Consider the following 213,464-nt stretch of genomic DNA (forward strand, 5'->3'; position numbering starts at 1 on the left):
TCCTGCAGGGACATCCACTCCCCGCGGTAGCGGCGATAGTCCATGCTGTGGCTGTAATCGATGCGCGCCGTCCAGTTCTTTGTAATGTCCCAATGCAGCCCGGTTGAGACAAACAGGGTGTGGGACGTAAACATGCTTGCCGGAGATGCCGTCAGGTTCTTGTGTCCGCTGATGGCATCGGGAAGACGGTTGCTGCCATAGGCGGACGGATCATCAATAAAGAAGTCCTGCACGCCGCCACGGACCTGACGGTCCTGATAAATGGCGTCAGCGGTCCACAGCAGGTTGTGAGCCAGCCGCACATCCGTGGACAGGGAACCTGAAAAGCGCGTGACGTGCGATCCGTTATAGGTTTCGCCATTTTCGTGGGTGAGGTTCAGGCGATATCCAACAATATCGTTTCGGAAAAGGCGCCCACCTGTGTCGATGTGCTGACTGCCTACAGCGCCTGAGCTGTATCCTGCATCAAAGGAAAATGTGCGCGCGTCTGTTGGCTTCTTGGTCTGGAAGTCGATGATGCCGCCGGGCGCGTTGAAGCCGTACATGAAACCGGAAGCGCCCTTGAGAAGCTGCACCGCCTCGAACGACTCAAGTGGGAGTTCCACGGTCGTCATGAAGAAGGGCGTGCCGTTGATCTTGTAGCCGTTGTAATCATCAAGCGGTACGCCTCGAACCGTGACGGAATAGGCGTTGAACGAATACGTGTCGCCGTTTGAAATGACCGATGCGTCCTGTGAGAAAACGCGCGCCAGCGATTTGACCTGCCGCTCCTGAAGTTCTGCTGCCGTCACGACCTTGATCGAAAATGGCGTATCCAGAACACGGCGTGTCCCTAGTGCTCCGCCGTCAGCCTGATGGGCATGACCGAGAACCGTAACGTTTTCGCCTTTTGCGTTGGGTTGCTTGTGGGGCGAAGGGGCAGGCTTGGAGTATCCGTTATGACGGGGCTTTCCTGATGGCTTGTGCCCGGCTTGAGAATGCGCGTCCTGAAGGTCTGCTGCCAGGGCAATGGCCGAGGTACCTGACATGAGCAGAGCGAACGAAAGCACAGATGACAGAACGGAAGTGGCGGCGGCCATAAAACTACACCAAATAGTTATAATATGAAACAACCAATAAAATATGTTTAAAATATTAAATAACAACATAAATCGCTGTTTGTGGTTTGTTGTTATAAGGAATTGAAAAGTCTAAAAAATATAGGTTTTCAGTCAAAAATTTTGTTGTGGCTGTTTGGTATTCAGTACGGTCAAAAAGACAGCAGGTGAGTGTCTCATTTCGGCAACATGCATCGTTCAACAAAATTAAAACTTATTAAAATAGTGAAAATAGAGCGGTTCGTATTTCGGGAACAGTTTGGTCCGCCTGGGGTTGTAGTCTGATGTTCTTGGCCGAATGCGTGCTGATGGACACCGCTAACAGCATTTCATTCGCTCAGGATGCAGCCTCTGCGTGCCCTGATGGTGGATGACAGGTGATCGTCTAGGGAGACCAATGTTCAGACAGAATTATGTGGACTCAATGTCCAGCCTTCGTCACCAGTTCGACTGGCTGCCTGACCCGCTGGGTTCTGTTCTTCTGCTGATTGCAGCCGCGCTGTTCGCCCTCCTGTTCAGTCGGATCATCACGGATGCGCTGCCTCGCCTGCCGGGCCTGAGGAAGATCCAGTTCATTCATGCCTTAACCATCAGGTTAAGGATGAATGTCCGCTATTTTCTGATGATCATAGCCGCCAGCGCAGCTTTGCCAGCGACGGAGGGCTTCTCTCCCGAGACTGAAAAGCTTCTCGCGCACGTGCTGGCCTGCCTGTTCATCATGAATCTTGGCTTCGGCATTATCAGGGCGTTTCGTCTGGCGACCGATCAGTACCTGAACCGGATCAGTTCCAAGGAGAATGTGGATGACATCACGGTCCGCTCTCATCAGACGCAGATCCGGGTGCTCCGTCGTCTGATTGAGATCACCTTTGGGGTCCTGACTGTTGCCGCGTCTCTGATGGTTTTCAATTCCGTTCAGAAATTTGGCGTTTCACTCTTTGCTTCTGCCGGTGCCGCCTCCCTGATCGTGGGTCTATCCGCCCGGCCGGCTTTGTCCAATTTGATCGCGGGTATTCAGATCGCCATCACCCAGCCGATCCGCATGGAAGATATGCTGATCCTGAACGGGGACTGGGCCTGGGTCGAGGAGATTAATGCGACTTATGTCGTCCTGCGGACATGGGATCGTCGCCGTTATATCGTGCCCATTTCCTATTTCCTCGAAAACCCGTTCCAGAACTGGACGCATAGTTCGCAGTCTTTGATCGGTTCCATTTTTCTCTGGCTGGATTATCGCACACCGATGGACCGTTTGAGGGCGATGTTCATGGAAGAAATCGAGCACTGCCCGGATTGGGACAAGGACCGTTCCTCCATTGCCTGCCAGATTGCAGACAGCAATGCCCAAGTCATTTCCATCCGCATGATCGCAGGGGCTGCGGATGCAGGAAATATGTGGAACCTGTCCTGTGATATTCGCGAACGCATGCTGCGTCGCATTCAAGCAGAAATGCCGGAATGTCTGCCCCGTGGACGAACTGCGGTCGTATCGGATTCTCCCTCTGACACGCCGTGGCCCGAAAGCCTCATGTCTCCTCCGGTCAATCGCCCGGGCGATGGGCAATATCGCGGTCCTGATCTGAAGGCTCCTACAGTTTCCTGAAATTTCCTGATGCCACACTCCTGGCTCCAAAAGTTTCGTTTTGGTCTCTTGAGGTGTGGCATTTATGCACTAGAAATCTTGTGATACATTCAAGGCCGGAATAATCGGTAGACACACTTTAAAACGTTTCTAATCTGAACTGAACACCAGATCTGATTAGGACTGCCTGAATGCGCCTCAAGTCACTTCTTCTCGCTACAACAATCGTTACGGTCGTGCACCCAGTACATCAGGCCTCTGCTGCCGTGCATAAATCGACCCGCACCACGGCTCCTGCGAAGGTGACGACCAAAACCACAGGGAAGAAAACAGTCGTCCGTCAGGCCGCCGCCACGCCGCGCCGCCCTCATGCAGTTGATAGCAATACAAACGAGCAGATGATCGTCACGGGAACGCATGCGTTCAACCGCCGCGCCCGGGATTCAACGAGCCCGATCAGTGTTCTCACGGCCGCGACGCTCCGCCGTTCCGGCCAGATGAACCTCGCGGATGCGATTGTTCGTACTGACCCGTCCATCACGGTCAACGCGATGGGAAGCGACGCTGGTGCCCTGACGTCCTCCATCCGGATGCGTGGTCTGAACCCGAACGAAGTTCTGGTTCTCGTCGATGGAAAGCGCCGTCATACGACAGCCAATATCTATGCAGATGCTGGTCCGCAGCAGGGCTCAACGCCGGTCGATCTGAACATGATCCCGGCCTCTGCAATCGATCATATCGAAATTCTGCGTGATGGTGCGGCGGCCATGTATGGCTCGGACGCAATCGCCGGTGTTGTAAACATTATCCTGAAAAAGACGCCGCATGGCCTGAACATGACCGCCCAGACTGGCGCGAATGCCTACAACGGTGATGGCTGGCAGTATCAGCTTGGTGCTGATGGTGGCTTCGGTTTCCTGGGGGACGGTTATGTCCATATCAGCGGGCAGATGTACCACACCGATCATATGGTCCCGAACACGACGGACGTTCGGACGGTTCCGGGGAATCCCGAATACAAGGGATTTGATGTTCCGCATAACTCCAACAAGATCCTGAGCACACCGGAAGAAACTCGTGAAAACCTCAGCATCGAGTTCGGGAAGACGCTGACGGAAGGTGTGAAGGGATACGGTCTCATTACCTATGCCCACCGCCATTCCGAGGCTTATGAAAACTATCGTATGCCGTCTGTGGCTCCGACGCTGTATCCGTATGGGTTTTCTCCGCTCGAAACCATCGAGGAGAACGATTACGCCGCAACCTTGGGGCTTAAAGGTGACAATTTCCTTGGGTTTTCCTGGGATCTGAGCTCGACTTATGGTGCTGATGAAAATGATATCGGGAACAAGCACACAGCTAACCCGAACCTGATTGCGGAAACCGGAACCTCCCCAACGACGGTTCGTGCCGAGACCTATCGCCTGTCTCAGTGGACGAACAATCTTGATTTCCGCCGTCAGCTGAAAATTGCCAACCTCGTTCCTGTGACGGTCGCCTTCGGTGGTGAGCACCGCCTGGAGACCTATCAGATCTGGCCGGGCGAAATTGCGTCCTATACCCAGGGTGGAACGCAGGGCTATGCGGGCCTGATGCCGGAAAACTCTGGCAAGTGGAGCCGTGACGTCTGGGCCGCCTACCTCGATGGTGACTTCCATCCGCTGAAGCACTGGGATCTCGATTTTGCGGGCCGCTTCGAGCACTACACGGACGTTGGGAATACCGAGAATGGTAAAGTTTCCACACGGTATGACATTACGAAACGGATCGCCGTTCGGGCCACGATCAGCAATGGTTTCCGCGCCCCAACCCTTCCTGAAGAACACTTCAGCTCATTGAACGTCTCACCAACAGGCGCTTCGGGCCTCCTTGCCACATCCAGTGCTGCGGGGCGCAGTCTTGGCGCTCAAAACCTGAAGCCAGAACGCTCTACAAGTGCTGAGGGTGGTGTGGTGCTTGAGCCGGTCAATGGCTGGCACATTTCCGCAGACGTTTATCAGATCAATATTCGGGATCGTATTTCCGGTGCGGGTTCCATCTATGGCGATACGGCCATTTCCGCTATCGACATGACGGGTGCTACGCTGCCGACAGGCATTACGAATGCGGACGTTTCGGCAAACTACTTCGCAAACGTTGGAAGCACCCGCACACAGGGCCTCGATATCCAGTCCGATTATATGTTCCACATGCACCAGTATGGGAACCTGGATCTGACCATGGCGCTCAACCTGAACCGGACGCGCGTCAATCACATCAATACGAATTCTCAGGGCAACCCCTACCTGAATGAACAGAGCATCGCGTATCTGACGTCTACCTCTCCACGCAGCAAGATCATCCTGAATGCGTATTGGACGATCGGAAAGTGGGATGTGAACGTGCGTCAGACGCGCTACGGCGAAACCACGTCCATGCTGACCTATCAGGATCAGACTCCTGCAAGCCTGACCTGCAAGGGGCAGAGCCTTCAGTATTCCAATGTCTGCTGGGGGCAGTTCAAGAATACGCCAGTCTGGCTGACGGATCTTGAGGTTGGGTACCGTCTCAATCACATGTGGCACTTCGCCGTGGGCGCCAATAACATTTTCAACCAGCGCCCACGGCGTCTGACCAAGTATCTTAACTACCTCGGGGCGAATGCTTACGACACGGACTCTTCCGGTATCGGCATCGCTGGTGGCTATTACTACGGGCGTATCAACGCCACGTTCTGATCCTCCTTCAGAGGCTGGATGGAAGAAAGACGCCCAGAGACGCCGGTTCCCCGGTGTCTCTGGGCTGTTTCGTATATTGTTGTTGAACTGGTACAATCTGGGCCATACTGGCCCCCAGTCTTCTGATTCCCAACGAGGATATGCCGTTCGTGAAGCTCGTCACCGCTATTATCAAACCCTTCAAGCTTGACGATGTCCGGGAGGCGCTGACGCCACTGGGCGTGCAAGGTCTGACCGTGACGGAAGTCAAAGGTTTTGGTCGTCAAAAAGGCCAGACGGAAATTTACCGTGGCGCCGAGTATCACGTCAGCTTTCTTCCAAAGCTCAAGATTGAAATTGCTGTGGCAGATTCCGTTGTGGAAGACGTCATTGAGGCAATCATGACGGCAGCTCGCACGGGTAAGATCGGTGACGGCAAGATCATGGTCTCCAATCTCGATCAGCTCATCCGCATCCGCACGGGAGAGACCGGGGAGGGCGCTCTGTGATGAGACGTTCCGGTCTTTCGATCATGGCTGCTGGCGCACTTCTGCCAGTATCCGCGATGGCTGCTGATGCGCCTGCGGCCATCGACACAGGCGATACAGCCTGGATGCTGATCAGCACAGCACTCGTCCTGATGATGACAGTGCCTGGTCTTGCGTTGTTCTACGGCGGCATGGTTCGCAAGAAGAACGTTCTTGCCACCCTGATCCAGTCTTTTGCCATCTGTTGTATCGCCAGCCTCGTCTGGATGGTTGCAGGTTACAGTCTGGCCTTCTCGAGTGGCACGCCGTGGATTGGTGATCTGTCCCGCGCTTTGCTGAACGGTGTTGCAGCAAACTTCCACAACGGCGTTGATTCCGCTTTCACGCTTGGGGCAGGAACGGCAGCCGCCGTTCCGATGACGATCCCGGAAAGCGTCTACATGATGTTCCAGATGACGTTCGCCGTCATCACGCCAGCCCTGATTACAGGGGCCTACGCGGAACGTATGAAGTTCTCTTCCATGTGCGTCTTCACGATCTTCTGGCTGCTGCTGGTTTATGCACCTGTCGCTCATTGGGTCTGGAGCCCAACGGGTTGGGTCGCTGGCCTGGGCGCTGTGGACTTTGCCGGTGGCACGGTCGTGCACATCAACTCCGGTGTGGCTGGCCTTGTCTGTGCGTATGTTCTTGGCAAGCGCCGCGGCATTGGAACGGATGACATGTCTCCGTTCAACCTGACATACGCCATTATCGGTGCGTCCCTGCTTTGGGTTGGCTGGTTTGGCTTCAACGCAGGCTCTGCGCTGGGCGCTAACGGCCGTGCAGGCATGGCCATGCTGACAACGCAGCTTGCTGCTGCCGCTGGTGGTGTCGCCTGGATGGCTGTTGAGTGGGCACGGACGGGTAAGCCGACGGCACTTGGCATTATTTCCGGCGTGGTCGCCGGGCTGGTCGCCATTACACCTGCTGCGGGCTTTGTCCTGCCGGGTGGCGCTGTGGTGATTGGTCTGATTGCCGGTGCAGTCTGCTTCTGGAGTGCCACGTGGCTCAAGCACGCTCTTGGCTATGATGACAGTCTCGATGCGTTCGGTGTTCACGGTACGGGGGGTATCGTTGGCGCTCTGCTGACAGGTGTTCTGGCTTATGGGCCGCTCTCTGCAACGGACGCTAATCCGGCTGGTACCGTCGGAAGCCTTTCACAGCTTCTGGCTCAGGCAGAAGCCGTCTGCGTGACGATTGTCTGGTGTGTCATCATGACATTCGTGATCCTGAAGGTTCTGGATCGTGTCATGGGTCTGCGTGTTTCTGCAGAAGAGGAACTTGAAGGCCTCGATACGACCATGCATGGTGAACGCATCAACTGATCGTAGTCACCGGCGTTTCTGAACCGGGAGGCTGCGACTTCCCGGTTGACAGACAAGGATGTTTTTCATGGTTTCCAGCCGTATGTTGTCCCGCCTCTCCCTGGCCGCTGTTCTGGCTGCCGGTCTTGCCTCGGTTCCTGCACACGCGATGACGGCCAAGGAATGCCATGCTGCATTCCAGTCCGCCAAGAAGGGCGGCACCCTGAACGGTCAAAGCTACAAGGCCTTCAAGGCTGCAAGCTGTGGTAGCGAAACGGCTGAAGCCGCGCCTGCGACAACTGCTGCCCCGGCAACGGCTGCCACAGCACCAACAACGACGGCACCTGTCACGACGGGTAAGGCGAACCCGCCTGATTCGTCTGTTGCAGGTACGAAGGCACCGATTGCGTCCAAGAGTGCTCCGGTCACGTCTGGAAACGTTGTATTCCCAACGGCTGTGTCGTCCCAGTTTTCCAGCCTGTCCGCTGGCAAGGCTCGCATGAAGACCTGTGTTGCCCAGTACAATGCGAACAAGGCAAACGGCGGCAATGGCAGCCTGAAGTGGATCCAGAAGGGTGGCGGGTACTGGTCCCAGTGCAACAGCCGTCTCAAAGGCGAATAATCCCCTACGTCTTAGCGGATACCAGAAACCTCCGTTCCTTTATCGGGACGGAGGTTTTTTATGCCAGTTATTCTCCCGTTACTGGGAGGCGAGGGGGATGCGCCGCGTATACCGGTGAAAACCAACGGCAAACCCGCTGCGATGTATGTCAGCCCAGCGTTCGATTACATTTACGCCCGGAATTCTGAAGGAATACAGTTCCCCAAGGGCTATGATGACGCCAAAGTTGTCATCAGCGGTGCCTATAAGGAAAGCGCCTTTCATTCCAAAATTAATGAACTGGTTCTGGATGATATTCCGCTGAGAGATGTAGACGTCGTCTTGCTCGCGAAGGCCAGTACGCAGGTGGTTGACGGGCGACCAATTGTGGGTGTGCTCGGACGTGCGGCATTATTCCGCCTGGCAGTTCTGATAGATATTCCGGAAAGACAGTTCGCGTATCTTGATGTCAAAGATACGAAAGCCTGCAAGCTGGCGTTTAAAACATTCCTGGGAGACGGCAGTCATTCCGTGGACATGGAAGATGACTTCACAGTTCATATTCGGGTTGGCGAAAAGAAGAAGCGCGTCAGCCTTGATCCTGATCTGACATACACGACATTTCCGTCTTTCTGGATTTCTTCACTAAAAGAAAATCTGGAGGGTCTGGGGGATCAGAAGAAATTCACTCACTATGATGATTTTCTGAGTGTGGGGCAGGGCGCGCTGGTCAAAAACCTTTTTTGGCGGCGCTCCGATAGAGAATGAAAAAGTTGTCTTTCAGGATGAAGTAGAAATTGGAAGTCTGGGGCTTCCGTTCTTCGCCACATATTCAGGAAACGTCTCCGTGCAGGATCGGCGCGGAGACGTGCAGTAAGTTTCTGAAGATCAGCTCATAGGAAATGGTGGCTGCCCGTTTGATGCGGTCACGCCCCCATCAACCGGCATGATCAATCCGGTAATGTAAGCCGCGTCCTCACTGGCCAGGAATGTGATTGCTGCGGCCATATCTTCAGGCTCTCCCAGACGCTGCAACGGAACGCGGTCTTCGACGCTTTTGACGAAAGCTGGATCTTTAAGGGCGTCCGCCGTCATGGCAGTGCGTGTGACCGACGGACAGATGGCATTGACGCGAACGCCGTCCTTTCCATGATCCATCGCCAGAACACGCGTCAGGTTCACAACGCCGCCTTTGGCAACATCGTAATATGCCGTGTTCCAGTCCCCCCTCATTCCAGAGACGGAGGCCGTGTTGACGATGTTGCCTTTGCTCTGGATCAGCAAGGGCAGAAAGGTGCGGCTGACATTCAGGGTTCCAGTCAGGGTCGTGGCGCACACGGTCTGCCAGGCGTCCAGATCGCCGTCCAGAACCGTGCCGATTGTGGTGACACCGGCATTGTTCACCAGCACATTCAGTGTGCCGAACGTCTGCTTAGTCAGAGCCAGCAGTTTCTGCACCTCATCGGGTTTTGAAATGTCTGTCAGAGAGGCCGTAGCTTTGTTCGGGTCGAGGCTCTTCATGACCTCGTCGAGCTTTTTCTGATCCCGATCCACAAGAATGACATGAGCGCCTTCGTCAAGGAAACGAAGGGCTGTCGCGTGACCAATACCCGATGCCGCCCCCGTCACGAGGGCCTTGCTGCCAGTGAAACGTGATAGTCCCTGCGTCACCATGAATCATGTCCTTTTGTTGCTAGGACTTTAAAGTGCCGCTCGCTACAATGGTTGCCTCAAATAAAGGGCGCGCAGGCATGAGTGATCTCACAATGCTGAAGAATGTTGGCAAAGCAGCACTCGCAGATTTTGCCATATTGGGGATTACCTCAACTGCGCAGCTGGCATCCTGTGAGCCGGACGATCTTTATCTGAAGCTCTGTCACCTAACGCAGCAACGCCATGATCCCTGTGTGCATGACGTGTTTGCAGCCACCATCCATCAGGCGAAAACAGGAGAAGCCCTGAACTGGTGGGCGTTTACCCCCGCCCGCAAGGAACGGATGAAAGCCGGGACGTTCTGTACGCTCCCAACTCCTTAACGAACGAAAATCTGGCTTGTGGCGTAAGAGAGCCAGATGTCGTGTTTGGCGAACCAGTCTGAGCCCAGCAGCATGTCGGCCTGATCATGAACCGGGGCGACAGTCAGAACGGGATCAACCCACACCGTGCCCCCCATGGAAAAGCGCTTGAAGCGATGCCAGTGGTATCGGCGTTCATGCAGGTCCACACCGGCAGTGATACCGCCAGGGTCGAGCGCGAGCAGTTCATCTGTGAGACCGAGGCGATAGGCGAAGTCGGTGCTGACAATATGGGAGCGCGCACCGCTGTCGAGAAGCGCCGTTCCGCGCGCTCCATTAAGCGTGAAGTTTACCATCAGGCGTCCGTCAACCTGCCGGGCCGGAACCGTATTCCACAGGCCTTTCCAAGTGGGCTGAAGCTGGCAGGACGCGCTGTTTGAGGAAACTTTCCAGAACATGAGCCTCTGATGGGGAACGTCAAATTCCAGATCATACCCATCCAGAACATCTGCCCCGAGAAGCCCCAGAATAGGCGGATGAATCATCGGGGAACCGGGAAGAGAGCCTATGGGCATGGACCCTGAGCCCAGAGAAAGGTGCCCCAGTTGCAGATCGGCAATACGGACGTTGGCTACCAGACGAGGTGTTCCATTGGGCCCCTGCATAACAGTGTGACGGTCAGGGTCCTGAGGTAGATGAAGCGCTGCAACGCCCTGTGGTGTCATCAGGCTACCCTGTGAGCCTGTGTCTACGATCATGGAGACCGCATGACCGTTGATCTGGGCTGGAATGCTCAGATATCCACCATCATCGTGCAGCGGCAAAACGGCCGCTTGTATCGTGTGGCATGGCACTGCTTCAGCCTTCCCGGTCAGAGCCATAAGGGCAGCCAGAATGCCCCATGTCAGTCTTTTCATTCCTGCTCCGCCCGTGGGTGTGCCTTGCGCCAGACGTCCAGCAGGTGCTTTTCGTCTGCCAGAGTATAAGCCTGGGTGGTGGAAAGACTGGCATGGCCCATGAGTTCCTGAATGGCACGCAAATCAGCGCCACCTTCCATCAAATGGGTCGCAAAAGAGTGGCGAAGAGCATGTGGTGTGGCGGAATCCGGCAGACCTTCGCCTTTGCGCCATTCCCGCATGGCGCGCTGGGCGACGCCGGGATTTAGGCGACCTCCCCGCACACCGCAGAACAGCGGAGCGTCCGGGGCCGGAGAAGGGTGAACCCCTTTCCATAACTCCAACGCTTCACGGACGGCCGGAAGCAGCGGAACCAGACGTTCTTTCCCCCCTTTGCCCACCACGCGCAGCATGTTCTCACCAGCGTTGGTCAGGTCCCGCACATCAAGGGCCAAGGCTTCACCAATCCGCAAGCCTGTACCGTACAGAAGCGTAAAGAGTGCTTTGTCCCGGATGGCAGCAGCGCTCGTAAAAGCATCGTCGGAAATCCCTTCCGGCGCGGCCAAGGCCTGTTCTTGCCCAAGAGGACGTGGAAGGCGCTTTTTCAGTCGTGGGGTCGCGAGGAGCCCCGGGGCAGGATTCGAGACATCATGGCGCATGGCCAGATAGCGAAAGAACGATCGCAGGGCCGAAACATGTCGTGCTCTGGAACGAGCGCGCGCATCGGCATTCGTGGCGCGACGTGTGGGTTTTTCGCTGCGGGCTGTTTCATGAGCCAGCCACGCCCGGAGATCAGCAAGGGAGAGCTTTGCCAGAGCAGTCAGATCAACCTCGCCCCCCAGATGCTGCTCAAAGAAGGAGAGGGCCATAACGATATCATGGCGGTAGGCCTCAACCGTTCGCAGGCTGGAGCGCCGTTCATGGGTCAGCCATTCGGTCCAGTCGCGTAATGCGTCATGGGCCATCATGGCATTTCGGGCTCAGGGAGGTTAGACACAGGCATGGCATCCAGAAGCCTACCCAAGCCTGACCTCTGGCGAAAGCCACCCCCCACCGGAACGCGTGTCTCGGTGCTCGTTCCGCTGCCTTTTCCGGGGCCGTTGGATTATCTGGCACCCATGACGCTTCAGCCGGGCGATCTGGTGTCAATTCCCTTGGGAAAGCGGGAGACGGTCGGATGTGTCTGGGATACGACCAGCACAGTCCCTGTTGACTTCGCGACGGCTCCGGGGCGCGAGGTTCCGTTGTCCCGTTTGCGTCCAGTTGTCGAAAAGCTGGACGTACGCCCCCTGCCGGGCAGTCTGCGGCGGTTTATTGATTGGGTTGCTGCATATACCCTGACGCCGCCTGGGCTTGTACTGGCGATGGCAACCCGCATTCACCTGAAGGACGCACCAAAGCCTGCGTTGGGTTGGGTCAGAACGGAACAACCGGAAGAAGGCCTGCGCATCACTCCGGCTCGTCGCTCCGTCCTCAATGCGGCTTCCAATGCGCCGATGACGACGTCTGATCTCGCGGCGGCCAGCGGTGCCAGTTCCGCCGTGATCCGAGGACTCGCGACTGCGGGGCTCCTTCGGGAAGCCGTCATCTCTGTCGCGGCTCCTTTCGCAACGCCGGACCCAACCCACGGCGCACCGCAGCTTTCTGAAGAGCAGGCGGACGTTGCCGAGCAGCTTTGCCGTCCGGTGAAAGAGCAGCGGTTTGACGTCACTCTGCTGGAGGGGGTGACAGGATCGGGAAAGACCGAGGTCTATTTCGAGGCCGTCGCGGCCTGTTTGGCGCAAGGGAAACAGGTTCTGGTCCTGTTGCCGGAAATTGCTTTGTCAGCTCAGTGGACGGATCGGTTTATCCGTCGTTTCGGTGCAGACCCGGCCGTCTGGCACTCCGACCTCGGAACCAAGCGTCGACGCGAGACATGGCGCGCTGTGGCAGACGGGACGGCGCGTGTCGTTGTGGGCGCGCGATCAGCGCTCTTTCTGCCATTTGAAGATCTTGGACTCGTCGTGGTGGACGAGGAGCATGAGAGCGCCTTCAAGCAGGAAGAAGGCGTCATGTATCATGGGCGGGACATGGCTGTGGTTCGCGCCCGTCTGGCGAACGCTCCTGCCATTCTTGTGTCCGCCACGCCTTCACTGGAGACGCTGGCGAACGTGGATAGCGGCCGCTATCACCATGAGCTTCTGACTGCCCGGCATGGCGGAGCGACGATGCCGGATGTTTCTCTGGTCGATATGCGGGCTGACCCGCCAGAGCGTGGGCTCTTTTTATCCCCGGTGCTCTGCACTGCCATTGATGAGACCCTGAAGAACGAGGAGCAGGCGATGCTGTTCCTCAACCGTCGTGGTTACGCACCGTTGACGCTCTGTCGTGCCTGCGGGCACCGGATGCAGTGCCCCAACTGCTCCACCTGGCTGGTGGAACATCGCGCGCGTGGCATCCTGACATGCCATCATTGCGGTCACACCGAGAGTATCCCGTCAGATTGTCCCCAATGCCACGCCGAACACTCTCTGGTGCCAATCGGGCCGGGAATTGAGCGCATTACGGAAGAAGCAAAGCTGCGCTTTCCTGAGGCGAAGATCCTCGTCATGTCTTCCGATACGCTGGGCTCCCCTGCGGCTACGGCGGAAGCCGTACGGAAGATCACGGACGGCGAGGTCAACCTCATCATCGGGACGCAAATCGTTGCCAAAGGCTGGCATTTCCCGAAGCTGACGCTGGTCGGTGTTGTGGATGCGGATCTGGGGTTGGGCGGCGGCGATCTAAGGGCAGCGGAACGCACGGTTCAGCTTCTGCATCAGGTCGCGGGTCGTGCGGGTCGCGCTGAGCGTCCTGGTCGTGTCCTGCTTCAGAGCTACGTGGGTGAGCACCCTGTCATGACCGCGCTTGTCTCCAATGATTTCCAGACCTTCATGGAGCAGGAAGCCGAGCAGAGACGCCCTTCTTTCTGGCCGCCATACGGTCGGCTGGCTGCGCTGATCATCAGTGCTGCAACGACAGACGCGGCAGATGCTCTGGCAAAGGAAATAGCCTTTGCGGCACCGGAGCGAGAAGGGGTGCAGGTGTTAGGCCCAGCCCCTGCGCCTCTGGCTGTTTTACGCGGGCGGCACCGGCGCCGGTTACTGCTGCGGACCATGCGGGGAATCGCTGTTCAGCCGATTTTGCGGGACTGGCTGAAAGACATCAGGCCCAAAGGAAGCGCCAAAATCGATATCGATATCGATCCTATCTCGTTTCTCTGAAACGTTGATAACGACCATCCGGGTTATGACAAAAAAAATCCGGGCCCTTGTGTTTATTAAGAATGACTCGCATTAGCATCGAACCTTTACTCTTTGAGATGCGAATCAAATGAGCCCTACAACAGCCAGCCTTGGTCGGAGTGTGTTTCGTTGCACTCAGCCAATGGCGTTGATGATCGTTTCCCAGTTGTTGCTGTCTTCTTCCGCCAGTGCAGGCTCGCTGGTAGAGAAACCGGAAAAGCAGAAAAGCTCTTCTGCGGCCCACGCTCGTAAAAACAGCCCTTCTTCTGCGGCCAGGCGTAGAAAGCAGGATATTGTCACGGTGGTTGGGCAGCAGCAGGCCGCTTCTGTCAGTGCCGCCAAGATGGCCATTCCGTTTTTGGAAAACCCTCAAATCATTTCTGTCGTTTCCCGCAAGCTGATGGATGAGCAGAATGTCATCCGCCTGTCGGATGCGCTGCAAAACGTGGCAGGCGTGTCACACGCGGACAGCTACGGCCTGTATGACAGTATTCGTGTGCGTGGCTTCAGCACATCCGGCATGACCTATCTCGATGGCATGAAAACCATCGACAGCCTTTCCATGAACGAGACTGTGGGTCTGTCGCGCATGGAAGTCATCAAAGGGCCGGCTTCGGGCCTGTTTGGGCAGGGACCGCTCTCTGGCATGGTCAACATGGTCAGCAAAAGGCCGACAGACAGTAATTTTGCCAACTTCACAGCTCAGGGTGGATCTTGGTCCTATTATGAAGGGCGCGCGGATATCAACAGGAAGCTGACATCCAATGGGATGATTACAGCCCGGGTGAATGCCGTCTACCGGAAGCAGGATTACTTCGTTCGTGCCTCGGATATGGAGACGCTTTATATCGCGCCATCCATTTCAATTCGCCCGACAGATCATACCGACCTGACGCTCCTGTTCCGCTATAATCGCACGAGCGGTCACCCTTATACGGCGATCCCGGCATACGGGACGGTTCTGCCGTCTCCCTGGGGAAAACTACCTAGGGATTTTGCCATTAACGATGTTGAAAATCCTGCTCAGCAGCGACAGACCTATGTTCATCTGGGCTACATGTTCGATCACAAATTCAATGAGAACATCGGCTTCCATCAGAGGTTTCGGTATCAGGTGTACCGTCAGACCTATAACAGATGGCTATTTGCAACGACGGGGTTCTCGAACGATCTTTCACAGGTTGGTCGGTATTACTATGGACCGTATAATAACCACGGAACTGACGTTCGAATTGATACGAACGTTAATTTTAAATTCCATACAACACGCCTGATCTCACACTACGTTCTGGTCGGAACAGACTATGGTCAGAATGGAACCAACTCCACCACCGGCTTTGCAACCACCACAAATCTCAATCTCGCAAATCCGGTCTATGGGGATGTTCCCGACTATGCGAGCAGTGGTGTCATTTCCAAAACACGGCAGGACCAGTTCGGGGCCTATATTCAGGACCATATGAAGATCGGCCGTCAGGTTGCGGTGACATTTGGTGTGCGCTGGGATCGTGCGACCAGTGGCCGGGGCGGGAACAATCCCCCAACGACGGCTTTTAGTCCGCACGCAGGCATTACCTGGGCCTTTACGGACTGGATGTCTGCATACTTCAACTGGTCCAAGGCGTTTCTGCCAACGACGTCTGTTGATTATCAGCAGAATATCCTGCCGCCACAGAGAGGAACGGATTACGAGGTTGGCCTCAAAGCGCAGACGCGAAACGGTGTGCTGACAGGGATGGCCACCCTTTTCGATCTGGCGCGGACAAATGTCGCGACAACAGATCCACTTCATCCGCTTTACTCAATTGCTCAGGGTGAGCAGACGAGCAAAGGGTTTGAACTGGAAGGCAATCTCAGAATTCTCCCAACCTGGACTGCCAATATTGCGTATACTTATCTCGATACCAAAATCACCAAAGACAACCAGCTCCTGCCCAATGGCGGAACTCTGTGGCTTGCGGGTGTGCCGCACCATATTTTCAATGTCTGGACAAAGTATTCTATCCCGTCAGGGATGCTGAAGGGGCTTGGTATTGGGGCGGGTGTGCACTTTGAGGGGGCCAGCCCAGCCGATAATTACACGCCACGCGATCCCATCTATGGCCTGACGTACAAAACGTCTGCCTATGCTCTGGTCAATCTGGCTGCGTATTATGAAAGAGGGTCCTGGAGCGCACAGGTCAACGTGCAGAATGCAGCCGACAAGCGATATTTCCCGTCAGCTTCTTTAAGCCGAACGGTTGTTGGAGCCCCACGAACGATTATGGGTGGTCTGACAAAGCGATTCTGAAGAGGGTTCTGGCCAGAGATCCGGGTTAGAGTCTGGCCAGAGGAATGGTCAGCCTTTCCGGTTACGGAAGAACTGGATGGTTGCTGCCACGACGGAAATAACGGCGAGTGCCTGCTGAAAATAGGGGCGGAAACGCTTGGGGCCGATTGTGGCCATGCCGGTCATGACAGCCAGGCTGATTTCGCGGGCGCGGCCAGCATGTTTGCAGCAGGCTTTGACTTTGCTGCAGCAACCCTGTTTTGCGGGAGCCTGATCGGTGGGAACTGTTTTGGTTTTCATGAAGGTCCTCCTGAATAGAGTGAATCAGGGAATGAACGCTGACGAATACAAGAGGTTGTGTTCGTCAGTCTTCCTGTCCGTCTTTCTCTGTCTGAAGGATTTTGAGTTGCTTGTCTGCATCAGGAGCATGCGGATCAAGCTGCATCATCTGTTTGTAAGCACGAAGGGCAGCGTCTGGCTCGTGCCTTTCCCGCTCTGCATCCGCCAGCATTCCCCACGCCGTTGCGTCACCAGGGTCTGCCTGAATGGCCACGCCCAGATCGGAAATCGCGCCATTGTTGTCGCCCGCGGCAAGGCGCACGGCAGCACGATGACGGCGGAGAATGGATTGGTCAGGCTGGATGGTGATGGCAGAGGTGAGGTCGTCTTCTGCAGTCTGGAAGTCGTGCTTGCCCAATGCATTCTGCGAATCGGATAGAAGCATCCGTACAGCGCCTGTCAGGCTACGACTGCGCAGGCTTTCGGCCTGATCAGCAAGCTGACGTGCAATTTTTTCATTTCCAGCGAGAGCGAGAGCCTTTTCCGCCTCAGCAAGACGTTCCTGAACGGTCTTGTGGTGTGGATGTGCCTTGCTGGAATCGTTTTTTGCAGGGGAAGGAGCGCTGGCCGGTCCGGACGTTTGGGACGGGGCAGGGGTCGGCGGTGTGGCAGAGGAAATGGCCGGTGCACAAAGCAGAACGGCGCCAGCCATCAGCCAGCGCCGTCTGTTTGATATCCGGCGAATCAAAGCAATTAGCCCTGACGTGCCTTCATGCGCGGGTTCTTCTTGTTGATGATGTAAACGCGTCCACGACGGCGGACAACGCGGCAGTCCTTGTCGCGGACCTTTGCGGACTTCAGGCTGTTGCGGATCTTCATGATGTTTCCAGGCTCTCGACTGTATGGCCCACAATGGACCGGATAGCGGGCCGGAACGCCCGCAAAAGGATGGCCTCGCTTAACGACCGTCCTTTAAGGAGTCAAGGTCAACAGCGTTCTGGAGCGCGGAAAAGCTGCCAGAATGCGTTCTGCAACGGTGTGTGACTATCATGCCATGAGGCTTGTCCGGAGATTATTTTCCCCTAATCATGCCGTCATGATCAAGCGTCGCTTTGTGGCCACCCTCCTTCTGGCCGTCCCGCTCGCCTTTCCGGTCCTGGCTCATGCCGAGGACGGAGGGGCCAAAACCAATGATGACGACCCATCGATCAATGCGTTGGGCATCGGGGTCAATCAGGTCCTCAAAGTCCTGCAGACTCACCCCGATTCTGCTACGGATGCCTGTATCAATGCTCTCAAGGAGATGCATGAAGCACAGGATCAACTGAGCAAGGAAGAAGGGCACGAGAATAATCAGGACGTCGAGGTGGCGCGGGACGTGACATCGTCCACCATGGAAGACGTGACAACGATCTGTGGTGCGGATGCACGGACGCTGTGCAGGGAGTCAGCCGAGAGTAATCCAAAGCTCGCCGCAGCCTGTCATGCTCTCCCTCATGAAGATGATTGAGGAGTCGAACATCACGTTTCGGCGATAAAATCCGTCAAATCATGTCACGGCCAATCCGGGGCTAACCTTCTTCTGAAGGGAGGAGTAGGGTTTTTAGTCTGAGTTGATGACTGGAACTGTAAGCTGCGCCGGAATGACCCGTTTGCCTGGCAGGGATAATCTGTCTTGACCGCCACGTTACAGTCGGTCTTTCGCCCGGGATGGATCCAGTTCAGTCTCCGAACCTGGATTGCGCTCGTTCTGGCTCTCGCCACGGCGTTCTGGGCTCAGGTCGACACGCCGGCCGGTGCTGGCGTGACTGTCATGATTCTTGCGCAACCCCTTCGGGGGCAGGCGCTTTCCAAAGCGTTTTACCGCTTTCTCGGCACCCTGCTGGGTGTCGGCGTTTCTATCCTTCTGATTTCCATGTTCAGCCAGGATCGTGGCCTCTTTCTCGGAGGTGTCGCGCTCTGGATGGCTGGCTGTGCTTTCGTCGGAACACTGGAACGCGATTTCCGGGCGTATGGTGCGCTTCTGGCGGGCTACATGGTGGCCCTTGTTGCAGTTGCCAGCATTGATGCGCCCCAGAATATTTATCACGTCAGTGTAGCGCGTGCCTCAACGGTCGCTATCGGTGTTGCCTCCATTGCTGTCGTCAATCTGCTGTCTGGCTCCCCACAGGCCTGGCGCAATCTCGCCAAGGGGCTCCAGAATCTGGGGCAGAGAATCCGTGGTCTGAGTCACTCTGCCATTATGGGAGAGCCCTCACCCTCGGCGCAGGGTACCACGGCACTGGCCTCCGAAATTCTGTCTCTGATGACGCAGATCTCCTATGCCCGAACGGAGCTGGATCGTAGCCGACTGCGCATGGCAGGCGCCAAGCTCAGTATTATTGGTATGCTGACGGTTTTGACCTGTAGCCGAGCCATTTCCGCCCTGTTGAAAGAGGGGGGCGTCACGGACATTCTGGTGCGTTACGTGCGTCAGTGGCACGAACGGGTGGAGGATGGCACGAACCGTCAGGAAACCATGGGCACCATCCTGTCCAATATCCGGAAAGAAGACCCTGAGTATTTTCCTACGCCTCGGGATGCCTGGTTTCTGGAACGTGCCGCAACGCTTCTGAGCAACCGGCTGCATATTCGTACTGGTATCAGTACGCTCATGAAGGCGACCCCGGCGGGAGAAGCGCTCAAGCTGGCAACGCTTTCGAATAACCCGGATTACATTACGGCCTTTATCAACAGTATGCGTGTGCTGCTCGGGTTCAGTTTTGTAGCCGCATTCTGCATCGGAACAGGACTGCCAGCTTCTGCGACTGCGCTCTCTCAGTGTGCTTTGGTCCTTGTGCTGGCATCGTCTTCTTTGGACACAGCCCAGTTCGGTAAAGGTGCGATGATTGGCACGCCTCTCGGAATTTTTGCCGCGGGGTTTTTGTCCTTCTGGGTTTTACCTTACGTTTATACCCTTCAGGGCCTGGCCTTTGTTCTTCTGCCTCAGACCGTTATTGCCTGTCTTCTCTTGATGAATCCGAAAACGGCCGCTGTGGGCTTCCACTATGGTGCGTTCTTTCTCGTTTTCGTGGGTTTGGGGAATCATCATAGTTACGATCCGGCGGCCTTTCTTGAGCGTAATACGTTCTATTTTCTGTCAGCGGTTCTCTCATTCATTCTTCTGGTTCTGCTGTGGCCACCGACGGCGCGGCGGCATCGTTTCCGGATTGCCGTGGCCATCTCTTCGGATCTGGAATCACAGCTCGGCGGCCATGGTGAGACGATGGGACCTGCGTTGCTCAGCCGGAAATATGACCGTCTGAGTCAACTTTTGCTCTGGACGAGGAGGTTACCCAAGGGAGGCACCTCTTCAGAGCATGTCTTTGAGCGGCTTGTAGCGCTTGAGGATCTGTCCAGCACGATTGCGCGCGTCCAGCTTTATCTGGATCAGGCAGCTCGTATGCCTTCCCTACGGCATCTCGTCCGTCCCGCGCGCAAAGCCCTGGCGAGAGACAGTTTGGGTATTCTGGAGCGCGAACTGGCAGATATGACCCAGGAATTCCTTGACCGTCTGCGACTTGGCGCCCCCAGTGAGGAGATTCTGATCCTCAACTGTGTGGGTGGGCTGGAAGCCGTGCGTGTCATGCTGCTGCGGAACCGGACGGCTGTTCATCATTATGGAATAGGACGCAAACGATGGTGATGAGACAGGTCGTAGACCTTGGCGGTTTGCTTGTGTCTGCGTTCGTCGTCAATCTGGCGTTGTCACTTCTGACGCTGGCTATTCTTCGCTGGCTCATGGGCTGGTTTGATCTGTGGCGTTTCGTCTGGGATCCGCCGCTTGCCCAGTTCGGCATCCTTATCTGCCTGCTCGGGCTCTATACCCTGATCCTCTGATACAAGGCCGTTTCAAGTGCTATCCAGTGCCCATCGTCTGATCCGCCTGACCATTACGATCTCCATCCTGGTGGTGGCTGCCGTCGTGGTGGTTATCCTGTGGGATTACTACACAGCCTCTCCCTGGACCCGGAACGGGCAGGTGCGTGTTCAGGTCGCCAATATCGCGCCACGTGTTTCAGGGCAGATCCTGCATGTGAATGTGCTGGATAATCAGCCTGTTCACCATGGAGACGTCCTGTACGAAATTGATCCGTTCGATTTCCAGGTTGCGGTGGATGCGGCCAAAGCCAAGGTGGCCGAACGCAAGGCAGACATGGAGTTCAAGGAAGTTCAGGCCCAGTGGCGTAAGGCCATTCCCGGTGTGGCGGTCTCACAGGAAGAAAAGAAGCAGTACGTTGCTCTCTCCCAGCAGGCAGCGGCGCAGTACGCCTCTGCTCAGGCAGACCTGCGTCAGGCAGAGATCAATTTGGACCGTACAAAAGTCCGCAGTTCCATAGACGGTATTGTCACAAACCTGATCATGCGACCGGGTGACTTTGCAACAGCCGGCGTCGTGAACATGCACGTCATTGATACCAACTCATACTGGATCGACGGCTATTTCGAAGAAACCAAGGTGCATGATCTGGATGAGGGTGATCTCGTTCGCATGGATCTGATGGGCTACCACGACCCGCTTTTTGGTCACATCGAGAGCATCACGCGCGGTATTGCCAGCAACAATGCCCTTGTAAACGAACAGGGGCTCCCGACGGTTGATCCGGTTTATACGTGGGTGCGTCTGGCCCAGCGCATTCCAGTGCGCGTGAAAATCGACAAGGTGCCGTCCGATCTCACATTGGCTGCTGGCATGACCGCAACCGTGACAGTCGTATCAGAGACGGGAAATCGTCGTCATCGTTCAACGCAGGATGCGTTTCAGCATTTCGGGGATGATGTTCGTCATCTCTTTGGTCACAAATAACGGAAATTCCAATATCCGGGGCAAAAATGCCCCGATTTGGGTGGGCACAGGATTTTCATACAACTTTTTCCGTCAGAACCCGTACCTTACTTCGTCAGGCCCACAGAGCATTTCAGGTAAGGAAGAATTGTGCGCGTATCTTTTTCCCGTAAGACGATCAGTCTGGTTATGGGTGGTGTTTGTATTGCTGCCATCACAGCGCAGGCGAATGCCGCACCTCAGAACAGCGCACAGAAGCCGGGTGTTCTGCTGAAATCTGCTCCGTTGGCAGATACCCTGAGCCTTCCGAATGCTGCTCGTTCCCTGCGCATCACCTATCTTTCCACAGATGGTGTTACGGGGAAGGGGCTTGTCCCCGTGACTGCCGAAGTCATTGTTCCTGCTGGCGAAGCCCCCGCAGGAGGGTGGCCGATTGTCGCCTGGGCGCATGGCACGGTTGGAAATGATGACAGCTGCGCACCGTCTCTGAACCCCTACAGCGAGCGCAATACTCATTACCTGTCCGAATGGATGAAGCGCGGTTTTGCCATTGTCGCAACGGACTATCAGGGGCTGGGAACACCGGGCGTGCACCCATATCTGAATACACGGGCTGAAGCTTACAGCGTGCTGGACTCTGTGCGGGCGGCGTTGAAGTCTGTGCCGGGCCTCCAGAACAAGGTGATGATCGTCGGGCAGTCCCAAGGCGGCGGTGCAGCTTTTGCCTCTGCGGCGTTTGCACCGACTTACGCTCCCGATATCAATGTGCGCGGGACTGTGGCGACAGGCATCCCGTACATGACGCCGGAAATACTGTCTGGCCTGTTGCAGGAAGCTGGCAAGTCATCGGGATATAGCCCGTTGGTGGCTTACACGCTGCTGATTGGTTCGTCCTATGCTGGTCTGCATCCGGCCTTCCGTCCCGAAGACGCCTTTACGTCCAAGGCTATGCCGGCGTTCAAGGCAGCGGCTGACTCCTGCCTGACGGGCCTCTCAGACATGGCGGAGAAAGACGGTCTGACGCTTGCGAATGCGCTTCAGCCTACGTTTGTGAAGGCCATGACGCCCGCATTCAAAACAATGACGTATCCGACCCTGAAACTGGCCCAGCCACTTTTTGTTGGAACGGGCACCGCAGATCAGGACGTTCCACCGCAGCTTCAGGCAGGCTTAGTCAAGGCAGCTTGCGCCGCTGGATCAACAGTACAGGCGCATTTGTATAAAGGGCTGGACCACTCCCAGACAGTCAACGCGTCCCTGCCGGACTCTGCCGCCTTCACTAAAGCTGTGATGGCGGGTGAGCCTGTCACACAGCAGTGCACGCCGATTCCTCAATAATCAGCTGATCACTCTGAGGGAGAGCAGTCTTCCTCAGGGTACTTAGACGTTGTTCATAAAACTGACGATCGCGTCAGCCGCTCTCTGCGACGCCCCGAGCAAGGGCTCCCCAAATGTTTCCCGGAACAGTTTTTCCTGCACTGGCCGATAGAACGCATGACGTTCTTCCGCCCTTGCAACCGCAGGCATGATGTCTGCGGGGTCATCGACCACGTCTCCGAGTGTCCAGTGTAAAAAATACGGATCGTCACGCCATGGGAGCTTGTGAGGATTCAGGAAAATACAGGGGCGCGGGATGGCCAGAAACTCATAAACCTGACTGCTGACATCCCCAATATAAAGGGCCGCCTGAGACGTATAGGTCATGTCCAGCATGGCGCTCGAGCCAGTGTCCACGAGTACCTCGGGGCTTTGCTGGCGTTGAAGCAGACGCTCCCGGATGCCAAAGCCTTTGTGGAACATCTTGATGTGAGGGGCCACGACCAGATTGTAATCGTTCTGTGCCTTAAAGCCTTTGATGATGGTATCCATACATGCGGGTGCAGATGTCAGGACACGCTGATAGTGCGGGTTATAGAGCGCGAAGGGACGCTCGTTGCTGAAAGAAACGGCATTTTCCCGGCGGACGGCTTCGAATACATCGAATTTGGGATAACCCACGATGCATGACGCACCGTTCTGGATAAGCCCTTTGTCCCGGAAGTAAGTCTCGACTTTCGGACCGGGCACAAGCGTCAGATCAAACTCTCGAACAAGATGCTCATCATTAACGTAACGGTCTCCGGCGCCATGCATCAGCAGGATGAGTTTCGGGTCGTTCAGCCCCATGTCTTTCAGGACGCCCGCCGTATATTCCGTTGCGACAACCACATCGTACTGGTTTAACTCTTCAACATTCTCCCGAAGAATGACCAGTCGCTCCTGATCCAGACGGCGTGCGCGTTTCAGGATGTTTGCTTTCCAGGATCGGGGAAACGGCAGCAGCGGAAGCGGCGGAACATTCAGGGCTCGTCTGATGCGGGCCAGATGATCAATGGTTTCTGGAAAGCTGTAGTATTCTGTGACCTCACATCCCGGTATTGCCGCAAGTGCACTGGCAACGGACGCGGTGTGGTAGCACTGATAAGGTTCGGCAATATAAATGAAGGCGATTTTCATGAGCGTCTTTTGCGTCCTGCCCGGAGCAGACTGCCTGCTGCTCTTGTCCGGAACGCCGTCTGCTGGAAGGGCGCCATCCCGGTTATGAATAGCCTCTGAAACACTTCGGAGGCTCGGAATAGGGCCCTGTTCATAGCCCTCGGGTCTTCGCTGTCAAGAACGTGGCAAAACGCAGGGATGCATGTTCCGGCATGGACACTCCCGGGGCTTTGTGGTCAGAAAGCCCGCATGTCGTCCGCCGAGCGCTCTGTTTTCAGATCCATTTTCCGAAATGTCAGTGTTCTCACCCTTGGCCGTGTGGTCAATGCCCTGTGCAGCTTTGTCTATATCGCGTTCACCGTGCGCGCTTTGGGCCTCTCTGACTTCGGATTGCTGATCCTCATTCATTCTCTGGCTTCGACCGGATCCGTTTTGTCACGGATGCAGTCTTGGCAGACGCTGATTCGCTTTGGCAGTGACGCATTCAGCAAGAACGAAACGGACCTGCTGCGGAAGGTCGTTCATTTCTGTATCCGGCTGGATACGATGTCTGCGGCAGGGTCCATTATTTTCGGGCTTGTTGCCGTGCAGATTTATGGTGTGACGGCACACTGGTCCAGGCATGTCCGGTTTCTGGCGGATCTGTATGTGATCGTGAGCCCACTGATGTATTCAGGCTGGGCCAACGGTATTCTGCGAATGGCAGGGAAATTTCACCTTGTCCCGATCATTGATACCTGTGCCGCGATCGTAAAGACGGTGGGAGTTCTGGTCGGATATGCCCTGCATCTGAAGCTTGGATATTTCCTTGCAATGTGGGCGCTCGCGATCATCATCGATTACGGTTTCTACTTCTATTACGCGATGGATATCCTGCGAAGGAAGTTCCGGTTCCGCTATTTCCAAGCCTATCGCAGCTGGCGCTGGCAGATCCCCGGCATGTGGCAGTTTACGCGTGCGGCCAGCGTGAACCAGACACTCGGCAACATTTCCGGGCATGTTGCAACGCTTCTGGTCGGTAATGGCCTTGGCCCGGCGGAAGCTGCTGTTTTCCGCGTTTGCCGCCAGATTGCGGACGGGATTGTTACGCCTGCCCAGCTCATCTCGCCGGTGCTGTACCCCGAACTGGTCAAGATGCGGGATCAGCAGGACTGGAAAGGCCTCAAGCGCGTTACATGGAAAATGTTTGGCGTGCTGACCGCACTGTCCCTGCTGCTTCTGGTGCTGTCTGCTTTTTTTGGCTCAAAGATTTTCCGTTTGATGCTGCATGTTCATGTGCATCACACATCGCTTTACATTTCCATCATGCTGATGGCCGCCGTTTTCAGCCTGCTGGTCATTCCGCTGGAACCACTGCTGATCGTCGTGGGGCATGTAAAATTCCTGATGACCAGCCGCACGGCCATCATGGCGATCTATTTTCCCGCGCTCTATGTTCTGACTATGCATTTTGGTCTCGCCGGTGCCTGTCTGACGACGGCAGCCTGTAACGCGGCTATCTTGCTGTCACGGTTTGCCGGGGTCTGGATGTTTGGCGGACGGATCGGGAAGCCGAAACCCGAGTGATGTCTGGCCCACTGTGGGCGTGGGCCAGACTGTCATCCCTCTAGCGTAGGGGCGCGCGATCCATTGCCCAGATGGCGAAAGCCTGCACCAGCGCAACTTCTTCCAGTCGTTTGAAGCGCCCGGATGATCCGCCATGGCCAGCATCCATGTTGATGCGGCACAGGAATGGGCCGCCTGAGGCCACTTCACGCAGCTTGGCAATCCATTTTGCAGGTTCCCAATAGGTCACTCGTGGATCTGAAAGGCCCCCCATGGCAAGAATGGGCGGGTAGGGGCGCGCCTGAATGTTGTCATACGGGGAATAGCTGGCAATGAGATCGTAGGCCTCTTCATCTTCGAGTGGATTTCCCCATTCCGGCCATTCTGGTGGGGTCAGCGGCAGGGAAACGTCAGACATGGTGTTGAGCATGTCCACGAACGGCACCTGCGCGGCGATCCCGGCAAAGAGGTTGGGTGCCATGTTGGCGACAGCGCCCATCAGTAGGCCCCCGGCTGAGCCACCATGAGCAACGATGCGCCCTGCTGAGCCATAGCCCTCTTTGGCCAGATACTCTGCGGCGGCAATGAAGTCCGTGAAGGTGTTGGGTTTGGTCTTGCCGCGCCCTTGCAGGAACCAGTTCCAGCCTTTCTCGGACCCACCACGGATATGCGCGATGGCATAAACCCATCCACGGTCAACGAGACTGAAGACTGTTGTGGAAAACCCTGCATCCATCGCAATGCCGTAGGAGCCATATCCATAGAGCAGAAGGGGTGCAGAGCCATCCAGCGGCTGGCCTTTTCGCATCAGAACGGTGACGGGAACCTGTTCGCCATCCGCCGCCGTCGCGAACAGACGCCGCGTTTCATACTGCGCTGGATCATGGCCAGACGGGACATCGCGAACCTTCTTCAGGGTTCGCTCGCCTGTTGCCAAATTGTAGTCATACCAGTGTGCCGGCGTTGTCGGGGATTGATAGACGTAGCGCAGAACAGAGCCGTCATATTCCAGAATGCCCTGAAGGGTCAGATCATATGCGGGTTCGTCCATTCCGATCGTGGCGGCCTGCGCACGAACATCTCCTGTTACGCCTGCCTTTACGACGCGGATATAAACGTTTCCGTCTTTCCGCTCTGCCCATGCCAGATAATCACGCGACGCCGTAGCTGCCAGAAGGTAGTGCCCCTCCAGATACGGGACGAACGGGCGCCAGTTTTCCCGATCTGTGGCCGTATCGGGCGTTTGCATGAACTGGAAATCGACAGCGCCGCCCGCGTTGGTGAGAATGATGAAACGATCATTCCAGTGCGTGAAGGAATAGCGCTCTCCCCGGACCAGGGGAGCTGCAACAACAGGCATTACTGTCGGCTCGGCAGCAGGAATCAGAAGCGTCTCATTCGTATCGTGATCCCCGCGTTCGATAACGATCCACTTGCGAGAGGCGCTGGTGCCGATGCTGAGGAAAAAGCCTGCATCGGTTTCATCGAAGACGAGTACGTCCGCCCCGCCGGTCAGAGGACGGCGGTAAATCCGTGATGGGCGGCCATTGTCGTCCCGGAAGATCCAGAACAGCCACGCACTGTCAGGGGAAAGAGCAAAGCTTCCGGTCGTGCTCTCAACCGCTTCGGCGCAGAGTTCTCCGGTCTCCAGGTCCTTGACCTGAATGCGATAAACTTCAGAGCCCTGCACGTCTTCGGAATAGACAAAGTAGCGATGATCTGCAGAGTGGGCCGTCCCGCCGAGCGCATAATAGTCAAACTGTTTGGCGCGGGCGTCCACATCCAGAAGGATCTGCTCTTCTCCGCCGTCGCGCGGGCGCCGTGCCCGGAGAGGATGCTGAGCCCCATCTTCAAAGCGGCTGTAATAGGCCCAAGGACCATCAGGCACGGGAATGGATTCTTCGGCAAGGGGAATACGACCGATCATTTCCTGCAGAAGCTCTTTGCGAAGCGGTTCCATGCCAGAGAGCACCGCTTCGGCGTACGCATTTTCTGCCTTGAGGTGATCGGTGATGTTCTGACGAAGGACAGACGGATCCCGCAGAACCTGCTGCCAGTTCTCGTCCTTCATCCAGGCGTAGGCGTCAGTTCTGGTCCGGCCAAGCTGCGTTGTTGACAGGGGCTCCTGCTTTGGAGCCGGCGGAACGGGGAGGGATTGCATCGCGTCTGACATATCCGAAACCTTGGCGCAGAAATGCCGGGGACTCAATCCAGCGTTAATGGACTGCCTGAATGCGGGGCCTCATGGCGTTATAAAATCGGGAAAGATGATTCGAAAAGAAACTAAGTCGGATCTCAAGTGTTTTTAGAGAACGGCCGTGAGATAGCCAGCAGAGTATTGCTCTGGTGATTATATTCCTGAATAGCCGCTGTGTAATAATATCGAACATGGAAAGACTCTATCCATGAATACCAATAAGTATTTTGCTGCCGTTGCCGCTCTTGGCCTTGCTGTCTCTGGTGCTGCTTTTGCACAGACAGCTCCGCAGCCTGGACAGCCGATTGTTCCACCAGGAACTCAGGCTGTGATCACGCCTAACCACGTGCAGGCCGTCGGTGGTATCAACGGTATTGCAACTGCATCAACGCCTGGTACGCTTGGTGAAAATGGCATGCCATCCATCGACAATGCGCAGGCTGGCAACGTGGCAGGCCTGACGTCCTATTGCATCCATAAGAAGCTCTCGCTGGGTACAGGGCCGCGCTCGGCATCCCGCAAGCTTGCCAAGCGCTCTGATGTTCAGAACGACCAGTACTACTCACTGGGTGGCCGTGGTCTGCTCCAGACCAGCACCAACACGCCGTTCGACATCTCCACGCTGCCCAAGGACAAGCAGGTTCTGGTCTGCCGTGATCTCTTCAAGAAGGCTCAGAGCCTCGGCAACTGAATCTTTTGAGTTTTCGTCCTGAGAAAAGCCCCGGAGCAACTGCCCCGGGGCTTTTTTTATGAGCATTGGCCTCTTAACCGTTGCGGGCTTGCGCGGCAAAAGCGTTGAGCTTGGTCAGTGTTTCATCGAACTGACCATTGGCCTCCGCAAAGCGTAGAAAGCGCATGCGTTCGACAAGAATTTCCGGTGGCGTGGGCTGTTGCGTCAGCAACGCCATGACTTCATCCGTAAAGTCCGTCAGGGGCTGATAGCCGGGGCGCGTTTCTTGGCCAGGCGTGAGGCCTGTCTGTACTGCGGGGGGCGCAAGTTCGATAACCTCGACTTTCCCTTTCAGAACCTCTCGGAGGGCAATCGTGTAGGAATGGATCGCGGCTTTGGTGGCATTATAGGTGGGTGTTGTCGTCAGCGGCACGAATGCCAACCCGGATGTCACATTGATCACGACGGCATCCGGCTGCTTGAGCAGATGATCCGTCAGGCTGTTGATCAGGCGGATCGGCCCGAGGAGGTTGGTCGTGATCGTCGCTTCGGCATCCGCCAGATCATGCGTCTGCGCCAAATCTTCAAATCGCATGATGCCGGCATTGTTGATCAGAACATTAAGTGACGGATATGCGCTTAGAAGCCGTTCTGTAAAATCAGCAATCCCCTCCGGGCTTTCAATATCCAGCACTAGTGCATGCATGTTGGCTCGACCGGCGATCGTTTCATCCAAAGCATTCTGGCGACGCCCGGCGACGACAACCGTGTTGCCAGCATCATGCAGTCGCTGTGCAAGAGCCTGGCCTATGCCTGAGCCACCACCAGTGATCAGGATTGTGTTTCCGCTCGGTTTCATTGGAGTTGCTCCATTGAGAATTGGAACGCTCTATCTAGCGGGCTATCGTCAATTCGAAAGAAGGCACCTCAAAGATTTATACGCACCGAAAAGAGAGTGACCCCCTATGACGGATAACCCCTACGAAGCCTCGCCTGAACGCCGTGCCAAGCGTTTGGCCGAAGCAACGCCACCTACGGAGTGCGATGCGCGCGTTGAGCGGTTGGTGACGGAGCTCATTGGTCGCGTTGCTGACAAATGGACGATGATCATTCTGGAGGTTTTGGAAGAGCACAAGGAATTGCGCTTCACGCAGTTGGCACGAAAAGTCGAGGGTATCAGCCAGAAGATGCTGACCCAGACACTCCGGCAAATGGAACGGGACGGGATGGTGACCCGTACGATTCACCCGGTTATTCCGCCACGGGTGGATTATCGTCTTACAGCGCTGGGACTAAGCCTGGGCGCAGCGTTTTGTGGGGTGTGGATCTGGGCAGAGAAAAATCTGTCTGAAGTGGAAGCCGCCCGGAATGCTTTTGACAGCAAATAATCTGTGGCTGGCATACTTTGCCAGCCACAGAGAGGGTTAGTCCGGAAGGTTCTCGACGAGTGCGACGCCTTCGGCCGCCCCGAGGACTGAGGCCTTTTCCTGTCGGGTCAGTTTGGAAAGGGCGGCCTTGATGGAGGGCGCCTCTTTCAGCTTGACCAGTCCAACCAGCAGGTTGGCATCAATCGCACTGCCAGCCTTGCGGGTTGGCGGAAGTGCGCCAAGGTGGGCGTCTAGAAGTGTCCGATCCGTCCGCAGAAGGGCGAATGCCTCGCTGGGCGGCTGATGAGGGGCGTGCAGAGCCTCTGTGCGCTGACGTTCGTTCTCTTCTGCAAGACGAAGAATAGGCGGGGGGGCCGTTTCTTCTTCGATCAGCAGAAATCCAGCCCGACGGAGTCCTAGTCCAACATCGCGGCTGGCTGTCACGGCCGCAAGTGGAATAGCCAGCACAAGCCCAAGCAACACTGGTGTCATCCACAGAAAGAGTGCGTGTGAAACGGACCAGGCGGCTGCGGCCAGCAGAAGGCCGAACACTGTATAAACCCAGTATCCACGTGCAACTTCACGGAGTGAAACCCGCCCGTCTTCACGGTTCTGGGCATTCCAGCCAGAATCCCGGCCCAATAGAATGGAGATAACCCCAGACGTCTGGATCAGCATGGCAATCGGCGCAATCAGGCCACCAATCAGGGTTTCCAGAATGATGGAAAGGAAAAGCCGGATAGCACCGCCGGAACCGCGTAAGGCAGAGCGATCAAACATCATGGCAATGAACGCCAGGAATTTTGGCGCCAGAAGGATGCCCATCGTGCCGATGAAAACGAACTTTGCCTGTACAGGATCGACGCGCGGCCAGTGCGGATAAAGCGTCGGCTTCGTGCCGAAATATTCCGGATGATAGAAATGCGACTGAAGGGAAATCAGGATTCCGAACAGCAGGAACAACAGCCAAAGCGGAGACATGATGTAGGAACCAATGCCCGTCAGCATGTGTGTACGGCTGACCCAGTGCAGGCCTTTGGTTCCAAGGATCTTGGCGTGTTGGAGGTTGCCCTGACACCAGCGGCGGTCACGAATGGCCACATCCGTCAGGGACGGTGGGCTTTCCTCATAAGACCCGAACAGGCCAGGCACCATGTGAATGGCCCAGCCACCACGTCGCATGAGCGCTGCTTCGACGAAGTCATGGCTGAGAATATGGCCGCCGAAGGGCGGTCTACCTTTCAGATGCGGCAGGCCCGCCTGTTCGGCAAAAGCCCGTGTCCGGATAACGGCGTTATGGCCCCAGTAATTCCCTTCCGAGCCATGCCACCAGGCAATGCCATGGGCAATGAGTGGGCCATATACGCGGCCTGCAAACTGCTGCATGCGGGCAAATAATGTCCGGCCGCCCACAATAACCGGAAGGGTCTGGATCAGCCCGACGCCCTCATGGTTTTCCATGGCGGAAACGACACGCACGATCAGGCTGCCGTCCATCACGCTATCAGCATCAAGGGTGAGCATCTGCTGGTACGAGTTACCAAAGCGTATCACCCAGTCGCCCAGATTGCCTGCCTTGCGATCTGTATTCTGATGGCGGCGGCGATAGAAAATGCGCCGATCATCACCAGTCGCCCGACGGAGGGCAAGGAAGGCACGCTCTTCCTGTAACCATACGTCCGGATTGGTCGTATCAGACAGAATGAAGAAGTCGAACGCATCAATCTGGCCGGTGGCAAGAATGCTGTCATAGATGGCCTTCAGGCCGCCCAGAACGCGTTCCGGATCTTCATTATAAGTCGGCATCAGCACGGCAGTCCGTGCTTTCAGCATTGGAAGAGCACCGTCCCGATGAATGCCGAGCCCAAGGCCTCCGCGTGTGATCAGGGAGACGAACCCACCAAGACTTGAGGTGAAGGAAAGCGCGATCCAGAAGCCGAGAATGGCGAAGAGGATCAGCACAATCACACCAAGCGTAGAGACGCCCAGAGAGTTGAAGACCTGATTGATCCTGTAGATGCCAAACCCGGTCAGCGCGAGCGCTGAGCCAAACACGAAAAGCCGCCGTAGCCAAAGTGTCTTCGGCGTCGTGTCCAGAACCCGGAAAGGGCGACCATGCCGGTCAGGCTGCTGATGGAGGTTTTGAGGCTCCATCCTGAGCGGAGCCTCGTGGGGCAGGAAGGGGGCTTCGGACGGAGACATATTGGTTACGGCGTCCAACGGTACATCCATTTTTCTGAGATCGGACCCTGATCGTTGGCAAGCTGAGCCTGGAGTTCAGAGGCTTTGGCATCTCCAGGAACGAATTCAAAGGTTGTTCTCCAGCCCTTGATGTTCGGATTGGGTTCAACAACCACATTCCGGATTGTTCCGGGCGATGCCTGTGAAATCAGGTGGAAATGCGCATCCTGCGGAATGTTCTGGAACGGTGCGCCTGTAAAGTCGATCACGAACATGCGTGCATCAGTATGGTCTGTGACGGCACCAATCCGAGTCCCAGCGACACGTGCCAGCGGTGTGGGCCACGGCGTATCCCAGCCCCAGTACATCCGGTAGGTGAAACTGTATTCCTGACCGGCCTTCAGAGCGTCTTTCGGCCGCCAGAACGTCACGATGTTGTCGTTGACCTCATTGGGCGTCGGAATTTCGACGAGATCCACCGCTCCATCACCCCAATTGCCAATAGGCTCGATCCACAGGGATGGGCGCTTCTCGTAGTTGAGGGCAAGGTCCTCGTAGTCATGGAAGGAGCGCTTGCGCTGCATCAGGCCGAAGCCGTGCGGGCTGCTATCCTGGAAGGCCGAAAACTGAAGGTCGGTCGGGTTGACCAGAGGGCGATAGAGCTGCTGCCCAGATCCGGTCCACACCTGAAGAGCTTCGCTGTCATGGGCGGCCGGGCGCCAGTCATCGACGTGGTTATGTTCGTTGGCATCGAAATAGAACATGCCCGTAAGAGCGGCGATGCCGGCTTCGGTAATATCCTGCCGCGGAAAGAGCGAGGATTGCACGTCAAAAACAGTCGTGTCGCCAGGTCGGATGGTAAAGCTGAAAGCTCCCGTGACGGACGGGCTGTCCAGAAGGGCATGAATGACAACGGATTGAACGCCAGGTTCCGGCTTTTCCAGCCAGAACTCACGGAACAGAGCGAATTCCTCGCCTTTTGAATTCCCCGTGCCGTTGGCGAAGCCCCGGGCAGACAGTCCGTAGTTCTGCCCTTTGGCAACAGCACGGAAATAGGATGCGCCAAGAAACACGGCGCATTCTTCCATTTGACCTGGTGTGTTGATGGCATAGCGTAGACGAAGACCGGCAAATCCCAGGTCGTCTGTCACGCGCAACATCGGGTTGGCATAGCTGAACAGGTCAGGGTCATAGGCAATTGGGGTCGATTGACCACCGATAACTTCATTCATCGCGATTTTGGGCTTGTAGAGAAAGCCACGCGGGAAAAATTCGACCTCAAATGCCAGGCTTTGCCCATGCCAGAGTGCCCGGTCCGGATTGAAAGTAATGCCTCGGAACTGATCAAAATCCAGATTGGAAATGGCAGAGGGCAGACTTTGCGGAGGTGGAGCGTAAGGAGATCTGGCCAGTTTCTGCGCGATGGCGCGGACAGTTCCATTGTCAAACGGAACAGTCTTTGGAGCCTGCTTGGCGGCAGGCGGCGCGGACTGGGCATAAGCGAAGCGGCCAGACGTTCCCATCAGGGACAGGCCTGCCCCAAGCTTTACCAAATCACGACGCAGGATACTCATACTTTTCCCAACAGTCCCAGTTGTGTGCCTCCCCCTGAAATCAGAGGGCGGTCTTTGATCAAGCGATACGCCGGATGCACTTCGTTGCGAAGAGACGTTCTATGATTACGCAGCTATTTCACAAGGGTCGGATGTGTTCTTTTCATGGCACATCCCAAAAAGAACACATCATTGTGAATTCTGTTGCTGCAAGACACAAAGCGGCGGTACACGGCCAGAAATTTCAGAAACGACGGTTTCATTTATGCTTTCTAAACGTGGAACGCTGAAAAGGATCCGAACGTTCCCGAAATGAGCAATGTCGCGTGCATTTCCTGGATTTTCAGGCCCGCTGAGGACGACCCCCAGAACGGGAATGCCTCTGCGACGAAGCGCTTCGAGACTCAGGAGCGTATGGTTGATGGTTCCTAACCCGCTGCGCGCAACAAGAACGACGGGAAGATCCAGTCGCTGCATGAGATCAATCATCATCATGTTGCTTCGGACAGGCACCATCAGGCCGCCCGCACCCTCAACGACAAGGGGCGCTTTAACGGCGGGGAGAACAAGACGTCCGGGATTGATTGTAACGTTTTCCAGCGCCGCCGCTGCGTAGGGTGCGAGAGGGGCCTGAAGCGCATATGCCGGAGGAATAATCCGATCAGGCGGAAGGGCGGCTAGAGTTTTGACGGTAGAGGTATCGCCTGCTTCGTCCGAAAGGCCGGTTTGAAGCGGTTTCCAGTACGTCGCGGTCCAGGCTTTCGTCAGGATTGCACTGACAAGCGTCTTACCGATTTCGGTGTCCGTACCCGTGACGAACACACCGTGAAAGCTGTTCATGGCATATCCTTCCTGAAAATTCCGATCCCCAAGGCGTAGGTGACGCTGGTGTGCTCTTTATCAAAACAGGACATGGCGCGCCTGAGTGCGTGTACTCCCGCAGGAGTGCTTCCTTTGCCAGGGAGAGACGCGCCGATCTGTTGCAATCTGCGGAGGAATGTTCTGGCGTTTGGGACCGGATCTTGCATGTTTGCGGTATGCCATTGGCCGTGCCCTCCAGAGGGCCATTCCTGCTGAAGCATGGGGGCGCCGGGATAGGATGGAACGCCGCACGGGGCGTCTGTCTTCTGGCAAGCTGAGCGCCACTCTTTCAGGCTCCCTTCAAGCAGCGTTGCAATCATCAGAGTGCCACCCGGCGCCAATAAGCGGCAAAGACGTTCGAGCCCCTTGCTGCGGTTTTCAAACCATTGGAAGCACAGGCTCGATGCGATCAGGTCAAATGGTCCCGTCGCATCCGGGCGCTCTCCATCCATGACCTTGAAGGCGATGTTCTTCTGCCCGTGAAGGCGCGATCTGGTGCGTGCGAGCATAGTCGGGGCGAGATCGGTGGCGAGAATAGCGCTGTTGGGGAAGCCTCTGGAGAGATGCTCTGTGAGGAAACCCGTGCCACACCCGAATTCGAGAATACGGGCCGGCTGAGTCTCGGTCACCTCAGCGACAATTCGCTCGGCCAGAAAAGCGGCGCAACGGCGCTGGATATCTGCCGCAGCGTCATAGTCCTCCGCCTCATCAAACCGGGTGACGATTTGGCGTTTGCGCTCATCCATGCTGTTCGACCTGACGCAGCACAAAATCAGCACAGAGTTCAGGCTGTTCGAGAGGCAGAAGATGGCCGCCTTCAACCCTTTTACCCGGAACACTGAAACCTGCCTGGGCAGGAGGGAACGGATCTGACAGTCCTGTCATCCAGTGAAGCTGGTTCCCCCAGCGGGTCGCTGCATTGCGTTCATCGTTCTGAATCAGATGTTCCAGACCCTGATTCAGAACGGCCGTCACGGGATCTGACGGAATAGGTTTGTCCGTTCCGCATCTCTGGCGGAAATCGTTCAGGACCGTTTTAGGGGAGCGTTGCAGCTGGCGCTTCATTCTTTCCAGAACGCGAAGGGGCACGCCTTCCGGAAAATCGTTGCTCTCAGAAAACCGTCCAAACCCATTGAACATGATGACCCCCAGGCATCCGGGAAGATCCTGTCCCAACAGGTCCAGTGTTCCTGCGGAATGGCCGATCGCCAGATAAGGTTGCTCCGGTTTAGGGGCTGCGTAATGGCATCCGAAATATCCCTTATCCACGACGGACGCTTTGAGGCTGGGAAGGTGCTGAAGCATTGGGTCCCAGAAAGACGCGTCAAATCCCCAGCCATGAACGAGATAAAGGGAGACGGTCATGGCGTGTGCTCACATGCCAGCCGGACAACGGCCTCGCCTAACTGGGTAATCTGTGAATCTGTCAGTCCAGCGCGAAGGGCCAGACGCAAGCGTGCCGTTCCCTGAGGCACGGTTGGTGGGCGAATGGCTACGGTGAGGAAACCTTCGTTTTCCAATGCTCTGGCAACATCAAGCGCTCGCTGGGATTCACCGATCAGGACCGGCACAATCTGTGTTGACGATTCTGCTGTCGAAAGACCGGCCGCGTTCAAAATCGTTCGAAGGTGTGCTGCCTGACCCAACAGTGTCTGCCGTTCACGGTCCATCGTCGGAATAATGTCCAGCGCGGCATCAATGGCTCCCAGGACAGCGGGCGGAAGGGCCGTACTATAAATAAAGCCCGAAGCGTGATTGAGCAGATAGTTACAGAGAGGCCTGGAGCCCGCGATATAAGCTCCCATTCCCCCAAGGGCTTTGCTGCATGTGCCCATTGTCAGATCAGCCAAACCGCCGGAAAGCCCATGCCCGTGGTTTCCAAGAACGCCCGTGGCATGTGCCTCATCGACATACAGGAACGCATCGTAGCGATCGGCCAGCGCGCGTAGGGCAGGAATGTCTGCGCGGTCCCCATCCATGGAAAACACGCTCTCTGTTACGATCATCCGCAAGCCAGGCTTGGTGGCTTCCCGTTTGAGCAGTGTCTCCAGATGCGCAAGATCATTGTGGCGAAAACGATGCTGTCGTACGCCCGCTGCTGCGCAGCCGTGATGGAGGCTGGCATGGTTCAGCCGGTCGGAAAAAACCAGCATCGGATGACCGGTCCGAGCAGTCGAGAGGGCGCACAGGGCAGGGACCACCGAGGCATTGGCTTGCCAGCCGGATGCAAAAAGCAGCGTGGCCTCATATCCTTTGAAGCGCGCCATCTTCTGCTCGACAGCCTGGTGGATTTCCAGCGTTCCACTCACAAGGCGGGACGCCCTTGCCCCCGTTCCAAAGCGCAAAGCCCAGTCAGAGGCACGTTCTTTGAGTAGTGGGTGGTCGGCAAGGCCCAGATAATCATTTGAAGACACATCAATCATGCGACGGCTGTCTCGCAGGACGGTCTGTCCGTCCCGAGTGACCGGACGCAATGTTCGCCGTGTTCCCACAGTTTCGCGGTCGTGAAGGGCGGATGTGAAGTGGGCGTCAAACAGGCTCATGCGTTGTTCCGGAGAACAGTGACAATGCTGGCTGTCAGAAGAGAAAGATCTTCGTCGCTAATCGTGAACGCTGGCGTCAGATACACAATGTTCCGGAATGGGCGGATCCATGTCCCTTGGTTCACGAACGCGCGGCGGAGGACGTCAGGGTCCGCAATGTTTTCCAGTTCCACCACGCCGATTGCACCTAGCACGCGAACATCTTTCACGCCGGGAAGTCCGCGGCATGGTTCCAACTCCCGTTGGAGCTGAACTGAGATGCGAGCAACCTGTTCCAGTCTTGGCTCCTGTTCGAACAGATCCAGTGACGCATTCGCCACGGCGCAGGCCAGCGGGTTGGCCATGAATGTTGGCCCGTGCATGAGCGCCTTGCCAACTTCTGTGGAGAGAAACGCTTCGAAAACGCCTTGTCTCGCCACGGTTGCAGCCAGAGCCATCGTGCCGCCGGTCAGAGCCTTGGAAAGGGCGATGATATCGGGGACGATCTCGGCCTGCTCGCAGGCGAACATCGTTCCGGTTCGGCCAAAACCGGTAAAAATTTCATCCAGAATGAGCAGAATGCCGTATCGGTCACAAATGCTGCGAAGGCGCTGTTGAACGTCCGGACTATGGAACAGCATTCCGCCTGCTCCCTGAACCAGCGGCTCCGTGACGATAGCGGCTACTGTATGCCCTTCAGCGTCCAGCAGGGCTTCAAGTCTGGCCATGCTGTCATCATCAACTGGAAGATCCGCAAGGATCTGGCGGGGAAGAACGCCCGCGAAAAGGCTGTGCATGCCCTCTTCCGGGTCGCAGATGGACATCATGCCCAGTGTGTCCCCGTGATAGCCGCCCCGGAACGACAGCATCTTTGTCCGGCCATGCGTGCCACGGTTGATGTGATACTGAACTGCCATCTTGACGGCGACTTCCATCGCCACTGAGCCAGAATCTGTAAAAAACGTGCGTTCAAGGTCGCCGGGCAGAAGTTCAGCCAGACGTGCTGCTAGACGCCGGGCCGGTTCGTGAACCATTCCTCCGAACATCACATGAGGCATGTCGCTGGCCTGCCGAACGAGTGCCTGCTGAATGTGAGGGTGGCTATAGCCATGGCAGGCGGTCCACCAGGCAGCGACTCCGTCCACGAGTTCGCGCCCGTCTGACAGCGTAATCCGGCTTCCGGACGTGCGGATGGCTTCCACAGGAAAAGGAGCCGTCTGCATCTGGGTGTAGGGCAGCCAGAGGTGGGGAAGGTCGACAGCGGACCGGTTCGCCCCGGTGGATGATGATTTGCAGGACATGCCAGCGTTTTCCCGCATGGCTGGAGGCAAGTCCATCCCCCCGGTCATGATGCTGTCACAGGTTATCATAAAAAGGTCACGCTCTAACGGGAAACGATCTGGCATGAACCCCGTTATTGCAGCGCCCTGGCTGGTGTCAGTGGCGTGGAAAGATAGGTTCTTCCTGGGGCGGAAGGGCAACTGAGGTCAAGACTGATGCTGAATTCCAAGGTTATTCATGTGAACGGCGTGTTTCTGGGCACGGCCATCATGAATCGTGGGATGGATACTCTCCGGTTCTACGCAACGCATGAAAGTGTACGCGCACTCCACAACACCTGCATGCCGGATCTTCTGGCTCTGTACTGTCAGGTCAGACGCCTGTTCAACAACAGTCGCCTGACATTCCAGCCAGCCTGAAGATTTTCAGGTCCCACAGAACGTATTGCGGACATGCTCGTTCGAAGCTGGTGGCAGATCGAGCCCGTCATTGGCGTCCTCGAACGGGCAAGCGAGGGCTGCGGCGAGCTGGTGGAAGAGGGTATAATCCCCAGTTAGTGCAGCTTTGATGGCTGCTTCAATCCGGTGATTACGGGGAATAATGCGAGGATTGCTCGCCTGCATGAGCGCAAAACGCGCGTCAGCCGTTTGATCTTCCGTATCCAGTCTTTCTTTCCAGCTTTGTAGCCACGAAGTGGCAGCTTCCCTGTCTTTGAACTGAGACAGAAAACCTGTGGCGTCGTCTGTGCGGGCCACGGTATTCAGGTGTCGGAACGTGAGCGTAAAGTCCGCCTCGTCACGATGCATCATGGTTAAAAGACGGGAGATAAGGGTCGTATCCGTCCGACCTTCCGAAAACAGGCCGAGCTTTCGACGCCATCCGGAAAGATAAGTCTCCCCGAAAATGCTATCGAAACGGCTCAGCGTGTCTGTCGCAAGGCTGACTGCGTGATCAGTATCGGCATCAATGCATGGCAAAAGTGCTTCTGCCAGACGACCCAAATTCCAGAGCGCCATATCCGGCTGTTGTCCGTAGGCATACCGGCCATTCTGATCAATGAAGCTGAAGACTTTTCCGGGGTCGTAGCTATCAAGGAAAGCGCAGGGGCCAAAGTCGATCGTTTCTCCCGCAATGGACATGTTGTCGGTGTTCATGACGCCATGAATAAATCCGACCAGCATCCATTGGGCAACCAGCCGAGCCTGGCGGTCAACCACAGCATTTAAAAGCTCCAAGGCCCGGTTGGGGCTGTCTGCTAATTCAGGATAGAGCCGTTCAATGACATGATCTACGAGGAGCGTCAGGCCCTCCCGATCCTGGCGTGCAGCGAAAAACTGGAATGTCCCGACCCTGACGTGCGTAGAGGCGACCCGTGCAATTACGCCCCCCGGCATAAGCGTCTCTCGAACGACACTCTCACCCGTCGTGAGGGCTGCAAGCGCCCGTGTTGTGGGAATGCCGAGTGCGGCCATGGCCTCGCTGACCAGGTACTCCCGTAACACAGGGCCTAGGGCCGCATGACCGTCTCCCCGGCGGGAAAATGGCGTAGGGCCTGATCCCTTGAGGTGCAGATCCCAGACTTTGCCTTGTCTGTCCGTCAGTTCTCCGACCAGCATTGCGCGGCCGTCTCCAAGGGACGGAACGAAATGTCCGAATTGATGCCCGGCATAGGCCATCGCAACGGGTGGCGCTTCATCGGGGCGCTGTCCCTGGCTGAGAAAAGCAAGGCCTTCTTTTTGACGAAGCCAGGGACTGTCCAATCCCAGACGTGCTGCAAGCGGTTCGTTCAGAGCAATCAGTTGTGGATTGCGGAAAGGGCGGGGGGCCAATGCGCTGGAAAAGCGCTCGGGCAGAGAGGCATAGTGCCGGGAGATCTGCATGCAAGGTCCTTGTGTGCCCGTGGGACAGAGCTTTGAGAAATAGGTTCCCCGCCCGAGAAATAAAAGAAATCAAGAAATTTTCTGGACACTTATTTCTTTGCAATATGCGCCCAACGGACGCGGAGAAGTCTGGTTATAACAACTCCACGTCCAGTTATTGGCTTTATCTTTGTGGAAACCCGAGCAGATTCGGTCGTGGGCTGACTGTATTTTGTAAAGATTTTTTCCTCGCGAAGAGAAGGGGGAGGTGACGGAAAAGATAGTATTCTCTATTCATGAAGTATGAACGGGCATTTCTGCCTTTGATGCCGCCTGTGCGGGACCACAGCATAGAGGACGTTTCGTGGATCAAACCCAGCGCGTGTCTGGCCCCGGAAGGGATGTAAGCCCGGCAGTCATCCGACTATATGCCGCTTTGGCTGCAGCCCGGTTTCATGGGCTTGAGCTCGATATCCGAGATTTTGCTGCGGAGCCAGGAGAGGATTCTCCTTCCCCTGCATCTCTTGCGCGCTGGTTGAATGAGCAGGGAGCTGTTGCCAAGGGAATGCGCTTGAAATGGCGCTACCTGGTTCGGCTTCAGAACACTCCTCCTGTGGTTCTGATGTTCAAGGATGGCTCGGCCGGCCTCATGGTCGCGACGAACCCTGAAAAGGGCGTTGTCTGGCTCCGTGATCCGATGGGCGGGGATGGCGACACGCCGATCCCGGTAGATGAACTCCGTCTGTCGCAGGTTTGGACGGGTGACGTGCTTCTTGTGAAGCGTCGTCGTGATGAATCTGAGTCTGATGCGCGGTTTGATCTTCTCTGGTTTGCCAAAATGGCAATGCGCGAGAAGAAGATCCTCCGGGATATCGCTTTTGCCTCCATGGTGCTCAGTATTCTACAGATCTTCCCAGCCCTGATCGTCATGCAGGTTCTGGATCGGGTCGTAAATTATCATTCCATGGCGACGCTGGTATCGTTGTCGTCGTTTGTGCTGATCCTGACTTTCTATGAAGTACTTCTGACATACGCTCGGCGTGAACTGTCACTGGTTCTGTCGTCGAGGCTGGATGCAAGGATTTCGCTGCATGCATTCAATCGGTTGCTTGCTCTCCCGCTGGAATTTTATGAGCGGGAACAGACCGGTGAAATCCTCGGGCGTTTTGTCGCGATTTTCAAAGTCCGTGACTTCCTGACTGGTCAGTTGATGTCCACTATGCTGGACCTCTTCACACTCCTCGTGATCCTGCCAGTTCTCTTTCTGCTCAGTTCTACCCTGGCCTGGATGACGCTGGCTGCTGCCGGATGTATCGGCCTGATTGTGGTTATGTTCCTCCCGGCTGTTACCCGCGTCATGGGACGGCAGATCCGTGCGGAAATGAGCCGCGGATCGACGCTGTATGAAACCATTGCTGGCATCCGGACTGTCAAAACACTGGCTCTTGAGGCAACTCGCCGTGAGGAATGGGACCAGAAAACTGCTGAAGTCGTGCGCTGGAAGCTTGCAGCCGGACGGATGTCAAACTGGCCTCAGACTCTCGTTATGCCGTTTGATGCGTTTATCAACCGTGGCGTGATCCTTGTGGGTGCCTATCTTGTGCTCACCAATGCAAGTCACATGCAGGCCGGTGCTCTGGCCGGCTTCATGATGTTGGGTGGACGTGTCGCGGCTCCACTGGTGGGGCTGGCAAAGTTGATGGAATCCATCAATGAAGTGACCGTGTCTCTCGGGGAAGCTGGTGCAGTTCTGAACCAGCCGACAGAGACCAAAGCCCTGACAACGGGCATGCGGCCTCGCATCAAGGGCGCTCTGTCTTTCATGGGTGTTAATTTTTCCTATCCTGGCTCGACTACCAAAGCCTTGGACGACGTGTCGTTCGAAATTCCTGCGGGAACGATGCTCGGATTGGTCGGACGTTCTGGCTCTGGTAAATCGACAGTTACCCGTCTCTTGCAAGGTGTGAGCCGTAATTACACCGGGTATTTACGCTTGGACGGTGTTGATCTTCGTGAAATCAACCTGACTCATCTGCGTCGTTCTTTCGGTGTGGTTCTACAGGACAATTTCCTCTTCCGCGGAACGATCCGCGAAAATATCACAGCGGGCCGTCCTGGACTGACGATTGATGATGTCGTCCGGGCTGCACGTCTGGCTGGTGCTGAAGAGTTTATCGAAAGAATGCCAGCCGGGTATGATACCTGGATCGAAGAGGGCTCGACCAATATTTCCGGTGGTCAGCGCCAGAGACTAGCAATTGCCCGTGCTGTTATCAGTGATCCGAAACTGATGATTCTGGATGAAGCAACCTCTGCACTTGATCCAGAATCTGAAGCATTGGTGAATGCTAACCTGGAGCGCATTGGTAAAGGCCGGACAATGGTGATCGTCTCTCACCGTCTGTCGTCTCTGGTCAACTGTCATCAGATCGCTGTGATGGACAGGGGCAAGCTGATGGATATTGCACCGCATCATGTTCTTCTGGAACGCTGTGAAATCTATCGCACCCTCTGGATGCAGCAGAATCGTCATATGAATGCGTCTGCCGCTGCCAGTGATGCAGACCAACTGGCCGAAGGAGAATAAGACATGAGCTCCTCCGACATTATTCCGAATAACAACGATCAGTCTCCTGAAGACAATGGAAGTGAGAGCTTCACCAGCCATGTCCCGCGGACAGCGACAGATCCATTCGCTCCGCAAGGCATACCCATTGCGCTGTTGGAGTTTCATTCTCCGACTGCCGGTCTGGTTAATCTGCCGGCAACAGCCTCTGCGCGCTATACGATCTGGTTGATTGGCGGTCTTTTCCTGGCATGTCTGGCAGGAATGGCATTTTTCCCGCTCAATCGGATTGTGAGCACCACCGGTCGGCTGGTCTCTACGGAACCGACAATCGTCGTTCAGCCGCTGGAAACTTCCATCGTTCGGTCTATTGATGTTCAGGTCGGTGATTATGTGAAAAAGGGTCAGGTGCTTGCGCATCTGGATCCGACCATCACGAAAGCCGACATCACCAATATGGCTCTGCAGCGTGATTCCTATCAGGCTGAGCGTGATCGTCTGAAGGCAGAGGCAGATGATCAGGATTATCATCCTGACACATCAAATCCTGCATCGGTTCAGCAGGGGGCAGCTTTCCTGCGTCGTCGTAGCGAATATCGCGCTCGTATTCAGAACTATGATCAGCAGATTGCCGGCTTGCAGAGTGACATGCAGGGGTATCGCGCGAATGCGGCCATGTATGCGAGCAAGATGCGGGTGGCTGATGAAGTCCTGAAGATGCGCCAGCATGAGCAGGCAGATCAGGTTGGATCACGTCTCTCCACGCTGGCCGCACAGAATGACATGATGGAAGCGGAGCGGGCTGAAATCTCTGCACAGCAGAGTGCCAATTCCGCTGAGAACAAGCTTGCCGCCATGAAAGCGGAGCGCGAAAGTTTTATCGAAAACTGGAAAGCGCAGGTCTACACAAACCTGACCGAGACCCAGCATCATCTCGATGAATACAGTAGTTCTTACGAGAAGGCGCGTCTGCGGCAGGATCTGATCTTGCTCAAGGCTCCGGAAGATGGAGTTGTGCTTACGATTGCAAAGGCGTCCGTTGGGTCTGTGCTTCAGTCGGCTAATCAGTTCATGACCCTCGTGCCGACGGGTTATGGGGTCGAAATGGAATCCGTCATGCGGGCTGCTGATGCAGCCTTTGTGAAGGTCGGTGATCATGCCCTCGTAAAGTTCGCAGCATTTCCTTTCACACAGTATGGCGGTGCTGAAGCAACGGTGCGGGTTATCAGTGCAGATTCCTTCGATAAATCTGATGCCGCCGGCGGTGGGGGTGGTGACGCCAGTGGGGCTGCCGGTTCTGCCAGTGAAGGCGTCTTTTATCGCGTCCGTCTTCGGATCGACCGTTACACGTTGCATGGGCAGCCGAGTTTCTTCCATCCAGCACCAGGTGTCCCGACGACAGCGGATATTGACGTCGGAAAACGGACAGTCCTGCAATACTTCTTCAGTCGGATAACGCCGACCCTGACAGAAGGCATGAGAGAGCCGTAAGGCCGAGAAAACGCCCGGCCAGTCCGGGCGTTTTACATTTTTGCCGTACCCGAGTTGAGCAACATGACATTCAAGCGCCGCATTACGTCTCTCCTCTCTTCCAAAGGAAAGCTGGAGCAGGCGATCCATTTGATGGAGACGGGAGAAACCGTTCGTGGTTTCGCTCTATTGAGCCGTATGGCGGCTCAAGGTGATATGGAGGCTTCCTTTCGCGTCGGGCGTGCCTATCTGGACGGAGCTGGCGTTCCACCCAGTCTGGAAGAAGGTGCTCGTTGGATTCTGGGCGCGGCAGAAGCCGGTCATGTCGAAGCGACCTTTGTGCTGGCTACACTTTATACGGTTGGCCTTCCTGAAGGGTTCGAAATCCGGGCACAAAAAGCAGGACTGGATCTTTCTGCCCGTCCCGTCTCTGGAAAAAGGCATCCGGATTTTCATCAGGGCCGTCACTGGGCACAGGTCGCCGCAGATGCGGGTTCGGCAGATGCTCAGGCCCTGTTGGGCTATATTCTAACAAACGGTCCAGAAGACCTACGTGATCTTCCTCGGGCTCGTGCCTTGTATGAACAATCTGCCGCCGCCGGGTGCTCTCAGGGGCATCTGGGTCTGGCATTGGCAATTTTGCATTCAGCAGAGACGGAGGATGCCCGGAAAATTGCTGCATCCCATTTAAAGGAGGCAACCAAGGGTGGCCTCGGGACGGCATTCGATATTCTTGGTCGTATGAGTGAGGCCGGTGCTGGTGTTCCTCATGATATGGGAGCAGCAGCCCGCTATTATCGTCAGGCGGCCGAGCGGAACATCGTCGGAGCGCAAGCACGGTATGGCCTGTTCCTGTTAGAGGGTGTCGGTGTTGAGCAGCATTATGGTCGTGCTGAAACCTGGCTACGGCGTGCAGCCCTGAATGGGGATGCAGAGTCTGCTGCGCTCTTGGGCGATCTATATGCCAAAGGTGGCGAGTTACCGCCGAATCTCATGGAAGCGGCGACCTGGTATCGGTTGGCCGCCGAGCAGAAACATGGCGGCGCCGCACGTGCGCTTGGATTGCTCTACCTAACCGGAAACGGCGTTCACCGGGACCCGGATGTGGCGACGTACTGGTTTCGCGTGGCTTCGGAATCCGGTGACCATCATGCCGATGCTGATTTCGGCAATCTGATTCTGACAGGCGCTGCCGCGACGGATGACCAGAAGCAGGCTCTGAAAGAGCGTTTTGAGCGCGCTGCGGAGAAAGGCGACTTGGTTGGCGCTTTCAATCTGGGTGTCTGCTTTGCTGAAGGTGTTGGCGATACGCAGGACGCTGCAGAAGCTGCCCGTTGGATGCAGAAAGCCACCGATGGAGTCGTCAATGCGCAGTTCTGGTACGGCCGGATGCTGTTGGAAGGGCGCGGCGTTCAACCTGACCCGACCCAAGCGATGCACTGGATGGAAAAAGCCGCCGACGCGGGCATGGCTGAAGCTCAGGTGGCGGTTGCGCAGCTTCTGGTGACGGGGCAGATCAACGGTCGGCGCGATCACGTACGGGCTCTGAACCTCTATGAGGCAGCGGCAGACAGCGGAAATACGGACGCGATGTTCTCACTGGCCGCGATGTATGGCGGTGGGCATGATGTTGAAGAAAATCGGGCAGATGCACAGAAATGGTTTCGGAAGGCTGCTCAGCGGGGTAACGGCCTGGCTCAGCTCATGCTGGGCCGATATCTTGTGCGTGGGCTTGCTGGCGTAACAGATCTGGTTGAGGGGCGAAGCTGGCTGGAACGTGCCAAAGCCCAGGGCATTCAGGATGCCGAAGCCGAACTCATCAATCTTGATGATGCCCGCGCTGATGAGGACGACTGATTTCACGTGTCTTCTGACAAAGAGCGCCCAGACCTGACCGGTACGACCTCCCGTGCGGCATTCGGGGGGTATGGTCACGAGGTTACGGACGAAGAACGGGCCGAATGGCGGGAAGTCATGAATGCCCGGGCGCAGAATGCCTTCCGGCGTGGTCAGGAAGCGATGCAAACTGGTCGTTTGCAGGACGGTCTTTTCTGGCTGGAGCGGGCCGAGCGTATGGCGCGCCAGAGCCCGAACGTGACATGGGCTGTGGCGCTCGCTTACCTGAAGGTTGGCCGAATTGCCGAATGTCTGGTCCGTATGGAGCAGCTTTATAATGTGTTCAGGCTACGAGAGGCTGCTTTTCTATCTGTTGTCTGTTTGGCCGGGCAAAATCGGACAGAAGAAGCTGCCGCTCGTTTGGGAAAGACCCTCTCGTGCTTTCATATCCTGCCTGAGCTTCAGGAACTCGCGACAAATCTTGCAAAGCAGACGGGATTGGCAGGCTGGTGTACGGCTTCCAATGGCGGGTGGGTGGATGTTCAGACGTCCGGCATTTTTCGTATTCTGCTAGACGGGATGGAGATTGGGCGGGGCGTCAGTGGGCGTTACTTCCTGCCCGTTGGGTGGCCAAAAGCTTGTCGTCTGGAGGTGCGGTCCGGGCGGAAACATGTTCTTGGCAGCCCGATCAACATTCAGACTTTGACGCGTTGTGAATCGCTTGTGCAGGCAACGGCGAATGGGCTTGAAGGGTGGCTCTGGTATCCTGCGGAGCCAGATCATGTGCCGTCAATCAGGCTTGGAGATGGAGACGTCCTTCAGGTTCCGGCCTTGGCAACGAACGTGGATAGTGACGTTCCCCTTTCAAGGCCTCGCGTCTTTGCCATCCCGAAAAATGAGCTACCAACCGAGGGGAACGGTCTTCTGATGGTCACAGATGACCATGGGAGGCCTTTGTCTGGGGCGCCGGTTGATCCGCTGATCGGGAAACTACTGGCAGGCGATGGCACTCTTCCGTCTCGTTTGCGCCCCGTTCCAGTTATGCCGTGGAAACACCGTCCTGCCGATGATCGTGTGAGTCCCGGATGTGCGATTGTTATTCCAGTTTATCGCGATAAATCTGGGACGCTGGCCTGTCTGCAGAGCGTATTGAAAACCGTACCTGCAGATGTCGCTGTCATTGTAGTGGATGACGCTACACCTGAGCCGGCCTTGGCTGCAGCGTTGGATAACCTTGCAGCAAAAGGTCAGATAACGCTTTTCCGTCACGAACGTAATCTTGGATTTCCTACGTCCGCGAATGACGGAATGCGGCAGGCGGGTGGTCGGGATGTCATCCTTCTGAACAGCGACACTCTTGTATTCCCGGAGTGGGTTGAGCGCTTGCGTGCTCGTATGAATACAACGGATGTTGGGACACTGACGCCATTTTCAAACGACGCCAGTATTCTGTCCTATCCGGCGGTGGATCAGGTTAACGACGTACCCAGCCGGGCTGAAGCCAGAGAGTTGGATCGTCTGTGTCTGCGTCAGTTTTCAGGGATGGCTGCAAAGAGTGATCTCCCGACGGGGAATGGCTTTTGCATGGCCATCACGGCGCACTGTCTGGCTGAGACAGGCTTTTTTCGGGAAGACCTGTTTGGGCAGGGCTATGGAGAAGAAAATGATTTCTGCCTACGGGCTTCTGCTCTAGGCTTTCGGCATTTTCCTGCACCCGATGTCTATGTTGCCCATGTAGGGTCCGTGTCGTTCGGAAGCAGCCGGAAGGCGCTGATGGCGCGGAACCTGGATATCCTGAACGCTCTGCATCCAGGATACGATGTTGCAGTTGCTGCTTTTTTGAAATCCGACCCACTTTTAGAACTCAGGCGGGCGCTTGATGTGGATCGTCTGCAACGCCAACGCGGCAGTAGGCCCTCGATTTTGCTTGTCCAACATGATGCTGGCGGCGGTGTAGGACGTGCCGTTCATCACAGAGCTGCCGAATTTGAGCGGCAGGGCCTGTTACCCCTCGGGTTACGCCCGACGGCTCAAGGATGCTTGTTGGAGTACCTGCCGGGTGGAAAGACGCTCTTTCCCAATCTCACGTTCAAGCTTCCGGAAGAGTTACCATTCCTTGTGGATGTCTTGTCTCAGCTTAGTGTGCAGAAAGTGGAGTGGCACCACCTTGTGGGGCATGCGCCCTGCATTCGGACGCTGCATCACATGCTCAACGTCCCATATGACATCTTCATTCATGATCATATCTGGTTTTGTCCCCGTATTTCGCTTCTGAATGGGGATGGCCGATATTGTGGGGAGCCTGAGGTTGCCGGATGTGAGGCTTGTATTGACCGTTGGGGGGGATATCTGGGGGAAAGCATTACAGTTCCCGAACTGATCGAGCGCTCTGAGCAGGAATTTCGTGAGGCGGAGCAGTTGCTGGTCCCGTCACGGGATACCGCGCAGCGCATGTCACGCCATTTTCCTGATATGTTTTTTTGCGTTACGCCTCTGGAAGACGATGCTCACCTGCTGACCAACCTGCCTGACAAAACAATGATTGTGCCGGGACGGCCATTGCGAATCTGTATTGTCGGTGGGCTGAGCCAATGGAAAGGCTATGACGTTCTGCTGGCAATGGCTCATCATGTTTCAACCATGCCGGTTCAGATTGAGCTTATACTTGTCGGGCACACGCCAGATGATGATGCTTTGATTGCTGCCGGCGTTAAAGTTACAGGAGAATATCGGGAAGATGAGGCTGTGGGCCTCGTTCGGGAACAATATGCCGACATAGGGTTTATTCCTTCCGTAGCGCCTGAAACCTGGTGTTATGCGCTGGGGCTATTATGGAAAAGCGGCTTGCCCGTTGTGTGTTTCGATATCGGTGCCCAGTCGGAGCGTGTGCGACGGAGTAGACGGGGAGGTGTCGTACCTCTCGGTATGCCCGTTGGATTAATCTTGGCTTTTATTTTGCGTTGCTGGCGTGAGGGAAGTTGAGATGAACGGGTTTACGCTTCGACTGGAAAGAGTAAAATATAGAGCAGGAAAAAAGCAGAGCATTCTTTCTGCAGACAGTTCATAGACTGGGCTCCAGTCACGGAGTGTCTGGTGTAGCGCGAACCTGAAGATTTTTTCTCCCGGCAGACGGGAACAAGTGGAGTAGGGAATGTCAAAGACGGCTGAAGCACCAACGCAAAATCGGGTCATTGACCTCAAGGCTGGTGCTCACATGATGGTGCTGGATGCAGGTATTTTCTGTATCTTTCATGCCGCCGGGCAACCTGCACCAGGTCCCGCTGGTTTGCCAGGCGTCCGTATTTCCCGCGCGCCTGGAACGCCGCCGGGCATCGTGACAGTCAGCACCTTTGAGGAAGATGGCTGGATCGGCGCATCCAGCGGTGCCGCTCTGGTCCGGGTGACGCGCGGCCCAGCAGCTGTTCTGGTCACGACATATCAGGAACCGAACAGCCAGGCTGAAGCTCCAAAAATTCAGGTGGCGCAACTTGCTGGTCCGACGTCAGCAGTTCCTGCTGCTGTTGCCCCCGCGCAGTCTGCCGCTCCTGCACCCGAGGCCACTGGTGGGGTAGCCGAGATTTCGGCTCATGTTCAGCGCCGTGGTGATGTTGCCGCTCCGATCGGAGAATGGATGGGCACGCCGGGAAGTCAGGCGTGGATCGAAGGTTTTGCCATCGCTCCGAAAAACAGCATCCCGACTTCGGATATCGAATATCAGGCCGTGCTCGGAAAGGGCTGGCTCTCCCCTTGGTCTGAAGGTGGCCAGTATTGCGGCTCCCGTGGCATGGCTCTGCCTATTCTTGGGCTTCGGGTGCGTCTGAAGGGTGAATCCGCGCAGACACATCACGTGCGTCTCTCTTCCACTTTTACAGATGGAACACGTTTGGGGCCGGTAGATGGCACGGATGCGCTTGAAGCAGACAGTCTCGCGCCGCTCGAGGCATTTCTGCTTGAAATCATTCCCAATGATGCCGCGGAGGTCGCTCCGACAAAGGCGCGTACCAAGGCCGCTCCGAGCAAGGCTGCTAAAACAACAAAAACGCCTGCGAAGCGTAAGGCGAGCTCTGCAGTTTGAATTTCATGAGGGCGGACTACTCTTCGATGTAGGCCGCCTTTAGTGATCCTTGGAAATGACAAGGGTCGATTAATTAAGATGCCTGAGATCTTGCGTATCTGGATTTTCGGGCTCAGAGACTCTTCAACAGCCAGGACTTGGTGTGCGCTACCTTTTTGTTCATCAGAACTTTCCTGGCCAGTTTCTGCATTTCGTCCGTCATCTGCATGAGCAGGGAGGGAATGAGATTGTTTTCATTTCCGAGGCCAATGCAGGTGAGGTTCCTGGGGTAAGGCGTGTCATTTATCGGGTGCCTCGCCTGCCATCCTCGTCTACTCATCCCCATCTCCGAGAGTTCGAATACGGAATTCTGCGCGCAGAAGCTGTCGCCACAGCCGCTAGGACTCTCAAGCAGCTAGGATATGAGCCTGACATCATTATCGGGCATCATGGCTGGGGCGAACTGCTCAATCTTGGGGATGTCTTTCCGAAATGTCCGGTGCTGGGATATTTCGAATTTTTCTATCATACAGATCGTAATGATGTCGGGTTCGACCCCGAATTTCCATCCAGTTCGGACCTCGCCGCTGCGGTTCGGATCAAGAATGCGATCAATCTGCAGGCTCTTTCCCTGACGAATGGCTATGGTCAGACGCCTACGGAATTCCAGAGATCAACTTATCCCGTCTGGGCTCAGGAAAAAATTTCGCTTCTTCGTGAAGGTGTAAATCTCGATCTTTGCAAGCCGGAGCCGCAGGCTCGCAAGCGCAATCTTCTCATTAATGGCGTCAAGATCAGCCCGAAGGACGCTCTTATTACGTATGTTGCGCGTAATCTGGAACCGTATCGTGGCTTTCATTCCGCAATGCGTGCCCTCCCACGCATTCTTGCGGAACGAAAGGACGCCCATATCATCATGGTGGGCGGAGATCAGGTCAGCTACGGCGCCCCTCCACCAGGGCGGGGTAGCTGGCGTGATATTATGCTCAAGGAGCTTGAAGGCCAGCTTGACCTAAGCCGCGTCCATTTTGTGGGTAAGGTTGCGTATGATGACTTCCGTGCGTTGCTGAAGCGTTCAGATGCTCATCTCTATCTGACGTATCCTTTTGTTGCCTCGTGGTCCCTGCGAGAAGCCATGGCAACGGGATGCCCTATTATTGGCAGTGATACGGCACCTGTAAGTGAATTCATTACAGATGGCCTGACCGGTCGGCTGGTGCCGTTTCTTGAGCCCGATCGTATTGCGGATGTTGTTCTGGAATTGTTGGAAGACCGCAAACAGGCGCGACGTCTGGGCCAGGATGCCCGTCGCTATGCTGAAGCTGAGTTGTGTCTACAGGGTTATCTGAAGCGCTATGACGCTCTGGTGCAGGAGATCGTCAGCGGGCATCACCGCTGACGATAAAGCCAGTTTCTTACTGACTGTGCCAGGATGCGTTACCCTTGTAATGCACTTCATACTCTTCAACGAAGTCATTGAAACGAGCTTGGTCATCTATCCGAAGCACGGGAAGCTGTGCCTTGAGTTCCAGGCTCTGGAAGAGCGCCCGGCTCACGGCACGGTTCAGAACGCCTGGGCCGGTCTTGAAGGCAATGTAGAGGCCGGGATGACGAAACATGTTGGCCCAAGCCGTCATCAGGGCATTGGCAATGACTGGATGCGAGGCAGTCGCTCCAAAAAAATCATTGTGAAGGACGTAGTTGTCAGTGGTGAATAGCTGGCAGGTCGTTGGAATGGTGGCGAGGGCATTCCATTCTTCATCAGACTTGATGCGCAGGTCGGCATCAATCCACCAGCCGCCTTTTGCCAAAATGACGTGCAAGCGCAAAAGATCAGCGCCTTCTGCCGGATGACGGACCTGCTGGAAAAGGTCGGATGCTTCTTTTCCATAGTGGTCGTACAACCACTTGGTCGCTGTTTCCCGTGTGAAGATCGTAAAGCGATCTCCCAGCATGTTCTGATGGTATTCAATATTCTCGCTGATCTCTACGGGCGGGTTCGCGTCCCAGTACATGTAGAGGTGGTGGGGTATTTCAGGCTGCGATTTTGGAAAGCCATCTTCACCGAAAGAGCGGATCCAGCGGAGAGCGATTTCAAGATAGAGTCGGTCAATCTCTTCGCCTGAGTGAAACTCCTCAAAGCAGTTTCCAATCAGTTTCAGGCTCTCATCGAAATTACTTTCACGCCATGCAGCCCGAATTCCGCGGATATAGTTTGCTTGCGGAAACGAATATTTCTCTAATTCAAGTATTTCTTCTTCTGGTAGCGACTCACTAGCCTTGAGGAGGCATAGAAGACGAACTTGTAATAGTGATTGTGGTAAGGGATATTCTGTTTGGCTCTTGCCATGCAAATCCAAGGCACGTCTATAGAAAAATGAGGCTTCTTTAACGTTGCTATGGATATGGAGAATATTTGCGATGGCAAATGAATGCTCTACCGTATCAGCGCCATGTTTCTCGAAATATGCGAGAGCTTGTCCGTCACCTGCGAGGGTCGCCGCTGTGATGGACGGAGCATTGTCGGATTCATGGTCAATATTCTCAGTCATCAATACCACTTGCGCAAATGTGTGAGCTAATCCGTAGCTTTGTCTCTTTGCAGATAGGACTACTCTGAAGCCAGGTGCAATAGGATCTTCAAGCTGATTATCTCTAAGAGGTGCAACTCACATTTCCTGTGATCTTCAGGCATGCTATTTTCCAAACCCAATAAAATGGCGGCAATCCTCCGAAATGATAGATTCGGAGGCAGCAGGGAGAAAATTTTATGTCTGGCGAAATGCTTCCTGGCCTTGCGGTCTTGGTTGAGGGCTGGGTCATCAAGAAAGATGCAACGCTGGCTCCTCAGCGCATGACCAGCGACGATATTCAAGATCTGGCCAAGGCGACCGTCGAAACCTTGAAAGAGCGCGCTCTGGGCGATGTGGAAAATGGCTGGGGCAGCTTGCAGGCATTAACGAGCGGCTGGGTTGTGCAGCGCGAGCGAGGCAAAGTACCAACCCCGCTGGGAAAAGAAGATTTTCGGAAATTTGTGATGCTGGCGCTTGAAGGAATGGCTCAGCAGTCTTCAGGCTCGTCTGTTTTGGGCGATGATGTCGATGAAGTGTCTATTGAAGATGAAGCACCATCTCTGGACACTTTTCGTTTTGCCAGAGAGCATCTCCAGCGCTGCCTGTGAAGGAAACCTGGCCCCGAAAGAAGAGCTTTCGGGGCCAGTAAGCTCTCAGGCTGTGTACCAAGAAGGCAACTGGGTTTTGTAAGGTGTATCGAATTCTTCAATTATGTCGTTGAAGACATGGTGGTCAAAGATCTCGATGGATTTTGCAGGTGTCCGGCCCTGGAGGGAGCGATGGGCAATACGGTTCAATGCACGGTTGAAGATGCCTGGACCCGTTTTGTAGGCAATGAAGAGCCCTTGGTGCAGATAGCAGTTTCGATACAGGGACAGCAGGCAGTCCGTCAGTACGTCGCTGTTAGCAACCGATCCGAAGAAGTCATTATGAACGACTTGGTTATGTGTGAGGAAGAAGGCTGAACCTTCCTTGCGCTCTGCCATGAACTGGAGCGCTGCATCGCTCTTGACGCGGATGTCGGCATCCAGCCACCAGCCCCCAAGGAGTTGGATGACGTGGACCCGCAGAAAATCAGCAGCTTCAGCGGGGTGTCGGGCACTCAGGAACAGTGTGCGGGCTTCAATCCCGTAATTATCGTAAAGCCACTCAGCAGCTTCTTCCTTATCGAAGGTTTTGACTTCAAAGCTGGAGATCGCTTTGTGATAGTCAAAGTTCTTCTGGATTTCTGCTGGGGGATTTGCATCCCAATAGAGAAACATCTTCCGCGGAATGCGATTATAGATATCGTCGCCCTGCGGAGTTGCTGAAAATAGAGATGGAGAGGCTCTAAGAGCGATTTCCAGTGCGACAGAATCAACTTCTTCGCCCGTATGGAATTCGTCGTAAGCATTACCCATAATGTTCAGGGCATCACGTGGTGGCGTTCCACGCCAGGCGTGGGATGTCCCATCGATATAGTTTGCAAACGGGATGTTCAGGCTGCGCAGCTCAGCGAGTTCATGTTGCGGAATGGGCTGGCCTGCCTTGAGCAGACAAAGAAGCCTAACCTGCAAAAGTGACTGTGCCAGAGGATATTGCGTGGGAGACTTGGAATGCAGTTCAAACGCACGGCCGTAGTATGTTGCGGCTTCAGCTACGCTGCGATTGGTGTGCAAGATATTGGCAAGCGCAAAAGCATGTTCAACAGTGTCTGCGCCATGCTGTGCGAGATATGTGGCAGCCTGAGGGTCCGGTAGTTCTGGTGAAGCGGGCACTGGTGGCGCTGCGGGTTCTTCGGCGGCATTAGAAGATGGCGTATCTTCTTCTCTCAAGGCTTCCCATTCGGACAGATCCCAAGCCGCGCTATCTTGGTGTGTCGTTTGATCTTCGGAAGTCATGCCTGTTGTCCCGCTTCAGGAAAGTCGTGATCAAGGCTCACCTCAGGCGGCGCCTTTTGTGCCTTTATTGGTAATCGCGATATTGTTGAGGGGCAAGTGCCACAATAAAAAACGGAGCGGCCCAAGACCGCTCCGTTTTCAGGCTTAGTAATGCAGGCGCGTATTAGGCGCGCTTGCCTTCATGGTCACCGTCACGCATCTGGCCGGTCGGTTCCTGTACATGGGCTTCCAGGAACCACAGGTGCTTGTCCAGACCGCGGGAAACCTCGGTGAAAAGGTCAGACGTGTCATCGTCGCCTGCTTCATCCGTGATCTTGATGGCTTCACGCACGTTGTTTGCAACAGTGGCATAGCGATCAATCAGAGCAGCGATATGGTCTGCGACGCGATAGATGTCGGTCGGGTATGGCTTGCAAGATGAATTCTTGGAGACATCCTGCACCGTACCGTATGCTGTGCCACCGAGCTGCGTTGCACGCTCTGCTGTTGTGTCCACAAAGTCATCAATGCTCGTACGGAAGCCATCCAGCATTTCGTGGACGCCGATGAACTGCGGACCCTTGAGGTTCCAGTGCGCCTGTTTCGTGATCAGGGCGAGGTCAATCAGATCGGCCAGACGAGCATTGAGCGTTTCAATCGAGACGCTCTTCGTGTTGTCTGCGGTGTCGTTCTGTGTGACATGGCGGTTGGATTTCGTGGCCATGATGGTTCTCCTGCAACAGGGTTCGTTATCCGGTCAAACGCAGAAATCCCAAATAGGTTTCATAGTGTTTCCGGATCCACAAGATCGAAGAATGGCTGCTGGTCTACCGTGAAATAGCGCGGGTAAGCGGGATCTCGTTCGAAAAGTGGATTGTCACTCCAACGGGCCAACATGGTCTGGGTTTCATGAAAGAAGCGAGCTTCATGTTCCGGACGATCATCACTGCCGCGCGATAGACTTTCATGATGATAGGCGATGACTTCCGCGCAGAAGATGATCCGATAACCCGCGTCGCGGATTTTCAGGCAAAGATCGACATCGTTGTAGGCGACGGTCAGTTCTTTCTCGTCGAATCCGCCGACTTCACGAAAAACGTCTGCTCGAACCAGCATGGCCGCTGCCGTGACAGCCGTGACCTCATGCGAAAGCATGGTGCGTCCGATGTAGCCATACTCCGTCAGTGGATCACCCCGATGAACGTGAGCACCTATCCCAGCCGGCCCCACCGCGACGCCCGCATGCTGAATTGTGTCATTGGGATAGAGAAGTTTTGCGCCAACTGCTCCGATATCTGGTGCAGCCAGAGCCTCTCCAATCGCAATGTGAAGCCAGTTTGAATGTTCAACGAAGACATCGTTGTTCATGAACATCAGATAGTCAGCATTCGTCTGATCGACAGCGAGATTGTTGAGACGTGAATAGTTGAAGGGCTCCTCAACCGTCAGGACGGACACCTTCGGGTGCTTCTGTATTTCAGCGATGAAGTCAGCCGTCTCATGCTCGACTGACCAGTTGTTGACCAGAATGATGTCAAAATTCTTGTAGGAAGTTTTATCAAGGAGGGCATCAACACATTGGCGCGTGGTTTCAACCTGATCCTTGAACGGAATGATAATTGTGACTTTTGGAACCTTTTTCGTCAGCCACTCCACGCCATACAGCGTCAGCCCGCGGATGGACGAGACTTTGGCCCGGACCTTCTTGCGTTTGAGATGGTCATGCACACACCTGACCCCGGCTTCAATGGCGTAGGTCTTGTTGGCGACATTGACGGCAGTGGAATTGGGGGTTTTGCGCCAGTGATAGAGAATTTCGGGAACATGATGAATTTCCGCCGGAGACAGGATTTCCGTCGCCCGTAGAACAAAGTCATGATCCTGTGCGCCATCATAGTCTGACTTCAGGTGGCCAATTCTACGCATGGTCTTTGCCTCAACCATCGTCAGATGACAGATGTAGTTGCAGCCCAGCAGATAGCGGTAATTGAAATCGGGCTTGAGATTGGGTTCCAGGAAATATCCAGCCTGATCTATTTTATCTTCGTCTGAATAAAGGAGCTTCGCTCCTGTCTCCAGAGCCGCACGGACCATCACTTCAACTGCGACATCCACCATGAGGTCATCATGGTCAAAGAAAACGACATACTGACCTCGAGCAGCATCCATGGCAGCATTTGTGGCGCCAGAGATGCCTGCGTTTTTCTCAAGTGGTACAGCGCGGATCCGTTGATCGGTTTTGCAAAACTGCTCAATTACGGCAGTTGTCTGGGCGCACAGACCTGCATCATCAACGATGATGAGTTCCCAGTTTGAGTAGGTCTGGGACAGCACTGAATTGAGGGCAGCCTCGAAGTCGCTTTTGAGCGGGCGATAGGTCGGGCACAGAATGGAAACCAGGGGCTCCTCTTGCCCTGTTCCGCCTGGCAACTGACGCTGTTTGGCAACTCGCTCTCGCAGGAGCGGATAATATCGATGAGCCCAGCGGTTGTAATCGCCGAGATTGTAGCCGCGCCGAGGAACCAGGTCTCTGACTTCCTGACGCAATTCAGAAAGTTTCCGATGCAGTCCGTCGATGACGCTCAGGAGATCAACGAGGCGTGATTCCAGTGCATCGTCTGCGACAGAGGTGACAAGTGGGCTTCCACTGAGTTCTACGGCATCAGGAAGGGTAATGATTCGGAATTTCCGAGGGCCACTGCCACGAAGGTGCTGAGGAATGGGAATTTCGAAGCCACAGTTCGGATCGCAGCCCAGCGCTGCGGCGACATCTCCGCGATACCGATCTGCCCGAGCCTGAGCCATTGGAACACCGTCTGCAAAGACGGAGATCATGCATCGCCCGTGTTTTGTTGCACCAGGCTTGTCCGAGCAAAGAACCCAGCCACGGAGAGCGCCCTGTTTCACGCCGTCAATATAGCTCTGATATTCCGGTAACAGCTTTCCAGTGAACTGAAGGATCGGTAGAGGCGGAACGTCAGGAGTAGAGGGATTCGTGAGCGGGAGGATCGAGCGGTCCGGAAAGCGAATGGAGAATTCGTGAGGGACGCCATCCATGAATTTTTCAGGAACCGTAAATTCGAACCCGACTTTCGAAGTCGGAAGCTTGAGGGCAGCCTGAATGTCTGACCGCTCATGGTCGCAGAGAACCTGCATGACTTCCTGCTGATCAATCAGGATATGAAGTCTGACCGGTCCTTGGCCGCGAATGTCCACGGCCCAACCCCGTGCTCTGCCCCCTTCGAAAAGATCGAAATACCCCATGAAAAAGCCTGAAGTCGTCTGGGGCGGCAGCGGAGGTTGTTTCATCGTCACGGGTTTCCTGCTCCTCTTTCCTGCCCTTGGGGTATTCTCTGAAAGGCAAAAAGGACTGTTTTCGGGAAGGTTAAATCAATTGCTGAAATGTGTCTTGGGGAGCCAGTCTCAGGTGTGCCAAAAAAAAATGGATCGAGCGTGACATAAATCTTTCATGCCTTGCTTTGCCTGCGCCGGTTGTCCTTCCGGGTTGGGACGGCTAATGCACGGAAGTGGCGGCACCTGTCGTCAGTCTGCACCAGTTATCACAGCCAGAGCCTTTGACGCATGACACTTGCCCCAGCCAGGCAACCCGAAAAGGTTTCCGTTTCCGAACATCCGGAAAAACGGAGTAACGCAGATACCGCATTTCAGGCGGTTGTCGGTGGATGCTCCCTGCTGGTCCTGATTGTCCTCGGTGGCCTTGTCGTGCTGATGGGTGTTGGTGGGCAGGAGGCTTTCAGGACATTTGGTCTTGGATTTGCGTTCCGGGATGTCTGGAATCCTGTTTCGAATGAATACGGTGCCTGGGCTCCCCTGTTCGGCACAATCGTCAGCACTCTGATTGGTGTACTGATTGCAATGCCGCTGGCTTTTGGTACGGCATTCTGGCTGACCGCCATCGCGCCTCCCAAAATTGCAGCTATTGTTGGCACTGCCGTTCAGCTTCTGGCGGCAGTTCCATCCATCATTTTTGGTATGTGGGGCTTCTTCACGATCGTGCCTTTCATGGCACGACATGTCCAACCCTTCATGACGCATCATTTCCGGCATGTCCCGGGGATCAATATGCTGATTCATGGTGCGCCTTTTGGCACGGGATTGATGACGGCAGGTCTGGTGCTGGCCATGATGATCGCCCCTTTCATGACAGCAGTCATGCGGGACGTCTTCAGTGCCATGCCGGGTATGCTGCGTGAAAGTGCGTATGGGCTGGGAGCGACGCGCTGGGACGTGATGTGGAAGGTCGTCGTGCCCTGGTCCCGGTCGGGCATGATCGGAGCTGTTGTTCTGGGCATGGGACGCGCTTTGGGCGAGACAATGGCCGTCACATTTGTGATCGGAAATGTGACAGCCGTAGGATGGTCCCTGTTTGCTCCGAGAAGCACGGTCGCGTCTCTGATTGCTCTCCAGTTCCCGGAAAGTCCGGCTGGGTCGCTTCGTCTGTCGTCTCTGCTGGCTCTTGGTTTCATTCTCATGCTGCTGTCGTTTGCCAGCCTGTCTCTGGCAAGGATGCTGCGGGGGGATAGAAAATGAGCAACATGACAACGCATTCTCCCGGCTGGGCTCCTAATCCGTGCGGCGCGCGCCGTCGTCGGAAAGATCGTGTCGCCACCATTCTGGGTATGATTGCGGCTGCGATCCTCGTGCTGGTTCTGACGTCCATTCTCTGGACACTGCTCTCGCGTGGTATTGTTGGCTTGTCGGCAAGTGCGCTTTTCAAGCCTATGGGGCCTCCAGGTTCTGGGGGAGGGCTGGCAAACGCTATTCTTGGCAGCGTAATCCAGACGACACTGGCGCTTGCGATGGCAACCCCACTGGGTTTGGGCTGTGGCATTTATCTGTCCGAGTATGGCTCCAGACAGAACCGCTTCGCCTCCTGTGTGCGGTTTGTTTCTGATGTTCTGATGTCTGTCCCGTCCATTCTGGTTGGGCTGTTCGTCTATCAGGTTCTGGTGGCCCCGTTCGGCCATTTCTCTGCATTGGCGGGTTCAGTTGCTCTTGCCATTCTCGCCGTGCCGATCATCGTGCGCACAACGGAAGACATGTTGCGGCTTGTGCCGGTCGCGATGCGGGAGGCTGGAGCAGCGCTGGGTGCAACACGTTGGCGTGTAACCCTCTTTCTTTGTCTGCGCTCGGCGAAGACCGGCGTTCTGACAGGTATTCTTCTGGCTCTGGCTCGTGTGAGCGGTGAAACAGCCCCCCTGCTTTTCACATCTCTCGGTAATCAGAACTGGTCCTTCAGCCTGAACCACCCGATGGCCAGTCTGCCGGTAACGATCTACCAGTATGCGGGCGCGTCCTATGACGACTGGGTACAGCTCGCTTGGGCTGGTGCTCTTCTGGTGACCCTAGGTGTTCTGGCCATCAATATTGCCGTTCGTTTTTCGGCCCGGCGCGGATGACTTTACAGGATTTCAAAATGAACGAGACCAAGCCGCAAGTGGCCCTCGCCGTTCGCAATCTGAACTTTTACTACGGGCAGAACCATGCCCTGCACGATATCAGCATCGACTTTCCTGCCCGGAAAGTGACGGCGATGATCGGTCCCAGCGGGTGTGGCAAGTCCACCCTGCTACGGATCTTCAACCGTATGTACGATCTCTATCCGGGACAGCGTGCGACGGGAGAAGTGATTTTCGATGGTCGCAACATCCTTGAAACCGGGCTGGACCTGAACATCCTGCGCGCGCGGATCGGCATGGTGTTCCAGAAACCGACGCCGTTTCCCATGTCGATCTATGACAACATCGCATTCGGTGTGCGCCTCCATGAGCGACTGAGCAAAGCAGACATGGATGTGCGCGTGCAGGACGTTCTGACACGCGTCGCCCTGTGGAATGAAGTGCGGGATCGCCTGAATGCTCCTGCAGCCGGCCTCTCGGGCGGCCAGCAACAGAGACTGTGCATTGCGCGGTCCATCGCAACACGTCCCGAAGTACTGCTGTTGGACGAACCGACTTCCGCACTGGACCCGATTTCTACAGCGCGCATTGAAGAGCTTCTGGATGAACTTAAGGAAGAGTTCACCATTGCGATCGTGACACACAATATGCAGCAGGCTGCGCGTTGTGCGGATCAGGTTGCATTTTTCTACATGGGGCGGCTGATTGAAGTGGATGCGGCAGATCGTATCTTCACCAATCCACGCCAGCAGCAGACCCAGGACTACATCACCGGAAGATTTGGATAATCCGCCATGGCTGACAGATCTCATATCGTTAAAAGCTACGAGCAGGAGCTGGGTCAGCTCCGGTCCATGATGTCCCAGATGGGGGGCATCGTAGAGAATCAGGTCGCCCTGGCGCTTTCTGCCATCGCGGATCGAAATGAGGAGGCTGCGGATGCTGCAGCCCGTCAGGATCCGGACGTAGACGAGTTGGAGCGGGACGTCGAAAGCCTAGCCATTCGTCTGCTGGCTCTGCGGAGCCCGATGGCTAGTGATCTGCGTGAGATCGTTGCCGCGCTGAAAATTACCGGCGATCTGGAACGTATCGGCGATTATGCCTCGTCGATCGCGCGTCGATCGCTCCGTATTCGCGGGGCCGATGGGCAGATTTCGCTGTCCGGTCTGCGGAGCATGGGGCGTCTGGTGCAGGACAATCTGCGCCGGTCCATCGACGCCATCACGCAGCAGGATTCCAACCGGGCCATGGAAGTCTGGCACGCAGACCGCGCGGTGGATGAGTATTACACGGCGTTGTTCCGTGAGCTCGTGACCTACATGATGGAAGATCCACGGAACATCCGTGCCTGCACGGAGCTTCTGTTCATTGCCAAAAACCTTGAGCGGATTGGTGATCACGCCACCAATATTGCTGAACGCGTCTTCTATGCCGTGACGGGAGACAACCTGCCGGCCGTGCGTCCGCGGGGCGCGCCTGCAACTGCTGATAACGCTGCTGAACAGCCCGACCGGTGAGCGGAAGCACCCAGATCAGGGCAAAGGGGCTCATTCTCGTTGTTGAGGATGATCCCGCTTTGCTTCTGATGATGCGCTATAACCTCGAACAGCGGGGTTATCGTGTCGAAACTGCCGCGGATGCTGAAACGGCTCTCCTGTTTCTTGAGACGGCCCGTCCAGATGCTGCCGTACTGGACTGGATGCTCCCGGGGATGTCGGGGCTTGATCTGTGTCGCCGTATTCGCAGCAATCCGGCCCTGCGGGATCTTCCGGTTCTGCTGCTAACGGCTCGTTCGGGCGAGCAGGATGCCATTCGTGGGCTCGATACAGGCGCGGATGACTATCTGATCAAGCCTTGCAGCGTCGATACGCTGGATGCACGTCTGCGGGCCCTTCTGCGCCGACATCAGTCTTCATACGATGTGCTGTCTTTTGCAGATATTACGCTGGACCCGGAAACGCATCGGATTGAACGGGCAGGTCGTCTGCTGTCACTCGGCCCAACGGAATACCGTCTTCTGGATCTGCTAATCCGTAATCCACGGAAGGTTTTTTCCCGGGAAGATCTTTTGCGGCGGATCTGGGGGCAAAATATCCATGTCGAGATCCGCACGATCGACGTGCATATCCGGCGACTTCGCAAGGCAATCAATGGTCCTAACGAGCCGGACCTGGTGCGCACTGTCCGGGCCGCTGGTTATGCACTGGATGACGGTCCTGTCACGGACGGGCTTTGAAGGCTGAAAGCCTGGTAGCCGTCTCCCATGAAGGTCTGCCTCTCTGGGCAGGGCTTGTTCTTATGGGCGTGGCAGTTGCCGGATGGGGATGTGCATTTCTGGCTTTGCGGCGTCCTTCTGTGCCGTTACTTGCACATACCGAACATTCAGCCCTGGCCGCCGCAGGGCCAGCTTCGGAGACTATTCTTCCTATCGAGATCTTCCCCGGGAGTGTTCTTCTGCTGGACCGGCTGGGGGCAGTTCTTCAGGCCAACGAGGAGGCACTTACCCAGTTTGGGGATAGTGTAGGGGCTATCCTCCGTCATCCTGCCGCACGCTCGGCTCTCTCTGCCGCATTACGCGTTGCACCCAATGATGTGGATGGCTTGCCCTCGATCTGTTCCACCACGTTCACGCTGGACGTTCCAGTCCCTCGTACGCTTCATCTCTCACTGAGAAGAATTTCTGCCCCGCACGACCGGCATACACGCGTGCTTGTCATGCTCTCGGATCGTAGCGAAGCGCAGGTTCTGGATAGGATGCGGGTCGATTTCGTAGCTCATGCCAGTCATGAGCTTCGTACGCCTCTGGCGTCTCTGAGTGGCTTCATTGATGCCCTCCGAACTGGGGGGAGCAGCATGAATGAAGGGACGAGACAGCAGTTTCTGGAGATCATGACTCAGCAATCTGCCCGGCTGAAACGCCTGATTGATCGGTTGCTTTACCTCTCGCGCGTGCAGGCTCACGAACATCAGCGTCCCCGTGATCTGGTTGAGGTCGCAGATCTGATGGCCATTGTGCTTGGCGAAGTGGCGCCCCGGTTTGATGAGCCGGGATGCTCCCTGAATCTTGCCATTGAGGATGACCTGACGATCCGGGCTGATGAGGATGAGATGGTTCAGGTGCTTCTGAACCTGATCGAAAATGCTCTGCGGTATGGCCGGGAAGAAGGTCGCCCCTTCACTGTGACTCTGTTCGCCCGACGGGCCCCGGATCGGGATGACCGCTGGCCTGAAGAGGGAGGCGTACTGCTTGGGGTAGAAGACAATGGGCGCGGTATGGAAGCGCATCATCTCCCCAGGCTGACAGAGCGGTTTTATAGGGTGGTGGATAAGGTAGAGCCGGCCAAACAGGGCACTGGTCTTGGCTTGTCTATCGTTCGGCATATTCTCGACCGACACGGTGGAAGACTCAGGGTTGCCAGTGCGCTGGGGCGCGGGACGACGTGCCTTGTGTGGCTTCCGCCTGTTGGCACCCTGCCTGTCGAGAACTCCTGATTTCGACCGGAGCTCATAAAAAAAGCGCCCCGATGAGGAGCGCTTTTTTATTAGTATCTCAGTGGGCTTTTCGGGTGCGCGCCAGAAGGAGCCATCCGCCTACGAGGATAAGGCCGATGAGCGGAATGGCGCCGATGGTGATTGTGCCATCCGGATAATCGAAAGCCATCATCAGAAGAACGAATGCCAGAAACCCCAGTGTTGCCCAGTTGGTATAGGGGGCACCAGGCATGGCAAATGTTGTTGGAGCGATTTCGCCGCGATTAATGGCTGATCGCAGGCGAAGCTGGCACAGCAGGATGAAACCCCACGTGCTGATGATTCCGATGGCCGAGAAGTTCAGAACCACTTCAAACACGCGGGAAGGGATCAGGTAGTTCAGGCCAACGCCAACCAGATAAACAGAAAGCGTCGTCAGGATACCCATATAAGGTACGGAGCTTTTGTTCATCTTCGAAAGCACCTGAGGGCCTGATCCACCAAGGGACAAGGCACGCAGTACGCGACCTGTGGAGTACAGGCCTGAATTGAGGCTGGACAGTGCCGCAGTCAGGACAACGATGTTCATGATCGCGCCAACGCCCGGAATTCCAAGTGCCTGAAAGAACGTCACGAACGGGCTGACGCCAGCATGATAGGCTGTCCATGGCAGCAGGCAGACGAGCAGGACAACCGAGCCAACATAGAAGAGACCGATACGCCAGATGACGCTGTTCACAGCGCGCGGCAGAATTTCACGCGCATCGTGGCATTCGCCAGCGGCAGTGCCAATCAGTTCAATGGCGGAATAGGCAAACACCACACCCTGCAGCAGCAGAAAGACTGGCATGATTCCATGCGGGAACAGGCCACCGTTCTCTGTGATCAGATGAAGGCCCGTGGTGTGCCCGGCTACGGGCATCCGGCTGCCGAGAATAAGCGTTCCGGCGATGAGGAATGCGGCAAGAGCCACAACTTTGATGAGCGAAAACCAGAACTCCATCTCACCGAAGTAGCGGACGCCGATCATGTTCATCGTGCCAACGATGCTGAGAGCGCCAAGAGCAAAAACCCACTGGGGGACGTCCACGAAAACGGCCCAATAGTGCATGTAAAGGGCGACGGCGGTGATATCGACAATGCCGGTCATGGCCCAGTTTAGGAATGAGAGCCAGCCCGCAGCATAAGCGGCTTTTTCGCCAAGAAATTCGCGGGCATAGGTCACGAAGCTGCCGCTGGTCGGGCGGTACATGACCAGTTCTCCGAGGGCACGGAGAATCAAGAAAGAGAAAACGCCACAAACGGCATAGATCAGCGCAAGGGAAGGACCGGCAACCTGAAGGCGGGAGCCAGCACCAAGGAACAGTCCGGTTCCGATGGCGCCACCGATGGCGATCATCTGAACGTGTCGACGACCAAGATCCTTGTGATACCCTTCCTCGCTGATGACATCTTCCGATGGTGGAGTGTGATCGTGAGCAGGGCTGGTCGTCATCTGCGCATCCTGAGGGCCGGGATCGGCGGGGTGAATCAATGTCTGGACGGGGGTCACCTACACTTCATGCGTGGCAGGTATGTCCAATCTGCATGGGAACATACGGCAAAGTCCTCTCATTGCCAACGAGCATTGAGTTTCCTTACGAAAATTCAGACTTTTGAGACATTTAATGTCCAGGTGGAACGGCCATGCAGGCCATGCCCTGCGCTGTCAGACTGCTACAGGCACTGGCAGCCCCGGCCCGGCTGATACCAGCAAGACGGGCTCTATAGAAGCGCGTTCCATGAGACATTGTGGGCTGAATCTGGGTCTGCGATGCCTGAAGGGGAGAGAATGCCGTCTGTCGCGCCATGTTCGCGGCAAAGCGTGCCTGTCCGGGATTCGCAAAAGCTCCGACCTGAATGCCCCAGTCTCCGTAAGTTCCTGGCGCGCGATAGCTGACGGCTGTGGGTGTCAGACTCTGAGAGGCGCGAGGTGTTCGAGGTGGTGTGGGAATGACAGGAGCCGGAGGCAGGAGCGTGCTGGCTACCGTCGATTGTTCGACAGTTGCAGACGGTGCTGCAAGTTGACGGTTGGGGACAGAGACGGGAGTGCAGGCCATACTTGGATCATAGGCGGCATCCGGGTCACAGGGGCCAAGAGGCGGCAGTTCAGGTGGCATTGTATCTGACGGGACAGACGTAATGCGCCGTCTGGACCATGCCTGCTGAACGCTCTGCTGTGTTGAACCATACTGTCTGGAAGGCTGAGCCATGGCCAGTTGTGTGCTGCTATCAGGTGCTTCTGCGACCTCCATAGGAGATGCGTTCAGTTGCTGTGACGACGCGTAGGCTGCCAATGGGCCTGTCATAGCGATCTGTGTGCCCAGATGCGGCGTGATACTTGCAATGTAATTGACAGTTTCGTTGGGGAGTGCCCGCCCTTGGTAGAGGTAATCCTCAAGGCGTTGTGGTCCAGCATTGTAAGCCACCAGAAATGCGGGAGCTCCGTATTTGCGAGACAGTATTTTGATGTAGCCGGTTCCCGCCATGATGTTGTCATGCGGTTCATACGGATCAGAACCCAACCCAAACCGGCCCTGCATTTCAGCATAGGTCTGCGGCATGAGCTGCATCAGGCCCATGGCCCCGGCGCTGGACGTGATGGGCTGGCCGTTCAGATACTGGTGCCCCCCGGATTCCTGGTGAATGACCGCTCTGATCCACGCTTCGGGAATCGAGAAGCGATTGGCCGCCTGTTGAATGTATGGACCCCAGGGATCACTGGCTGTGCCCGGTGCTTTGTAAGCGCCGTTTGCCGCGTAATACCGATTGTAGGGAGAGGGTTGAGAGGCGCATCCAGCGAGCAGGAGTCCTGTCAGGAAAAGGCTTCCAGCGTACAGGAAAACGGACCGTTGCCTGCTCGGCATAAACCCGATGTTAATCTTTTTCTCGAATGATGCCGTCTGTCCGAAAGAGAAGGCAGACAGACAGTGACGACGGAGACTCCGGAACTTGAGATCCCGGCGAAAGCTGGCGGAAAACGCAGGATTATCCTGATCGCAGCAGTGCTCTGTGCTCTGCTGGCTGGAGGCGGCGTATTCGCTTGGCGGCATTTCCAACATCCTGCGTCCCGTCCCGTAAAAGCGGCGTCCCAGCCGATATCCCTGACACTCATTACCATCCCGACGCTGGTGTCCAACCTCGATACCGGAGATGGCAGGGCGCGTTATGTCCGGATCAGTGCGCGCCTTCAGGTTGAAGACAGCAAAGATACGGCGAAAATCGGGTCGCTCATGCCCCAGATACAGGATGCCTTCCAGACCTGCTTGCATGGGATGCGCCCGGACGAACTGACCGGAGCGGGAATCTATCGTCTGCGGGAAACCATGCTGGCGCAGATTTCTAACATTCTTGCGCCGCTCGTCGTGCGGGATCTCTTCTTTGTGGAAGTTCTGGTGCAGTGATGCCAGACGCACAGAAGGCAGAAGCCGCCCCGATGTCGGACGGCGGTGTAAACGATGCGCCGATGCCGCGGTTTGCCCTTTCTATGGATGATCTCAGTTTTTCAGAGGATGAGGGTGCAGACCGGATTCTGAACCAGGACGAGATTGATAGCCTCTTCGGGAGCGACGCCAACGTGAGCGGTGGCGGCGAAGGAAGTGGTCTGGAAAAACTGCTGAGCACGTCGTTCGTCTCTTACGAGCGGCTCCCTATGCTTGAGGTGGTTTTTGACCGTCTCGTCCGGATTCTCACGACCAGCCTAAGGAACTTCACCAGCGATAACGTTGAAGTCTCAATGGATCGCCTGGCTTCCCAGAGGTTTGGAGATTATCTGGAGAATGTTTCCGGGCAGTCCATGTTCGCCGTCTTCAAGGCGGAGGAATGGGACAATTACGGGATTCTCGTTCTTAGTTCGTCCCTTGTTTACAGTGTCATTGATGCATTGCTGGGAGGGCGTGATCGTGTTCGTCCTCATGGCGATGGGGAGAGGCGGGCAGAAGGCCGACATCATACGGCGATCGAGCGCGCGCTGGTCGAGCCTCTGATCCGTGTGATCCTCTCGGATCTCTCCATGAGTTTCAGCCCTTTGTGTGCTGTGAATTTTCGTTTTGAACGGCTGGAACTGAATTCCCGCTTTGCGACTATTTCCCGGGCGGCAAATGGCGTGGTGTTGGCGCGATTTGGCATCGACATGGATGGCCGCGGTGGGGATGTGGATCTCATTCTGCCGCATGCAACGCTGGAGCCTGTTCGGGAAATCCTGCTGCAGCAGTTCATGGGTGAAAAGTTTGGCCATGACGGCATCTGGGAAAGTCACCTTGCCCAAGAGCTCTGGAATACGGACGTCTCGCTCGACGCCGTTCTGGAAGAGCAGAGCATGAATTTGCAGGACATCATGTCCCTTTCGCCGGGCGAGATGCTGGTGCTGCGCCGTGATCCTACGGCTCTCGTTCAACTGCGCTGCGGCGGAAAAACGATTTTCCGGGGTCGGGTTGGCAAGAAGCAGGGTCATGTCGCGGTTCGTATTGAAGAAAATCTTATTGGCGGAGGGGTTGCTGATCGCCCTTCTGCGTACAGCTGAAAAGGCGGAGCAGTTTCCATGGACAGGTTCCAGATTGTGCTTGAAGTTGCTCTGTCAGCCCTGCTGCTGATTACGATTTTCTACAGCCTCTATCTTGGGCGGGCGCTATCGGTCATTCGTCGAAACCGGGGAGAGCTGGATGCCCTGATTGCGAGTTTGCATAGTAGTAGTCAGCAGGCTCAAGCCGGTATCGACCATCTGCGTCAGACGACTGAAATGGTTGGTCGTTCGCTTGGCAAAACGGTGGAGAGCGGAAAGAGCCTCAAACATGAGCTGACGATACTCTGCGAACGATCAGAAGCCGTTGCTCAGATTTTGGAAAAAACAGCGTCAATTGGCCGCCCTGCCAATACCGCAACTGTCAGGGAGGCAGAGACGCCAGATATGGATAGCCCTCGTTTCTCTGCGCGCGTCAGGGCAGATGAAGGACGATGGCCGGCGGCGAGTACTTTGAAAACGCCATCCGGTAAGACTGCTGCAGAACGGGAACTGTTGCGTGCCCTTCGTCAGAAGCAGGTGTAACGCTCATGCTCTTCCGCTTGCTGCATATTGCCTGTGGTTTGATGATCATCTTGCTGGGCGCGAAAGTTTACGATCTGGTTGGGTATGTTGATGCGTCAACCAATTCGTCATTGATGTCGTCTGCCGTGGCGCAGCCGACCACCTCACAAGCCTCACCGAACGCTGATGCTGAAGGAACTGCAAGCAAGTCGTCTGAGGCGCAGGATGGGAAACCTGCTCAGCAGAAGCTTGCCTCTCCAGATCTTTGCAAGGCAGGGGGATGTCAGGGAGCGCTTCAGTCGGCAAATGAAATGGCGCCGATAACGCCTGATCCCGGGCTGAAAGCAGAGCTGGCTGCACGGCAGCAGGAACTGGATCGCAAGGCCGCTGCGTTGGAAGATCGGCAACGTCTGGTGGATGCGGCAGAAGAAGAACTGCAACGTCGGATGACCGCACTCCAGACATCCCGTTCGCAGTTTGAAGAGACAGCACGACATTCGGACGAGCTTTTGAACCAGGATGCGGAAAGACTGGTCAGGATTTATGAGGCGATGAAGCCCGTCGATGCGGCCGCTATTTTCAATACTCTTGATCTGCGGGTTGGCGTGGGCCTTCTGAACCGTATGAGCCCGCGGAAAGCTTCAGCGATCATGGAAGCCATGTCTCCACAAAGGGCTATTCTGGCGACACAGATGCTCGCAAATGCTCATGCGCATCCTGGGATGCGTGTTGGGGATAACGGGTAATGCTGGGGCGTAGATGCCTGGGTGTGCTGATAGTGTTGATGCTGTCAGAAAGCGCATCAGCTTTGCCGTCTACGGGGAGTGCGCTTCTTCCATCAGGCTGGTCATTTCTAAATGATCCTTCCCCCCTTTTGTCAAAGAAGGAGAAGGCGAGGGCGGCGGTAGAACGCGCGAACGTCGGTGTGCAGCCTGTTATACAGGCTAAAGAGGATGTTGCCCCAACCGCAACTGGCTTATGGCTACCTTTGGGTGAGATGACGCCGGTTGCTGCCTTTCAGAATGGTCGGCGTCTCCTGATCGTCGCTGCCGGTCGCCATGTTATAGACACCGCAGGGCTCATAAATGTTACGCCATTCGAGGCGGTATCTGCTCGTGTTATGGCGGATGTGACGGCTGTTAGCATCCTGTGCCCTGAAGGAGCCATTCCATCAGTCAGGCCTGCCGGGCATGGATGGACGGTCTCTCTCGCACAACAGCCGGCCTCACCAACAGACGCTATGTTATTGGGCCAAGATGGCGGTGCCTTAACTTTCATGCCACCTCGGACGGATGGGGCTTTGGCCGTTGTCACGTTCCGGGATCCAGATTCCGGTCGGCGACTTTTGCTCGGTCTCTCACGGTCAGGATCTATATCCGGTGACTTGATCCGGCGTGGAGCGGGTTTTGAGGTTCGCCCTAGCTTGACGGGGCTGGTTATCGCGGCTGATGACGATGCAATCGAGTTAAGGCAAAGCGGAAAGCAGTTTTTTCTGGATCGAGTTGGCCCAGGTGATACTCCGCTTCTCGCTGGCGGAAAGTTGGCCGCTTATGGGGCCTCAGATGCCGGGGTATCGTTGGCCGATAGTGCGCCTGAAAATCTGCGAGACAGTGTTCATCGCGCCTGGATCGCGGCGGCAACAGCGTCAGCAGGACAGCGCTTTGATGCGCGGGTCCGTCTGGCACAGGCAGCGGCGAGCTTGGCGAATGGTGCATTGGTTTCTCAGGTTTTGCAGGCAGCACTGGAAGATCAACCTGAAGGGGGTGCGCGTAAGGATGTACGAAGACTGAAACAGATTGCGGCAGTGCTCAACGGTCGCGCTGATCAGTCTCTCTTAACGGAAGAAGAAGGGGCGGCGCCGGAAGATCAGTTCTGGCGAGGCATGGTGCGTGCGCAGTTTCCCCTTGTGGGAGACGGGCCTGATGTCAATGCGCAGAGAACCCGTATAGCAAGCTTGATTGCGGCAGGCTTGCCTTCGGTCTCGGCTTATTCTCAGCCTTTGCGGCACCGCCTGTTACCAGTGGGGGCAGAGTGGGTCGCGCGATACGGCACGGCAAAAGATCGGGGCGTTCTATCGTCTCTACCTTCGGGGCCTGAAACTGCCCTTGCGCGCGCCTTGGTGGCAACGGACACTCGTGCGTTGGATGCAAGAGAGCAGCTTGAAAAGCTCGCTCATAATCCTGCTCCCCTGGTATGGCCTGTTGCACGCGAGGCCGCTTTGAAACGGGATCTTGAAACAGGCGCATTGCCCGCAAAAGCAGTAGGTGAGCGTGTGGATGCCCTTATGCCTGCTTTTCGAATGGCAGGAAGGGAGCGTGAGGCACGCCTGCTGAGTATTGATGCTTTAGTTAAAGGGAAAGAATGGCGCGCCGCTCAACAGGGCGTGCAAGACGGGCAGGCTGTCTATGGGAAAGAGGATTTTCCTGGGCATGACAGGGTGATCATCATTGCCCGAGGGCTTGCGGAACAGAAAAATATCGAAATGCCCGGTGCTCTCGCCGAAGTTGAGCTGTTGAAATCAGCCCTGACGATCACGCCGAATGATCCGACATTGCAAACCTATTTTCTGAAAGCTCTGGACCATCGTTATGCTGTGCTAGGTCTGCCGGCAGCTCAACGCATGGTCTTGCGTCGTCTTCTGCAGAACCAGCAGGGGGCGGAACATCAGGACACTATGCTGAAGCTTGTTCGTCTGGATCTTGATGCGGGTGATCTAAGCGTGGCACTCCATGATTTACCAGAGGAAAAGCCAGAAGATGTTTCTGCGCTTCCGGGAGGGCAGCTGGAAGCATTGGATGTGACTTTGCTTCGCGCCGAAATTGCGCAGGCCCAACACGATCTGCCTAAAGCGGAACGTTACCTCACAGGCCGGACAGAGGTTCAGGCTTTGAAAATGCGTGCGAAACTGATGGAGCAGGCGAAGGACTGGGCTGGTGCAGTGTCTGCTCTGAAGCCTGCCCTCGATGCAGCATGGGCAGCGCGAAAAGATGCTTCAACTCTGTCAGCAGAGCTGGAAGCCTTGGTTCTCGAACTGGCTGGTGATGCCTCAAGAGCTCATGATGGTGCCACACTTACTATGTTGAAAAAGCAGTATGGTTCTTCAATGGAGCACTCATCGTCCGCAGGGGTCTTCAATCTTCTTGTTGGAGAAAATCCGGCAGGTCTGCCCGCAGGTGGGTAAGGCAGTCAGGTGCTATGGGCCTTGAGAAAAGTCTGGATGCCATACGCCATAAAATGGGCCAGATTTTCGCCTTCCTTGGGGGGCTTGCAGTGGGTCAGATGCGCGAGCAGCGGGCCGCCAAGGGTCATACTGAAAAGTAGGTCAGCGGCCTCTTCGATGTTCTCGATATCAAGGTGGCCTGCCTGGACCTGCTTGGTCAGCCACTGTTGAACCGGCAGGGCGCGACCAGAGAGATGAAACAGATCTGTGACGATTTGACGTACGGCAGGATTGCGCGTGGTTTCCGTGATAATGGATTTCAGCAGACCAAGCCGCTCTTCGTCGAAAAGCTGCTCTGCGATAAGCATCATCATCATCTGGAGCTGTTGGGGCAGCGGATCTGTTTCAACCGGAGTGTAAGGGATCGGGGCGAAAAGCCGTTCGATAATAAGGGTCTCGAAAAGAGATTTTTTAGACTCGAAAAACTGGTAGAGCGTCTTTTTGGACATCCCGGAGCACGTAGCAATGCTGTCCATGGACGCTGCATGATAGCCATGAGTCGTGAGCATTGAACTTGCAGCATTCAGGATCCGCGTCTTGCGCTCTACGTCATCCACTGAACCGTTATGATCGCAGCACCGCAGCTTGCGGGTATCGGGTAGGGCGGAAGTGGGACTGTTCAAGATCAACTCCGGGATTATTCGTACCGGCCGAATTGACGTTCATCAAAGAAACCGGCTAGTTTCCGGAACAACTGGAAACTGCGTGGTTTCTGTATCACAGGATAGCGGCTGTATCATGCCTTCTTTTCAGAAAACATTTTGGATGTCGTCCGCGACTGTCGTCTTGGAGAAAGGTCAGATGCGCCGTCAGGCCAAAACAATGATCCCTTTGCTGGCAGCCATGCCTTTCTTGGTTGCTGGCTGTCAGAAGAAAGCTGCCGCTCCGCAATTGCCGCCACAGCCTGTTGGCGTCATGACGCTGCAAACCCAGCCGGTTACGCTGGAGACGTCTCTTCCCGGCCGAACGGATGCCTATGAACAGGCGCAGATCCGGCCGCAGGTGAATGGTGTGATTGTCTCGCGTGACTTTGAGCAGGGTGCGGACGTCAAAAAAGGGCAGCAGCTGTTCCAGGTTTATATTGCGCCGTATCAGGCTGCTTATGACCAGGCTAAGGCTCAGCTTATGAATGCTCAGGCCGTTGCCACGCGCGCGGCTGGTCAGCTTCGCCGTTATGCGCCGCTGGTCAAGGCGCATGCTGTCAGCTCACAGGACTATGACAACACGCTTGCAACGGCCCGCGAAGCTGAAGCGCAGGTTGCTCAGGCGAAGGCCAATCTTGAGGCTGCTGAAGTCAATCTCAATTACACCCATGTCCGCGCCCCGATTGATGGCCGTATCGGCCGTACGCTTTACACGCCGGGGGCGCTGCTCACGGCAGGGCAGACACAGCCGATCGCAGTCGTGACACGGCTTGATCCGATCTATGTGGACGTCAATCTGGCAGCTTCGGACATGCTGCGTCTCAAGCATGAACTGGCAACGGGGCAGGTCGAGCGTAAAGGCGATGATGCCGCTGCTGTTGGCCTCAAGCTTGAAGATGATTCAGACTACCCGCAGCGCGGCAAGCTCCAGCTTTCGGAAGTCACGGTCGATCCTGCAACGGGAACGCTTGTCATGCGAGCTGTTTTCCCGAACCCGGATCATCTGCTTTTGCCGGGAATGTTTGTGCATGCCCATATCCGTGAAGGTATCGATCCGAACGGCATTCTGGTGCCGCAGGTGGCTGTCCAGCGTGATTCTAAGGGCAACCCCTTTGTGATGATTGTTGATGCAGAAAACAAGGTGCAGCAGCGCTCTATCCAGACGTCCCGGACGGTTGGAAAGGACTGGCTGGTGACGGGCGGCGTCAAGGCTGGCGACAAGATCATCGTGAACGGTCTGCAGAAGGTTCAGCCGGGGGCAAAGGTCGCACCTCAAGACGTTCCCGCGGGAAAGGCTGAGTAACAGCACATGACGCTCTCACGCTTTTTCATTGATCGGCCGATCTTTGCCTGGGTGATCGGACTGATCATCATGCTGGTTGGTGGCGTTGCCATTACCCGCATGCCGATTGCCCAGTATCCCAGCATCGCACCGCCGCAGATCGCCATTTCCGTCATGTATCCGGGTGCTTCGGCGGAAACCGTGAACAATACGGTCGTCCGTCCGATCCTGCAGCAGATGTATGGTCTGGATCATCTCGAGTATCTGTCTGCTTCGTCCTATGCGAGCGGCCAGATGGAGATTGATCTGACGTTCGAGCAGGGGACCAATCCTGACATTGCTCAGGTTCAGGTTCAGAACAAGCTCCAGCTGGCGCAGCCGCGTCTGCCTTCCGAAGTGACGGCTCAGGGTTTGAGCGTTACGAAGGCCACCAAGAACTTCATGATGGTTCTGGCCTTCATTTCCGAAGATGGTAGCATGTCTGGCCAAGACATCGCAGATTACGTGGCTTCCAACATTTCTGATCCACTGTCGCGTGTGTCAGGCGTGGGTGACCACACGCTGTTTGGCTCTGAGTATGCCATGCGAATCTGGCTGGATCCGTCCCGGCTGTATAATTACGGGTTGACGGTTGGGGATGTGCAGTCTGCCATTCAGGCACAGAATATTCAGGTTTCGTCTGGTGAACTGGGTGGTCTTCCCGCAAAGAAGGGTATCGGATTTGATGCGACGGTGATCGGCCCGACGCGTCTGAGTTCGCCTGAAGAATTCAACAAGATTCTGCTCAAGGTCCAGCAAGACGGCAGTCAGGTTCGCCTGAGCGACGTGGCCCGTGTTGAACTGGGCGCACAGAGTTATGCTCTGGGTTCCGTCTATAACGGTCATCCTGCATCTGCGATGGCGCTGAAGCTGGCGCCGGGTGCTAACCAGCTTCAGACAGAGGCCGCAGTTCGCGCCAAGATGACGGACCTGCAGCGTTATTTCCCTCATAGTCTGAAGCTGGTTTATCCGCTGGATACCGAGCCGTTTATCACGCTTTCTATTAAGGAAGTCATCGAGACGCTGGTTATTGCCATCATTCTCGTCTTCTTCGTGATGCTGATCTTCCTTCAGAACTTCCGCGCCACGCTAATCCCGACGATTGCTGTTCCGGTTGTTCTTCTGGGCACGTTCGGGCTCCTGTCCGTGATGGGATACAGCATCAACACGCTGACCATGCTGGCTATGGTTCTGGCTGTTGGTCTGCTCGTGGACGATGCGATCGTCGTTGTTGAAAACGTTGAGCGTGTGATGACGGATGAGGGCCTGTCTCCCAAGGAAGCAGCCCGTCAGTCCATGGACGAAATTTCCGGCGCCCTAATTGGTATCGTGCTGGTTCTGACGGCCGTGTTCCTGCCGATGGCTGCCTTTGGTGGCTCTACCGGTGTGATTTATCGCCAGTTCTCCATCACCATTGTTGCTGCCATGTGGTTGTCTGTTCTGGTGGCTATGGTCATGACGCCGGCACTCTGCGGGTCCATGCTCAAACCGACCCATAAGGGACATGAGCGTGGTCCGGCAGCCTGGTTTAATCGCAATTTTGATCGCCTGACCAATGGTTATCTGGGTGGAGTGAAGTGGCTGATCCGCGCTCCTGTTGTCAGCATGATCGTGTTTTTGTTGCTGACCGCGGGTGTGGTGTTCCTGTTTACTCGTGTGCCCGGTGGTTTCCTTCCTGACGAAGATCAGGGGATCATCTTTGGCCAGGTCACGATGAGGAATAACGCAACGCAGGAGCAGACGGCGGCCGTCAATCAGAAGATTACGGATTACGTCCTGAAAAATTACGGGGACTACGTTCAGTCTGTCTTCACGATGAACGGCTTCAGCTTCGCCGGACAGGGCCAGTCCGCGGGTGCGTTCTTCATTAGAATGAAGCCTTGGGATCAGCGTCCCGGTGCGGCCCATACGACGATGACTGTGTCTCGTGAAATCATGATGCACTTCTGGATGGATCCGGACGCGCAGATCTTCGCAGTTAATCCTCCTGCCGTGATGGAGCTGGGTAATGCTACCGGTTTCGATCTGGAACTTGAGGACACAGGACATCTGGGTCACGCAGCACTGCTGGCTGCGCGTAATCAGGTGCTGATGGAAGCAGCTAAAAATCCGCTGCTTCAGGCGGTTCGTCCGCTTGGTATGGAAGATGCGCCGCAGTTCAAGCTGGACATCAACCGTGAACGTGCGAATGCACTTGGTCTGACCAACGCTGACATCAACACGACGCTGGAAGGTGCTCTTGGCTCCATCTACGTCAATCAGTTCATGCGCGATGACCGTGTGAAGCAGGTCTATATCCAGGGTGAACCCTGGGCACGTATGACGCCGGAAGATCTGAACCGATGGTACGTCCGCAATACGACGGGCACGATGGTTCCGTTCAATGCCTTTGCGTCCGGGACGTGGGAAAGCGGCCCCCAGAAGGTCGAAGACTACAACGGCATGAACTCCTACGAGATTCAGGGGCAGCCTGCGGTTGGGTCCAGTTCCGGTCAGGCTATGAGCGAGATGGAAAAGATCCTCGCCAAGCTGCCACGTGGCATTGGGTATGAGTGGACGGGTCTGTCTTACGAGCAGCTTGCGTCCAGTGGTTCAACGGGGCCGCTTTATGCTCTGGCCGCTATCGTGATCATGTTCTGTCTTGCCGCGCTTTATGAAAGCTGGGCCATTCCGTTTGCCGTGCTTCTGGTGCTGCCACTGGGTGTGCTCGGAGCGATTGCTGCAACGCTGGGACGTGGCCTTTCCAACGACGTTTACTTCCAGGTTGGTCTGCTGACGACAGTGGGCCTGTCTGTGAAGAACGCGATCCTGATTGTGGAATTTGCCAAGGCTTTCTTCGAAGAAGGGCAATCTCTGGAAGAGTCCGTGATTGAAGCCGGGCGCGAACGTCTGAGGCCAATTCTCATGACGTCCATTGCCTTCGTCTGTGGTGTGTTCCCGCTTGCGATCGCAACGGGGGCAGGCTCTGCTGCACGTGTGGCCATCGGCACCTGCGTGGTGGGCGGCATGCTCTCTGCAACCTTGCTTGCGATTTACTTCGTGCCGGTATTCTTCGTGGTGGTGCTGCGTCTGTTCCGTGTGGTCCGGATCCGGGACCGGAAGGATGCCTATGCCCATCTGGATAATAAGGCGACACCTGCCATTGAAGGGGAGCACGGCGCATGAAGGCCCGTCTTGGATTTGCCGCGCTGTTGATGCTTTCCAGCTGCAACATGGCTCCCAGATATCACCAGCCAACGCAGGCTGTGCAGAATGGTTATCCTGCCGACACAGGTGCAAAAAATGCACCTGCAGTCAGCAGCGTTGCCAATCTCGGGTGGGAGGATTTTTATACCGACCCGCGGTTGAAGGCGCTCGTTCAGCTGGCTCTGAAGAACAATCGTGATCTGGCAGCGCAGGCAGCGGCTGTCACGGTTGCGCGTGGGCAGTATGAAATTCAGAACGCATCCCTGTTCCCCATTATTTCTGCTGGGGGGCAGGGGATGTTCATGGCGCCGTCTGATACGGCGGGCTTCTCGTTTGCACCAGGCTTGGGCACCTCTGTTTCCACCTTGCGCCTGTATCAGACGTCCATCGGATTTTCGTCTTATGAGGTGGATCTCTGGGGGCGTATTCGCAATCTGACGAGGCAGCAGGCTGAAACCGTTCTCAACAGTGTGGAGAATGCCCGGAATGTTCTGCTCACCACCGTGTCACAGGTGGGGACAACCTACATTCAATGGCTGGCTGACAGGGAACAGCTTCGTGTCACACGCGGGACGCTGAAGTCGCAGGGAGAGACCCTGCGTTTGACGCAGTTGTCGTATGACAATGGCGAAACGGATGCGCTCACGCTTGCGCAGGTCAAAACCCAGGTTGAGCAGGCTTCCGCCAATGAAGCGCAGTATGCCCGCGCCGTAGCGGATGACGAGCATGCGCTTCAGTTGCTGGTCGGAACGCCTCTGCCCGCCGATCTGCCGCCACCGGCGCCGTTCGGTGCGCAGACCATGATCGCGAACCTCCCGGAAGGTCTGCCTTCGGATCTGCTCGCACAGCGGCCTGACATCGTGGCTGCCGAACATACTCTGATCGGTGCCAACGCGAATATTGGTGCCGCACGCGCCGCATTCTTCCCGAAAGTGACACTGACGGCTTCCGAAGGCACAAGCTCGCTCCAGTTTCGCAAGCTGTTCACGCCTGGTGCGGAGACATGGACTGTTTCACCGTCTATCAGTTTACCGATTTTCACCTGGGGCCAGAGTGAAGGCAATCTGTTGATGGCGAAGGCGCAGAAGCTTCAATATGCGGCACAGTATGAAAAGACTGTGCAGACGGCTTTCCGGGAAGTGTCGGATGCGTTGACGGCCCGTGAGACGTATCTGTCTCAGGACCGCCACATGCAGTCGCTCGTTGATCAGTCACAGAAGGCCTATGACCTGGCGAAGATGCGGTATGATGCCGGGATCGATAGTTATCTGACGACGCTTGAGCAGCAGAGAACGCTTTATCAGGCTCAGCAGAATGCCATTCTGGTTCAGGCGGCCCGGTTCCAGAATCTCGTCACGCTTTACCGGGCGCTTGGCGGTGGCTGGAGCCAGAAGACGGTTTCGCCTACAGTGCCTGCCGCAACGCACTGACCGGAGAGCATCATGCGCAGGATCCTGACTACCACTTTGGCCGTTCTAGCCCTGACGGGCACGGCTGTCGCGCAGGATGCCGAGGGTGACGGGCCCAAGAAGCCGAGCATGCACGAACTGTATCATAGCTCCTCTCTTCCCCGGAGCCATGCTGACTTCAGTCGCTTCAAGTATCGCCCGCCAGGGGACAAGGTGGTTGAACAGCCGGATGCGTTTCGGCTGCTTTTCCGCACCCGTGACGGCCAGCCCGATGGTTATGCCGAACGTCGTGGTGATGCCGTGATCTACTATGATCGGTATGGCAAAGTGACGCATGTTCAGCCGCTCGCGCCGGACGATGAAACGCCGAACTGATCTGTTTCTTCGACGACTGTTTTAGAAAGCCCCGCCCTGTTTTCAGGTGCGGGGCTTTTTTTTCGCTCATGGGAACGGGGCCTGCCTGTGTCCTCGCATGACCGAGTTTGTCGGAAAACAGACACACTTTATCAAAACCCTATTGAGAATGTTTCTCATTACCAATATAGGGATTCCCGAATGTAAAATAACTTGTCTGAATGAAGAGGTTCCGGTGACAGGCTCGCTGCGCACACACATTACGTCTCTTTCAGTTGCCGGTACGCTCCTGATGTCTTCCCAAGGGTATGCTGCCGACCCTGTGAAGCATGAAAAAAAGCCAGAGCGTAAACCCGAGTCACCAACGCGGCATTTTGAAGATCCAACTGATATCGAAGGATCTGATGTCGAACATCTGACGGTTCAGGGGCATGGGTTTAACACCATGCATCAGTCCCTCGGGCTCTCCCGGATGCCGCAGGATGTCATGCATACACCGCAGAACATCAATGTTGTGCCGCAGGCCCTGATGCAGCAGCAGAATGTCAAATCTCTCGATGAAGCTCTGAGGAATGTGCCGGGGGTGACAACGTCCATCGGTGAGGGCGCTGGTGGTATGAACGGGGATCAGTTCCTGATCCGCGGATTTCAGGCCCAGAATGATATTTATGAAGATGGCCTGCGGGACTTCGGTGTGTATTCCCGCGATTCATTCAATTTCGAAAATGTGTCTGTCATCAAAGGGCCGTCTTCCGAAGTTTTCGGGAATGGTACGACGGGGGGCGCCATCAACATGGTGACTAAAACCCCGGGTTTGAAGAACCATTATGCGGCTGATTTTTCGGGCGGATCAGGCAGTTATTATCGCGGCACGCTGGATGTGAACCAGAAAATCAATGACTCTACAGCCTTCCGGATTACGGGCATGGGCGATGAGCATAATGTTGTAGGACGAGATTATATCTTCTCCCATCGCTGGGGTGTTGCTCCATCGCTTGCATTTGGGATCGGAAAGAGAACAACACTTATTCTGCAGTACATGCACCAGCAGGAGAACTCCGTTCCTGATTTCGGTGTCCCGGTCGTTACCAAGCCGGGCGCAAAGTACGGGCAGCCTATTACGGAATACGGTATCCGTCGGACGAACTGGTACGGAACGGATAACGACCAGAATGCCACCAACTCCAACATGGAAACAGCACGTTTCAGCTTCAAGCTGAACAAGCATGTCACGTTCTATGACGATTTGCGTGGTGGTGAATATTACCGGTCTTTTGCAGCCTCAAAAGCGACCTGCGATACCACCTGTGTGAATAATTACTTCAACGGCGATGCCTCAAAAGCACTTGTTGCGCGTTCCGGGCCTGTTGGTGCAGGCGCGGGCACGGGCGCCGGAACGTACATGGCACCGTTACCTTATGAGCAAACAAGCTGGTCTGTGCAGAATGTCGGCTCAATGGTGGCTGATTTCCATACGAGCTTTCTCAAGCATCAACTGGTTGCCGGGTTTGATGTGGAGCGCGTTAATGATGTTCGCTCCCAGTCGACGTATCTGAAGCCAAAACCTTATGCGAACCTTGTTAATCCAAACCCGCACGTGGGAAATCTGGATCTCGTACCAGGGGACATGAATCCGGGTGGTCTGGTGTCTCTGGGTTCCCTGGGCGCGAAGTCTCACAGCAATGGTTACGGGTTCGACACCGGTCTGTTCCTGTTCGATCAGATCTGGTTCACCAAGTGGCTCTCTGTGAAAGGTGGTTTCCGCTGGGATCGCTGGCAGACAAGCTATAATCTGACGGGAGGCAATGTTGCGAAGAACCCCGATCAGCATTTTCATGATGTTACAGGCGTCTTCAATCCGAACGCCAGCCTTGTCGTAACGCCGGACGAACATCAGACTTATTATTTCACCTGGGCCAATTCTACGACCCCGATGGGAATGTACGTCACCAATGGGTCTGTCCCCATTCGTCCGGGAACCAATTCTTTTGCCAGCCCGGAGAAGGCTCAGCTTTATGAGCTTGGGGCCAAGTACAGCATTCTCCATGACCGCCTGGGGCTGACCGCCTCACTGTTCCGTCTGGACAAGGGCAATGCACTGAATGCTGATCCGGTGACCGGTGAAATTCAGGGGTCTTCTGATCGGCAGCGCAATCAGGGACTGGAACTGTCTGTCGGGGGTGTCATTCTGCCGGGCTGGAACGTGTCAGCGACCTATGCCCTTTATGATAGCAGCACGACGTCTTCTGCGACCAAGGCGAACCGCGGCAAGAATGTTCAGTATGTGCCACACAATCAGGCAACACTCTGGTCCGCATATAGTGCCTTCCCGGATAAACCCTATAACCTGACGATGGGTGGTGGACTGACCTGGCGTGAGCATGTCTGGTTGAATGCGGCCAATACGCTGCGTGCACCCGCCAACCTGGACTTCAGTGCCATGATTTCCCATCGCTTTAATCAGCATTGGAAAATCTCTATGAATGGTTACAATCTGGCCAACAGATTGAACTATCAGAGTCTTTTCTCAAACCGTTCAACGCCATCCGCAGGGCGCATGTTCCTGGGAGAAGTCAGCGTAGCGTATTGAGGAAAATGCGTTTCGGTTGAGAGACTGTTCTTTATGTGGCGGGAAAGCACACTTTGCTTTCCCGTTATTCTTGAGACGCTCTTTGCCATTTGAACAGTCCATGCACCGCCAGACCCACAAATATCGCGTAAAGTGCAGCCGTTGGATAAAGGGTGCGATTGATAAACATGGCAACATAAGCTGTGTCGATCACGATCCAGCAGGCCCAACTGATCGTATGGCGTCGCGCGGCCCAGATCTGCGCGACCAGACTGTAACTACTCAGGAAAGCATCAGCCATAGGGGTGGGGTCATCTGTAAAACGCGCCAGACAGAAAGCCCACAATCCGCCGCCTAGTGCGCCGCTCAGTAGACCGAAGAGAAGCCCGCGCCCTGAAAGCGGCCGAATATGCAGGGTGTCATCACCCTGAGCGCCGTCTCTTATCCAGCACCACCAGCCATAAATCAGACAGCCACAGAATACAGCCTGAAGACAGGCATCAGCGTAAAGATGAGCTTTGAAAAATACCCATCCATATAAGAGCGCGGCAAGAAGAGAGAATGGCCAACAGGCCATGTTGCGGCGTGCTGTCAACCACACGCCCATGGCGCTGAGCAGGGCCGCGATGAGTTCTGTCAGGGACATACCGCAGTGCCGTTCAGAGTTTTACGGAGCCAGTTCAGAAGGTGTTGTCCTTCATGGCCTGCAAACCAGTGTGCATGGCCCAGAAGATAGTCCGCATAGGCAACGTGTGCGGATGCCTCATCGCGAAGCAGCGCGCTGTAATATGCGACCTCAGACAATGCGAATTCGACATGAACAAGCGGTAGAAACGTAACGACCAGTTTGCATTCCTGGGGTGTGAGAGGGCGGATATTCTGATAGCCCCTCAGAAGTGCGGTTAGCTGGTCCGATGAGACGCGATAATCGGTTGAGAGCCATGAGATGGCAGTGCGTTCAATGGCAACTGCAAGATCGTAAGCGGCGCAGGTGCGATCAGACATACCAAAATCAAAGATCCCGCAAATTTCGGCATCTGGAGTATCCGAAGTCCAGAACTGGTTGGATGGATGCCAATCGCCGTGTCCCCAGCAGGGGACAATATCCATCAGGAGGGGTCGAAGCTTTGCATGGAAAGGTTCGAGAACACTCAGGATCTGCTGCCAGGATTGGGGATTTAACGTTGCATTGAGGTCCGGTTGAGACGCGCTCCAGACGCGAAGGCCAGTCTCAAGATCCGGGTAGGTAATGGCATTGAAGCTGGACAGCAAAAGCCGATCAGGCCGGGCGGGAGCTGTATAATCTGTTGCCGCAAGATGCAGACGAGCGAGTGCACTTCCTGCCGTGTGTGCTTGTTTGGAACAGAGAAACGGCTCCCAGGACTGAACGTCTCGATAAAGGTCCAGACCGGGTAAGGGAGGAAAGACCTCGTAAACCCAGCCATGATCCGTCAGCGCCGAATGTCCATTCTGCGTTTTGAGCGGTGAGGTCACGGGTAGGTGATGACGCACAAGGTGTGCCATGAAGTCATGTTCTTCCGTCAGGGCGTTCTGATCGCGCAAGCGTGGATCATGACGCTTTAGAAAAAGCACCGTGCCGTCGGTAAGGCGGGTCAGGGCTGTCGCGGAGAACGGGCGTTGTCCATGCCACAGAACAGTTTCTGGAGCGGCCGAGTTGGGAAAAAACGCCAGAACACGTTTCGCCTCGGCGAGCGTCAGCGGCGGCCAGTGCCGTTCAGCCTGCACACCATTGACGCCGAACTGTCCGGGAGCGGCCACGGGTTCAGAAGCCTGTGGACGCTGTGAACAGGGCTGCGAAACCGCCGCCGATGTAATAACTTGGGGCGCTCCCACTGATCGTGCTGCCGTAAATGCCGGTCGTATCCTTTGCGTTCAGGGTCGGGCTGGCAACGCCGGACAGGGAGCGCTCATTGGTGATGTTGATGAAGTTCAGGCGCAGGGTTGGCTTGTGCAGGCGGGACAGATCACCGAAGCGATAGCCGACGGAAATATCGCCTGTTGTGCGGTCTGACATCCGCTCATCATTCATGAACGTTGCGTATTGGTGCCCCGTGTAATGCAGGGTGGCGACGCCGAAGATGTGCCCGTCATCGTAGCTGAGGCCAGCCGCAGCCTGAAGTGTCGGGCTGCGAACAGCGAGTTTGCCTTTGGTCGGTAGAAGATCGCCACCTGAGGCAATGTTATTATCAATGGTGGCGTGCAGATACTCGCCGGAAACATAGGGGCTGAAGTGGTGCCAGGGGCGGAGGCCGATTTCCACATCCACACCGCGCGAGGTCTGGCCGCCGGCATTCATGGTCGTCTGAATGATGGAGCCGTTCTGGGAGGCCAGCGTTGAGATCTGGCGGTTGGTGAAATTGTAGTTGAACAGCGTCAGGCTGCCGATGATCCATTGTCCCGTACGGCGATATCCCAGTTCTTCGGAAATGGAATATTCGTTGCGGACATCCGCACTGCCGGTTGTCGCGAGTGCGCCGGAGGTTGGGTCGTAGGTGTTGTAAAGCGCCGTCTGGTCTGGCGCGCGGAAATTGGTCGTGGCGTTGAAGAAAATCTGGTTCTGCTCATCAATGCGCCAGCGGACGCCAAGGCGCGGCAGAGGCTCCATGCTGTTTGACGCCACACGATACTGAGGGCCGGGAACATTGTTCGTGCCAGCGCGGCTCATCATGACGGCCTTGAAACCCGCCTCGATGGTCAGGCGATCATGCAGGAGCGAGATGTGATCGCCCACATACAGCGCGTTGGTCTGGGAAATGGTGTGGAAGCTGCCGCCCAGCAGTTTCTGTCCGTTCGCAAGATGGATCAGGCTACTGTTGTTTTCCGCCCAGATATCGCCTGAGGCGCCGGTGGCAGAAACGGTTGTGAAGGGCTGCTGCTCGTTGTCGTCTCCGTAATCATACCAGTAACCGAGGACGAAATCGTTCCAGCCGGTTTTGTAATGCAGGGTGGAATTGAATCCGGAGCGATAACTGCGTTGCGTGTAGTTGGCACGGACGACAGCGGTCCCGTCCTGCGCATTGGGTAGCGTAAGCGTGTCACTCAGGGGCTGAGTGCCGTTATAGAGGCCTGTTTCCGTCAGTGTGGAGCCACCCGGAACGTTGCCATAGGCGAACTGTGCGTAGGGTGTGATGTCCAGAGAAAGCTGATGCGTCAGATGCAGATGGACGGGTGCGCCTGCATAGAAGGTGCGTTCCGGCGCGCGCCACAGACGCCAGTAATTGACGGCATTGTCTGCGTTGGAGGCGTCATAATGGCCTGCAAGGTTGTTCGCGCCATGAATGCCATCGGCTTTCCAGCTTTCCATCGTGACCTGCGGATAATAGCTGGTGACGGTGGTGTTGAAGGAGCCGATGAGGCTGGCGCGGTTGCCTTGGCCCCATTCCTTCAGGAACTTGAAATCGACATGCTGGCGCTTGTCCCGCCCCGGCCCACGCCAGTTGTCGCTGGCGCTGTGGGAGTAGGATACAAAGCCACGAATGCCGGAATTGCCGATGTTTCCCGTTTCAAGGCGGATGAATTCGCGGTTGGTGTCGAAGGAGCCATAGGAGACGCTGGCGAAACCCCCGGCCTTCTGTGACGGGTCGAGAAAGGACAGGCTCATCAGCCCACCGGCGGCGTTTAGAACGGGGCTGTCCAGATCTGCGGAACCTTGGGCAAGTGCGACTTGGCTGTAGTTTTCGCTATCGGCGAACTGACTCGGATAGCCGGAATAATAGGCGACATCGTTCAGCGGCGTGCCTTCCAGCACATAGCCGATGGCATCATTGTTCAGGCCGCGCACGGTCAGGTTGGTGTTGGGCGAAAAGCCGAACGGATCGGATGTGGCGACATTCGCACCGGGCAGCATGGAGGCGAGCTGATAGGCCGTCGCCATCGGGGGCTGCTTGTCCATGTAGTCGCGGCTGACTGTGCTGATAGAGCGAACGCTGTTTTCCGGTCGGATCAGTCCGCCGCCGGGCTGGTGCCCGAGTGCGCTGTCAGAGACGCGGTGAACAGTGATGTGCTCGGCTTTCGGGGCGATGGGCGCATGCGGGGTAAGGGCTGTCGTGTCAGCCGCGCGCACCGTACCAGCACAGACGGTCAGGCCGAGCAGGACGGCAGGAACCTGACGGGATTTGCGCGGAAATCTGGTGGTCATGATGGTGCTGTCCCGCCTGCAATGCTGCGATCCCCCTGCAAGGCGGGGACGACGAGAGATACCGAAAATCCAGTCTGTGGATCTGTCAGTAGCCACCATCCCTCCGCCAGCATGAACTGGATCAGGTTCGATGGGTCACTGCGCTGGTATGGCTCGAAAGCACATACCATCAGCAGTCTCTCAGCCCTTTGTCAGGGCGCCCCAAGGTGAAGACGCACTCCTTCATGGGCTGCGAGCGAATGTCAATAAATTCCGTATTGCGTGGGGGTATCAAAATTTCGTCGGCAGGGATGGAGCGGCGAGGCAGAGCAGGATAGAGTATTGTTATAAGATAACATTTCTAGGATCTGTCATGCGTGTTGTTAAGCGCTTGTTACCTGCTCTGCTCATTGCAGGCACAGCCCTCGGTTCAGCTCAGGCTGAGGAAGGAATGTGGACGTTCGATCATCTGCCAGCCCGTCAGTTAAAGCAGCAATATGGGTTTGAGCCTTCCGCTGAATGGATCAATCATGTCATTCAATCTTCAGCACGTCTGGCAGAAGGATGCTCGGCGTCCTTTGTCTCTGGTGACGGGTTGGTGATGACGAATCATCATTGTGCCAATACCTGCCTGACGGATCTGTCAGACAAGACACACGACTATTTTCATGATGGTTTTTCGGCAGCAGATGTTTCCAAAGAGCCGCAGTGCCCGGGCATGGAGCTGGATCGTCTGGATCAGGTGAAAGACGTGACAGGCCGTGTCGCTGATATGACCGCAGGCAAGCACGGTGCAGAGTATGCAAAGGCGCTTCAGGCTGCCAGTAGCGTTCTGACGAAGGAATGTGCGGGCGGAGATGCAACACACTGGCGGTGTGATGTTGTGACGCTTTACCATGGTGGTCAGACCGCCCTGTATCGCTATCGTCGATATCAGGATGTGCGCCTCGTGATGGCGCCAGATCAGGATATCGCATTCTTTGGCGGCGATCCGGACAATTTTACCTTCCCACGTTATGATATCGACCTGTCGATGTTGCGGGTGTTTGAGGACGGTAAGCCGGTCCACACACCTTTCTTCAAGTTTGATCCGAAAGGGCCAAAAGCAGGAGAGCTGGTGTTCACGTCTGGTAATCCCGGGCGAACGCAGCGGTCTCTTCCGGCCAGTGCATTGACGTTTCAGCGGGACGTTATCCTGCCAACCATCATTGGGGTGTATTCTACCAGCGAAGGGGCGCTCTGGCAGTATTCGCGTGAAAGCAAGGAACATCTGATTGAAGCGCAAAATACGCTGTTCGGCGTTCAGAACGGCCTAAAATCTCTGTCGGGCACCGTGAAGGCTCTGCGGGAACCCGGCGTGATGGAAAAGCGTGAAGCGGAAGATCGCGCTCTTCAGGCCTGGATTGATGCGGATGCCGAGCGCCGCAAGACCTATGGCGAGCCGTTCAAAAAAGTGGAGGCTGCACTGGCCATACAGCGCCAGTCTTATGGCCATGATTTTGCCATTGCCCGTACCGTTCATGGCCTGCTCGGTGATGCTGTCATGCTGGTATCAGCCGCGCAGGAGCGACAGAAGCCGGATGCCGAGCGCCGTGCGGGCTACCACGATGCCGAACTGGCTGAACTTGAAGCTGAAATTTCTGCCAAAGTGCCGGTGCATGTCGATCTGGAAACCATGACGCTGGCTCTGGGCATGACCACGATGCGTCAGATGCTGGGTGAGGATGATGCTGCCGTTCATCTGGTTCTCGGCACAAAAAGCCCGGATGAACGCGCTACGGAGCTGATGCAGGGAACGAAGCTTGCTGATCCTGCGCAGCGCCTTGCGTTGTATAAGGGTGGTGCAAAGGCCATTCAGGCCTCTACGGACCCGATGATTGTTCTAGCCCGTCAGTTGCAGCCGGTTCTGGATGTGATCCGCAATCGAAGCCGTGATCAGATCGAAGCACCAATGCATGAAGCTCAGGGTGCGATTGCCCGTGCCCAGTTTGCGCGCGCTCAGGCAGAAGGACAGGCAGATACGCTTTACCCGGATGCTACATTCTCACCAAGACTGTCTTACGGCACCGTCAAAGGTTGGCAGGATGGTGCCAAGACCATTGCGCCTTTCACAAACTTTGCCGGAATGTACAAACATGCGACCGGGAGCGATCCGTTCCGCCTTCCGCAGGTCTGGCTGGATGCAAAACCTCATCTGACACTTTCCACGAATCTCGATTTTGTTTCGACGAATGATATCGTGGGTGGAAATTCAGGCTCCCCGGTCATTAACCGGCAGGGCAATGTGGTGGGCCTGATTTTCGATGGCAATCTCGATAGTCTGGCGGGCGATCTTTATTACGATGGCGAGCGCAACAGAGCGGTTTCGACGGATACAAGTGCCATCATGGCTGCACTCAAGACCGTCTATCATGCCGATGCCCTTGCTCAGGAACTGGAACAGGGGCACCTGTAATCATGATGTGAGGGTCGTTCCTGCGGAATAACCCTCGACATCTAATGTAAGATTCCTGACAGTGGGTAGATGCCAGTCTGTCCGTCTTCCTGTTGTTTTCAGCCTGGAGTGTCCCCTAATGCTGGGTGACACTTTCCGCTCTCTGGGGCGGCGCAATTATCGTGTCTGGGTTTGGGGAGCACTGTTCTCCAACATCGGAACATGGATGCAGTTTACCACGCAGGACTGGCTTGTTCTTACTGAACTGACTCATCACGATGCCATGGCCATTGGCATCGTGATGGCCCTCCAGCTTGCCCCACCCCTCTTGCTAATGCTCTGGACCGGACTGATTGCAGATCGGGTTGAGAAGCATCGATTCCTGCTCTTTACCCAAGGTGCTCTGGGTGTTCTGGCCGTTGCACTCGGCCTGCTTGTTGTTACGGGTTCGATTCGTCTCTGGCAGGTGGATCTGTTTGCTTTTCTGAGTGGCTGTGTTGCTGCGTTTGACAGCCCTGTCCGTCAGACGTTTGTCGGTGAACTGGTGGGAGAGACCGATCTTCCAAATGCAGTGGCCATCAATTCCATGTCCTATAACGCTGGGCGGATGATTGGGCCTGCGGTTGCAGGGTTCTGTATTGCAGAAATTGGTTCAGGCTGGTCGTTTGTCCTGAATGGGGTTTCGTTTTTCGGTGTCATGGGTTCGTTGCTGTTTATTCGGCGTGAGGACCTGTTTCGGCATGCCAGAGCCAGAGAAAGCGAGCGTAATGCCCTGACCAGTGGTCTGCGCTATGTCTGGGCGCGCGAGGATCTTCGGACCATTCTGATTATGCTGTTTATTATCGGAGCGTTTGGTCTCAACTTTCCCATCTTTATTGCGACCATGGCCGTTGGTGTGTTTCACGTCGGCGCGCATGGCTATGGAATTCTGAATTCCGCCATGGCCGTGGGCACCATTCTGGGTGGCTTTCTGGCAGCAGGCCGTAAAAAGGCAGATTTTGACGTTCTGCTGAATGGTTCATTGATTTTTGGTGTGGGTTGCCTGTTGGGAGCATTGGCTCCGACATACTGGCTTTTTGCCTGCACGTTGCTCATTACCGGCGTATCGTCTCTGACATTTACAGCCACCAGTAACAGCTTCATGCAGCTCTCGAGCGACCCATCCATGCGAGGGCGCGTGCTGGCCATCCGGTTTGCTGTTTTTGCAGGATCATCCCCATTTGGTGCCCCTGTTGTGGGGTGGGTTGCCAATTATTTTGGGCCGCGGTGGTCCTTGGGTGTCGGAGCACTGTCAGGGTTTTTGGCGGCAGTGGTGGCGTTGTTATACATCCTGCGTATGCGGGAGCAGCAGGGTGAGAAGCACTCGTGACTCTTCGCTGGGGAAAGCGGATTGCGGCAGCGGCGTTGGCTGGCGGTATTGTATGTACGATTTGGTGTGCATGCGTTGCCGTGACGGGTATGCGTGCGTCTGCCAGCCCCGCAGAAATGGGCGTCATTTTCGGCACAGCCGTCACGGATGCGGGCGTGCCGAAGCCAGCGTTGCAGGACCGTCTGGAAACCGGATTGTTACTCTGGAAAGAAAAACGCGTTCGGGAACTGATGGTGAGTGGAGCTGTGGAAACTTCCAATCATCAGGATGAAGCTGAAATCATGGCGCACTGGCTGGAAAATCACGGTGTTCCGGCCGAAGCGATCATTGTTGATTCACAGGGAAACAATACCTGGCTGACGGCTGTGCACGTTGCGCAGGAAGCGCCGGAAGGGGCAGTCGTCGTTTCGCAGTGGTTTCATATCATGCGGGCAGAATGGGCATTGCGGCATGCTGGCGTGAAAGACGTGTCAGGCGCGTATCCAAAAGTCTTTCGGCTGCCTGAACTCTATTATCTGTTCCGGGAGGCCGTGGCGCTCCCGGTGTACTGGGTGACGAAACCGTCGCCTGCTCAGTAGGGCACACCAATCTGTTCGATCGCTGTTGCGAGTGACGGAGCCAGTGGCATCATCGGTGCCAGAGTGGATTGGTAGGCGTGGTAAAGGTCGCCTTTACCTTTGTAGATATGCTCTGTTGGCTCGCCTTCCGGGCTCACTTCGTTGAACCAGCTTCCAAAATCCCGATCAATCAGGGTTGTGTCGATATAATCCCAGATCGTGCGATACCAGTGCTCGTAATGTGGATTTCCTGTGCGCTTATACAGGTTGATTGCCGCCGTCAGCGCTTCTGCATGAGCCCAGTGGACGCGGGAAGGCACATGGGGTTTGTGATCCCAGTCAATTGTGTAAACCATTCCGGGAAGACCATCGACATTCCAGCCTGATTTCATGCCGGTCTCGAAGAGCGCCTGTGCGTCATGAAGCATCCAGCCCGGAGCTGTTTCGCCTCTGCGGAGTAGAGCTGCTTCTAGTTTCACGGTCAGGTGCGACCATTCAACGAAATGGCCCGGTGTCATGCCGTAGGGGCGTAGATCGTCCGTAGGCTTGTCTTCATGATAATTCCGCAGCAGATCCCAATTTCGGTTGAAGTGCTCGGGCATTGCGAAGCCCTGCTGTGGGGCCAGTTCATGCACAAACCGTGTGACAATCCGCAGCGCGCGGCGCAACCACTTCACATCACCTGTAACGTCCGCAAGGGCCATGAAGGCTTCTGTGGAATGCATGTTGCTATTGGCGCCACGGTAGTTCTCTTCGTCTGACCAGTCGTCTGCGAAGCTCTCGCGCATGACGCCTTCGTCTTCAGACCAGAAATGCGTCTCGATCTGATGGATGGCATCCTTGAGAAGTGCGTTGGCACCTTCCACCCCGATCAGAACAGCAGAGGACGCGGCAAGTGCGACGAACGCGTGCAGATAGGCCTGCTTGCGCTCATGAGGCTGATCCGCGAAGTGGTTCCAGCCTCCGTGTTGCTGGTCCCGAAAGGATGTCATGAGCGCATTCACGCCATGTGCGACGAGCGGTGCGCTTCCTGGAATGCCCTGGAGTTCCGCAGTCGCATAAGCGTGAACGCATCGCGCAGTCAGGGTCGCTTCTGCCTTGGCGCCTTCAGGAAGGTGACCTTCCATATCCAACCCTGCAAACCCCCCGTCGATACAACCTTCCTTGCTAAAATCCAGCAACCGACGGCCTTGCATTTCGAGCCATGCCCGGTGAGATGGTCGGCGGATCCAGGCGTCTCTACTAAGCAGAATGGGGGAGAGGCGATCGGTCATAAAAACTCCATACTACGGTGGTAGTAGTCAGACAGTCTGATGAGGACGCATCAGCAGCGGTTGGGTTCCTGAGGGTCTCGTCGGCGGTACTCGCTCACGAACGCGCGGGGATGTGCGGAACTGTCTTGCGTCTGGAGGTTGCTTTGCCGATACATAACAACATGACAGAACGATCCCCGATCATTGTCGCCCCCAGCCTGCTGGCTGCCGACTTCGCCCGTCTTGGAGATGAGATTGCATCCATCTCCCGCGCGCCCTGGTTACATCTGGATGTAATGGACGGTCATTTCGTGCCGAATATCTCGTTCGGTCCTGGGGTGATCTCGGCCTTGCGAAAGCACACGGATGCGAAGTTCGACGTACACCTGATGATCGATCCGGTTGATCCGTATCTGGAAGCAACAGCCAAGGCTGGCGCAGATCACATTACGGTGCACGTGGAAAACGCCCCCCATATTCACCGGACGCTTCAGACCATCCGTGCGCTTGGTTGCCGCCCGGGAATTGCGATCTGTCCGGGGACGCCGCCAGAAGCACTGTCAGAGGTGCTTGATTTGGTAGACATCATTCTGGTCATGACAGTGAATCCCGGGTTTGGCGGCCAGAGCTTCCTGGAAAGCCAGCTGCCAAAAATCCGAACCCTGTCGCGCATGATTGAAGACAGTAGACGCGATATCGTGCTGGCGGTTGATGGCGGCATTGACCCGGTCACGGCGCCCAAAGTGGTGGCTGCCGGCGCGCGGATGCTGGTGGCAGGGTCAGCCGTCTTTGGTAAGCCGGACCGTGACTCAGCCATTCATGCACTTGAAGGCCCGTTCAAGGAAGACAGCGCCTGATGCCCATTCGTCGCTGGATTCAGGACGCACGACTTTCACTCGCACGACTGCCCGTTGGTGGCGGAACTTCAGAGGGACCGGTTTATATTTATCGTGACCCGTGGAAGGGGGACGCCGAGCAGGGCGCCCGCCTTGTCGCGGGTCGCTTTCGGTTTGAGCGGCAGGACTACGATCTGCCACGCGGAAAGTGGGAACGTGGCCCTTGGCCGGAACCAGCAAAACAGTGGCTGCAAAGTTTTGCATGGCTGCGGGATCTCCGCGCATTAGGCAGTGACGATGCCCGCATGACGGCCCGCGCGCTTGTCGCGGACTGGGTATCGCATCCCCCAACGGATCCGCTGGTCAAGGATGCCTGCGTAACAGGTGCGCGCCTTTCATCCTGGCTGGCAAACCACGAGTTCTGCCTGGCTTCGGCGGATCGTAAACTTCAGCAAAAAATCATGGACCGGATGTTGGTAGAGGGGCGGACCATTGCCGCTCTTTTGCCACTTGAACCGCAAGGCTGGCGTGGGCTGACAGCCTTGCGTGGCCTGCTTGCAGCTGCTCTGGCTATGCCGGATCACAACGGGTTTATGACGCGCTTCCTGCGTTACCTTCCAGCGGAAATTGAACGTCTGATTCTTTCCGATGGGACGGTTGCTGAGCGGTCTCCGGAAGCACAATATCAGACAGCGCGTGAGCTGGCAGAAATGTCCGTCATGTTCCGCACAGCGCATTCGAGCGTGCCGCCCTTTATTGATGTGGCCCTGGACAGAGTCTGCCCGGTGTTGCGTGCCATGCGTCATGGTGATGGTGGTCTGGCTGTTTTTAATGGTTCCAACGAGCGTTACAGCGCGATGGTGGAAGATGTTCTGGCGCAGGGATCAAGGCAGAAGCTGATTGCGCCCGCCATGCATCAGGGGAAATTTACCCGGCTGGCTCTCGGAAAGTCTCTGCTGATTGTGGATAGCGGTGCGCCTCCACCGACCAGTTATGATCAGGCAGCGCATGCTGGCACGTTGTCTTTCGAGTTTTCAAACCAGCGGCATCGTCTTTTCGTTAATTGCGGCAGTGCGCAGGTGGGGGCATGGGCGCAGGCGCTGAGAGCCAGTGCAGCGCATACGGTTCTGGTCGCGGATGGTCTGTCGTCCTCAGACTTCGGGCCTGACGGACATGTCACGCGGCGTCCGGCGCATGTCACATGCGAGCATCAAAGCAGTGGGGAAGCCCATTGGCTGGATCTGTCTCATGACGGGTATCATCCGCCGCTTGGAATGAAGTGGACGCGACGTCTTTACCTTGGGGCGGACGGAGAAGACCTGCGCGGGCAGGAAGTTCTTGAAGGTGAGCGCGAGACGCCGTTCGCGCTGCGGTTCCATATTCACCCGGACGTGCATGTCACACGAGACGACGAAGATATCATTCTTCAGGTGGGTGGCATGATCTGGCGCTTCCGTCAGAAGGGCGGCATGTTGCTGCTCGAAGATGACGTCTATCTGGCGCGCGGTCGGCGTGAAAAGACCAAGCAGATCGTTATTGCTTCTCTCAGGCGCGTTGTTCCTGCGGCGGAAGAGATAGCCGAGAATGGTGGAGAAGCGCAGGAAAGTGCCAAACCTGCGGCACCCTCAAAACCACTTCAGGTTGTCTCCCAGACTGTCACCTGGCTTCTGGAACGTATCCCGGAATAAAGGTGCTGTTGTGAAAATCCTTGAAATCACAAACGTTGATTTCTCTCTGCGCCAGTTCCTGTTTCCCTTAATGAAGGCGCTTCGTGCCGCCGGGCATGAGGTTCAGGGAGCCTGTGCGGAAGGCCCCCATCTGGCGCCAGTACGTGCAGGTGGGTTTGTCGTTCATGCAGTGCCGATGGCGCGCTCATTGTCACCGGTTGCGCAGCTTCGCGCGTTTGTCGCGCTCATCCGGCTTATTCGTCGGGAGAAGCCTGACGTCGTGCATGGACATATGCCCATCAGTGGCATTCTGGCGCGGTTTGCTGCGCGTCTTTGTGGTGTCAGGATCATTGCCTACACCTGTCATGGTTTCCTGTTCAATCAACCTGGACCTTTGGCCCGCCGGGTGCTCTCCGTTGTTCTGGAATGGGCCGCAGGTCGGATTACGGATCTGTACATGACCGTCTCGGTTGAAGAGGCACGGGATGCGCGACGCCTGCACCTGAATGCGCATCCCGTTGCTATTGGTAATGGACGTGACCCCAAGCGCTATCATGCTAATCCCTTGGTACGGGCCCGTATCCGTAGGGAGTTGGGTGTTCCGGAAGATCGCCCCGTGGTCATCGTGGTGTCGCGACTTGTGCGCCACAAAGGCCATCCGGAGCTTCTCCGAGCCATGGAAGATGTGCCAGGAGCTGAACTCTGGGTTGTGGGGGAGCGGCTGCCATCTGATCATGGCGATGCCCTCGGGCCCGCGTTTGACAGAGCCAGACAGCTTTTAGGCCCGCGGTTGCGGATGCTGGGTTATCGGGAAGATGTGCCGGATCTTCTTGCCGCCGCAGACGTGTTTGCGCTTCCAAGCCACTTTGAAGGGCTTCCCATGTCCGTCATTGAAGCGATGCTGACGGAATTGCCTGTAGTGGCGACTGATGTTCGCGGTCCACGAGAACAGGTCGTCGATGGACAGACCGGCTTTCTGGTGCCTCCCGGCCTCTCTGCGCCATTGGCCCGCGCGCTGAGAACAGTGACACAGGATCTACCTCTGGCGCGTGCTATGGGAGAGCGGGGACGTCAGCGCGCAGTTGCGTCCTATAGCGAAAAAAGGCTCATGGACCTCGTGGTGCGTCTGATCGAGGCTGAAGCGCGATAGACGCTTTTCTCGAAATTCTCTGGTATTTCCTGGTTATTCCGAAATTTTGATTTTCGCCTTTCAGGAAAACAACGAGAATAGGCACGTTCTATTTGGAGAGGGACGATGTCTGACGAAACGAGTGTTCAGACTGACGGGAATAGCCGGTCAGGTGTTCTTCTGGCGCGCCGCACGGTTCTTTCGGGGGCGGCGGGGCTGGTCTGTCTTGGTGCTGCCAAAGCCAAAGCGGCTCAGCCTCAGGGGGCTGTAGAGCCGCCGAGTGTTATCAGCCAGCCACCTAGAGCGTGGGGCGAGAAAGCAGGTCCCAGTTATCTGCCTGACCCTGACGTGATTGCGATTGATCCCTCGTTTCGTGATTTGACGTATTTCGCGGCTCCCATTCGTCGCGTGTGGGATCAGGGCGGCTGGCTGGAAGGTCCTGCATGGAGCAGTGAAGGGCGCTTTCTGGTTCTCAGTGATGTTATTCGCTCCCGTGCGTTACGCTATATTTGGGAAGCTGGAGAAATCACGGATTTCCGCCCCGATGGCTATGCAGCCAATGGGAACTGCTTTGATTTCGATGGCCGGCTTGTTGTCTGTGAAGATTTTTTCCGGCGCGTCGTGCGGTGGGAGCATGACGGAAGCGTTAAGGTTCTCGCTGATAGGTTTGAAAGCAAGGGCCTGAATTCCCCCAACGATGTTGTGCCTCACCCCGACGGGAGCTTGTGGTTCACGGACCCCGGTTACGGCACGAACATTACGGAAGGTCATGCGGATGAACCCGGTGGGCCCACCAATCCGGACGGAAAAATTCGCTGGAATATTGGCCGTGAACTGACGGGTGAAATTGGGGGGACCAAACGACAGAGTGACCATGTCTTTCGCATTGCCCCGGATGGAACGCTTCAGGCCGTTTTGCAGGAAAAGGATCTACTTGATCCGAATGGCTTGTGTTTTTCTCCCGACTACAAAAAGCTTTACGTCGTTTCGACGCCTAAAGGGCCGGGGCAGAAAGCGGGTGGCGATCAGGCCATCCATGTCTATGACGTGAATGGCAGTAGCCTTACCAACGGGCGCATTTTTGCGGACATGAAGCTGAATGGCGCGCAGATGAACCCGGATGGCATTCGTGTGGATGTATTCGGGAACTTGTGGTGTGGCGCGTCGGGTCCGCTCGGCTTATGCGGGGTGTTTGTTTTTAATCCGGTGGGCAAGCTCATTGGTCGGCTTCGCTTGCCGCAGGGGTGCTCAAACCTGACGTTCGGTGGCCCGAAACGCGACCATCTGTTCATGTGCGCAGCCGGGTCACTGTTTGTGCTTCAGGTTGGCGTGCAGGGATTTGCGCCGTCCTGAACCGTCGTTGCGGCTGGGGTTAGAGCCAGCCGTTCTGCCGGGCGACGCGCCCGGCTTCAATCCGGTTACGGGCATCGAGTTTCTGAACAATTTCCGAGAAGTAGTTACGGACTGTCCCGGCGGACAGGGAGAGCTCTTCAGCAATCTCCTTGTTCGTTCGCCCGGCTTCAGCCAGACGGAGCATGGATCGTTCACGGTCTGACAACGGGTCGGGCAGAGCATCCCAGACAGACTCTGCCAGATCTGACGCAATGGCGCGGCCACCAGCAGCGACTTTCCGAATAGCATCGGCGAGTTGCGTAATCGGGGCATCCTTGAGCATGTATCCACGCACGCCTGCCTGAAGAGCACGGCGCAGATATCCAGCGCGGCCAAAGGTCGTCACGATCATGACACGGCTTGGAAGGCCCTGTTCCCGGATTTTTTCTGCCAGTTCAATGCCTGTCATGTTCGGCATTTCGATGTCCGTGATGATGACATCCGGGCGCAGGTCGGCCGCGAGCTGGAGCGCCCGTTGTCCATCTGGTGCGCGCCCCACGATCTGAATGTCTTCTTCAAGGCCAAGAAGCGCTTCAAAAGCATCCAGAAGCATGGCTTGGTCTTCGGCCAGAATAAGGCGGATCATGGGGTAATACTCGCTGTGAGTCGGAGGCCGCTTGAGGTATGGCTTAGCATTAAAGAGCCTCCCGCAGCGGCAAGACGTGTTCTCATGCCACGAAGGCCGTTTCCTTCCTGCGGAGGGGCCGGAGACCGGCCTGACTGCTGGGCGCCATCATCTTCAATGCGAATGGCACAGGGTTGCCCCCCAGCATCACAGTCAAAACTGATGGTGCAATGTCGCGCACCGGAATGACGGATCACATTCGTGACGGCCTCTCGCAATGCCATCGCGAGAACGCTGCTTTGTGGGTGATCTTCGAGACGCTCAGCGTGATGGATGGTCAGACTGATGGATGCTGCTTCAAGCGCCTTGCGGGCACGCTCCAGCTCATGCTGAAGGGACGCACCATTCATGCCGGTGACGGCCTCACGAACTTCTTTCAAAGACGTTCGGGCAATCTGTGTGATGTCCTGAAGTTCTCGCTGTGCGCGTGCGGGGTGCGTCTCGAACAGGCGGTTGGCCAACTCGGCTTTGACTGAAATGACCGTCAGGGAATGGCCCAGAAGATCATGTACATCCCGCGCGATACGTTCGCGCTCTGCTGTGGCGGCCAGAGTCCGGATTTCGTGTTGTGCCTTGCGGAGTTGCAGGTTTTGCAGGCCCAGCTTCCACTGCATCCACGTCCCGATATAGGTGATGATGCTAAAGAAGGCCCCGATGCTCGCGTGCAGCATGGATTTGTCCTGAAGCCAGACAAACGCGAACAGGGCGATCTGCAAACATACAATTGTCAGGACAGCTTGCCGCATCTGCCTGAAACAGGCGCACATGGCGGTGGCATAAATATTGAAGACCAGCCAGTCGCCCTGCGTCCATGCGGTCGCAAATCCGATAAGGGCCGTGAAGATAATCTCTGGCAGCCCATAATACCGGTCATTGCGGTAAGGCGCGAAATATAGCAGCAGGAAAATGCCTGTTGCCCCAGCAGAAAACAGGGCTGCCGGAAAGGTAGGTGCTCCATGGATCAACCAGGGAATAGGGTAGATCAGAAGATAAACGAGATAAGAGACCCGATACCGGTTGAAGCTCGGCCAGTTGTCCTCCTTGTTTCCAGGAAGCGGGATGAAGGTCTCTATTTCTGTCATGAGGGCAAAGCGTTCTTCGGCAGAAAGGACAGGGTTCCGGAATTGCGCAGACGGATAACGGCACCGACCCAGATGGCCAGAGCGGTGCCAAAGCCCGCGACTTCAAGATGTAGCGGTTCTGGAAGCAGGAAAGAAAGAGCTGACACGCTGACAATCACAAAACCCATGATGACATGAACGGGTTCGTGCATCGCGCGGCCCATAGGGATGTACGAAAGGCCAATAATGCATCCGAGCAGCGGGTAAAGCAGTTCCGGATGATGCGTGCTGCGGACGGAGGTTATCATCACAGTGATGGCAATGATGCGCATGATCTTTACACGGCGCAGCAGGGCCGCGTCCCAAATGCGCTCGGGGCGACACTGGATCAGGTCGCGTCTGGCAAACCCGGCAAGCAGGACTAGCGTGATGACAGCAATCGGGATGGCCATGGCCATTGTGGAAACATGCGCTGCCATGGCACCGCGTGCTGCCCAGACGACGGCGAACAGCAGTCCGGCGGCATCGGTGGAAAGAGCTTTCCAGTTTTTCTGATTTGGCACGACCGCAGACTCCACTGTTTCGGAAAGATTATGACACAAGCCATGATCCGAAACAGTGAAGGACGTCATGACAAGGTCATGACATCTGTCAGGTTCAGACCGGACGGATAAGAATGTGCTTCTTTTTGCCGGACGAGACCTTCAGCGTGCCCTCGCGTAAATCCTCAAGTGTGAAGGTCTGGTTTTCATCGGAAATGACGACGTCATTGACGCGGCCACCACCGCCACGGATCAGCCGACGAGCCTCCCCACCACTGGCGGCAAGACCGGCCTCCTGAAAGACGCGGAACGCCGGAAGACCTTCGGCCAGCATATTGGCGGGAAGATCGATTTCCGGAAGAGCGGCCGTTGTGGAGCCCTGTTCGAAGACCTTGCGGGCCGTCTCGGCAGCCTCTTCTGCAGCCGTGCGTCCGTGACAGATCGCAGTGGCTTCCGTGGCGAGGATCTTCTTGGCTTCGTTGATCTCGGCTCCTTCAAGTGCGCCCAGACGTTCGCATTCTTCAACGGGAAGATCCGTGAAGAGCTTAAGGAAGCGGCCGACATCGGCGTCTTCCGTGTTGCGCCAGAACTGCCAGTAGTCAAAGACCGAACGCTTCTCGGCGCGGAGCCATGTGGCGCCCTGTGCGGACTTGCCCATCTTTACGCCGGACGACGTGGTGACGAGAGGCGTGGTGAGACCAAACACCTGCTTGCCATCAGTGCGGCGCGTCAGGTCGATACCGGCAACAATGTTGCCCCACTGGTCCGAGCCGCCCATCTGAAGCACGGCTCCATGGCGGCGGTTCAGTTCACGGAAGTCGTAGGACTGAAGGATGGAGTAGTTGAACTCCAGAAACGTCAGGCCCTGCTCACGGTCCAGACGCTGCTTCACGCTCTCGAAAGACAGCATACGGCTGATGGAGAAATGAACGCCGACGTCCTGTAGCAGGTTGATGTAGGACAGCTTGTCCAGCCATTCCGCATTGTTGGCGAGGATCGCGCCGCTGGACGGGTCTTCATCGCTGAAGGTGATGAACTGGCGCAGGGACTGTTCAATGCCAGCGATGTTGTGCGCGATTGTATCGTTCGTCATGAGCGAGCGGGCTTCGTCACGGAAGGACGGATCACCAATCTTTGCCGTGCCGCCACCCATCAGGGCAATTGGGCGATGACCATGCTTCTGCAACAGGCGCAGCGCCATGATGGACATAGCATTGCCCACATGCAGGGAGTCCGCCGTCGGGTCGAAGCCTACATAGGCAGTAATCGGTCCAGCCAGCATGGCTTCATCGAGGGCGTCGAGGTCGGTGCACTGGAAAATCAGGCCACGTGCCTGGGCTTCGAGAAGGAACGGACTCTTTGGCATGGATCGGTCTTGCTGCTGCGCTGTCGGAAAAGGGGAAGGTCTCTCTATCATAACATCGCGCAAAGCACGACCGTCTGCCGGGTGACACTGGACGCAACGGGATGGTCATTGTTTGTCGCTTGAATGACGGCACAGTCGGTCACTAGAGATATGTTATATCGTAACATAATGTCTGAGTGTGTATTCTCCATGTCTGTCCGCCCTTTTCGGAAAGCTGTTCGTCCTTTTTATCCGGCTCTGATTGGCGGCATGATGTGGAGCCCTGTCGTCTTTGCAGATGACCGGACAGAGACCCTCAAGTCCTCGAAGTCCGAGGATATTGTTGTAACGGGATCTTATCTTGGAGGGGCGGGGAACAAGACCGCCAATCCGGTTCAGATCATTTCGGCGAAGGATATTCAGAAAACTTCGGCCATCTCCCTTGGAGATTATCTGACCCGTCTGCCCTCTGTCGGCTCATCAGGAACACCCAATACCCGCACGAACGGCGGTGGGGGCGTGTCCTGCACAGACCTGCGCAATCTGGGGCAGGGGCGTGTTCTGATTCTCATTGATGGCAAGCGCACGGCGATGAATGCCGGATCTGAATGTGTGGATCTCAACGCCATTCCCGTGCAGCAGATCGACCGGATCGAGATCCTGAAGGATGGGGGTTCCGAACTCTACGGAGCAGACGCTGTTTCAGGCGTGATCAACATTCGGTTGAAGCATGATCTGACGGGCGGAAACCTGACGATCAAGGGCGGCATCACACAATATGGAGACAGTCGATCGGGGCTGATTTCTGGTTACAAGGGCTTCAATTTCGATCATGGCCGGGGCAACGTCACCCTGTTTGGTCAGTACGACACGACTGGACCAATTTCTTCACGGGATCGACGATGGGCTGCGCTGCCGCAGAACGACAATCCGGCTTCTGGAGCGCCAGGTTTTGGCTCCTCCATTATCCCATCAGGCGTGGCGTTTAACCCGGTTACGGGGAAGCGCATGGTCCCTGACGGCAATGGCAGTTTTCGGGCCTTTCAGTCTTCAGATCTGTATAATTTCGCTGAAGGCTCAATGCTCCAGAACTATCATCAGAATGCGGCCTTGTCTGGTGATGCCCATTATGATCTGAACGCACACATCACGCTGTATTCCAACGTTCGTTACAGTCACACTACGGCCTCCCGGCAGCTATCCCCTTCTCCTGTGCAAGGGAGCATCCCGCCTTCCAGTCTTCCGTCTTCCTGGATCATTCCAGCGGATAGCCCTGATAATCCATGGGGTAAGGATTACGCTGTGACGAAGCGGATGGAAGATGTCGGATACCGGCAAAATGATTTTGCTGTGGATACCTGGACGGTCATTGGTGGTGCCAAAGGACGCATTGTCGGAGACTGGCAGTATGATGCCTCCATGACTTACGGCGTCAGTCAGTTGACGGCGCAGACGCAGAATATGGTCAACTATCGCCATCTGCTGGAAACGACAGGCACGGAACAGCTTGATCCGTCCAGTTCTTCGAGTGCGGTGCGATACAACCCGGATATCTGCGTGGCTGCTTCAGGATGCGTTCTGCAAAACCCGTTTGCGCCGTATTCAGAGCAGGCGGCGGACTATGTTCGGTTCACTCAGCATGATCATGCAGATTACCAGATGCGGGACGTCAATCTGCGCTTCCACAATAATCGCGTTGTCAGCTTGCCGTATCGACATGGCGGTCAGATCGGTCTGGCTTTCGGGATGGAACACCGAAGCGAACAGCTTAGCTACAAGCCGGACTCCATAGTCGAGCGTGGCGACTCAACGGGTGCAACCACGGCTTATACCGGTGGTGGCTTTCATGTGACGGAAGGATATGTCGAAGGGAAAATCCCGCTTCTCGAACATGCTTTTCTGGCCCGGGACCTGACGGTGGATCTTCAGGGGCGTATTTCTGCCTACAACACGTTTGGAACGACAAAGAATTGGAAGGTCGGGCTGCACTGGGCACCGGTTCAGGACATCGCGTTTCGCGCCACTCTGGGAACGTCCTACCGGCAGCCGAGTATCTATAGCCTCTACGGTGGTCGCACGCTGAGTTATCCGTCTGCGTCCGATCCATGCAGTCAGGCCGGAGCCTATGGTGCGCGGGCCGGTACTGTCCGGGCACGGTGCGTGTCTGAAGGGATCAATCCCGAGACGTTCAATTCGGCGTTCGTGGGGCAGTTGCCCACGCTGTCGGGCGGAAATGCGGCTTTGAAGCCAGAAACGGGCCGTACCTATACAATCGGAACAGTCGTCACACCGCACTGGGTGCCGCATCTCTCGCTGTCCGTCGAATACTGGCACTACACGTTGCAGAACATGATTTCCGCACCGAGTACGCAGTATATTCTGGACGGATGCTATACGGGAACGGAACCACAGCTTTGCTCCCTGGTTTCGCCTCGTTCCACAAACGGACAGCTCACGGCCATTTCTGCCGTTCAGCAGAACCTTGGTGGCCTGCGAACGAATGGCCTGGATATTGATCTGACATACCGAATGCGTTTGGGGCGGCGTGACAGTCTGTCCTTGTCTGAAAACTATCAGCAGTTGATTGGGTATTTCCAGCAGTACACGCCGGGTGGCGCATGGCGGAATTACACAGGTCGACTGCTCTATCTGGCTGGAAGCGGCATGCCGCGTGAGCGGAGCTACACTACGGTCAGCTGGCAGCATGGCGCGTTCAGCCTGACCTACATGGTGCAGTATATTGGCGGGATGCACTGGAATGACGGCACGAACGATCTGGCACCGCAGACGGCAGGGCGTACGCGCTCACCGGGCGTTTTCCTTCAGGATGTGACGGTGGGATATCGATCGGGTCGATGGACGTTTAATACGGGCATCAACAACCTGTTCAACAGGCAACCGCCTTTCGTGGTAGACGGGGCTTCCAATACGGCTGTGGCGCAGTATTCGGGCTTTATTCCCGGACGCTATGTGTTTGCGCAGGTTGGGGCTGATTTCTGAAGACTGCCCGAAGGTATTCGCTGAAAATGTCTTGGCGCCAGAATTTCTGTTCCGATCAGTTATTCGTTTTCGTAAGGCCAGTCTGACCGGCTCAGTCGATAGGGTGCAAAACAGTAGCTGAGGAGCCCGAGAACAAGCGCTGTCATAGCCAGATATGCGGCATATCTGACGCTCAGCAGAAAAGGCGAACACATCTGGATCAGAAGGAGCGGGGCGAGATTAAAGGCAAAAACGACTGATTTTGGGGGCGCGCGCATGATCACGAACGGCAGGGCGGAGCAAAGGGTCATGCCGCCGACAAGTACGATCAGGTCCAGCGCCTCAAAGATGGCAGTTGCAGGAAGCAGAGGCTTCAGGACTGCATAAGGTACGACAAGGGTAAGCACCCGGATGGGGGTGATGATCAGCATTCGGGAGAGTTTGGCTCTGAAAACGGCCCGTACAAACTCCAGTCTGCTGCCAAAACGCCCTGTAACAAGAAGGAGCGGCCAGTGCTGTCGGTCCAATAGCCACTTGTCCCCGATGACCAGCATGACGCAGCCCGTTCCCACGGACTTGACCCAGGCCGAACTGAAACTGCGATGGGCGAGAAACGCCTCTATCATTGCAAAGACAGACAGTGTCACTGGAATGAGAAACAGGCTGACCAGGATGTCGGTTCTGAAAGTGACGGGGGTGACGGGCGCAAGAAGCATCTGACGGAGTTGATAAGGCGTCAAAGAACGCTGTGTGGGAGGTCTTGCGCGACTGGAATGTGTTGTCTCTGCCGGAAGAGACTGTCCTGTCTCATGAGCGGCCGGTGCAAGGGGTTTGCTGCCATAAAGTCGGTTCGGGAGGGACAGGATACTGCCGATCAGTGCCATGAACAGAATGATGCTGGCGGGAATAGTCAGAACAGCAGGGCGTGTCAGCATCCAGTAGGTAGCATCTGAGACGAGTACCAGTGCGAACTGCCCAACCATCAAGGCCACCCCGAAGAGAAGAATGGCGACCCGTTTTTTGCCAGATTGCTCACGCGGGGGAGCGTACCACTGCACAGTTGAGGGGATGGCGTTGAAAAGGATAAAGAAAAGGGCGTCGTGGAAAGGAACCGGCAGCAGTCTCATCAAGCCGGCGAGCCCCAGAATGATCACGCTTGCGACAATGCTGGCGGCCCGTGCTTCGGCAAGGGCCAGTCCAGGGATGGACGGAGCCTGTGAGCCGCTGATCTGATTGTTCGTATGAAGCTGGAGCACACTCTGAACGACCATCACGACGAGGATCACATAGAAAACGTTGGTGTGCGACAAAGCCTCCGTCAACGTTTCATGTCTGAGCAGACCATGCAGGTCCCAGAGAGTGGAAAGAGCGGCAATCATCCAGCAGGCGAGCATCAAGATCATGTAGTTGCCGCGCAGGAACGTCGCCGTGGCGTAGATGCCAAGCGCCCGGCGCAGGTCTGACCATTCCAGTGGGGAGAGACGAAGCCACGTCATGGATCAGGAAGCTCGCGTCGCGGTGATTTCAAGGAAGGCATCCTCGAAATCAGGAACAGACACCGTAGTTCCTTCAGGCAGTAGGATGTCTTCTGACCATCCATGCACCAGAAGCCCCGTTTCGCGCTGGCCGATAATCTGGAGGGGGACGTTATCGAGGATGTGCGGTGTTGCGTGATCCAGCCAGCGTGTTGTGGCGCGGAACACAGGGGTTGGAACATCCAGCACAACCTGACCTTGACGCAGGAACAGAAGGCGGGAGCACAGGCGTTCCAGATCTGACAGGATATGCGAGGAAATCAGGACGCTGGCCCCTGTGCGCTGGGCGTAATCTCCCAAAAGATTCATGAAATCCCGGCGGGCGTGCGGATCCAGACTGGCCACGGGTTCATCCAGCACCAGAAAGTCCGGCTCGTGACGCATGGCCAGCAGGATTGCGAGGCGCTGGCGCTGACCACCGGAGAGGTTTTTGACAATTTTCTTGGGATCAAGGTCGGCCCAGCGAAGAACGGCGGGATCAATCGGTGGCAGTGTACCGTAGAACGCACCAATGTAATCAATGAGCTTACCAACAGTGAACGCCGAGAATCCCGTCATGGTCTGCGGAACGAAGCCTGTCCGGGCTCGCAGCTCTCTCGGGAGTTCCAGAACGTTTTGACCGAACAGGTCCACAGAGCCCGTATCCGGCACAAGGAAGCCCATCAAACATCCGATGAGGGTGGATTTTCCGGCCCCGTTTTTTCCGAGCAGCGCGACGGTTTCGCCAGGTGCTATAGTGAATGATACGCCATCAAGAGCTGTGAAGCTGCCGAAGCGCTTGGAGAGGTCCGTCACGCGGACGGGGAGGACATCTTGCCGGGTGCTCATGTAACAATCGTTACATAATGTATATGAACCGGCAAGAGCCCTAAAAGAAAAGGCCCGCGTCCCGGAGGGCGCAGGCCTTTTTCTTCATGGAACTGTCAGATTTGTTCAGTCGGCGGCCAGTGCGAGAGCCTTGCGGCCACGCATGGTCATGACGTGATCTTCCAGTGCTTCTCCAACGCGCTCAGCCTGCTTGGCGAAAATGTGGTCGGCATCGTCGAAGATACGATAATCGACCGTCACATTCTTCTGCGTGTTGAGCTTGTCGACCAGCTTGCGGATGCCTGGCTCGGGAGCCATTTCGTCCTTGCCGCCAGCGATCATCAGACCACTACACGGACAAGGTGCAAGGAAGCCGAAGTCATAATCATTGGCTGGAGGTGCAACGCTGATCCAACCACTGATTTCCGGGCGGCGCATCAGAAGCTGCATGCCGACGAACGCCCCGAACGAGTATCCGGCGATCCACAGTTCGCTGGAGTTCGGGTTGACCATCTGCATCCAGTCAAGTGCTGCAGCTGCATCGGAGATCTCGCCAATGCCACCATCGTAGCGGCCCTGCGAACGGCCTACGCCGCGCGAATTGTAGCGCATGACCGAGAAGCCCATCTTCTCGAAGTGGCGATACATCGTGTACGTAATACGATTATTCATGGTGCCGCCGTGAAGCGGGTGTGGGTGCAGCACCAGGGCAAGGGGAGCGTTTGGTTCGCTGGAGTGGTGGTAACGACCCTCAAGCCGGCCATCTGGGCCGGCGAACATCACTTCAGGCATGAATACTCTCGCTCTATGTCCGGCAGGATTACGGCCCTGCCTTCCGGTGGGCGTCTGTATATCGAGTTGAAAGCCAGAATTTCCACCAAAATCGACTCGGGATTGCGATTCCTGCAACTCTGCACGATCTAGAGAACATGACGAACGCATCTGCTCCGACCTATCTTGACGCCAATGCAACCGAGCCTCTGCGCCCCGCAGCGAGGGAGGCTGTGCTGTACGGTCTGCTGCTGTCCGGCAATCCGTCTTCGGTCCACGCGGAAGGGCGCGAAGCCAGGCGATGTCTTGAAGATGCCCGTAGTCGTATCAGTGCGGGTTTCGGGCGGATTTCCGGGACCTGCGTGTTCACGTCAGGTGGCACGGAAGCTGATGCAATGGCCATTCATGCGTTCGGTCAGGGGCGTCGGGTCCTGATCGGCGCAACGGAGCATGATGCCGTTCGTAAAGCCGCCCCGGATGCGGACGTTATTCCGGTGAATGACCAGGGCATTCTGGACCTTGAAACTCTCCGTCTGCGTCTTGCGGATGGCGCGCCAACACTTGTCTGTGTCATGGCCGCCAATAACGAGACCGGGGTTTTGTCGCCACTCGAGGATGTGGCTGCACTCTGCCGCGACTCGGGTGCACATCTGCATGTGGATGCGGTTCAGAGCGCTGGGCGACTGCCTTTCAGCCTGACTGAGTGCAGCGTTGCTCTCTCGGGGCACAAGATGGGCGGACCAAAAGGCGCAGGCGCGTTGCTGCTGCCACTGGATGAACCGATTGATGCCCTGATGGTGGGGGGCGGTCAGGAGCGCGGTCGGCGAGGAGGAACGCAGCCTTTGCCAGCTATTCTGGGCATGGCTGCTGCTTTTGAGGAGGCGCACGCGCAGGACTGGTCCGCTATTGAGGCATTGCGTGAGCGCGTCGAACAGGTGGCAATGGCAGCGGGAGCCCGTGTTGCCGGGCGTGAGGTCGCTCGCCTGCCGAATACAAGCTGCCTGATCCTCGACGGGGTAGCCGCACAGGTGCAGCTCATGACGCTGGATATGGAAGGATTTTGTGTTTCTGCCGGTTCGGCATGCTCTTCTGGAAAAGTCGCGGCATCTCATGTGCTGACGGCGATGGGAGAGACGACCGGGGCCTCTCAGGCCATACGAGTGTCGTTGCCGTGGAATGTGAGGGCAGGGCAGGTTGACGCGTTTTGCGATGCCTATGAGCGTATGGCGCGTCGTTTGAATAAACGTTAAGGCGCGCTCATGTGGTCATTTTCCAGCCTGAGTTTCCGGGCCTGCTCTAGAAGGGCGCTCCGGGCGTTGATCCATCGGCCTAAAGGGGAAATGAGGCTGAGGAGTAGAATACCGAAGGCGAGGGCAAACAGAGTGCTGCCAAGGGGGATCAGGTCCATGAGGCATTCTCTGCCTGAAACAGGGTTCGAGACTGAAAAGCCCATCTATATCTGGAACCGTAACGATCTGTGTTGGTCAGTGGAAGGTATAGCGTGATTTATCTGGACTATTTTTCCACAACGCCCTGCGCCTCTGAGGTTGTGGAAGCCATGCTGCCCTGGTTCGCGGAGGATTTTGGGAATCCACACAGTGTTCATGGCCCGGGTCAGAAAGCGGCGCAGGCTGTCGATGCAGCACGCCACACTATCGCTGACCTGGTCGGGGTTGAAGCCCGGGAGCTCGTTTTTACGTCTGGAGCCACCGAAGCAAACAATCTTGCCATCAAGGGAGCCGCTCGCCACCTGAAGCGCACGGGAGATGAGCGTCGTCGTGTCATTACCGTCTCTACTGAGCATAAATGCGTTCTGGAATCCGTGCGGGATCTGGAGACTGAAGGCTTTGACCCTCTTATCCTGGGAGTGGACGGGCAAGGGCGTGTTGATCCGGAGGCTCTGCGGGAGGCACTGGCGGTGCCGACACTGCTTGTCAGCATCATGACGGCAAATAATGAGACGGGCATCCTGCAGGACATTCCACTCCTGTCACGAATCGCCCATGAGGCTGGAGCGTTGTTTCACACTGACATGGCGCAAATGGCCGGGAAGCTGCCTGTTTCACTGGACGGTATCGATCTGGCGTCTTTTTCCGCGCACAAGATGTATGGCCCCAAGGGGATCGGTGCCCTGTATGTGCGGCGTCGTCCCCGTGTGCGACTACAGCCGCTTTTTTCCGGGGGAGGGCAGGAACGGGCCTTCCGTTCAGGCACGTTGCCCACCCCTCTTGTCGTGGGGTTCGGGAAAGCTGCGGAGCTGGCGAAACGAAGATTGGACGTGGATATTTTGCAGATTTCCGCCCTGCGGGATGATCTGTGGCGCCAGATTGAAACGGCACTTCCAGGATGTGAACTGAATGGACGTGAAGTTTCGCGCCTGCCAGGTGCGCTGAATTTCTGTCTGCCGGAAGGCGTGCGGGCGATGGACATCCTTGAACGGGTCCCGGAAGTTGCCATGTCTACAGGGTCAGCCTGCTCGGCCGCAGAAATTACCCCCTCTTATGTGCTGACGGCGATGGGACTTTCTGCAGAGAAAGCATCGCGGTGCTTGCGCCTGTCGGTCGGACGCTCTACCTCCAAGCCCGGTATTGACCGTGCGGCGGCTCTTTTGATCGAGGCTGTCCGTACCTGCCAACCTTCAAGAGACTGAAACAAGACGGACAGCCCATGCCCAAGATGACCTTTATCGAACGTGACGGTTCCCGCCGTGAAGTTGACGCGCCTGTCGGCCTGTCGGTGCTGGAAATCGCTCACAAGCATGACATTGACCTCGAAGGCGCCTGCGAAGGCTCTCTGGCCTGTGCGACGTGCCATGTCGTGGTGGACCCGGAATGGGCTGGCAAGCTGTCCGAGCCGACCGACGATGAAGAAGACATGCTGGATCTGGCCTTCGGCCTTGAGCAGACGTCCCGTCTGGGCTGCCAGATTGTCATGACCGAAGATCTGGACGGCCTGACCGTTCAGCTTCCAAAGGCGGGCTGAGACCATGCGTATCCTCGTTGCCATGTCGGGAGGCGTGGACAGCTCCGTAGTGGCCGCGCTGCTCAAAAGGCAGGGCCACGAGGTGATCGGCGCGACCCTCCAGCTTTACGATCACGGTCAGGCGTCCAAGCCGGGCGCCTGCTGTGCCGGGCGGGACATCATGGATGCCCGCGCCGTGGCGGATAAGCTGGATTTCCCGCATTACGTCATTGATGCGGAAAGTCGCTTCCGGGACAGCGTGATTGAGAACTTCGCGGATGCGTATGCGCGTGGGGAAACTCCCGTGCCGTGCGTGGCCTGCAATCAGGGCGTGAAGTTCACAGATCTTCTGGGCATGGCCCGCGATCTGGGCTGTGAAGCGATGGCGACCGGGCATTACGTCCGGCGTGTTGAAGGTCCGTCTGGTGCTGAAATGCATCGCCCTGTCGATGCAGAGCGGGACCAGACCTGGTTCCTGTTCGCGACGACGAAAGACCAGCTTGATTACCTGCGCTTCCCGCTCGGCGAGATGCCGGACAAGGCGCATGTGCGTGAACTGGCTCAGGAGCTTGGACTGGAAATCGCGGCCAAGCCGGACAGTCAGGATATCTGCTTCGTTCCAAGCGGGTCTTACGTTGATATCGTGGAAAAGCTTCGTCCTGAAATCCGGGGTGAAGGCGAGATCGTGGATGAACAGGGCAAGGTCCTTGGGCATCATGAAGGCGTTGCGCGCTATACGGTTGGGCAGAGTAAGCGTCTGGGAGACATCCATACGGCCGTTGGCGAACGCCAGATGGTGACGCGGATTGATGTGCCCAAGCGCCGGATTGTTGTTGGACCCCGCGTTCAGGCGACCGAAGTTGAGACGCGCAAGGCGATCCGTCTGCGGGACATGAACTGGCTGATTGATGCTCCGCCGGAAGGTGTCTCCTGTGGTGTGCAGATCCGTGCCCGGGAGAAGCTCCGGGATGCGGTTGTGAAGCCTCTTGAGAATGGTGGCGCGCTAGTCGAACTGCTGGAGCCAGCCATGCCGGCCCCGGGGCAGGCCTGTGTTCTGTATGATGGGAGCCGTGTTCTGGGCGGCGGGTTTATTCTGACGGGAGCGTAAGCGTGGCAGGGACACTTCTGATCGGGTCGCGGCGGTATTCGTCTTGGTCTTTGCGTGGCTGGCTGGCCGTAAAGCTGGCGAAGCTGGATGTGGAAGAGAAGGTTATTGCTCTCAAGGGTGGTGGCAAGACCACGGAAATCCACGCGCTGTCTCCCAACAAGCTGGTGCCGTATTTGCAGCACGATGGGGCGCATGTCTGGGAAAGTCTGGCCATCTGCGAATACTGCGCCGAGCATGAGCCGTCTCTTTGGCCGCAGGACCGTGTGGTGCGTGCTCATGCCCGCAGCGTCAGCGCCCAGATGCACGCCGGTTTCCGCCCGATCCGGCAGAATTGTCCGATGGATGTGGAGCGTGTTCCAGCGCCTTTGTCAGAAATCAGCGAAGACCTGGCCAAGGATGTTGCTCTGTTAAGCGAGACCCTGAAGGGGGCACTTCTGCGCTCCGGCACGGCCACGCCGTATCTGTTCGGGGACGTCCTGACGGTGGCTGACTGCATGTATGCGCCCGTCGCTATCCGGATTCACACGTATCAACTTAATGTTGACCCCGTTGTAAAAGCTTGGGTTCAGAGCATGTTGCACCATCCGCTCATGAAGAAATGGTACAGGCTTGCGGATGCAGAGCCTGCTGAGTGGCGACTGAGTTACGAAGACAAATAAGGGTCTGGCTTCGTTCAATGGTGAACGAAGCCCATTCCAGTTTGAAGGGCGGTGCGAAACACATCAGACCAGATGCTGTTGCTGCCACCACCGCGGCCTCCACCAAGGCCCCCGCCCGTCTGATTGAACGATGGGGCGTGGTTGCTGTCAGCAGTTTCGGACATATCGGATGGTGCATGCGATGCGCAGCTTGCGAGCAGGAGCATACTGCATCCCAACAACAGTCGTTTCACATCTGTATTCCCTACCCGTAATGTCCGCCTTGTAAGTCACCTGTGGAAAAGCAGGTGTCATGTCAGGAAGTATCAGGAAGCGTAAGCAGATCTGACGAAACTCCGGTTCCAGCAGCACGCTGTTACAGTTGGACGGACAGGGAACCGCGAAACCGTGACAGCAAGACTTTCACCTGAGCAAAAACAGGCCCGGCGCGCGGGTCTGCATTATGTGGACAGGACGGAACCAGGAATTACCCGCAGACGAGCCGGAAAAGGCTTCGCCTATTACGATCCTTCCGGGGAGCGCATCACGGATCAGGACGTTATCGGGCGCCTGAAACGCCTGGGGATTCCTCCGGCTTATCGCGACGTCTGGATCTGTGCTGATCCTGATGGTCATCTGCAAGCTGTTGGCACAGATGCGCGGGGGCGGTTGCAGTATCGCTATCATCCCAAATGGAGGGAAACACGGGACGTTGCCAAGTTTGGCCGAATGCTTGTCTTCAGTGAGCATCTTCCTGCCTTGAGAGCGCAGGTTGCAAAAGATCTGGCGCGAAAGACGCTGGACCGGGACCGTGTTCTGGCCGCGATTGTCTTCATCATGGAACGGACTATGGCTCGGATCGGAAATGACCGGTACGCGCGAGAAAACCGTAGCTATGGCCTTACGACGCTGCGGCACCGGCATGTTGATGTGACCGGAAAGCACGTCACGCTTGATTTCAGGGCCAAACATGGGATTGAGCAGCATCTGGATTTGTCTGACGCCCGGCTGGCGCGGCTTGTGTCACGGCTCGAAGATCTCCCGGGGCAACGTCTCTTCCAGTATCTGGATGAGAACGGTGAACGCCACGATGTGCATTCACAGGACGTGAACGACTACCTTCAGACCATCACTGGTGAAGACATTACGGCCAAGGATTTTCGCACTTGGGCCGCTACGCAGCTTGCCGCCGTCACGCTCTGTGCCTTCAGTGGGTACGATACCAAGGCAAAAGCCAAAAAGCAGGTTGTTGAGGCCGTGAAATCCGTGGCTGCCCGGCTTGGAAATACGCCTGCGGTCTGTCGCAAGAGCTATATTAATCCCTGTGTGGTGGATGGGCATCTGGACGGGACTTTGAGGGCCGCGTTTCAGAAACGGGCACAGGATGTTCTGGATATGCCGGAGCATGGATTATCGGCTGAGGAAGCAGCGGTGACGGGCTTCCTGGCAAACCGTTTGCCGCACCTTCGAAATAACGGCTCATCAAAGTCCTGAACCGCAGTATGTTGAAATCTTTCGCAGGAAACTCTGCCTGTTACAGAAGCTTCTGTTTCTGACGGACCGGATAAAAATGCGTCGCAACGGAATTGATGGCTGGCGACGGAAGGTCAGTGCATGATGCACTGTCAGGAGGAGAAGAACGGATGAACTCGCTGGGTCTTTTTGCCTTGCTGATGCTGGGAGCGACGTGTTTCGGGGTTTTGAACGAGCGCCTTTTCAAGCTTCCTCTGACGATCGGTATCCTTCTGATCAGCATGGTCATCTCCATGTTGATCATGCTGATCAACCCTCTGGTTCCAGGCTACGACCTTCAGCACATCCCCCGCACTCTTCTCGGTCAGGTCAATCTGCCGGAAACTCTTCTGGAGGGGGCGCTGTCTTTCCTGCTGTTTGCTGGCGCCATGCAGGTCAATCTCGGATTGTTGCTCTCACGGGGAAAAGCTGTTGCCGCGTTGGCCATTCTGGGCACAGTTCTGGCAGTGGGGCTGCTGGCAGGCGCAGCATGGTTTGTCTTCCCGCTATTGGGCATGAATGTTCCCTTTAGCTGGTGTGTCGTTCTGGGCGCTATTCTTGCCCCAACTGACCCGGTTTCCGTCGTGGGAATGCTGCGTCGTCTGGGGTTGCCGGAAGCCCTTCAGGCGACTTTCGCCGGGGAAAGTCTGTTTAACGATGGTGTTGGCATCGTGATGTACGGGACCGTCATCGGCCTTGCGACCGGAGACGTGCACAGCGTTGCAATGACGGATTTTGTGGTGCGCTTTCTGGTGGAAGCAGTCGGTGGAGGCCTGCTGGGGGGCGTTTTGGGATGGATCGCTCTGAAAATCATTCGGGGCGTAGAGGACATGCAGATAGATCTGCTGGCCTCTCTGGCCCTGGCAACGGGAACTTACAGTCTTGCCAGTTCTCTGCATATGTCCGGCCCTATCGCCGTCGTTGTGGCTGGGATGTGGTTGGCCACGGATGCTGGCAAGCGTGCAATCCCCGAGCACTCCCGCCAGGAACTCACCACCTTCTGGGGCCTGATCGACGAAATTCTGAACGCGCTGTTGTTCTTGCTGATCGGTTTCGAACTTCTTGAGATCACGCCGCATCTGCCCAATCTCGTGGCGACGCTCATCATCATTCCCCTGTCTGTGATTGTCCGCGGGTTGAGCGTGTTCCTATCCACGATGCCGGTTCATCTAAAAAAGGGTGAGCGTGGCAGGGCTCTCGGCGTTTTGACCTGGGGAGGGCTGCGGGGCGGGATTTCAGTCGCACTGGCATTGGGGCTGCCTCCTGGGGGGCTGAGGGAGACGCTGCTGCCGGTGTGCTACGGGGTAGTGGTCTTTACAATCATCGTGCAGGGACTGACGATGGAGAAGGTGGTCAATCGGCTTTATCCGAAAGCCACCAATTGAGTTTATGCCTGCTGAGAGATGTTGGCAGACGGAAAATGGATCGGCAGGAGTGCAGTAAAATGGTGACTTTAAAGCATATGATGGGTGTGCTGATGGTGGCTGGCGCTGTTATGGGAGCGTCTGGCAGTGCATCTGCGGCCAGTGGATTTCCTGGGCAGGCGGGTTGCTGGACAGCTCTTCCGGGTGAAGATGAACGACCGGAAGTAACATGCCGCAGTTTCACGGAAGATCTGCTGAAAAGCCTGGAAAAAGCGACACCAGCGCAGGTGACGTCCCTTCTGGGCGTTCCAGGCAAGGATCACAAACCAACATATTTCGAGAGCGCGAACAGAACGCCCGGAGCCTATAATGGCTATGTGGAACTGACTTATACCTCAGGCCATGTCTCGGATCTCTCTGCCGTGCTAACGCAGGTTCAGCCAAACGGTATGGCGAGTGAGGAAAAGGATTATCAGTGGGGCGTCAATAAAGCTGGATGCTCCGATTTTCCGGGAAGCAAGAAAGCCTGCGACACATCCAATTAAGAACGCCGCTCTGGATCAGTCTCGCAGATCCAGAGCCACCAGTCTTTCACGACAGGTGATAAACAGACGTCGGTTCTCTGGGCCTCCGAATGCACAGTTTGTAGGTGGCCAGGGAAGAGGGACGAAACCCAGGGTACATCCTGACGCGTCGATGACGTAAATTCCGTCGTCTGCTGCGGTCCAGACCCATCCGCGATGGTCTATGGCCAGACCGTCCGGGACACCATTTTCTGTGCTGTAGAAGGGGCGTTTTCCCGTCAGTTTTCCATGGCGACCGACATCGAATGCATGGATGTGGCAGCCTTGCCCGCCGATTTTTCTGGATGTGTCCGTTACGTATAACGTTTTCCTGTCTGGCGAAAATGCCAGAGCATCAGGCTGATCCAGATCAGCCACGCGCGTTAGATCGCCAGTCTTCCGGTCATATCGGTAGACACTGCGATGGGGTAGCTCGGGGGGCGCTATATACCCCTCTCTTGCGGAGTGGATGCCGAATAAGGGGTCGGTAAACCAGAGTGTATGGTTGGGGCCGGTGATAATGGCGTTCGGGGCGTTGAGGCGGCCGCCCTCATAGTGCGTGATGAGGGGGAGTGCTTCCTGAGCGCCCTGTGAAAAACTGATACAGCGTCGTCCCTGTTCGCAATGTATCAGCGTGCCTTCCGGGAGGAGGGCATTGCCGTTGATAAACCACGTGGGATCAAGAATGGTGTGAACATGCCCATCGGGGTGCCATGCCATGACCCTGCGCGATACGACATCCGACCAGACAAGTCTGTTTCGATTTTCGTCCCAGATGGGACTATCGCCAAGTGTTGTGCCTTCGTGGAGCAGCAGAAGCGGAATGTCGAAGTCCAGAACGGCCGCAAGTGCCGGGTCATTAATCCGGATGCCTGGCAGAGGGTCTGAGATTTCTGGAGCCCCCGGTAAACGCAGGAATGTGCCGATCAGGACATTCTTCACGTGTTACGTCTTTTCTGGCTACACATTCCGACTTTCTCGACCACATCAGTGGCACTAATCTGTAAGGTGATTGGCTGTCCCGGAATAAAACTTCCGGTGAATTAAGGTGTCTTACAAAAACGCCGTGATGTTCACGGGGTTCATGCCGGATACATTTTGCATCCTTCCGGGGTCGCCTGCCGCAGAAAGGCGCCAAGCTCCCGGAATGTGCTGGCACGTGGATCTGACGCGCGCCACACGAGGCCGATTGTCCGACTTGCTTCGGGTTCGGAAAGGGGGCGTACGGTGATGAGGTTCTCAAAATCCATCCGGTTGCGCAGAGCAAGCCGGGGAATGAGTGAGAAGCCTTCACCTGCACCAATCATGTGCCAGAGCATCTCCAGGCTCGTGGCCAGTCTGGTTTCGCGCTGTCTGGGAATGGTGGGGCAGATGGAGAGTGCCTGATCGCGAAGACAGTGGCCGTCTTCCAGCAACAGAAGATCAGGTCGACCCAGCTGTTTCAGGGAGATCCTGTTCTTGCCAGCCAGTTCGTGCGTAACCGGAAAAACCCCCAGAAAAGCCTCTTCGAAAAGAGGAAGGGCTTCCAGCGCCTCCGACGGAGCAGGCAGCGCCATCAGAGCCAGATCGAGTTCGTTGTTTCGCAGAGACTGGACCAGCGTATCCGTCGTTCCTTCTGTCAGGCGCAGATTCAGGTTCGGATAGGACTGCCGCAAGTGGGGGAGCGTGCCGGGGATGTAATACGGGCCAAGCGTTGGGATGACGCCCAAGCGCAGAATGCCATCCAGCGGGCTGGTGCGCGCCCGTGCGACTTCCAGAAGATTCCGGGCTGCCGTTAAAACTTCACGACCAAGCGCAATCAGGCGCTCCCCATCAGGTGTAGGGGCGACATGCCTGCGCGAACGCTCGAACAGTGTGACATCCAGAAGCTGCTCCAGCTTGCGGACCTGCTCTGAAAGGCCCGCCTGGCTCACACCACAGCGTTCTGCCGCGCGGGAGAAATTGCGCAGGTCATCCACTGCCACGACATATTCGATGTCTCGCAGGGACAGGCCGGAAAGGGGAACGTAGCTCATGAATTATAGATAATACCGAACACCAAAATATGGAAGTGCGGTTTTTCCTATATTTGCATGAAAGCGTCATCGGCCTCGGCAAGACACATCTGCCTATGAAGCGTATAAGGTTTCAAAGAATTTCCACAGCTAGGATGAAGACTCCATGACACAGCGCGCTGCTCTCGTGACCGGTGGTTCCCGTGGTATCGGGGCCGCAATCGCCCTTCGTCTCGCCACAGACGGATATGACGTTGCGATCTCTTATGCCAGCAACGAAAAGGCTGCTGCGGATATCGTCAGCAAGATTGAAGCCAAGGGCCGCAAGGCTGTTGCCATCAAGGCCAATGGCGGAACAGCGGAAGGTAACCGCGCTGTTGTCACGAAGGCCGTGGAAACATTCGGTCGGCTGGATGCACTCGTCTGTAACGCCGGCATTTATCCTTATGGACCGATCGATCAGATGACTGTTGAGCAAATCGATCAGGTGCTGAACCTGAATGTTCGTGCCGTTATGATCGAGACGATGGAAGCTGTGAAACATCTGGGGCAGGGTGGTCGCCTGATTTACATCGGCTCTGCTTTTGGTGCTCGCGCACCTTTCCCGGGTATTTCCCTTTACTCCGCCACCAAGGCGGCTCTGGAAGGCTTTGCCCGCGGCGTAGCGCGTGATGTGGGGCCGAAGGGGATTACCGTTAATGTGGTCGAGCCAGGTCCGATTGATACGGATCTGAACCCGGCTGACGGTGAAGGTGCGGCGCTGATCAGCAGTTTCACCGCGACGAATTCCTACGGCAAGGTTGCTGATATTGCGGATTTCGTAGGCTTCCTTGCAAGCCCTGCAGCCTCTTACATTACGGGCGCGTCCCTCCCGGTAGATGGCGGTCTGACGGCCTGATCTAAATTAACGTGCGGTCTATCCTGTTTTCTCTCCTTGTTATCGGAGCGGATGCGCAACATTCTCCCTGCGAAAGTCGTGGGCAGGGGGATGCCGCGTAAACGCTAAAGGAAAACAGGATGACGTTCGGGCGCAGGTTCTTTCTGGCAAATACAATGCTGTTTTCAGCCAGTATCGCTTTGACCGGGCGTGCATCGGCTGTGGCAGCTTCAGATGGAGCGGGCGATGACATGACCCGCTTCATCTATGCAATGCCAAAAGCCGAAATGCATGTGCATATTGAAGGCACGCTTGAGCCGGAAATGAAGTTCCGCCTGGCCCAGCGCAATGGTGTCTCCCTGCCGTACAGCACGGTTGAAGAGATGCGGGCCAGTTATAACTTCCACGACCTTCAGAGCTTTCTGAAGATTTTCTATGAAGGCAAAACTGTTCTGCTCAAGGAGCAGGATTTCTATGACCTCACATATGCCTATCTGACCAAAGCAGCCTCCCAGAATGTGCTGTATGCGGAGATATTCTTCGATCCGCAGATGCATACGGACCGTGGCATCCCGTTCGCTACGGTCATGAATGGCCTTACGCGGGCGCAGGCTGATGGTCGCCGCAATCTACAGATCGACTCCCAGCTTGTTCTTTGCTTCGAGCGGGAACTGACGACTGAGTCTGCTATGAAGACACTGGAGTCAGCGCTTTCCTACCGGCAGCATATTGTCGGGATTGGACTGGACTCTGACGAGAAGAATAATCCCCCTGACAAATTCCGTGAGGTGTTTGCCCGCGCCCGTAAAGCCGGTTTTCACCTGACAATGCATTGTGACCTGAACCAGCTCGATACGCATGAACACATCCGGCAAGTGCTGGAAGATATTCAGGCAGACCGCATTGATCATGGTGGCAATATTCTGGAGCGTCCGGATCTGGTGGTCGTGGCCAAACGCAAAGGCACAGCGTTTACCGTTTGCCCGGTCGCCTGTGGCTGGCTGCGGGAGAATGGTGAAAACATCAACATCATTCGCGGAATGCTGGATCAGGGTCTGAAAGTTACGGTCGCGTCTGATGATCCGGCCTACATGAAGAGCAATTATGTGACGGAGAGCCTTGTCGTGGCGCAGGGCGATGGCGCTTTGAGCAAGGAAGATCTTCTCAAGCTGGCACGAAACAGTTTTGAGGCTGCCTGGATCAGCCCGGCGCAGCGCAAAATCTATCTGGGAAAGCTGGAAGCCTTTCGTCGTCAATGGGCTTGAAGGACTGGTCAGCGGGGCTGATATGAAATAGGTAGTGGTGATGAGGGTTTGATCTCTGTTCGGTTTGACCGATCAATCATATTGACAGGAACTGTTTCCTGACCTTCTCATTTTGTGGGACATAGGTTCCGCAACCTAACACGAGCGACAAAGCAGGAGACCTTCTGATGGTTCGCATTAACTCCACACTGGCCCCGTTCTCGACCGATGCATTCCGCAACGGCGAATTCCTGACGGTCACGGATGCAGACGTCCGTGGCAAGTGGTCCGTCTTCTTCTTCTATCCGGCAGACTTCACGTTCGTCTGCCCGACGGAACTTGAAGATCTGGCTGACAATCAGGCCGCTTTCGACAAGCTGGGCGTTGAAATCTATTCCGTTTCCACGGACAAGCATTTCACGCACAAGGCCTGGCACGACACGTCCCCGGCTATTGGCAAGATCAAGTACACGATGCTGGGCGACCCGACGGGTGTGATCTCCCGCAACTTCGGTGTTCTGATCGAAGAAGCTGGCCTGGCTGATCGCGGCACGTTCCTGCTCGATCCGGAAGGCAAGGTTCAGTACATCGAAATCACGGCTGGTGGCGTTGGCCGCTCCGCGACGGAACTGCTGGAGAAGATCCAGGCCGCTCAGTATGTCGCCACGCATCCGGGTGAAGTCTGCCCGGCCAAGTGGAAGGAAGGCGGCGAAACGCTGAAGCCTTCTCTCGACCTCGTCGGCAAGATCTGATTTTGCCGGGTGAGGCGGGACCGCCTCACCATTCCCTGCCCCTTCATCGGGGCAGGGCTCTTCAAGATTTCACCAACTTTAAATTGCTGGAGAAAACGATGCTTCAGGACGACCTGAAAACCCAGATGCGCGCCTATATGGAATATCTGCGCAGTGACGTCGTGCTGGAAGCTACCCTTGGCACCGACGAGCGCTCCGCCGAAGTGCGTGGATTGCTGGAAGACATTGCCAGCCTGTCCAACAAGGTGACGTTCTCCGACGCCGGAACTGCTTCCCGCCGCCCGTCTTTCCTGATTCGCCGGGCTGGTTCGGTTGAAGCTGTGACATTCGCCGGCCTCCCGATGGGGCATGAGTTTACCTCGCTGGTCCTGGCGCTGCTTCAGGTGAGCGGCCATCCGCCCAAGATCGACGCTGATCTTGTTGAGCAGATCAAAGCGCTGGACGGGGATTTCCATTTCGAGACTTATTTCTCCCAGTCCTGCCAGAACTGCCCGGATGTGGTGCAGGCGCTGAACGCCATGAGCGTCCTGAATCCAAAAATCCATCACGTCGCGATTGATGGGGCGGATTTTCAGGAAGAAGTCGAACGCCTTGGCATTCGGTCTGTGCCGCAGGTCTATCTGAATGGGCAGCCATTTGCCTCTGGTCGCATGGAAGTCGCGGATATTTTGGCAAAGCTGGATGCCTCTTCTGTCGAGCGTGCGGCTGCCAAGCTAAATGACGTTGCGCCATTTGATGTTTTGGTACTGGGCGCGGGCCCGGCGGGTGCATCCGCAGCAATTTATGCTGCGCGTAAAGGCTTGCGGACGGGCCTCGTTGCGGACCGCTTCGGTGGTCAGGTGATGGATACGGCTGGCATCGAAAACTTCATTTCCGTCAAGGAAACAGAGGGCCCACAGCTATCTGCTGCGCTTGAAGCCCATGTGCGCCAGTATGATGTGCAGATCATTGCGTCTCAGAAAGCTGCCAAACTTGTTCCGGCGGCTCAGATTGGTGGCTTGCATGAGATCGCTCTGGAAAGTGGGGCGAGCCTGCATTCCAAGACGGTTATTCTGGCAACCGGTGCACGGTGGCGCCAGCTAGGCGTTCCGGGTGAAGAGGAATATCGCACCAAGGGCGTGGCCTATTGCCCGCATTGCGATGGCCCGTTCTACAAGGGACGCCCGGTTGTCGTGACCGGTGGTGGCAATAGCGGTGTAGAAGCTGCAATTGATCTGGCGAATATCGTCTCACACGTTACGCTTTTGCAGCGCGGTGCGCACCTGAAGGCGGATAAGGTGTTGCAGGACAAGTTGCTGAGCCTGCCCAATGTCACGGTTCTGATGAGTGCGCTCACGACGAAGATCGAAGGTGACGGCAAGGAAGTCACGGGCCTGACCTACAGCGACGCTGATGGTGGCCTGCACCACATCAAGACGGACGGCGTATTCGTTCAGATCGGTCTGCTGCCAAATACGGACTGGTTGAAGGGGGCCCTGGATCTGAGCCCGTATGGTGAGATCGTGATCAACGATCATTGCGCAACATCGGTGCCGGGGATCTACGCTGCGGGTGACGCGACAACAGTGCCTTACAAGCAGATTGTCATTGCCATGGGTGAGGGCGCAAAGGCCTCCCTGTCTGCCTTTGACTACCTGATCCGCTTGCCTGTGCAGGCATAATTGGTGAGGCCTTGGGGGGAACGGAAAGGATGTATATGGTTCGGGCCATGCATCCTTATCTGCTCCCCCTCCTTGCCTTCGCACTGACTGCCGCCGTTTTCACCATTACGCCGGGCCTGGATACCGCCATGACCCTCCGGACGGCCACGACGTCTGGCTGGAAAGCCGGGCTGGCAGCCGTTATGGGAATCTGTCTTGGGCTTGGCGTCTGGGGCTTGGGAGCGGCTTTTGGGCTGACTGCACTTTTGGCAGCGTCAGAGACGGCATTCACAGCCGTCAAATGGGCAGGTGCGCTTTATCTGGGATGGATAGGCATCAAGCTGCTGCTACATCCGCGATCATCCCTGTCGAAAGAAGAGGCTGAAGCAGCCATTGAGCAGCCGACGAACCGTCCAGAGGCAGGACTGGCCTTTCGGCGCGGTTTGCTGAGCAATCTGCTGAACCCCAAGGTTGGCGTTTTTTACATGACGTTTATGCCGCAGTTCATTCCGCCCCATGTCAACGTGCGCGAATTTTCGCTTTTGCTAACCGCTATTCAGGCGTTGCTATCTTTTGCATGGCTTGGACTGCTGGTCGCCTTGACCATTCCCCTTGGACGCTTTCTGTCCAGCCCGACTGTCGTACGACGTATGGACCGTCTAACCGGCAGCGTTTTCTTGCTATTCAGCCTTAAGCTGGCACTTGCCCGTCGGGCTTGAGAGCGGACTCGATTTTTCAGCACTTTTTGTGGCAGGCTCAGAGCAGCAGGTCTTTTTGAATCTGGTATGCGGGGTCTGCTGATGAATGCTGTTCTGAAAGGAGCTCGATCATGAGTGCAAAATTTGAACTCTATACCGACACTGCTGGCGAATATCGTTTTCGCCTGAAAGCAGCTAACGGAGAGAATATTCTTGCCAGTGAAGGGTACAAGCAGAAAGCCAGTGCGGTGAATGGTATTGCTTCCGTTCAGAAGCATGCCCCTGACGACGCCCATTATGAGCGTAAGATTTCAGCGTCTGGAAAGCCATTCTTCAATCTGAAGGCTTCAAACGGGCAGGTGATTGGCAGCAGTCAGGCGTACAGCAGTGAAAGTGCGCGGAATGCTGGGATTGAATCCGTTAAGAAAAATGCACCGTCAGCTGTGACGGTGGATGCTGTATAAGAAGATCTGTTAATCTGCCTCTGCATCATTTTGGTACTATTGATGCAGGGGTATGTAATAAAATCTAAGCTATAAAACTTATATTCTTAACAAAAGCCGTAAGTTGGCTCTGGCTATTGACGCCTAACCTGACAAAAATGTCTTTGACCATCTGTCGGGCAGTTCCTTCGGTGATATTCATTTTTAAAGAAGAGTCCTTAATGGAATTCCCATTCGCGATCAGGCAGGCAATTTTTGATTGAGACGCTGTAAGGAAAAGGTTGCTCAGGATAGCTTCCGTTTCAGAATTGACTCTATGAATGGAAAAAATAACCATTCTTGTTTGTTCCATTTTGGATGAAACATTTATTACTTTTGCAAAAAAAATCTTATCTGTTTCGGTTTTTATTTTTATGGGATTGTGAACGTCGCCGGATCCAGAGAGGAGGCGAGAAAATTTACTGTTACCATCAGAGCTTTTCACTTGGATTGTGTTATTTTTTACAAAAATCCCATCGGATTCCATCCGGATCAGGTTGTTGTTCGCATATACAATTTTATTTTCTGAATTAATCAGAGCAATTCCAAACGGCATTTCTTTGAAGGAATTCTCAAATATTTCATGAAAATTCTTGCTCTTGTTAAAGGAGATTCCGGTTCCAACTGCTTGAATAACGTGCGGAATTATTCGTGTCAGGTTTTGCTTGATGATTGCGCTTGATTGTATTGTTAACCCGTCTGGAGACTGTACTGACAGTAGGAACCTATTCCCATTTTCAGTTTTGAACATGGCATGATGTATTCTTCGAACACCAAATTCCTTCAAAAATTCCATGTAAAACGGTATTTTGTCGATTTGTTTGTCAGATAAGAAGCTGTCATCAACATACAGGAAGTCATTTTCTATTTTTTTTCTTGTATAGACGGACAGAGGTGATTTGTTTCGCCAGTGATTGTAATATAATTCTTCTGTTTTCGGATCCTGATTGGAGCCAAAGCGCCATTCAGACATATCTTCGTCTAATGGAATTAAAGATGCGCCGCCAAAACTGCTGTCTGTGCAGTATTTTGCGATATTTACTAAGGATTCATTCCATTCAGAACGGTCTTCAATAGTTTTATAGATATTTTTTGTAATAAAAATATGATTTTCCATTTGATGGATTCTTTCTTTTGAAGCCGGAATCATCAGACAAAAATATTCAAAAAAAAGCAAACATCCACTACCATATGGGAGTGGTGGCCAAAATTCTCATGCTTCAAAAAAACAGGCGCGGTGAGTTGCAGATCTCATCTGGCTAGAGGCAGGAGAAAACAATGGTAGCGTCAGTAATTTTTACCCCAACAGGGGGTAGCCAGTCTGTCGTCAGTGCGCAGAATGGTGCCATCACTATAGATAATTCTGGAACTATTGCTGGTGCAGCTTACTATGCTGCCTTCCCAATTCCAGATGCAAGTCAAGCTACGACAGGTTCAGTATCTATAATTAACGATTCCGATGTAACTGCGTCTACATGGAAAATTGGAACTTCTTCTGATGCAGCTGTAGTTACCGTAAGCGACGGAGCATCTCTATCTCTCGATAACACTGTTACGGTTTCAAGTAACTCTAAAATAATTATTGGGAATGGTGGAACGGTAGTTCTTGGCGGATATGCGACTACAACTGTCGGACTTATCCAGTTTGATGAAGGTGGCGGCGGTACAATTGAAATTGCAGCAGGAACAACGCCAAGCATTATCGGATATATTACAAATATTAAAGAAAACGACACAATTATTTTGAACGGCCTCTCGGCAGATGGCTACACGTATGTGAATGGAGTTTACACGCTGACCAGTCAGGGGCAGCCAATTTCTGGAACTTCTTCATTCCAGCTTCCCGAAGCGAATGAAGGAACGACTTTCACGGTTTCGACGATCAACGGCAAAACTTATCTGAGAACACTGGTTGTCGTGTGCTTTTTGCGGGGATCAATGGTCCGTACTGCACAGGGAGAGGTCGCTGTTGAAGATATCTGCATTGGCGACGAAGTTACCGTTTATGACTGGCAGGCTCAGGCCGAAGTAAATCGTCCGGTCGTGTGGGTTGGAACCAAAAAGGCCTTTGTCTGCCCAGGACTGCCTGATGACAAAGCTGGTTATCCGGTTCGTGTTCTCAAGGATGCCATCTCAGATGGTGTTCCCTATGAAGACTTGCTGATCACTGCTGAGCATTGCCTGTTCTTCGACGGTAAATTCGTACCTGTGCGGATGCTCGTAAACGGTCGCTCCATTTTTTACGACAAGAGCATCACGTCTTACGACTATTACCATGTAGAGACGGAGCAGCACTCCGTTATCACCGCGAATGGCGTTCTTACAGAGAGCTATCTGGACACAGGAAATCGTCGCTCATTTGGTCAAAGCGGCAATGTCGTCGCCTTGGGTGGTCGTGCTAAAACATGGGCTCAAGACGGTAATGCGCCGTTGGATGTCAGGCGTGAGTTTGTGGAGCCGCTATTCCAGCAGTTTGATGCGCGTGCCAGCAAGGTGTGCTCGGAGACGGTTTCCGAAGATGCACCTCTTACGGACGATGCTGATCTTCACCTGGTGACGGACACCGGCACGGTTATTCGCAAGACCCGTGAAGCCAATGACCGTGTCATGTTCATGATCCCCGCCAACGTCAAAAGCGTGCGGATTGTCTCCAGAACCAGCCGCCCGAGTGACGTTATCGGCCCGTTTGTAGACGACCGACGCAACCTCGGCGTTCTGATTGGTGATATTACTCTGTTTGAAGAGAGCCGTACTCACAGGATTACAGCTCATCTGAAGACTGAGACGCTGGAAGGCTGGAGCAATCCGGAGAAGGGTAACATGCGCTGGACAGCCGGTCGTGGCCTTCTGCCGCTTGGTAGCCGTCCTTCCAACAGCATTGCCATTCTTGCTCTGCAGATTAAAGCTGGCGGACCATACAAACTGGCCCCTCAGAACAATGCAGGTCTGTCTCTGACAGCCTGAGGCCCGGTATTTTCCTGCTTTGGCTCTGTCCCCTTGTTGGGGGCAGAGCCTTTTTTGTTCAGGCCGCAGCCATACCGCGCAGGACGTAAGGCAGGATACCGCCATGGCGATAGTAATCTGCCTCATCCACCGTATCGATGCGACACAGGAGGGGAACGTTTTCCTGTGTGCCATCGCGACGGGTGATGGTCATAACCAACGTTTTGCGAGGAGTCAGATCACTGATGCCCGCAATATTGATGGTTTCAGTCCCATCCAGATTTAGTGTCTTGCGCGTCGTTCCAGGTTCGAACGTCAGTGGCAGAACGCCCATCCCCACAAGGTTGGAACGGTGAATGCGCTCAAAGCTCTCGGCGATGACGGCTTTGACACCAAGGAGACGCGTGCCTTTCGCGGCCCAGTCGCGGGATGAGCCCATGCCGTATTCCTTGCCGCCAAACACGACAAGCGGTGTTCCTTCGTCAGCGTAGCGCGTGGCCGCATCATAGATGGACATGAGTGTCCCATCCGGCTGATGACGTGTCATGCCACCTTCGGTACCGGGCGCCATTTCATTGCGGATACGGATATTGGCGAAGGTGCCGCGGACCATCACGCGGTCATTGCCGCGGCGTGACCCATAGGAGTTGAAGTCTTTAACCGCGACCTGATGTTCCTGAAGGTATTCGCCTGCAGGAGAAGACGTCGCGATGGAACCGGCAGGCGAGATGTGATCGGTGGTGATGTTGTCCCCAAGGAGCGCCAGAACGCGTGCGCCTGAAATGTCACTCGTTGTCTGTGGGTCAGCTGTGAGGCCAGAAAAATATGGCGGATCCTGCACATACGTAGAGCCAGGCTGCCATTTGAAAGTGGCTGAATCACTGGCTGTTCCAAGCGCCTGCCATTCCGGCGTGCCTTCCGTGATGCGACCATACCGTTCAACGAAGGCATCCCGGGTAACTGCGGACCCAACTAGTTCTGCAACATCATGGTTGGAGGGCCAGAGATCCTTCAGATAGACGGCCTTGCCGTCTGGCGTGTGACCCAGAACGGCTGTCGTAATGTCCTGACGCATCGTCCCGAGCAGCGCGTAAGCAACCACAAGTGGCGGGCTTGCAAGGTAATTTGCGCGAACGTTGGGTGAAATACGGCCTTCAAAGTTCCGATTGCCGGACAGGACGGATGTTGCCACGAGGTTATGTCCCTCAATGGCATCAACTATCGGTTGGGCCAACGGGCCTGAGTTTCCGATGCAGGTCGTGCAGCCATACCCAACGGTTTCAAAGCCCAACGCATCCAGATCTGCCGTTAGACCTGCACGATCCAGATAATCGGTCACGACCTGCGACCCCGGCGCGAGAGAGGTCTTGACCCAAGGCTTGGGCTTGAGGCCGAGTGCACGTGCCTTACGGGCAACTAGCCCTGCGGCAATCAGAACGGCCGGATTGGACGTGTTGGTGCAGGATGTAATGGCCGCGATGACGACCGAGCCATGTTCCAGCGCGTAATCCGTTCCAGCGACCGGAGCGGTGACGATGGTATTTTCCGGTTTGACGCCGAGAGTCTCTGTCAGGGCTTGCTCGAAAGCCTCGGAGGCAGAGCGCAATTCTACACGGTCTTGCGGGCGCTTCGGTCCTGCGAGGGACGGCGTGACGGTGCTGAGATCCAGTGAGAGCGTGGAGGAAAAGACCGGTTCTGGCGTGGACGCATCACGGAACATGCCCTGCGCCCGCAGATAGGCTTCAACAAGCGCAATACGGTGTTCGTCACGGCCGGTCTGGCGCAGGTAATCCAGTGCCAGCGCATCGACCGGGAAGAAGCCGCAGGTTGCGCCGTATTCCGGGGCCATATTGGCGATGGTTGCACGGTCTGCAACGGGCAGATGATCCAGCGCAGGACCATAGAACTCGACAAATTTCCCGACAACGCCCTTGGTGCGCAGCATCTGCGTGATGGTCAGGACAAGATCTGTGGCCGTCGTGCCTTCCGGGAGTTTGCCGTCCAGACGGAAGCCGACGACATCCGGAATGAGCATGGAAATTGGCTGGCCGAGCATCGCGGCTTCGGCTTCGATGCCGCCAACGCCCCAGCCCAGAACACCCAGTCCATTGACCATGGTGGTGTGGGAATCCGTGCCATACAGGGTGTCCGGATAGGCGTAGGTTACGCCGTCGATCGTGCTGGTCCAGACGACCTGGGACAAGTATTCCAGATTGACCTGATGACAGATGCCCGCACCCGGCGGCACAACGCGGAACTGGTCGAATGCCTGCTGGCCCCAGCGTAGGAACGCATAACGTTCGCCATTCCGCTCGAATTCCAGCGAGACGTTCTGCTGAAGGGCGTCTGCACGGCCTGCCACGTCGACCATGACGGAATGGTCGATCACAAGATCAACCGGCACAAGCGGATTGACCTTCCGCGGGTCTCCGTTGAGCGCCAGAATGCCATCGCGCATAGCGGCCAGATCGACGACAGCCGGAACACCTGTGAAATCCTGCATCAGAATGCGGGATGGCTTGAACGGCACTTCCTGCGTTGAACCCGCGTATTGCAGCCAGCCTGCAATGGCCTGAGCATCTTCAGCTTTGTAGCTCGTGCCGTCCGTGAAACGCAGGACGTTTTCGAGCAGAACCTTGAGGCTGACGGGAAGGCGGGAAATGTCCCCGATTTTCTCCGCTGCGACGGGTAGAGAGAAATAGCGATAGGTCTGTCCGTCAACGGACAGGTCGCGCTGGCTGCCCAGAAGATCGCGTCCAACCTGTTTCATGATGTGTGTTCCCTGCTGGTCGTGTCGTCTGTTCAGTGAATGGCGCGCAGGAGGGCCTGCGTGACGTCTGCTGTTGTGGCCGTGCCGCCAAGATCGTGGGTGCGAATATTGTCTGTCGTCAGGACCTGCTTCATGCCGGCATCAAGACGGGCGGACAGGTCCTGACGTCCCACATGAGCCAGCATCATGCTGGCAGCCATCATCAGTGCGAGCGGATTAGCAATGCCCTGACCTGCAATGTCGGGTGCGGATCCATGAACTGCTTCAAAAACCGCCATTTTCTCACCAATATTCGCGCCTGGCGCCATGCCTAGGCCGCCGACAAGCCCTGCAGCCAGATCAGACAGGATATCGCCAAAAAGATTGGTCGTGACGAGGACGTCGTAATTTTCTGGCTTGATGACAAGTTCCATCGCGCAGGCATCGACAATGCGCTCTTCAAGTTCCACGCGGCCTTCATATTCTGCGGCTACGCGGCGGCCTTCATGCAGAAAGATGCCGCTCAGGATCTTGAGGATATTGGCCTTGTGAACCAGCGTAACTTTCTTGCGGCCGTTCTTCACAGCGTATTCGAACGCAAACCTTACGATCCGGTTACATTCCGCTCTCGTGTTGAACCCGGCGCCGTATGCCACAGCTTCCGGATCGTCCCCAACGCGCATGTAGTGTTCCATGGCGGCGTAAAGGCCCTCAACGTTTTCCCGGATCACGACCAGATCGACGTTCTCATAACGACCGCCTGGCACGATTGTCTGCGTCGGACGAACATTCGCATACAGATCGAACTGCTGACGAAGTGTCACATTGATAGAGCGGAAGCCTTTGCCAACAGGCGTTGTCAAAGGGCCTTTCAGCACTAGGCCCGTACGGGCGATGCTTTCCAGCGTCGCATCAGGCAGGGCGCTTCCCTGGCTCTCCAGAGCGCCCATGCCTGCGCTCTGATGGTCCCAGACAAAAGGCGCTCCCAGAGCATCAAGCACTGTCGTGACAGACGCCATGATTTCTGGTCCGATACCATCACCGGCGAGAAGGGTAGCGGGGATCTTGTCGGTCATGGGGGCGTCCTGTCTGTCCGTATGTGAGAAGGCGTGCGGACTTTAGAGAGGAAAACTGTTAGATCCAATATTTCCATACAGGTTTCATCATACCTTAAAGGTATCGCATGGTTGAGCTCCGTCATTTCCGCGCCGTTGTTGCCATCGCGGAGGAAGGCACCCTGACACGAGCCGCAGAACGGCTGGGGATTCAGCAGCCTCCTCTCACGCGGATGTTGCGCTCCTGCGAAGAAACCATGGGTGTTCAAATTTTTGAGCGTCATGCCAAAGGGATGCGCCTGACGGCTGCCGGACGCAGTATGCTCAAGGGAGCTTATGATATTCTCGACCGTGTAGACGAGACGGTTGAAGATGTCCGTCGTGTCGTGCGGGGCGAGAGCGGGGAGCTATCGGTCGGCTTCACCAACTCAGCAATGTGCCACCCCAGTTTACCAGCTGTTTTGGGGTATTTTCGCGAAAGCTGGCCGGATGTCACGCTTGGCCTGACAGAGGGGAATTCCAGTCAGTTGCTCGGCGCCCTGCGAGACGATCTGGTGGATGTCGCGTTTGTCCGTGCGTCCATCCCGGATGTTTCGGACGTTATGGTGGAGCTGATTCTGGAAGAGCCCATGGTTGTGGCTGTGCCCAAGGCCCATCCCCTTGCGGACAATCCTCCACCAGAGGGGCTCAGACTGGCTGATCTGGAGAATGAAGACTTCATTCTTTATCAAAGCCAGTACAACAACGGTCTGTACAAGACGATCGTGGATGCCTGCCTCGGGGCAGGTTTTATGCCCAATATCCGCCAGAAAGGGCCGCAGCTCATGGCGGCTCTCAGTCTTGTAGCCGGGGGGTTGGGGATTTCGGTCGTTCCCCATTCCATGCAGCAGCACCATGCGGGGCAGATCACCTATATTCCGCTTTCGTCCCGCACGGCGCTGACCGCGCCGGTTTATCTTGTGTTCAGGTCTGTCCGTATGACGGGAGCCAAACTGTATTTCATTCATCAGGCTCGGCAGATGCGCACGCGCCAATTCGGAACAGGAAAGGCGGTTTCCTAACCGAGCGCCTGTGTCTCGCGGATCAGGGAGTGAATAAACGCCAGCTTTTCCCGCACCCCTGACGTCAGCACGAAGGGATAAAAGTCTGAGAGGCCCATGGAGCGGTTAAGGCTGTTGACCGCTGATGTCAGGGGGACCCAGGCCTCCATGATTTCGTCAAATGTGGACGTCAGATACGGATCGTTTCCGGGGCCGTTGGTTGAAAGGGGTGATGCATCCGGCAAAACGGGATGAATGGTCACGCCATACGCCCATGCGGTCTCCAGAGTGGAAACGATATGGAGGTAATGGGCCCATGTTTCTGCAAAATCTTCCCAAGGATGGGACGTCGCATACATGCTGACATGCCGTTCCCGCCAGTCTTCCGGCGGTGGGTTGTTGTAATGATTTTGCAGGGCCTCCTGATAGTCCTGCTGGTCATCGCCGAACACTGCGCGGCAACTCTCCAGGCGCCCTGCATCCCGAACCAGAACATTCCAGTAATAGTGTCCGATTTCGTGCCGGAAATGACCGAGAAGGGTGCGGTAATACTCGCCCATCTCCACCCGCATCCGCTCGCGCTCGGCGTCATCCGCTTCACGGATGGCCAAAGTAATCAGACCGTTGTTATGGCCGGTCATAATGGGAGCAGAGCCGTCTGCGGCATCGTCCAGGAAATCAAATGCCAAGCCGTTATGAGGGTCTTCCCAACGGCTCCGGATCGGAAGTTTGAGGCGAAGCAGCGTGTAAAACAGTCGGTGTTTGGCGACTTCTATCTTCCGCCAGCGCTCAAGATTTTTCGGATTGTCGAGGTTGGGAATTGTCCGGTTGAAGCGGCAGGCAAAGCAGATGGCGGGCCTGCCGGATCTGTCTGGCGTCGTCAGCCAGTTGCAGGCGTCATAGGCATGGTTCGCACAGTAGACGAGCTCTGCATGCTGAACCTGTTCTTCCACGGGGTGCCAGCGGCCCGTTCCGGTCGGTTCCAGCGCAGTCAGCGTTGCCAAACCGGGAAGATAGCCCACGGGATGATGGCAGGATTCACACGCAATATTTTCGAAATACAGAGCCTGCTGGCAGCACTGACATGAGAAAAGCTTCACTGTTTCGGCACCTTATTGCAGCTCTTGCGAAGCATGATGTCAGGTATTGGTCTCTCTGTGCAAATGTTGTGCTTCCATCAAGACATCAAACCGCGCCTGACAGTGATCCAGAAGCCCGGAAACAGGCGCAGCCTCTTCCGGTGTCGCCGAAACGGCGAGGGGAATATGGTTCTGGGCTGTGACCAGACCCGAAGTCGTGTCGAATCCGAACCATCCTGACTCCGGCACCCAGATTTCAGCCCAGGCATGCAAGTCACAGGTCAATGTCTGACTGCCTGTATCCAATGGCTTTGGCTGAATCAGGTATCCGGAGACAAACCGAGCTGCGAAGCCCAACCTGCGTGCGAAAGCAATCATTAGCCACGCACTATCCCGGCAGGAGCCCGTCAGGCGGGACAGGGTCTCAGCTGGCGCCCAGGTGCCGGGCTCCATACGGGTCTTATAGTGGAGCGATTGTGCCAGTTTGCGATTGAGCCAGATCAGGCGAGCCAGATCTGTTTCTCCCGCTGAAGGGAATTGACCGTCAAGAAAGCCGTCCAGCAGGTCTGGATCAGACGTAGCCACTCTGTAGGCAGGGTTGTCGGGTGTTTGTGAAAGCGGCTGACCGCCCTTCTGAAAAGGGTCATAGGGCGTGATATCCACAGTCATACGGACTTCGATATCGAAGTGAGAGACCTGCTCGGCAAAGATGGCTTCGGCAACCGTATTTTCGTGGGCGTCCAACCGCCATGCGATCTGACCTTCGCCAGGACCGACGTTCAGGGCATAGGTCAGGATAGGGTTGCGTGCGTTAACGGGCGGCCGCAGCCGGATAGTCTGAGGACCCAGAAAGACGGGACGGTCATAGCGATAGGACGTGTGGTGGCGAAGCGTCACGAGCGTGTTCATTGTGGCAGATTTCCGCGATCCACTCTCATGACCTGATGTTCCCTGCTCCCCTGATGTCCCGTTAGCTCGGGATTATCCTTCCTTTATCGTAACAGGAAGAACGGCAACGGCAACTCTCTTGATATATTCTGGGAAAAACAAAACTGCTCGCTGTTTTTATTGCTTGGCAAACAGAAGGGAGTTGATAGGTTAATAAATAATCGTAATGATCCGGCCGGGTATGGTTCATACAGCTGTCGGGTAAGGAAACGGGGCAAACAGATGAGGTCCAACGTCTTGCAATCCCAGGTCCAGGAAGCCGGCATTTTCTCCGCTTATCTCAAGCCCGCGTTTTTCTGTGAACTGATGAACCGGGGAGAGGCGTTACCTGAGGCCCTGCAACTGGTTCAGGAAAGGCTGTCCCAGTTCGACATCAAGGAACTCCGCCACCGTACATCCAATGCGGAAACCCAGTTGTACCGTCTTGGTATCACCTTCACGGTTTACTCTGACCGGGAGGCCATTGACCGGGTTTTACCTTTTGATGTGATCCCCCGCGTTCTGACAGCCGACGAATGGGCGTTTATCGAAAAAGGCGTGCAGCAGCGCGTCAAGGCGATCAATCTTTTCCTGTGGGACATCTATCATGATCGCAAGATCCTGCAGGACGGTATCATTCCCGCGGATCTGGTTCTGAAAAATGCCAATTACTGTCAGGCTATGGTCGGCGTTGATGTCCCGGGTGGTGTGTATGTCCATATTAATGGAACGGATCTGATCCGCGATCGCAGCGGGCAGTTCCTCGTTCTGGAAGACAACGCCAGAACCCCGTCAGGCGTGTCATACGTCATTGAAAACCGACACATGATGCTGCGGTTGATGCCGGATCTGGCATCAGGGATGCCTCTTCGTTCGGTAGAGGATTATGGGCTGCGTCTGCATCGGGCGCTTTGCGATGTCGCACCGGAAGGCGTAACCAACCCGCAGGTCGTTCTCTTGTCTCCCGGGATCTATAACTCAGCCTATTTCGAGCATGTCTTTCTGGCACGCGAGATGGGTGTTCCTCTTGTTGAGGGGCGAGATCTCCTCGTTGAAAACAACCATGTTTACATGCGAACTGTCGCTGGGCTCCGACCGGTGCATTCGATCTACAGACGCATTGATGACGCTTTCCTGGACCCGCTGGCTTTCAATCCGGAAAGTCTTCTGGGCGTTCCCGGACTGGTGGAAGCCTACCGTCAAGGCAACGTGACGATTGCCAACGCTCTCGGGACCGGGGTTGCGGATGACAAGGCCGTGTACGCGTATATGCCGCGGATTATCCGATACTATCTGGAAGAAGAACCCATTCTGGGAAGCGTTGAAACGCACATCTGCGCTGAGCCAGAAGGGCTGGCTTTTACTTTGGCCAATCTGGAGAAGCTTGTCGTCAAACCCGTCGGAGAGTCCGGAGGCTATGGGCTTCTGATAGGGCCGCACGCAACGGAAAGTGAGCTCGAGGAATTCAGGCGTCGGCTGACGGAGAACCCTTCCAATTACATCAGCCAGCCGGTGATCGATCTTTCGGTAACACCAACCCTGTGTGACGCAGGCGTGGAGGCGCGGCATGTTGATCTGCGTCCCTTCGCATTAACTGGAAAAACGACGTGGGTGCTGCCGGGGGGCTTGTCGCGTGTGGCTCTCCGCAAAGGATCTCTGGTTGTTAATTCTTCTCAGGGCGGAGGATCGAAGGATACATGGGTGATGTCCGTATGACACAGCTTTCCCCAACGGCATCAGGCATGCTTCCCGGCCTGAATACCCTTCTGTCCCGCTATGCCGAGAGCATGATGTGGCTGGCGCGCTACATGGAGCGGATTGAAAATCTAGCGCGTCTGATTGAGGTGACCGAGGCGTTCGTACGAGGCCCGGACGGACGGACGTCCTGGGATACAATCGTTCAGATCAATTCAGACGAAGAGCGGTTCAGCGCTCTTTATCCAGCGGCTACCGAGCAGGATTATCTACAGTTTTACATTACGGATGTTGCAAATTCGAGTTCCATCAAGGCGATGGCCAACTCTGTTCGTGAAAATGCCCGCTCGGTTCGTCCACTAATTTCCACAGAAATGTGGATGCAGTTGAACGTCTTCACACGCTGGGTCCTTGATCTTCAGGCGTCCGATATCCGCAGGACTGGCCTTTCTGCGTTGTGTAATCGCATCAAGCAGGACTGCCAGACCCATACAGGCGTAACCGAAGGCACTTTATACCGCGATCAGGCATGGCTCTTTTACCTTCTGGGGCGGCATCTGGAGCGGAGCGACCAGATTACCCGCCTCATAGATACGCGATATCATACGCTCCTTCCCAAAGAAGAGGTTGGCTCTGAAATTGATACAACGCAGTGGGCATCTGTCCTGCGTTCCGCTGCGGCATATCATGCATTTCGACGTTTGCAGCCGGTCACGACAACGCCAGCAAATGTGGTTGGATTTCTGCTGAAGAACGAAGGATTTCCACGCTCTCTTGCCTTGAATTTGCGACAGACAGATAGTGTTTTGGGGGCCTTGTCCACGCACTACAATTTGCGCAAGCAATGCTATCCTGTGCAGGAACGTCTGGCTGATTTACGGGCAAGTCTCGAAGATCAGACCGCAGAAGAGATTATCATTCGTGGGCTGCATGAATACATGCACTGGATACAGTCGCAGATTGAAGCAATCCAAAGCGAACTGACGGTCGCCTATTGGCCGCGAGTAGCTACTCAGCATGTGTCAGGCGCTTGCGTCGCTCAATGAGAGAGCGAGCCATTCTGTTATGCGGAGGAGGCAGACCTAGTCAGCCTTTTTCGCTGAGAACGCTGTTGGAGAGTGAAGTGAGTCATGACCTTGGTCACGCATGATATAACCCTGCGAGCAAAGTGAGCCGTCACAATCGGAGTTTTAAGGTGACTCGCTTTGTGGAAAATGAAGTCTGCAGCAGGCGTATCACGAGCATTTTAGTGGTAGAGCCAGGCATTCAGAGGCAGAGAAGTTTTAAAAGGCTCCAAAATTCATGCAGTGACAAGGGACGATCCTATCTTGAAACTGCTGGATAGACTTTGAATGGAAAAATCAATATATTATTTGTGATCTCGCAAAAACTGGCCACAGTATCAAAGATTATTTATAGATCATGATCGAAAATTTCTTATTTAAAAAAATTGTTGTTGTCGGCGATGTATTGCTGGATCGGTATATAACTGGGGCAGTCAATAGAATTTCTCCTGAGGCTCCTGTTCCTGTTGTTCTGCGCTCCGGGGGCTCTAACGTACCTGGAGGAGCAGCAAACGTGGCTGTCAATGCCGCTGCTCTTGGATGCCCGGTCAATCTGATTGGCGTTGTTGGTCGAGACGAAAACGCCGATACCTTGCGGCGTTCAATTGCGTCTTATGCCGATATCGACATGAGTGCTCTTGTCGAAGTGCCCAACTGGCCAACAATTTCCAAAACTCGTGTGATGAGCTCTAACCAGCAGATTGTTCGGATTGATGAAGAAGTCGTCGTTGATTTCGATGCGGATATCAAGAATGCCATCATTGCCGCAACTCTTAGGGCGTTAGAGGGCGCTTCTGTTCTTGTTTGCTCTGACTATGCCAAAGGAGTTCTCTCTCCGCAGGTTTTGTCAGCAATTATCGAGGCTGCACGGGAAAAGAATATCCCAGTCATCGTTGATCCCAAAAGTCGGGATTTCTCGATTTATCGTGGCGCCTCTCTTGTAACCCCTAATCGGGCTGAAGCCGCTCAGGCCACAGGGCTGTTCTTGAAGACGGATGACGATGTTCTGCGCGCCGCCAGTGTTCTTTCAGGGCAATTTGGTGGAGACGTCCTGTTAACGCGTTCGGAAGAAGGTATGACGTTGTGGCAACGCGATGGACATGTCTTTCATCAATCCGTGCACAAATCAGAAGTCTTCGATGTTTCTGGTGCAGGAGATACAGTTCTTGCGACTGTAGCGGCCGTGATCTCTGCAGGCCATGATCTGGATACGGCCGTGGTTATGGCGACGCTGGCAGCATCCATTGCCGTGGGTAAGGTGGGAACAGTTGCCGTTTCCCGTGACGAACTCAGCCACGCATTAAGCAAGGACATGGGAAGTGATGGCCGGGTTGCATCTTTGGAAATGGCCAAATCCATAGTTTCCAACTGGCGTAGACATGGCGCCAGTGTTGTATTCACAAATGGCTGTTTTGATCTTGTTCACCCAGGGCATGTGTCTCTTATGCGGGCTGCGGCGGCTCAAGGTGATAAGCTTGTCGTAGGGCTTAACAGTGATGCCTCTGTTCGACGACTGAAAGGGGAGACACGCCCGGTGCAGTCAGAAGACGCACGCGCTATGGTCGTGAGTGCCTTGCGTGACGTCGATCTTGTGGTGATCTTCGACGAGGATACCCCACTTCATGTGATCGAGACACTTGTTCCGGACGTGTTGGTAAAAGGCGCTGACTACGCGGAAGAAGATGTGGTCGGTGGGGACGTAGTCAAGGCGGCTGGTGGAAAAGTGGTTCTGGCCAATCTTGTAGATGGATGTTCAACCAGCAACATCGTCAGAAAACTGAAAGCGCCGAACTGACCTAAATTCTCAGGTCACGTTGACAAAAGATCTGCCCCTCGAGCCTTGCTGCGGCGAGACTGAGGAAGGGTATGAAAAACAGGGCGGTTTTGTCGTAGCGGGTGGCGATACGGCGCATCTGCTTGAGCCTGTCAAGTATCCGCTCGATGCGGTTCCGGTAACGCTGTCAGTCTGTTTTCTGAGGCGCACTTCGGCTTTTGCGTACAGGAATAACCGCCAGGATCCCGTGGACCAACAGATCCTGGCAAAAGCTGTCGCTGTCATAGCTCCGGTCGGTCAGCATTACCCTGGGGTCTGGAAGCGGAAATTTCCATCAGGGCGTCTGTGGGTTTGTAGTCCGAGACCTGCCTGCCGGTGAGTACAAAGCCAAGAGGACGTCCCTGATTATCACAGCGGACATGGATTTTTCTCGTAAAGTCTCTGGGTGATCGACCAGATGCTTCCGTATGAGCTTTCCTCTTGTGCCCCAGTGGCCTCTGAATGGACACAGAATAAGGTGCTGTCGACCATATGCTGCCAGTCATCGGTCAGCCTCATTAAGGAAAACAGAGTTTAGAGTTACTCAGATTATTTCCTCTTATCTCCTCCGCAGATTCAGAAGTAATACTCTAATACGATAGTTTCTTACCCCACACACCAAGTGGTATTATTGGCATATTAAGTTCTATTTATACATTTATATTATTTTGAAAAAAAAAACTACTGCATCTGAAATTATTTTTTTTGAATCTCGTCTCCAATACACGCCAACATTAAGTGTTATATCGGATTTTTCCTCAAGAATCTTACTGTCTTGGAAATTTATCGATTTTAAGTGAGATATTGTAGACATTCCAATAGTTTCCGGACTGTTCATCAAACTGGCTGTTCCTAGGATTGAATTTAATTCAATAAGATTTTCAGGGGTTTTTAATCCGTTATATTCAAGAATAGAATCAAACCTATCACGCATCGCAGTCCCTCGGACTGGCAAAATCCATACTTTTTCTTGAAGGGCATGCCAATTTTCAATAATTTCTTTAATAGAATAAGCTCCATTTCTATCAATTATAACGCACTTGTCGCTGACAATATGTTTATAGTTGATTCTATCATCTATTATTTCGTTATAGGCACTAGCAAATATTATATCTGTCTTTCCCTTCGATAAAGAAGAAAATAATTCATCTCGAGATCCATAATTAACTGTAAAATTTATATTTTTTGATGAAGCAATTGACAGCACACATTTCATCATCTCTGAAACAATAGAATTCGATTGGAAGGATATATTGATATAGCTCTTCTTGTTGTATATACTATCTATATCTAGGATCATCCTATCTATTTCTTTTTCGATCAAGATGCTTGATTCGACAACTCTTTTAGCAATTTCATTCGGAACCAACCCATGTATGGTTCTTGAGAAAAGAGTTTTTCCTATAATTTTTTCAAATTCTATACAGGTCTTAGAGATGGCAGCCGGGGTTAAAGACATGACTTCTGAGGTCTTTTTAAGATTTTGTATATTATATATATTTTTTATAACGTTTAAATGCCTTATTTTTATGTTTGATTTTCTATTCATTTGTATTTAATCCAATATACGCATTTTTATTTATTGTCGATAAAGACGATTAATTGGTGGATATAAGATAATTTATTGGCAGCAATCTACGCAATGGAAAGAAATATACATTCATATGCCTCATACTGTGGGCCGAGATCCATAGCATACCTTGAGATGTAGGGTATCAATTTTTTTTTGACATACGACAGTTGGCGTAATGCCGCCTAGGCAAGTCGAGGTGTCTTGGCTTTTAGGCGTTGTCTCATATCCCAGAAACTGATCTATCCAGAGTTCCCGCATATCCACAGTCGCAATTTGCAACTGTATGGAAAACGCTACTTCAGAACGAGCGGAACGTAATTTTAGCCGGACGTTCAAATCGAGTTTTCATCCTTGAGACGGGGTGTCCAAAAGCTATGCTTCTGACATCCTGTTTCGAGGTATTGAGATCTGGAATGAAATATAAATCACATGCCCTATTATTCGAGTTCAGAGTATCGGCCTCTATTAGTTCGGTGGGAACGGGAATAATCGTGTTTCGCCATTCTTTTTTGGGAATCACCCATACTTTCTGGCGCATTTAGCTTTCTTTGCAGCGTCAGGCTGATTTACCTTTGTCGGAGTGTAGCGGGAAGAGAAAACAGTAAGCCCCCGAAACCTTCCGGCCTTCTACCTTCGATGATAGAGACCGGAGCATCTCAAAAACAGCTCTATTGTCGGCTGAATGGCTTTGCGTGTTTCTGTCCGGCACCCTGCTCTGATGGCGCCTCTTCGTCCTGGGTTCTCGCGGATTTTCTTGCTTGTGAATGATGTCGGTCAGAGCGTTGATTTCGGGGCCAATCTTCTCAAGAACGCTGGAAACCCGCTGATGGTCTTCCATTCGTGCCAGAAGATGCTCGGCATTCATGGTTTTGTAGCGAGCCTTCAGAGCCTGAATCTCACTGTCGTAGGTCTCGACAATGGACTGGAACAGGTCCTGCTGGACAGGATGGAGGTCAGATGTGGCCAGAGCCTCCTGAAAGGTCTCAACCGCTTTGTTGAGCGAGGATGTTTCTTCCGATGAAGACATGGCCAGACTGATGCACTCGAAAAGCTGAGAGGTCAGTCCATACATGGCACAGGCACGGGTTCTGGCAAGATTTCTGTCGAGGGTTTCTAGAGAGTGCCAGATTTCCCGTTTCCCCAGAGCAGGCCGAAAACGAACGGGAATCCCGCGTCTGAAATGGAAACCGGATTGCAGACGAATCAGCACGACAGGGCTCGTTTTGTAGAAGCCCTTTGTAGAAGAATGGGGGCTCCGGGTTGCTGAAAACCCTAAAAGCCGGTTATTTCCAATAACTTATATGTGGTGCGAGCTGCGGGACTCGAACCCGCACGCCCTTACGGACTCGAGATTTTAAGTCTCGTGCGTCTACCATTCCGCCAAGCTCGCACACGCCTCATGCTGCTCGCAGCAGGGCGGTCCCGTTTTGGCTCAGCCAGCGCTCTGCTGCAAGACGTCCTGTGCGTCCATTTGTGCAAAATCTGTCAACTAAGCCCCAAAAAGCAGCGCTGTGGTCAAAATGTTGAAGATGAGCGAGTTCATGGATCACGACGTAATCTCGAATTTCCGGCGGCGTCATGACCAGACGCCAGCTCAACATGATGCGTCCTTTTCGGGTGCAACTGCCCCATCGAGACCGGACTTCACGTAGATCGACACGGGAGGGAGCAAGACCCATTCTTTTACCGTGAAGTGCAACAGCCTTTGAGAGGCGCTCTTTGGCCAGGCTGTGAAGAAAGTCTCTTACGCGACGTTCGGTATGAGCGGCATCTCCGCTGACATGAAGGCCATCTGAATCCAGCCATGTGCCGCGGCGGGCATCTGGCTCATGCAGAATGGGAACTGGCAATCCTTCGATCATGACTTCGTGCCCGTCAGCCAGCACACGTTTTTCAGGCAGGGTAGCGAGAGAGGACGTAATCCAGTCCATATGCTGATGGACGAAAGCAAGACCCTGCTGATGGCTGATGCGCTGGGGCAGCGTAACAACAACCCTGCCGTCTTGAGCATCAATGCGGAGGGTCATGCGGCGTGCACGAGGCGAACGTCTCCATACGAGAGGGACGGTCGGCGGAAGCATGGGGTTAGCCGGAGCGTTTTCTGGAGATGCAGGCCGGAGCGTTTGCGGGCCATTCTCCTGGCCATGCGGCAATGTAGTTCTCCAGCGGACCAGCGCGGCGCTCGCTTACACAACGCCCTCCCGCAGAAGCGCCAGCCATCAGAACGCTGTCGCGTGTCCCGGAGCGCAGGGGATGCCATTCAGGCAAATCAAATCCGTCACGCAGCAATCGATAGGCGCAGCTTGGAGGAAGCCAGTCGATTTCGGCTAGCAGTTCAGGAGTTAATGTGACGCAGTCCGGCACCTTACGATGGCGTTTTGGATAGTCTGTGCAACGGCAGGTCTGCGTGTCCAGAAGTCGGCACGCAACGGTCGTGTAGACGATCTCGTCCGTATCTTCGTCACGGAGCTTGTTCAGGCAACAACGCCCACACCCATCACAAAGGGATTCCCATTGTTCGGACGTCATCTGATCTAGCGGCGTGGTCTGCCAGAAAGGAGAAACTGAAGTCATGGCCGATCCAGTATCACACAGCCGAGGGACAACAGAACCGCTATTGTCAGGGAAAGCAGGGCAGCAGGTAAAAGCAGAGGAAGCCAAATCAGTTTCAGGCGCGTCGTCAAATCCGCTCCCAGGCCGATTGCCGCACGCGTTGTCCCCATGGGGAGCCCAAGTAACGTTGCCCCAAACGGCATCATGATGGCTGGGGAAATCAGAATGCCTTGGACAAGGTCATAATGCCGGCCGACAAAGCTCAGACCAGCGCGCTGGAGTTCAGGAAGCGCAAAGGCGAGCGCCGGACCTGGCAGTAAAACCAGCAGGCCGAGAAGGCGCACGTGTCTGGCAGGCAAAAGACGCATCAGCAGTGTGATGACGCCACAACCAAGGAGGAGACCAAGTATAATGGCGGGCAGGTGAAGCCGCATGGAAATGGCCATCATGGCTTGCTGCTGCCGTACCAGTCCTGAAACTGCTGTTCCAGCTGATCGCCATATTTGGTCCAGAACGCATCATTGACGGACAGGGCAGTTCCTCTCGGATCCAGAACGCTTTCGGGCATGTCGTTCAGGTGGGGAGACTGAGTATGCAACTGGGTCAGGGTTTTCTGTGCTGCGGTTTCAGGATTATTGGCCGGGATTGCCCAATAAAGTGCGGTGCTAAGAGTTTGATCTGGCTGCGCGACAAAAAGAGAAGCCGCTGGCCCCGCTTTGACTTTCATGCTGACGCTGGAAATTTCTGTCATGGGGGCGCTGGTCATGAGCGCGCTGCTTTGCTCCATGATCCGGGCTGCATCATCGGGTGTTTTCCACCACACAATATAAGGTCGAAGCAGATCCAGTTTGTGAAACGCCCGGCTGATCCCGGCTGGCGTTGAAAGCGCGGTATAAATGTCCCGGGAGTCTATGCCATCTGCAAGCAGGGCAATTTCCAGCGTCGTTCGCGCACCAAGATAAAGACCGCGCCGCCCTGGATGACGCGCTACATCCCAGAAGTCTTTCCAGTTGGGGGCGGCAGGGAGGCGGGAGCGATCCCATGCAAGCGCCATGATTGTCTGGCCTCCGGGAAGGCCACATCCCGTAGTGCCTCCCAGAGGGTGAACCCAGCCTTTTTGGCACGCATCTGCAAGCTGGCTGCCATTTAGCAGGATAGCGGCCCAACTTGGGGTCGATGAATGAACGCCTGAATCCAGTGTTGTTTTTTGACCGTCCCATTCAACCTGCTTCAGGGACTTGTCGCTGGTGATCAGAGCATTCGCAGTCACCGCGCCTTCAGGAATAGCCCAGCCCGGGGAAGGGGGAGCGGGTTTTGCTGTGCGACGATGTTTTGTGGAATGGCGCGCAGCCGCTCGTTTGTGTGCGTGTGCCGAGGCTTCTGATGGCGAGAAGACAGAGGCGACACTATGCCCGACATGAGAAAAGAAATCTCCAATGTCGTCTGACGAATGGACGCCGTTCGCAGATGTTGCGTGTGCATGCAGGTTGGCAGGCAACACCTGGATCGCAAGCAGACCCGTCAGAAGTGCTGCAGGGCGCATGATACGACCGAGACCCGCCCGGCATCGTGCCGGGAGCGTATGTCGCAGAAAGAAAGCGGGCCGGGTCAGAATGGTGTCCTCAATCAGCATGAAGAAGTCAGGCGCGGATGCCTGACCGATTGCGGCGGCACTTTAATACAGGTCAGCACGAAGCGGAAAGGCCGTTGCGTGCCCGGCTGGCCAGGCAAGCTGAACGGCGGCTCCGGCTCGTGGCAGCTTTTGGGCTTGGAGGGGCGGCCGCCGGAGCTCAATCTCGGTGCCATCCGGGCAGCGCACCCGCATTCTGATATGATCGCCAAGATGAACGCTGTCCGTCAGTGTGCCGCGGACAGGTGGTGCTTCTTCATCGTCAAGGCCGAGAGATTGGCTGCCGAAAAAGGGCGAGATCCGATCCGGACGGACGCAGACCAGACAGGCATGACCCTCCTGCAGCGTATCGTCGGACGCGAGAGCTTCAACAATGCCACCGCATGCCAACTGCACGCGCGCGACGTCATCGGCAATGTCCAGAACCTGTCCGGTCAGGGCGTTGGCTTCACCAAAGAGTGTCGCTACACCAACGTCTGATGGGCGATCATACAGTTCGGCTGCTGTTCCGCATTGAAGCAGAGCCTGTTCATCAAAGAGGGCAATCTGTCCTCCGGCACGTAGGGCGTCTTCTTTGCGCGTGACGCTTTGCAGCACACTGAGGTTTCGCGCTCGTGACAGTTTGGAGAGTAAGGAGGCGATGCGTTTGCCAGCCTGTATGTCCAGATTTGTGTACGGATTGTCGAGCAGCAGAATAGCGGGTGAGGTTACAAGTGCACGGGCCAGCATTGCACGGAATGTCTGCTCGGGATTGAGGTCCTGGGGGGAAAGATTTCCCAGTCCGTCCAGCCCCAGCAGGGACATCATGCGGCCTGCGGCAGCATCGGCTTCTGCACGGCTCTGTCCCTGAGCACGAAGCGCAAAAACAATGTTACTGCGCGTATCGAGGTGCGGAAACAGCGGATCGCGGGCACTGATCAGGACAATGCTGCGCTGTCCGGCGGGCCGGGATGTAACGTCCGTCTCCTGCACAAGCACGCGGCCGCCCATTGGGGGAGAAAAGCCCGCGATCAGGTCTAACAGGCCGGATAGCGCAGCCTGGTCTGTTCCATAGGCCGTAACTGTCTCGCCTTCAGAAACCGTCAGGTCGAACGCCTCACCCCGCAGGCCTGCCCGAAAAGCTTCAAGCCTGAGGGCGGGGGCAGACCGCGCTGCGGGGCGGCGGCGTGCTGGGGAAGGTGGGGCGCCGGGTGGGCGGGACATGCAACCTCTGATAATGGTTTTGCGTTTGAAGCCAGATACCGGGCCTGATTCCCAGGTCCCTATTTGATTGCAATGAGGGTTTGAACATGAGCCGCGATACCGTCAAGAAGAACATCGAAGCTGCAGCCGAGACAACGCAGGACCAGATCGAGACGCTGCGCAAGCAGGTTGAGCAGATCCTGAACGACTATGTTAACCCGGCTCTGCTTCAGGCAGCGGACCGTACAGAGCATGCCGTTGCAAATGCCCGCAAAATCACAGATCATGAAATTGAAAATGTATCGACGCGTGTGCAGTCGCGGCCTATCGCCGCTATTCTGATTTCCGCTGTGGTCGGTTTCCTGGCGGGCCGTTTCTCCAAGTAATCGGCACGTGACCTTTCAGGTGGGAGGCAGGCCATCCACAGACCTGCGCCCGTCCTGTTAGAAATAAAGGCGAACGATCCTCCATGAAGCCCATTGAACTCGGTCAGGAAGTCCTTTCCGCCCAAGGCCAGATTCTCTCCCGCTCTGCCATGCGAATCGGCCGGAGAGTTGCGTGCGCGCTTGTTGCCGTTGTCTTCCTGCTGTTCGCAGCCATCTCTTTTCATGGCTTCCTGTGGGCGTTCTTTATCAGTGTGGCGGGTCTGAGCTACGTAAAAGCCAGCCTGTGCGTCATTGGTATTGATCTGTTCTTCGTGCTGATTTTTGCAGTTCTTGCAGCATGGTCGATTCCCGACGTTGTCGAGATCGAGGCGCGTATTCGTCGTGATCGCAAGTTGGTCGAACTGAAGCAGTCTGTTGCCATTACGGCGGTTACTGGCCTTCTGCTCGGCCCGATTGGCCGTTTTACGGGCAAAAGCTTTCTGTCCATTCTGAAGAGTTTCTTCAGTCATTCCAAATAAGACATTTTATGACTGATTTTTGTCAAAGCCATCTGGCCAGTCGTGGGTTAATGGCGTAAGCACTTCGCCTGTGCCGTGATTACGCCCTTGGGGGAGTCGTCACGGACTTGCGAGGAGTCCCGTGGAAAGTTCGTCGAACAGTCCGTTAGTTGGCACCAAGGTCACAGCCTGATGCTTACGGAAGTTAATCTCTTCGGCGTCTTTGTCGCACCCCTCTCAATTTACGCCGTTGCAGCAGTGTTCGTAACACTTCTGTTGAGAAGCATTCTGTGGCGAACCGGTGCTTTGAGCTGGTTCTGGCACGTCGCCCTCTTTGAAATAGCGCTCTATGTCTGTGTTCTCTGTCTACTCATCCTTTACGTCTAGGAGGGGTCGGCTATGAACTGGACCCGCAGTGTAATCCGCGTTCTGCTGACTCTGATTGTCCTGGCGATGGCCATTGGCCTCGGTCGGACCATGTGGGACATTTACGTATTGGCACCATGGACGCGCGATGGTCGTGTTCGTGTCTACGTCGTAGATGCAGCCCCTGAAGTTTCCGGAACAGTCGTTTCTGTTCCTGTTGTGGATAACCAGTTTGTCCATCGCGGTGACCCGCTTTTCGTTCTTGATCCCGTTCGCTTCCGCCTTGATATTGACGCCGCCCGTGCCCGCCTTGCCGGTGCGGACGAAGACCTCAAGCTGAGATCTTCTGATGCCAAGCGTCGTATGGGCCTCGGTGGCATTGTGTCTGCCGAAGAGCAGGAAGACTTCAACTCGAATGTTGAAACCCAACGCGCCAAAGTAAATGCAGCAAAAGCCGAACTGAATACGGCGCTGCTGAACCTTCAGCGTTCCACGGTTTATTCGCCCGTTGACGGCTACATCACCAACCTGAATCTGCGCGTCGGTGATTATGCCCATGCTGGTCAGCCTGGTCTCGCCGTGATTGATGCCCACAGTTACTGGATCAACGGATACTTCGAAGAAACCAAGATGCACGGTGTGCATGTTGGTGACGCCGCCCGTGTCAAACTCATGGGCTACAAGCAGATCCTGCCTGCCCACGTAGTCAGCATTGGTCGTGGTATTAACGACCGTAACGGCGTGTCAGACCGTCTTGGTCTGCCAGACGTGAACCCGATTTTCACGTGGGTTCGTCTCGCACAGCGTATTCCAGTTCGTCTGGAGCTGGATAATGTTCCGCCGGAAATCACTCTCGCGGCCGGTATGACCGCAACCGTCACGATTGGGCGCGAAACGCCGGGCGCCCGTGGCAAGTTGACCACCTGGCTGCAGAATCATCTCTGACATGTCACGCAAGCTTCTGACCCTCGCTCTTAGCACCTGTCTGTCACTTACGGCCTGCACCGTCGGGCCGAATTTCAAGCCAGACAAGATCAAGGTGCCAGACACCTTCGTCGAGCAACCAAAATCGGTGACGGCGGCCGAGATTGCGCGGACCGAAGCAGACATGAAGGACTGGTGGGCCCAGTTCCACGATCCGATGCTCAACGAACTGATCGAGGCTGCGATCAAGGGCAACTACGACCTGCAGATTGCGTCTCAGCATATCGTGGCAGAGCGGGCTGTCCGGCGGCAGGCTCAGGCAGCCTGGTATCCCCAGCTTGATGCAGCGATGGGCGGTGGCGATGACCGGTATTCCATCAATGTCGATAACTGGCCGTTGCGGCCTGGAAATCCGGCAAACCGGCCACAGGCTTCTGTTCTGACCTATGGTGCTCGCGCCAGTTGGGAAATTGATCTGTTCGGACATATCTCCCGTCAGGTCGAGGAACGTAAGCGGCTCGTTGAGGAATCACTGGAAAACCGTCGCGCTATTCTGTTGTCGCTGCTGTCCGAAGTCGCATCAGATTATGTGACGCTGCGCGGTATTCAGGAGCGGCTTGCAGTCACGGAACACAGCATTGATGTGGCGCAGCGCTCACGCGAACTGACTGAAAAACTTTATACGCACGGCCTGGGCAATACGCTGGCCGTGGCGCAGGCACAGACAGAAGAGCATCTCGAGCGCTCGCGTCTTGCTCCACTGCATTCGCAGGAAGAGCGCCTGATCCACGCCATTTCCATTCTGCTCGGCGAAATGCCGGGCAAGCTGGAGGAAGAGCTGGACGTGCGGCGCCCTCTGCCGTCTGTCCCGGCGTTCCCGGCGTCCCTGCCGTCCATTGTCTTGGCAAACCGCCCGGATATTCGGGCAACAGAAGCGCATTACGCTGCTGACATGGCTCAGGTCGGTGTGGCGGTTGCCAATCTCTATCCGAAGTTCATGATCCCGCTGACGTTCAATCCGAACGCTTCTGCTGCCTATCAGGCGTTCCAGATGGGTGGCATGGCCTGGAGCTTCATGATGATGGCTTCGCTGCCCATTATTCATGGCGGTCGCTACACGGCAGAAATTGCTCAGGCTCGTGCAGAAGCCGAGGCGAGCCGTCTGGTGTATCGCAAGACAGTGCTGAAAGCCTTTGCTGAAGTCGAAGACTCAATGGGGGACTGGCGCCATGACAATGAACTTGTCACGCAGCTTGAAGAGGCCGCTACGGATTCCGGTCTGGCGCGTGATCGTGCCCAGAAGCTGTTTGGCGCTGGTCTGACCGGGTATCTCAATGTCCTGACGACGGAGCAAACCGCACTTTCTGCTCAGGATCAGGCAGTCGTGGGACGGATGGCCCGCCTTCGTGACGCCATCTCGCTTTACACGGCGATGGGTGCCGGCTGGCAGGGTCGTCAGCTCACGGATACGCGTTTGCCGATTGAAGTTGGAAAGCAAAACGCGCTGGTACGGGCCTTTACGCGCTAAGACAAGAACGGCTCGAAACAGGGCAAGAACAGTTTGAACGGAGTCCTGCCATGATGCCTGTCTTTCTGCGTTCATTTGCCTTGGTAATAGCTGTTGTTCTTGAAACTGGTCTTTCTCAGGCAGCAGCTGAGCGTTCTCTTGAAGCACCCGGTCCACAAGGTCCGCTATCTGGCACTTTTCTGGATGCCGGAAAAACAGCACCCGTTCTTCTGCTCATTCCTGGTTCTGGTCCTACAGACAGAAATGGAGACTCAGCGTCTGGTCTTAAGCCAGGAACGCTGAGGCTACTGGCTGAAGGGTTAGCCGCACGCGGTATTTCAACGGTCCGCGTTGACAAGCGTGGTATGTTTGGAAGTGCGCGGGCCGTTGAAAACGGGAACCACGTTACCATCCAGGATTACGTGACGGACGTTCAGAACTGGATCTCTGTCATTCGTAAAGAAACGGGAACACGCTGCGTCTGGCTTGGTGGCCATAGCGAGGGCGCGCTGGTCGTGCTTGCTGCTTCTGGCCAGAGCCAGGGTATCTGTGGCTTGATCCTATTGTCGGCACAAGGGCGGCCAATGGGTGAACTTATCCGGGCGCAACTCCATGCCAATCCGCATGCGCAGACCATTTTTCCACAGATTGATAGCACCATTAATGCCCTTGAAGCGGGCCATCGTGTGGATCCGTCACAGCTACACCCTGGTTTGCAGCCACTCTTCAACGCGGACGTACAGGGATACCTGATTGACGTTATGCGATATGATCCTGCTGCGTTCCTGAAAGCCTATCATGGGCCGGTTTTGCTGGTGCAGGGCGGAAAAGACCATCAGGTTAGCCCGACAGAAGATCTTCCCTTGCTTCAGGCTGCGGATCCTCAGGCGACGACTGCTTACTTGCCCTCTGCGAGTCACTCTCTGAGGGATGTTCCGGCAATTGACCGAAAAACGATGACCCGCCCCGGTCTTCCTTTTCTTGGCCCTCTCGACCCGGATCTCGTGCCGCATGTTGCGGAGTTTGTCCTCGGTCATTGACCCGGGGCGACGGGCGTCACACATCTGGACGTAATGGAGGAATAAACCAATGGCACAGGATGGTCACCCGGCTGAGGATTACCTTAGACCAAAGCTGGACAGTCTGATTGAAGAAGGTGTGAGCGCGGGATTTTCCCGTGATGTCGTACTTGCCGTACTGATTGATCTTCTGGATGACGGCGCAGCAGAGGATGCGGAGTTGAGATGAAAGACCCTTATTCAGTTCTTGGGGTTTCCAAGACGGCCACGGACAAGGAAATCCGCAGCGCATACAGGAAGCTGGCCAAGCAGTACCATCCGGACCACAACCCCGACAGCAAGGACGCGGAAGAGCGGTTCAAGGCTGTTGGTCAGGCGTATAACATCGTCGGGGACAAGGAAAAGCGTGCGCGCTTTGACCGCGGCGAGATTGATGCCGAAGGGCAGGAGCGTGGCCCGTTTGGCGGCGGTGGCTTCGGCGGTGGCGGTCCGGGAGCCGGGGCACATGGCTTCCAGGGAAATTTCAATCAGGAAGATCTGGGCGCGTTCTTCTCCGACATGTTTGGTGGCGGCGGGTTCAGTGGGGACTTTCAGCCCGGTGGTGCGGCAGGACGTCGGGCCACAAAGGGCTCTGACCGCCGTTTTTCCGTGACCATCACCTTTGAACAGTCCGTTCTTGGGACGTCTCTGGATCTGGCTTTGGGCGAAGGCGGTCATACGGAAGTTCGTATTCCGCCGGGCGTCGAAGAAGGACAGACCCTGCGTGTACGGGGTAAGGGCGCGCCAGGTCGTCCAGGCATGGATGGTCAGCCGGGTGTTCCAGGTGATGCGCTGCTGACGATCTCTGTCACGCCAGACAAGCGTTACGTCCGCGATGGTCGTAATCTACGCATGACCCAGAATGTCGATCTCAAGACAGCTGTTCTGGGCGGGAAAGTGACCGTGGCAACACCGAAGGGAGACGTCGCGGTGAAGGTGCCCAAACATTCCGACAGCGGGAAAGTTCTCCGTCTTGCCGGTCGTGGTATTGGCGCTGACAAAAAGAACCCCGCAGGTGACCTGTTCGTGACGTTGCAGGTGCATATCGGGCCGGTTTCTCCTGAACTGGAAGCCTTCTTCGCTGAGCAGGAGGCCTGATCATGGGAATGATCCGTCGCGCAAAAGCACGTATTCCAGACTGGCCGTGGCGTCAGATTATTGGTGGCATTTTCGCCATCATCTTCGTCGTGGTGCTGAGCGTGATCGGATCTCATGCCCTCATCCTCGCCGGGGAGTGGCATTTGCCCTAAGATAAAGCCCGTCTTTGTTTCTGACGGGCTTTTCATGACCGCTTATTCCACACCGGCCTCCGGGCAACCGCCAGCGACGACGCGTCGTCGGGCATTTACTGTCGTGCTTGCAATCGAGCTGTGGGAACGGTTCGGCTATTACGGCATGCAGGCAGTTCTGACGCTGTTTATGGTCCAGCAGCTTCGGATGGCAGATACTGCGGCCAACCTGATGCTGGGTGCCTTTTCCGCCCTGACCTACATCACGCCTGTTCTCGGTGGCGTGCTGGGAGATCGCGTTCTCGGGACACGGCGAACAATGGTGATGGGGGCAATTGCCCTCGCCATAGGCTACGCCTGTCTTGCGGCGTCCCTGACATCACCGACATTGTTACTGTTGGCCATGGCGCTGATTTCCACAGGAAACGGCCTCTTCAAACCAAATGCAGGCAATCTGGTTCGCCGGATTTATGAAGGTGACAATGCCGCACTCGATGCAGCGTTCACCCTCTATTACATGTCCGTCAATGTCGGTTCGACTGTCTCGATGCTGCTGACGCCTTGGCTTCAGGTCAATTACGGCGCGCCTGTCGCCTTCGCGACCTGTTCAGTCGGGCTGGTTATTGGTCTGTTGTACTATGTGTGGCGTTCTGGGTGGCTCGCTCATACGGCCAGTGCTGTAGAAAAAGAAAGTGTACCTCTCAGTCGCTTTGCTCTGGTCGGGCTGGGCTTGCTTGCGCTGACTGTTTTCAACGCATGGATCATGAGCAGCGATGGTCTTGCCCGGGTCTGTATTCTTGCCGCGGCTGCGTTGCTTTTCCTGGCATGGGTTGTGCTTTACGTTCGTGCACCGGGAGAAGAACGTCCCGGTTTGCGGCTGACATACATGCTGTGCCTGCAAGGCACGATCTATCTCGTCTTTTATCAGCAGATGATCACGTCCCTGACGCTGTTCGCTCTGCGCGATGTCTCTGGCGATTTCAGTATTGGCGGCGTGACACTTTTTCATATGTCTGCCGGGCAGTTTCAGGCGCTTAATCCCATCTGGATCATGGCGATCAGCCCCCTTCTGGCCGTTCTGTATAATCGGCTGGGCGCACAGGGGCGGGATCTGTCTCTGGCTCGGAAAATGCTGATTGGCTACGTCATGGTAGCTATGGCCTTTGCAGTCTGGTGGCTTTCTGCTGTCGGGACGAAAGGTCTGGTTTCCCCTTGGATCATGGTCGCGGGTTACGGGCTTCTGTCTTTTGCGGAACTGCTGACGAATGGTCTGGGTCTGGCCATTGTGGCCCGCTATACGCCAGCCCGCCTGAGTGGTTTCATGATGGGGGCGCTTTATCTGCTATGGGGCATTGCGATGTATGTGGGCAGTGTGATCGCCAATCGTGCGGCCATGCCTGCGGATATGGCAGCTTCTGCGGGAAATGCTCTTTATGCCGGTTTGTTCCGCACATTGTGTGAAGTGGCCGTGGTTATTGTGGTGATTCTGGTGTGCCTGGAACCTTTGACGCGCCGTTGGGACAGAGAACACATAACTGTGAACATGAAACTTCCGCCGAATTGAAAGACGTGAAGGTTTTGTAATTCGGGAGAAAACCTAGGAAAAAGATTAGACATGTTCTGACGTGATGCGGCGGAATTGCCGCATTACGAAAACAACCGTCTTCCTCTCTCTATTCCGGACCGGCATCGGCCTGTATGGGAAAGTCATTCATGATTTCCGGTTACAGGCGACGTGAGAAGGAGACGCGGGAAAAGATGCAGAGGTTTAAAAGCAGTTTGACGAAGGCTCTGGGGGCGGCCTGTCTTTTGAGCACGACACTGTCCACCGTCCAGATTGCATACGCCGAGACGGCTTCTGCCTCCGATCAGGCGAAACCGGGTCAGCCACGCGCGCACAACAGTGCTGGTCATCCTGTCCTTCGGACCAGATCCATCCAGCCGACCCCTCTGCTGGTCAAACCTGCCCCGACCCCATCGCATCTGGCTGATGTGCAGCCTTCAGATACAACGGAAAACCGTTTTTTCCCTGCCAGTTTTCATGACTGGCTGACGCAGAGCACCATGACTGGTGACTGGGGCGGCTATCGCACCTGGCTCACCGAGAAGGGCATTAATATCGGTGGGCACTTCCTGCAGGACAGTGCGGGAAATCCGATGGGCGGCAAGGCCAAGACTGTTCGATATGCGGATGAATTCGGCCTCAATATCGACTTTGATCTGAAGAAACTGACCGGTTGGAACCTTGGCCTGTTTCACTTCCTAAGCACAGCCCGGCAGGGTCTGGGTATTGGTGCCAAACTTCCGGCACTCGATAGCCCACAGCAGATCTTCGGGTCTGGTGAAACTGTCCGTTTGACGCGTCTGTCATGGGAAATGCCCTGGAACCGCTACGTCTCCACGGAAGTCGGTGAAATCAACACCGAGAATGATTTCGAGCAGTCCTCCATGTATTGGGGCATGAGCCAGTACTGCCAGTTCGAGTCCAACGCTATCTGCGGTATGCCGCAGTCCATTGCGATGAACTCAGGCTATGGTTGGTATCCTACGGCTCATCCGGGAGCATGGGTGAAGTTCTATCCGGCCGGAAACAACCATTACCTGATCCAGTTTGGTGCCTATTCCGTCGATCCGGTTATTTCCAATACGCACAATGGCTGGAAGATGAACCTCCATGGTGCCACGGGAACGTATCTGCCGTTCCAGATTGGCTGGCATCAGGGTGGCCCGGACGATTACAGCGGTCCGCTCCAGACGAATGTGAAGATCGGCGGGTACTGGGATACGTCTGAAGTCAAAGATGTTTATTCTCAGCTTGGGACATTTGGTGTTCCGGCTGAGTATCTGATTTCTGCACCGTCCCAGAAGGTTCGCGGTCGTTTCGGTGGCTGGTTTCAGTTTGACCGTATGCTGGAACGCGATGAGGGGGATCCGAACCGTGGAACGTCTTTCTTCGGATCCTTCACATGGGGCGATCCTCGCACGGCAGTTGCGCCTTACTTCATCACCTGGGGCGTGACCAGAAAAGGGACGTTCCGGAACCGCCCGAACGATACCATCAGTCTTGGCATGAAAATGCTGTGGGTGAACCCGAAGCTGACCATCTGGGCCCGTCAGATGCAGGCTGCCGGTGCAGCGGGGATCAACAAGCCGTCCGGTGAGCATGCCATCGAATTGAACTACGGCTGGCGCCCAACACCCTGGCTCGTGATCCGGCCCGGTGCTCAGTATATCTGGAGTACGGGCGGCACAAATCGCTACAAGAACCCTCTGCTGCTCGATTTCGAGACAGGCATTACGTTCTGAGGGCTGCCAAAGGCCAGACATGACAAACGCGCCACCCGATCAAGGTGGCGCGTTTTTTGTATCTGCGGTCTGAAGTGAAATCAGAGATCGGTCGTGAAGGAGAACTTGAATGTCCTGGGCAGGCCCTCAAGCAGATAGCCATTGAAGGACGAAGACCAGTAGCGTGTGTTGGCGATGTTATCGACGCCAAAGCGCAGGGTGACAGGCTTGTGATACGTCGTGAACGTATAGCGTGCTGCCAGATCAAAGCGCGTCCAGACTGGCAGATGCAGGGTGTTGGCAGTGTTGACCCACTGCTTGCCTGTATTGACGACACGTCCGACAACGGTTGCTCCCTTCAGGAAAGGGAGGTCGTATTCCAGATTGCCATTGATCGTATAATTCGGAACGCCGATCGCTGTGTTGCCATTCTGCAGGCCTCCTGCCGTATGGCGCAGGTCCGCATCAATCAGCGTGCCGCCACCGTTGAATCTCAGTCCCGGCAGGATTTCTCCATTCACGGTGAGTTCGATGCCACGGTTCCGTTGGAGGCCGTCCTGTTTGTAAATGGAATAACCCGTGCCTTCGATGGGCACATTATAAGAGTTGGGGCGTGAAATCTGATAAAACGCCAGAGCAGCGCTGAAGCGACCAATGTCGTACTTGGCGCCGATTTCATATTGGGCAGACTTATAGGGTGGGAAAATCTGTCCGACATTCTGAGCGCTGGCGGGGGCGGTACCGCCCTGAGACATGCCTTCAATCCGGTTAAAGTAAATGGACGTCTGACGCGTCGGGTGAATGACAAGCCCGACAATAGGTGTAATGGCATCCTGATTATATGGAGTGCTCAGTGCACCGCGGCCCGTGCTGCTGTATTTATACCCGTTGATCATCATGTTCTGGTAACGGAAGCCCCCGGTGAGGGCGACGCGACCATTTAGGAAAGACATCGTGTCGGAGAAAAACAGGCTGTACAGGCGTGTCCAGTTTGTTGTCTGCGGGTCGTTTAAAACACCCCCAACGAAAGTCTGAGCCGGGGAGGCAAACTGCGGTGTCTTGTAAATGTTGGTGGTCGGAGAGGTCAGGGCCATGGCGTAGGCCGCAGCTGAATCTTCCCAGAGCGCGGAGCCACCGGCATTGACTTCGTGCTTGATAAAGCCCGTTCGGAAGTGTGCACGAACGCCGGCGCGGGTGCTCTCATTCGTCTGATTGTAAGGCACATACATGCTGCCCGCAGTTGCGGCGCCGGTGCCTGCATCCGTTAGGGTCGGACTGGAATAGTTGCCCTTCTCATTCGCGTTCAGGGCACCAAAGGCCCCATACAGGGTCACATTTTTGGAGAGATCATGCTCAATGTTCAGCATGCCAAAAATGTAGTTCAGGTCATTATACGCCCATTTCTGACCGAAATTGTGAGATGGGGCGACTGGGCGCGGAACGCTGGTGACAGATGAACTCAGCATCAGCCCAGGGCGGCCACCATCAACGCCCTGATTCTGATAGTTCATGTCCATCGAAATGCGTGTGCTGTTATCGCGGCTGTGCCAGTCAAAATCGGCTCCCAGCGCGGTGGAGTGCCGGTATTCATTATTGATGGAGTCTTCGCCGGACTGACCGGCCACGTTCAGGCGAACACCAAACTGCTTCTCCGTTCCAAAACGACGGCCAACGTCAATGTTGCCGCCCCCCATGGCGCTGCTCGTGTAGTCTCCCGTCAGGCGCGTGATGGGGGCATCCGTCGCATGTTTGAACATCAGATTGATGTTGCCGCCAATGGCGGATCCGCTCGGTGCCGCGCCGTTCAGAAACGCGCTGGCACCGTTGAGAACCTGAACACTGTCGTAGAGCTGGGGTGAAACAAGCTGCCGGGGCGTGATGCCGTAAAGACCATTGATGGCCACGTCATCACCATTGACGGCAAAACCGCGGATGACAAACATTTCCGAGAAGTTGCCGTATCCATACGTCGTGCGAACGGACGGATCATTTTCCAGAACCTGCCCCAGCGTCTGGGACTGCTGGTTCAGGATCATGCTGGAAGAATAACTGCGAATGTTGAAGGGCACATCCAGGCCCTTCTTGTTTCCCAGTGCACCAAGCTGTCCGCCACTCGTGACTTCCATCTGGTTCCGGCGCTTGGCCTTTACGATGATTTCTTCATCGCTGGGTGCGGACGATTTGGCTACGCTGGGAGCTGCCGCAGCCTTGTCGGAAGCGACCTGGGTCTGGTTCGGGAAGGGACTTGCTGCATAGGCGAAAGCAGGAAAGGTTGTTCCGGCCAGCAGCAGGCAGGCCAGGTGCCTGCGATGGCGAGCAGGTCTGGGGCGGGAAAGCAGATGTGCGCGCACGGGAAGAAGCCTCGATTGGAGGAAAAGATGTGCGCTACATACGGTAATGAGAATTAATCTCAAATAAATCAATGTAACCTAATATGACTGCGTCTGCGTGCGGGATGCGGGCATAAAAAAAGCGAAGCCCTTTTCAGGCTTCGCTTTGTCGTGGTTGGTTCGTCGCTAATTCAGAGCACGACGGTGAACTGAACCCCCAGCACAGCGGCATCACGAAATGTCGTCGTCGCGCTGGGGCGTTGGATGTACTGGAAGTCGGGCTGGATCGCCATCGCACGGGCCACATGCGCGCTATAAAACAGTTCGTACACGTTCTCATGGCTCTGCGGGCCATAGACTGTGCCCCACTGGTTATCCTGATACGGCAGGTTGAGCTGCTTGGAGGATTCCTGCTGCAAGGCTGCCGTGGTGCTCATGTCGAAGTGCTGCCACATGGCGCCGACAGTATCGAGCGGACGGCCCCACGCTTTGCCCGTATCAATCATGCCGACCCATGTATGGTCTCGCATGGCGACGGTCTTGCCGTCACTGTACATGGCGCCCGCCATGAGGATCAGACCGTTGGTATCACCGGGCCCGTTGCGCATCAGCATCTGATCCATGATCAGCCACGCACTGTTTCGCCCGGCTTCATAGCGGCGAGGCAGGCCAGTCTGCTGCCACGAGTTCCCGTGAATGTCTTCGTACAGGTTCAGATAGCGTGAATTGTCGTAGGAATATCCAAGCTCGTAATGACCAACGAGATGGTTTTTCCCAAAACGGGGAAGCCAGCCGATTTCAACAGGCGTTGAGAACTTCCCCAATCCGGACTGTGCCCAGGACCAGCCGGAAATGCCGCCGTTGTAGGCGTGCGGGCTTACGGCGAAGAGGCCACCCATGATGTATGTGTTGACCGTCGGCATGACACGAGCAATCGCCGCGAGGTTTCCGGACGGCCAGTCGCGGTTGCCTTCCGTATATTTGTTAGGTGCTGGATTTCCGCAGACGGCAACGTTCATGAAGTCGCAGAAAAGTGGCGAGGCAGCAAAGAAAGAACCGACCGGAATCCAGCCAGCGCTGATGTCGATACGGTTATGGTAGAAGGATGCCTCTCCATACATCGACACGAGATGCGCTACGACGTTGCCGCGTGCACCATAGATTTCCTGCACGGGTGCGATGGAATCACCAAACATCCGGGATACGTTCTGGCCATGTCCGTTGACGATCAGGGTGTGCGTCCAGAAGTTCTTGATACCGGCCATCTTGTCCCAGTCGATATCCACTTCAACGCCGACTTGGCCCGTGTCCGAATAGGCGCGATCCTTACCGCCTGTCACGTTTCCGGCGAATTCCTCGTTGACTGCGGCGAGGAGGTGAATGCCGTGATTGACAAGCCATGGCTGGATGCCGCCCCAGTCTCCGAAAAAATGCTGCGATCCCATGGGGGCTGCGAAAAACGCGCCCGGATCTTCAACTTCGTCAGGAGTGCCAGCGCTGCGTACGCCGCGCATGTTGTTTTGCAGGATGGGAACACGTCGCCCTGTATCCATGGGGTGCGATGTCAGTTCGGATTTGCTGTTGCCTGCCGAGGGTTCAGCCGACGGGCCTGCTGTTGGAGTGGAACCTGAAGGAGAGGCCGACTGACCCCAGGCTTGGCCTGGCGCAAATGCCAGTGTCGTGGCGGACAGGAGTCCCAGAAAAACGGTCCGCAGATGTCCGGAACGAAAAAGGCGAGCGTGATCAGTCAGCACGACCATAAGGCAGCGAATCTCTCTTCTGTCTGATGATGGCGAACAGGAAGACGGTCTTCTTCGAAGACTTTCCCACAGGGTGGGACGAAGAAAATGAATTCCAATTTATGGAGTGAGAGGTGGTGTGTCGCAGACCGTCCGACCCGCTGTCAATGCGTACGGGGGAACTAAAATGGTTTGGGCTCTGGTGATGCGAAGTGTGACATTGTGTGGATGAAGACCATCACAGTCCAGATAAGGGGCAACTCCTGAGGCATTATGGCGTAAGACAATCGCTTGATTTTTAGTTTTTTACAGGAGGCAGCATGAGGTTCTCTCGTTCCATGCTGACACGTGCAGGAGTGGGTCTTGCCGTGGGAGCGATTTTAACGACCGGTTCGGTTCTGGCCGAGCCCGCCGCAGGCCCGGTCGCTCCCCCACCTGTTCCCGCTCTCGATTCCCCTCTTCAACTGGGCTCGGTGTCTGTGGAGGGAAACAAGCGTGTTCCATCTGCGGATATTCTCGCAGCATTCGGTTATCACGACGGCCAAAACGTCACACGCGCGAAGCTGGCAGACGCACAGAAACAGGTCGCGACGCTGTATCAGTCACGTGGCGTTGGGGCGGACCTTGGTGAGCAGTTGCATATCTCCGCCAACAAGGTGGATGTGAAGCTGCTGATGCGGGAGCACGATCAAAGGACTGCCGAGGCTGGCACTGCTGGACTGATTGTGGACAAGGTTGCTTTCGAGGGTAACCGAAAAGTACCAACGCCTGCTCTGGCAGCGGCAACTACCCTTCAGGATGGCGCAGCGATCTCGGATCAGGCTTTGGCTGCGGACGAAGTGGCGATCGAGAAAGTCTATCGGGAAAACAAGCTCGGCGCTCAGATCCAGCCACAGGTGGTTTATCCGAACCATGACAATCATCTGGTTCTGGTCTGGCAGATCCGTGAGCAGAGCCCGCGCTCAGACGGGGAATAACCCGCCTGAAGAATTAGGTCAGGGTCTCCGGATCCAATGACTGGGGGGTCAGGACACCCGGAAGATAAAGCGGGTGTTCTGGCCGTCCTGTCTTGCTCAATCTCAATGCGGTCACCTTCACGCCATGGTGCGCCAGCATCCGGGCCACAGCAGTGCCCCGAGGCCGAAGTGCCTTTGCCTGTGGTGCACCGTAAGCCAGCACGACAAGATCAGCTGCCTTTGCCATTTCAAGAAGATGCCTGTCGTTGTCAGGCCCAATGGGATCATCGACTTCCAAAAGGCGTTTCTGATCCGTGCAGCGGTAGGCAAAACTGTTGCCGACGAAAATGCCCCCATAACCCCATGCACGGGCATAGCGCTGGCATTTGGCAACCGTTCGATCGTCCCCGAGTTCTGTGGCGACTGACGGGTTCATCATCAGCCACATGACCATGGGCTTCGTCTCGTCCCATACGCGCTTCAAGGTGTAACGGTAACAGTCGCCCGGGCCGTCGTAGAGGGCTGTACTGATGACGTCTTCCGAAAGACGAAGTGGCCGTGAATCACCAACATGATGCTGCCCAAAAAGGTCAGCAGGCTCCCCTCCGCTCTGGAACGGTGTGGAGCAGGAAGGGCGCGACATAGAAGATATTCCGGTGTGTGGTAAACTTAGTGGGCAGCCTGAAGCGCCTTGACGGCAGCCAGTGTGCGCTCGACATGGCCATCCGGGGACATGGATGCATAGGAGAGGGCAACATGCCCATCCGGCGCAATCACGTAAGAGGTGCGGCTGGCCATATGCAGAAGAGGCATCTTGGCCTTGTAGGAATTGGTGATGGTCCCGTCAGGATCTGCAGCAACAGGAAATGCGCTCCGGCATTCACTGACGGAGAAACGGGTCAACTTGTCGATCGGGTCCATGGAAATCCCGATAACCGTTGCACCCATCGCCTTGAATTCGGGAATTGCCTCAGCGAATTCGTGCGCTTCGATGGTGCAGCCTTTGGTAAAAGCGGCCGGGTAAAAATACAGGACGACCGGGCCTGTTTTTAAGGCTTCGGCCAGATGATAGCTGAACTCATGTCCGGCCATACTGGCCTTGGCAGTGAAATCCGGAGCATGCGCTCCTGTTTCCAGGGCAGCGTGAGCTGGATTAGGGAGGGTGCCAATCATGGCAAGAGCACAGAAAGCAGAAATTGGCAGAAAGCGACGCATAGGATGTGCTCTGTTCCCTGAAGGTAACGGTTTAGAAAGCGCCGGGCGGAACCACAACGCACGGTGAACCGTGCGACAGACGATGGCAGGCCGCAAGGGCATTTTCATGTGTCAGCCCGGTCAGGCGCGCACGATAGAGGTGGCCTTTGCCTGTTTTAACACTGGCAACCTGTGTCCTCGCAGACGCGACAACTGCTCCGCCCTGACTATGAGCCTGAGACGCGGCTGAAGTGGCCTGTCCCGAATTGGCAAACGCACCGACCTGAATGGCCCATGTTTTAGGACCGCTCGTTTCCTGCGGGGCGGCAATAGTTGCGTGATGCATCGTCGGTGCTGGCGAAGACAGTCGATACTGCTGCCGTGTTGCGGGCATGACGGCCATGATCGGCTGGGGTTGCAGGTGGTGCCCCATCGGAATTTCCTGCGCCGTGACCTGACTGTCCGCCAGTTCAGTATCCATGCTGTTTGCGACCGGCGGATGATAGGCCACTTTCTGCACAGTGGGGGCCGGGGAGGTGATGCCTCGCGCTGCCCATGCCGCACTGACGCTGCTCGGTTCCGTCGGCGCGGCAGAGGCTACGATAACAGGCGTTGCAGAAGAAGCGACGGGTGTCTCGGACACGGTCTCGTCTGAAGAGGAGTTATCATCAGATGAGCTGTCTGCTGATGCATCCTTGTGGGACCAGGCTGCCCGGATCGACTGACTTGCCGGCGTGGTAGGGACAGTATTTTCTGCGACCTGAATTTGGGCATTGGGATCGTGCTGCGAAACGAGAAGATCTGCGGCTGATCGGTTATGAGGCGTCACGCCCGCAATGCGCGGACCAATCGCTGCCACATATCGGCGTGTCTCGCGCGGAAGGGGGCGTCCGCGGCGCAGGTAGCTGTCGAGGCTGCCCGGACCATCGTTATAGGCGGCAAGAAATCCCGGGGAGCCGTAGATCTCGTACATCTGCCGAAGATATGCCGTGCCTGCGAGAATGTTATCGTGCGGATCAAACGGATCGTCGCCGAGGCCGTATTGCTGGCGCATGTCATCATAAGTTGGCGGCATAAGCTGCAACAGGCCCATGGCACCCGGCGTCGAGGTGATGAAATTGCCATTATGGTCGTAAAGGTGGCCGCCAGATTCCTGCTGCATGACCGCCCGGATCCACGCTTCTGGAATATCAAACCGAGCAGACGCTTCCTGAATGTATGGCCCCCATGGATCGCTGGGTGGCCCTGGCGGGGCGTAGTAGGATTTTGCGTGAGCGCGATACTTCGCGGCTTCCTGAGAGACCGGAACCTGTGAGGTGGAGCTCATGTCTGGTGTGCCGGCGCAGGCCGCGAGAAGGCCGATCAGACCAAGTGCCAGACCGGAACGGAGAGCGGTCAACGGGCGAAGAATGGTCTGGAACGGCACGGCGGGTCTGGGCATCGGGGCAGGGTACCTGACAAAGGAAGAACTGTCGCAACCCTCAAAGCATACACAGGGATTACGGCAAAACTAGGAAAAATGACGAAAGAGTTACGTTTGTCGCCTACTTTTTCACTGTGGAAGGTGTTCAGGGACAGATGGTGGAAGAGCACGCCATCATCAAGGGCAAGACTGCTTGCGGGAACACAGTCTATCGGCTAGGCGAACCAGATGAACTCATCTTCCCCGGCCACGAAAGAGCCAGAGGTGCAACGGTTGCCGACGCACGATCTGAGCGTGCTGAAGTTCGACCAACGTCGGGGGAGCCCCGCTGCCCGGGCCTGGGATGATTTCCGCGGAGCCTGCAAGCTCTGGCGTTTGGGCGTTATGCTCGGATGGCTGGACATTAAGCTGCGTTATCGCGGATCAGCCCTGGGGCCCTTCTGGCTGACCATTACATCGGCCCTTATGGTCGCATCCATGGGCGTTCTATACAGTCGGCTCTTTCATCAGGATATGAAGGTCTATCTGCCGTTTCTGGCGCTGTCCCTGACGCTCTGGCAAACGGGATTGTCCAGCCTTCTTCAGGAATCCTGCACCAGTTTTCTGGATGCCGAAAGCATTATACGCTCCAGTCGTCTTCCATTGCTGCTTCAGGCCATACGGGTTGTGGTCCGTAATGCGATTGTTTTCGCTCACAACATCATCGTGCCTGTTGGTGTTTTCGCGATCTATCATGTCTGGCCGGGGTTCACGGCGTTATTGGCGCTTCCGTCTCTTCTGCTGTGGGGGCTGGACGGATTTGCAGCCTGCATGCTGCTGGGGGCACTTTGCGCAAGGTTCCGGGATGTGCCGCCGATTATCGGGGCGCTCCTTCAGATCGTGTTCTACGTGACGCCTGTCATCTGGCAACCGCAGCAGTTGGCGGGGAAAGCGCGGTACCTGCTGTACAACCCGTTTTATGCTCTGCTGGAAGTCGTTCGCGCTCCATTGCTGGGGCATATTCCTTCGATCAGCGTCTGGCTCGTGGCCCTGCTGACGAGTGCTGTGTTCTGGGTTATCGCGATATGGGCTTTCGTCCGTGTGCGTTCACGGTTGGTGTTCTGGATCTGACATGACGCATATCCGCCTTGAGAACCTTTCTCTGTCGTTTCCGGTGCTGCACGGGGCTTCTCGCTCTTTGAAGAAAACACTGCTGGCTCGTGCCAAGGCTACCGTCACAAAGCCCTCGGCTGTAGGTGGACGAATGCGTCTCGGCGCAGTCGCTTCTGATGCTGTTCTGGTGCAGGCGTTGTCAGGCCTGACATTCCAGATCCATGGGGGTGAACGGGTTGGCCTGATTGGCCATAATGGTGCTGGAAAAACTACGCTTCTGCGTGTGTTGGCTGGCATCTATGAAACGACTGATGGTTTTCTTGATATCGAGGGTGACAGTCATGCGCTCATTGATCCGCAGTCAGGCATGAATCTAGAGTTGAGCGGGCGTGAAAACCTCAATCTCTTTGCGTGTCGGATCGGGTTACCAAAGAGCCAGATTCCTGCGCTGGAGGCTGATGTCGAAGCCTTTGCGGAACTGGGACCGTTCTTTGATCTGCCAGTCCGCCTCTACTCGTCCGGGATGAGCATTCGGCTTGGATTTGCTTTGGCTACGGTTCCTCGTCCGCGTATTCTGCTGATGGATGAATGGTTTATGGCAGGAGACCAGCGCTTTCAGGAAAAAGCCAGAGAGCGGATGGCAGGCATGGTTGATGCTGCAGAAATTTTGGTCGTGACATCGCATTCCCTGCCTGTGCTCAAGCAGTGGTGTATGCGTATCCTCTGGATGGAAGAGGGGCAAATCCGCATGGATGGTCCAACGGACACCGTGCTTGAAGCATACGAAGCCTCTTTGGCCTGAGGTCAGCTGTTATTTGGTCTGGTCTCAAGGGTGCGGTAGGATCAACTTCGAGTTTGACCATCACCATGGAGACTAATCATGTCTTATGCCGCTATTGATGCAGCCCGCGTTGCCAAGGCTGCAAAGTCTGCCCTTCAGACACTTGCCACCGTCAAGGAGCAGTCAGAAGCTCATCAGCGTAAGACGCTCATGATCGAGCGTATCGAAGCCCTCGCCACGGCTGCAGCTGAAACCAAAGACTGCAATGCGATTACCCTGACATCCGAAGAATTTTGGATGATCTCCAAAAATTGGTAAAAGCCAGCAGGGAAGGCGGGTCAAGACCCGCCTGTTAGCCTTGGTAAGAGGCAATTTCCACAAGGTTGCCGTCCGGGTCCCGGCAATAGACCGAGGTGATTGGACCTAGCGCGCCCAAGCGCGAAACCGGACCTTCCACAACGACAACACCGCATTTTTCGAGATGCCGCACAACATCGTCACTTGAGATGGCTGTTGTAAAGCAAAGGTCGGATGTGCCGGGCTGCGCGCCTTCGGCCGTTTCCCAACCTTCTGATCCTTCAGGGCGAAGATTGATCTTCTGGCCGCCGAAGCAGAGAGCAACACGGTTATTACGGCCGTATTCCTCAATATCCATGCCCAGAACCCGCTGGTACCAGGATGCCGAAACAGTTCTGTCCCGTACGGTCAGAACGATATGGTCAAGGCGATCAACGGTAAAGCGCATGATGGTCCCTCAAGAAAACGGCGCCCGATGGTCCTGATATTATCATCAGGACGCAGAAACCGTCAGGCCTCGGTGCCCTGTTCGGGCGGGAAGGAATAACTCAGGTTGGTGGGCGCTTGCGGAATGCTGCCAGGCTTACGACCTCGGCATCTTTCTTCTCTTCCTGAGGAGGCTCTTCGATTGTCACCTCGGGGTGATGCGCCGGATCGATATCATCTGGCTCTACCGCACCTTCAGGGATCTCGATGTCTTCGTCGTCATCGACCATGCTGCTGACGAAGCGCAGCGCCATCCGGATATGTGGATCTGCAAAAGCCGTAATAGCGGCGACCGGGATGACGAGGATGCTGCCAACGCCCCCGAATGACAGACCAACAGAAATGACATTCTTTTCGCGATCCAGCGCCAGATCCCAGAACTGGTGCTGAAGAACGATCGTCATCTCTTCCGGATACTGGGCCCGGAGACGGGACGGAATGATGACGTCCGAACGATTGGTGCGGAAGGTCAGGTAGAAATGGTGAGCACCGGGAAGTCCCTCAGCCGCAACGTGCTCAATGGCGCGCAGCATGACTTCACGATAGGCGTCTTCCACCCAGTCGTCATAGGGGAGAAGGCTTTCGGGCAGGTCGTGCTCAAGGCCGTCCTGGCCGGTGTGATCATCGTCGCTCATGGTCGCAGGCCTGATGTTTCAGTCAATCAGGTCAGGGATGCGACAGACCAGCCAGAATGGCAAGACGTTTTGCACAAAAGGAAAAATGAGGTGGGAGGGCTTCTGTTGCCCGGTGCCCTCCCGAACCGCGCTTATCGCTTATGCAGCGACAGCGAGCACCTCAGAGTTATCATTGGCACTTGTAAGTTTAGCCCGATGACGGTGGTACAATACCGGGCAAAAGATAAGTCTTTACCATGCGCGTCGAGCCTGTTTCGTCCCCACAGATCCCTCTTGCGAGAGATTTTTCTTGGTGGAGACGCCGGGCACTGCCCCCGGGTCCACAACACTTATTTCACTTACCGTTTATCGCCATAGCCGGGGACAAACCCCTTGCACTGCTGAACATAGGAGTGCTGTTGCCGTCCTGCAAGGGGAAAAGACGAAGCGCATGATGATGCAGCCCGGACTCGTCTCTTGCGGTGGCGGGAGATGTTTCGTCATGCTAGAGCCGCGGCCTATGGCACTGACATCTGAACAGCGCGCTGAGATCGAAGCTCAGCGCAACGAGCCCCAGCTGACCTCCCGCCCGACCGTTCCGGCGATGGAGAAACTTCTTTTCACGCCCATCGAGGTGCTGGATCATGGTTTCCTGCGCGTCGTCGATTATATGGGCGATGATGGAGCCGTCGTTCAGGCTGCCCGGGTGTCTTATGGGCGTGGCACCAAGAAGGTGTCTGAAGATGCCGGACTGATCCGCTATCTGATGCGTCATCGGCATTCGACGCCGTTCGAGATGTGCGAAATCAAGTTCCACGTGAAGCTTCCGGTTTTCGTGGCACGGCAGTGGATTCGTCATCGCATGGCCAGCGTGAACGAGTATTCTGCGCGCTATTCGATTCTCGACCGTGAGTTCTATCTGCCAGCTCTGGATCAGGTTGCATCGCAGAGCGCCTCGAACCGTCAGGGACGGAGCGAAGCTCTTGATCCGGAAACGGCGGAGCGCGTGCTTGAGATTCTGCGTCGTGATGCCAGCCAGTGCTACGACGATTATGAATCAATGCTGGACCCGGAGGGCACTGGCCTGGCCCGTGAACTGGCGCGCATGAATCTGACGCTGAACACCTATACCCAGTGGTACTGGAAGATCGATCTGCACAATCTGATGCACTTCCTCGCCCTGCGCGCAGATCCGCATGCGCAGTACGAGATTCGTGTTTACGCAGAAAAGATGATTGAACTCCTGCATGCTTGGGTGCCGGCAACGGCTGCTGCATTCGAAGAATATCGTCGCGGAGCCTTCACGTTCTCAGCGGGGATGCTGAACGTGGTGCGCCGCCGTCTGGCGGGAGAGGCCGTGACGCAGGAAACGTCCGGGCTTTCCAAGCGCGAATGGATCGAGATGAACGCCATCCTCGAACCAGAAGCCTGAGACAGGCGAAATCGTGAACGATTTTGATAAGCTCCTGCAAGATGCCCCTTCCGTGCAAAGTGAGACCGCGGCTGAGATAGAGCCGCGGTTACCACGGATCTGGCCCTGGGCGATTCTGGCAGGACTGCTTATTCTTGCGTCCGTGTGCATCCACATTTTCTGGCCTGCACCGGCACACAAGCATATGGCCCTTTGTAAAAAGGGCCTGACTGAACACTGCTATAAAATTGACCCCACCGCCGAAAATTGAGTTCGTATTTCGGTGAGTAAAATGGTCGGTGGATTTCCTGTTTTCCGGAATCGCTGTTTCTGAACGGATTCTACGGAGAACGAATGTGGAATCACGTCGGACTCACATTTCGTAGATCTTAATCAACAAACTTATCCACAGGGTTCGGTCCCATAAAACTGGGTTCGAAGGCGTGGACGATTCTTTTTGGGGAATCGTTCAGAAAGCTTGATTTTCTGGGAAAAATCGTGGTGCCGGGTGAGGGATTTGAACCCCCGACCTTCGGTTTACAAAACCGCTGCACTACCACTGTGCTAACCCGGCATCCACAGCCCGGCTTTTTCCACGCCGAGACCCCTTTGGTCAAGCTCCTGAGTGTCGATTCTGTAATTTTATCGTGTCGCAGGGGTCATGAGGCTCGGTGGTGGCGGAAGATGGGAGGAGTTATTCGTGAAGCCGTAGCCGTCTGAAGAAAGCCCATGATGGACGACAGGCGGTCGAGCACAAGCCGACAGAAGTAATGCTGTTCCCAGCAGGAGAAGACGGGTCATGAGGAAGCCTTTTCATCAGAGTGGCTGAGGGCCTCGGCAATAGTCGTGGCGAGGGCCGTGTAGGCACGGGCGGCTTCGCTGTCAGGTGCCGAGAGGATAATGGGCGTCCCCTGATCGCCGCTGGCCCGGATGTCAGCCAGCAGGGGAATTTCGCCGAGGAAAGGCACGCCAAGGCGCTCTGCCTCTTCTCTGGCACCCCCGTGGCCAAAGAGCTCGGTGCGATGATTGCAGTTTGGGCAGCAGAAATAGGACATGTTTTCCACAACGCCGAGGATGGGGGTTTCCATCCGTTCGAACATGGAGACGCCACGTCGTGCATCCAGCAGCGCAATGTCCTGAGGCGTGGAGACAATAACAGCCCCACCTTTGGCCATCTTGGCTCCAAGCTTCTGGGCCAGTGTCAGTTGGGCATCACCGGTTCCGGGTGGCATGTCTATGACAAGGACGTCCAGATCTCCCCAGTCCACTTCTCCAAGGAACTGGGTGAGGGCACCCATGACCATGGGGCCACGCCAGATCATGGCCTGATGCTCGTCCACCAGATAGCCGATAGACATGCTTTTTAGCCCCCAGGCTTCGATGGGGATGATCCGGCCTTCAACGACTTCGGGGCGTGTGTTGCGGCCGAGCATGCGTGGAAGGGATGGGCCGTAGATGTCTGCATCCAGGAGGCCCGTCCGAACACCGAGTTTGGCGAGGCCAGCTGCAAGGTTCACAGCGGTTGTGGATTTGCCAACGCCTCCCTTGCCGGACGCAACAGCAACGACAGCCTTCACGCCCGGCAGAAGCGTCTCTGGAGCATGACGGCTGGACGCATTCTGCCGTTTGCCGCCCAGATTGAACGGCCGATGACCGCCCCCGCCTGCTGGAGCTGGTGCGTTGGCCGGTGGTGGCGTGGTAGCACGATGAGCTGTCAGGGAAATTGTTGCTCCCGTCAGGCCTGGAATGCGCGCGATCTCTGCTTCAACCTGAGGTCTGATCGGCTCCATGCGCGACACATTGTCTCGCGAGGTGGCAAGGGTCACGTGCGCATGTCCGTCGCGGACTGAGACACCTTCCAGCGACGCAAAGGACAATACATTCGATCCAAGGCCAGTTTGTTCGTTGTTCAGAATCTCGGAAATGCGTTTCTCGGCATTGGCATGGGATTCGTCAGAAGAACTGGTCGGGGGGAGATGATCGGTCATGCCAAGACTCTTTTTTCTGGAGGAACGGCCTGTCAGGAAGAGGAAACAGCGTAGCATACGCCCCTCCTGAACTACAGGATGGTGACGAAGGACAGTCTTCTGCGTTAGCGTGTCACCATGAGCAGATTGACCGCCAGCCTTGCCCTGTCCTGCGCCGTTTCCCTGGCGCTGTCCGTTACGACGGTACAGGCCCAGACCGCCCCGCAGCCCTCTCCGGCACCCGTACCAGCCCCGCGCTCCGTTCCGTCCAGCTTTGCGGATCTGGCAAATCGCCTTCTTCCGTCCGTGGTGAACGTTTCGACGTCTGCTGTGCTCAAGCCCGGTAAGGATGAAGACAAGGGGCCGGACTCCAGTGGTCCGGATGGCCCGCAGGTGCCGCAGTTCCCGCAGGGCTCACCGCTGGAAAAATTCTTCCACGACTACATGACGCACAAGCCGGCACCGAACCGCCCGCCGCGGCGGATGCAGGCTCTGGGATCAGGCTTTATTGTCGATCCGGCGGGCATCATAGTGACGAACAATCACGTCATTGAAGGCGCAGATCAGGTCTCCGTGACACTTCAGGACGGCACGGAACTGCCGGCAAAGATTGTCGGGCGCGACAGTCAGGTTGATCTGGCCGTTCTGGAAGTCAAACCGAAGCATTCGCTGCCAGCTGTTCCGTTAGGACACAGCGATGCCGCCAGGATCGGAGACTGGGTGGTGGCCATTGGCAATCCGTTCGGCCTGAACGGAACAGTCACGGCAGGTATCATCTCGTCCCGCGGACGGAATGTCGAACACGGCCTGTATGATGACTATATCCAGACGGATGCAGCCATTAACCGGGGAAATTCTGGCGGCCCGCTCTTTAATCTCTCGGGCGAAGTCATTGGCATCAACACCTTGATCTATGGTGGGGCCGGGGGTGATTCTATCGGGATCGGCTTTGCCATCCCGGCGGATGACGCGCGTGGCATCATCGATCAGCTTCGTAAGACAGGTCATGTGTCGCGCGGGTGGATGGGACTGAAGTTCCAGAATGTCTCCTACGACATTGCGGAGGATCTTGATTTCCACCAGGCTGATGGCACGGTCGGCAAGGGCGCGCTGGTGTCTGAAGTGGGGCCGAAAAGTCCGGCAGCTCAGGCTGGCCTGCAGGTTGGTGACATCATCACCCGTGTGGGCAGTCAGGATGTGACGGGGCAGACCATGCCGCGTATCATTGCGTCCATTCTTCCTGGAACGAAAACAGAGCTGACCGTCTGGCATAAGGGCAGCATCAAGACGCTTCCGATCACGCTGGCACAGTCGCCGAACGCGCCAGATATGCCACCGTCCGACACGCATCAGCCAACGCATACGAAAGCAGCTTTTGGCGAGCTGGGTCTGGCCGTGCGTTCCATCGATGCGGAAATGCGCACCCAATATGCTCTGACGGACGATCAGCGTGGCGTGCTGGTGGATCGGGTTGAACCCTCCAGCCCGGCCACATCTCGCGGGATTGCGGTTGGGAATGTGATTACGCAGGTTGGGCAGGATCAGATCGACACGCCGGATGCGTTTGCCAAAGCTGTGAGCCGCGCGCTGGAACAGAAAAAGAAAGAAGTTCTGCTTTTGGTGCAGGATGATGACGGACTACGCTGGGTGCCAGTCCCCTTTCTGGGAAACTGACTTAATTTGGATCAGTAAGATTGAGGGACGACGGAAAATTATGTCATCGGTTTTGCTTCAAAAGCGGACCGGTTTGCGCCGTTCCTCAATCTGAATGAGGCCGTTCTATTTGTCGCTACGGCGTTGCCTCTCAGGTTCTGAGCGCCAATCTCGACTGTGATGTTCTGTCGCTTGGGAGCGATACCGATCGTCATTCCAGAAAATGGCTGGTCCAACGCGTCGTTTGAATGAGCCCGGGCACTGAAACGAGTGGACTGAAGAACTCGGAAGCTCTTAAAGCGCTCATGAAATGATGAGTGCTCTGAAAAAAATCACACAGACCTGGCTGATGGTTCCGCCCAAGGGAAGCAACTGGCGGGAGATCCTACGACCTGCCACACGCCAGACCATTCGCGTTCTGGTTTCGATTGTCACGGCCTGGGTTGTGGGCATGACGCTGCATCTTCAGGAAACAATCTGGGCGCTCGTGACCGCGCTGATTGTTACGCAGTCCAGCATAACGCAGACAATGGCAACAGCCCGCGATCAGATTACCGGGACTCTGCTGGGCGCTGTTGCAGGGATCGTAGCGGTCTTGCTGGAAATGTGGACGGGTCTGCGGTGGCTGCCTTTCTGGGTAGTTCTTGCGCCGTTGGCCTTCCTCGCAGCCGTTCAGACCAATCTGCGGTTTGCCTGTATTACCCTGATTATTGTGTATCTGTTTCCCAGTGAGGGCAGCCCGTTTCTGCCAATGGTAACGCGGCTGACGGCTATCATGATTGGTGTGGTCGTCTCTCTGGTGGTGTCTTTTGTGGTATTGCACAGCAGTGCCCGAAAGCAGGCTTTCCACACATCCAGCCGCATCCTGCGACGTCTGGATGGACTGCTGGAAGGCGCACTGGATCAGAAAACGGGCTGGCGGGAAATTGAAACCCGGAACGAAGCCTGCGTGGCCCTTCTGATCGAACTTGAAGGCGCAGTGGAAGAGGCCAGACGCGAGCGTTTCAGTGACCTGGAGAAGCGCGACCCTGTGCTCGCGGCACTTCCAAGGTTGATGCGGCGGCTCCTGAACGATACGATGCTGGTGGCTCGAGCAATCGCGACAGGCCGTGCAGCAGGGAATACAGGCCTTGTTCCACTCTACAAAAGCCTCAGCCACACGCTGAGAGCATTGGCTCATAGCTGTGAACAAAGATTTGTTCGCAAGCAGGACCGTCATCCGCATCAGCCGGAAGACAAAGACATTCTCGAACTTCTTCCTCGGCTGGAAGAACAGACACGGCCTGAAATGCGCTTCGTCATGTCTCTGTTCAAGGATGATCTGGAGCGCGCCGTAGGCGTTCTCATGCGGGACGATGCCAGTGCTGCCAAAGGGCTCTAGGCGCCAGTTGATGGCGTTTTTTCGAAACCCGGTCGTGATCTCCCGCGTTTTCTGGAGAGCTCGGTGCATCTGCCCGGAAAACCGGCCCCCGTCAGAGGCTGGTCATTAGGAACGGAGAAATCCATGATTACGCACGAAACCCTCAAGTCTCTTCCCGCCGGTGTGCAGGCTCCGCCCTACGACATCAACGGGATAAAGCCAGGGATCGTGCATTTTGGTGTGGGCAATTTCTTTCGTGCCCACGAGGCATTCTATGTTGAACAAATTCTTAAGGATGATCCCAACTGGGGCATCATTGGCGTTGGTCTAACGGGCGGTGACCGCTCAAAGAAAAAAGCTGAAGAATTCAAAAAGCAGGATTGCCTCTTCTCCCTGACGGAAACGGCACCGTCTGGCAAAAGCACTGTCCGCGTCATGGGCGCATTGCGGGACTATCTGCTGGCTCCGGCAGATCCTGAAGCCGTACTGAAGCACCTCTCAGACCCTGCCATCCGGATTGTTTCCATGACGATCACGGAAGGTGGATACAACATCAATGAATCGACGGGTGCGTTCGATCTTGAGAATGCGGCTGTTCAGCAGGATTTGAAGACGCCGGAAGCGCCGTCCACGATCTTCGGATATGTTGTAGAAGGGCTCCGTCGCCGCCGGGATACCGGGGGTAAGGCCTTTACGATCATGTCCTGCGATAATCTGCGGCACAACGGTAACGTCGCCCGCAAGGCGTTCCTGGGTTATGCAAAGGCGCGTGATCCGGAACTGGCCAAGTGGATTGAAGAAAACGCCACATTCCCCAACGGAATGGTGGATCGCATCACACCGACCGTGTCTTCAGCAATTGCCAAGCGCCTGAATGAGGCCAGTGGTCTGAGCGATGATCTTCCGCTCGTTGCTGAGGATTTTCATCAGTGGGTGCTGGAAGACAGCTTTGCTGACGGACGTCCGGCACTGGAGAAGGCCGGTGTCCAGTTCGTCGATGATGTGACGGACTACGAACATGTAAAGATCCGTATGCTGAATGCTGGCCACATCATGCTCTGCTTCCCTGCCGTTCTGGTCGGGTATGAGAATGTTGATGAAGCCGTTCGTGATGCGGATCTGCGCGGTAATCTGGAGAACTTCCTCAACAAGGATGTGATCCCGACCCTGGAAGCCCCGCCGGGCATGACGCTGGAAGGGTATCGTGACAGCGTGATCAGTCGCTTCTCCAACCCCGCGATGGCTGACCAGACCCTGCGAATTTCGGGGGATGGCTCTTCAAAAATTCAGGTCTTCTGGACGGAAACAGTGCGTCAGGCGCTTGAAGGCAAGCGGGATCTATCCCGAATTGCGTTTGGCATGGCAGCCTACCTTGAGATGCTGCGTGGGAAGAGCGAGAAGGGCGGAACGTACGAGCCGTTCGAGCCAACCTTCGGTGAGCAGCAAAAGACGCTTGCGAAGGCAGACGACTTTGAGAGCGCGCTGAAGCTTCCGGCTTTTGACGCCTGGCGTGACCTTGATAATGCGACACTGAATGAGAAGGTCATTGCGTTGCGTAAGATCATTCGCGAAAAGGGCGTGAAAGCTGCTCTGCCAGCCTAAAAATAATTGGCTGACAGGTTTTTGAACCGCTTCTCTTCATTGAGAGGCGGTTTTTTTCTTGATGGGCTATGCCTACTCTGTCCCGTACGGGTGTCGTGGCTGGAGAAATATCGCCGTGCGGGTCGATATGATCGTCAGACCTGTGAGGTTAAAGCTGACGGTCCCGCTTGATACGGTCCCATGCCGCATTGATCCGGGCCACGCGTTCTTGCGCACGCTTGCGCTCCAGATCCGACATGGGTTTCTGGGCAATAACATCCGGATGGTACTCGCGGATAAGCGTTCGCCACCGAACGCGGACTTCCTTGTCAGACGCTGTACGCGTGATGCCGAGAACGCGATAGGCGTCTGGCTCGCCGGTGCTGGCGGCACGGTTGTCACCACTTTCTGCGCGCGTCCATGCTCCGGACGACAGACCAAATGCACGATGAACACGCTGAAGAAAATCAATTTCTTTTGGATGGAGCTCTCTGGATGCTCCGGCATCTGCACGGGCAATCCGGAAAAGGGCCACCATCAGGTTTTCCAGCGGCGCCTTGTCGTCTCCGTAAGCTGAGCCCATCTCGCGGGCGTACATTTCAAAATCGTCCGTTCGCTCCCGTGCGCGGTCGAACAACATGCCAACTTCGCGCGTATTATCGGGTGGAAACTGGAAGCAGGTTTTGAACGCGTTGATTTCGGAGCGATTGACCGGCCCGTCGACCTTCGCCAGCTTTGCGCACAGCGCCACAAGGCCAATGGCGTAAAGCTGGTCTTTTTTGCCCATGGCAGCCGCAATTTTGGCAGCTCCAAAAAACGCTGCACTGTTCGGGTCAGGACGACCCCGTGCAGGAAAGCGTTCGCTCCACCCCCCGGTGGAAGGATTAAGCAGAGAGCCACTGTCGGCGGCATGCCCAAGGGCTGCTCCCATCAGTGCCCCGAACGGGCCGCCGACTGCGAAGCCAGCAACACCACCGAACATTTTGCCCCAGATAGCCATATCGACAATCTAGCATGGTCCCGGAAAGCGGCAAATGACAGATCGGACATGTACCCTCCACAGAAAGAACTGGATCTCCCGCAGGCTTCGGGTGTTGAAGGAGCATCATGAAAAACAAGGTCACCCCAGTTATGTCCGATCAGACGCAGCACCTCCCCGTCGCTCAGCCTTCGTCGGCAGACGACTATGAGGAGAAGATGCAGGCCCTGATTCGCAAACTCCCTGAATGGATGCAGAAGACCCTGAGCTGGCTACGGGAGCCAGAGCGTAAATGGATTCGGATTCCGGCTGGTATTCTGTTCATGCTCGGGGGCTGTATGGCTTTTCTGCCGGTCCTGGGGGTGTGGATGATTCCTGTCGGTATCCTGCTCCTTTCCGAAGATATTCCGTTCTTCCGTCGTTTGATGGAGAAAGCTCTGAACTGGATCCAGAGAAAGCACCCTGACTGGATGGATCTGCCTCCGAACGCGAAGTGACCCGATCAGTCGTCGCCCGTTTTTCGCGCATCCATGAGAGCTGCAACACGGAGAGCTGAAGCTAAAGGGCGGTCTGGTGTGCGTTTCGCATCAATCGACGCAACAAGGGCCGCAAAGCTCAAGGCCCGCTCCGTAGCCATCTGATCCAGGACTGCCCAGAATTCTGGTTCAAGCGCAACGGACGTCCGATGTCCTGAGAGCGAAAGGCTGCGTTTGATAAGGTCACTCATGTCAGGCGCTCCAAAGCCCAGCGGGCGGTTTCGGCAATATCGGGATCGGGGTCAGACTGAAGAGCCTGCGTTGTGGGTACGAGGGTAGGATCGTTCGAGTTGCCGATTGCGATCAGAACATTACGGACAAACCGGTTGCGACCTATGCGCTTTACCGGTGAGCCCGAAAAAAGCGTGCGGAAAGCCGCGTCATCGAGGGCCGCCAGTTCTGCCAGTTTTGGCTCAATCAGTTCGGGTCTGGCCTGAAGCTTGATGTGGCGGGACGCCTCGGCGAAGCGGTTCCACGGGCAGGCGGAAATGCAGTCGTCACAGCCATAGATGTGGTTACCCATCTTCTCCCGCAGGTCGTGCGGGATCGGTCCCTTGTGTTCGATGGTCAGATACGAAATGCACCGCCGCGCATCCATACGATAGGGGCCAAGGAAAGCATCTGTCGGGCAGGCGGTCAGGCAACTCGTACAGGTGCCGCAGCTTCCGCCTTTTGGCTCGGACGGGCTTAAATCCAGCGTCGTGTAGATTTCTCCCAGCAAAAGCCAGGAGCCATGGGTGCGGGACACCAGACAGGTATGCTTGCCCTGCCAGCCCAGATGCGCCTTTTCTGCCAGAACGCGTTCCGAAACCGGGGCCGTATCGACGAAGACCTTCACCTGCGTAGTCTCATCGCCCAGCTTCACGACGAACTGCGCCAGATGCTTTAGCATCCCTTTGATGACGTCATGATAGTCCCGGTTACGGGCATAGACGGAGATATTGCCCCGATCCGGCTTACGCAGCGTTGCGTCCGGGTCTTCGGCGGGTGCGTAACAGACTGCGAGGGAAATGACGCTGCGGGCTTCAGGCCAGAGGGCCTGCGGGTGGCTGCGCTGTTCGATGCGCGTCTCCATCCATTCCATCGTTCCGTGATGGCCCTGGGCAACAAAAGCGCGCAGGCCGGCTTCCACATCCGGGCCAAGCTCCGCCGCGCAGAAGCCCACGGCATCAAACCCCAGATGCCGGGCATGGTCCTCGATCCGTTCTTCAAGAGAACGTCCGGAGCGAGAAGGAGAAAGGCGTGATGTCATGCGCTCAGCAGATGGATGGAAAGCAGAATCAGCAGTTTACGCCATCTTTCCCCCAAGGGGCCAATCAGACATGATGGGATGTCTTCATTCTCCGATGAGAGAACCGGTTATGCGTCGTTCCTATGTCACCCTGGATGTTTTCACGGACCAGCTTTTCGGGGGGAATCCTCTGGCGGTCGTGCTGGATGCGGCGGGACTATCGACCGATCAGATGCAAAAAATCGCCATTGAGTTCGGGTATTCTGAAACCACCTTTGTGCTGCCTGCTGTAGAGGCAGAGCATACAGCGCATGTCCGTATCTTTACGCCAGGCGGAGAGCTGCCATTCGCCGGGCATCCTAATATCGGAACGGCTTTTGCCCTGGCGCGGCAGGCAGAAGCGCAGGGCCGGGATCTGCCGGAAACGCTGGTGTTCGAAGAAAAGGCCGGGCTGGTCCCTGTGCGGCTGGAGCGTGAGAACGGCCGTGTCATTCGGGCGGAACTCATGGCGCCGGAAGCAATAACACGTCGGAGCCGGATGATCCCTGAAAACGCGGCAGCCTGTCTTGGGCTTCAACCGCAAGATATTCGCACCGATCATCATGCTCCCCAGATCGTATCGGTCGGCCTGCCGTTTCTGATTGTCGAACTGGCGTCCCGCGAGGCTTTGCGCCGGGCCTATGGTGAGATTTCTGCCCATCGCACATTCCTTGCGTCCAGTGGAGTGGACTCCGTTTACGCCTATACGCGGAACGCTGGCGAAAATGCCTTTGAAAAAGATAGCGACATTCAGGGGCGGATGTTCTCTCCCCTTGATGGTATTCCGGAAGATCCTGCAACAGGAAGCGCAACTGTCGCCGCCGTGGCATTCCTATCGACCTTGCAAAACGGTGCCGATCTGTCCCTCACCTTTACGCAAGGTGTAGACATGGGACGGCCGAGCCTGCTCGAAGCCAGAACCCAGGCGGGGAAGGCCTATGTTGCGGGTTCCTGTGTCCCTGTCATGGACGGATTCTTCACTTTGGAAAGCGAAGTCTGAGAACGGTCTGTTGCAGAGTTTATAACGGTCTGAAAATGTCTTGTCAGGGGCGTGGGCAGTCGGCATCGTGCCACCATGCGATGCACCATTCCTTCCGTTCTCGTAGCGGCTGCCCTGTCTCTGACGGCCCTGTCTCCTCTGGCAAGGGCCGAAGCTCCGTCTGCTGTTGAGCAGACTTACAACTCCCTTCGGAATGATCCGGTTCGGCTTGGGCTGTTCCTGAGAGCCTTCCCAAAGGGCGCAGATCTGCACAATCATCTCGTAGGGGCAATCTACGCAGAAAACATGCTGGACTGGGCCGCCCGGGACGGGTTGTGCGTTTCTCTCAAAAGCCTTGAGATCCTGAGCCATGCCTGCCCGCATCCTAAAGATGGGGAGATGCCAGCCGCTGCTTTGGCGGGAAACCCGGATGCAGAAAACCGCCTGATTGACGCCATGTCCATGCGGGACTTCACGCCGTCTCCTTCTGACCGTTCAGGCCATGACCACTTCTTTGCGGCTTTTCAGCATTTTGGAGCGATCGACGCAGCCCATCAGGGAGATATGTTGGCAGAGGTCATGGATCGTGCCGCACACGATCATATCACCTATATCGAACCCATGATCTCTCCGGCTCTTCCAGCGATGATCCATGCAGGTTTCAAACATCCGATGAATGGTGAGGATTTTGCTGCCGCTCATAAAACGCTGGAGGCTGAAATCCCGGCGCTTGTCACGCAGGCCCGTCAGGAGACGGATGCCATGGACAAGCAGGCACAGAAGGTTCTGAAATGCGGCACGGCAGACGCTCATCCAGGCTGCAGCGTCAGTGTTCATTACCTGTTTCAGGTTCTTCGCACACTGCCGCCCCAAGCTGTTTATGCGCAGCTTGATGCCGGATATGCTGTCGTAAAGGCCGATCCCCGATTTGTCGGCCTCAATATTGTTGCACCGGAAGATGATGCCATCGCCATGCGGGATTACACCCTGCATATGCGGATGTTTCAGTTTCTGTCGCAGGTCTATCCGGGTGTGAACCTCAGCCTTCATGCTGGCGAACTGACTGGCAAGCTGGTTCCGCCTGAAGGACTGAAGCATCACATTCGTGAAGCCATTGAAATTGCCGGCGCCAAGCGTATTGGCCATGGCGTTGATATCGCTTCGGAAGACGACGTCGCCGGGCTGCTGGCCGAGATGGCTAAGAAGCACGTCATGGTGGAAATCAACCTGACGAGCAATGATGAGATCCTGAACGTGAAGGGCGCTGAACATCCGTTGCCGCTCTATCGCCGGGCCGGTGTTCCTGTTGCGCTCTCCACGGATGACGAGGGTGTTTCTCGTGGTGATCTGACGCAGGAATATGTTCGCGCTGCTCGAACCTATAATCTCAGCTATGCGGACCTGAAGCAGATGTCCCGTACCGGGTTGGAATATGCGTTTATTCCGGGACAGAGCCTTTGGGACAACCATCAGGTTGGCAAGCCTGTTGCAGCCTGCCAGACCCTGCCTTCTTCACAGCCTGAGAGCGGCCCTTGTGCTGATCTTTTGAAAGCCAGCGAGAAAGCTCGCCTTCAATGGCAGCTTGAATCGCGGTTTGTCGCCTTTGAAACCTCCGCTCCACACGAAAGCCTCTATCAATGAACCGCCTGAAAACTCTCTTCGGGGCGACTGCCCTGTCCGTCCTCGCAGTTTCAGGCAGTGTCTCCGGCGCATCTGCCAAAACGCGGCCTATTCCTGTGCGAGTGGTTGTGGTGACGACCTTCGAACTTGGCAAGGACACGGGCGATACGCCGGGCGAGTACCAGAACTGGGTTGAGAAGCTCCCGCTCTCGCAGGAAATTCCCGCGCCCGGTACGGACCATGATGTCATGCACTACAATCCGGAACTGCATGTTCTGGGTATCGCGTCCGGGGAAGGGCCGGAGCACATGGCATCCGCCATCACGGCGCTCGTCCTTGATCCACGCTTTGATCTGAAGCACGCCTATTTTGTTCTGGCCGGGATCGGTGGTGTCGATCCGAAGTTCGGGACGGTCGGATCTGCCATTTGGGCACCACGCGTGATCAATGGTGGTCTGTCGCATCTGATTGATCCGCGAGAGATCCCGAAGTCCTGGCCTGATGGCTTTACGCCTGTTCAGGGTAGTGTTCCGGATGAAAAGCCACGGCCGCCGCTTCATTCTGTTAGCGGAGACATGGTTTACACGTTCAATCCAGAGCTCGTGCAGTGGGCTTATGGCCTGACGAAAAACATGAGCCTGCCAGATACGCCGGGCCTTCAGGCGTCCCGTGCCCGCTATAAGGGGTATCCGGAAGCCCTGAAAGCACCGTCTGTGATGGTGGGGGATACCATTTCCGGCGAGACGTTCTGGGCTGGTGAGAAGATGAATGCCTGGGCTGAGCGCTGGGTTCGTTACTGGACGGATAATCAGGGCACGCTCGCCACGACGGCTGAAGAAGACGTTGCGTTCTGTCAGGCACTTGCCGCACAGGCCAAGGCAGGGCGTGTTGATCCACAGCGTGCGTTGATCCTGCGCACGACCAGTAATTTCGACATGCAGTATCCCGGTCAGACGGCCGCTGAACTATTGGCGGAAGAAGCTCACGAGGGCAGTTATTCCGCGTTCATTCCGTCGGTCGAGGCCGCTTATACGGTGGGAAGTGTTGTCGTACGTGAACTGGCGACCCACTGGGATAAGTATGAGAAGACAATGCCACACGCCTTGTAAGAACCTACTGCCTTTTATCTGAGGGCAAGAGGTGTACGCCCTGAACTCCGGGGAGTGCCGCCAAGGCCGTAATACCGTGGGAAATTGCACGTTTCCCACGGATCCTGACAGTCATCGTCGTGATGTTTCCGGGACTGGCATCCGTATTGCTGAAGGTAAGGCTATCGAGGGAAAAACCCAGTTCTGTCATGCATGTCAGAACTGGTTTCACCATGTCCCCTCGATACTGTATCGCAAGCTCCGAGGTGCGTTCCCGTGTGTTGGGAAGGCGTTTCAGGAGGCGCGGATACAGCACCATGACGATAAAATGTGCCCCGGTCGTTGCCAGCGCCAACAGAATGAGGCCACCGCCACAAGCCATGCCCAACGCAGCGGTAAACCAGATGGAGGCTGCTGTTGTCAGGCCCCGGACGATATCCCGACGCATGAAAATCACCCCGCCGCCTACAAATCCGATTCCGGAAACGACCTGAGCGGCCACGCGTGACGGGTCCAGGACGACTCTGCCGGGCACCAGAATATCCATAAAGCCGTATTTTGAGATCAGCATGAACAGGGCAGCCGAGACCCCAACAAGCGTGTGAGTTCTCAGTCCTGCGCTCTTTTGTCGAAGTTCCCGCTCCAGCCCGACAAGCGAGGACAGGATGAATGCCAGCACCAGTTCTTCGAGCTGAAGCCGACCTTCACCGATAAAGCCTCTTGCGGTCAGGTCGAAAAAACCTGTCATGACCCAGCCTTCTTCCCGTCATAATAGCGGTACTAACGCTGCGTTGACGTCGAGTGTTCGAGGGTCATGACGTAAAAACCAATGTGATGAATCAATTCTGGCCGGGAATATGCGTCCGGTATGTTGCCCAGTGAGCAATCAGTTCATGGACAACCGGCTCACCGGCACGCTCGTTGTTATCGAACGCGAGTTTCTGGCCGGGCGCTTCGTCTCCGATGCTCTCGGTGATCGGCACGCCTGGAGGGGGCATGTCAAAATTGCTCCCTGAGCGCAGAACCATGACGCGGTTCAAATCGACATACCCCAGACGAGCCAGTGTTCGCATATCGAGCTGATACGTCTGGCTTTCCTCATTGGTCATGACAAACTGGCCCTGATCTTTTGTCCACAGCTTGACCCATTTTTCCGCCCACTCGTTGCGGGACGGGCCGTGCCAGTAACGAAGCGCACCGAGCGTTTCACCCATAATGAGCATGGGCGGCTTCTGGGCATTGGGGAAGCCTTTCCAGGACTTCCGGCGCTCGGCAATGGCGGGATCGTCTGCCATCGGAGTTTTCTTGCTCAGGTTGAAGGCCCAGTTCGCCAGACCCTGATTGAGCGGATACGCCTTGCTGAGTTCCGCCACATCCGTGACAGAGCCATAATGGTTTGCGTTGGCTGGCAGCGTGTCCGGCTTGTCCGCCCCGATGGCGTATAGACCATACGGCCAGCCTTTCGGAACCGTGCGGTCATCGATTTCCCGCAATGCGTCTCCATCTACAACCCAGCGTGCCCAGGCCACACTACCTACGGATGCGACGTTCGGGTTCACGCCAGAAATGCCGGTAAAAATCCAGTAGGTGTGCGTCAGATCATAATGCGGATCGAGCGCAAGCGCATGCAGGTCAATGCTGCCGCTCTTCAGGGCGATGCCGTAAACGCCATCTGCATTGCGGCGCAGCTTTTCTTGTACGCCGCGAATGGGGCGTTCTTCATCAAGATGAAGACGCTCCACCCAGTCCTGATATTCGCCAGGCTCATCGCCCTTGTCCGCGCCGACTTCCCAGTTGGCGACAACAAGAACCTTGATTTCTTCCTTATGGGGCGCAGCCAGAGCGCTGCCCGCACAGAGAAGCCCGGCAAGAGCCAGGCCTGCATTAAAGCGTTTCAAATCCGTATTCCCCAAAGCCGAAGGTCGTTGGGGAAACACATTATTGGAACAGGATCAGAATGAAAACTTACAAAGCGAGAGAGGGCATGGGCCATTCATCTTCGGTCCAGTCTCCCTTGGACCAGTCCTCGCGTAGTTTGATCGCCAGTTCGTTCAGCGTACCGTCGACAATAGCGGCGCGGATCTGCCGCATCAGGCGCTGGTAGTAGGCCAGATTGTGCCATGTCAGCAGCATCGGGCCGAGCATCTCGCCAGCACGGAACAGGTGATGTAGATAAGCGCGGGTGTAACGACCGGCCATCGGGCTGTCGTCATGCGGTGTCAGCGGGCGCGTGTCTTCAGCAAAGCGTGCGTTGCGCAGGTTGATGTAGCCGCGCTCCGTATAAGCTCGCGCCGTACGGCCAGCACGCGAGGGCATCACGCAGTCGAACATGTCCACACCACGCATGACCGACCCCAGCAGATCGTCCGGCGTACCAACGCCCATCAGGTAGCGCGCCTTGTCCTGCGGAAGCATTGGCGTTGTGAAATCGAGGGTCGAGAACATAAGTTCCTGACCTTCACCCACCGCCAGACCGCCGATCGCATAGCCTTCGAAGCCGATCTCCGTCAGCGCCTTGATGGAATATTCGCGCAGGTCGCGCTCGGTGCCGCCTTGCACGATGCCGAACTGGCCATAGCCCTCACGTGCCACGAACGCCTCACGTGAGCGGGCCGCCCAACGCATGGAGAGTTCCATGGATTTACGCAGCGCTTCCGGCGTGGCGGGAAGGGCAGGGCACTCATCGAACGCCATGGTGATGGTGGCATCGAGCTTGTACTGGATGTCCGTCGAGATCTCTGGCGACAAGCGATGCTTGCTGCCATCAATATGGGACTGGAACGTCACGCCGTCCTGATCGAGCTTGCGGAGTGCACCGAGGGACATGACCTGGAACCCGCCAGAATCCGTCAGGATCGGGCCGGACCAGTCCATCATCTTGTGCAAACCGCCCAGCTTTTGCACGCGGTCCGCCGTCGGGCGCAGCATCAGATGGTAGGTGTTGCCCAGAACAATGCCTGCGCCCGTGGAGCGAACGGCATCCATGGTCATGCCCTTCACGGTGCCAACGGTGCCAACGGGCATGAAGGTCGGGGTCGGGACGGTGCCGTGACGGGTGTGTAGATGGCCCGCACGGGCCTGTCCGCAGGTAGCTTCCGGAACCCACGTCATCTTTGTGGCCTGTTCGGTCATGGTGCTCGCTCCAGAAGGCAGGCATCGCCGTAGGAATAGAACCTCAGTCCGTTGGCGATGGCGTAGGCATAGGCCTCACGCATGGTGTCGGTGCCGCTGAACGCGCAGACCAGCATGAAGAGCGTTGAGCGCGGCAGATGGAAATTGGTCATGAGCAGGTCCACCGCCTTGAAGCGATAACCAGGCTTGATGAAAATGGACGTCTCGCCCCGCCAGGGCTGAACCGTACCGTCTTCCTGCGCCGCACTTTCCAGCAGGCGGAGAGACGTGGTTCCGACAGCAATAACGCGGCCACCGCGGGCGCGTGTTTCGTTGATGGCCTGCGCCGTCTCCGCATCAATCTCACCCCATTCTGCGTGCATACGATGCTCGGCGATGGAGGATCGGACAGGCAGGAACGTACCAGCGCCGACATGCAGCGTCAGGGTTCGGCGCTGGATGCCTTTTGCGTCGAGCGCGGCCAGAAGGTCTGGCGTGAAATGCAGTCCAGCGGTGGGTGCCGCAACAGCACCGCGATGCTCGGAAAAGATCGTCCGGTAATCGCTGTCATCCTGCACGGTCGGCCCGAAGGGACGGTCGATATAAGGCGGAAGGGCCAATGCTCCCACGCGTTCGAGGAACGCATCGAACGCATCCCCTTCGACGGAAAAGCGGATGCTGACGGCACCATCGCCTTCATTTTCCACAACGGAGACCGTGACCGGATCATCGCCAAAATTCAGCGTATCGTTCGGTTTCAGCTTGCGGGAGTTGCGGGCGAGCGCATGCCAGCTTCCGTCAGCCAGTATCCGGTCCAGCGTGATGCCGATTTTCGCCTCGCCGCGCGTGGCGGAAAGCTGGGCGCGGATGACGGCTGTATTGTTCGCAATCAGCAGATCGCCTTCCCGCAGCAGGCCGGGCAGATCGCGTATGATCCGAAGATCGGGCGCTTCTCCCGAACGCACATGCAGCAGCTTTGCGCTGTCACGCGGTCTGGCGGGTTCGGTCGCAATATGGTCGCGGGGCAGTTCGAAATCGAACGTGGCGAGTTCATCCGTCATGGGATGCTCTCTAGCAGGTTCAGCCAACATGAAAACGCCGGACCAGCCGACCCGGCGCATCTTTTCGGTCAAAAGGCGATTTTTTTGGCTTCGAGCCGTCGAGGTGGATGCGTTTCAGGCGTCCTGTTCGCCCTCATGAACGATTACAGGCTCGTTCATGATCGGGAAATTGACCGATCGTGCGATGAAGCACATGTCGTGCGCCTTGTGATGCAGCTCCAGTGCTTTCTCTGCGTCTGACGTGGCAGACAGGATGACGCGGGGATGAAGCGTTACGGACGTGAACTGCCCAGCGCCGGTGCGTTCTTCTTCCATTTCGCCTGTAGCCTGGTCTTCGTATGCCGTGACGACGATGCCTGCCTGCGCACAGAGCCCCAGAAACCAGAGTTTGTGACAGGCTGACAGGGATGCCAGAAGCAGATCTTCAGGATTCCATCGGGCAGGGTCTCCGCGAAAAGAAGGGTCGGATGACCCTTCAATCCTGGGCTTGCCCGGTGCAGTAATATCGTAATTGCGCGTGTAGCTGCGGGCAGAGGATGTGCCGGTTCCCGTATTGCCGGTCCAGACAACCTTCACGGAATAAGTGTGCTGTTTCCCGGCCATGTTTGATCCTGCCTCCTGCTGTCTTCCTGCCCTGACGGCAGGGAGACAGTATGTTCATGGGGCTTTAGGTAAAGCAAAGGCCACGACTTCATCGCTGTTGCGTGTTTTCAGCCCGCCATGACCACCTACAGCCAGCACGACATATTGCCGCCCGTCTTCACCCATATAGGTCAGCGGCGTGGCATTGCCGCCGGCATCCAGTTCCGTCTTGAAGAGGGTATGGCCGTCATGCCCATCAAGAACATGGAAGCTTTGATCGGCCAGCGCGCCCATGAACACCAGACCATTCGGCGTCGTCACGCTGCCGCCCATGGAAAAGACACTGGTGGGGAGGCCAACGGGCATCCGCAGCGTGTTCGTCGGGCCAACATTCTTCGTTGTGCCCAAAGCCCGCTCCCAGATGATCCGACGGTGAACAAGATCAATCGCCTGCATCTTGCCCCATGGGGGTGCCAGGCAGGGGGCACCAAACGGGCCAAGCCATGGCTTCACAACGGCCGCAAAGGGCAGGCCATGTTGGGGATTGTTTGTGAAAACAGGCTCTGGATAAGGCTGTGCCCAGTCATGCCAGGATTTATAGAGCCCTTTGGCTAGGGCTTTTTCCTGTGGTACCAACGTCATCAGGAACGGAATGAACGTGGTGTTGATATACATGACGCCATGCGTCGGGTCGATGGTGCCGCCATACCAGTCCGCCACGCCATCAAACGCTGGAAAGCCTACGGTGCCCAGCTGGCTCGGTGGTGTGAAGAGGCCCTTGTATCGCATGGAGCGGAAGGCAATGCGGCAGAACATCTGATCATATGGGGTCGCGCCCCACATATCGTCTTCCGTCAGATTGGGCCGGCGTAGATTGGGCATCTCTGAGGAGAGAGGCTGCGTTGGTGAATAATGTTCGCCCGGCGTATCTCCTGCGGGCACTGGTATTTCCTGAACACGGTAGAATGGGGCACCCGTTCGGCGGTCCAGCACGAAGAGTTCGCCCTGCTTGGTTGTTTGCACCAGTGCGGGCGTCAGGGTGCCGTGGGCATCTGGCAGATCCACCAGAGATGGGCCGATCGGGAGATCAAAATCCCACAGATCATGATGAACGGTCTGGAAATGCCAGCGCTCTTCGCCAGTTGTGATATCCAAGGCGACAAGGGAGCTGTCATACTTCTCGTCAAAGCTCCGGCGCTTGCCACCGAAATAGTCAGGTGTGGCAATCCCGAGGGGCACGTAAACCATGTTCAGCCCGGAATCGGCCGTATAAACACCCCAGCCATTGGCAGTGCCACGGGTAAAGACTTCGCCGGGATCGAGAGGTTTGTTGGCTGGTGTGCGACCCATGTCCCAGGCCCAGGCCAGTTGGCCCGTAATAGCATCAAAGCCACGAATAACGCCGGAAGGTTCGCCAACCGTCTGATCATCATAAACCCAGCCGCTCGTCATGATGCGGTTATGCAGCATCATGGGTGGGGAGGTGATGAAGTGAAAGCCGGGTGGAATAGCTCCCATCCCATCCCGGAGATCCACAACGCCATGATCGCCAAAGCTTTCGCAGAGCTTTCCCGTGTCTGCATCCACCTCAAACAGTGTTGGAGGAGAGCTGGAATTTGTTGAGACGATGCGATGGGCGCAGTCCGTTCCCGGTGCATTGACGTAGGAAACGCCACGGCAGGCCTGATAGATGTTCTTGCCGAATTCCCCACCTGGCGAATATCGCCAGATTTCCTTTCCGGATGTTGCATCAAGCGCCACGACATCTCGGTGCGGCGTGCAGAAAAACAGCCGGTTGCCGATTTTGATAGGTGTTGCTTCAAAGCTGAATTCCCGCCCACGGGAGTTTTCGCCAGCCCGGGGTAGATCCTTGCTGTGATAGACCCACGCCACTTTCAGATCATGAGCGTTGGAAGCGTTGATCTGGGTTGGCATGGCAAAGCGGTCTCCGGCTGGAGAGCCGCCATAGAACTGCCAGTCATTGGCAGCCTGCTGGTCCGCGCCCGGAAGGGTCGCACCGGTCTCACCGGGGAACGGATTGAACTGCTGGTCGCGTGAGGCGGTAATGTGCCATCCGCAGGCAAACACGAAGACAAACAGTGCCGCGCAGAATGCCATGCCGCCTGCAACAACGGGTTTGCCGAAGGAGCGACGCTCCGTGCCTTGGAGCAGTCGTCCCGTAATCCAAGGACTGAACACCCACAGGCCCATCCCCGCTGGCAGGGCGAGAGGCGGGAGAAGGCGCCAGCCATCGAGGCCAACGCGCTCTAACGCCCAGAAAAGCGTATAAAGCAGGAGCCCTGCATAAACTGCGGAAGCGCCGGGGTGAAGTCGGATCATCAGAATGCCGGACGCCACCATGAGGACGCCCGCGACGGCGTAATAGAAAGAGCCTCCCAGTCCAATTAACCACAGACCGGGTAAAGCCAGCCCTAAGCCAAGCAGAACGAGCAAAATGCCCGTCACAAGGGGCAGGAACGAACTGCGTCGCAACGTAGGCGGCATGGAATTTTCCTTCGGGGTAACCGAAAGGATTAATCCCGCACGGGGGAGCGCAGTTTCCTAAAAAAGAAAATAGGGTATTCTTTTACCCAAGACTGTTTCAGATCGACTTCAGTGCACCACCATCAATACGGATCATGCTGCCGGTTATATAGGCAGCAGCCGTACTGGAGAGAAAAGCCGCAGTTGCGCCGAACTCCTCGACAGTGCCGTAACGTCCAGCGGGGATATTGCGGGCTTTTTCCGCCTGAATGTCTTCTGACGTTTTACCCGTCTTGCGGGCTTCGGCCTCTGCAAGGAAATGGGTGCGATCAGTCGTGATGTGGCCGGGCAGCAGCATGTTGACCGTCACGCCATAGGGGGCCACTTCCGTCGCAAGTGTTTTGGACCAGCCCGCGAGTGCCGAGCGTAATGTGACGGAGACGCCGAGCCTGATATTTGGCTCAACCACAACAGCCGAAGCGATGGTGAGGATGCGTCCCTACCGGCGCTCCTTCATACCGGGCAGTACTGCATCCGTAATTCTGAACAGGCTCAGAACCATGGTCTCAAACTGCTGTTTCCATGTGTCTATGGAAATGCCCTCAACACCTGATGGGGAGGGGCCGCCGGTATTGTTTACCAGAATGGAAATATCCGGATGCTGCGTGCGGATGGCCTGAACGAATTCCTCAACGGAGGCGCTGTTCGACAGATCAACCGGCAGCGCCACAGTCTGAACGCCGTGCTGACTGGCAATCGCTGTTGCTGCGTCTGTCAGCCTGTCACTGGCGCGTGCAGCCAGAACGATATGGACCCCTTCTGCCGCCAGTGCCTTCGCAACGCCCCGGCCCAGGCCGGAAGAGGCGCCAAGAACAAGAGCTTTGCGGCCGGAAAGCTGGAGGTCCATATCAAGGTATCCTTAGGGGCGATGTAGAATTGAGGAAGATGAGCGGGGAACGATCAGCGCATCCCCGGCTGTTTCTTGACCGTCTGCCAAAGCGTTTCCAGCGTTTCCAGATTTTGCTCGCCCATTGTTTTACCCTCAGAGGCCAGGCTGGCTTCCATGGCTTCGAAACGGCGCGTGAACTTCCGGTTGCTGCGGCGCAATGCGGCTTCCGGGTCAATGCCCAGCTTGCGTGCCAGACTGGCGACAGTGAACAGGACATCCCCCAGTTCGTCTTCGATCCGATCCCGGTCTCCGTCCAGTTCGGCTTTAAGTTCGCCGATTTCTTCCTGCACCTTTTCCAACACGCCCGACGCATCATCCCAGTCGAACCCGACGCGAGCTGCACGGCGGCACAGCTTGGCGGCTCTGACCAGGGCAGGCAGGTGCTGGGCCACACCAGCGAGTGCGCCATATTCTGCTTTGGCGTGGCGCTCGGTTTCTTTCGTGCGTTCCCACAGGTCTTCGTCGTGTTCTACATCGCTGAAGATGTTGGGATGGCGGCGGACCATCTTGTCAGCGATCTTTCCAGCAACGGTTTCGAAGTCAAATTGCCCCTTTTCTTCAGCCATTTGCGCTTGGAATACGACTTGTAGCAGCAGATCCCCAAGTTCATCCGGCAAGGAATCACTGTCATCCCGGGCGATGGCATCCATCACCTCATACGCTTCTTCTATGGCGAAGGGTGCAATGGTTTCGGGTGTTTGTGCCACGTCCCACGGGCAACCGCTCTGCGGGTCGCGCAGGCGCTTCATGATCTCCAGAAGGCGGTCAATCTGACGGACGGGGTGGGTCTGGGTCATAACAGCTCCTGGGTAATGATCTGGCGTCTGGCCTGACCCAAAAGCATACTCTTTCGTTGCACAGACAGAAAGCACAGAGCGCACGAACCGTTCTCACGGGATGACAGCACCAAGGGTAACGCGATAAGAAGGCCAGCCCGGCTGCTTGGACAGGCCGGACATTTTTTGCAGACCGGATTTTAAATACATGGCCAGGATCTTTATCGACGGAGAAGCAGGAACCACGGGGCTCGGCATCCGCCAGCGTATCGAGGCTCTGCCCGAAAATTACGGCTTGGAACTGTTGTCGATTGATCCGGCTCTGCGCAAAGACGCTGAGGCACGGCGCGCCCTGCTGGCACAGGCAGATATTGCCATTCTCTGTCTGCCAGACGATGCCGCGCGTGAAACCGTTGCTCTGGCAGAGGGTCTGAACGTCCGTATTCTGGATGCCAGTACGGCGCACCGGATTGCCGATGGCTGGGTTTATGGTCTGCCGGAACTGGATGAAGATCAGGGCGCCCTGATCCGCGGTGCCACCCATGTTGCGAATCCTGGCTGTTATCCAACGGGTGCAATTGCGCTTTTGCGGCCGCTGGTTCGCGCTGGCCTTGTCCCAGCAGATCACTCCATCTCCATCAATGCCGTTTCGGGTTACAGTGGGGCAGGGCGCTCCGCGATCGAGGCGCATGAACGGGATGGCGGCCCGGCATTCTTTCTTTACGGGCTGACGCTGGAACACAAACATCTTCCAGAAATCCAGCACTACTCCGGCCTGACGCGCCAGCCGGTGTTCGTGCCGTCCGTAGGACACTTTCCGCAGGGCATGATTGTGTCCATCCCGCTCCACCTTGCGGACCTGCCCGGCCATCCGACGCCGCGCGATCTGGAGGCAACGCTTGAAAAAGCTTATCGGGGGTGTGATCATGTCCGGGTTCTGCCGTCTGAACCCAAACTCCTGGCAGATGCGCTGGCCAATACGGACAATATGGAGCTCCGTGTGCACGGCAATGCGCAGGGAGAAAAAGTGGTTCTGACCGCGCGTCTCGACAATCTGGGTAAAGGAGCCTCTGGCGCTGCGATCCAGAATCTGCTTTTGATGCTGGGTCTCTGATTTTCCACGGTTTGGGATTTTTTTTTCACGGTCTGGTCCTTTGCTCAGGAATGCACTAGGGTCTGGGCCGTTCGCGCGAGAGTGGCGGAACGGTAGACGCAGTCGGCTCAAAATCGACCGCCGAAAGGCATGGGGGTTCGAATCCCCCCTCTCGCACCACAAACCGGGCGCACCAGTCTGGCTGCACCCGAGGACCGTTTAGCCCGGAACGAGCATGTCCAAGCCGACTGTCAGACCTTCCCGCCCGTTCTTTTCCTCTGGTCCGTGCGCAAAACGCCCTGGCTGGTCCCTCTCGGCTCTGGATCAGGCCCTGTTGGGACGGTCACATCGTGCCCCTGAAGGCCGTGCGCGCCTCAAGGAAGTCATTACCCGCTCAAAAAATATCCTAGGCATTCCCGCAGACTGGCGTCTGGCTGTTGTTCCGGCTTCGGACACCGGTGCGGTTGAGATGATTCTCTGGGCCATCGCCGGTGAGCGCGGCATGGATGTGCTGTCTTTTGAAAGTTTTTCCGGAACATGGGCGCAGGATCTGCGGGACGTTCTGAAAATTGAAGATCTCCGCGTGCTGGACGCTCCTTATGGAGAGCTTCCGGATCTGGCGGCTGTAGACTGGTCCCGCGATGTCGTTTTGACCTGGAACGGTACAACGTCAGGCGTTCGCATTCCGAATGCAGAGGCTATTCCTGTCGAGCATGACGGTTTGATCATCTGCGATGCAACATCCGCTGCTTTTGCAATGGACCTTCCGTGGGATCGTCTGGATGTTGTTACGTGGTCCTGGCAGAAGGCCCTCGGCGGTGAAGCCGCTCACGGCATGGTGGCCATCAGCCCCCGTGCTGCCGCTCGTCTGACAGAGGCTGCCCCACGTCCGCTGCCCAAAATTTTCCGTCTGACGGGAAAGAAAGGCCTGCTGGAGGCTGTGTTCGAAGGGGATACCATCAACACGCCCTCCATGCTGTGCGTCGAAGATGCGCTGGATGGTTTGCGGTGGGCAGAGTCTGCGGGTGGTCTCCCTGCTCTCAAGGCGCGCTCGCAAGCCAGTCTGGCCGTCGTAGCGGAATGGGTGGAAAAGACGGATTGGGTCTCCTTTCTTGCGTCCGATCCTGCAACGCGGTCCTGCACGTCAATCTGCCTCAAAATCGTAGCACCCTGGTTCGAGGCCCTGTCGCCTGAATCCCGGGCCAAGGCCGTCAAGCACTTGACCGGGCTGGTCGCACAGGAAGGTGCAGGCTATGACCTCGCGTCTTATCGAGACGCCCCTGCTGGTTTGCGGGTCTGGGGAGGAGCCACCGTTGATGCAGCGGATATTCAGGCTCTCCTTCCGTGGCTGGACTGGGCGTATGAGTGCACGCGCGAGGAGTTTGCTGCATGAGCCTGTATTCCGAGACCCCAAGCGCTGCCCTTCTGCCGTCTGGCTTCTCCGACCTTCTGCCGGGGGAAGCCGAAGCTGAGGCGCGGGGCATTGCCTGCGTCATGGAAGCCTTTTCCCGGCATGGTTATGAGCGTGTACGTCCGCCCATGCTGGAGTTTGAAACCTCCCTTCTGAACGGTTCAGGCGGTGCGCTCTCCACTCAGACGTTCCGTCTGATGGACCCAAGCTCTCATCGCATGATGGCCCTTCGGCCAGATATGACGACGCAGATCGCCCGTATCGCCAGTGTCCGCCTTCAGGATGCACCGCGCCCGCTGCGTCTCTCTTATTCCGGAAGCTGTATCGTCATCGGCACGCCAGGACGTGAAGCTGACCGTCAGGTTTCCCAGGCTGGTATCGAACTGATCGGCCCGGATTCTGCACAGGCTGATGCTGAAGTGGTGGCGCTGGGCGCCAGAGCACTTGAGGAGCTTGGCATCAAGGGTGTGTCCTTCGACCTCTCGATGCCAGCTCTGGCTCTGGGCCTGATCGAGACTGCTATTCCTGAAGCGGACCGGGAAGATCTGATTCAGGCGCTGAACCGCAAGGATGCAGCCTCTGTTGCTGAACTTGGCGGCTCAATAGCGGACACTCTGGCGGTCATGCTTCAGGCCGCAGGTCCTGGCAGTCGCGCGCTTGATCTGCTCGCTTCGCTTGATTTTCCGGCGTCCGTCCGTCCGCATTTCGAGCGTCTGGTTGCCTCCGTTGCCGCTATTCGCGAGCGCGCACCGTCCTTGCGTCTGACGGTAGATCCCGTGGATTTCCGCGGATGGCAGTATCATACCGGGCTATGCATCACGGTCTTTTCCACCACCTCGCGTGAAGAGCTGGGTCGTGGTGGGCGGTATATTGCTGGTCAGGAGCCAGCCTGTGGTTTGACGTTGCGTCCGCAGGCGCTGTTGCGTGCGGCTCCTGTGCCGCCGTCCCGTCCGCGGTGCTACGTGCCCGTTCGGCTGGAGGATGAGGCCATGGCAGCCCTCCATGCTCAAGGTTTTGCGACGGTTTCTGCACTTGAAGTAGATGCAGAGCCTGATGCCGAAGCGCGCCATCTGCGCTGCACCCATGTCTGGCGGAATGGCGCAGCGCACGCGCTCTGACCCCCAGTTTTTTCTAATTTCTGCTCTGCATACCAAGTCGAGGAAGCCAGCTCATGTCCAACGTCACCGTGATCGGAACCCAGTGGGGGGACGAGGGTAAAGGCAAGATCGTGGACTGGCTTGCCAGCCGCGCTGATATCGTTGTCCGTTTCCAGGGTGGTCACAACGCCGGTCATACGCTGGTTGTCGGCGATCAGGTCTACAAGCTGTCACTGCTGCCATCAGGTCTCGTGCGTGGCCAGATTGGCGTGATCGGCAATGGCGTTGTCATTGATCCAAAGGCGCTGATGTCCGAGATTGACCGCGTAACGGCGCAGGGCCTGAAGGTCACGCCTGAGACGCTGTGGATTGCTGAGAATGCTCCGCTGATCCTGCCAGTCCATGGTGCGCTGGATCGTGCGCGTGAAGCTGCTCGTGGTGATCGCAAGATCGGCACGACTGGTCGCGGTATTGGCCCGGCTTACGAAGACAAGGTTGCTCGTCGCGCCATTCGCGTCTGTGATCTGGCCGAGCCGGAGACGCTGGACTGGAAGCTGGACGAAGTACTTCTGCATCACAACACGCTGCTGGCGGGTCTGGGTGCTGATACTTTCACGAAGGAAGAACTCAAGGACTTCCTGACGGAATTCACGCCGCGCCTCATGTCCTTTGCCTGCCCGGTCTGGGATCGTCTGGATGAAGCCCGTCGTGCTGGCCGTCGTATCCTGTTTGAAGGCGCGCAGGCCGTCATGCTGGACGTCGATCACGGCACCTATCCGTTCGTGACGAGCTCCAACACGGTAGCTGCCGTTGCTGCATCTGGCAGTGGTGTCAGCCCGGCTTCCATCGGCTTCGTGCTCGGTATTGCCAAGGCCTACACAACCCGCGTCGGCGAAGGTCCGTTCCCGAGCGAACTGTTCGATGATGTTGGCCGGACGATCGGTGAGCGTGGTCATGAGTTCGGTACGGTCACTGGCCGTCCGCGTCGTTGTGGCTGGTTCGATGCTGTCATGCTGCGCCGTGCAGCCCGTGTGGGCGGCGTCACGGGTATTGCCCTGACGAAGCTGGACGTGCTGGACGGTCTGGAAGAAATTTCGATCTGCGTTGGCTATGAGCTGGACGGCAAGAAGATCGACACCTTCCCATCCGCTCCGGGTGCGCAGGCTCGCGTAAAGCCGATTTATGAGACGATGCCGGGCTGGCAGGAAACCACAGCGGGCGCCCGTTCGTGGGGTGAGCTGCCGGCACAGGCCATCAAGTATGTTCGTCGCATTGAAGAGCTGATTGAAGCTCCGGTTACGCTGCTGTCCACCAGCCCGGAGCGGGATGACACGATCCTGATGCGTGACCCGTTCGAAGACTGAGTTTTTTCTGAACGGGAAACCGCCTGTCCGTTAACGAAGCCTCAATTCCTGTCCGGCATAGAGTGTCAGACAGGAATTTGATGGAACGGACATGGATTACACTCAGGGAGATGACAGCCCCGAACTGCTGATCGCAGACCGTTACCTGGTGAATACGAGCCAGAAACAACCTGACCTCAGCGGCTGTCCTGCCTGGGTGGCTCAGGATATTACGGCCACAGGCTCAACCTGGCTGGCTCTGGCACCGTCCATGCCATCTCCCCATTTCTCTGATCTTATGTTTTTCCGACATGAGAGTGTCATCGGCCTGCATGCCCATGAATATCATGCAGGCTCGCTCTGGGTGCTATGTCCGCACCCTCCCGGACCGTCCCTGAAAGACAATCTTGGCGTCTGGTCTGAAAGCCAGATCATTGATGGGGTTATTCGCCCTATTGCCGATGCTCTTGAGAAGCTCTCCTCCATGGGGCTGACCTGTCGTGGGATCCGGCCGAATAATCTGTTTGTTGGACAGGGGCTGCATCAGGTGGTCGTTGGCCCGCTTGGGGTTGCCTGCAATGCAGAAGCGCAGCCTGTCCTGTTTGAACCGTTGTCTTCGGCAGTTTGTCATCCAACGGCCCGTGCGGCAGGGACGATTTCCTGTGACATCTTCTCATTGGGTGTACTGGTTCTCTCCCTTTGCATCGGGGAACTGCCCCTGAGGGGCCTGTCAGATAAAGAAATTCTGCAACGACGTTTTGAGGTGGGTTCTGCCGAGGCCTACATGCAGGGACATAACGTTCCCGCGGGCCTGGTCTCCCTTCTGGAAGCGATGCTGTCTGACCGGCCCGAGAACCGACCTTCTCCCAATGACCTTATAACCATTGCGCCGAGCAAGCTGTTTTCGATCCGGTCTGATATTCCTGCGCGCTCGCCTCTGGTCATTGGGGGTGTTGAGGTCAGAACGCCACGGGCATTGGCATGGTATGCCGGGAAATACCCCAATGAATTCCTGTCTCTGCTTCAACGAAAAATTGTCAGCCAATGGTTGCATCGTGAACTGGAGTTGTCGGTCATGTCCAGTTTGATCGAACAGGCTGGAATTGCGTTTTTGCCATCCAGCGGAAACAAATCCGTAGACCCGACGACGATGGTCGTGACGCGGGCTATTGCCATTCTGGACCCCGCAGCTCCAATGTTCTGGGCTGGCCACTGGTTCTGGCCATCCGCCATTCCTCATATGTTGGCGTGTGCCGAGGCCGGACGGTTCCCGCCTGAAGAGCAACGCAATATCCGTGGGATAGCCGGCTTCCTGATGACGAGTCCGGAAGTGTTTGATGTTCCTTCGCTGCCCGCATTGCAGGCAAAGCAGATCAATGATCTCGCGACTGATGCCCGCCGAACAGGTGCAAAGGGGATGGAGCAGATCCGTCGTGTGCCTTACGACGTGAATGTCTATCAGCCCTGCCTGTCTTCTCGTTGCTTGAAAGAACGGATTTCGTTGTCGGCGGGTCTCTTGCAATGGCTGGATCAGCACGTTTCGGAACAGGAGCTTTCTGCCGACGATCTGGGGCGTTCAGGCTTTCTGGACGATCAGATGCGGACTTTTTTGGAAAGTCATTGCGCGCGCCAGGGGATCATCCCACTAGCGCAGTCCCAGAAAGCGGGGCTTCCGTCCTGGCTTTCAGATCTGACTTTGATGGCTGCCGCCCAGCGCCGTTTCGACAAGACGCCTCTTAGTTCGGTGGCAAAGCGGGCGCTTTCGCTGCTGGAAATCGAGCTCAAGCAGTGGCGGAGCAGAACGACCAGAATAAAGCGTCGTGCCCGGTTATTTCAGCTGGCGGAAGCAGGAAATCTTACGAAATTTCTTGATAACGTCACGGACCCTGCGGGTTTGAAGCATGATCGCAAACTGGCTCGGCAGGCTGAAGCAGAGATTGCCCATCTTGAGAAAGTTCTCGAGGAGGAGCCCGCCCGCAAAGCTCTCCATGAAAAACAGGCCCGTAATGCTGGAGAGTTCTTTTCACTCTTGATCGGGATTGCTGTCGCCATGGCCAGCATCTGGCTGGAGTTTTGTGAATGACGCGCCAGTCAGGGCGTTTGCGCGTGCCAGAGGCCAGTTTCAAATGGTGGCACGGCCTTATCCTTGGCCTGCTTCTGGCCTATGTGCCGGGCAGTCTGCTTGTGGGTGGTGTTTTGCTGCTGCCTTTGATCGTGCTTCGATTCATCGATCCGGATGCTGATCGGCAGCGGATCATGATCGTTCTGTTTTATTTGGGGGCTGTCATGGTTCATCCCTTGAGGGAAGCATGGTTGTCGCATGGGGATTGGGAGGCCTGTACCCAGCAAATTATGCAGCCAATGCTTCTTGTCATGGACTGGATGGCCGTTGGTGTGGCGTGGCTTGTCGCGGAAGCGTCTGCCATTGGTGCCAGGCTTTGGTACGCGGATTACGTTCGCAGGGAGCGCAGGAGCATCGAAAAGAAGATCGACGCCCTGCGAGAGGAATGGCTGACTTCAGACAGTGAGAGGCAGGCCTGAAGAGGCCTGTTTCTTCAATTTTCCGGAGTTTCTTCTTCTGAGGGGCTCTCGACAAGCCGGGAGGCAAGATCTCCCGTAGCGCCACCCACAAGACCGCGCGCATAATCCTGAGCTGAGAACGGGCGCAGGTCCTCGGCCTGTTCGCCGACACCGACCATGTGCACGGGCAGTTTGAACTGTTCTGCAAGTGCGACCACAATTCCACCGCGGGCAGAACCGTCCAGTTTGGTCACGATCAGGCCTGTGACGTTCACCAGCTCACGGAACACCCGTACCTGCTCAATGGCGTTCTGACCGGTCGTTGCATCCAGCACCAGCAATACGGAATGCGGGGCGGTTGGGTCGAATTTCTGCATGACGCGGATGATCTTGGCCAGCTCTTCCATGAGCGCGCCCTTATTATGCAGGCGGCCGGCGGTATCGATGAAGAGGAGGTCTTTGCCCTCTTCGGTCGCGCGTTTGATACCGTCATAGGCGAGGCCAGCAGCATCAGCTCCGTGTTTTCCCGCGATAACGGGCACATCTGAGCGTTGCCCCCACACCTGAAGCTGTTCGACCGCCGCAGCACGGAAGGTATCTCCCGCCACGAGCATGACGGATTTGCCTTCTTCACTGTAATGGCGGGCCATTTTGCCGATGGTTGTGGTCTTGCCTACACCGTTGACGCCGACCACGAGGACGACATGGGGCTTCTTCTTCGGATCAGGCTCAAACGGGATCGCAACGGGCTCCAGAACCCGTGCAATCTCTTCGGCCAGGGCATCGCGAATTTCGTCACTTGTGACGTCCTTGCCAAAACGGGAGCTTCGAAAGCTCTCGATAACGCGCTCTGCTACGACAGGACCCAGGTCTGCCGCGATCAGTTCGTCTTCGAGTTCTTCAAGAGCGGCATCGTCCAGCTTGCGATGCGTGAATACAGCTCCGAGACGTGAGCTCGAGCGTGAAAGACCCTGTTTGAGTCGTGAGAAAAATCCAGCCATGCACGGGAGTTCGGACAGGTCAGGCCCAACGTCAAGTCTGTAGCGTCGATTTCCTGAGGACAAACGTGCCTTGGGAGGATTGTTTCAGACATTGACAGTACGGAAGCGTTTCAGTTTTTGTGTTTCGGTATGGTTCTTCACCCTCGGTTTTGTGGCGTGAAGCTAAGAGGGAAGTCCGGTGTAAGGCCGGCGCTGCCCCCGCAACTGTAAATGGCGAGCCGTCACCCGACTGATGTCACTGGAGTGCCTATGCCTCTGGGAAGACAGGGTGGCTGCGAAGACCCGTGAGCCAGGAGACCTGCCATGCAATTTCAACCACCGGCGGGGTGCCCGGGGCGGCTGTTTGTGGCGTTCCGGAGTCCTCTGTGACAGCCGGATTGCGAACGTGTCTGCCCTGTTCCTGTCATACCGAGCAGGGCTCATATGACTGTACTGTTACCGGAAGAGCGCTTCAGGCAAAGTGCTGTTCCTTTTCAAAAGCGTCGTTGCAATTGGCGACGATCGACTATTTCTGTGTCCGTTGTGATGAGCAGCTTGCTCATGGGTCCTACACTGGCAGTTGCTGCAGAATGGGCGTCTGATACGGATAAAGTCGAAGCATCCGGACATCTGGAAAAGAAAACCACTTCTGCGGCGCAAAACCATGTGGTGGAGCGGATCAGTGTCATGGCCTCCCGCCGTAATCTTCTGGGACGAGCGGACACGGCGAGTGAAGGATCTTTGACCGCACGTGAAATCCAGCAGCGGCCTGCATATCGCGTGGGGCAAATTCTGGAGGCTGTTCCCGGACTGGTGGTGACATCTCATTCCGGGGAGGGAAAGGCCAATCAATTCCTGCTGCGGGGCTTTAATCTGGATCATGGCACGGACTTGGCAACATTTGTTGATGACATGCCGGTCAATGGCGTCAGTAACGCGCATGGTCAGGGCTACACGGATCTGAATTTCCTGATACCCGAAACACTCTCAGGCATTGATTATACCAAAGGGCCATTTCACGCAGATATCGGGGATTTTGGTGTGGCCGGTTCCGATCACATGAAGCTGGCAGATCACATCGCCCGTCAGATTAGTCTGAGTGCCGGAACGCTAGGGGATTATCGCGCTTACATTGGCGGTACGGCCCAATTTGCTAATGGCGATCGTTGGGTTAATGCCTTCAATATTTCTCATTCAGACGGCCCGTGGAAATATCCGGACAATGCCCGGAGCATCCGTGCATTGACGCATTACACCCACGGAACCGCCACCAAAGGCTTTGACCTGACGGGGATGTTTTATCGCGGTCAATGGAGGGCCACAAACGATCAACCGCTGGCGGCCTACAAGGAAGGGCTTATCAGCCGCTATGGCTCTCTGGACCCGACCGATGGCGGCTTTTCAGAGCGCTACAGTTTGTCAGCGCACTATCATCTTGCTGGCGATGACTGGAAATGGGTTACGAGCGCTTTTGCCATTCATGACCGGCTGACGCTCTGGAACAACTTCACGCATTATCTGGATGACCCAGTAAACGGAGATCAGCAGCAGCAGGACGAGACACGAACTACGCTTGGCGGAAGCAGTGTCTATTTCCGACAGGACCATGTGGGCCGTATCCGGACTGACACTCAGGTTGGCGTTCAGGGGCGTTACGACTTTCTGTATGTGGATCGTCGCCATACCCACCAGCGTGTCACGCTGCCGGAGTGCCCATCCAGTCTGGAGAGCACGGTGCCTGACCTGTGTAACGGGGATAACATCGATCTTGGAGCTGTCGGTCTTTTTGTCCAGAACACGACGCACTGGTTACCCTGGCTTCGAATGGTTGTTGGTTTACGTGAAGACTATCAGGGTGGTACAGACGAAAATCTTGTCGACGGTAGCCTGACCAGAAAGCATCAGTGGCTGTTTCAGCCCAAGGGAAGTCTGGTATTTGGCCCCTGGAAGAAAACCGAACTCTATCTGAGTGGCGGAAGAGGCTTCCACTCCAACGATTTCCGCTCAGTGTCTGGTTCTTATGCGTCAGACGAATTTGCCAAAGGGTCGGTTAAAGTTCCTCTTATGACGTCGGCTGTCAGCGGTGAAATCGGTGTACGGACTACGCCTCTCCGTCATCTGAATGTGCAGGCGGCTGCCTTCATCATCGATTTTGCGTCTGAGCTGAGTTACGATGGCGACGCTGGTGTTACTTCTCCTGGCCCTGCCAGTCGTAGGGAGGGAATTGAGTTTTCCGCACAGTATAATCCGGTTACCTGGCTTGAACTGAATACGGATCTGTCCTTTGCGAAAGCGCGTTATCAGGCGTCAGATCTGGCCAGTTATGGAATTGATGGTCCGTACGTGACGAATGCCCCAAATTTCGTTTGGTCATTCGGCATCCTTGCAGATCGAGGCCCCTGGTATGGCGGTTTGCAGGTACGCTGGCTCGGGGGGTATCCGCTGGTGGAGGATAACAGCCTGCGTTCCAAGGGATATCAGGAACTCAATTTGAATATTGGCTATTGCTTCACCAAAAATCTGAAACTCGAAGCAAATGTCTTTAACGTCTTCAATACGCATGCCTATGCGGCACAATATGCGTATGACTATCGTCTAACACCGGCCTCTGCTGTGCAGAGCGGTGCAACAGGTCATCCGCTGGAGCCAGTTTCTGCCCGCTTCGCCCTGACAGCAGGTTTTTAGGCAGGGCTGCGTCCTAGAAGATGCCCTTCTGACACACCGTAGATCGAAAGCGGGACGATGCTTCCTCTGGTTGGGGAGGAAGCATCGGCTGCGAAGCGCACAGGCGCAAATTCGGGAGAATGACCGCGGTCCGGTGTTTCGATCAGGACGTCCACCGTCTGACCAATGAACCTTTCAAGAAACGTATCGCGGTTCGCCTCACCGACAGCTCTGAGCTGGGCTGCTCTGGCCTGACGTTCTCCGTTCGGTACGGCGGGCATTCGAGCTGCGGGCGTGCCGGGGCGTTCGCTGTAGGGAAAGACATGCAGGAACGGGATAGCTTGCTCTTCGATGAAGGAGAGGGTTTCGTTGAAAAGCGTGTCTGTTTCTGTCGGGAAGCCCGCGATGAGATCTGCACCAACACCAATATTCGGGCGTAAGGCGCGAGCATGTTGGAGCATGGACGCGACTTGCGTGGTGGTGTGTCGGCGTTTCATGCGCTTGAGGATGAGATCGGAACCAGCCTGAAGAGACAGATGCAGATGTGGCATCAGGCGGGGCTCGTTTTCCAGAAGCCACCAGAGGTCCCGATCTCCCGTTTCCGGATCAAGAATGACAGGGTCGATGGACGACAGGCGCAGACGTTCGATGGCGGGAACGTCCTGCAGGAGCGTCCGGCACATCCGGCCCAGACCTTCGCCATCTGTGCCTTGCCACGAAGCAATATCAACACCCGTGAGAACGATTTCACGATGTCCGGCCTCAGTCAGGGCGCGGGCTCTCGAAATAGCTTCTGTTGTTGGGGTAGAGCGGGAGTCTCCCCGGCCATAGGGGATAATGCAGAATGTGCACCGATGATCGCATCCCTGCTGGACCTGAAGCAGAGCACGGGCATGCCGTGACGGTGGAAGGCCGGGCTTGCTGTCTCCCCATGTGGTGGGCTTGAGCTTGTCAGCGTTGGGCACAACCCGTACCACGCCGGGCAGCTCCATCCAGCGTTTGGCGTCAATTTCCGACGCGCAACCTGTCACGACTATTTTTGCATCCGGGCGCTCGCGGTGGGCACGGCGGATGGCCTGCCTCGCCTGTCGCTCGGCTGTGGTCGTAACGGCGCATGTATTGACGATGATGGTGTCATCCTGCCCGCGGGCGTGATGCGCCATGCCGTCGCTCTCATGCGCGTTGAGACGGCAGCCGAATGTCAGAACGGAAGGGGTAGTCACGGAAGCTTGCCATGGAAAACGGTTGTGGCAGGACCGGTCATCAGGACGTCTCCGTTTTCCTGCCAGGTGATTTGCAGGTCTCCACCGTCCATGGTCACGAAGCAGGTCCGGTCTGCAAGGCCCCGGCGTACGGCGTTCACCACGGCAGCGCAGGCTCCTGAGCCGCAAGCCAGCGTCAAACCCGCACCGCGTTCCCAGACGCGCAGACGCATGTGGCCGGGAGTGATGAGATCCGCAAATCCAATATTGGCGCGCTGCGGGAAGAGCGGAGACTTCTCGAGAGAGGGGCCGAGGTCTTCTGCGCGCGATACGTCGCCGAAAACGGTCGCATGAGGATTTCCCATGGAGCAGGCGGCTGCATCATGCAGGGGCAGGTGAAGTGTGTCGCAATCCTTGGACAGCGGCACGTCCTGCCAGCCAGTTCGGGGAGCGCCCATATTCACCGTGATGCGATCGCCATCCTGTGACGTGAGGAGCAGTCCGGCGCGGGTCTGGAGGACGGGATTGTTACCCACGAGGCTGGCAACACATCGCGATGCATTCCCGCAGGCGCCGGATTCCGACCCGTCAGCATTGAAGAAACGGACCAGAACATCCGCACCTTCCAGGGTTGGGGCAGAGAGCAGGACGAGCTGGTCGCAGCCGATGCCGAAGCGTCTGTCGCACAGGTGCCGGATGGTGGCTTCGTCAAGGGCGGGGTCGGTTTCGCGGCCGTCAATGATGATGAAATCATTGCCCAGGCCGTGCATCTTGGTGAAAGAAAGGGTCATGATGGTGCCTCCCATAGAGCATCCTGCGGGTTGACGCACGAGGAACATACCCTCATTTCGACAGGTCAGTCAGGAGGAGATGGATATGAGCGGCACGGAACAGGTTGAAGGTTTTCACGCAGCGGCGTTTACGCGCGTCAATAATGAACCGGATACGATCTTCTATGCGCAGCGTCTTCCGGATTCGCTGATGGACATGGGGGCACGCACGGCGGTTGCGGCACTTTACCAGACCTCCCTTCCCGTTGGGGGCACGGTTCTGGATCTGATGGCGGGATCACTCAGCCATTACCCGGAAGAGGCACGGTTTCAGGATGCCATCGGACTGGGAGCGTCCAAGGCTGCGCTGGACACCAATCCTGTGCTGACGACACGGATCGTACAGGATCTGAACGCAGACCCCATCCTGCCGTTCGAAGACGACACAATCGACGCCATAACGCTGTGTGACGGGGTGGCATACCTGACGCAGCCGTTGAAAGTCCTGATGGAAGCCCTTCGTGTTCTGAAGGAAGGGGCTCCTCTGATTGTCACATTCTCAGATCAGTTTCATCAGCAGAAAGCTGTTGCAATGTGGCAGGCTCTGGAGCCAGAAGACCGAGCACGCCTTGTTAGTGTTCTTCTTTCGAAGGCTGGTTTCGGGGAACTCGACACAGGTGAAGTCGTTCCTCCGGAAGATCTGACGGCATGGCGTGACACGGTTCGGGCGGTTGTCGGGCGGAAGCCCAGAGGCTGATTTTGCCTGATTCGCAGGTTCGGATGCGTTACTTCTGGCATTTATGCTCGGAAGTCTTTATGCAGCGGCATCCCAGCCGCCGCTTTTTGCCGTCGGCGTGACGTTTGCCGAGTGTTCATTAAATATGCCTTTCCCCGATACTCATCCTGCCCTTCTGCGCGCCCTGACGGCGCGTGGCTACGAACAGCCCACTCCCGTTCAGGAAGCAGTTCTGCAGCCAGGGCTGGAGGATCGTGATCTTCTGGTTTCCGCCCAGACGGGTTCAGGCAAGACCGTAGCTTTTGGTCTGGCTATTGCGCCGACGCTGCTTGGTGAGGCTGATCGCCTCCCGCCGTCGCCACAGCCGCTGGCTCTGGTTATTGCCCCGACGCGTGAACTGGCCCTTCAGGTCCAGTCCGAACTTGAGTGGCTCTATGCCGAGACCGGCGCTCGTATCGCGAGCTGCATTGGTGGCACGGATGCCCGCCGTGAAGCCCGCGACCTCAGCCGTGGCGCCCACATCGTTGTGGGAACGCCAGGCCGCCTTTGTGATCATCAGTCCCGTGGTTCCCTTGACCTGTCCGGTCTGCGCTGCGTCATTCTCGACGAAGCCGACGAAATGCTGGACATGGGTTTCCGTGACGAGCTGGAACAGCTTTTGGATGCGTCTCCGGCCGAGCGCCGCACGCTTCTGTTCTCCGCCACGATTGCCCGCGAAATTGCGTCTCTGGCCAAGCGTTTCCAGAAAGATGCCAAGCGCATCGATACGGTAACGGGTGCGAAGCAGCATTCCGATATCACCTATCGCTGCGTCGTAACGGCTCCGCAGGAAATCGAGCGTTCCCTCGTGAACGTTCTGCGTTTCTACGAGAGCCCGACGGCCATGGTGTTCTGCAACACCCGTATGATGGTTGGTCAGGTGCAGGCTGCTCTTCTGGAGCGTGGGTTCGCTTCTGTCGCGATTTCCGGCGAAATGGGTCAGAACGAGCGTAGCCGTGCGATCGAGAGCCTGCGCTCCGGTCAGGCCCGCGTCTGTGTCGCGACTGACGTTGCAGCACGTGGCATTGACGTGCCAGCGCTGAACCTCGTGATTCACGCCAGCATCCCGACGGCTTCTGAAACCCTGCTGCACCGTTCTGGCCGTACCGGTCGTGCGGGCCGTAAGGGCACCAGTGTGCTGATGGTGCCGATGAACCAGCGTCGTCGCGCTGAGCGTCTGCTGGCCATGGCACGTGTAAATGCCGAGTGGGAAGCTGTTCCGACAGCGGATGCGATTGCAGCCCAGGATACGAAGCGTCTGCTGGACGATCCGATCCTTGCCAACGCTTCTGAAGACACGACGGATGAGCTGGTTCTGAAGCTGGCTGAAACCTACGACGCGAAGAAGCTCGCAGCAGCGCTGGTGCAGATGTACCGTGCCCGCCTGCCGAATGTTGAGCAGATCCGTGCGATGTCCGTCGAGGCTCCGCAGAGCCGTGGCGATCGTCCGGAACGCGCACCGCGTGAAGAGCGCATCGTGTCGGGCGAATGGTTCAAGATGAGCGTCGGTCGTACAGAGCGCGCTGATCCGAAGTGGCTGATCCCGCTGATCTGCCGCCTTGGTAACGTTCAGAAGCGTGACATCGGCAGCATCCGTATCGAGCAGGATCAGACCTACTTCCAGATCACGGATGAGAGCGTCGAGCGCTTCAAGTCCTGTGTTGCCGGGGCTGAGCCTGACGAAGTGACGATCGAGCCGTCTGCTGAGCCTGCCGGTGGCAGCAGCTATGGTTCCCGTGGTCGTAACCCGGGCGAAGGCAAGCGCTTCGGTCGGTCCGGCGGTGGCGCTGGTGGCGGCTTCAAGGGCGGTCCGCGCGGTGGCGGTGCTGGCGGCGGTTACAAGGGCCGTGGCGGTTCCGGTTTCGGTCGTCCGAAGCCTGGTGCTGGTGGCTCATCAGGTGAAGGTGTGAGCCGCAAGCGTCGTTCCTGATTTCTGATTTCACGTCAGAACTGAAAAACCCCCGCCGGAGCGATCCGGCGGGGGTTTTTTCTTTTCAGGTCTTGGAGGACCCTTCTGCGAGCAGGGCATCACGTGCAGCCCTTAACGTATCGGAGAGCTTCTCTTCAGGTACTTTGAGATGAAGCTTTTCCATGGTTTCCAACAGCGCTTCCGCGACCATCAGCCGGGCTGCCCATTTGTGGTCAGCGGGAATGATGTGCCAGGGGGCATCCGGAGTGGATGTTGCCTGTATCGCTGCCTCATAGGCCTTGGTGTAATCAGGCCACTTCCCACGTTCTGCCAGATCGGAAGGTGAAAACTTCCAGCGTTTTTCGGGCTGGGTCAGACGCTTGAGAATGCGCTTCTTTTGCTCATCTGCAGAGATATGCAGGAAGAGCTTCAGAATAACGACGTTCTGATGCGTCAGGTAGCTTTCGAAGTGCCGGATGTCTGCCAGTCTCCGGTCCCAGAAGCCGGGCTCATCGGGGTTAAGCCCGCGTGCTTTGACGATATCCGGATGGACGCGGGCAATCAGAACATCTTCATAGTGGCTGCGATTGAAAACCGCGATTTCGCCTCGGGCTGGCGCCATCAGATGCACACGCCACAGGTCATCGCGCTTTTCTGCGGCACCGGCGGGTGTCTTGAAGGATGTGACGTGAAAGCCCTGCGGGTTCAGGCCGGAAAAGGCGTGGCGGATAGCGCCATCCTTTCCTGCCGTATCCATGCCTTGCAGCACGACCAGAATTCCGTGTTCTCCGTGCGCGGCCAGACGTCCTTGCAGGATAGCCATCCGGTCCACGCAGTCCCGGATGCGGGTATGGGCACTTTTCTTGTCGTGCCCAATCCGGTCATCGGTTCTGAAGTCAGCCAGCTTGAACTTGGTGCCGTCTGTAATTGTCAGGCGCGAGGGAATACCGCTTTCAGCCGACATGACGATTCACCGCCAGCCCACCAGAAGCCTGACAGACAGGCATGATTTCCATTGTGTTGACGTTCATGTGCCACGGCAGGCCCACGAGCCATGATACTGTTTCTGCGATGTCGTGGGGCGTGAGGGGTGTGGTGTCCTTGTAAACTGCTGCGGCCTTGCCATCGTCCTTGAGGCGAACGGAGCTGAATTCGCTTCCGCCACACAGACCCGGTTCAATATCCGTGACGCGGATGCGCTTGCCCAGAAGATCCGTTCGCAGGTTCTGGCTGAACTGCCGCACGAACGCCTTGGTGGCGCCATAAACATTGCCGCCAGTGTAGGGGTAGAGGCCCGCAGTGCTGCCGAGCATGATGACATATCCGGAGTTGCGCTCAACCATTCCGGGCAGCAGTGCGTGGGTCATTTCCACCAGACCGGAGACGTTGGTGGCGATCATTGTTTCCCAGTTATCAATCTTGGCTTCCTGTGCGGGCTCCATGCCGAGCGCCAGGCCCGCGTTGTTGACCAGAACGTCCACAGTCCGCCAGTTTTCCGGCAGGCTGCCCGGCAGTGCGCGGAGTGCGTCGCGGTCCGTCATGTCCAGCGGGAAGGGGAGAAGATTTTCCCCGAGTTCGGCTTTCAGGGCTTCAAGACGTTCTGCCCGTCTTCCTGTCGCGATGACGCGGTGACCATCCTGCACGAGGCGCGTGGCGATGGCGTGTCCGAAGCCAGCAGTGGCACCGGTCACGAGAACGGTAAGGGACATGAAGACCTCCATAAAACTCTCGACATGGGAACGCTTGCAAAGAGGCACGAGATGCACCCATTTGTAGAGAATGAAGAAAACACTCGCCGGACAGAATGACAACCTGACAGGCATGCTCCTGGTTGCGGCACCGCAACTGGCGGAGACAGTCTTCGCCCAGAGCGTGATCTATCTCTGTGCTCACTCCCCCGAAGACGGGGCAATGGGGCTGATTATCAACCGTCGTCTGGCCCAGCCGGGTTTGGATGATCTATTTGCGCAGCTCGGAATCGAGCCGAACCCTCCGGAACGCCGGATTGCCGTCTGTATGGGTGGCCCTGTCGATCATTCACATGGGTTTGTTCTGCATTCGACAGACTGGAATGGAGAGGGCAGCCTGGGCGTCAATGATCAGGCGACGTTGACGGCCAGTCTGGATGTGCTGCGGGAACTTGCTGCGGGGCAGGGGCCCAAGCGGGCATTGATGGCTATTGGCCATGCGTCTTGGGCCCCTGGTCAGCTTGAAGAAGAGATTCTGCGGGATAGTTCATGGCTGGTTGCGCCGGCCAGTGATGAGATTGTCTTTGGCATGGATCATTCGAAAAAATGGGGGAAGGCACTGGCGGCCATCAATATTGATCCGCTGCTGCTCTCCTCCGCTATGGGTGAAGCCTGACCGATTTATTCGGAGCAACGACTTTTGACAGACATGAGGATTTTCAGATCATGAATCAGACAACCCGTATCCTTCACGTTTATGAGCACTGCCCGTTCTGCGTGAAGGCCATGATGATTTTTGGCCTGAAAAACATCCCGTTCGAGAAGCGTATTTTCCTGAATGACGACGAAGCCGGCCCGATCAGTATGGTTGGGAGAAAGGTTGTCCCGATTCTGGAGGAGAATGGTCGATACATGCCGGAGAGCATGGATATCGTCTCCCATATTGATGGAGTGGGCGCGCCGGTTCTGAACGGGCCGGTTCGCAAGGACATTGCAGACTGGCTGCGTGCCAGTAGCAAGGCCACGTATCGGCTCTTCCTGCCGCGCGCAGTTTGCGCACCCTTGCCTGAATTCGCGACGACGTCTTCCCGGGCGGCCTTCATTCGCCGCAAGGAGGAATCTACCGGCCCGTTCTGGGAAATTCTGGCAGATGGCTCAAAGGAAATTGCAGAGCTGAACGCATTGCTGGAAGAGCTCGAACCTCTGATCCAGTCTCCTGAAGCCGTGAATGGCACGCTTTCCACCGACGATATTCATCTGTTTGCCCAGCTTCACAGCATGTCACTCATCAAAGGGCTGCGTTACCCGCTGGGGGTTGAGGCTTACCGTCAGACCATGTCTGAAAAATCCGGTGTGAGCCTGCTGGATGGGTTTGCGGCCTGATGGGAGGCCATTGCAGGACATCTTGAAACCGTCTCGTCAGATGGATGGAAATGTCCTGCAACGCCCCGGCTAGGCATCCACTGTCCGTATGGTTACGATTTCGCATCTGATGCAGGAGAAGACGATGCGGAATATGATTGGCGCAGGATTGTTACTGGCCCTGATGAGCGGGAGCGTGCTTGCTGCAGCTCCCCAGCATCATGACGCCGCAACGCAGGCCCTGAACCTTGCTGAACAGGCCATCGCTCTGCGATCGGTCGCGGGGCCTGCCAACCAGACACCACAGGTCGCAGCCCTTTTCCGGGAGGCTCTGGTTAAGGGAGGTTTTGCGCCTGCGGATGTGACGATCACGCCCTACAAGGATACAGCGTATCTGATTGCCCGTTGGCCTGGCCGTGATTCCTCTCTCAAACCGCTGGTGATTTCCGGTCATATGGATGTGGTTGAAGCCAAGGCGTCTGACTGGACGCATGATCCTTTCAAACCACAGATTGAAAATGGCTATCTGCTCGGCCGTGGCTCAACGGACATGAAGCTGGATGATACACTGGCTGTTTCTGCTTTGCTGGAGCTGAAAAAAGAAGGGTACGTGCCCCGCCGGGATATCATCATCGAGTTCTCGGGAGATGAGGAAACGACGATGGCAACTGGCGCCATCATCGCTGACAAGTTGTCCAATGCCGAGCTTGTTCTGAACATGGACGGGGCTAATGGCACGTTGGATGAAAAGACGGGGAAGCCAGATTATTTCACATGGGAAGGTGCGGAAAAAACCTACGCTGATTTCCGTCTGACCGTTACGAACCCCGGTGGTCACTCTTCGGAGCCGAGATCCGTCAATGCCATTGATGAACTGAGTGCTGATCTTCTGCGGATCCAACAACATCGGTTCAAACCGGAAGTGAATGACCTGAGCCGTAGTTTCTTTGTCAACGCGGCCCGCTGGCAAAAGCCTGATATTGCGGCGGCCATGAAGGCGTTCGCAGCCAATCCAGCCAATGAAAAGGCCGTTGCCACGCTATCGGCTGACCCGTCCTTTGTGGGGCGGATTGGCACAACCTGTGTGGTCACGATGATTGAAGGTGGTCATGCGCTTAATGCGCTTCCACAGCGGGCGACGGCTAATATCAATTGTCGTATCTTTCCAGGGCACTCCCGGGCTTCGATCATGGGTGAGCTGCGGGATGCTGCGCAGGACCCGGGTATGAAGATTGAAGACGCGACAGAAGGGTCTGTTGAAACTGCTGCGTCTCCCATGCGACCTGATGTGGTGCATGCGATTGATGCCGCTATTCATGCGATTTATCCGGATGTGCCGGTCTTTGCCGCCATGTCATCCGGAGCGAGCGACAGCATGTGGTTCCGCTCTCATGGTGTTCCCAGCTATGGTATCAGCCCGATCTTCATCAAGAATTCAGACTCCTTCATGCATGGACTGAATGAACGGACGCCGGTTTCCGCCGTTGGTCCGGCAATGGACGCGCTTCTGGTTTTGATTCCGGAGCTGTCTCACTAAGAGGGAAGCTTTGTAGATGCGGAGTGTTGCTGTCGGTTTGGGCGTGGTTCTGGCGGGAGCGACGATGACTCATGCTGCGATGGGGCGGCCCGCTCCTGAACAGGATCAGCTCTCCGGGCGGTATAGTACGCATTTCAAAAATGGTGATGTGTCGGGTGATACCTATTGGAGCGACAATGTTCTGGAGGTTGTGCCCGTCAACGCCGAGGCGGCCTATCTGCGAATAGAAACACAGTTCTTCAATGGGCACATGTGTTCCCTGTCAGGCATCGGCCGCATGGAGGGAGAGGCTCTGCTGTATCAGGAGCCACCCTTCATGGCAGGCGAGAAGCCCTGTCGCCTGACAGTTCGCCGGACTGGGAAAGATATTGTTTTGCAGGACGCTGACGGTGCTTGCCGGGTCGGGCACTGTGGAGCGCGGGGACTGTTTGATGGGCAGACATTTCCGGCATCCAGCCGCCGGGCTATTACCTATTTGCCAAGGCTCAAGGCATCGCGGGAATATCAGGCCGCGTTGAAAGCCTGGGCCGCCTCTCCGAATCATTCGGATCATGCTGCCCAGGCAGATCAACCTTAGGGCTTTAAAGCGTCACCCAGGAACTCTGCACGACGCTGGCTTACGCGCGCGCGTAAGAGCGGATCAGGCAGCATATGCGTTCCGGGGAGCAGAAGGAGATCGTAAGGTTTCCCGGCTTTCAGAAGCGCCTGTGTCAGCTTCATGGTATTTTCGAAGTACACGTTGTCATCTGTCAGGCCGTGCATGACCAGAAGGGGGCGTTTCAGACCGTCCGCATAGGTCAGGACGTTGCTTTTGCGATATCCTTCCGGGTCATTCTGCGGGGTGTTCAAATAGCGTTCGGTATAGGCGGTGTCGTAATCGGCGAAATCGACGGGGGGTGCACCTGCAACGCCGACTTTGAAGACGTCCGGACGGCGGATGGTGGCCATTGCCGTGAAGTAGCCCCCGAAAGACCAGCCATAAACACCGACCCGTGACAGATCGAGTTCAGGGTAGGTTTTGCCCAGCCCCTGCAATCCATCGATCTGGTCCTGAAGGGGAGCATCAATCAGGTTGTCTTTGATGGCACGTTCAAAGTCATGATCCCGGCCCGGAGTGCCGCGTCCATCCAGCGTGACAACGACATAGCCCTGATTGGCGAGGCACTGGTCTTCCAGAAAGCTCGACGGTGTATCATGCACCAGCTTTACGCCGGGGCCGCCATAGACGGACAACACGACCGGATAGTGATGGCCCTTCTGGAAATGCTCCGGCCGGATGATCGCGGCATCGAGTTGTCGTTCCCCGGCCGTTGTGAACTGGACGTGGACGGGAAGGTGAGGGGGCTGGGCAATACCCGGGAGGCTGGCCAGGATTTTCCCTTTTGCGTCCCGCAGAAGAGTGCGTCGACTTCCGTCTGCGGCGACAAACGCATCGACCAGCAGGCGATGGGTGCCATTGGTGAAATGGACATTATGGATGCCCGGCTCCGTGATGAACGGAGTGATCTTGCCGTCCGCGAGTGAAATCCGGACGACCTCGTTATCAATCCGGTTCGGGCGTACCGTCACGACAACGCTGTTGCTGTCTGCGTCGTAATCATTGAACGCGACGTAAGGGAGGGTATCGGGCGTCAAAACCCGCTTCAGGGATCCGTCTGCGGCGTGATGTTCAAGCTGCCACGTCTTTCCGCGCTCTGAGGCCCAAAGGAAACCCTGTTGGCCATTCAGTACGACGGGTAAGGCATGGCTGCCACCAGCGTCTCGCGGATCAAGATTGAGCCAGGCCTTGTCGCTTTCTGCGAGGAGGAGCGTCGTTTTGCCTGTTGCTGGATCAACGGACAGAACCTGTTCCTGTGTCTGTTCCCGGTTGAGCAGAACAAGGAACAGGCCACCGTTCTTCCGCCAGACCGCACGCGCCATGTAGGGCCATGCTTCATGATCCCAGCCAATCCAGCGAACGTCTCCGCCTTTGATGCTGGTGAGACCAAAACGTGTTCGTGCATTGGGCGTGCCGGCGCGCGGATAACGGAACTCAACCGGAGCCGCCTGGGGCGTTTCTGGATTAGTGATGTAATGTTTTTCGACGTTGCCTGAATCGGCTTCTTCGAACAGCACGGTCTGACTGTCCGGAGACCACCAGGCGCCATCCGGGCGCTCCAGTTCTTCTGCTGCGGCAAATTCGGCCAACCCATTGGTCAGCGTTTCTGTGCCTGTAGTGGTCAGGCGTGTTTCGGCGCCTGTTACCAGATTGACCGCGTAGAGGTCATTGTCCCGCACTGCGGCAATGGTCTGTCCGTCCGGAGAAAGACGGGGGGCGATCCAGTTGCCATCAACGGAAGATACCCGGCCGTCATCAGCGGCAATGCGGATGAGGCGTCCACCCTGAGATGCCAGGATCGTGCCGCCATCTTCGCTCATCTGATAGTCGGTGATGCCAGACATGGACTGGCGCGCGCGCTCTCGCCGGGCTTTCTCCTCAACGGACAAGTGCTCTGGACCAGCTTCCGGGGCTGCAAGTTCGTGCAGAGAGTGGTCAGGCAGATCGTAGCGAAACAGATGCAGGCGTGTGTCGAACGGGCCAGAACGCAGGAAGAGAACCGAATGCCCGTCCGGTGTCACTTCCGATCGTGTGGGCAGACCCAGCGTTCCGTTCCGTGTTTTGGCAAGATCGAGCATGCATGATGCAGGTTCGGAGGCCATGGCGGGTAAGGCGGGAAGCAGGGAAGACAGGAACGCGCAGGACAGCAGGGCTCTGCGGAGACGGAATGACGGCATGGCGGCTCCGGGACAGGAAAGGTTTTGACATCAATCATGGACTGACCTGTCGTTCCTGAACAGAGTGCACGAGCATGAGAAGTCGCCTTGCTCACGATGATGAGAGCGGGGCCGATTTTACCGGGACTGATCCACCATTGAGGTGTTGTGTGTCATGGTCTGTCTCAGAAGAGGAACCTGATGGATATGCAGTATCGTCAGCTAGGTCGCTCCGGCCTGAAAATTTCCGCACTCAATTTTGGCTCTGTGACGTTCGGAGGGCAGGGTGATTTCGCTTCCACCGGCAATGTTGACGTCTCAGAGGCCACACGAATGGTGGATCTCTGCGTTGAGCATGGCGTCAACATGTTTGATACAGCTGATGCCTATTCGGGTGGAGAAGCCGAAGAAATCCTTGGTCGTGTTCTGAAAGGCAGAAGCCGGGAACTGCTCGTGACCAGCAAAGTCCGTTTTCCAACGGGCAAAGGCCCGAACGAAGAGGGCCTGTCGCGGCATCATATTCTGAATGCCTGTGAGGATAGCCTGCGTCGTTTAGGGCGAGACCATATTGATCTCTATTATCTGCATGAATGGGATGGTCTGACGCCGGTTGAGGAGACGCTGGAGGCACTTCAGACGCTTCGGGACCAGGGCAAGATCCGCTATGCGGGACTTTCCAATTTTGCTGGCTGGCAGGCCATGAAGCTTCTGTCTGCCGCGGAGCGGGACCGTCTCATTACGCCGGTCTCCGAGCAGATCTATTATTCTCTAGAAGCACGGGATGCGGAATATGAGCTTCTGCCACTCGCTGTGGATCAAGGACTGGGCGTTCAGATCTGGAGCCCGCTGGCCTGTGGGCTGCTGACGGGCAAATATCGTCGCGGGAAGACGGCGCCTGCGGATAGCCGCCGCATTTCGGGTTGGCCAGAACCGGAAGTCCGCAATATCGAAAAACTCTACGATACGGTTGAGGTGCTGGTGGAGATCGCAGAGGAACATGATGTCTCGCCCGCGCGGGTTGCGCTGGCATGGTTGCTGCACAAACCGGGTGTGACTTCCGTAGTGATTGGAGCCCGTAAGGAAACCCAGTTGCTGGATAATCTGGCTGCGGCATCACTGCGTCTGACGAAGGCACAAGTCGCACGGCTTGACGATGTCAGTGCGCCGGATCTGATTTATCCTTACTGGCATCAGCAGCGGAATGCGTTTGGCAGACTGTCGGAGGCCGATATGGTCTTGCACGGGCCAGCGAAACGTCATCGGGATGCCCTTGAAACAAAAAAGTGAGTGCCTAAATATTCATCACCGGTCGTCGCCTTCGGGGGCGACCGAGACACCATATGCCGCCGATACGGGGCATGAGAGGACATATTAGAATGGACATTCAGAAATTCACTGAGCGGAGCCAGGGTTTCCTTCAGGCCGCACAGACTATTGCCCTTCGAGACTACCATCAGCAGTTGACGCCGGAGCATCTGCTCAAGGCCCTGCTGGATGATGATCAGGGCGCTGCATCCGGCCTTATTCGGGCTGCGGGTGGTGATCCAAAAGTTGTTCAGACTGCCAATGATGCAGCACTTGCCAAGCTTCCAAAGGTTCAGGGCGGTGGTGCAGGCCAGCCGCAAGCCACGCCTGATTTCGTCAGACTGCTGGACTCCGCTGAAGCCGCTGCAAAAGCCGCAGGTGACAGCCACGTTGCGCAGGACCGCCTGCTCGTGGCTATTGCTGCGAGCGGATCTGCTGCGGGTAAAGCACTGGTTGAAGGAAAGGCCGATGCCTCCGCGCTGGAACGTGTCGTTGCTCAGATCCGCAAGGGGCGGACAGTGACCAGCGCATCTGCCGAGAATACGTTTGATGCGCTGAAGAAGTATGCGCGTGACGTTACGGCGATCGCCCAGGCTGGCAAGCTCGATCCGGTGATTGGCCGTGATGAGGAAATCCGGCGCACCATTCAGGTTCTGGCCCGCCGCAGCAAAAACAATCCGGTTCTGATTGGTGAGCCAGGCGTTGGTAAGACCGCAATCGTTGAGGGTCTGGCGCTGCGTATCGTTAATGGCGATGTGCCAGAAGCGCTCCGAAACAAGAGACTGATGTCGCTCGACATGGGCGCCCTGATTGCAGGTGCGAAGTTCCGTGGTGAGTTTGAAGAGCGTCTGAAGGCAGTTCTCAAAGAAGTTGAGACGGCCGAAGGCGAGGTTATTCTCTTCATTGACGAGATGCACACGCTGGTGGGCGCTGGCCGTTCCGATGGTGCGATGGATGCGTCCAATCTTATCAAACCGGAACTTGCTCGCGGGACGCTGCACTGTATTGGTGCGACGACGCTCGATGAGTACCGCAAGTACATCGAGAAAGACGCCGCGCTTGCCCGTCGTTTCCAGCCGGTTTTCGTCGGTGAGCCATCTGTTGCGGATACGATCTCTATTCTGCGTGGCATCAAGGAGAAGTATGAACTTCACCATGGTGTGCGCATCACGGATAACGCTATCGTCTCTGCTGCAACGCTTTCCAACCGTTACATTACGGATCGCTTCCTACCGGATAAGGCCATTGATCTGATTGACGAGGCTGCCAGCCGCCTGCGGATGCAGATTGACAGCAAGCCGGAAGCTCTGGACGAACTCGATCGCCGCATCATTCAGTTGAAGATCGAGCGTGAAGCCATCCGTAAGGAAGACGACACGGCATCCAAGGATCGTCTGCAGGCTCTTGAGGCCGAACTGGCTGATCTGGAGGAGCAGTCCGATGCGATGGGTGCCGAGTGGCACGCCGAAAAGGATCGCGTGAACGCCATTCAGAAGCTGAAGGAGCAGCTGGATACAGCACGGTCCGATGTGGATGTGGCGCAGCGTCAGGGAAATCTCGCGAAGGCTTCCGAGCTGATGTACGGCCTGATTCCAAACCTGGAAGCTCAGATTGCCAAAGCGCAGGAAGAGGAAGACGCAGCATCCAAATCTGGCCTGTTTGCAGATAGCGTCACGGATCAGGGCATTGCATCGGTTGTGTCCCGCTGGACGGGTATTCCGGTAGATCGGATGCTCGAAGGCGAGCGCGCCAAACTTATGCGTATGGAAGATACGCTGCGTGAGCGTGTGGTCGGGCAGGAGCAGGCTCTGGTGGCTGTTGCCAATGCTGTGCGTCGTGCCCGAGCAGGACTTCAGGATCCGAACCGCCCGATTGGGTCGTTCCTGTTTCTTGGTCCGACGGGTGTGGGCAAGACCGAGCTGACGAAGGCTCTGGCCCAGTTCCTGTTCGATGACGAGAAGGCTCTGCTGCGGATCGACATGAGTGAATTCATGGAGAAGCATGCAGTGTCGCGTCTGATTGGCGCACCTCCGGGATATGTCGGGTACGACGAAGGTGGTGTTCTGACAGAAGCTGTGCGTCGTCGTCCTTATCAGGTCATCCTGTTTGATGAGGTGGAGAAGGCCCATGAGGACATCTTCAACATCCTTCTTCAGGTGCTCGATGATGGCCGTCTGACGGATGGGCAGGGACGTGTTGTGGACTTCCGCAATACGATCATCGTTCTGACGAGTAACCTTGGTTCAGACGTACTGGCCAATCAGGAAGATGGTGAATCGCCGGAACTGGTGCAGGCGCAGGTCATGCAGGTGGTGCGCAATCACTTCCGGCCCGAGTTCCTGAACCGTCTGGATGAGATCATCCTGTTCTCCCGTCTGCAGCGCGCGGATATGGGCCGGATTGTCGACATTCAGCTGGGTCGCCTGCGTCAGCTTCTGGACGATCGCAAGATCACACTGGATCTGGATCAGAAGGGAACCGAGTGGCTGGCGGAAGCAGGCTATGATCCAGTCTATGGCGCCCGTCCGCTGAAGAGGGTGATCCAGCGTAGCCTTCAGAACCCGTTGGCAGGACTTCTGCTGGATGGGACTATCCGGGATGGCGACACCATCACCGTCTCTGCGGACGATAAAGGCCTGACGATTGATGGTCGTTCGTCCTCCGCAGACTGATTGTCGCGGGAAACCGGGACTTTCTAAGAAAGCGCCAGATTTTTCTGGCGTTTTTTTTTGATTTTTTTTAGTTTTGTTTTGTGAATGGAAAGTGTGTGTAAGGGGGAAAAGTGTAGGAAATCTGTGGGTTAGTTGTGTGGATAAGTATCGTATGATGATTGTTTGACAGTGTTGGGTGGTGGCCGTATAAGCCCGTTCACCGACGCGGCGGGGCCTTCTTCGAGGGCTTGGCCGGGGCGGTTTGAGATGATGATCTTTGAAAATTGAATATGGAATTGGAAGGGATATGTTGGCGGCGTTTTGGTGCTGCTGGTTTTGGGATTATTTTCCTGAGACCTGAGTGTCGAACGTTTAGA

The 213,464-nt window shown here is 56.1% G+C and carries 184 protein-coding genes, 3 tRNA genes, 1 other RNA gene, 1 pseudogene and 2 riboswitches (1 of these 191 running past the window's edge); of the genes and pseudogenes, 107 read left to right on the forward strand and 82 right to left on the reverse strand.

Annotated features, from left to right (window positions below; all coding sequences use genetic code 11):
• Nucleotides 1-1,079, reverse strand: the beginning of a protein-coding gene (locus KP702_RS05870; protein ID WP_215768634.1) for a TonB-dependent siderophore receptor. It extends 1,114 nt beyond the left edge of the window; 1,079 of the gene's 2,193 nt are visible here — the first part of the coding sequence; its start codon is at nucleotides 1,077-1,079; its stop codon lies off the left edge, out of view.
• 442 nt (nucleotides 1,080-1,521) lie between these two features.
• Here KP702_RS05870 and KP702_RS05875 point away from each other — a divergent pair, with 442 nt between their 5' ends.
• The 6 genes from KP702_RS05875 (at nucleotide 1,522) to KP702_RS05900 (ending at nucleotide 8,575) form a co-directional block, all read left to right on the forward strand.
• Complete coding sequence (locus KP702_RS05875; RefSeq protein WP_252348563.1) at nucleotides 1,522-2,700, forward strand: mechanosensitive ion channel family protein; 1,179 nt, start codon at nucleotides 1,522-1,524, stop codon at nucleotides 2,698-2,700.
• Nucleotides 2,701-2,870: 170 nt separating this feature from the next.
• Nucleotides 2,871-5,396: a TonB-dependent siderophore receptor gene (locus tag KP702_RS05880; RefSeq protein WP_215768636.1), complete on the forward strand. Its 2,526-nt coding sequence runs from the start codon at nucleotides 2,871-2,873 to the stop codon at nucleotides 5,394-5,396.
• A 149-nt stretch (nucleotides 5,397-5,545) separates the two neighbouring features.
• The gene (locus tag KP702_RS05885) at nucleotides 5,546-5,884 is read left to right on the forward strand and encodes a P-II family nitrogen regulator (protein ID WP_029495718.1); all 339 of its coding nucleotides are present in this window, start codon (nucleotides 5,546-5,548) and stop codon (nucleotides 5,882-5,884) included.
• Nucleotides 5,884-7,227 carry an ammonium transporter gene (locus tag KP702_RS05890; protein ID WP_255494180.1) on the forward strand — a complete coding sequence of 448 codons (1,344 nt, stop codon included), beginning with the start codon at nucleotides 5,884-5,886 and terminating at the stop codon, nucleotides 7,225-7,227. Before KP702_RS05885 ends, KP702_RS05890 begins: the two co-directional genes overlap by 1 nt.
• Nucleotides 7,228-7,285: 58 nt before the next feature.
• On the forward strand, nucleotides 7,286-7,828 hold the full coding sequence (locus tag KP702_RS05895) for a hypothetical protein (protein ID WP_099211680.1): 543 nt from the start codon (nucleotides 7,286-7,288) through the stop codon (nucleotides 7,826-7,828).
• 60 nt (nucleotides 7,829-7,888) lie between these two features.
• A complete protein-coding gene (locus tag KP702_RS05900) occupies nucleotides 7,889-8,575 on the forward strand; it encodes a hypothetical protein (RefSeq protein WP_237389900.1) in 687 nt (228 codons plus the stop codon).
• A 120-nt stretch (nucleotides 8,576-8,695) separates the two neighbouring features.
• Here KP702_RS05900 and KP702_RS05905 read toward each other — a convergent pair whose 3' ends face one another.
• Complete coding sequence (locus KP702_RS05905) at nucleotides 8,696-9,481, reverse strand: SDR family NAD(P)-dependent oxidoreductase (protein ID WP_215768637.1); 786 nt, start codon at nucleotides 9,479-9,481, stop codon at nucleotides 8,696-8,698.
• Nucleotides 9,482-9,558: 77 nt separating this feature from the next.
• On the opposite strand from KP702_RS05905, the gene KP702_RS05910 reads away from it, so the two are divergent.
• Nucleotides 9,559-9,843: a helix-hairpin-helix domain-containing protein gene (locus KP702_RS05910; RefSeq protein WP_099211684.1), complete on the forward strand. Its 285-nt coding sequence runs from the start codon at nucleotides 9,559-9,561 to the stop codon at nucleotides 9,841-9,843.
• Here the strand turns inward: KP702_RS05910 and KP702_RS05915 are convergent.
• Nucleotides 9,840-10,739 (reverse strand): retroviral-like aspartic protease family protein, encoded by a 900-nt coding sequence (locus KP702_RS05915; RefSeq protein WP_215768638.1) that lies wholly within the window; start codon nucleotides 10,737-10,739, stop codon nucleotides 9,840-9,842. The two genes, KP702_RS05910 and KP702_RS05915, sit on opposite strands and share 4 nt — an antisense overlap.
• Nucleotides 10,736-11,686 (reverse strand): tyrosine recombinase XerC, encoded by a 951-nt coding sequence (locus KP702_RS05920; protein WP_215768639.1) that lies wholly within the window; start codon nucleotides 11,684-11,686, stop codon nucleotides 10,736-10,738. Before KP702_RS05920 ends, KP702_RS05915 begins: the two co-directional genes overlap by 4 nt.
• Before the next feature lie 33 nt (nucleotides 11,687-11,719).
• Here KP702_RS05920 and KP702_RS05925 point away from each other — a divergent pair, with 33 nt between their 5' ends.
• Nucleotides 11,720-13,960, forward strand: coding sequence for a primosomal protein N' (locus KP702_RS05925; protein WP_215768640.1), 2,241 nt, complete (start codon nucleotides 11,720-11,722; stop codon nucleotides 13,958-13,960).
• 109 nt (nucleotides 13,961-14,069) lie between these two features.
• On the forward strand, nucleotides 14,070-16,271 hold the full coding sequence (locus KP702_RS05930; RefSeq protein ID WP_252348564.1) for a TonB-dependent siderophore receptor: 2,202 nt from the start codon (nucleotides 14,070-14,072) through the stop codon (nucleotides 16,269-16,271).
• 48 nt (nucleotides 16,272-16,319) lie between these two features.
• Here KP702_RS05930 and KP702_RS05935 read toward each other — a convergent pair whose 3' ends face one another.
• From KP702_RS05935 to ykgO, 3 genes are all read right to left on the reverse strand, one after another.
• Nucleotides 16,320-16,550 (reverse strand): hypothetical protein, encoded by a 231-nt coding sequence (locus tag KP702_RS05935; RefSeq protein WP_202207116.1) that lies wholly within the window; start codon nucleotides 16,548-16,550, stop codon nucleotides 16,320-16,322.
• Between the two features lie 64 nt (nucleotides 16,551-16,614).
• Nucleotides 16,615-17,241 carry a hypothetical protein gene (locus tag KP702_RS05940; RefSeq protein ID WP_237389902.1) on the reverse strand — a complete coding sequence of 209 codons (627 nt, stop codon included), beginning with the start codon at nucleotides 17,239-17,241 and terminating at the stop codon, nucleotides 16,615-16,617.
• Between the two features lie 41 nt (nucleotides 17,242-17,282).
• Nucleotides 17,283-17,408 carry a type B 50S ribosomal protein L36 gene (ykgO, locus tag KP702_RS05945; RefSeq protein ID WP_007281615.1) on the reverse strand — a complete coding sequence of 42 codons (126 nt, stop codon included), beginning with the start codon at nucleotides 17,406-17,408 and terminating at the stop codon, nucleotides 17,283-17,285.
• A 142-nt stretch (nucleotides 17,409-17,550) separates the two neighbouring features.
• Here ykgO and KP702_RS05950 point away from each other — a divergent pair, with 142 nt between their 5' ends.
• The 5 genes from KP702_RS05950 to KP702_RS05970 all read left to right on the forward strand — a co-directional run bounded on the left by KP702_RS05950 (nucleotide 17,551) and on the right by KP702_RS05970 (nucleotide 22,692).
• Complete coding sequence (locus KP702_RS05950; RefSeq protein ID WP_237389903.1) at nucleotides 17,551-18,039, forward strand: hypothetical protein; 489 nt, start codon at nucleotides 17,551-17,553, stop codon at nucleotides 18,037-18,039.
• A 165-nt stretch (nucleotides 18,040-18,204) separates the two neighbouring features.
• Nucleotides 18,205-20,214 (forward strand): FUSC family protein, encoded by a 2,010-nt coding sequence (locus tag KP702_RS05955; RefSeq protein ID WP_215768641.1) that lies wholly within the window; start codon nucleotides 18,205-18,207, stop codon nucleotides 20,212-20,214.
• Nucleotides 20,208-20,408: a DUF1656 domain-containing protein gene (locus KP702_RS05960; RefSeq protein ID WP_016737852.1), complete on the forward strand. Its 201-nt coding sequence runs from the start codon at nucleotides 20,208-20,210 to the stop codon at nucleotides 20,406-20,408. The genes KP702_RS05955 and KP702_RS05960 overlap by 7 nt, the downstream gene beginning before the upstream one ends.
• Before the next feature lie 16 nt (nucleotides 20,409-20,424).
• Nucleotides 20,425-21,375, forward strand: coding sequence for an HlyD family secretion protein (locus KP702_RS05965; RefSeq protein ID WP_064274642.1), 951 nt, complete (start codon nucleotides 20,425-20,427; stop codon nucleotides 21,373-21,375).
• Between the two features lie 129 nt (nucleotides 21,376-21,504).
• The gene (locus tag KP702_RS05970; protein WP_373687833.1) at nucleotides 21,505-22,692 is read left to right on the forward strand and encodes a lipase family protein; all 1,188 of its coding nucleotides are present in this window, start codon (nucleotides 21,505-21,507) and stop codon (nucleotides 22,690-22,692) included.
• Between the two features lie 42 nt (nucleotides 22,693-22,734).
• Here the strand turns inward: KP702_RS05970 and KP702_RS05975 are convergent, their stop codons facing one another.
• On the reverse strand, nucleotides 22,735-23,850 hold the full coding sequence (locus KP702_RS05975; RefSeq protein ID WP_215768642.1) for a CDP-glycerol glycerophosphotransferase family protein: 1,116 nt from the start codon (nucleotides 23,848-23,850) through the stop codon (nucleotides 22,735-22,737).
• A 228-nt stretch (nucleotides 23,851-24,078) separates the two neighbouring features.
• On the opposite strand from KP702_RS05975, the gene KP702_RS05980 reads away from it, so the two are divergent.
• On the forward strand, nucleotides 24,079-25,395 hold the full coding sequence (locus KP702_RS05980) for a lipopolysaccharide biosynthesis protein (RefSeq protein WP_215768643.1): 1,317 nt from the start codon (nucleotides 24,079-24,081) through the stop codon (nucleotides 25,393-25,395).
• A 40-nt stretch (nucleotides 25,396-25,435) separates the two neighbouring features.
• On the opposite strand, the gene KP702_RS05985 is transcribed toward KP702_RS05980, so the two are convergent.
• Nucleotides 25,436-27,547 carry a S9 family peptidase gene (locus KP702_RS05985; RefSeq protein WP_252348565.1) on the reverse strand — a complete coding sequence of 704 codons (2,112 nt, stop codon included), beginning with the start codon at nucleotides 27,545-27,547 and terminating at the stop codon, nucleotides 25,436-25,438.
• A gap of 232 nt (nucleotides 27,548-27,779) precedes the next feature.
• On the opposite strand from KP702_RS05985, the gene KP702_RS05990 reads away from it, so the two are divergent.
• Nucleotides 27,780-28,262 carry a DUF2501 domain-containing protein gene (locus KP702_RS05990; protein WP_202207122.1) on the forward strand — a complete coding sequence of 161 codons (483 nt, stop codon included), beginning with the start codon at nucleotides 27,780-27,782 and terminating at the stop codon, nucleotides 28,260-28,262.
• 73 nt (nucleotides 28,263-28,335) lie between these two features.
• Here KP702_RS05990 and KP702_RS05995 read toward each other — a convergent pair whose 3' ends face one another.
• Nucleotides 28,336-29,100, reverse strand: coding sequence for an SDR family oxidoreductase (locus KP702_RS05995; protein ID WP_202207123.1), 765 nt, complete (start codon nucleotides 29,098-29,100; stop codon nucleotides 28,336-28,338).
• A gap of 106 nt (nucleotides 29,101-29,206) precedes the next feature.
• Here KP702_RS05995 and KP702_RS06000 point away from each other — a divergent pair, with 106 nt between their 5' ends.
• Entirely contained in the window at nucleotides 29,207-29,629 is a 423-nt protein-coding gene (locus KP702_RS06000) for a helix-turn-helix domain-containing protein (RefSeq protein WP_202207124.1), read from the forward strand.
• A 36-nt stretch (nucleotides 29,630-29,665) separates the two neighbouring features.
• Here the strand turns inward: KP702_RS06000 and mdoH are convergent, their stop codons facing one another.
• From mdoH to KP702_RS06030, 7 genes are all read right to left on the reverse strand, one after another.
• Nucleotides 29,666-31,840, reverse strand: a complete 2,175-nt coding sequence (gene mdoH, locus KP702_RS06005; protein WP_202207125.1) for a glucans biosynthesis glucosyltransferase MdoH — start codon at nucleotides 31,838-31,840, stop codon at nucleotides 29,666-29,668.
• Nucleotides 31,816-33,363: a glucan biosynthesis protein gene (locus tag KP702_RS06010; RefSeq protein ID WP_202207126.1), complete on the reverse strand. Its 1,548-nt coding sequence runs from the start codon at nucleotides 33,361-33,363 to the stop codon at nucleotides 31,816-31,818. The genes mdoH and KP702_RS06010 overlap by 25 nt, the downstream gene beginning before the upstream one ends.
• Nucleotides 33,364-33,531: 168 nt before the next feature.
• Nucleotides 33,532-34,182: a dethiobiotin synthase gene (gene bioD, locus KP702_RS16135; RefSeq protein ID WP_237389906.1), complete on the reverse strand. Its 651-nt coding sequence runs from the start codon at nucleotides 34,180-34,182 to the stop codon at nucleotides 33,532-33,534.
• Nucleotides 34,179-34,949, reverse strand: coding sequence for a methyltransferase domain-containing protein (locus KP702_RS16140; protein ID WP_237389907.1), 771 nt, complete (start codon nucleotides 34,947-34,949; stop codon nucleotides 34,179-34,181). Before KP702_RS16140 ends, bioD begins: the two co-directional genes overlap by 4 nt.
• On the reverse strand, nucleotides 34,942-35,568 hold the full coding sequence (locus KP702_RS06020) for a biotin synthase (RefSeq protein WP_202207127.1): 627 nt from the start codon (nucleotides 35,566-35,568) through the stop codon (nucleotides 34,942-34,944). Before KP702_RS06020 ends, KP702_RS16140 begins: the two co-directional genes overlap by 8 nt.
• Nucleotides 35,565-36,746, reverse strand: coding sequence for an 8-amino-7-oxononanoate synthase (locus KP702_RS06025; RefSeq protein ID WP_202207128.1), 1,182 nt, complete (start codon nucleotides 36,744-36,746; stop codon nucleotides 35,565-35,567). The genes KP702_RS06020 and KP702_RS06025 overlap by 4 nt, the downstream gene beginning before the upstream one ends.
• The gene (locus KP702_RS06030) at nucleotides 36,743-38,095 is read right to left on the reverse strand and encodes an adenosylmethionine--8-amino-7-oxononanoate transaminase (protein ID WP_202207272.1); all 1,353 of its coding nucleotides are present in this window, start codon (nucleotides 38,093-38,095) and stop codon (nucleotides 36,743-36,745) included. Before KP702_RS06030 ends, KP702_RS06025 begins: the two co-directional genes overlap by 4 nt.
• 126 nt (nucleotides 38,096-38,221) lie before the next feature.
• Between KP702_RS06030 and KP702_RS06035 the strand changes: the two genes are divergently transcribed.
• The gene (locus KP702_RS06035) at nucleotides 38,222-38,425 is read left to right on the forward strand and encodes a hypothetical protein (RefSeq protein ID WP_046900711.1); all 204 of its coding nucleotides are present in this window, start codon (nucleotides 38,222-38,224) and stop codon (nucleotides 38,423-38,425) included.
• 6 nt (nucleotides 38,426-38,431) lie between these two features.
• On the opposite strand, the gene KP702_RS06040 is transcribed toward KP702_RS06035, so the two are convergent.
• A complete protein-coding gene (locus KP702_RS06040) occupies nucleotides 38,432-39,886 on the reverse strand; it encodes a YdiU family protein (protein ID WP_202207129.1) in 1,455 nt (484 codons plus the stop codon).
• Between the two features lie 343 nt (nucleotides 39,887-40,229).
• On the opposite strand from KP702_RS06040, the gene KP702_RS06045 reads away from it, so the two are divergent.
• From KP702_RS06045 to KP702_RS06070, 6 genes are all read left to right on the forward strand, one after another.
• Nucleotides 40,230-42,452, forward strand: coding sequence for a peptidase domain-containing ABC transporter (locus KP702_RS06045; protein ID WP_371822700.1), 2,223 nt, complete (start codon nucleotides 40,230-40,232; stop codon nucleotides 42,450-42,452).
• 3 nt (nucleotides 42,453-42,455) lie between these two features.
• Nucleotides 42,456-43,922, forward strand: coding sequence for an HlyD family type I secretion periplasmic adaptor subunit (locus KP702_RS06050; protein WP_202207130.1), 1,467 nt, complete (start codon nucleotides 42,456-42,458; stop codon nucleotides 43,920-43,922).
• 63 nt (nucleotides 43,923-43,985) lie between these two features.
• The gene (locus tag KP702_RS06055; protein ID WP_202207131.1) at nucleotides 43,986-45,758 is read left to right on the forward strand and encodes a tetratricopeptide repeat protein; all 1,773 of its coding nucleotides are present in this window, start codon (nucleotides 43,986-43,988) and stop codon (nucleotides 45,756-45,758) included.
• 6 nt (nucleotides 45,759-45,764) lie between these two features.
• A complete protein-coding gene (locus tag KP702_RS06060; RefSeq protein ID WP_202207132.1) occupies nucleotides 45,765-48,719 on the forward strand; it encodes a glycosyltransferase in 2,955 nt (984 codons plus the stop codon).
• A gap of 169 nt (nucleotides 48,720-48,888) precedes the next feature.
• The gene (locus tag KP702_RS06065) at nucleotides 48,889-49,812 is read left to right on the forward strand and encodes a hypothetical protein (RefSeq protein ID WP_202207133.1); all 924 of its coding nucleotides are present in this window, start codon (nucleotides 48,889-48,891) and stop codon (nucleotides 49,810-49,812) included.
• A gap of 142 nt (nucleotides 49,813-49,954) precedes the next feature.
• Nucleotides 49,955-51,190 carry a glycosyltransferase family 4 protein gene (locus tag KP702_RS06070; RefSeq protein WP_202207134.1) on the forward strand — a complete coding sequence of 412 codons (1,236 nt, stop codon included), beginning with the start codon at nucleotides 49,955-49,957 and terminating at the stop codon, nucleotides 51,188-51,190.
• A 16-nt stretch (nucleotides 51,191-51,206) separates the two neighbouring features.
• Here the strand turns inward: KP702_RS06070 and KP702_RS06075 are convergent, their stop codons facing one another.
• Nucleotides 51,207-52,343: a hypothetical protein gene (locus KP702_RS06075; RefSeq protein ID WP_215768645.1), complete on the reverse strand. Its 1,137-nt coding sequence runs from the start codon at nucleotides 52,341-52,343 to the stop codon at nucleotides 51,207-51,209.
• Between the two features lie 218 nt (nucleotides 52,344-52,561).
• Here KP702_RS06075 and KP702_RS06080 point away from each other — a divergent pair, with 218 nt between their 5' ends.
• Nucleotides 52,562-52,972, forward strand: a complete 411-nt coding sequence (locus tag KP702_RS06080; RefSeq protein ID WP_202207136.1) for a hypothetical protein — start codon at nucleotides 52,562-52,564, stop codon at nucleotides 52,970-52,972.
• Nucleotides 52,973-53,017: 45 nt separating this feature from the next.
• On the opposite strand, the gene KP702_RS06085 is transcribed toward KP702_RS06080, so the two are convergent.
• The 3 genes from KP702_RS06085 to KP702_RS06095 form a co-directional block, all read right to left on the reverse strand.
• Nucleotides 53,018-54,244 (reverse strand): hypothetical protein, encoded by a 1,227-nt coding sequence (locus KP702_RS06085; protein ID WP_202207137.1) that lies wholly within the window; start codon nucleotides 54,242-54,244, stop codon nucleotides 53,018-53,020.
• Nucleotides 54,245-54,407: 163 nt separating this feature from the next.
• Nucleotides 54,408-54,947, reverse strand: coding sequence for a DNA starvation/stationary phase protection protein Dps (dps, locus tag KP702_RS06090; protein WP_046900719.1), 540 nt, complete (start codon nucleotides 54,945-54,947; stop codon nucleotides 54,408-54,410).
• Between the two features lie 59 nt (nucleotides 54,948-55,006).
• Nucleotides 55,007-57,532, reverse strand: a complete 2,526-nt coding sequence (locus tag KP702_RS06095; RefSeq protein ID WP_202207138.1) for a glycosyltransferase — start codon at nucleotides 57,530-57,532, stop codon at nucleotides 55,007-55,009.
• Nucleotides 57,533-57,805: 273 nt separating this feature from the next.
• On the opposite strand from KP702_RS06095, the gene pstC reads away from it, so the two are divergent.
• Genes pstC through KP702_RS06125 form a run of 6 tightly spaced genes read left to right on the forward strand, consistent with a single transcriptional unit; the run spans nucleotide 57,806 to nucleotide 63,135 of the window.
• Nucleotides 57,806-58,774: a phosphate ABC transporter permease subunit PstC gene (pstC, locus tag KP702_RS06100; protein ID WP_202207139.1), complete on the forward strand. Its 969-nt coding sequence runs from the start codon at nucleotides 57,806-57,808 to the stop codon at nucleotides 58,772-58,774.
• The gene (gene pstA, locus KP702_RS06105) at nucleotides 58,771-59,643 is read left to right on the forward strand and encodes a phosphate ABC transporter permease PstA (RefSeq protein WP_202207140.1); all 873 of its coding nucleotides are present in this window, start codon (nucleotides 58,771-58,773) and stop codon (nucleotides 59,641-59,643) included. Before pstC ends, pstA begins: the two co-directional genes overlap by 4 nt.
• Before the next feature lie 17 nt (nucleotides 59,644-59,660).
• A complete protein-coding gene (pstB, locus tag KP702_RS06110) occupies nucleotides 59,661-60,431 on the forward strand; it encodes a phosphate ABC transporter ATP-binding protein PstB (RefSeq protein ID WP_371822701.1) in 771 nt (256 codons plus the stop codon).
• Nucleotides 60,432-60,437: 6 nt separating this feature from the next.
• Nucleotides 60,438-61,160, forward strand: a complete 723-nt coding sequence (gene phoU, locus KP702_RS06115; RefSeq protein ID WP_202207142.1) for a phosphate signaling complex protein PhoU — start codon at nucleotides 60,438-60,440, stop codon at nucleotides 61,158-61,160.
• A complete protein-coding gene (locus KP702_RS06120) occupies nucleotides 61,157-61,879 on the forward strand; it encodes a response regulator (protein ID WP_202207143.1) in 723 nt (240 codons plus the stop codon). Before phoU ends, KP702_RS06120 begins: the two co-directional genes overlap by 4 nt.
• Nucleotides 61,876-63,135, forward strand: coding sequence for a cell wall metabolism sensor histidine kinase WalK (locus KP702_RS06125; protein ID WP_202207144.1), 1,260 nt, complete (start codon nucleotides 61,876-61,878; stop codon nucleotides 63,133-63,135). The genes KP702_RS06120 and KP702_RS06125 overlap by 4 nt, the downstream gene beginning before the upstream one ends.
• 58 nt (nucleotides 63,136-63,193) lie before the next feature.
• Here KP702_RS06125 and KP702_RS06130 read toward each other — a convergent pair whose 3' ends face one another.
• Both KP702_RS06130 and KP702_RS06135 read right to left on the reverse strand, forming a co-directional pair.
• A complete protein-coding gene (locus tag KP702_RS06130) occupies nucleotides 63,194-64,609 on the reverse strand; it encodes an amino acid permease (RefSeq protein ID WP_215768646.1) in 1,416 nt (471 codons plus the stop codon).
• 169 nt (nucleotides 64,610-64,778) lie between these two features.
• Nucleotides 64,779-66,020 (reverse strand): lytic transglycosylase domain-containing protein, encoded by a 1,242-nt coding sequence (locus KP702_RS06135; protein WP_202207146.1) that lies wholly within the window; start codon nucleotides 66,018-66,020, stop codon nucleotides 64,779-64,781.
• A gap of 63 nt (nucleotides 66,021-66,083) precedes the next feature.
• On the opposite strand from KP702_RS06135, the gene fliL reads away from it, so the two are divergent.
• From fliL to KP702_RS06160, 5 genes are read left to right on the forward strand one after another with little or no spacing between them, the layout of a single operon-like run.
• Nucleotides 66,084-66,557 (forward strand): flagellar basal body-associated protein FliL, encoded by a 474-nt coding sequence (fliL, locus tag KP702_RS06140; RefSeq protein ID WP_202207147.1) that lies wholly within the window; start codon nucleotides 66,084-66,086, stop codon nucleotides 66,555-66,557.
• Nucleotides 66,557-67,675 (forward strand): flagellar motor switch protein FliM, encoded by a 1,119-nt coding sequence (fliM, locus tag KP702_RS06145; protein ID WP_252348587.1) that lies wholly within the window; start codon nucleotides 66,557-66,559, stop codon nucleotides 67,673-67,675. The genes fliL and fliM overlap by 1 nt, the downstream gene beginning before the upstream one ends.
• Before the next feature lie 18 nt (nucleotides 67,676-67,693).
• On the forward strand, nucleotides 67,694-68,197 hold the full coding sequence (locus tag KP702_RS06150; protein ID WP_215768647.1) for a DUF6468 domain-containing protein: 504 nt from the start codon (nucleotides 67,694-67,696) through the stop codon (nucleotides 68,195-68,197).
• A gap of 5 nt (nucleotides 68,198-68,202) precedes the next feature.
• A complete protein-coding gene (locus tag KP702_RS06155; RefSeq protein WP_215768648.1) occupies nucleotides 68,203-68,922 on the forward strand; it encodes a MotE family protein in 720 nt (239 codons plus the stop codon).
• A complete protein-coding gene (locus tag KP702_RS06160; protein WP_215768649.1) occupies nucleotides 68,922-71,357 on the forward strand; it encodes a hypothetical protein in 2,436 nt (811 codons plus the stop codon). The genes KP702_RS06155 and KP702_RS06160 overlap by 1 nt, the downstream gene beginning before the upstream one ends.
• Before the next feature lie 5 nt (nucleotides 71,358-71,362).
• On the opposite strand, the gene KP702_RS06165 is transcribed toward KP702_RS06160, so the two are convergent.
• Nucleotides 71,363-72,019 carry a TetR/AcrR family transcriptional regulator gene (locus KP702_RS06165; RefSeq protein ID WP_237389911.1) on the reverse strand — a complete coding sequence of 219 codons (657 nt, stop codon included), beginning with the start codon at nucleotides 72,017-72,019 and terminating at the stop codon, nucleotides 71,363-71,365.
• A 115-nt stretch (nucleotides 72,020-72,134) separates the two neighbouring features.
• On the opposite strand from KP702_RS06165, the gene KP702_RS06170 reads away from it, so the two are divergent.
• The 5 genes from KP702_RS06170 (at nucleotide 72,135) to KP702_RS06190 (ending at nucleotide 80,900) form a co-directional block, all read left to right on the forward strand.
• Nucleotides 72,135-73,343: an efflux RND transporter periplasmic adaptor subunit gene (locus tag KP702_RS06170; protein WP_202207152.1), complete on the forward strand. Its 1,209-nt coding sequence runs from the start codon at nucleotides 72,135-72,137 to the stop codon at nucleotides 73,341-73,343.
• Nucleotides 73,344-73,349: 6 nt separating this feature from the next.
• Entirely contained in the window at nucleotides 73,350-76,526 is a 3,177-nt protein-coding gene (locus KP702_RS06175; protein WP_202207153.1) for an efflux RND transporter permease subunit, read from the forward strand.
• Nucleotides 76,523-77,977: an efflux transporter outer membrane subunit gene (locus KP702_RS06180; RefSeq protein WP_202207154.1), complete on the forward strand. Its 1,455-nt coding sequence runs from the start codon at nucleotides 76,523-76,525 to the stop codon at nucleotides 77,975-77,977. The genes KP702_RS06175 and KP702_RS06180 overlap by 4 nt, the downstream gene beginning before the upstream one ends.
• 12 nt (nucleotides 77,978-77,989) lie before the next feature.
• The gene (locus KP702_RS06185) at nucleotides 77,990-78,331 is read left to right on the forward strand and encodes a hypothetical protein (RefSeq protein WP_202207155.1); all 342 of its coding nucleotides are present in this window, start codon (nucleotides 77,990-77,992) and stop codon (nucleotides 78,329-78,331) included.
• 214 nt (nucleotides 78,332-78,545) lie between these two features.
• A complete protein-coding gene (locus KP702_RS06190; protein ID WP_237389912.1) occupies nucleotides 78,546-80,900 on the forward strand; it encodes a TonB-dependent siderophore receptor in 2,355 nt (784 codons plus the stop codon).
• Nucleotides 80,901-80,964: 64 nt separating this feature from the next.
• On the opposite strand, the gene pnuC is transcribed toward KP702_RS06190, so the two are convergent.
• From pnuC to KP702_RS06205, 3 genes are read right to left on the reverse strand one after another with little or no spacing between them, the layout of a single operon-like run.
• Nucleotides 80,965-81,525, reverse strand: a complete 561-nt coding sequence (gene pnuC, locus KP702_RS06195) for a nicotinamide riboside transporter PnuC (protein ID WP_202207156.1) — start codon at nucleotides 81,523-81,525, stop codon at nucleotides 80,965-80,967.
• Complete coding sequence (locus KP702_RS06200) at nucleotides 81,516-82,658, reverse strand: phosphotransferase (protein WP_215768650.1); 1,143 nt, start codon at nucleotides 82,656-82,658, stop codon at nucleotides 81,516-81,518. Before KP702_RS06200 ends, pnuC begins: the two co-directional genes overlap by 10 nt.
• Before the next feature lie 4 nt (nucleotides 82,659-82,662).
• Nucleotides 82,663-85,038, reverse strand: a complete 2,376-nt coding sequence (locus tag KP702_RS06205; RefSeq protein WP_215768651.1) for a TonB-dependent receptor — start codon at nucleotides 85,036-85,038, stop codon at nucleotides 82,663-82,665.
• Nucleotides 85,039-85,119: 81 nt separating this feature from the next.
• Nucleotides 85,120-85,252, reverse strand: a riboswitch (TPP riboswitch).
• A 138-nt stretch (nucleotides 85,253-85,390) separates the two neighbouring features.
• Between KP702_RS06205 and KP702_RS06210 the strand changes: the two genes are divergently transcribed.
• The 3 genes from KP702_RS06210 (at nucleotide 85,391) to KP702_RS06220 (ending at nucleotide 89,398) form a co-directional block, all read left to right on the forward strand.
• Nucleotides 85,391-87,472 (forward strand): S46 family peptidase, encoded by a 2,082-nt coding sequence (locus KP702_RS06210; RefSeq protein WP_202207159.1) that lies wholly within the window; start codon nucleotides 85,391-85,393, stop codon nucleotides 87,470-87,472.
• 118 nt (nucleotides 87,473-87,590) lie between these two features.
• Complete coding sequence (locus tag KP702_RS06215) at nucleotides 87,591-88,820, forward strand: MFS transporter (protein WP_202207160.1); 1,230 nt, start codon at nucleotides 87,591-87,593, stop codon at nucleotides 88,818-88,820.
• Nucleotides 88,817-89,398, forward strand: a complete 582-nt coding sequence (locus KP702_RS06220; protein ID WP_237389913.1) for a YdcF family protein — start codon at nucleotides 88,817-88,819, stop codon at nucleotides 89,396-89,398. The genes KP702_RS06215 and KP702_RS06220 overlap by 4 nt, the downstream gene beginning before the upstream one ends.
• Here the strand turns inward: KP702_RS06220 and KP702_RS06225 are convergent.
• Nucleotides 89,392-90,651, reverse strand: a complete 1,260-nt coding sequence (locus tag KP702_RS06225; RefSeq protein WP_202207161.1) for an AGE family epimerase/isomerase — start codon at nucleotides 90,649-90,651, stop codon at nucleotides 89,392-89,394. The two genes, KP702_RS06220 and KP702_RS06225, sit on opposite strands and share 7 nt — an antisense overlap.
• 161 nt (nucleotides 90,652-90,812) lie before the next feature.
• Here KP702_RS06225 and rpe point away from each other — a divergent pair, with 161 nt between their 5' ends.
• The 4 genes from rpe (at nucleotide 90,813) to KP702_RS06245 (ending at nucleotide 95,615) form a co-directional block, all read left to right on the forward strand.
• Entirely contained in the window at nucleotides 90,813-91,487 is a 675-nt protein-coding gene (gene rpe / locus KP702_RS06230; RefSeq protein ID WP_202207162.1) for a ribulose-phosphate 3-epimerase, read from the forward strand.
• Complete coding sequence (locus tag KP702_RS06235) at nucleotides 91,487-93,154, forward strand: heparinase II/III family protein (protein WP_202207163.1); 1,668 nt, start codon at nucleotides 91,487-91,489, stop codon at nucleotides 93,152-93,154. Before rpe ends, KP702_RS06235 begins: the two co-directional genes overlap by 1 nt.
• A 10-nt stretch (nucleotides 93,155-93,164) precedes the next feature.
• A complete protein-coding gene (locus tag KP702_RS06240) occupies nucleotides 93,165-94,283 on the forward strand; it encodes a glycosyltransferase family 4 protein (RefSeq protein WP_202207164.1) in 1,119 nt (372 codons plus the stop codon).
• A gap of 105 nt (nucleotides 94,284-94,388) precedes the next feature.
• Nucleotides 94,389-95,615 carry an SMP-30/gluconolactonase/LRE family protein gene (locus tag KP702_RS06245; protein WP_215768652.1) on the forward strand — a complete coding sequence of 409 codons (1,227 nt, stop codon included), beginning with the start codon at nucleotides 94,389-94,391 and terminating at the stop codon, nucleotides 95,613-95,615.
• Nucleotides 95,616-95,634: 19 nt separating this feature from the next.
• Here the strand turns inward: KP702_RS06245 and KP702_RS06250 are convergent, their stop codons facing one another.
• From KP702_RS06250 to tyrS, 4 genes are read right to left on the reverse strand one after another with little or no spacing between them, the layout of a single operon-like run.
• Complete coding sequence (locus tag KP702_RS06250; protein WP_046900746.1) at nucleotides 95,635-96,240, reverse strand: response regulator transcription factor; 606 nt, start codon at nucleotides 96,238-96,240, stop codon at nucleotides 95,635-95,637.
• Entirely contained in the window at nucleotides 96,237-97,361 is a 1,125-nt protein-coding gene (locus KP702_RS06255; RefSeq protein WP_202207166.1) for a sensor histidine kinase, read from the reverse strand. The genes KP702_RS06250 and KP702_RS06255 overlap by 4 nt, the downstream gene beginning before the upstream one ends.
• Nucleotides 97,358-97,972 carry a hypothetical protein gene (locus tag KP702_RS06260; RefSeq protein WP_202207167.1) on the reverse strand — a complete coding sequence of 205 codons (615 nt, stop codon included), beginning with the start codon at nucleotides 97,970-97,972 and terminating at the stop codon, nucleotides 97,358-97,360. The genes KP702_RS06255 and KP702_RS06260 overlap by 4 nt, the downstream gene beginning before the upstream one ends.
• Nucleotides 97,973-97,997: 25 nt before the next feature.
• Nucleotides 97,998-99,248 (reverse strand): tyrosine--tRNA ligase, encoded by a 1,251-nt coding sequence (gene tyrS / locus KP702_RS06265; RefSeq protein ID WP_064274803.1) that lies wholly within the window; start codon nucleotides 99,246-99,248, stop codon nucleotides 97,998-98,000.
• Between the two features lie 189 nt (nucleotides 99,249-99,437).
• Between tyrS and KP702_RS06270 the strand changes: the two genes are divergently transcribed.
• Entirely contained in the window at nucleotides 99,438-102,227 is a 2,790-nt protein-coding gene (locus KP702_RS06270; protein ID WP_215768653.1) for a TonB-dependent receptor domain-containing protein, read from the forward strand.
• A 59-nt stretch (nucleotides 102,228-102,286) separates the two neighbouring features.
• Here KP702_RS06270 and KP702_RS06275 read toward each other — a convergent pair whose 3' ends face one another.
• The 3 genes from KP702_RS06275 to KP702_RS06285 all read right to left on the reverse strand — a co-directional run bounded on the left by KP702_RS06275 (nucleotide 102,287) and on the right by KP702_RS06285 (nucleotide 105,340).
• Entirely contained in the window at nucleotides 102,287-103,702 is a 1,416-nt protein-coding gene (locus KP702_RS06275) for an ABC transporter permease (protein WP_215768654.1), read from the reverse strand.
• Nucleotides 103,703-103,705: 3 nt separating this feature from the next.
• On the reverse strand, nucleotides 103,706-104,569 hold the full coding sequence (locus tag KP702_RS06280) for an ABC transporter ATP-binding protein (protein WP_202207170.1): 864 nt from the start codon (nucleotides 104,567-104,569) through the stop codon (nucleotides 103,706-103,708).
• A gap of 105 nt (nucleotides 104,570-104,674) precedes the next feature.
• The gene (locus KP702_RS06285) at nucleotides 104,675-105,340 is read right to left on the reverse strand and encodes an alpha/beta hydrolase (protein ID WP_064274695.1); all 666 of its coding nucleotides are present in this window, start codon (nucleotides 105,338-105,340) and stop codon (nucleotides 104,675-104,677) included.
• 137 nt (nucleotides 105,341-105,477) lie between these two features.
• Here KP702_RS06285 and KP702_RS06290 point away from each other — a divergent pair, with 137 nt between their 5' ends.
• A complete protein-coding gene (locus KP702_RS06290) occupies nucleotides 105,478-106,569 on the forward strand; it encodes a cysteine desulfurase family protein (protein WP_215768655.1) in 1,092 nt (363 codons plus the stop codon).
• On the opposite strand, the gene KP702_RS06295 is transcribed toward KP702_RS06290, so the two are convergent.
• Nucleotides 106,566-106,727, reverse strand: coding sequence for a hypothetical protein (locus tag KP702_RS06295; protein WP_215768656.1), 162 nt, complete (start codon nucleotides 106,725-106,727; stop codon nucleotides 106,566-106,568). The genes KP702_RS06290 and KP702_RS06295 overlap by 4 nt on opposite strands.
• A 93-nt stretch (nucleotides 106,728-106,820) precedes the next feature.
• Between KP702_RS06295 and KP702_RS06300 the strand changes: the two genes are divergently transcribed.
• From KP702_RS06300 to KP702_RS06315, 4 genes are read left to right on the forward strand one after another with little or no spacing between them, the layout of a single operon-like run.
• A complete protein-coding gene (locus tag KP702_RS06300) occupies nucleotides 106,821-107,969 on the forward strand; it encodes a cysteine desulfurase family protein (protein ID WP_215768657.1) in 1,149 nt (382 codons plus the stop codon).
• A 17-nt stretch (nucleotides 107,970-107,986) separates the two neighbouring features.
• Nucleotides 107,987-108,301, forward strand: coding sequence for a ferredoxin family 2Fe-2S iron-sulfur cluster binding protein (locus KP702_RS06305; RefSeq protein ID WP_046900759.1), 315 nt, complete (start codon nucleotides 107,987-107,989; stop codon nucleotides 108,299-108,301).
• 4 nt (nucleotides 108,302-108,305) lie between these two features.
• A complete protein-coding gene (gene mnmA, locus KP702_RS06310) occupies nucleotides 108,306-109,388 on the forward strand; it encodes a tRNA 2-thiouridine(34) synthase MnmA (RefSeq protein WP_215768658.1) in 1,083 nt (360 codons plus the stop codon).
• Between the two features lie 2 nt (nucleotides 109,389-109,390).
• Nucleotides 109,391-110,047 carry a glutathione S-transferase family protein gene (locus KP702_RS06315; RefSeq protein WP_215768659.1) on the forward strand — a complete coding sequence of 219 codons (657 nt, stop codon included), beginning with the start codon at nucleotides 109,391-109,393 and terminating at the stop codon, nucleotides 110,045-110,047.
• Nucleotides 110,048-110,061: 14 nt separating this feature from the next.
• On the opposite strand, the gene KP702_RS06320 is transcribed toward KP702_RS06315, so the two are convergent.
• Entirely contained in the window at nucleotides 110,062-110,253 is a 192-nt protein-coding gene (locus KP702_RS06320) for a hypothetical protein (protein ID WP_215768700.1), read from the reverse strand.
• Between the two features lie 181 nt (nucleotides 110,254-110,434).
• Between KP702_RS06320 and KP702_RS06325 the strand changes: the two genes are divergently transcribed.
• From KP702_RS06325 to KP702_RS06335, 3 genes are all read left to right on the forward strand, one after another.
• Nucleotides 110,435-111,520: a DNA topoisomerase IB gene (locus tag KP702_RS06325; RefSeq protein WP_215768660.1), complete on the forward strand. Its 1,086-nt coding sequence runs from the start codon at nucleotides 110,435-110,437 to the stop codon at nucleotides 111,518-111,520.
• Between the two features lie 149 nt (nucleotides 111,521-111,669).
• The gene (locus KP702_RS06330) at nucleotides 111,670-112,923 is read left to right on the forward strand and encodes a sodium:proton antiporter (protein WP_215768661.1); all 1,254 of its coding nucleotides are present in this window, start codon (nucleotides 111,670-111,672) and stop codon (nucleotides 112,921-112,923) included.
• A gap of 59 nt (nucleotides 112,924-112,982) precedes the next feature.
• Complete coding sequence (locus KP702_RS06335) at nucleotides 112,983-113,447, forward strand: hypothetical protein (RefSeq protein WP_252347517.1); 465 nt, start codon at nucleotides 112,983-112,985, stop codon at nucleotides 113,445-113,447.
• A gap of 15 nt (nucleotides 113,448-113,462) precedes the next feature.
• Here KP702_RS06335 and KP702_RS06340 read toward each other — a convergent pair whose 3' ends face one another.
• Entirely contained in the window at nucleotides 113,463-114,407 is a 945-nt protein-coding gene (locus KP702_RS06340; RefSeq protein ID WP_215768662.1) for an SMP-30/gluconolactonase/LRE family protein, read from the reverse strand.
• 140 nt (nucleotides 114,408-114,547) lie between these two features.
• The gene (locus KP702_RS06345; protein ID WP_215750970.1) at nucleotides 114,548-115,480 is read right to left on the reverse strand and encodes a hydrogen peroxide-inducible genes activator; all 933 of its coding nucleotides are present in this window, start codon (nucleotides 115,478-115,480) and stop codon (nucleotides 114,548-114,550) included.
• Nucleotides 115,481-115,625: 145 nt separating this feature from the next.
• Here KP702_RS06345 and KP702_RS06350 point away from each other — a divergent pair, with 145 nt between their 5' ends.
• From KP702_RS06350 to KP702_RS06375, 6 genes are all read left to right on the forward strand, one after another.
• The gene (locus tag KP702_RS06350) at nucleotides 115,626-116,357 is read left to right on the forward strand and encodes an SDR family oxidoreductase (protein ID WP_064274703.1); all 732 of its coding nucleotides are present in this window, start codon (nucleotides 115,626-115,628) and stop codon (nucleotides 116,355-116,357) included.
• Between the two features lie 119 nt (nucleotides 116,358-116,476).
• Complete coding sequence (gene add, locus KP702_RS06355; RefSeq protein ID WP_215768663.1) at nucleotides 116,477-117,601, forward strand: adenosine deaminase; 1,125 nt, start codon at nucleotides 116,477-116,479, stop codon at nucleotides 117,599-117,601.
• Nucleotides 117,602-117,768: 167 nt separating this feature from the next.
• The gene (gene ahpC, locus KP702_RS06360; protein WP_046900770.1) at nucleotides 117,769-118,332 is read left to right on the forward strand and encodes an alkyl hydroperoxide reductase subunit C; all 564 of its coding nucleotides are present in this window, start codon (nucleotides 117,769-117,771) and stop codon (nucleotides 118,330-118,332) included.
• A 98-nt stretch (nucleotides 118,333-118,430) separates the two neighbouring features.
• Nucleotides 118,431-119,993 carry an alkyl hydroperoxide reductase subunit F gene (gene ahpF, locus KP702_RS06365; protein WP_202207180.1) on the forward strand — a complete coding sequence of 521 codons (1,563 nt, stop codon included), beginning with the start codon at nucleotides 118,431-118,433 and terminating at the stop codon, nucleotides 119,991-119,993.
• 35 nt (nucleotides 119,994-120,028) lie between these two features.
• Entirely contained in the window at nucleotides 120,029-120,691 is a 663-nt protein-coding gene (locus KP702_RS06370) for a LysE family translocator (protein WP_237389915.1), read from the forward strand.
• A 110-nt stretch (nucleotides 120,692-120,801) separates the two neighbouring features.
• Nucleotides 120,802-121,134, forward strand: a complete 333-nt coding sequence (locus KP702_RS06375; RefSeq protein WP_064274707.1) for a YegP family protein — start codon at nucleotides 120,802-120,804, stop codon at nucleotides 121,132-121,134.
• 64 nt (nucleotides 121,135-121,198) lie between these two features.
• Here KP702_RS06375 and KP702_RS06380 read toward each other — a convergent pair whose 3' ends face one another.
• A complete protein-coding gene (locus tag KP702_RS06380) occupies nucleotides 121,199-122,302 on the reverse strand; it encodes a LuxR family transcriptional regulator (RefSeq protein ID WP_237389916.1) in 1,104 nt (367 codons plus the stop codon).
• Between the two features lie 128 nt (nucleotides 122,303-122,430).
• Here KP702_RS06380 and KP702_RS06385 point away from each other — a divergent pair, with 128 nt between their 5' ends.
• Nucleotides 122,431-124,116 carry a Hint domain-containing protein gene (locus KP702_RS06385; RefSeq protein ID WP_202207181.1) on the forward strand — a complete coding sequence of 562 codons (1,686 nt, stop codon included), beginning with the start codon at nucleotides 122,431-122,433 and terminating at the stop codon, nucleotides 124,114-124,116.
• 58 nt (nucleotides 124,117-124,174) lie between these two features.
• Here KP702_RS06385 and acnA read toward each other — a convergent pair whose 3' ends face one another.
• Together acnA and KP702_RS06395 are read right to left on the reverse strand one after the other, a co-directional pair.
• On the reverse strand, nucleotides 124,175-126,865 hold the full coding sequence (gene acnA, locus KP702_RS06390; RefSeq protein WP_215768664.1) for an aconitate hydratase AcnA: 2,691 nt from the start codon (nucleotides 126,863-126,865) through the stop codon (nucleotides 124,175-124,177).
• A gap of 32 nt (nucleotides 126,866-126,897) precedes the next feature.
• Nucleotides 126,898-127,920 (reverse strand): isocitrate/isopropylmalate dehydrogenase family protein, encoded by a 1,023-nt coding sequence (locus tag KP702_RS06395; protein ID WP_215768665.1) that lies wholly within the window; start codon nucleotides 127,918-127,920, stop codon nucleotides 126,898-126,900.
• A 107-nt stretch (nucleotides 127,921-128,027) separates the two neighbouring features.
• On the opposite strand from KP702_RS06395, the gene KP702_RS06400 reads away from it, so the two are divergent.
• On the forward strand, nucleotides 128,028-128,960 hold the full coding sequence (locus tag KP702_RS06400) for a LysR family transcriptional regulator (protein ID WP_215768666.1): 933 nt from the start codon (nucleotides 128,028-128,030) through the stop codon (nucleotides 128,958-128,960).
• Here KP702_RS06400 and KP702_RS06405 read toward each other — a convergent pair.
• The gene (locus KP702_RS06405) at nucleotides 128,957-130,039 is read right to left on the reverse strand and encodes a putative zinc-binding metallopeptidase (protein ID WP_099211816.1); all 1,083 of its coding nucleotides are present in this window, start codon (nucleotides 130,037-130,039) and stop codon (nucleotides 128,957-128,959) included. The genes KP702_RS06400 and KP702_RS06405 overlap by 4 nt on opposite strands.
• 39 nt (nucleotides 130,040-130,078) lie before the next feature.
• Complete coding sequence (locus KP702_RS06410; protein ID WP_215768667.1) at nucleotides 130,079-130,927, reverse strand: transglutaminase family protein; 849 nt, start codon at nucleotides 130,925-130,927, stop codon at nucleotides 130,079-130,081.
• A gap of 261 nt (nucleotides 130,928-131,188) precedes the next feature.
• On the opposite strand from KP702_RS06410, the gene KP702_RS06415 reads away from it, so the two are divergent.
• The 3 genes from KP702_RS06415 (at nucleotide 131,189) to rfaE1 (ending at nucleotide 135,499) form a co-directional block, all read left to right on the forward strand.
• Nucleotides 131,189-132,661 carry a circularly permuted type 2 ATP-grasp protein gene (locus KP702_RS06415; RefSeq protein ID WP_202207186.1) on the forward strand — a complete coding sequence of 491 codons (1,473 nt, stop codon included), beginning with the start codon at nucleotides 131,189-131,191 and terminating at the stop codon, nucleotides 132,659-132,661.
• A gap of 26 nt (nucleotides 132,662-132,687) precedes the next feature.
• A complete protein-coding gene (locus tag KP702_RS06420) occupies nucleotides 132,688-133,686 on the forward strand; it encodes an alpha-E domain-containing protein (RefSeq protein ID WP_237389932.1) in 999 nt (332 codons plus the stop codon).
• Nucleotides 133,687-134,062: 376 nt separating this feature from the next.
• Nucleotides 134,063-135,499 carry a D-glycero-beta-D-manno-heptose-7-phosphate kinase gene (gene rfaE1 / locus KP702_RS06425; protein WP_202207188.1) on the forward strand — a complete coding sequence of 479 codons (1,437 nt, stop codon included), beginning with the start codon at nucleotides 134,063-134,065 and terminating at the stop codon, nucleotides 135,497-135,499.
• A gap of 676 nt (nucleotides 135,500-136,175) precedes the next feature.
• Here the strand turns inward: rfaE1 and KP702_RS06435 are convergent.
• The 8 genes from KP702_RS06435 to KP702_RS06470 form a co-directional block, all read right to left on the reverse strand.
• Complete coding sequence (locus KP702_RS06435) at nucleotides 136,176-137,066, reverse strand: hypothetical protein (protein WP_215768701.1); 891 nt, start codon at nucleotides 137,064-137,066, stop codon at nucleotides 136,176-136,178.
• A 580-nt stretch (nucleotides 137,067-137,646) separates the two neighbouring features.
• Nucleotides 137,647-138,300 carry a DUF6538 domain-containing protein gene (locus tag KP702_RS06440; protein WP_237389917.1) on the reverse strand — a complete coding sequence of 218 codons (654 nt, stop codon included), beginning with the start codon at nucleotides 138,298-138,300 and terminating at the stop codon, nucleotides 137,647-137,649.
• 94 nt (nucleotides 138,301-138,394) lie between these two features.
• A tRNA-Leu gene (locus tag KP702_RS06445) sits at nucleotides 138,395-138,480 on the reverse strand.
• Between the two features lie 7 nt (nucleotides 138,481-138,487).
• The gene (locus KP702_RS06450) at nucleotides 138,488-139,171 is read right to left on the reverse strand and encodes a M48 family metallopeptidase (RefSeq protein WP_215768668.1); all 684 of its coding nucleotides are present in this window, start codon (nucleotides 139,169-139,171) and stop codon (nucleotides 138,488-138,490) included.
• A 4-nt stretch (nucleotides 139,172-139,175) separates the two neighbouring features.
• The gene (locus tag KP702_RS06455; protein ID WP_215768669.1) at nucleotides 139,176-139,664 is read right to left on the reverse strand and encodes a YcgN family cysteine cluster protein; all 489 of its coding nucleotides are present in this window, start codon (nucleotides 139,662-139,664) and stop codon (nucleotides 139,176-139,178) included.
• Complete coding sequence (locus KP702_RS06460; RefSeq protein WP_215750985.1) at nucleotides 139,661-140,092, reverse strand: hypothetical protein; 432 nt, start codon at nucleotides 140,090-140,092, stop codon at nucleotides 139,661-139,663. The genes KP702_RS06455 and KP702_RS06460 overlap by 4 nt, the downstream gene beginning before the upstream one ends.
• Nucleotides 140,089-141,276: an extracellular solute-binding protein gene (locus KP702_RS06465; protein ID WP_252348566.1), complete on the reverse strand. Its 1,188-nt coding sequence runs from the start codon at nucleotides 141,274-141,276 to the stop codon at nucleotides 140,089-140,091. The genes KP702_RS06460 and KP702_RS06465 overlap by 4 nt, the downstream gene beginning before the upstream one ends.
• A 42-nt stretch (nucleotides 141,277-141,318) precedes the next feature.
• Nucleotides 141,319-142,476: an ABC transporter ATP-binding protein gene (locus KP702_RS06470; protein ID WP_202207192.1), complete on the reverse strand. Its 1,158-nt coding sequence runs from the start codon at nucleotides 142,474-142,476 to the stop codon at nucleotides 141,319-141,321.
• Between the two features lie 86 nt (nucleotides 142,477-142,562).
• Here KP702_RS06470 and KP702_RS06475 point away from each other — a divergent pair, with 86 nt between their 5' ends.
• From KP702_RS06475 to KP702_RS06525, 11 genes are all read left to right on the forward strand, one after another.
• Entirely contained in the window at nucleotides 142,563-142,841 is a 279-nt protein-coding gene (locus KP702_RS06475; protein ID WP_046900788.1) for a hypothetical protein, read from the forward strand.
• 83 nt (nucleotides 142,842-142,924) lie between these two features.
• Entirely contained in the window at nucleotides 142,925-143,359 is a 435-nt protein-coding gene (locus tag KP702_RS06480; protein WP_064274741.1) for a hypothetical protein, read from the forward strand.
• Nucleotides 143,360-143,530: 171 nt separating this feature from the next.
• On the forward strand, nucleotides 143,531-143,725 hold the full coding sequence (locus KP702_RS06485; protein WP_007284708.1) for a DUF1656 domain-containing protein: 195 nt from the start codon (nucleotides 143,531-143,533) through the stop codon (nucleotides 143,723-143,725).
• Between the two features lie 12 nt (nucleotides 143,726-143,737).
• Nucleotides 143,738-144,649 carry an HlyD family secretion protein gene (locus KP702_RS06490; RefSeq protein ID WP_046900790.1) on the forward strand — a complete coding sequence of 304 codons (912 nt, stop codon included), beginning with the start codon at nucleotides 143,738-143,740 and terminating at the stop codon, nucleotides 144,647-144,649.
• A 1-nt stretch (nucleotide 144,650) separates the two neighbouring features.
• The gene (locus KP702_RS06495) at nucleotides 144,651-146,156 is read left to right on the forward strand and encodes an efflux transporter outer membrane subunit (protein ID WP_202207193.1); all 1,506 of its coding nucleotides are present in this window, start codon (nucleotides 144,651-144,653) and stop codon (nucleotides 146,154-146,156) included.
• Nucleotides 146,157-146,206: 50 nt separating this feature from the next.
• A complete protein-coding gene (locus KP702_RS06500) occupies nucleotides 146,207-147,175 on the forward strand; it encodes an alpha/beta hydrolase (RefSeq protein ID WP_237389919.1) in 969 nt (322 codons plus the stop codon).
• 49 nt (nucleotides 147,176-147,224) lie between these two features.
• A complete protein-coding gene (locus KP702_RS06505) occupies nucleotides 147,225-147,383 on the forward strand; it encodes a hypothetical protein (protein ID WP_202207194.1) in 159 nt (52 codons plus the stop codon).
• Nucleotides 147,380-148,291 (forward strand): DnaJ C-terminal domain-containing protein, encoded by a 912-nt coding sequence (locus KP702_RS06510; protein ID WP_202207195.1) that lies wholly within the window; start codon nucleotides 147,380-147,382, stop codon nucleotides 148,289-148,291. Before KP702_RS06505 ends, KP702_RS06510 begins: the two co-directional genes overlap by 4 nt.
• A gap of 2 nt (nucleotides 148,292-148,293) precedes the next feature.
• The gene (locus KP702_RS06515) at nucleotides 148,294-148,443 is read left to right on the forward strand and encodes a hypothetical protein (protein ID WP_167386128.1); all 150 of its coding nucleotides are present in this window, start codon (nucleotides 148,294-148,296) and stop codon (nucleotides 148,441-148,443) included.
• A gap of 34 nt (nucleotides 148,444-148,477) precedes the next feature.
• Nucleotides 148,478-149,986 (forward strand): peptide MFS transporter, encoded by a 1,509-nt coding sequence (locus KP702_RS06520; RefSeq protein WP_202207196.1) that lies wholly within the window; start codon nucleotides 148,478-148,480, stop codon nucleotides 149,984-149,986.
• A gap of 194 nt (nucleotides 149,987-150,180) precedes the next feature.
• On the forward strand, nucleotides 150,181-151,728 hold the full coding sequence (locus KP702_RS06525) for a carbohydrate porin (RefSeq protein WP_202207197.1): 1,548 nt from the start codon (nucleotides 150,181-150,183) through the stop codon (nucleotides 151,726-151,728).
• Nucleotides 151,729-151,808: 80 nt separating this feature from the next.
• Here KP702_RS06525 and KP702_RS06530 read toward each other — a convergent pair whose 3' ends face one another.
• Both KP702_RS06530 and KP702_RS06535 read right to left on the reverse strand, forming a co-directional pair.
• Nucleotides 151,809-154,058 (reverse strand): TonB-dependent siderophore receptor, encoded by a 2,250-nt coding sequence (locus tag KP702_RS06530; RefSeq protein ID WP_202207198.1) that lies wholly within the window; start codon nucleotides 154,056-154,058, stop codon nucleotides 151,809-151,811.
• Between the two features lie 170 nt (nucleotides 154,059-154,228).
• A complete protein-coding gene (locus KP702_RS06535; protein ID WP_202207199.1) occupies nucleotides 154,229-155,797 on the reverse strand; it encodes a carbohydrate porin in 1,569 nt (522 codons plus the stop codon).
• Nucleotides 155,798-156,096: 299 nt separating this feature from the next.
• Between KP702_RS06535 and KP702_RS06540 the strand changes: the two genes are divergently transcribed.
• On the forward strand, nucleotides 156,097-156,753 hold the full coding sequence (locus tag KP702_RS06540; protein ID WP_202207200.1) for a POTRA domain-containing protein: 657 nt from the start codon (nucleotides 156,097-156,099) through the stop codon (nucleotides 156,751-156,753).
• Between the two features lie 13 nt (nucleotides 156,754-156,766).
• Here the strand turns inward: KP702_RS06540 and KP702_RS06545 are convergent, their stop codons facing one another.
• From KP702_RS06545 to KP702_RS06555, 3 genes are read right to left on the reverse strand one after another with little or no spacing between them, the layout of a single operon-like run.
• Nucleotides 156,767-157,375: a DUF1643 domain-containing protein gene (locus KP702_RS06545; RefSeq protein ID WP_202207201.1), complete on the reverse strand. Its 609-nt coding sequence runs from the start codon at nucleotides 157,373-157,375 to the stop codon at nucleotides 156,767-156,769.
• A 26-nt stretch (nucleotides 157,376-157,401) separates the two neighbouring features.
• Nucleotides 157,402-157,947 (reverse strand): peroxiredoxin, encoded by a 546-nt coding sequence (locus KP702_RS06550; protein WP_202207202.1) that lies wholly within the window; start codon nucleotides 157,945-157,947, stop codon nucleotides 157,402-157,404.
• A gap of 31 nt (nucleotides 157,948-157,978) precedes the next feature.
• A complete protein-coding gene (locus KP702_RS06555; RefSeq protein WP_202207203.1) occupies nucleotides 157,979-159,367 on the reverse strand; it encodes a lytic transglycosylase domain-containing protein in 1,389 nt (462 codons plus the stop codon).
• A 210-nt stretch (nucleotides 159,368-159,577) separates the two neighbouring features.
• Here KP702_RS06555 and KP702_RS06560 point away from each other — a divergent pair, with 210 nt between their 5' ends.
• From KP702_RS06560 to KP702_RS06570, 3 genes are all read left to right on the forward strand, one after another.
• Nucleotides 159,578-160,459: an ABC transporter permease gene (locus KP702_RS06560; RefSeq protein ID WP_202207204.1), complete on the forward strand. Its 882-nt coding sequence runs from the start codon at nucleotides 159,578-159,580 to the stop codon at nucleotides 160,457-160,459.
• 1 nt (nucleotide 160,460) lies between these two features.
• Complete coding sequence (locus KP702_RS06565) at nucleotides 160,461-161,243, forward strand: ABC transporter ATP-binding protein (protein WP_215768670.1); 783 nt, start codon at nucleotides 160,461-160,463, stop codon at nucleotides 161,241-161,243.
• A 78-nt stretch (nucleotides 161,244-161,321) separates the two neighbouring features.
• Nucleotides 161,322-161,540 (forward strand): hypothetical protein, encoded by a 219-nt coding sequence (locus KP702_RS06570; protein ID WP_046900802.1) that lies wholly within the window; start codon nucleotides 161,322-161,324, stop codon nucleotides 161,538-161,540.
• Nucleotides 161,541-161,574: 34 nt separating this feature from the next.
• Here KP702_RS06570 and KP702_RS06575 read toward each other — a convergent pair whose 3' ends face one another.
• From KP702_RS06575 to ssrA, 3 genes are all read right to left on the reverse strand, one after another.
• Complete coding sequence (locus KP702_RS06575; RefSeq protein WP_046900803.1) at nucleotides 161,575-161,967, reverse strand: VOC family protein; 393 nt, start codon at nucleotides 161,965-161,967, stop codon at nucleotides 161,575-161,577.
• A 100-nt stretch (nucleotides 161,968-162,067) separates the two neighbouring features.
• Nucleotides 162,068-162,640 carry an SspB family protein gene (locus KP702_RS06580; RefSeq protein WP_202207208.1) on the reverse strand — a complete coding sequence of 191 codons (573 nt, stop codon included), beginning with the start codon at nucleotides 162,638-162,640 and terminating at the stop codon, nucleotides 162,068-162,070.
• An 89-nt stretch (nucleotides 162,641-162,729) separates the two neighbouring features.
• Nucleotides 162,730-163,056, reverse strand: a transfer-messenger RNA (tmRNA) gene (gene ssrA / locus KP702_RS06585).
• Nucleotides 163,057-163,139: 83 nt separating this feature from the next.
• On the opposite strand from ssrA, the gene thyX reads away from it, so the two are divergent.
• Nucleotides 163,140-164,051, forward strand: coding sequence for an FAD-dependent thymidylate synthase (gene thyX, locus KP702_RS06590; protein WP_064274753.1), 912 nt, complete (start codon nucleotides 163,140-163,142; stop codon nucleotides 164,049-164,051).
• A 478-nt stretch (nucleotides 164,052-164,529) separates the two neighbouring features.
• Here the strand turns inward: thyX and KP702_RS06595 are convergent.
• The 3 genes from KP702_RS06595 to KP702_RS06605 form a co-directional block, all read right to left on the reverse strand.
• Nucleotides 164,530-164,604: transfer RNA gene (locus KP702_RS06595), tRNA-Thr, on the reverse strand.
• A 68-nt stretch (nucleotides 164,605-164,672) separates the two neighbouring features.
• Nucleotides 164,673-164,831 carry a hypothetical protein gene (locus KP702_RS06600; protein ID WP_202207209.1) on the reverse strand — a complete coding sequence of 53 codons (159 nt, stop codon included), beginning with the start codon at nucleotides 164,829-164,831 and terminating at the stop codon, nucleotides 164,673-164,675.
• A complete protein-coding gene (locus KP702_RS06605; protein WP_202207210.1) occupies nucleotides 164,828-166,018 on the reverse strand; it encodes an Mrp/NBP35 family ATP-binding protein in 1,191 nt (396 codons plus the stop codon). The genes KP702_RS06600 and KP702_RS06605 overlap by 4 nt, the downstream gene beginning before the upstream one ends.
• 117 nt (nucleotides 166,019-166,135) lie before the next feature.
• Between KP702_RS06605 and KP702_RS06610 the strand changes: the two genes are divergently transcribed.
• The 3 genes from KP702_RS06610 (at nucleotide 166,136) to KP702_RS06620 (ending at nucleotide 170,612) form a co-directional block, all read left to right on the forward strand.
• Nucleotides 166,136-167,671 carry a Do family serine endopeptidase gene (locus KP702_RS06610; RefSeq protein ID WP_202207211.1) on the forward strand — a complete coding sequence of 512 codons (1,536 nt, stop codon included), beginning with the start codon at nucleotides 166,136-166,138 and terminating at the stop codon, nucleotides 167,669-167,671.
• Nucleotides 167,672-167,960: 289 nt separating this feature from the next.
• Complete coding sequence (locus KP702_RS06615) at nucleotides 167,961-169,031, forward strand: FUSC family protein (protein WP_252348567.1); 1,071 nt, start codon at nucleotides 167,961-167,963, stop codon at nucleotides 169,029-169,031.
• 123 nt (nucleotides 169,032-169,154) lie between these two features.
• The gene (locus KP702_RS06620; protein WP_202207212.1) at nucleotides 169,155-170,612 is read left to right on the forward strand and encodes a mannitol dehydrogenase family protein; all 1,458 of its coding nucleotides are present in this window, start codon (nucleotides 169,155-169,157) and stop codon (nucleotides 170,610-170,612) included.
• Between the two features lie 148 nt (nucleotides 170,613-170,760).
• On the opposite strand, the gene KP702_RS06625 is transcribed toward KP702_RS06620, so the two are convergent.
• Nucleotides 170,761-171,591, reverse strand: coding sequence for a TerB family tellurite resistance protein (locus KP702_RS06625; RefSeq protein ID WP_215768671.1), 831 nt, complete (start codon nucleotides 171,589-171,591; stop codon nucleotides 170,761-170,763).
• A gap of 107 nt (nucleotides 171,592-171,698) precedes the next feature.
• Here KP702_RS06625 and KP702_RS06630 point away from each other — a divergent pair, with 107 nt between their 5' ends.
• Nucleotides 171,699-172,067 carry a hypothetical protein gene (locus tag KP702_RS06630; RefSeq protein WP_046900813.1) on the forward strand — a complete coding sequence of 123 codons (369 nt, stop codon included), beginning with the start codon at nucleotides 171,699-171,701 and terminating at the stop codon, nucleotides 172,065-172,067.
• 5 nt (nucleotides 172,068-172,072) lie between these two features.
• Here KP702_RS06630 and KP702_RS06635 read toward each other — a convergent pair whose 3' ends face one another.
• Complete coding sequence (locus tag KP702_RS06635; RefSeq protein ID WP_215751002.1) at nucleotides 172,073-172,297, reverse strand: ribbon-helix-helix domain-containing protein; 225 nt, start codon at nucleotides 172,295-172,297, stop codon at nucleotides 172,073-172,075.
• Nucleotides 172,294-173,358, reverse strand: a complete 1,065-nt coding sequence (gene queG / locus KP702_RS06640) for a tRNA epoxyqueuosine(34) reductase QueG (protein WP_215768672.1) — start codon at nucleotides 173,356-173,358, stop codon at nucleotides 172,294-172,296. Before queG ends, KP702_RS06635 begins: the two co-directional genes overlap by 4 nt.
• 109 nt (nucleotides 173,359-173,467) lie before the next feature.
• Between queG and KP702_RS06645 the strand changes: the two genes are divergently transcribed.
• From KP702_RS06645 to KP702_RS06655, 3 genes are all read left to right on the forward strand, one after another.
• Nucleotides 173,468-174,376, forward strand: a complete 909-nt coding sequence (locus tag KP702_RS06645) for a PhzF family phenazine biosynthesis protein (RefSeq protein WP_215768673.1) — start codon at nucleotides 173,468-173,470, stop codon at nucleotides 174,374-174,376.
• A 75-nt stretch (nucleotides 174,377-174,451) separates the two neighbouring features.
• Entirely contained in the window at nucleotides 174,452-175,996 is a 1,545-nt protein-coding gene (locus tag KP702_RS06650; protein WP_202207284.1) for an adenosine deaminase, read from the forward strand.
• Nucleotides 175,993-177,084, forward strand: a complete 1,092-nt coding sequence (locus KP702_RS06655) for a purine nucleoside permease (RefSeq protein WP_202207215.1) — start codon at nucleotides 175,993-175,995, stop codon at nucleotides 177,082-177,084. The genes KP702_RS06650 and KP702_RS06655 overlap by 4 nt, the downstream gene beginning before the upstream one ends.
• A gap of 4 nt (nucleotides 177,085-177,088) precedes the next feature.
• Here the strand turns inward: KP702_RS06655 and KP702_RS06660 are convergent, their stop codons facing one another.
• The 8 genes and pseudogenes from KP702_RS06660 to mazG all read right to left on the reverse strand — a co-directional run bounded on the left by KP702_RS06660 (nucleotide 177,089) and on the right by mazG (nucleotide 186,047).
• Entirely contained in the window at nucleotides 177,089-177,811 is a 723-nt protein-coding gene (locus KP702_RS06660) for an MgtC/SapB family protein (protein WP_202207216.1), read from the reverse strand.
• A gap of 91 nt (nucleotides 177,812-177,902) precedes the next feature.
• The gene (locus KP702_RS06665) at nucleotides 177,903-178,961 is read right to left on the reverse strand and encodes a purine nucleoside permease (protein ID WP_202207217.1); all 1,059 of its coding nucleotides are present in this window, start codon (nucleotides 178,959-178,961) and stop codon (nucleotides 177,903-177,905) included.
• A gap of 67 nt (nucleotides 178,962-179,028) precedes the next feature.
• Nucleotides 179,029-180,195, reverse strand: coding sequence for a tRNA guanosine(34) transglycosylase Tgt (gene tgt, locus KP702_RS06670; RefSeq protein WP_202207218.1), 1,167 nt, complete (start codon nucleotides 180,193-180,195; stop codon nucleotides 179,029-179,031).
• Nucleotides 180,192-181,235: a tRNA preQ1(34) S-adenosylmethionine ribosyltransferase-isomerase QueA gene (queA, locus tag KP702_RS06675; protein WP_215768674.1), complete on the reverse strand. Its 1,044-nt coding sequence runs from the start codon at nucleotides 181,233-181,235 to the stop codon at nucleotides 180,192-180,194. Before queA ends, tgt begins: the two co-directional genes overlap by 4 nt.
• Before the next feature lie 114 nt (nucleotides 181,236-181,349).
• Nucleotides 181,350-181,838 carry an OsmC family protein gene (locus KP702_RS06680; RefSeq protein WP_202207220.1) on the reverse strand — a complete coding sequence of 163 codons (489 nt, stop codon included), beginning with the start codon at nucleotides 181,836-181,838 and terminating at the stop codon, nucleotides 181,350-181,352.
• A 54-nt stretch (nucleotides 181,839-181,892) separates the two neighbouring features.
• Nucleotides 181,893-184,322, reverse strand: a complete 2,430-nt coding sequence (locus KP702_RS06685) for a membrane-bound PQQ-dependent dehydrogenase, glucose/quinate/shikimate family (RefSeq protein WP_202207221.1) — start codon at nucleotides 184,320-184,322, stop codon at nucleotides 181,893-181,895.
• A 97-nt stretch (nucleotides 184,323-184,419) separates the two neighbouring features.
• Nucleotides 184,420-185,208: pseudogene (locus KP702_RS06690) on the reverse strand (SDR family oxidoreductase).
• 53 nt (nucleotides 185,209-185,261) lie between these two features.
• Nucleotides 185,262-186,047 carry a nucleoside triphosphate pyrophosphohydrolase gene (gene mazG / locus KP702_RS06695; protein ID WP_202207223.1) on the reverse strand — a complete coding sequence of 262 codons (786 nt, stop codon included), beginning with the start codon at nucleotides 186,045-186,047 and terminating at the stop codon, nucleotides 185,262-185,264.
• Nucleotides 186,048-186,234: 187 nt separating this feature from the next.
• Between mazG and argC the strand changes: the two genes are divergently transcribed.
• The 7 genes from argC (at nucleotide 186,235) to KP702_RS06730 (ending at nucleotide 193,511) form a co-directional block, all read left to right on the forward strand.
• On the forward strand, nucleotides 186,235-187,140 hold the full coding sequence (gene argC, locus KP702_RS06700; protein ID WP_202207224.1) for an N-acetyl-gamma-glutamyl-phosphate reductase: 906 nt from the start codon (nucleotides 186,235-186,237) through the stop codon (nucleotides 187,138-187,140).
• A 75-nt stretch (nucleotides 187,141-187,215) separates the two neighbouring features.
• Nucleotides 187,216-187,299 (forward strand) — tRNA-Leu (locus KP702_RS06705).
• Nucleotides 187,300-187,354: 55 nt separating this feature from the next.
• Complete coding sequence (locus KP702_RS06710) at nucleotides 187,355-188,512, forward strand: phosphoserine transaminase (RefSeq protein ID WP_202207225.1); 1,158 nt, start codon at nucleotides 187,355-187,357, stop codon at nucleotides 188,510-188,512.
• The gene (locus KP702_RS06715; protein ID WP_215768675.1) at nucleotides 188,509-189,648 is read left to right on the forward strand and encodes an ATP phosphoribosyltransferase regulatory subunit; all 1,140 of its coding nucleotides are present in this window, start codon (nucleotides 188,509-188,511) and stop codon (nucleotides 189,646-189,648) included. Before KP702_RS06710 ends, KP702_RS06715 begins: the two co-directional genes overlap by 4 nt.
• A gap of 53 nt (nucleotides 189,649-189,701) precedes the next feature.
• On the forward strand, nucleotides 189,702-190,991 hold the full coding sequence (locus tag KP702_RS06720; RefSeq protein ID WP_202207226.1) for an adenylosuccinate synthase: 1,290 nt from the start codon (nucleotides 189,702-189,704) through the stop codon (nucleotides 190,989-190,991).
• Nucleotides 190,992-191,082: 91 nt separating this feature from the next.
• On the forward strand, nucleotides 191,083-193,053 hold the full coding sequence (locus KP702_RS06725; protein WP_202207227.1) for a serine/threonine-protein kinase: 1,971 nt from the start codon (nucleotides 191,083-191,085) through the stop codon (nucleotides 193,051-193,053).
• Nucleotides 193,050-193,511, forward strand: coding sequence for a hypothetical protein (locus KP702_RS06730; RefSeq protein WP_202207228.1), 462 nt, complete (start codon nucleotides 193,050-193,052; stop codon nucleotides 193,509-193,511). Before KP702_RS06725 ends, KP702_RS06730 begins: the two co-directional genes overlap by 4 nt.
• A 14-nt stretch (nucleotides 193,512-193,525) precedes the next feature.
• On the opposite strand, the gene ftsY is transcribed toward KP702_RS06730, so the two are convergent.
• The gene (gene ftsY / locus KP702_RS06735) at nucleotides 193,526-194,491 is read right to left on the reverse strand and encodes a signal recognition particle-docking protein FtsY (RefSeq protein WP_202207229.1); all 966 of its coding nucleotides are present in this window, start codon (nucleotides 194,489-194,491) and stop codon (nucleotides 193,526-193,528) included.
• Nucleotides 194,492-194,604: 113 nt separating this feature from the next.
• Nucleotides 194,605-194,812, forward strand: a riboswitch (cobalamin riboswitch).
• Nucleotides 194,813-195,031: 219 nt separating this feature from the next.
• On the opposite strand from ftsY, the gene KP702_RS06740 reads away from it, so the two are divergent.
• A complete protein-coding gene (locus KP702_RS06740) occupies nucleotides 195,032-197,155 on the forward strand; it encodes a TonB-dependent receptor (protein ID WP_252348568.1) in 2,124 nt (707 codons plus the stop codon).
• On the opposite strand, the gene KP702_RS06745 is transcribed toward KP702_RS06740, so the two are convergent.
• Entirely contained in the window at nucleotides 197,152-198,357 is a 1,206-nt protein-coding gene (locus tag KP702_RS06745; RefSeq protein ID WP_215768676.1) for a MiaB/RimO family radical SAM methylthiotransferase, read from the reverse strand. The genes KP702_RS06740 and KP702_RS06745 overlap by 4 nt on opposite strands.
• The gene (gene dapF / locus KP702_RS06750; RefSeq protein WP_215768677.1) at nucleotides 198,354-199,127 is read right to left on the reverse strand and encodes a diaminopimelate epimerase; all 774 of its coding nucleotides are present in this window, start codon (nucleotides 199,125-199,127) and stop codon (nucleotides 198,354-198,356) included. Before dapF ends, KP702_RS06745 begins: the two co-directional genes overlap by 4 nt.
• 85 nt (nucleotides 199,128-199,212) lie before the next feature.
• Here dapF and KP702_RS06755 point away from each other — a divergent pair, with 85 nt between their 5' ends.
• Together KP702_RS06755 and KP702_RS06760 are read left to right on the forward strand one after the other, a co-directional pair.
• Entirely contained in the window at nucleotides 199,213-199,863 is a 651-nt protein-coding gene (locus KP702_RS06755; protein WP_215768678.1) for a class I SAM-dependent methyltransferase, read from the forward strand.
• 124 nt (nucleotides 199,864-199,987) lie between these two features.
• A complete protein-coding gene (locus KP702_RS06760) occupies nucleotides 199,988-201,811 on the forward strand; it encodes a DEAD/DEAH box helicase (protein WP_215768699.1) in 1,824 nt (607 codons plus the stop codon).
• A gap of 64 nt (nucleotides 201,812-201,875) precedes the next feature.
• Here the strand turns inward: KP702_RS06760 and KP702_RS06765 are convergent, their stop codons facing one another.
• Both KP702_RS06765 and KP702_RS06770 read right to left on the reverse strand, forming a co-directional pair.
• Nucleotides 201,876-202,754 carry a PPK2 family polyphosphate kinase gene (locus KP702_RS06765; RefSeq protein WP_215768679.1) on the reverse strand — a complete coding sequence of 293 codons (879 nt, stop codon included), beginning with the start codon at nucleotides 202,752-202,754 and terminating at the stop codon, nucleotides 201,876-201,878.
• Entirely contained in the window at nucleotides 202,744-203,499 is a 756-nt protein-coding gene (locus KP702_RS06770; protein WP_202207236.1) for an SDR family NAD(P)-dependent oxidoreductase, read from the reverse strand. The genes KP702_RS06765 and KP702_RS06770 overlap by 11 nt, the downstream gene beginning before the upstream one ends.
• Before the next feature lie 70 nt (nucleotides 203,500-203,569).
• Between KP702_RS06770 and KP702_RS06775 the strand changes: the two genes are divergently transcribed.
• The 4 genes from KP702_RS06775 (at nucleotide 203,570) to KP702_RS06790 (ending at nucleotide 206,954) form a co-directional block, all read left to right on the forward strand.
• Nucleotides 203,570-204,154 carry a YqgE/AlgH family protein gene (locus KP702_RS06775; protein ID WP_046900835.1) on the forward strand — a complete coding sequence of 195 codons (585 nt, stop codon included), beginning with the start codon at nucleotides 203,570-203,572 and terminating at the stop codon, nucleotides 204,152-204,154.
• Between the two features lie 50 nt (nucleotides 204,155-204,204).
• Nucleotides 204,205-204,861 carry a glutaredoxin 2 gene (gene grxB, locus KP702_RS06780; RefSeq protein WP_215768680.1) on the forward strand — a complete coding sequence of 219 codons (657 nt, stop codon included), beginning with the start codon at nucleotides 204,205-204,207 and terminating at the stop codon, nucleotides 204,859-204,861.
• A 124-nt stretch (nucleotides 204,862-204,985) separates the two neighbouring features.
• The gene (locus KP702_RS06785) at nucleotides 204,986-206,377 is read left to right on the forward strand and encodes a M20/M25/M40 family metallo-hydrolase (RefSeq protein ID WP_215768681.1); all 1,392 of its coding nucleotides are present in this window, start codon (nucleotides 204,986-204,988) and stop codon (nucleotides 206,375-206,377) included.
• Nucleotides 206,378-206,393: 16 nt separating this feature from the next.
• Nucleotides 206,394-206,954 (forward strand): hypothetical protein, encoded by a 561-nt coding sequence (locus KP702_RS06790; RefSeq protein WP_215768682.1) that lies wholly within the window; start codon nucleotides 206,394-206,396, stop codon nucleotides 206,952-206,954.
• On the opposite strand, the gene KP702_RS06795 is transcribed toward KP702_RS06790, so the two are convergent.
• A complete protein-coding gene (locus tag KP702_RS06795) occupies nucleotides 206,951-209,152 on the reverse strand; it encodes a DPP IV N-terminal domain-containing protein (protein WP_215768683.1) in 2,202 nt (733 codons plus the stop codon). The genes KP702_RS06790 and KP702_RS06795 overlap by 4 nt on opposite strands.
• A gap of 186 nt (nucleotides 209,153-209,338) precedes the next feature.
• Between KP702_RS06795 and KP702_RS06800 the strand changes: the two genes are divergently transcribed.
• Nucleotides 209,339-210,418 (forward strand): aldo/keto reductase, encoded by a 1,080-nt coding sequence (locus KP702_RS06800; RefSeq protein ID WP_215768684.1) that lies wholly within the window; start codon nucleotides 209,339-209,341, stop codon nucleotides 210,416-210,418.
• Nucleotides 210,419-210,507: 89 nt separating this feature from the next.
• Nucleotides 210,508-213,108 (forward strand): ATP-dependent chaperone ClpB, encoded by a 2,601-nt coding sequence (clpB, locus tag KP702_RS06805; protein ID WP_215768685.1) that lies wholly within the window; start codon nucleotides 210,508-210,510, stop codon nucleotides 213,106-213,108.
• A gap of 128 nt (nucleotides 213,109-213,236) precedes the next feature.
• On the opposite strand, the gene KP702_RS06810 is transcribed toward clpB, so the two are convergent.
• Nucleotides 213,237-213,464 (reverse strand): hypothetical protein (locus KP702_RS06810; RefSeq protein WP_215768686.1); only part of this gene is annotated, 228 nt, incomplete at its 5' end.

It is taken from the genome of Gluconobacter sp. P5B12 (genome assembly GCF_018812035.1).
In the GTDB taxonomy this organism is placed as follows: Bacteria; Pseudomonadota; Alphaproteobacteria; order Acetobacterales; family Acetobacteraceae; genus Gluconobacter.

Excerpts from the sequence above, each read along its gene's own strand:
- pstB (WP_371822701.1), top strand. The coding sequence starts at position 59,661 with ATGAACGAGACCAAGCCGCAAGTGGCCCTCGCCGTTCGCAATCTGAAC.
- KP702_RS06515 (WP_167386128.1), top strand. The coding sequence starts at position 148,294 with ATGGGAATGATCCGTCGCGCAAAAGCACGTATTCCAGACTGGCCGTGG.
- KP702_RS05900 (WP_237389900.1), top strand. The coding sequence starts at position 7,889 with ATGCCAGTTATTCTCCCGTTACTGGGAGGCGAGGGGGATGCGCCGCGT.
- KP702_RS06135 (WP_202207146.1), bottom strand. The coding sequence starts at position 66,020 with ATGCCGAGCAGGCAACGGTCCGTTTTCCTGTACGCTGGAAGCCTTTTC.
- bioD (WP_237389906.1), bottom strand. The coding sequence starts at position 34,182 with ATGAACAGCTTTCACGGTGTGTTCGTCACGGGTACGGACACCGAAATC.
- argC (WP_202207224.1), top strand. The coding sequence starts at position 186,235 with ATGGCCAGGATCTTTATCGACGGAGAAGCAGGAACCACGGGGCTCGGC.
- pnuC (WP_202207156.1), bottom strand. The coding sequence starts at position 81,525 with ATGTCCCTGACAGAACTCATCGCGGCCCTGCTCAGCGCCATGGGCGTG.
- KP702_RS06170 (WP_202207152.1), top strand. The coding sequence starts at position 72,135 with ATGCCTTCTTTTCAGAAAACATTTTGGATGTCGTCCGCGACTGTCGTC.
- KP702_RS06030 (WP_202207272.1), bottom strand. The coding sequence starts at position 38,095 with ATGATAACCTGTGACAGCATCATGACCGGGGGGATGGACTTGCCTCCA.
- tyrS (WP_064274803.1), bottom strand. The coding sequence starts at position 99,248 with ATGCCAAAGAGTCCGTTCCTTCTCGAAGCCCAGGCACGTGGCCTGATT.
- KP702_RS06550 (WP_202207202.1), bottom strand. The coding sequence starts at position 157,947 with ATGCGTCGCTTTCTGCCAATTTCTGCTTTCTGTGCTCTTGCCATGATT.
- phoU (WP_202207142.1), top strand. The coding sequence starts at position 60,438 with ATGGCTGACAGATCTCATATCGTTAAAAGCTACGAGCAGGAGCTGGGT.
- KP702_RS06455 (WP_215768669.1), bottom strand. The coding sequence starts at position 139,664 with ATGACTTCAGTTTCTCCTTTCTGGCAGACCACGCCGCTAGATCAGATG.
- KP702_RS06800 (WP_215768684.1), top strand. The coding sequence starts at position 209,339 with ATGCAGTATCGTCAGCTAGGTCGCTCCGGCCTGAAAATTTCCGCACTC.
- KP702_RS06130 (WP_215768646.1), bottom strand. The coding sequence starts at position 64,609 with ATGACGACCAGCCCTGCTCACGATCACACTCCACCATCGGAAGATGTC.
- KP702_RS06785 (WP_215768681.1), top strand. The coding sequence starts at position 204,986 with ATGCGGAATATGATTGGCGCAGGATTGTTACTGGCCCTGATGAGCGGG.
- KP702_RS06790 (WP_215768682.1), top strand. The coding sequence starts at position 206,394 with ATGCGGAGTGTTGCTGTCGGTTTGGGCGTGGTTCTGGCGGGAGCGACG.
- KP702_RS06565 (WP_215768670.1), top strand. The coding sequence starts at position 160,461 with ATGACGCATATCCGCCTTGAGAACCTTTCTCTGTCGTTTCCGGTGCTG.
- KP702_RS06290 (WP_215768655.1), top strand. The coding sequence starts at position 105,478 with ATGACGAACGCATCTGCTCCGACCTATCTTGACGCCAATGCAACCGAG.
- KP702_RS06635 (WP_215751002.1), bottom strand. The coding sequence starts at position 172,297 with ATGAGTGACCTTATCAAACGCAGCCTTTCGCTCTCAGGACATCGGACG.
- KP702_RS05990 (WP_202207122.1), top strand. The coding sequence starts at position 27,780 with ATGAATACCAATAAGTATTTTGCTGCCGTTGCCGCTCTTGGCCTTGCT.
- KP702_RS06630 (WP_046900813.1), top strand. The coding sequence starts at position 171,699 with ATGAAAAACAAGGTCACCCCAGTTATGTCCGATCAGACGCAGCACCTC.
- pstA (WP_202207140.1), top strand. The coding sequence starts at position 58,771 with ATGAGCAACATGACAACGCATTCTCCCGGCTGGGCTCCTAATCCGTGC.
- KP702_RS06485 (WP_007284708.1), top strand. The coding sequence starts at position 143,531 with ATGCTTACGGAAGTTAATCTCTTCGGCGTCTTTGTCGCACCCCTCTCA.
- mnmA (WP_215768658.1), top strand. The coding sequence starts at position 108,306 with ATGCGTATCCTCGTTGCCATGTCGGGAGGCGTGGACAGCTCCGTAGTG.
- KP702_RS06755 (WP_215768678.1), top strand. The coding sequence starts at position 199,213 with ATGAGCGGCACGGAACAGGTTGAAGGTTTTCACGCAGCGGCGTTTACG.
- KP702_RS06535 (WP_202207199.1), bottom strand. The coding sequence starts at position 155,797 with ATGGTCGTGCTGACTGATCACGCTCGCCTTTTTCGTTCCGGACATCTG.
- KP702_RS06175 (WP_202207153.1), top strand. The coding sequence starts at position 73,350 with ATGACGCTCTCACGCTTTTTCATTGATCGGCCGATCTTTGCCTGGGTG.
- KP702_RS06040 (WP_202207129.1), bottom strand. The coding sequence starts at position 39,886 with ATGCAGATCTCCCGGCACTATGCCTCTCTGCCCGAGCGCTTTTCCAGC.
- KP702_RS06280 (WP_202207170.1), bottom strand. The coding sequence starts at position 104,569 with ATGAGCACCCGGCAAGATGTCCTCCCCGTCCGCGTGACGGACCTCTCC.
- KP702_RS16140 (WP_237389907.1), bottom strand. The coding sequence starts at position 34,949 with ATGGATGAGCGCAAACGCCAAATCGTCACCCGGTTTGATGAGGCGGAG.
- KP702_RS06625 (WP_215768671.1), bottom strand. The coding sequence starts at position 171,591 with ATGGCTATCTGGGGCAAAATGTTCGGTGGTGTTGCTGGCTTCGCAGTC.
- KP702_RS06450 (WP_215768668.1), bottom strand. The coding sequence starts at position 139,171 with ATGCTTCCGCCGACCGTCCCTCTCGTATGGAGACGTTCGCCTCGTGCA.
- pstC (WP_202207139.1), top strand. The coding sequence starts at position 57,806 with ATGACACTTGCCCCAGCCAGGCAACCCGAAAAGGTTTCCGTTTCCGAA.
- add (WP_215768663.1), top strand. The coding sequence starts at position 116,477 with ATGACGTTCGGGCGCAGGTTCTTTCTGGCAAATACAATGCTGTTTTCA.
- KP702_RS06080 (WP_202207136.1), top strand. The coding sequence starts at position 52,562 with ATGTCTGGCGAAATGCTTCCTGGCCTTGCGGTCTTGGTTGAGGGCTGG.
- KP702_RS06480 (WP_064274741.1), top strand. The coding sequence starts at position 142,925 with ATGAAGCCCATTGAACTCGGTCAGGAAGTCCTTTCCGCCCAAGGCCAG.
- KP702_RS06380 (WP_237389916.1), bottom strand. The coding sequence starts at position 122,302 with ATGATTCCGGCTTCAAAAGAAAGAATCCATCAAATGGAAAATCATATT.
- KP702_RS06335 (WP_252347517.1), top strand. The coding sequence starts at position 112,983 with ATGGTGACTTTAAAGCATATGATGGGTGTGCTGATGGTGGCTGGCGCT.
- KP702_RS05925 (WP_215768640.1), top strand. The coding sequence starts at position 11,720 with ATGGCATCCAGAAGCCTACCCAAGCCTGACCTCTGGCGAAAGCCACCC.
- KP702_RS06305 (WP_046900759.1), top strand. The coding sequence starts at position 107,987 with ATGCCCAAGATGACCTTTATCGAACGTGACGGTTCCCGCCGTGAAGTT.
- rpe (WP_202207162.1), top strand. The coding sequence starts at position 90,813 with ATGACAGAACGATCCCCGATCATTGTCGCCCCCAGCCTGCTGGCTGCC.
- KP702_RS06465 (WP_252348566.1), bottom strand. The coding sequence starts at position 141,276 with ATGCTGATTGAGGACACCATTCTGACCCGGCCCGCTTTCTTTCTGCGA.
- KP702_RS05940 (WP_237389902.1), bottom strand. The coding sequence starts at position 17,241 with ATGGCTGGCGCCGTTCTGCTTTGTGCACCGGCCATTTCCTCTGCCACA.
- KP702_RS06095 (WP_202207138.1), bottom strand. The coding sequence starts at position 57,532 with ATGAAACAACCTCCGCTGCCGCCCCAGACGACTTCAGGCTTTTTCATG.
- KP702_RS06560 (WP_202207204.1), top strand. The coding sequence starts at position 159,578 with ATGAACTCATCTTCCCCGGCCACGAAAGAGCCAGAGGTGCAACGGTTG.
- KP702_RS05995 (WP_202207123.1), bottom strand. The coding sequence starts at position 29,100 with ATGAAACCGAGCGGAAACACAATCCTGATCACTGGTGGTGGCTCAGGC.
- tgt (WP_202207218.1), bottom strand. The coding sequence starts at position 180,195 with ATGACCGAACAGGCCACAAAGATGACGTGGGTTCCGGAAGCTACCTGC.
- KP702_RS05960 (WP_016737852.1), top strand. The coding sequence starts at position 20,208 with ATGGTGATGAGACAGGTCGTAGACCTTGGCGGTTTGCTTGTGTCTGCG.
- KP702_RS06025 (WP_202207128.1), bottom strand. The coding sequence starts at position 36,746 with ATGAGCCTGTTTGACGCCCACTTCACATCCGCCCTTCACGACCGCGAA.
- KP702_RS06650 (WP_202207284.1), top strand. The coding sequence starts at position 174,452 with ATGCGATGCACCATTCCTTCCGTTCTCGTAGCGGCTGCCCTGTCTCTG.
- clpB (WP_215768685.1), top strand. The coding sequence starts at position 210,508 with ATGGACATTCAGAAATTCACTGAGCGGAGCCAGGGTTTCCTTCAGGCC.
- KP702_RS06180 (WP_202207154.1), top strand. The coding sequence starts at position 76,523 with ATGAAGGCCCGTCTTGGATTTGCCGCGCTGTTGATGCTTTCCAGCTGC.
- KP702_RS05875 (WP_252348563.1), top strand. The coding sequence starts at position 1,522 with ATGTCCAGCCTTCGTCACCAGTTCGACTGGCTGCCTGACCCGCTGGGT.
- KP702_RS06615 (WP_252348567.1), top strand. The coding sequence starts at position 167,961 with ATGATGAGTGCTCTGAAAAAAATCACACAGACCTGGCTGATGGTTCCG.
- KP702_RS06505 (WP_202207194.1), top strand. The coding sequence starts at position 147,225 with ATGGCACAGGATGGTCACCCGGCTGAGGATTACCTTAGACCAAAGCTG.
- KP702_RS06065 (WP_202207133.1), top strand. The coding sequence starts at position 48,889 with ATGTCAAAGACGGCTGAAGCACCAACGCAAAATCGGGTCATTGACCTC.
- KP702_RS05890 (WP_255494180.1), top strand. The coding sequence starts at position 5,884 with ATGAGACGTTCCGGTCTTTCGATCATGGCTGCTGGCGCACTTCTGCCA.
- KP702_RS06275 (WP_215768654.1), bottom strand. The coding sequence starts at position 103,702 with ATGACGTGGCTTCGTCTCTCCCCACTGGAATGGTCAGACCTGCGCCGG.
- KP702_RS06490 (WP_046900790.1), top strand. The coding sequence starts at position 143,738 with ATGAACTGGACCCGCAGTGTAATCCGCGTTCTGCTGACTCTGATTGTC.
- KP702_RS06610 (WP_202207211.1), top strand. The coding sequence starts at position 166,136 with ATGAGCAGATTGACCGCCAGCCTTGCCCTGTCCTGCGCCGTTTCCCTG.
- KP702_RS06660 (WP_202207216.1), bottom strand. The coding sequence starts at position 177,811 with ATGACAGGTTTTTTCGACCTGACCGCAAGAGGCTTTATCGGTGAAGGT.
- KP702_RS06245 (WP_215768652.1), top strand. The coding sequence starts at position 94,389 with ATGTCTGACGAAACGAGTGTTCAGACTGACGGGAATAGCCGGTCAGGT.
- KP702_RS06600 (WP_202207209.1), bottom strand. The coding sequence starts at position 164,831 with ATGACCCGTCTTCTCCTGCTGGGAACAGCATTACTTCTGTCGGCTTGT.
- KP702_RS06345 (WP_215750970.1), bottom strand. The coding sequence starts at position 115,480 with ATGAGCTACGTTCCCCTTTCCGGCCTGTCCCTGCGAGACATCGAATAT.
- KP702_RS06760 (WP_215768699.1), top strand. The coding sequence starts at position 199,988 with ATGCCTTTCCCCGATACTCATCCTGCCCTTCTGCGCGCCCTGACGGCG.
- KP702_RS05935 (WP_202207116.1), bottom strand. The coding sequence starts at position 16,550 with ATGAAAACCAAAACAGTTCCCACCGATCAGGCTCCCGCAAAACAGGGT.
- KP702_RS06680 (WP_202207220.1), bottom strand. The coding sequence starts at position 181,838 with ATGGCCGGGAAACAGCACACTTATTCCGTGAAGGTTGTCTGGACCGGC.
- KP702_RS06495 (WP_202207193.1), top strand. The coding sequence starts at position 144,651 with ATGTCACGCAAGCTTCTGACCCTCGCTCTTAGCACCTGTCTGTCACTT.
- KP702_RS06020 (WP_202207127.1), bottom strand. The coding sequence starts at position 35,568 with ATGACCGTCTCCCTTTATCTCGTTCATGGCTGGGGATTTGACGCGTCT.
- grxB (WP_215768680.1), top strand. The coding sequence starts at position 204,205 with ATGAATCAGACAACCCGTATCCTTCACGTTTATGAGCACTGCCCGTTC.
- KP702_RS05950 (WP_237389903.1), top strand. The coding sequence starts at position 17,551 with ATGCGTTCTGCAACGGTGTGTGACTATCATGCCATGAGGCTTGTCCGG.
- KP702_RS06085 (WP_202207137.1), bottom strand. The coding sequence starts at position 54,244 with ATGACTTCCGAAGATCAAACGACACACCAAGATAGCGCGGCTTGGGAT.
- KP702_RS06540 (WP_202207200.1), top strand. The coding sequence starts at position 156,097 with ATGAGGTTCTCTCGTTCCATGCTGACACGTGCAGGAGTGGGTCTTGCC.
- KP702_RS06725 (WP_202207227.1), top strand. The coding sequence starts at position 191,083 with ATGGATTACACTCAGGGAGATGACAGCCCCGAACTGCTGATCGCAGAC.
- KP702_RS05915 (WP_215768638.1), bottom strand. The coding sequence starts at position 10,739 with ATGAAAAGACTGACATGGGGCATTCTGGCTGCCCTTATGGCTCTGACC.
- KP702_RS05895 (WP_099211680.1), top strand. The coding sequence starts at position 7,286 with ATGTTTTTCATGGTTTCCAGCCGTATGTTGTCCCGCCTCTCCCTGGCC.
- KP702_RS06720 (WP_202207226.1), top strand. The coding sequence starts at position 189,702 with ATGTCCAACGTCACCGTGATCGGAACCCAGTGGGGGGACGAGGGTAAA.
- KP702_RS06645 (WP_215768673.1), top strand. The coding sequence starts at position 173,468 with ATGCGTCGTTCCTATGTCACCCTGGATGTTTTCACGGACCAGCTTTTC.
- KP702_RS05905 (WP_215768637.1), bottom strand. The coding sequence starts at position 9,481 with ATGGTGACGCAGGGACTATCACGTTTCACTGGCAGCAAGGCCCTCGTG.
- KP702_RS06270 (WP_215768653.1), top strand. The coding sequence starts at position 99,438 with ATGTCTGTCCGCCCTTTTCGGAAAGCTGTTCGTCCTTTTTATCCGGCT.
- KP702_RS06055 (WP_202207131.1), top strand. The coding sequence starts at position 43,986 with ATGACATTCAAGCGCCGCATTACGTCTCTCCTCTCTTCCAAAGGAAAG.
- KP702_RS06255 (WP_202207166.1), bottom strand. The coding sequence starts at position 97,361 with ATGACAGAAATAGAGACCTTCATCCCGCTTCCTGGAAACAAGGAGGAC.
- KP702_RS06555 (WP_202207203.1), bottom strand. The coding sequence starts at position 159,367 with ATGCCCAGACCCGCCGTGCCGTTCCAGACCATTCTTCGCCCGTTGACC.
- KP702_RS06795 (WP_215768683.1), bottom strand. The coding sequence starts at position 209,152 with ATGCCGTCATTCCGTCTCCGCAGAGCCCTGCTGTCCTGCGCGTTCCTG.
- KP702_RS06740 (WP_252348568.1), top strand. The coding sequence starts at position 195,032 with ATGGGTCCTACACTGGCAGTTGCTGCAGAATGGGCGTCTGATACGGAT.
- KP702_RS06010 (WP_202207126.1), bottom strand. The coding sequence starts at position 33,363 with ATGAGTATCCTGCGTCGTGATTTGGTAAAGCTTGGGGCAGGCCTGTCC.
- KP702_RS06150 (WP_215768647.1), top strand. The coding sequence starts at position 67,694 with ATGGACAGGTTCCAGATTGTGCTTGAAGTTGCTCTGTCAGCCCTGCTG.
- KP702_RS06205 (WP_215768651.1), bottom strand. The coding sequence starts at position 85,038 with ATGACCACCAGATTTCCGCGCAAATCCCGTCAGGTTCCTGCCGTCCTG.
- KP702_RS06770 (WP_202207236.1), bottom strand. The coding sequence starts at position 203,499 with ATGTCCCTTACCGTTCTCGTGACCGGTGCCACTGCTGGCTTCGGACAC.
- KP702_RS06570 (WP_046900802.1), top strand. The coding sequence starts at position 161,322 with ATGTCTTATGCCGCTATTGATGCAGCCCGCGTTGCCAAGGCTGCAAAG.
- queA (WP_215768674.1), bottom strand. The coding sequence starts at position 181,235 with ATGACGGATGAACTCGCCACGTTCGATTTCGAACTGCCCCGCGACCAT.
- KP702_RS06420 (WP_237389932.1), top strand. The coding sequence starts at position 132,688 with ATGCTTCCCGGCCTGAATACCCTTCTGTCCCGCTATGCCGAGAGCATG.
- KP702_RS06715 (WP_215768675.1), top strand. The coding sequence starts at position 188,509 with ATGAGCCTGTATTCCGAGACCCCAAGCGCTGCCCTTCTGCCGTCTGGC.
- KP702_RS06415 (WP_202207186.1), top strand. The coding sequence starts at position 131,189 with ATGAGGTCCAACGTCTTGCAATCCCAGGTCCAGGAAGCCGGCATTTTC.
- KP702_RS06400 (WP_215768666.1), top strand. The coding sequence starts at position 128,028 with ATGGTTGAGCTCCGTCATTTCCGCGCCGTTGTTGCCATCGCGGAGGAA.
- KP702_RS06350 (WP_064274703.1), top strand. The coding sequence starts at position 115,626 with ATGACACAGCGCGCTGCTCTCGTGACCGGTGGTTCCCGTGGTATCGGG.
- mdoH (WP_202207125.1), bottom strand. The coding sequence starts at position 31,840 with ATGGATGTACCGTTGGACGCCGTAACCAATATGTCTCCGTCCGAAGCC.
- KP702_RS06235 (WP_202207163.1), top strand. The coding sequence starts at position 91,487 with ATGCCCATTCGTCGCTGGATTCAGGACGCACGACTTTCACTCGCACGA.
- KP702_RS06685 (WP_202207221.1), bottom strand. The coding sequence starts at position 184,322 with ATGCCGCCTACGTTGCGACGCAGTTCGTTCCTGCCCCTTGTGACGGGC.
- KP702_RS06035 (WP_046900711.1), top strand. The coding sequence starts at position 38,222 with ATGCTGAATTCCAAGGTTATTCATGTGAACGGCGTGTTTCTGGGCACG.
- ykgO (WP_007281615.1), bottom strand. The coding sequence starts at position 17,408 with ATGAAGATCCGCAACAGCCTGAAGTCCGCAAAGGTCCGCGACAAGGAC.
- KP702_RS06730 (WP_202207228.1), top strand. The coding sequence starts at position 193,050 with ATGACGCGCCAGTCAGGGCGTTTGCGCGTGCCAGAGGCCAGTTTCAAA.
- acnA (WP_215768664.1), bottom strand. The coding sequence starts at position 126,865 with ATGAAACAGGTTGGACGCGATCTTCTGGGCAGCCAGCGCGACCTGTCC.
- KP702_RS06475 (WP_046900788.1), top strand. The coding sequence starts at position 142,563 with ATGAGCCGCGATACCGTCAAGAAGAACATCGAAGCTGCAGCCGAGACA.
- KP702_RS06155 (WP_215768648.1), top strand. The coding sequence starts at position 68,203 with ATGCTCTTCCGCTTGCTGCATATTGCCTGTGGTTTGATGATCATCTTG.
- KP702_RS06410 (WP_215768667.1), bottom strand. The coding sequence starts at position 130,927 with ATGAACACGCTCGTGACGCTTCGCCACCACACGTCCTATCGCTATGAC.
- KP702_RS06470 (WP_202207192.1), bottom strand. The coding sequence starts at position 142,476 with ATGTCCCGCCCACCCGGCGCCCCACCTTCCCCAGCACGCCGCCGCCCC.
- KP702_RS06375 (WP_064274707.1), top strand. The coding sequence starts at position 120,802 with ATGAGTGCAAAATTTGAACTCTATACCGACACTGCTGGCGAATATCGT.
- KP702_RS06620 (WP_202207212.1), top strand. The coding sequence starts at position 169,155 with ATGATTACGCACGAAACCCTCAAGTCTCTTCCCGCCGGTGTGCAGGCT.
- ahpF (WP_202207180.1), top strand. The coding sequence starts at position 118,431 with ATGCTTCAGGACGACCTGAAAACCCAGATGCGCGCCTATATGGAATAT.
- KP702_RS06655 (WP_202207215.1), top strand. The coding sequence starts at position 175,993 with ATGAACCGCCTGAAAACTCTCTTCGGGGCGACTGCCCTGTCCGTCCTC.
- KP702_RS06385 (WP_202207181.1), top strand. The coding sequence starts at position 122,431 with ATGGTAGCGTCAGTAATTTTTACCCCAACAGGGGGTAGCCAGTCTGTC.
- dps (WP_046900719.1), bottom strand. The coding sequence starts at position 54,947 with ATGGCCACGAAATCCAACCGCCATGTCACACAGAACGACACCGCAGAC.
- ahpC (WP_046900770.1), top strand. The coding sequence starts at position 117,769 with ATGGTTCGCATTAACTCCACACTGGCCCCGTTCTCGACCGATGCATTC.
- KP702_RS05920 (WP_215768639.1), bottom strand. The coding sequence starts at position 11,686 with ATGATGGCCCATGACGCATTACGCGACTGGACCGAATGGCTGACCCAT.
- KP702_RS06320 (WP_215768700.1), bottom strand. The coding sequence starts at position 110,253 with ATGCTCCTGCTCGCAAGCTGCGCATCGCATGCACCATCCGATATGTCC.
- KP702_RS05985 (WP_252348565.1), bottom strand. The coding sequence starts at position 27,547 with ATGTCAGACGCGATGCAATCCCTCCCCGTTCCGCCGGCTCCAAAGCAG.
- KP702_RS06510 (WP_202207195.1), top strand. The coding sequence starts at position 147,380 with ATGAAAGACCCTTATTCAGTTCTTGGGGTTTCCAAGACGGCCACGGAC.
- KP702_RS06580 (WP_202207208.1), bottom strand. The coding sequence starts at position 162,640 with ATGAGCGACGATGATCACACCGGCCAGGACGGCCTTGAGCACGACCTG.
- rfaE1 (WP_202207188.1), top strand. The coding sequence starts at position 134,063 with ATGATCGAAAATTTCTTATTTAAAAAAATTGTTGTTGTCGGCGATGTA.
- KP702_RS06395 (WP_215768665.1), bottom strand. The coding sequence starts at position 127,920 with ATGACCGACAAGATCCCCGCTACCCTTCTCGCCGGTGATGGTATCGGA.
- KP702_RS06545 (WP_202207201.1), bottom strand. The coding sequence starts at position 157,375 with ATGTCGCGCCCTTCCTGCTCCACACCGTTCCAGAGCGGAGGGGAGCCT.
- KP702_RS06520 (WP_202207196.1), top strand. The coding sequence starts at position 148,478 with ATGACCGCTTATTCCACACCGGCCTCCGGGCAACCGCCAGCGACGACG.
- KP702_RS06050 (WP_202207130.1), top strand. The coding sequence starts at position 42,456 with ATGAGCTCCTCCGACATTATTCCGAATAACAACGATCAGTCTCCTGAA.
- KP702_RS06500 (WP_237389919.1), top strand. The coding sequence starts at position 146,207 with ATGATGCCTGTCTTTCTGCGTTCATTTGCCTTGGTAATAGCTGTTGTT.
- KP702_RS06710 (WP_202207225.1), top strand. The coding sequence starts at position 187,355 with ATGTCCAAGCCGACTGTCAGACCTTCCCGCCCGTTCTTTTCCTCTGGT.
- KP702_RS05975 (WP_215768642.1), bottom strand. The coding sequence starts at position 23,850 with ATGAAAATCGCCTTCATTTATATTGCCGAACCTTATCAGTGCTACCAC.
- KP702_RS06075 (WP_215768645.1), bottom strand. The coding sequence starts at position 52,343 with ATGACTGAGAATATTGACCATGAATCCGACAATGCTCCGTCCATCACA.
- KP702_RS06525 (WP_202207197.1), top strand. The coding sequence starts at position 150,181 with ATGCAGAGGTTTAAAAGCAGTTTGACGAAGGCTCTGGGGGCGGCCTGT.
- KP702_RS06285 (WP_064274695.1), bottom strand. The coding sequence starts at position 105,340 with ATGCCTGAAGTGATGTTCGCCGGCCCAGATGGCCGGCTTGAGGGTCGT.
- KP702_RS06000 (WP_202207124.1), top strand. The coding sequence starts at position 29,207 with ATGACGGATAACCCCTACGAAGCCTCGCCTGAACGCCGTGCCAAGCGT.
- KP702_RS06250 (WP_046900746.1), bottom strand. The coding sequence starts at position 96,240 with ATGATCCGCCTTATTCTGGCCGAAGACCAAGCCATGCTTCTGGATGCT.
- KP702_RS06225 (WP_202207161.1), bottom strand. The coding sequence starts at position 90,651 with ATGACCGATCGCCTCTCCCCCATTCTGCTTAGTAGAGACGCCTGGATC.
- KP702_RS05980 (WP_215768643.1), top strand. The coding sequence starts at position 24,079 with ATGTCGTCCGCCGAGCGCTCTGTTTTCAGATCCATTTTCCGAAATGTC.
- KP702_RS06575 (WP_046900803.1), bottom strand. The coding sequence starts at position 161,967 with ATGCGCTTTACCGTTGATCGCCTTGACCATATCGTTCTGACCGTACGG.
- KP702_RS06605 (WP_202207210.1), bottom strand. The coding sequence starts at position 166,018 with ATGACCGATCATCTCCCCCCGACCAGTTCTTCTGACGAATCCCATGCC.
- KP702_RS05930 (WP_252348564.1), top strand. The coding sequence starts at position 14,070 with ATGAGCCCTACAACAGCCAGCCTTGGTCGGAGTGTGTTTCGTTGCACT.
- mazG (WP_202207223.1), bottom strand. The coding sequence starts at position 186,047 with ATGACCCAGACCCACCCCGTCCGTCAGATTGACCGCCTTCTGGAGATC.
- KP702_RS06370 (WP_237389915.1), top strand. The coding sequence starts at position 120,029 with ATGGTTCGGGCCATGCATCCTTATCTGCTCCCCCTCCTTGCCTTCGCA.
- KP702_RS06160 (WP_215768649.1), top strand. The coding sequence starts at position 68,922 with ATGCTGGGGCGTAGATGCCTGGGTGTGCTGATAGTGTTGATGCTGTCA.
- dapF (WP_215768677.1), bottom strand. The coding sequence starts at position 199,127 with ATGACCCTTTCTTTCACCAAGATGCACGGCCTGGGCAATGATTTCATC.
- fliM (WP_252348587.1), top strand. The coding sequence starts at position 66,557 with ATGCCAGACGCACAGAAGGCAGAAGCCGCCCCGATGTCGGACGGCGGT.
- KP702_RS05910 (WP_099211684.1), top strand. The coding sequence starts at position 9,559 with ATGAGTGATCTCACAATGCTGAAGAATGTTGGCAAAGCAGCACTCGCA.
- KP702_RS05880 (WP_215768636.1), top strand. The coding sequence starts at position 2,871 with ATGCGCCTCAAGTCACTTCTTCTCGCTACAACAATCGTTACGGTCGTG.
- ftsY (WP_202207229.1), bottom strand. The coding sequence starts at position 194,491 with ATGGCTGGATTTTTCTCACGACTCAAACAGGGTCTTTCACGCTCGAGC.
- thyX (WP_064274753.1), top strand. The coding sequence starts at position 163,140 with ATGGCACTGACATCTGAACAGCGCGCTGAGATCGAAGCTCAGCGCAAC.
- KP702_RS06185 (WP_202207155.1), top strand. The coding sequence starts at position 77,990 with ATGCGCAGGATCCTGACTACCACTTTGGCCGTTCTAGCCCTGACGGGC.
- KP702_RS06775 (WP_046900835.1), top strand. The coding sequence starts at position 203,570 with ATGAAGAAAACACTCGCCGGACAGAATGACAACCTGACAGGCATGCTC.
- queG (WP_215768672.1), bottom strand. The coding sequence starts at position 173,358 with ATGACATCACGCCTTTCTCCTTCTCGCTCCGGACGTTCTCTTGAAGAA.
- KP702_RS06295 (WP_215768656.1), bottom strand. The coding sequence starts at position 106,727 with ATGGACCTGATCCCCCTTGGCAGCACTCTGTTTGCCCTCGCCTTCGGT.
- KP702_RS06330 (WP_215768661.1), top strand. The coding sequence starts at position 111,670 with ATGAACTCGCTGGGTCTTTTTGCCTTGCTGATGCTGGGAGCGACGTGT.
- KP702_RS06765 (WP_215768679.1), bottom strand. The coding sequence starts at position 202,754 with ATGTCGGCTGAAAGCGGTATTCCCTCGCGCCTGACAATTACAGACGGC.
- KP702_RS06210 (WP_202207159.1), top strand. The coding sequence starts at position 85,391 with ATGCGTGTTGTTAAGCGCTTGTTACCTGCTCTGCTCATTGCAGGCACA.
- KP702_RS06215 (WP_202207160.1), top strand. The coding sequence starts at position 87,591 with ATGCTGGGTGACACTTTCCGCTCTCTGGGGCGGCGCAATTATCGTGTC.
- KP702_RS06260 (WP_202207167.1), bottom strand. The coding sequence starts at position 97,972 with ATGACGTCCTTCACTGTTTCGGATCATGGCTTGTGTCATAATCTTTCC.
- KP702_RS06460 (WP_215750985.1), bottom strand. The coding sequence starts at position 140,092 with ATGATGGCCATTTCCATGCGGCTTCACCTGCCCGCCATTATACTTGGT.
- KP702_RS06435 (WP_215768701.1), bottom strand. The coding sequence starts at position 137,066 with ATGAATAGAAAATCAAACATAAAAATAAGGCATTTAAACGTTATAAAA.